General features: G+C 68.4%; 204 protein-coding genes, 2 tRNA genes, 12 pseudogenes and 1 riboswitch. Of the genes and pseudogenes, 126 read left to right on the top strand and 92 right to left on the bottom strand.

The window, feature by feature from the left end; translation table 11 throughout:
• Positions 1-76: 76 nt before the first annotated feature.
• Together AC2W7K_RS03635 and AC2W7K_RS03630 are read left to right on the top strand one after the other, a co-directional pair.
• Positions 77-1057, top strand: a complete 981-nt coding sequence (locus AC2W7K_RS03635; protein ID WP_198499599.1) for a LacI family DNA-binding transcriptional regulator — start codon at positions 77-79, stop codon at positions 1055-1057.
• Positions 1054-2142 (top strand): LacI family DNA-binding transcriptional regulator, encoded by a 1089-nt coding sequence (locus AC2W7K_RS03630; protein ID WP_198499598.1) that lies wholly within the window; start codon positions 1054-1056, stop codon positions 2140-2142. The genes AC2W7K_RS03635 and AC2W7K_RS03630 overlap by 4 nt, the downstream gene beginning before the upstream one ends.
• Here the strand turns inward: AC2W7K_RS03630 and AC2W7K_RS03625 are convergent.
• Both AC2W7K_RS03625 and AC2W7K_RS03620 read right to left on the bottom strand, forming a co-directional pair.
• On the bottom strand, positions 2090-3088 hold the full coding sequence (locus AC2W7K_RS03625) for a trehalose-phosphatase (protein ID WP_198499597.1): 999 nt from the start codon (positions 3086-3088) through the stop codon (positions 2090-2092). The two genes, AC2W7K_RS03630 and AC2W7K_RS03625, sit on opposite strands and share 53 nt — an antisense overlap.
• Before the next feature lie 8 nt (positions 3089-3096).
• Positions 3097-4773 carry an alpha,alpha-trehalose-phosphate synthase (UDP-forming) gene (locus tag AC2W7K_RS03620; protein WP_198499596.1) on the bottom strand — a complete coding sequence of 559 codons (1677 nt, stop codon included), beginning with the start codon at positions 4771-4773 and terminating at the stop codon, positions 3097-3099.
• A 65-nt stretch (positions 4774-4838) separates the two neighbouring features.
• Between AC2W7K_RS03620 and AC2W7K_RS03615 the strand changes: the two are divergent.
• From AC2W7K_RS03615 to AC2W7K_RS03600, 4 genes and pseudogenes are all read left to right on the top strand, one after another.
• Positions 4839-5540 (top strand): annotated as a pseudogene (locus tag AC2W7K_RS03615) (serine/threonine-protein kinase); the annotation flags it as partial.
• 220 nt (positions 5541-5760) lie between these two features.
• Positions 5761-6942: a hypothetical protein gene (locus AC2W7K_RS03610; protein WP_486005749.1), complete on the top strand. Its 1182-nt coding sequence runs from the start codon at positions 5761-5763 to the stop codon at positions 6940-6942.
• Positions 6943-7207: 265 nt separating this feature from the next.
• Positions 7208-8068: a DsbA family protein gene (locus AC2W7K_RS03605; protein ID WP_198499595.1), complete on the top strand. Its 861-nt coding sequence runs from the start codon at positions 7208-7210 to the stop codon at positions 8066-8068.
• Positions 8069-8375: 307 nt separating this feature from the next.
• Positions 8376-8448 (top strand) — tRNA-Thr (locus tag AC2W7K_RS03600).
• A gap of 55 nt (positions 8449-8503) precedes the next feature.
• Here AC2W7K_RS03600 and AC2W7K_RS03595 read toward each other — a convergent pair.
• The gene (locus AC2W7K_RS03595; RefSeq protein WP_198499594.1) at positions 8504-9130 is read right to left on the bottom strand and encodes a tyrosine-type recombinase/integrase; all 627 of its coding nucleotides are present in this window, start codon (positions 9128-9130) and stop codon (positions 8504-8506) included.
• Between the two features lie 60 nt (positions 9131-9190).
• On the bottom strand, positions 9191-9646 hold the full coding sequence (locus AC2W7K_RS03590) for a hypothetical protein (RefSeq protein WP_198499593.1): 456 nt from the start codon (positions 9644-9646) through the stop codon (positions 9191-9193).
• A 795-nt stretch (positions 9647-10441) separates the two neighbouring features.
• Between AC2W7K_RS03590 and AC2W7K_RS03585 the strand changes: the two genes are divergently transcribed.
• Positions 10442-10762 carry a hypothetical protein gene (locus AC2W7K_RS03585; protein WP_198499592.1) on the top strand — a complete coding sequence of 107 codons (321 nt, stop codon included), beginning with the start codon at positions 10442-10444 and terminating at the stop codon, positions 10760-10762.
• A gap of 202 nt (positions 10763-10964) precedes the next feature.
• Here AC2W7K_RS03585 and AC2W7K_RS03580 read toward each other — a convergent pair whose 3' ends face one another.
• The 4 genes from AC2W7K_RS03580 to AC2W7K_RS03565 all read right to left on the bottom strand — a co-directional run bounded on the left by AC2W7K_RS03580 (position 10965) and on the right by AC2W7K_RS03565 (position 13264).
• Positions 10965-11216: a hypothetical protein gene (locus AC2W7K_RS03580; protein WP_198499591.1), complete on the bottom strand. Its 252-nt coding sequence runs from the start codon at positions 11214-11216 to the stop codon at positions 10965-10967.
• Positions 11213-11752, bottom strand: coding sequence for a phospholipase A2 (locus AC2W7K_RS03575; protein ID WP_198499590.1), 540 nt, complete (start codon positions 11750-11752; stop codon positions 11213-11215). Before AC2W7K_RS03575 ends, AC2W7K_RS03580 begins: the two co-directional genes overlap by 4 nt.
• A gap of 489 nt (positions 11753-12241) precedes the next feature.
• On the bottom strand, positions 12242-12586 hold the full coding sequence (locus AC2W7K_RS03570) for a hypothetical protein (RefSeq protein WP_198499589.1): 345 nt from the start codon (positions 12584-12586) through the stop codon (positions 12242-12244).
• Between the two features lie 57 nt (positions 12587-12643).
• The gene (locus tag AC2W7K_RS03565; RefSeq protein ID WP_198499588.1) at positions 12644-13264 is read right to left on the bottom strand and encodes a hypothetical protein; all 621 of its coding nucleotides are present in this window, start codon (positions 13262-13264) and stop codon (positions 12644-12646) included.
• A gap of 822 nt (positions 13265-14086) precedes the next feature.
• On the opposite strand from AC2W7K_RS03565, the gene AC2W7K_RS03560 reads away from it, so the two are divergent.
• A complete protein-coding gene (locus AC2W7K_RS03560; RefSeq protein WP_376904017.1) occupies positions 14087-14254 on the top strand; it encodes a helix-turn-helix domain-containing protein in 168 nt (55 codons plus the stop codon).
• Between the two features lie 319 nt (positions 14255-14573).
• On the opposite strand, the gene AC2W7K_RS03555 is transcribed toward AC2W7K_RS03560, so the two are convergent.
• Positions 14574-15944, bottom strand: a complete 1371-nt coding sequence (locus AC2W7K_RS03555; RefSeq protein ID WP_198499587.1) for an MFS transporter — start codon at positions 15942-15944, stop codon at positions 14574-14576.
• Positions 15945-16109: 165 nt separating this feature from the next.
• On the opposite strand from AC2W7K_RS03555, the gene AC2W7K_RS03550 reads away from it, so the two are divergent.
• The 3 genes from AC2W7K_RS03550 (at position 16110) to AC2W7K_RS03540 (ending at position 18686) form a co-directional block, all read left to right on the top strand.
• Entirely contained in the window at positions 16110-17234 is a 1125-nt protein-coding gene (locus AC2W7K_RS03550; RefSeq protein WP_198499586.1) for a M4 family metallopeptidase, read from the top strand.
• A complete protein-coding gene (locus tag AC2W7K_RS03545; RefSeq protein ID WP_198499585.1) occupies positions 17231-17689 on the top strand; it encodes a hypothetical protein in 459 nt (152 codons plus the stop codon). Before AC2W7K_RS03550 ends, AC2W7K_RS03545 begins: the two co-directional genes overlap by 4 nt.
• 97 nt (positions 17690-17786) lie before the next feature.
• Positions 17787-18686 carry a tryptophan 2,3-dioxygenase gene (locus AC2W7K_RS03540; protein ID WP_198499584.1) on the top strand — a complete coding sequence of 300 codons (900 nt, stop codon included), beginning with the start codon at positions 17787-17789 and terminating at the stop codon, positions 18684-18686.
• A 106-nt stretch (positions 18687-18792) separates the two neighbouring features.
• Here AC2W7K_RS03540 and AC2W7K_RS03535 read toward each other — a convergent pair whose 3' ends face one another.
• Together AC2W7K_RS03535 and AC2W7K_RS03530 are read right to left on the bottom strand one after the other, a co-directional pair.
• A complete protein-coding gene (locus tag AC2W7K_RS03535) occupies positions 18793-19608 on the bottom strand; it encodes an alpha/beta hydrolase family protein (RefSeq protein WP_486005748.1) in 816 nt (271 codons plus the stop codon).
• A complete protein-coding gene (locus AC2W7K_RS03530) occupies positions 19601-20482 on the bottom strand; it encodes an SGNH/GDSL hydrolase family protein (protein ID WP_232623687.1) in 882 nt (293 codons plus the stop codon). Before AC2W7K_RS03530 ends, AC2W7K_RS03535 begins: the two co-directional genes overlap by 8 nt.
• 257 nt (positions 20483-20739) lie before the next feature.
• Here AC2W7K_RS03530 and AC2W7K_RS03525 point away from each other — a divergent pair, with 257 nt between their 5' ends.
• Positions 20740-22008, top strand: coding sequence for an amidohydrolase (locus tag AC2W7K_RS03525; RefSeq protein WP_198499582.1), 1269 nt, complete (start codon positions 20740-20742; stop codon positions 22006-22008).
• Between the two features lie 121 nt (positions 22009-22129).
• On the opposite strand, the gene AC2W7K_RS03520 is transcribed toward AC2W7K_RS03525, so the two are convergent.
• On the bottom strand, positions 22130-22600 hold the full coding sequence (locus tag AC2W7K_RS03520) for a hypothetical protein (RefSeq protein WP_486005747.1): 471 nt from the start codon (positions 22598-22600) through the stop codon (positions 22130-22132).
• A 38-nt stretch (positions 22601-22638) separates the two neighbouring features.
• Here AC2W7K_RS03520 and AC2W7K_RS03515 point away from each other — a divergent pair, with 38 nt between their 5' ends.
• Complete coding sequence (locus AC2W7K_RS03515) at positions 22639-23877, top strand: threonine/serine exporter family protein (protein ID WP_486005753.1); 1239 nt, start codon at positions 22639-22641, stop codon at positions 23875-23877.
• A gap of 58 nt (positions 23878-23935) precedes the next feature.
• On the opposite strand, the gene AC2W7K_RS03510 is transcribed toward AC2W7K_RS03515, so the two are convergent.
• Entirely contained in the window at positions 23936-24637 is a 702-nt protein-coding gene (locus AC2W7K_RS03510; protein ID WP_198499581.1) for a uracil-DNA glycosylase, read from the bottom strand.
• 187 nt (positions 24638-24824) lie between these two features.
• Between AC2W7K_RS03510 and AC2W7K_RS03505 the strand changes: the two genes are divergently transcribed.
• The 5 genes from AC2W7K_RS03505 to groL (AC2W7K_RS03485) all read left to right on the top strand — a co-directional run bounded on the left by AC2W7K_RS03505 (position 24825) and on the right by groL (AC2W7K_RS03485) (position 30283).
• The gene (locus tag AC2W7K_RS03505; RefSeq protein ID WP_198499580.1) at positions 24825-26291 is read left to right on the top strand and encodes an aldehyde dehydrogenase family protein; all 1467 of its coding nucleotides are present in this window, start codon (positions 24825-24827) and stop codon (positions 26289-26291) included.
• A 408-nt stretch (positions 26292-26699) separates the two neighbouring features.
• A complete protein-coding gene (locus AC2W7K_RS03500) occupies positions 26700-26966 on the top strand; it encodes a DUF3263 domain-containing protein (protein ID WP_137826675.1) in 267 nt (88 codons plus the stop codon).
• 3 nt (positions 26967-26969) lie between these two features.
• On the top strand, positions 26970-27629 hold the full coding sequence (locus tag AC2W7K_RS03495; RefSeq protein WP_198499579.1) for a LytR C-terminal domain-containing protein: 660 nt from the start codon (positions 26970-26972) through the stop codon (positions 27627-27629).
• 278 nt (positions 27630-27907) lie between these two features.
• Positions 27908-28111, top strand: a complete 204-nt coding sequence (locus tag AC2W7K_RS03490; protein WP_009376446.1) for a cold-shock protein — start codon at positions 27908-27910, stop codon at positions 28109-28111.
• Positions 28112-28645: 534 nt separating this feature from the next.
• The gene (gene groL, locus AC2W7K_RS03485) at positions 28646-30283 is read left to right on the top strand and encodes a chaperonin GroEL (protein WP_198499578.1); all 1638 of its coding nucleotides are present in this window, start codon (positions 28646-28648) and stop codon (positions 30281-30283) included.
• Between the two features lie 105 nt (positions 30284-30388).
• Here groL (AC2W7K_RS03485) and AC2W7K_RS03480 read toward each other — a convergent pair whose 3' ends face one another.
• Positions 30389-31156 carry a DUF1707 SHOCT-like domain-containing protein gene (locus AC2W7K_RS03480; RefSeq protein ID WP_198499577.1) on the bottom strand — a complete coding sequence of 256 codons (768 nt, stop codon included), beginning with the start codon at positions 31154-31156 and terminating at the stop codon, positions 30389-30391.
• A gap of 175 nt (positions 31157-31331) precedes the next feature.
• Between AC2W7K_RS03480 and AC2W7K_RS03475 the strand changes: the two genes are divergently transcribed.
• The 4 genes from AC2W7K_RS03475 (at position 31332) to AC2W7K_RS03460 (ending at position 33958) form a co-directional block, all read left to right on the top strand.
• Positions 31332-32081: a sulfite exporter TauE/SafE family protein gene (locus tag AC2W7K_RS03475; RefSeq protein ID WP_198499576.1), complete on the top strand. Its 750-nt coding sequence runs from the start codon at positions 31332-31334 to the stop codon at positions 32079-32081.
• 172 nt (positions 32082-32253) lie between these two features.
• On the top strand, positions 32254-33084 hold the full coding sequence (locus tag AC2W7K_RS03470; RefSeq protein ID WP_198499575.1) for an OadG family protein: 831 nt from the start codon (positions 32254-32256) through the stop codon (positions 33082-33084).
• Positions 33084-33311, top strand: a complete 228-nt coding sequence (locus tag AC2W7K_RS03465) for an RNA-binding S4 domain-containing protein (RefSeq protein ID WP_198499574.1) — start codon at positions 33084-33086, stop codon at positions 33309-33311. The genes AC2W7K_RS03470 and AC2W7K_RS03465 overlap by 1 nt, the downstream gene beginning before the upstream one ends.
• A gap of 134 nt (positions 33312-33445) precedes the next feature.
• Positions 33446-33958, top strand: a complete 513-nt coding sequence (locus AC2W7K_RS03460) for a M23 family metallopeptidase (protein WP_232623685.1) — start codon at positions 33446-33448, stop codon at positions 33956-33958.
• 43 nt (positions 33959-34001) lie between these two features.
• Here the strand turns inward: AC2W7K_RS03460 and pspAB are convergent, their stop codons facing one another.
• From pspAB to AC2W7K_RS03415, 9 genes are all read right to left on the bottom strand, one after another.
• Positions 34002-34598 carry a PspA-associated protein PspAB gene (gene pspAB / locus AC2W7K_RS03455; protein WP_198499573.1) on the bottom strand — a complete coding sequence of 199 codons (597 nt, stop codon included), beginning with the start codon at positions 34596-34598 and terminating at the stop codon, positions 34002-34004.
• A gap of 99 nt (positions 34599-34697) precedes the next feature.
• Positions 34698-35609, bottom strand: coding sequence for a zinc metalloprotease HtpX (htpX, locus tag AC2W7K_RS03450; RefSeq protein ID WP_198499572.1), 912 nt, complete (start codon positions 35607-35609; stop codon positions 34698-34700).
• Positions 35610-35740: 131 nt separating this feature from the next.
• Positions 35741-36025 (bottom strand): PspA-associated protein PspAA, encoded by a 285-nt coding sequence (gene pspAA, locus AC2W7K_RS03445; protein ID WP_198499571.1) that lies wholly within the window; start codon positions 36023-36025, stop codon positions 35741-35743.
• A complete protein-coding gene (locus AC2W7K_RS03440) occupies positions 36025-36771 on the bottom strand; it encodes a PspA/IM30 family protein (protein ID WP_171007134.1) in 747 nt (248 codons plus the stop codon). Before AC2W7K_RS03440 ends, pspAA begins: the two co-directional genes overlap by 1 nt.
• Before the next feature lie 397 nt (positions 36772-37168).
• Positions 37169-37456, bottom strand: a complete 288-nt coding sequence (locus tag AC2W7K_RS03435) for a WXG100 family type VII secretion target (RefSeq protein ID WP_198499570.1) — start codon at positions 37454-37456, stop codon at positions 37169-37171.
• A 370-nt stretch (positions 37457-37826) separates the two neighbouring features.
• Entirely contained in the window at positions 37827-39917 is a 2091-nt protein-coding gene (locus AC2W7K_RS03430; protein WP_198499569.1) for a trypsin-like peptidase domain-containing protein, read from the bottom strand.
• Positions 39914-41701, bottom strand: coding sequence for a sensor histidine kinase (locus AC2W7K_RS03425; RefSeq protein WP_198499568.1), 1788 nt, complete (start codon positions 41699-41701; stop codon positions 39914-39916). The genes AC2W7K_RS03430 and AC2W7K_RS03425 overlap by 4 nt, the downstream gene beginning before the upstream one ends.
• Before the next feature lie 30 nt (positions 41702-41731).
• A complete protein-coding gene (locus tag AC2W7K_RS03420) occupies positions 41732-42487 on the bottom strand; it encodes a response regulator transcription factor (protein WP_137824402.1) in 756 nt (251 codons plus the stop codon).
• A gap of 173 nt (positions 42488-42660) precedes the next feature.
• Positions 42661-43320: a CGNR zinc finger domain-containing protein gene (locus AC2W7K_RS03415; protein ID WP_232623684.1), complete on the bottom strand. Its 660-nt coding sequence runs from the start codon at positions 43318-43320 to the stop codon at positions 42661-42663.
• A gap of 138 nt (positions 43321-43458) precedes the next feature.
• Here AC2W7K_RS03415 and AC2W7K_RS03410 point away from each other — a divergent pair, with 138 nt between their 5' ends.
• Together AC2W7K_RS03410 and AC2W7K_RS03405 are read left to right on the top strand one after the other, a co-directional pair.
• Positions 43459-44418, top strand: coding sequence for an EamA family transporter (locus tag AC2W7K_RS03410; protein WP_198499567.1), 960 nt, complete (start codon positions 43459-43461; stop codon positions 44416-44418).
• Positions 44419-44502: 84 nt separating this feature from the next.
• Positions 44503-46182, top strand: a complete 1680-nt coding sequence (locus AC2W7K_RS03405) for an ABC-F family ATP-binding cassette domain-containing protein (RefSeq protein ID WP_198499566.1) — start codon at positions 44503-44505, stop codon at positions 46180-46182.
• A gap of 16 nt (positions 46183-46198) precedes the next feature.
• Here AC2W7K_RS03405 and AC2W7K_RS03400 read toward each other — a convergent pair whose 3' ends face one another.
• Entirely contained in the window at positions 46199-47833 is a 1635-nt protein-coding gene (locus AC2W7K_RS03400; protein WP_198499565.1) for a DNA repair helicase XPB, read from the bottom strand.
• 88 nt (positions 47834-47921) lie between these two features.
• Positions 47922-50018 (bottom strand): helicase-associated domain-containing protein, encoded by a 2097-nt coding sequence (locus AC2W7K_RS03395; RefSeq protein WP_198499564.1) that lies wholly within the window; start codon positions 50016-50018, stop codon positions 47922-47924.
• A gap of 72 nt (positions 50019-50090) precedes the next feature.
• Here AC2W7K_RS03395 and AC2W7K_RS03390 point away from each other — a divergent pair, with 72 nt between their 5' ends.
• From AC2W7K_RS03390 to AC2W7K_RS03370, 5 genes are all read left to right on the top strand, one after another.
• A complete protein-coding gene (locus AC2W7K_RS03390; protein WP_198499563.1) occupies positions 50091-50321 on the top strand; it encodes a hypothetical protein in 231 nt (76 codons plus the stop codon).
• 507 nt (positions 50322-50828) lie between these two features.
• The gene (locus AC2W7K_RS03385; RefSeq protein ID WP_198499562.1) at positions 50829-51209 is read left to right on the top strand and encodes a cold-shock protein; all 381 of its coding nucleotides are present in this window, start codon (positions 50829-50831) and stop codon (positions 51207-51209) included.
• A complete protein-coding gene (locus AC2W7K_RS03380) occupies positions 51209-52192 on the top strand; it encodes a DUF3027 domain-containing protein (protein WP_249121014.1) in 984 nt (327 codons plus the stop codon). The genes AC2W7K_RS03385 and AC2W7K_RS03380 overlap by 1 nt, the downstream gene beginning before the upstream one ends.
• 8 nt (positions 52193-52200) lie before the next feature.
• Positions 52201-53460 carry an MFS transporter gene (locus tag AC2W7K_RS03375; protein ID WP_198499560.1) on the top strand — a complete coding sequence of 420 codons (1260 nt, stop codon included), beginning with the start codon at positions 52201-52203 and terminating at the stop codon, positions 53458-53460.
• A gap of 81 nt (positions 53461-53541) precedes the next feature.
• Entirely contained in the window at positions 53542-54036 is a 495-nt protein-coding gene (locus tag AC2W7K_RS03370; protein ID WP_198499559.1) for a DUF456 domain-containing protein, read from the top strand.
• Positions 54037-54611: 575 nt separating this feature from the next.
• On the opposite strand, the pseudogene serC reads toward AC2W7K_RS03370, so the two are convergent.
• Positions 54612-55762: pseudogene (gene serC, locus AC2W7K_RS03365) on the bottom strand (phosphoserine transaminase).
• Between the two features lie 115 nt (positions 55763-55877).
• Here serC and AC2W7K_RS03360 point away from each other — a divergent pair.
• The 8 genes from AC2W7K_RS03360 (at position 55878) to AC2W7K_RS03325 (ending at position 63686) form a co-directional block, all read left to right on the top strand.
• Entirely contained in the window at positions 55878-56309 is a 432-nt protein-coding gene (locus AC2W7K_RS03360; protein WP_486005746.1) for a pyridoxamine 5'-phosphate oxidase family protein, read from the top strand.
• Positions 56306-56548 carry a pyridoxine 5'-phosphate oxidase C-terminal domain-containing protein gene (locus tag AC2W7K_RS03355; protein WP_486005745.1) on the top strand — a complete coding sequence of 81 codons (243 nt, stop codon included), beginning with the start codon at positions 56306-56308 and terminating at the stop codon, positions 56546-56548. Before AC2W7K_RS03360 ends, AC2W7K_RS03355 begins: the two co-directional genes overlap by 4 nt.
• Positions 56549-56682: 134 nt before the next feature.
• The gene (locus tag AC2W7K_RS03350; protein WP_198499556.1) at positions 56683-58230 is read left to right on the top strand and encodes an aldehyde dehydrogenase family protein; all 1548 of its coding nucleotides are present in this window, start codon (positions 56683-56685) and stop codon (positions 58228-58230) included.
• A 158-nt stretch (positions 58231-58388) separates the two neighbouring features.
• Complete coding sequence (locus tag AC2W7K_RS03345; RefSeq protein ID WP_198499555.1) at positions 58389-59075, top strand: iron-dependent transcriptional repressor DtxR; 687 nt, start codon at positions 58389-58391, stop codon at positions 59073-59075.
• 430 nt (positions 59076-59505) lie between these two features.
• Positions 59506-60351 carry a C40 family peptidase gene (locus tag AC2W7K_RS03340; protein ID WP_198499554.1) on the top strand — a complete coding sequence of 282 codons (846 nt, stop codon included), beginning with the start codon at positions 59506-59508 and terminating at the stop codon, positions 60349-60351.
• Positions 60352-60814: 463 nt separating this feature from the next.
• The gene (locus AC2W7K_RS03335; protein WP_137824388.1) at positions 60815-61315 is read left to right on the top strand and encodes an HNH endonuclease; all 501 of its coding nucleotides are present in this window, start codon (positions 60815-60817) and stop codon (positions 61313-61315) included.
• A 225-nt stretch (positions 61316-61540) separates the two neighbouring features.
• Complete coding sequence (locus AC2W7K_RS03330) at positions 61541-62605, top strand: universal stress protein (protein ID WP_198499553.1); 1065 nt, start codon at positions 61541-61543, stop codon at positions 62603-62605.
• A gap of 4 nt (positions 62606-62609) precedes the next feature.
• Positions 62610-63686 carry a permease gene (locus AC2W7K_RS03325; protein WP_198499552.1) on the top strand — a complete coding sequence of 359 codons (1077 nt, stop codon included), beginning with the start codon at positions 62610-62612 and terminating at the stop codon, positions 63684-63686.
• A 28-nt stretch (positions 63687-63714) separates the two neighbouring features.
• Here the strand turns inward: AC2W7K_RS03325 and AC2W7K_RS03320 are convergent.
• Positions 63715-63787, bottom strand: a tRNA-Arg gene (locus AC2W7K_RS03320).
• A gap of 203 nt (positions 63788-63990) precedes the next feature.
• On the opposite strand from AC2W7K_RS03320, the pseudogene AC2W7K_RS03315 reads away from it, so the two are divergent.
• Positions 63991-64308: pseudogene (locus tag AC2W7K_RS03315) on the top strand (DUF4011 domain-containing protein); the annotation flags it as partial.
• Positions 64309-64817: 509 nt separating this feature from the next.
• Here the strand turns inward: AC2W7K_RS03315 and AC2W7K_RS03310 are convergent.
• Positions 64818-66161, bottom strand: a complete 1344-nt coding sequence (locus AC2W7K_RS03310) for a hypothetical protein (RefSeq protein WP_486005754.1) — start codon at positions 66159-66161, stop codon at positions 64818-64820.
• 220 nt (positions 66162-66381) lie between these two features.
• Here AC2W7K_RS03310 and AC2W7K_RS03305 point away from each other — a divergent pair, with 220 nt between their 5' ends.
• Together AC2W7K_RS03305 and AC2W7K_RS03300 are read left to right on the top strand one after the other, a co-directional pair.
• Positions 66382-69213 carry a hypothetical protein gene (locus AC2W7K_RS03305; protein WP_486005744.1) on the top strand — a complete coding sequence of 944 codons (2832 nt, stop codon included), beginning with the start codon at positions 66382-66384 and terminating at the stop codon, positions 69211-69213.
• A 199-nt stretch (positions 69214-69412) separates the two neighbouring features.
• A complete protein-coding gene (locus AC2W7K_RS03300; RefSeq protein ID WP_269780025.1) occupies positions 69413-69538 on the top strand; it encodes a hypothetical protein in 126 nt (41 codons plus the stop codon).
• 80 nt (positions 69539-69618) lie between these two features.
• Here AC2W7K_RS03300 and mscL read toward each other — a convergent pair whose 3' ends face one another.
• From mscL to AC2W7K_RS03280, 4 genes are all read right to left on the bottom strand, one after another.
• Entirely contained in the window at positions 69619-70086 is a 468-nt protein-coding gene (gene mscL / locus AC2W7K_RS03295) for a large conductance mechanosensitive channel protein MscL (protein WP_137824384.1), read from the bottom strand.
• A gap of 181 nt (positions 70087-70267) precedes the next feature.
• The gene (locus AC2W7K_RS03290) at positions 70268-70897 is read right to left on the bottom strand and encodes an SAF domain-containing protein (protein ID WP_486005743.1); all 630 of its coding nucleotides are present in this window, start codon (positions 70895-70897) and stop codon (positions 70268-70270) included.
• 137 nt (positions 70898-71034) lie between these two features.
• A complete protein-coding gene (locus AC2W7K_RS03285) occupies positions 71035-71364 on the bottom strand; it encodes an FmdB family zinc ribbon protein (protein WP_198499549.1) in 330 nt (109 codons plus the stop codon).
• 109 nt (positions 71365-71473) lie between these two features.
• Positions 71474-72133 carry a 5-formyltetrahydrofolate cyclo-ligase gene (locus tag AC2W7K_RS03280; RefSeq protein WP_232623682.1) on the bottom strand — a complete coding sequence of 220 codons (660 nt, stop codon included), beginning with the start codon at positions 72131-72133 and terminating at the stop codon, positions 71474-71476.
• Positions 72134-72179: 46 nt separating this feature from the next.
• Here AC2W7K_RS03280 and galU point away from each other — a divergent pair, with 46 nt between their 5' ends.
• The 3 genes from galU (at position 72180) to AC2W7K_RS03265 (ending at position 75751) form a co-directional block, all read left to right on the top strand.
• Complete coding sequence (gene galU, locus AC2W7K_RS03275; protein ID WP_198499547.1) at positions 72180-73082, top strand: UTP--glucose-1-phosphate uridylyltransferase GalU; 903 nt, start codon at positions 72180-72182, stop codon at positions 73080-73082.
• Between the two features lie 106 nt (positions 73083-73188).
• Entirely contained in the window at positions 73189-73830 is a 642-nt protein-coding gene (locus AC2W7K_RS03270) for a GNAT family N-acetyltransferase (RefSeq protein WP_198499546.1), read from the top strand.
• Between the two features lie 88 nt (positions 73831-73918).
• On the top strand, positions 73919-75751 hold the full coding sequence (locus tag AC2W7K_RS03265; protein ID WP_198499545.1) for an NfeD family protein: 1833 nt from the start codon (positions 73919-73921) through the stop codon (positions 75749-75751).
• 81 nt (positions 75752-75832) lie between these two features.
• Here AC2W7K_RS03265 and AC2W7K_RS03260 read toward each other — a convergent pair whose 3' ends face one another.
• From AC2W7K_RS03260 to AC2W7K_RS03250, 3 genes are all read right to left on the bottom strand, one after another.
• On the bottom strand, positions 75833-76342 hold the full coding sequence (locus AC2W7K_RS03260) for a putative immunity protein (protein WP_198499544.1): 510 nt from the start codon (positions 76340-76342) through the stop codon (positions 75833-75835).
• A 201-nt stretch (positions 76343-76543) separates the two neighbouring features.
• Complete coding sequence (locus AC2W7K_RS03255) at positions 76544-78001, bottom strand: NAD-dependent succinate-semialdehyde dehydrogenase (RefSeq protein ID WP_198499543.1); 1458 nt, start codon at positions 77999-78001, stop codon at positions 76544-76546.
• Positions 78002-78118: 117 nt separating this feature from the next.
• Entirely contained in the window at positions 78119-78811 is a 693-nt protein-coding gene (locus AC2W7K_RS03250; protein ID WP_198499542.1) for a MerR family transcriptional regulator, read from the bottom strand.
• A gap of 190 nt (positions 78812-79001) precedes the next feature.
• On the opposite strand from AC2W7K_RS03250, the gene AC2W7K_RS03245 reads away from it, so the two are divergent.
• Positions 79002-79493: a DUF2306 domain-containing protein gene (locus tag AC2W7K_RS03245; RefSeq protein ID WP_198499541.1), complete on the top strand. Its 492-nt coding sequence runs from the start codon at positions 79002-79004 to the stop codon at positions 79491-79493.
• 105 nt (positions 79494-79598) lie between these two features.
• Here the strand turns inward: AC2W7K_RS03245 and AC2W7K_RS03240 are convergent, their stop codons facing one another.
• Positions 79599-79919 (bottom strand): GNAT family N-acetyltransferase, encoded by a 321-nt coding sequence (locus AC2W7K_RS03240; protein WP_198499540.1) that lies wholly within the window; start codon positions 79917-79919, stop codon positions 79599-79601.
• A 158-nt stretch (positions 79920-80077) separates the two neighbouring features.
• Between AC2W7K_RS03240 and AC2W7K_RS03235 the strand changes: the two genes are divergently transcribed.
• Positions 80078-80665 carry a GNAT family N-acetyltransferase gene (locus tag AC2W7K_RS03235; protein WP_198499539.1) on the top strand — a complete coding sequence of 196 codons (588 nt, stop codon included), beginning with the start codon at positions 80078-80080 and terminating at the stop codon, positions 80663-80665.
• 78 nt (positions 80666-80743) lie between these two features.
• On the opposite strand, the gene AC2W7K_RS03230 is transcribed toward AC2W7K_RS03235, so the two are convergent.
• Together AC2W7K_RS03230 and AC2W7K_RS03225 are read right to left on the bottom strand one after the other, a co-directional pair.
• Complete coding sequence (locus AC2W7K_RS03230) at positions 80744-82150, bottom strand: SLC13 family permease (protein WP_198499538.1); 1407 nt, start codon at positions 82148-82150, stop codon at positions 80744-80746.
• A 155-nt stretch (positions 82151-82305) separates the two neighbouring features.
• A complete protein-coding gene (locus AC2W7K_RS03225) occupies positions 82306-83349 on the bottom strand; it encodes a YeiH family protein (RefSeq protein ID WP_198499537.1) in 1044 nt (347 codons plus the stop codon).
• 87 nt (positions 83350-83436) lie between these two features.
• Here AC2W7K_RS03225 and AC2W7K_RS03220 point away from each other — a divergent pair, with 87 nt between their 5' ends.
• The 6 genes and pseudogenes from AC2W7K_RS03220 (at position 83437) to AC2W7K_RS03195 (ending at position 89188) form a co-directional block, all read left to right on the top strand.
• Positions 83437-84351: a LysR family transcriptional regulator gene (locus tag AC2W7K_RS03220; protein ID WP_198499536.1), complete on the top strand. Its 915-nt coding sequence runs from the start codon at positions 83437-83439 to the stop codon at positions 84349-84351.
• 174 nt (positions 84352-84525) lie between these two features.
• Positions 84526-85767: a trans-sulfuration enzyme family protein gene (locus tag AC2W7K_RS03215; RefSeq protein ID WP_198499535.1), complete on the top strand. Its 1242-nt coding sequence runs from the start codon at positions 84526-84528 to the stop codon at positions 85765-85767.
• A gap of 136 nt (positions 85768-85903) precedes the next feature.
• Positions 85904-86662 carry an enoyl-CoA hydratase-related protein gene (locus tag AC2W7K_RS03210; protein WP_198499534.1) on the top strand — a complete coding sequence of 253 codons (759 nt, stop codon included), beginning with the start codon at positions 85904-85906 and terminating at the stop codon, positions 86660-86662.
• An 87-nt stretch (positions 86663-86749) separates the two neighbouring features.
• A pseudogene (locus tag AC2W7K_RS03205) lies at positions 86750-87187 on the top strand (AMP-binding protein); the annotation flags it as partial.
• Complete coding sequence (locus AC2W7K_RS03200) at positions 87103-88386, top strand: AMP-binding protein (protein ID WP_486005752.1); 1284 nt, start codon at positions 87103-87105, stop codon at positions 88384-88386. The pseudogene AC2W7K_RS03205 and the gene AC2W7K_RS03200, both read left to right, overlap by 85 nt.
• A gap of 79 nt (positions 88387-88465) precedes the next feature.
• Complete coding sequence (locus tag AC2W7K_RS03195) at positions 88466-89188, top strand: YceI family protein (protein WP_198499532.1); 723 nt, start codon at positions 88466-88468, stop codon at positions 89186-89188.
• Between the two features lie 46 nt (positions 89189-89234).
• On the opposite strand, the gene chrA is transcribed toward AC2W7K_RS03195, so the two are convergent.
• Both chrA and AC2W7K_RS03185 read right to left on the bottom strand, forming a co-directional pair.
• Positions 89235-90545, bottom strand: a complete 1311-nt coding sequence (chrA, locus tag AC2W7K_RS03190; RefSeq protein WP_198499531.1) for a chromate efflux transporter — start codon at positions 90543-90545, stop codon at positions 89235-89237.
• A 153-nt stretch (positions 90546-90698) separates the two neighbouring features.
• Positions 90699-91562 carry a hypothetical protein gene (locus tag AC2W7K_RS03185; RefSeq protein WP_198499530.1) on the bottom strand — a complete coding sequence of 288 codons (864 nt, stop codon included), beginning with the start codon at positions 91560-91562 and terminating at the stop codon, positions 90699-90701.
• Between the two features lie 98 nt (positions 91563-91660).
• Here AC2W7K_RS03185 and AC2W7K_RS03180 point away from each other — a divergent pair, with 98 nt between their 5' ends.
• Positions 91661-92635 (top strand): 3-hydroxyacyl-CoA dehydrogenase NAD-binding domain-containing protein, encoded by a 975-nt coding sequence (locus AC2W7K_RS03180; RefSeq protein WP_211978838.1) that lies wholly within the window; start codon positions 91661-91663, stop codon positions 92633-92635.
• A gap of 50 nt (positions 92636-92685) precedes the next feature.
• On the opposite strand, the gene AC2W7K_RS03175 is transcribed toward AC2W7K_RS03180, so the two are convergent.
• Entirely contained in the window at positions 92686-93039 is a 354-nt protein-coding gene (locus AC2W7K_RS03175) for a nuclear transport factor 2 family protein (protein ID WP_137824361.1), read from the bottom strand.
• A gap of 236 nt (positions 93040-93275) precedes the next feature.
• Between AC2W7K_RS03175 and AC2W7K_RS03170 the strand changes: the two genes are divergently transcribed.
• From AC2W7K_RS03170 to AC2W7K_RS03145, 6 genes are all read left to right on the top strand, one after another.
• Positions 93276-94658 (top strand): NAD-dependent succinate-semialdehyde dehydrogenase, encoded by a 1383-nt coding sequence (locus AC2W7K_RS03170; protein ID WP_198499528.1) that lies wholly within the window; start codon positions 93276-93278, stop codon positions 94656-94658.
• A gap of 182 nt (positions 94659-94840) precedes the next feature.
• Entirely contained in the window at positions 94841-96220 is a 1380-nt protein-coding gene (locus AC2W7K_RS03165; RefSeq protein WP_198499527.1) for a short-chain fatty acid transporter, read from the top strand.
• 328 nt (positions 96221-96548) lie between these two features.
• A complete protein-coding gene (betT, locus tag AC2W7K_RS03160; protein WP_232623681.1) occupies positions 96549-98612 on the top strand; it encodes a choline BCCT transporter BetT in 2064 nt (687 codons plus the stop codon).
• A 52-nt stretch (positions 98613-98664) separates the two neighbouring features.
• Positions 98665-100077, top strand: coding sequence for a pyridoxal phosphate-dependent decarboxylase family protein (locus tag AC2W7K_RS03155; protein WP_198499525.1), 1413 nt, complete (start codon positions 98665-98667; stop codon positions 100075-100077).
• On the top strand, positions 100074-100715 hold the full coding sequence (locus tag AC2W7K_RS03150; protein WP_232623680.1) for a DNA-3-methyladenine glycosylase I: 642 nt from the start codon (positions 100074-100076) through the stop codon (positions 100713-100715). Before AC2W7K_RS03155 ends, AC2W7K_RS03150 begins: the two co-directional genes overlap by 4 nt.
• Positions 100716-100747: 32 nt before the next feature.
• Positions 100748-101185 (top strand): NUDIX hydrolase, encoded by a 438-nt coding sequence (locus tag AC2W7K_RS03145; protein ID WP_198499524.1) that lies wholly within the window; start codon positions 100748-100750, stop codon positions 101183-101185.
• A 22-nt stretch (positions 101186-101207) separates the two neighbouring features.
• Here the strand turns inward: AC2W7K_RS03145 and AC2W7K_RS03140 are convergent, their stop codons facing one another.
• Positions 101208-101759: a hypothetical protein gene (locus AC2W7K_RS03140; protein ID WP_198499523.1), complete on the bottom strand. Its 552-nt coding sequence runs from the start codon at positions 101757-101759 to the stop codon at positions 101208-101210.
• A gap of 159 nt (positions 101760-101918) precedes the next feature.
• Here AC2W7K_RS03140 and AC2W7K_RS03135 point away from each other — a divergent pair, with 159 nt between their 5' ends.
• Both AC2W7K_RS03135 and AC2W7K_RS03130 read left to right on the top strand, forming a co-directional pair.
• Positions 101919-102623, top strand: a complete 705-nt coding sequence (locus tag AC2W7K_RS03135) for an MFS transporter (RefSeq protein WP_486005742.1) — start codon at positions 101919-101921, stop codon at positions 102621-102623.
• Positions 102568-103212, top strand: coding sequence for an MFS transporter (locus AC2W7K_RS03130; RefSeq protein ID WP_486005741.1), 645 nt, complete (start codon positions 102568-102570; stop codon positions 103210-103212). Before AC2W7K_RS03135 ends, AC2W7K_RS03130 begins: the two co-directional genes overlap by 56 nt.
• A 79-nt stretch (positions 103213-103291) precedes the next feature.
• On the opposite strand, the gene AC2W7K_RS03125 is transcribed toward AC2W7K_RS03130, so the two are convergent.
• The gene (locus tag AC2W7K_RS03125; protein ID WP_198499521.1) at positions 103292-103663 is read right to left on the bottom strand and encodes an ArsR/SmtB family transcription factor; all 372 of its coding nucleotides are present in this window, start codon (positions 103661-103663) and stop codon (positions 103292-103294) included.
• Positions 103664-103679: 16 nt separating this feature from the next.
• Between AC2W7K_RS03125 and AC2W7K_RS03120 the strand changes: the two genes are divergently transcribed.
• The gene (locus AC2W7K_RS03120; RefSeq protein WP_198499520.1) at positions 103680-104168 is read left to right on the top strand and encodes an SRPBCC domain-containing protein; all 489 of its coding nucleotides are present in this window, start codon (positions 103680-103682) and stop codon (positions 104166-104168) included.
• A 135-nt stretch (positions 104169-104303) separates the two neighbouring features.
• The gene (locus AC2W7K_RS03115) at positions 104304-104795 is read left to right on the top strand and encodes a hypothetical protein (RefSeq protein WP_198499519.1); all 492 of its coding nucleotides are present in this window, start codon (positions 104304-104306) and stop codon (positions 104793-104795) included.
• Positions 104796-105116: 321 nt separating this feature from the next.
• Here AC2W7K_RS03115 and AC2W7K_RS03110 read toward each other — a convergent pair whose 3' ends face one another.
• Both AC2W7K_RS03110 and AC2W7K_RS03105 read right to left on the bottom strand, forming a co-directional pair.
• Positions 105117-106121 (bottom strand): aldo/keto reductase family protein, encoded by a 1005-nt coding sequence (locus AC2W7K_RS03110; protein WP_198499518.1) that lies wholly within the window; start codon positions 106119-106121, stop codon positions 105117-105119.
• Positions 106122-106183: 62 nt separating this feature from the next.
• Complete coding sequence (locus AC2W7K_RS03105; RefSeq protein WP_198499517.1) at positions 106184-107092, bottom strand: EamA family transporter; 909 nt, start codon at positions 107090-107092, stop codon at positions 106184-106186.
• 39 nt (positions 107093-107131) lie between these two features.
• On the opposite strand from AC2W7K_RS03105, the gene AC2W7K_RS03100 reads away from it, so the two are divergent.
• A complete protein-coding gene (locus tag AC2W7K_RS03100; RefSeq protein ID WP_232623679.1) occupies positions 107132-108061 on the top strand; it encodes a LysR family transcriptional regulator in 930 nt (309 codons plus the stop codon).
• A gap of 52 nt (positions 108062-108113) precedes the next feature.
• Here AC2W7K_RS03100 and AC2W7K_RS03095 read toward each other — a convergent pair whose 3' ends face one another.
• The 6 genes from AC2W7K_RS03095 to AC2W7K_RS03070 form a co-directional block, all read right to left on the bottom strand.
• Complete coding sequence (locus AC2W7K_RS03095) at positions 108114-108755, bottom strand: hypothetical protein (protein ID WP_198499516.1); 642 nt, start codon at positions 108753-108755, stop codon at positions 108114-108116.
• 167 nt (positions 108756-108922) lie between these two features.
• The gene (locus AC2W7K_RS03090) at positions 108923-110152 is read right to left on the bottom strand and encodes a calcium:cation antiporter (RefSeq protein ID WP_198499515.1); all 1230 of its coding nucleotides are present in this window, start codon (positions 110150-110152) and stop codon (positions 108923-108925) included.
• Between the two features lie 263 nt (positions 110153-110415).
• Complete coding sequence (locus AC2W7K_RS03085) at positions 110416-110904, bottom strand: DoxX family protein (protein ID WP_198499514.1); 489 nt, start codon at positions 110902-110904, stop codon at positions 110416-110418.
• 213 nt (positions 110905-111117) lie between these two features.
• Positions 111118-111684, bottom strand: coding sequence for an NADPH-dependent FMN reductase (locus AC2W7K_RS03080; protein WP_198499513.1), 567 nt, complete (start codon positions 111682-111684; stop codon positions 111118-111120).
• A complete protein-coding gene (locus tag AC2W7K_RS03075) occupies positions 111684-112892 on the bottom strand; it encodes an LLM class flavin-dependent oxidoreductase (RefSeq protein ID WP_232623678.1) in 1209 nt (402 codons plus the stop codon). The genes AC2W7K_RS03080 and AC2W7K_RS03075 overlap by 1 nt, the downstream gene beginning before the upstream one ends.
• Before the next feature lie 22 nt (positions 112893-112914).
• Complete coding sequence (locus AC2W7K_RS03070; protein ID WP_198499512.1) at positions 112915-113373, bottom strand: MarR family winged helix-turn-helix transcriptional regulator; 459 nt, start codon at positions 113371-113373, stop codon at positions 112915-112917.
• Between the two features lie 193 nt (positions 113374-113566).
• Here AC2W7K_RS03070 and AC2W7K_RS03065 point away from each other — a divergent pair, with 193 nt between their 5' ends.
• The 3 genes from AC2W7K_RS03065 (at position 113567) to AC2W7K_RS03055 (ending at position 116476) form a co-directional block, all read left to right on the top strand.
• Positions 113567-114106 carry a MogA/MoaB family molybdenum cofactor biosynthesis protein gene (locus AC2W7K_RS03065; RefSeq protein WP_198499511.1) on the top strand — a complete coding sequence of 180 codons (540 nt, stop codon included), beginning with the start codon at positions 113567-113569 and terminating at the stop codon, positions 114104-114106.
• Between the two features lie 3 nt (positions 114107-114109).
• Entirely contained in the window at positions 114110-115012 is a 903-nt protein-coding gene (gene fdhD, locus AC2W7K_RS03060) for a formate dehydrogenase accessory sulfurtransferase FdhD (protein WP_198499510.1), read from the top strand.
• A gap of 108 nt (positions 115013-115120) precedes the next feature.
• Entirely contained in the window at positions 115121-116476 is a 1356-nt protein-coding gene (locus AC2W7K_RS03055) for a DUF2252 domain-containing protein (protein WP_198499509.1), read from the top strand.
• Between the two features lie 21 nt (positions 116477-116497).
• Here AC2W7K_RS03055 and AC2W7K_RS03050 read toward each other — a convergent pair whose 3' ends face one another.
• Positions 116498-117556, bottom strand: a complete 1059-nt coding sequence (locus tag AC2W7K_RS03050) for an alcohol dehydrogenase catalytic domain-containing protein (RefSeq protein WP_198499508.1) — start codon at positions 117554-117556, stop codon at positions 116498-116500.
• Between the two features lie 190 nt (positions 117557-117746).
• Here AC2W7K_RS03050 and AC2W7K_RS03045 point away from each other — a divergent pair, with 190 nt between their 5' ends.
• Complete coding sequence (locus AC2W7K_RS03045) at positions 117747-118106, top strand: hypothetical protein (protein WP_198499507.1); 360 nt, start codon at positions 117747-117749, stop codon at positions 118104-118106.
• A 7-nt stretch (positions 118107-118113) separates the two neighbouring features.
• Here AC2W7K_RS03045 and AC2W7K_RS03040 read toward each other — a convergent pair whose 3' ends face one another.
• Complete coding sequence (locus tag AC2W7K_RS03040) at positions 118114-119379, bottom strand: aspartate aminotransferase family protein (protein ID WP_198499506.1); 1266 nt, start codon at positions 119377-119379, stop codon at positions 118114-118116.
• Entirely contained in the window at positions 119376-120491 is a 1116-nt protein-coding gene (locus tag AC2W7K_RS03035; protein WP_198499505.1) for a phosphotransferase enzyme family protein, read from the bottom strand. Before AC2W7K_RS03035 ends, AC2W7K_RS03040 begins: the two co-directional genes overlap by 4 nt.
• Before the next feature lie 144 nt (positions 120492-120635).
• Between AC2W7K_RS03035 and AC2W7K_RS03030 the strand changes: the two genes are divergently transcribed.
• Positions 120636-121256, top strand: coding sequence for a TetR/AcrR family transcriptional regulator (locus AC2W7K_RS03030; protein ID WP_198499504.1), 621 nt, complete (start codon positions 120636-120638; stop codon positions 121254-121256).
• A 270-nt stretch (positions 121257-121526) separates the two neighbouring features.
• A pseudogene (locus AC2W7K_RS03025) lies at positions 121527-122857 on the top strand (NAD(P)/FAD-dependent oxidoreductase).
• Positions 122858-122941: 84 nt separating this feature from the next.
• On the opposite strand, the gene AC2W7K_RS03020 reads toward AC2W7K_RS03025, so the two are convergent.
• From AC2W7K_RS03020 to AC2W7K_RS02995, 6 genes are all read right to left on the bottom strand, one after another.
• Positions 122942-123529: an MFS transporter gene (locus tag AC2W7K_RS03020; RefSeq protein WP_486005740.1), complete on the bottom strand. Its 588-nt coding sequence runs from the start codon at positions 123527-123529 to the stop codon at positions 122942-122944.
• A complete protein-coding gene (locus AC2W7K_RS03015; RefSeq protein WP_486005739.1) occupies positions 123523-124149 on the bottom strand; it encodes an MFS transporter in 627 nt (208 codons plus the stop codon). Before AC2W7K_RS03015 ends, AC2W7K_RS03020 begins: the two co-directional genes overlap by 7 nt.
• A 71-nt stretch (positions 124150-124220) precedes the next feature.
• The gene (locus AC2W7K_RS03010) at positions 124221-124691 is read right to left on the bottom strand and encodes a glycerophosphodiester phosphodiesterase (protein WP_486005738.1); all 471 of its coding nucleotides are present in this window, start codon (positions 124689-124691) and stop codon (positions 124221-124223) included.
• Positions 124631-125074, bottom strand: coding sequence for a glycerophosphodiester phosphodiesterase (locus AC2W7K_RS03005; protein ID WP_486005737.1), 444 nt, complete (start codon positions 125072-125074; stop codon positions 124631-124633). Before AC2W7K_RS03005 ends, AC2W7K_RS03010 begins: the two co-directional genes overlap by 61 nt.
• A 42-nt stretch (positions 125075-125116) precedes the next feature.
• Entirely contained in the window at positions 125117-125788 is a 672-nt protein-coding gene (locus AC2W7K_RS03000) for an HdeD family acid-resistance protein (protein WP_198499500.1), read from the bottom strand.
• Positions 125789-125884: 96 nt separating this feature from the next.
• Positions 125885-127063 (bottom strand): magnesium and cobalt transport protein CorA, encoded by a 1179-nt coding sequence (locus AC2W7K_RS02995; RefSeq protein WP_486005736.1) that lies wholly within the window; start codon positions 127061-127063, stop codon positions 125885-125887.
• Positions 127064-127171: 108 nt separating this feature from the next.
• On the opposite strand from AC2W7K_RS02995, the gene AC2W7K_RS02990 reads away from it, so the two are divergent.
• The 9 genes and pseudogenes from AC2W7K_RS02990 (at position 127172) to AC2W7K_RS02950 (ending at position 138327) form a co-directional block, all read left to right on the top strand.
• Positions 127172-128422, top strand: a complete 1251-nt coding sequence (locus AC2W7K_RS02990; protein ID WP_198499499.1) for a CDP-glycerol glycerophosphotransferase family protein — start codon at positions 127172-127174, stop codon at positions 128420-128422.
• A 121-nt stretch (positions 128423-128543) separates the two neighbouring features.
• Entirely contained in the window at positions 128544-128933 is a 390-nt protein-coding gene (gene tagD / locus AC2W7K_RS02985) for a glycerol-3-phosphate cytidylyltransferase (protein ID WP_137824328.1), read from the top strand.
• Positions 128934-128978: 45 nt separating this feature from the next.
• Positions 128979-130439 (top strand): glycosyltransferase family 2 protein, encoded by a 1461-nt coding sequence (locus AC2W7K_RS02980; protein WP_198499498.1) that lies wholly within the window; start codon positions 128979-128981, stop codon positions 130437-130439.
• Positions 130440-130503: 64 nt separating this feature from the next.
• Positions 130504-132324: a glycosyltransferase gene (locus tag AC2W7K_RS02975; protein WP_198499497.1), complete on the top strand. Its 1821-nt coding sequence runs from the start codon at positions 130504-130506 to the stop codon at positions 132322-132324.
• Between the two features lie 155 nt (positions 132325-132479).
• On the top strand, positions 132480-133310 hold the full coding sequence (locus AC2W7K_RS02970; RefSeq protein ID WP_232623676.1) for a CDP-alcohol phosphatidyltransferase family protein: 831 nt from the start codon (positions 132480-132482) through the stop codon (positions 133308-133310).
• Entirely contained in the window at positions 133307-134230 is a 924-nt protein-coding gene (locus tag AC2W7K_RS02965) for a glycosyltransferase family 2 protein (RefSeq protein ID WP_198499495.1), read from the top strand. The genes AC2W7K_RS02970 and AC2W7K_RS02965 overlap by 4 nt, the downstream gene beginning before the upstream one ends.
• A pseudogene (locus AC2W7K_RS02960) lies at positions 134187-134852 on the top strand (glycosyltransferase family 2 protein); the annotation flags it as partial. The gene AC2W7K_RS02965 and the pseudogene AC2W7K_RS02960, both read left to right, overlap by 44 nt.
• Positions 134853-136105: 1253 nt before the next feature.
• Positions 136106-137134 (top strand): CDP-glycerol glycerophosphotransferase family protein, encoded by a 1029-nt coding sequence (locus AC2W7K_RS02955; protein ID WP_486005751.1) that lies wholly within the window; start codon positions 136106-136108, stop codon positions 137132-137134.
• Positions 137134-138327: a glycosyltransferase gene (locus AC2W7K_RS02950; RefSeq protein WP_198499493.1), complete on the top strand. Its 1194-nt coding sequence runs from the start codon at positions 137134-137136 to the stop codon at positions 138325-138327. Before AC2W7K_RS02955 ends, AC2W7K_RS02950 begins: the two co-directional genes overlap by 1 nt.
• Positions 138328-138379: 52 nt before the next feature.
• On the opposite strand, the gene AC2W7K_RS02945 is transcribed toward AC2W7K_RS02950, so the two are convergent.
• A complete protein-coding gene (locus AC2W7K_RS02945) occupies positions 138380-139702 on the bottom strand; it encodes a CDP-glycerol glycerophosphotransferase family protein (protein ID WP_211978842.1) in 1323 nt (440 codons plus the stop codon).
• 193 nt (positions 139703-139895) lie between these two features.
• Between AC2W7K_RS02945 and AC2W7K_RS02940 the strand changes: the two genes are divergently transcribed.
• From AC2W7K_RS02940 to AC2W7K_RS02920, 5 genes are read left to right on the top strand one after another with little or no spacing between them, the layout of a single operon-like run.
• The gene (locus AC2W7K_RS02940; RefSeq protein WP_198501037.1) at positions 139896-140951 is read left to right on the top strand and encodes a TetR/AcrR family transcriptional regulator; all 1056 of its coding nucleotides are present in this window, start codon (positions 139896-139898) and stop codon (positions 140949-140951) included.
• Positions 140948-142498 (top strand): ABC transporter substrate-binding protein, encoded by a 1551-nt coding sequence (locus AC2W7K_RS02935; RefSeq protein WP_198499491.1) that lies wholly within the window; start codon positions 140948-140950, stop codon positions 142496-142498. The genes AC2W7K_RS02940 and AC2W7K_RS02935 overlap by 4 nt, the downstream gene beginning before the upstream one ends.
• Position 142499: 1 nt before the next feature.
• Positions 142500-143453 carry an ABC transporter permease gene (locus AC2W7K_RS02930; protein WP_198499490.1) on the top strand — a complete coding sequence of 318 codons (954 nt, stop codon included), beginning with the start codon at positions 142500-142502 and terminating at the stop codon, positions 143451-143453.
• A complete protein-coding gene (locus AC2W7K_RS02925) occupies positions 143450-144358 on the top strand; it encodes an ABC transporter permease (protein WP_198499489.1) in 909 nt (302 codons plus the stop codon). The genes AC2W7K_RS02930 and AC2W7K_RS02925 overlap by 4 nt, the downstream gene beginning before the upstream one ends.
• Complete coding sequence (locus AC2W7K_RS02920; RefSeq protein WP_198501036.1) at positions 144358-146037, top strand: ABC transporter ATP-binding protein; 1680 nt, start codon at positions 144358-144360, stop codon at positions 146035-146037. Before AC2W7K_RS02925 ends, AC2W7K_RS02920 begins: the two co-directional genes overlap by 1 nt.
• On the opposite strand, the gene AC2W7K_RS02915 is transcribed toward AC2W7K_RS02920, so the two are convergent.
• Positions 146012-147772: a DEAD/DEAH box helicase gene (locus tag AC2W7K_RS02915; protein ID WP_486005735.1), complete on the bottom strand. Its 1761-nt coding sequence runs from the start codon at positions 147770-147772 to the stop codon at positions 146012-146014. The two genes, AC2W7K_RS02920 and AC2W7K_RS02915, sit on opposite strands and share 26 nt — an antisense overlap.
• Positions 147773-147949: 177 nt before the next feature.
• Entirely contained in the window at positions 147950-149050 is a 1101-nt protein-coding gene (locus AC2W7K_RS02910) for an alpha/beta hydrolase fold domain-containing protein (protein WP_198499487.1), read from the bottom strand.
• A gap of 255 nt (positions 149051-149305) precedes the next feature.
• Between AC2W7K_RS02910 and AC2W7K_RS02905 the strand changes: the two genes are divergently transcribed.
• The gene (locus AC2W7K_RS02905; RefSeq protein ID WP_486005734.1) at positions 149306-149950 is read left to right on the top strand and encodes a peptidyl-tRNA hydrolase; all 645 of its coding nucleotides are present in this window, start codon (positions 149306-149308) and stop codon (positions 149948-149950) included.
• 3 nt (positions 149951-149953) lie between these two features.
• Here AC2W7K_RS02905 and AC2W7K_RS02900 read toward each other — a convergent pair whose 3' ends face one another.
• The 3 genes from AC2W7K_RS02900 to AC2W7K_RS02890 all read right to left on the bottom strand — a co-directional run bounded on the left by AC2W7K_RS02900 (position 149954) and on the right by AC2W7K_RS02890 (position 154104).
• Entirely contained in the window at positions 149954-150136 is a 183-nt protein-coding gene (locus AC2W7K_RS02900) for a hypothetical protein (RefSeq protein ID WP_198499485.1), read from the bottom strand.
• 175 nt (positions 150137-150311) lie between these two features.
• Complete coding sequence (locus AC2W7K_RS02895; RefSeq protein ID WP_486005733.1) at positions 150312-151859, bottom strand: hypothetical protein; 1548 nt, start codon at positions 151857-151859, stop codon at positions 150312-150314.
• Positions 151789-154104, bottom strand: a complete 2316-nt coding sequence (locus tag AC2W7K_RS02890; protein ID WP_486005732.1) for a choice-of-anchor G family protein — start codon at positions 154102-154104, stop codon at positions 151789-151791. Before AC2W7K_RS02890 ends, AC2W7K_RS02895 begins: the two co-directional genes overlap by 71 nt.
• A 559-nt stretch (positions 154105-154663) precedes the next feature.
• On the opposite strand from AC2W7K_RS02890, the gene lhgO reads away from it, so the two are divergent.
• The 4 genes from lhgO to AC2W7K_RS02870 all read left to right on the top strand — a co-directional run bounded on the left by lhgO (position 154664) and on the right by AC2W7K_RS02870 (position 159728).
• Positions 154664-155878 (top strand): L-2-hydroxyglutarate oxidase, encoded by a 1215-nt coding sequence (gene lhgO, locus AC2W7K_RS02885; RefSeq protein ID WP_198499483.1) that lies wholly within the window; start codon positions 154664-154666, stop codon positions 155876-155878.
• Between the two features lie 119 nt (positions 155879-155997).
• Positions 155998-156990, top strand: coding sequence for a UDP-glucose 4-epimerase GalE (gene galE, locus AC2W7K_RS02880; protein WP_198499482.1), 993 nt, complete (start codon positions 155998-156000; stop codon positions 156988-156990).
• 77 nt (positions 156991-157067) lie between these two features.
• The gene (locus AC2W7K_RS02875) at positions 157068-158423 is read left to right on the top strand and encodes a sodium/glutamate symporter (RefSeq protein ID WP_198499481.1); all 1356 of its coding nucleotides are present in this window, start codon (positions 157068-157070) and stop codon (positions 158421-158423) included.
• A gap of 126 nt (positions 158424-158549) precedes the next feature.
• Positions 158550-159728: an FAD-dependent oxidoreductase gene (locus AC2W7K_RS02870; protein WP_198499480.1), complete on the top strand. Its 1179-nt coding sequence runs from the start codon at positions 158550-158552 to the stop codon at positions 159726-159728.
• On the opposite strand, the gene AC2W7K_RS02865 is transcribed toward AC2W7K_RS02870, so the two are convergent.
• Positions 159729-160169 (bottom strand): alpha/beta fold hydrolase, encoded by a 441-nt coding sequence (locus AC2W7K_RS02865; protein WP_486005731.1) that lies wholly within the window; start codon positions 160167-160169, stop codon positions 159729-159731. It lies immediately after the preceding gene.
• Between the two features lie 74 nt (positions 160170-160243).
• A pseudogene (locus tag AC2W7K_RS02860) lies at positions 160244-160444 on the bottom strand (alpha/beta fold hydrolase); the annotation flags it as partial.
• Between AC2W7K_RS02860 and AC2W7K_RS02855 the strand changes: the two are divergent.
• The 3 genes and pseudogenes from AC2W7K_RS02855 (at position 160386) to AC2W7K_RS02845 (ending at position 162840) form a co-directional block, all read left to right on the top strand.
• A complete protein-coding gene (locus AC2W7K_RS02855) occupies positions 160386-160628 on the top strand; it encodes a hypothetical protein (RefSeq protein ID WP_486005730.1) in 243 nt (80 codons plus the stop codon). The pseudogene AC2W7K_RS02860 and the gene AC2W7K_RS02855 sit on opposite strands and share 59 nt — an antisense overlap.
• Before the next feature lie 41 nt (positions 160629-160669).
• Complete coding sequence (locus AC2W7K_RS02850) at positions 160670-161065, top strand: MerR family transcriptional regulator (protein ID WP_198499478.1); 396 nt, start codon at positions 160670-160672, stop codon at positions 161063-161065.
• A gap of 66 nt (positions 161066-161131) precedes the next feature.
• Positions 161132-162840, top strand: a pseudogene (locus tag AC2W7K_RS02845) (formate--tetrahydrofolate ligase).
• A 114-nt stretch (positions 162841-162954) separates the two neighbouring features.
• Here AC2W7K_RS02845 and AC2W7K_RS02840 read toward each other — a convergent pair.
• The 3 genes from AC2W7K_RS02840 to AC2W7K_RS02830 all read right to left on the bottom strand — a co-directional run bounded on the left by AC2W7K_RS02840 (position 162955) and on the right by AC2W7K_RS02830 (position 165501).
• Positions 162955-163533, bottom strand: a complete 579-nt coding sequence (locus AC2W7K_RS02840) for an antibiotic biosynthesis monooxygenase (RefSeq protein ID WP_486005729.1) — start codon at positions 163531-163533, stop codon at positions 162955-162957.
• Between the two features lie 70 nt (positions 163534-163603).
• Positions 163604-164416, bottom strand: coding sequence for an NAD(P)-binding domain-containing protein (locus AC2W7K_RS02835; protein WP_211978843.1), 813 nt, complete (start codon positions 164414-164416; stop codon positions 163604-163606).
• Positions 164417-164433: 17 nt separating this feature from the next.
• The gene (locus tag AC2W7K_RS02830) at positions 164434-165501 is read right to left on the bottom strand and encodes a helix-turn-helix transcriptional regulator (protein WP_211978844.1); all 1068 of its coding nucleotides are present in this window, start codon (positions 165499-165501) and stop codon (positions 164434-164436) included.
• Positions 165502-165608: 107 nt separating this feature from the next.
• Between AC2W7K_RS02830 and AC2W7K_RS02825 the strand changes: the two genes are divergently transcribed.
• Positions 165609-165947 (top strand): VOC family protein, encoded by a 339-nt coding sequence (locus AC2W7K_RS02825; RefSeq protein ID WP_486005728.1) that lies wholly within the window; start codon positions 165609-165611, stop codon positions 165945-165947.
• 87 nt (positions 165948-166034) lie between these two features.
• On the opposite strand, the gene AC2W7K_RS02820 is transcribed toward AC2W7K_RS02825, so the two are convergent.
• The 4 genes from AC2W7K_RS02820 to AC2W7K_RS02805 form a co-directional block, all read right to left on the bottom strand.
• Positions 166035-167153, bottom strand: a complete 1119-nt coding sequence (locus AC2W7K_RS02820) for a carboxylate-amine ligase (protein ID WP_486005727.1) — start codon at positions 167151-167153, stop codon at positions 166035-166037.
• A 134-nt stretch (positions 167154-167287) separates the two neighbouring features.
• Complete coding sequence (locus AC2W7K_RS02815; protein ID WP_211978847.1) at positions 167288-168124, bottom strand: MetQ/NlpA family ABC transporter substrate-binding protein; 837 nt, start codon at positions 168122-168124, stop codon at positions 167288-167290.
• Positions 168125-168211: 87 nt separating this feature from the next.
• Positions 168212-168886, bottom strand: coding sequence for a methionine ABC transporter permease (locus AC2W7K_RS02810; RefSeq protein ID WP_249121018.1), 675 nt, complete (start codon positions 168884-168886; stop codon positions 168212-168214).
• Positions 168883-169857: a methionine ABC transporter ATP-binding protein gene (locus tag AC2W7K_RS02805; RefSeq protein WP_211978848.1), complete on the bottom strand. Its 975-nt coding sequence runs from the start codon at positions 169855-169857 to the stop codon at positions 168883-168885. Before AC2W7K_RS02805 ends, AC2W7K_RS02810 begins: the two co-directional genes overlap by 4 nt.
• Positions 169858-170248: 391 nt before the next feature.
• Between AC2W7K_RS02805 and AC2W7K_RS02800 the strand changes: the two genes are divergently transcribed.
• On the top strand, positions 170249-171499 hold the full coding sequence (locus AC2W7K_RS02800) for a metallophosphoesterase family protein (protein ID WP_344251158.1): 1251 nt from the start codon (positions 170249-170251) through the stop codon (positions 171497-171499).
• A 121-nt stretch (positions 171500-171620) separates the two neighbouring features.
• Here AC2W7K_RS02800 and AC2W7K_RS02795 read toward each other — a convergent pair whose 3' ends face one another.
• Entirely contained in the window at positions 171621-171845 is a 225-nt protein-coding gene (locus AC2W7K_RS02795) for a CDGSH iron-sulfur domain-containing protein (protein WP_198499465.1), read from the bottom strand.
• A gap of 5 nt (positions 171846-171850) precedes the next feature.
• A complete protein-coding gene (locus AC2W7K_RS02790) occupies positions 171851-172948 on the bottom strand; it encodes an iron-containing redox enzyme family protein (RefSeq protein WP_211978849.1) in 1098 nt (365 codons plus the stop codon).
• Between the two features lie 421 nt (positions 172949-173369).
• Here AC2W7K_RS02790 and AC2W7K_RS02785 point away from each other — a divergent pair, with 421 nt between their 5' ends.
• Both AC2W7K_RS02785 and AC2W7K_RS02780 read left to right on the top strand, forming a co-directional pair.
• Entirely contained in the window at positions 173370-174713 is a 1344-nt protein-coding gene (locus AC2W7K_RS02785) for a hypothetical protein (protein ID WP_486005726.1), read from the top strand.
• A gap of 11 nt (positions 174714-174724) precedes the next feature.
• A complete protein-coding gene (locus tag AC2W7K_RS02780) occupies positions 174725-176338 on the top strand; it encodes a hypothetical protein (RefSeq protein ID WP_211978851.1) in 1614 nt (537 codons plus the stop codon).
• Between the two features lie 170 nt (positions 176339-176508).
• Here AC2W7K_RS02780 and AC2W7K_RS02775 read toward each other — a convergent pair whose 3' ends face one another.
• Positions 176509-177624: a glycosyltransferase gene (locus AC2W7K_RS02775; RefSeq protein WP_211978852.1), complete on the bottom strand. Its 1116-nt coding sequence runs from the start codon at positions 177622-177624 to the stop codon at positions 176509-176511.
• A 145-nt stretch (positions 177625-177769) separates the two neighbouring features.
• Here AC2W7K_RS02775 and AC2W7K_RS02770 point away from each other — a divergent pair, with 145 nt between their 5' ends.
• The 3 genes from AC2W7K_RS02770 to AC2W7K_RS02760 all read left to right on the top strand — a co-directional run bounded on the left by AC2W7K_RS02770 (position 177770) and on the right by AC2W7K_RS02760 (position 180062).
• Entirely contained in the window at positions 177770-177946 is a 177-nt protein-coding gene (locus AC2W7K_RS02770) for a hypothetical protein (protein WP_198499459.1), read from the top strand.
• A gap of 69 nt (positions 177947-178015) precedes the next feature.
• A complete protein-coding gene (locus tag AC2W7K_RS02765) occupies positions 178016-179542 on the top strand; it encodes a hypothetical protein (RefSeq protein ID WP_198499458.1) in 1527 nt (508 codons plus the stop codon).
• A 7-nt stretch (positions 179543-179549) separates the two neighbouring features.
• On the top strand, positions 179550-180062 hold the full coding sequence (locus AC2W7K_RS02760; RefSeq protein ID WP_198499457.1) for a GtrA family protein: 513 nt from the start codon (positions 179550-179552) through the stop codon (positions 180060-180062).
• 295 nt (positions 180063-180357) lie between these two features.
• Here the strand turns inward: AC2W7K_RS02760 and AC2W7K_RS02755 are convergent.
• The 7 genes and pseudogenes from AC2W7K_RS02755 to AC2W7K_RS02725 form a co-directional block, all read right to left on the bottom strand.
• Positions 180358-181406, bottom strand: a pseudogene (locus tag AC2W7K_RS02755) (DUF6716 putative glycosyltransferase); the annotation flags it as partial.
• A gap of 46 nt (positions 181407-181452) precedes the next feature.
• Complete coding sequence (locus AC2W7K_RS02750) at positions 181453-182436, bottom strand: polysialyltransferase family glycosyltransferase (RefSeq protein ID WP_198499456.1); 984 nt, start codon at positions 182434-182436, stop codon at positions 181453-181455.
• 1 nt (position 182437) lies between these two features.
• The gene (locus tag AC2W7K_RS02745; RefSeq protein WP_198499455.1) at positions 182438-183829 is read right to left on the bottom strand and encodes a polysialyltransferase family glycosyltransferase; all 1392 of its coding nucleotides are present in this window, start codon (positions 183827-183829) and stop codon (positions 182438-182440) included.
• Entirely contained in the window at positions 183826-184800 is a 975-nt protein-coding gene (locus tag AC2W7K_RS02740) for a glycosyltransferase family 2 protein (RefSeq protein WP_198499454.1), read from the bottom strand. The genes AC2W7K_RS02745 and AC2W7K_RS02740 overlap by 4 nt, the downstream gene beginning before the upstream one ends.
• 223 nt (positions 184801-185023) lie before the next feature.
• Positions 185024-185911: an N-acetylneuraminate synthase family protein gene (locus AC2W7K_RS02735; protein WP_198499453.1), complete on the bottom strand. Its 888-nt coding sequence runs from the start codon at positions 185909-185911 to the stop codon at positions 185024-185026.
• Between the two features lie 140 nt (positions 185912-186051).
• Positions 186052-187284 carry an acylneuraminate cytidylyltransferase gene (locus tag AC2W7K_RS02730; protein ID WP_232623673.1) on the bottom strand — a complete coding sequence of 411 codons (1233 nt, stop codon included), beginning with the start codon at positions 187282-187284 and terminating at the stop codon, positions 186052-186054.
• A gap of 83 nt (positions 187285-187367) precedes the next feature.
• Positions 187368-189512, bottom strand: coding sequence for a phospholipid carrier-dependent glycosyltransferase (locus AC2W7K_RS02725; RefSeq protein ID WP_486005725.1), 2145 nt, complete (start codon positions 189510-189512; stop codon positions 187368-187370).
• Positions 189513-189824: 312 nt separating this feature from the next.
• Here AC2W7K_RS02725 and AC2W7K_RS02720 point away from each other — a divergent pair, with 312 nt between their 5' ends.
• The 10 genes and pseudogenes from AC2W7K_RS02720 (at position 189825) to groL (AC2W7K_RS02675) (ending at position 200743) form a co-directional block, all read left to right on the top strand.
• Positions 189825-190475: a DUF4190 domain-containing protein gene (locus tag AC2W7K_RS02720; protein WP_486005724.1), complete on the top strand. Its 651-nt coding sequence runs from the start codon at positions 189825-189827 to the stop codon at positions 190473-190475.
• A gap of 150 nt (positions 190476-190625) precedes the next feature.
• Positions 190626-191087, top strand: a complete 462-nt coding sequence (locus tag AC2W7K_RS02715; RefSeq protein ID WP_486005723.1) for a DUF4190 domain-containing protein — start codon at positions 190626-190628, stop codon at positions 191085-191087.
• A 74-nt stretch (positions 191088-191161) separates the two neighbouring features.
• A complete protein-coding gene (gene rsmI / locus AC2W7K_RS02710; RefSeq protein WP_486005722.1) occupies positions 191162-192121 on the top strand; it encodes a 16S rRNA (cytidine(1402)-2'-O)-methyltransferase in 960 nt (319 codons plus the stop codon).
• 448 nt (positions 192122-192569) lie between these two features.
• Complete coding sequence (locus AC2W7K_RS02705; RefSeq protein WP_486005721.1) at positions 192570-193505, top strand: hypothetical protein; 936 nt, start codon at positions 192570-192572, stop codon at positions 193503-193505.
• A gap of 23 nt (positions 193506-193528) precedes the next feature.
• Complete coding sequence (locus tag AC2W7K_RS02700; protein ID WP_486005720.1) at positions 193529-193663, top strand: hypothetical protein; 135 nt, start codon at positions 193529-193531, stop codon at positions 193661-193663.
• Between the two features lie 272 nt (positions 193664-193935).
• Positions 193936-195651, top strand: coding sequence for a methionine--tRNA ligase (metG, locus tag AC2W7K_RS02695; RefSeq protein ID WP_198499447.1), 1716 nt, complete (start codon positions 193936-193938; stop codon positions 195649-195651).
• Positions 195651-196727: a TatD family hydrolase gene (locus tag AC2W7K_RS02690; RefSeq protein ID WP_198499446.1), complete on the top strand. Its 1077-nt coding sequence runs from the start codon at positions 195651-195653 to the stop codon at positions 196725-196727. The genes metG and AC2W7K_RS02690 overlap by 1 nt, the downstream gene beginning before the upstream one ends.
• Before the next feature lie 382 nt (positions 196728-197109).
• Positions 197110-198339, top strand: a complete 1230-nt coding sequence (locus tag AC2W7K_RS02685) for a ubiquitin-like domain-containing protein (RefSeq protein WP_486005719.1) — start codon at positions 197110-197112, stop codon at positions 198337-198339.
• A gap of 483 nt (positions 198340-198822) precedes the next feature.
• Positions 198823-199116 carry a co-chaperone GroES gene (gene groES, locus AC2W7K_RS02680; RefSeq protein WP_009376237.1) on the top strand — a complete coding sequence of 98 codons (294 nt, stop codon included), beginning with the start codon at positions 198823-198825 and terminating at the stop codon, positions 199114-199116.
• A gap of 36 nt (positions 199117-199152) precedes the next feature.
• Positions 199153-200743, top strand: a pseudogene (gene groL, locus AC2W7K_RS02675) (chaperonin GroEL).
• Positions 200744-200867: 124 nt separating this feature from the next.
• On the opposite strand, the gene AC2W7K_RS02670 reads toward groL (AC2W7K_RS02675), so the two are convergent.
• Positions 200868-201266 (bottom strand): SRPBCC family protein, encoded by a 399-nt coding sequence (locus AC2W7K_RS02670; protein ID WP_198499444.1) that lies wholly within the window; start codon positions 201264-201266, stop codon positions 200868-200870.
• A 186-nt stretch (positions 201267-201452) separates the two neighbouring features.
• On the opposite strand from AC2W7K_RS02670, the gene AC2W7K_RS02665 reads away from it, so the two are divergent.
• The 15 genes from AC2W7K_RS02665 (at position 201453) to AC2W7K_RS02595 (ending at position 218174) form a co-directional block, all read left to right on the top strand.
• Positions 201453-202121 (top strand): TetR/AcrR family transcriptional regulator, encoded by a 669-nt coding sequence (locus AC2W7K_RS02665; RefSeq protein WP_198499443.1) that lies wholly within the window; start codon positions 201453-201455, stop codon positions 202119-202121.
• Positions 202122-202131: 10 nt separating this feature from the next.
• On the top strand, positions 202132-203187 hold the full coding sequence (locus AC2W7K_RS02660; protein WP_198499442.1) for a pseudouridine synthase: 1056 nt from the start codon (positions 202132-202134) through the stop codon (positions 203185-203187).
• 45 nt (positions 203188-203232) lie between these two features.
• Positions 203233-203895, top strand: coding sequence for a GntR family transcriptional regulator (locus AC2W7K_RS02655; RefSeq protein WP_198499441.1), 663 nt, complete (start codon positions 203233-203235; stop codon positions 203893-203895).
• A 206-nt stretch (positions 203896-204101) separates the two neighbouring features.
• Positions 204102-205616 carry an IMP dehydrogenase gene (gene guaB, locus AC2W7K_RS02650; protein ID WP_211978853.1) on the top strand — a complete coding sequence of 505 codons (1515 nt, stop codon included), beginning with the start codon at positions 204102-204104 and terminating at the stop codon, positions 205614-205616.
• 407 nt (positions 205617-206023) lie between these two features.
• A complete protein-coding gene (locus AC2W7K_RS02645; RefSeq protein ID WP_211978854.1) occupies positions 206024-207592 on the top strand; it encodes a lysine N(6)-hydroxylase/L-ornithine N(5)-oxygenase family protein in 1569 nt (522 codons plus the stop codon).
• Positions 207589-210150 carry a GNAT family N-acetyltransferase gene (locus AC2W7K_RS02640; RefSeq protein ID WP_486005718.1) on the top strand — a complete coding sequence of 854 codons (2562 nt, stop codon included), beginning with the start codon at positions 207589-207591 and terminating at the stop codon, positions 210148-210150. Before AC2W7K_RS02645 ends, AC2W7K_RS02640 begins: the two co-directional genes overlap by 4 nt.
• Before the next feature lie 178 nt (positions 210151-210328).
• The gene (locus AC2W7K_RS02635) at positions 210329-211396 is read left to right on the top strand and encodes a LacI family DNA-binding transcriptional regulator (protein WP_486005717.1); all 1068 of its coding nucleotides are present in this window, start codon (positions 210329-210331) and stop codon (positions 211394-211396) included.
• Positions 211397-211555: 159 nt separating this feature from the next.
• Positions 211556-212647 (top strand): substrate-binding domain-containing protein, encoded by a 1092-nt coding sequence (locus tag AC2W7K_RS02630; protein ID WP_486005716.1) that lies wholly within the window; start codon positions 211556-211558, stop codon positions 212645-212647.
• Positions 212648-212665: 18 nt separating this feature from the next.
• Positions 212666-213502: an ATP-binding cassette domain-containing protein gene (locus tag AC2W7K_RS02625; RefSeq protein WP_344251162.1), complete on the top strand. Its 837-nt coding sequence runs from the start codon at positions 212666-212668 to the stop codon at positions 213500-213502.
• A complete protein-coding gene (locus tag AC2W7K_RS02620; protein ID WP_344251163.1) occupies positions 213499-214710 on the top strand; it encodes a sugar ABC transporter permease in 1212 nt (403 codons plus the stop codon). The genes AC2W7K_RS02625 and AC2W7K_RS02620 overlap by 4 nt, the downstream gene beginning before the upstream one ends.
• Before the next feature lie 86 nt (positions 214711-214796).
• Positions 214797-214900: riboswitch (TPP riboswitch) on the top strand.
• A complete protein-coding gene (gene thiM / locus AC2W7K_RS02615; RefSeq protein WP_344251164.1) occupies positions 214888-215748 on the top strand; it encodes a hydroxyethylthiazole kinase in 861 nt (286 codons plus the stop codon). Its footprint overlaps the riboswitch before it by 13 nt.
• Positions 215745-215921 (top strand): hypothetical protein, encoded by a 177-nt coding sequence (locus AC2W7K_RS02610; protein ID WP_486005715.1) that lies wholly within the window; start codon positions 215745-215747, stop codon positions 215919-215921. The genes thiM and AC2W7K_RS02610 overlap by 4 nt, the downstream gene beginning before the upstream one ends.
• On the top strand, positions 215858-216469 hold the full coding sequence (locus tag AC2W7K_RS02605; protein WP_486005714.1) for a thiamine phosphate synthase: 612 nt from the start codon (positions 215858-215860) through the stop codon (positions 216467-216469). The genes AC2W7K_RS02610 and AC2W7K_RS02605 overlap by 64 nt, the downstream gene beginning before the upstream one ends.
• Entirely contained in the window at positions 216466-217332 is an 867-nt protein-coding gene (thiD, locus tag AC2W7K_RS02600; RefSeq protein ID WP_344251166.1) for a bifunctional hydroxymethylpyrimidine kinase/phosphomethylpyrimidine kinase, read from the top strand. The genes AC2W7K_RS02605 and thiD overlap by 4 nt, the downstream gene beginning before the upstream one ends.
• A 119-nt stretch (positions 217333-217451) precedes the next feature.
• Positions 217452-218174 (top strand): TenA family protein, encoded by a 723-nt coding sequence (locus tag AC2W7K_RS02595; RefSeq protein WP_198499426.1) that lies wholly within the window; start codon positions 217452-217454, stop codon positions 218172-218174.
• 12 nt (positions 218175-218186) lie between these two features.
• On the opposite strand, the gene AC2W7K_RS02590 is transcribed toward AC2W7K_RS02595, so the two are convergent.
• From AC2W7K_RS02590 to nadA, 6 genes and pseudogenes are all read right to left on the bottom strand, one after another.
• Entirely contained in the window at positions 218187-218402 is a 216-nt protein-coding gene (locus AC2W7K_RS02590) for a hypothetical protein (RefSeq protein WP_344251168.1), read from the bottom strand.
• A gap of 197 nt (positions 218403-218599) precedes the next feature.
• Positions 218600-219763 (bottom strand): cysteine desulfurase family protein, encoded by a 1164-nt coding sequence (locus tag AC2W7K_RS02585; protein ID WP_344251169.1) that lies wholly within the window; start codon positions 219761-219763, stop codon positions 218600-218602.
• Between the two features lie 63 nt (positions 219764-219826).
• A pseudogene (gene nadC, locus AC2W7K_RS02580) lies at positions 219827-220657 on the bottom strand (carboxylating nicotinate-nucleotide diphosphorylase); the annotation flags it as partial.
• Positions 220651-221055 (bottom strand): hypothetical protein, encoded by a 405-nt coding sequence (locus AC2W7K_RS02575; protein ID WP_486005713.1) that lies wholly within the window; start codon positions 221053-221055, stop codon positions 220651-220653. The gene AC2W7K_RS02575 and the pseudogene nadC, both read right to left, overlap by 7 nt.
• The gene (locus AC2W7K_RS02570) at positions 221013-222437 is read right to left on the bottom strand and encodes an L-aspartate oxidase (protein WP_486005712.1); all 1425 of its coding nucleotides are present in this window, start codon (positions 222435-222437) and stop codon (positions 221013-221015) included. Before AC2W7K_RS02570 ends, AC2W7K_RS02575 begins: the two co-directional genes overlap by 43 nt.
• A gap of 1 nt (position 222438) precedes the next feature.
• Positions 222439-223721: pseudogene (gene nadA, locus AC2W7K_RS02565) on the bottom strand (quinolinate synthase NadA).
• Between the two features lie 224 nt (positions 223722-223945).
• Here nadA and panB point away from each other — a divergent pair.
• From panB to AC2W7K_RS02550, 3 genes are all read left to right on the top strand, one after another.
• A complete protein-coding gene (gene panB / locus AC2W7K_RS02560; RefSeq protein WP_211978869.1) occupies positions 223946-224809 on the top strand; it encodes a 3-methyl-2-oxobutanoate hydroxymethyltransferase in 864 nt (287 codons plus the stop codon).
• Positions 224809-225741: a pantoate--beta-alanine ligase gene (gene panC, locus AC2W7K_RS02555; protein WP_486005711.1), complete on the top strand. Its 933-nt coding sequence runs from the start codon at positions 224809-224811 to the stop codon at positions 225739-225741. Before panB ends, panC begins: the two co-directional genes overlap by 1 nt.
• Before the next feature lie 436 nt (positions 225742-226177).
• A partial coding sequence (locus tag AC2W7K_RS02550; RefSeq protein ID WP_486005710.1) for a mechanosensitive ion channel occupies positions 226178-227722 on the top strand: 1545 nt, incomplete at its 3' end.

The raw sequence follows: 227722 nt of genomic DNA, 5'->3' as shown, positions 1-227722 counted from the left end.
CACGACGCCGGTGACGGTCGGCGGGGCGGCCCGGGCGCAGTTCCCGGTGGCCGGCCACTGACCGTACACTCGCGGTATGAGGGTCACGCTGGAGGAGGTCGCCGCCCGGGCGGGAGTGTCGCTGGCGACGGTCTCGCGGGTCATCGGGCGCCGCGGCACCGTCGCAGCGACGACGCGCACCGCCGTCCTCGAGGCGATGGACGCCCTCGGCTACACCCGCTCGACGCTGCTGCCCGATGCGCCGCGGCGGCTCGTGGCCGTCGGCGCCCCCGGCAACCCCGAGTACTGGCAGACGCAGGTGTGCACCCGGGTCGCCACCGCCCTGCAGGACCGCGGCCTGCTCATCACCCGCCCGCCGGTGGAGACGGAGTCGGCCCCGCTCGACCTCGCGATCGCGGCCGGCGCCGTCGCCCTCGTCACCCCGACGCTGACCTCCCTGGAGACGACGATCCCCTGCATCCGCGTCGACGAGCAGTCGGCCGGCGGCGGGGAGAACGCCAGCGGCGACATCATCGCCGCCCGCCTCGACCTCGGCGGGGGAATGACGACGGCGTTCGAGCATCTGCGGGCGATCGGCCACCGCCGCATCGGACTGATCTGCAACGACACCGGCGAGCTCGCCGCGCAGCTGATCAAGCGGTTCCTCGCCGAACACCCCGCACGCTCCTTCGGTCTGCCGCTCGAGGACTGGATCGCCCCGGTGCCGAAGTCGTTCTCCGGCGGGTCGCGGGCGGTCCTCGAACTCAAGGACGCGACGTGCACGGCCGTCATCGTCCAATCGGCCCTCCAACTCCACGGGGCGCTCCACGGGCTGCGCAACCGGCACCTCCAGGTCCCGCGCGACATGTCCCTCGTCGGCTTCGGGGACTCCCCGACGATGAAGTTCACCGGCCCGCCGGCGACCGTGCTCGGCATCGACGTCGACGGTCTCTCCACCGCCCTCATCGACGCCACCCTGAGCACGCTCAAGCTCACCGATGCGCCGCTGCCGTCGGTGCCGCCCGTCTTCCGTCCCCGGCTCCTGGCCAGGGGCTCGACCGCGGCGGCCCGGCAGTGAGCGCCGGTCAGTCCCGGCAGGTCCGCCTCGCCGACATCGCCGACCTCGCCGGAGTCTCGAAGGCCACGGTCTCCCGGGCCCTGCGCGACCCGCAGGCCGTCTCCGGGCCCTCCCTGGCCGCGGTCCGGCAGGCGCTCGCGGTCCTCGGCGTCGAGGTCCCGGCGGCGGAGTCCGCTGCGGTGCCCCTCATCGCGCTCGTTCGCCCCGCCGCCCCGGTCGGCAACGTCGACCCGTACACGCATCTCTTCGAGATCCTCACCAACCGGATGTTCGCCCAGGGCATCGCCGTCGTCCACGTCGAAGCCGAGGCCGACCGCCTCGACCAGCTCACCGAGTCCCTCCTCGGACCGCCCGGCGACGACGCCGGGCCAGCGGCCGCTGGGGCGTCCGCGCTCGGTTCCACGCGGACGGCGGGCCCGCAGATCGCGGGGGCGATCGTCCTCGGCGGGGGTGCGGCCGGGGCGCTCGCTGCCCGTCTCTCCGGGCGGGGACTGCCGCTCATCCGCGTCTCGAACGCCCGGCACGGCGACGGTCTCTCAAGGATCATCCTCGACGCTACCGACGGCATCGCCACCGCCGTCCAGCATCTCGTCCACCTCGGGCATCGGCGGATCGGGCTCGCGGTGCTCCGGGACACGGCGGCGGCCGCGCGCATCGCGGGATTCCGGAAGTCGATGGCCGCGGTCCTTCACATCCCGGCGACCCGCGATCAGGCCCCCGTCGTCGAAGCCGCAGGCGGGCCGATGGCCGGAGTCGCCGCCGCCGAGGAGCTCCTCGACATCGGCTGCACCGCCGTCATCGCGTGTGCCCCGTCCCTGTCGTTCGGCATCCTCGAGGCGGCTGCGCGCGCTCGACTCGATGTGCCCCGGGACCTCTCACTGCTCACGGTCGGCGACATGCCCGACGCCGATGTCATCGCCCCGCCCCTGTCCCAGGTCAGCTACGACTGGGAGACGGTCGCGGCATCCGCTCTCGACGAGGTGCTCGCGATGATCGCGAACCCCGGCAATGCGGCGCGGGTCGACTACTCCGTCACTCCTGATCTCGTCCTGCGGGCGAGTGCGGTTCCCCCGCAGCGGCGGTGACCCCGCGCCGCTGCTCGGCGAGCCGGGTGAGCAGCGCGGCGACGGCGTCGGGATCGGCGACGCGGAACTCGGCCTGCGTCGGCGCCTCCCCGACCTTGATGCCCACCCCGGTGAGCTCGTCGTCCATGTCGGCCAGTTCCGCGAAGGCGTCCTCGTCGGTGATGTCATCGCCGAGGTAGAGCGCGGCGGTCGGGTCGACGGCGCCGACGAGGGCGCGGATGCCGGTGCCCTTCGTCGCCTGACTCACGGCGAGTTCGGTGATGTCGTGGCCTTCGATGACGCGGATGCCCCCGTGCTCGGACTGGACGGCGACGACGTGGGTGCGCAGCTCCTTCGCCAGTCCCGGCGCCATGCCCCGGGTGTGGACGGTCCGCGAGTACGGCTTGTACTCGATGCGCAGGTCGAAGCCGTCGCGGTCGCTGACCCGGGCGAGCTCGGTGAGGTGGTCATCGATCGCGGCGAGCAGAGCGGTCTCGTCGTTCGTCAGGGCGCTCGCCTCCGCGGCCCGCTGCTCGGCTGCCGCCTCGTCATCGCTGTCCCCGGCGTTGTCGATGCTCACCTCGGCGCCGGGAGCCTCCGTCGGAGTCGCGCCTGCATCGTCACTGCCGTCGCCGAGGTCGATCTCCGCCCCGTGGGAGCCGACGATCATCGTCTCCGGCGGGGGAGAGGCGAGCCGGCGCAGCGTCTCGACGTCACGACCGGAGACGAGGGCGAGCTGGGTGCGCGGCAGCCCGGCGAGCTCGGCGATCGCCTCCGCCGAGGCGGGCACCACCCGGCTGCGGGACGGATCGTCCTGCAGGGGGGCGAGCACCCCGTCGAAGTCGAGGGCGACGAGGAGGACGTCCGCCTCGGCGAGGGGGCGCAGATCGATCTCGCCGGGATCGACGAGCGGGGGCACGAGTGGATCGGAAACGGCAGGCGGCATCGAGGTCGAGTCCGAGGTCACGGGGTCTCCTAAGTCGCGGAACGGGATTCAGGGGCGGGCGGCGGCTGCTCGGCGCTCGACGCCGGTGCGGCCGGTCGGGTCGGCGATGCCGACGACGTCGATGCCGTGGCCGACGACGTCGTCGGGGCCGACGCGGGGGCCGCTGCCACCGGGGTCACGGGCACCGCCTCGGGGGCTGGCGGCTGGGCGGCAGGACGCCCCGCGGTCGCCGGACGGTCCGGGACGACGGCCTCGGGGTTGGCGCGGATGGCTTCGAGCTCGCCGAGGAAGCGCTTCGACCAGGCGGTCACGGTGTCGGTCTTGACCTTCTTGCGCATCTGCCGCATCCGCCGGGCCCGGGCCTTCGGGTCCATGGTGACGGCCTCCATGATGCCGGCCTTGAGGTTGCCGATGTCATGCGGGTTGACGAGGACGGCGCCGGCGAGCTGTTCGGCGGCACCGGCGAACTCCGAGAGGACGAGCGCGCCGTCGTCGTCGAGGCGGCACGCGACGTACTCCTTGGCCACGAGGTTCATGCCGTCGCGCAGGGCGGTGACGAGCATGACGTCGGCGGCGATGAAGAACGCCGTCATCTCATCGCGCGGATAGGAGTGGTGGAGGTAGTGGACGGCGATCGTGCCGATGTCGGCCTGTTCGCCGTTGATCCGGCCGACGGCGAGTTCGACGTCATGGCGGATGAGCTTGTACTGCTCGAGGCGCTCCCGCGACGGGGTGGCGATCTGGATGAGGACGACGTCCTCGACGTTGAGCCGGCCTTCGGCGAGCAGCTCCCCGTACGCCTTGAGGCGGTGCCGGATGCCCTTCGTGTAGTCCATCCGGTCGACGCCGAGCATGATGACCTTCGGGTTGCCGACCTCCTCGCGGATCTGGGCGGCGCGCTCGATGATCGCCGGATCCCGCGCGAGCTCCTCGAGGTAGGGGGTGTCGATCGAGATGGGGAACGCCTCGGCGCGGACGAGATGCGCGGGCAGTTCGTCACCGGCGGGGACGGTGACCGTCGACCCCTTCGTCTGGAAGCCGAGGCGACCGCGCACCGCGCGCCGGAAGTTCGCCGCATCCGCGGGCCGCTGGAAGCCGATGAGGTCGGCGCCGAGGAGGCCGCGGAGGATCTCGTCGCGCCACGGCAGCTGCGCGAAGAGCTCGAACGGCGGGAACGGGATGTGGTTGAAGAAGCCGATCTCGAGGTCCGGGCGCATCCGGCGCACGAGCTGCGGGACGAGCTGGAGCTGGTAGTCGTGGACCCACACGGTCGCGGACTTCGCCGCCACCTCGGCGACCTTGGCCGCGAAGCGCTCATTGACCCGCACATACGCATCCCACCATGTCCGGTGGTACTCCGGCGGGGCGATGACGTCGTGGTAGAGGGGCCACAGGGTGGCGTTGGAAAACCCTTCGTAGTACCTGAGGACATCCTCATTTGTCAGCGTCACGGGGATGAGGTGCATGCCGTCGATGTCGAAGGGCTCGAACTCGACGTCGGGCACACCGGTCCAGCCGATCCACGCCCCCTCCTGCGCCTTCATCACCGGGGCCACCGCGGTGACCAAACCTCCTGGTGAAGTGCGCCATTCCCGGTCCGGGTCGCTGGCGTCGCGGTCGACGGGAAGCCTGTTGGCCACGACGACGAAATCGCTGTCGCCGTACGTGTCCGCAGTCGCGTTCTCAGTGGCGTCGACGGTGCTCATCTGCGCCTCCTCATGTGTCGTTGCTTGGAACGAACTCTACTCGCTCGACTACCCTTGTGACCGTGATGGTTCAGGATCTGGGAGGCTACCGCCTCATCGAGGAGCTCGGCTCGGGCGGCATGGGCGTCGTCTACCTCGGTGTCGACGGCGGCAACAATCCTGTGGCCGTCAAAGTCCTCCACCCGCACATCGCCAGTGACGAGACCGCGCGCAAACGGCTGGCCCGGGAGGTGCGCACGCTGCGGCGGATCCGCCACCCCCGCATCGCCGAGGTGCTCGACGCCGAACTCGACTCCGCGCAGCCGTTCATCATCACCGAATTCGTCGACGGTCAGACCCTGTCCGACGATGTCCGGGAGAACGGTCCCTTCGCCGAGGACGAGCTCGTCCACTTCGGCCATGCCCTGCTCGACGCCCTCGGCGCCGTCCACGACTCCGGTGTCATCCACCGCGACCTCAAACCCGCGAACGTCATGATCATGGACGGCGAGCCGATGGTCATCGACTTCGGCATCGCCCAGGTCGCGGACGAGGTGCGGGTGACGGCCACCGGGCTCGTCATGGGCACCCCCGGCTACCTGTCCCCGGAGATCGCCGACGGCAAGGCCTCGAGCGAGAAGACCGACTGGTGGGGGTGGGCTGCGACGATGGCGTTCGCGGCGACCGGGCGCAACCCGTACGGTGCCGGCCCCCTCGAGGCGGTGCTCGGTCGCGTCGCGATGGGCAAGTTCGATCTCGACGACACCCCCCGCAACTTCATCCCCCTGCTCAAGGCGTGCCTCGATCCGAAGCCGGAGCGGCGCCCGAGCGGTCAGATGATCCTCGACGCGCTCGTCGACATCGAGTCGGGCCGGCCCCCGCAGCTCGGTTCGGGATCCGGTCAGGGCTCCGTGCAGCGCACCGCCGTCATGCCGGCCGTCGAGGACACCGCTGAGGGACGCGGGTCGCTGCGCGGCGGGTACCCCGGCGGGGCTGCGGCTGCTGGCGGTGCGGCGGCTGTCGGTGGGGCTGGCGCTCGGGGCGGCTGCCGGCGGGATGGGCTCCGGTGGTGCCGGCAATCCGCCGACGCGGATCGCCGACCCCGCCGCCTTCGCCCAGGGCGCCGGTCAGGGTGGCCAGCCGTTTGCGGGACAGGGACGCGCCCCCGGTCAAGGGCAGCTCAATCACGGACAGTTCAGTCAGGGGCAGTTCAACCAGGGGCAGCCCGGTCAAGGACTGCTCAGGCAGGGCCAGCCCAACCAGGGCCAGCCCAACCAGGGCCAGGTCAACCCAGGGCATCCCGGTCAGATGCCGGGGCAGATGCGCGGACCGCTGTCCTCCCCGCAGGGACAGCCGCAGATGCGACAGCCTCTCGGACAGCACCCCGGTCAAGGTGGGGCGATGCGCCAGGCGACCGCCGGGCCGATCCACAATCCCAACGGGGCGATCCAGGTCGGCCCCGGATCGCAGATGGCCCGCGCCGACATCGGCAGTCGACAGGGACCGGGCACTGGTCACGGCGGCCCCGGCCCTGCGGGTGGACCCTCCGGCGACTGGTCCGGCGGTCCGGACGATCCGCCGTGGGCGCCGATGACGTATCGGTCGGTGCGCACGGGCGGCTGGGTCGTCTTCGCTCTCGTCGTCTTCGCTGTTGCCATCACCCCGCTCAGCCCGCTCGTCATCACGGCCTTCGCCTTCGCGTGGTCGGTGCTCGCCCGCACCGCGACGCGGCTGGACCACAAGGTCCAGAAGTACCGGTACGAACGCGGCGAGGACGGCGGGGGCACGCTGCGGTCGGTCGCCTCGGCGCCGGGAGCCCTTCTCGCCTCCGTGCTCACCTCCGTCGCGACGTTCCTGCTGCCGGCGGTCGCCGGCATCGCCATGCTCGTCCTCACCCGCCTCGACGTCGCCGGCATCGTCCCCGGCGAGCTGTCCGAGCAGTGGTCGGTGTGGGCGGCGGCCGCGGCCGGAGCGCTCGTGCTGTGGATCGGGCCGGGCGCGGCGAGCCTGCGCTACGGGTCGCGCCTCCTCGTCAGCGGGGCCACCCGCAGCGGTCTCGGTCGACTCATCGCCCTCGGGGTCATCGCTGTGCTCATCGTGCTCGCGATCATGGTCATCACCTCGGGGGCGGCGATCAACTGGTGGCCGCTGCCGGAAAGCCCCTTCACCTACCTGCCCGGCCCTGTGTGAGCGTGGGATGACCGGGGTGCACGCATCGCGGACGCGACGACGCTCCCGCGCGATGCCCGCCGGCCCGGTTGCCAGCGTGCCCTGTCATGGGGGCTTGCCGCCTCGGCGGATGAAGTGGTTGAACCTTGAATTTCACTGGGAGCCGCGCCACAGACGGTTTCGGTACAGTGGGGGCGTCGAGGGAATGGACCGCTCGACGGGTCCTGCAGTCGGCGCGCTCCGACAGGGACCGGCCCCAGTCGGACGATCGACAACGTGAGGAACCATGGCGAAAGACAACTCCGCTGAGCAGAGGCGGAACAAGGCACGCGAGAACGCCCGCCAGATCGCAGCAGCTCAGGCGAAGAAGGAGAAGACCGCCAAGACGATCCTCTACTCGGGGATCGGCGTGGTCGTCGTCGCCGTGGCGGTCATCGTCACGCTGCTCATCGTGCAGCAGGCGCAGCCGGCCGTCTCCCCCGCGAACTACGTCGCCGGCGGCGTCAACGTCGCCAGGGACAACACCGTCGTCCAGCCGATGAACATGCCCGAGGGCGAGGAGTCGAGCCTGCCGACCGCCGCCGACTCCGGCGTCAAGGAGAACGCGGCCACCGTGACCGCGTACATCGACTTCCAGTGCCCGGCGTGCAAGGCGTTCGAGGACACGAACACCGAAATGCTCATGAACCTCGTCAACGAGGGCTCGATCGTGCTCGAGTACAAGCCGATCGCGATCCTCGACCGCTTCTCCAACGGCAACGAGTACTCGACCCGCTCGGCGAACATCGCCGCCTGCGTCGTGGACGCCCAGCCGGAGAAGACCGCGGACTTCTTCGCCGCGATGTTCGCCCAGCAGCCCCAGGAGGGCACGAGCGGCCGCACCGACGAAGAGCTCCTCCAGGTCGCCACCGATGCCGGCGTCGACACGAACGCTCCGCTCCAGGCCGACCCGGAGCAGACGATCGCGAGCTGCGTGACGGATCAGACCTTCGCGAAGTACGTCGCCAACACCACGCAGGAGACCCTCGACTCGGGAGTCGACGCGACGCCGACCGTGCTCATCAACGGCCAGCCGACCCAGCAGACCGGTGACGCCCAGGCGCTCGCCGTCGAGATCCTCCAGGCCACCGGCGAAGTCCAGAACTGACCCGGTCGTCTGAGGGGGCTGTACCTCCGCGGAGTCTCGGCCTCCGGAACGACCCAGACCGCACGGCCGGTCGCACCCGGGCACTCGCCCCGGTGCGGCCGGCCGTTCGTCTGCGGTCTTGCCGGCGCGGAGACCGGTTTCTCCTGGGAGGCTCAGCGGCGTGTGGTCACCCGTTTGTGGTCAGAGAAGCGAGCGTGAGACGGCGAATCGGCAGAATCTGCTCGGTGTTTCGACCACAAACGGGCCCGGTGGCCCGGCGGCTTTGTCGCCCATGGCCCGCATGCACTACTATCGTGGAGGCGCAGCCGCCTCCTTAGCTCAGTTGGTAGAGCACCGCTCTTGTAAAGCGAAGGTCGTCAGTTCGAGTCTGACAGGGGGCTCTCTCACCAGGCCGGATGATATTATATCCGGCCTGGTTCGCTTTTAAAGACACGTTTACGACACGCTTTCATCGTCAATTTCGGCGCTCGCCACGAATTCATCCATGACTGCGACGACTTCAGCCGGCCCGCGATTGTCGCGTTCAACGTAGTGCTTGCTCGTTACACCGATCTCCGAATGACCCAGCTGTGAACTCGCGTGCTGCAGGTCGGAAGTGCGGTACACGTTTGTCGCCACAGTGTCGCGTAACGAGTGCGGTGTCACCCACGATAGGTCCACGTCGATTGAGAGCTTCCGTACTTCACGGAACCGCGCACCGTAGTTACTCCGATCCAGCCGCGTGCCCACCGCGGTCGGAAAGATCGCGTCGTTTTCGGGTGTGCCATCGAGTTCATGCCAGTACCCAAGGAGGCTTGCCACAGTGAAGTGGGGGAGGAAGAGGACGCGCTCGGAGGTTTTGGACTTCGTGAGTGGTTGCCGAATGACTTGCCCACCCACGTCGGACACGATCGTTCCAGAGACGGTTACCGTGGGATTGTCGGCCGCGAAGTCTAGATCGGACCATCGCAGAGCCAGCATTTCGCCGATGCGCAGGCCGGTTCCGAGCATTAGGTCGATAGAGGCGCCGATACGGAGCTTTGGCCAGGGTCGAGTGTTCTTCCTCGGCTTCGACTCCCACATTGCGGCAGCCGTGCGTAGAGCGGACACCTCGCCAGCGGTGAGCGCTCGGGCTCCCTTGGATTAAACTTCAATTGTCCTGGTCGCAAGCACGGGGTTCACGTCGACTACATCGAGCCGTACCGCTTCGTTGAACCCTTGGCGCAAGACGTTGCGCAGCTGACGGGCGGTCTCGGGTGTGGACTTCTTCACTCCCTGCAGAACGGCCTCAATTCGGCCCGTCGAGCATTCTCCTATCCGGACACCCCCGAGGCGCTTCTTGGCCCGCTCAACGTTGTAGGAGTAGGTGCGGATCGACTCGGCGCGTTGAGGCTTCTGGGACTTCCACGACTCGAGCCAGTAATCGAGCATTTCGGCGACAGTTGACTCCCGGGTGAATTGCCCACCCATGGTTTTGTTGCGTTCTATGACGAGAAAGTCGAGCAGTGCGTCTCTGGCTTCGCCGGCCTTCGGACGGCGACGCGAGTAGGTTCGCGTGACGCCGTCCTGGCACCTGTAGCGGGCGCTGGCGCGATACACCCCAGGCGATTCTCGGGTGACTGCGACGTCTCCCCACGCTCCGATCGGCAATGGTGGTCTGCCCACGTTCTCTCAATCCTCGCTGTCAGTGTCCTGATTATCGTCGTCCCAGTCGTCCCTGAGCTGCGACCCTTCACCACGCTTGTCGGAGCGTTCTTTTTCCTCACGTCCGCGGTTCCTGCTCCGCCACGCCGCGGTCGACTCCGCCGGTGGCGGGTCTGTGTAGTACTCGGTTTCGGGGTGAGGGTGCTTCTTCAGGATCGGGCGCAGGGACTGCTGAAGGTTGAGTTGACTCCGGGGTTTATGCCGCCAGGGCGACGGCTTCGTGACAGTGGGTCCGTTGCCCCTGGCACGGTGCAGATTTTCGGACTCACCTCCGGGGCGTCACTGCGCGCCTACACGTCATGGCAGACCGCCGACCCTTGGCCCACCGTCCTCCCCGGAACTTCCTCCTGACACTCAGCCCCCGTCGCTCACACCGAGCGGCGGGGCGTTTCGTCGTAGCTGAAGCTGGTTGAACCTACATAAACTTGTGCAATAATGACAACTCGTAGACGTTGCAGGGGGCCAGGTGGGGTACTGGAAGAGGCACCAGAAGCCTGAACTCGAAAGCGTTCTACAACAGTTCCATGAAGCTGGGTGGACGATTGAGGACCCGCCTAAGTACTACACGGTGAAGTGCCCCTGTGGGGACCATATGAGACAGATTCACCTCACCCCGAGCAACCGGAACTACTCAAACCAAGCACTGAGGTGGCTGAACCGCCAGGAGTGCATGCACCCCCAGGAGCAGAGATGAAACTCATCGGAATTGGCATGACGTTGCATGTCGATGGTGACGCCCGTGACTTTCTGCGCGAACAGTTCGACGCGGTGATGGAGGAGTTGCTGTTTCTCGAAGCTCGCGACAAGATCATCATGGACCCTGCCGTATCTGTCGACCTCGCCGCCGGCGACATGGAGATCGAAGTCGCGGTCGAGGCCGAGACAGCTGAAGAGGGTGAGCAGAAGGCCCGCCGTGAGATCGCGAAAGCCCTCGAAGAGGCAGGCAAGCAAGAGAATCGCTTGCCGTATGTCAACAGTGGGAACCGCAGCGAGCTTCTCGAGTTCGCCTGACACATAGACGAATCGGCCCCCCACCACGTGAAGCGGTGGGGGCCGATTCGTCACTCACGTTTGATCCCGTAGGGGTCGTCGCACTATCGCCCTCGGCGAACTATGGAGCGTCTCTCCGCTGGTGCACACGTTAGGTCGTCTCACGACTGGCGCATTGTGATCCCAGCCGGTATTGGTCGGCTCGCTCGTCATGTCGCACTCATCAGCTGCGGATGCGGGGCTCGGATTTCGACTTGCCTCTACCACTGAGGAGAAGTGCCGTCCAGATCACCGAGCCGAGGATGAACGGCGCGCTCACCAGCCAGCTCAGCAGCGTAAAGGCAGTGACTGTTATCCACCCGTCCTCAGCGGTGTTCGCCCACACCGTCATGGCAACGCTGCCCACTAGCATCAGGGTCGCTACGCTAAGCAATGACAAATATGCAATTTTCAGGATTTTTCTCTTCGGGATCACCAGGGGTTACCCTTTCCTTTGTAGTGCTTCTTACCGCCGATTCGCACAGCCTCGAAGTAAACCACTGCAACTGTCTTGCAAACGAATACTTCCTTTTTCCTCTTGTTGCATATGCTTTTCATATTCTCGCGGAATCTCGCGTCGCAGACGTTCCTGTTGGTCTTCGAGTTCTTCCCGTAGCACAGATCGTGCTTATCACAAGCTGGTTTGAATATTTTGTTCCATTTCGCCGCTGCCTTCTTCAATTGCTTCGGCGTCGAGCACCCGTTGGGCTTCGCGTATGGTTGCAGGACGATCGGACCGAGCGAGTCTGAACCATAGTAGTCCTCAATCAGAGCATCCTCGGAGATATCACCGTCGACGTCGACGCCCTCGTCCTTCAAGGTCTGCAATGCCGCACTCAGCTCCGATATGGCATCACGGTCGACAGTGTCAGGCTCGGCAGCACTGGCGGGAGCACCTGTGAGTGCTGCGGTGAGAACAACTGCGATCAACGAAGCGACTACTAGTCTAAGACGGTGAGGTCCAAATTTCATGGGGTCAACTTTCTGCACTTGACTCTAGATGCAAGAAGACTCTCGCAGAGATTCCAGGCGTGCACATCGCACAAAAGTATGAATTCCCTCTTCTCGAGTCCAAGGACGCCGTTATGCGCGCAACACTCGACGCCGGACCCCGACGTACGAAGCGGCCCCCACCGTCACCACGGTGGGGGCCGCTTCGTCGTACCTGAGGACTTTCGTAACCTTCGACTGTCGACATCGTCACCCTCCGCGGATGCACCCTCGACAAGAGCCGATATCAGGGCGACCCGTACTGGCGGGCGGAACTGCTGCGGGACAACGAGTGAGGTTCTCGTGCCCACAATTTGCCCACAGTTGCCCACATATACGCCGTGGTGCGTAGTGGTTCATGGGGGTGCCAACGGCGAGAACTCAACGATCCGAGCCCTGCCCTGCGCGCCCACCCCGGCTCAAGTCCCGCTAATTGGTCAAGTCGCATCAAGTAGCGGGACTTGAGGAGGTTCATGAATGCAGATAAGCAGCACCTTCGACCCATTCGAGGTCGCGAGTTTCACCTGGCTCAAGTGGGGGCCGTGAATCATACCTCGCGATTAGCACACTATCCTTTTTCGTGCCCGAACAGACCATTGCAAAGATTTCGATGAGGCGCGGAGGTGGAATCTGATCTCGCTTGGCCCAGCTCAACGTTTCATCAAGAGTGGCCTCGGAGGATTCAAAAACAGCGACGGAGGTGAGGTCTTGCAAGTCATCATCTTGGCCGTGCCAGAACGCCACTCGAAAAGCGTCAACCTCTCCCTCGCGCCGTACATCGCGCTCGTCGATCAATTGAAAGCCGTGATTTTCCATCAATAATCGCCTCAGCTAAGCGGAGTCATATTGACTGCCGAACCAATTTTCCAGGAATCAAATCTTCCTCCAGATGCTCTTCGATTGAGAAGCTGTTCGCTTTCCCGACAAAGAGGCGTGGCTTGTGATGATCCAGGTACTAGTGGCATTCCAAAATCCCGTGCCCCGTCCGCCATTCGAGCCAACAACTGGAGTGTAGTATGGTGTAGAATACCGTCCGGTGTTAGCCGTGACGGTAATCCGTGCATCACTGTATGCTCTGCTCTGAGCTTTTCCTGGCCTCGAGCTCGAGCTGGCAGCGGGATACAAGCTTAAAAGCCCCTTGACACGCAAACTGACTTTGGTGTTCACTCCCTTTGACTCGCACTTGTAACGAGTCTTGTAAATTGCTCCGCCAGCGCCCGAAGAATAATGCGGGTTGTCAACTCTTGCAGTGCACTTGACATAACGGGCATTTTGCTCTTCGGCTGACTCTGCGCTTCTGGCTGCGACTTGGCCGCCGATCATCACAGTCGTCTCGACGTAGTCACGAGAATCATTCGCTTGTCTTAGGAGTTCTTCTTCCGACATGTTCAATGCGCTGGTCTCGACTCTTTCGGCCCAAGCTTCGTATTGCTGCATGGAGGACGTGCTGATTTGCGCGTCCTCATCTTCTTCTGCGGCGACTGGTGAAGTCATGCCAGCGACTAGGAGCAAAGAAGCGCTGATGGCCAGGACTGTCTTGAATAGTTTCACTGCATTTCCCGTTCTTATAGGCCCTCCTCGGAAGCGACAGTGCGACCGAGCGTCGGAGTTGGGTGAGCCGATACTAAGCAGCAGAAATCTCTCCTTGGTCGGAGAATGTGGGCCGGAGTCCATACTGTGGCCAAAATGAGATGTTCGACGACGTTCGGGGAGATTGCCTCCGTCAGGTGATTGAGCTTGCAACACCGATCAACGCACGCTTGGATGTGTGAAGCTGCTGAGACGTGTCCAGGCCATGCTGAATTAGTGACAGCTAGAAGGTTCGTGTCCGTGCCGTGGTCCAAGGTTGCAGGGTCCGCATAGAAGAAGAACCAGGAGGATCCAATTGACCACCTACGACGAAGCAATCCAGCACGCCGGTCGTGTCCTGGCAGAGGGGTTCCGCCGCCTTCAGGAAGGCACACCCCGCGAAGCCGCGGAACGCGCCTACACCCCGGGAGGGCCGAGCGTTGAACAACTCGAAGCTCGGATTGTCTCCTGGCGCCGCGTAATCAGTGTTAAGGAAAGACGGGTGAGCAAGCAAGTGAGGAGGCTACTTTCCGATGACGAGGTGGCCGAGCAGATTGGTTGCTCGAAATCTAGGCTTCAGGCGGATCGTGCCCTTGACCGCGGAGATGGCGGTGATCGTGTCCCCAAGTGGATTCAAGCTGGCGACTCATGGCGTCCGCGAACGCGAGGTACAAGGCAGTCTGCGGTCAACGAGTGGCTCGACCGACATGAAGAAGGTCGGATTTCGGGCAATGAAGGGACGCCAAGTTGATTAATCTCGAACGTTTGCTCACTGCGAAACAGGTGGCAGAAATACTGAATTGTTCGGTACAGCATGTCTACCGACTTCGTGGGCGGGGCGATCTCCCTGCCATAGCTGTAGGAGGCATGTATCGATACTCACCGGAGGAACTTCGCCGGTATATCGATCGGTAGAACTCCTTGGGTCGCCAGTCTTCGCAGAGGGACGTTGGTCTGAGCGAGGTTACGACACGGTTACGACACGGAATCGCGCTCGATTCGTCGCCGCAGGGCCATCTGGGGGGCTTCCTCGCAAGTCCTGAAACCATGCATAATTGCAGGTCACACGGCGACCGATGCAAACCAAAGAGAACCATGAGGGACAGTCTGCCCTATAAAGCGAAGGTCGTCAGTTCGAGTCTGACAGGGGGCTCATTCATCAGGGGCGGCACTCGGGGAATCGGGTGCCGCCCCTGAGCGCTCTCCGCCCTTCAGTGTTCGCGCGATCGCGCCCTCACCCGCCCATCGACGAGCGCGCGGTGCGGCGGTCGTCCCGGCTCGCTCGACGCTCTCGGCCGGCGGCGCGACCGGGCAGCCCGATCCGCTGGGCCCACACGAGCACCCAGAGCGCGCCGGCGATCGCGAAGACACCGGTGAACAGGACCCCGAAGCGCAGGGACGCGATCGCGATGACGAGCGAGATGAGCGTCGGCCCGGCGAGCTTGCCGCCGTTGGAGAAGATCGCCCAGATGCCGAGGAACCGTGCGCGCCCGACGGCGGGGGAGAGGTCCGCCCCGATCGTCATGTTCACCCCCGCTCCGAGGCCGTTGCCGACGGCCATGATGCCCACGGACACGATCATGCCGATGAGGCTCGGCGCGCAGACCATGACGATGAACCCGGAGCCGAAGATCGTCAGGCAGGCGACGAGTGTGGCGACCCGGCCCAGACGGTCCTTGATGTAGGCGCCGAGGAACATGAAGACGAGTTCGAGCCCGGCGCCGAACGCGATGAGCAGTGAGATCTCCGACTCATGCAGTCCGATCGTCACGCCCCACAGCTGGATGACGACCGGCTGAGCTGACCGGGCGATCGTCAGCGTCATGATCGAGATCCCGACGAGGATGACCGCGCCCCAGCGCACATCGAGCCGTGCCCGCCGAGGCGGGGCGGAGGGGACGCCGACTGCGAGGTCGTCGGAGGTCGGGGCCACCGCCTCGGCGGAGTTGGCCTCCTGGGCGACCGCCTCGGCGGTGTGTGCCTGCGCCTTCCCAGTGCTGCCGCCGCCCGTGCCGCCGACCCGCGCGCCCGGGTAGTCGGGGATGCGCGCGATCGGCAGCGCCATCACCCCGATCGCGGCGAGTCCCGCGATCCCGGCGAAGACGAACACCGACCACAGTGGGAAGACGAGCATGAGGCCGGCGCCGATGATCGGACCGAGGAGATTGCCCACCCGCATGCTCCCGCCGAGCGCCGTCATCGCCTTCGCGAGATCGGCGGCGGGCATCACCTCGGCGACGACGGCCTGCCGGGCCAGGTTCCACACATCGGAGACCGGGGCGAAGAGCATGAGCGCGACGGTGTAGACGACGAGCGAGGCCGGCGACTCCCAGACGAACGCGGCGACGATGGCCCCGAGGACGACGATCGCGGTGAGCGTGGCGACGACCATCGCACGGAAATCGCCGAGGCGGTCGATGAGCAGCCCCGCCGGCACCGTGGCGAGGAGCGAGACAGCCCCCATGACCCCGACGATCGCCGCCGCGAACGCCGCCGTCGCCCCCAGCGACAGGGCCCCGAGCACGAGGACCGGGAGGATCGACCCCAGCCCGACCGCGAAGAGCAGCGAGGGGATGAGGACCGGCCAGAGGATGGGTTTGAGCACGTCGTCAGTGTAGATCCGGTGTCCTCACCCCCGCCGAGGCGGTCGAGTGGTGGCCAGGTCTGCCGCGGCGGTGCGGTCCAGCCGGTCCCACCGGGGCAACCCCTGTTGCTGCGCAGTGGAGGCAACTCCCATTGAAATCTCGGACGGAAGTGAGAGCCTGGTCACATGACACGCACTGATCTGCCATCGCTGTCCACCGTCGTCCCGCCCTACCTCCTCAACGCCATCGCCGAGAACGGCGCGACGAAATTCCCCAAGGCCGCCGTCGCCGCCCGCTCCTTCCTCGCCCAGGACCAGCGGGTCCGTGAGCTCCGCGCCCAAGGGCTGCGCACATCCTCAGACGGTGCCACTGCGCGGACCGTCAGCGCCGACCAGCAGGCCGCCGGGTCGGGACCGAACCGCCAGGTCCACGACGCCCAGAACAAGGAGGACCTCCCCGGTGTCCTCGCCCGTGCCGAAGGGGACGCTCCCGTCGCCGACGAGGCGGTCAACGAAGCCTACGACGGCCTCGGCGATTCCTACGTCCTCTTCTCCGAGGCCTTCGGCCGGGACTCCCTCGATGACAACGGGATGCCGCTCATCGCCAGCGTCCACTACGGTCAGGACTACGACAACGCCTTCTGGGACGGCCGCCTCCTCGTCTTCGGCGACGGTGACGGCGAAGTGTTCACGAGCTTCACCGGGTCCCTGTCGATCATCGGCCACGAACTCAGCCACGGCGTCATCACGAACACCGCCGACCTCGAGTACTTCGACCAGCCCGGCGCCCTCAACGAGCACATCGCCGACGTCTTCGGTGCGCTGACGGAGCAGCACGCGGCCGGGCAGTCCGCGCAGGACGCGACGTGGCTCATCGGCGCGGGCATCTTCACCGAGGCGGTCACCGGCAAGGCCCTGCGCTCGATGCTCGAACCCGGCACCGCCTACGACGACGACGTCCTCGGCAAGGACCCGCAGCCGGCGCACATGGACGACTTCGTCACCACCGAGTCCGACAACGGCGGCGTCCACCTCAACTCCGGGATCCCCAACCGCGCGTTCGCGGTCGCGGCGACGAGCCTCGGCGGGCCGGCGTGGGAGACCGTCGGTCCCGTCTGGTACGCCGTGCTCACCGGTCCCGACATCACGACGAAGACGGATTTCGCCGAGTTCGCAGCGCTCACCGTCGCCGAGGCTGCCGAGCAGTTCGGTGAGGGCTCCGACGTCCACGACGCCGTCATCGAGGGCTGGACGACCGTCGGCGTCGACACCGGAGCCTCCCAGCGGGGCAACCGCGGGAGCAGCTGGTGAACGCCGAGGCGGCTGCCGGCGGGGCAGCGGGCGACGGTGGTTCGGCTCCGGGCGGTGGCTCAGCACAGGGCGGTGGTGCCGACAAGCGCGGCTTCGGCCACGTCCTCGTCGAACGCAGCGGCGGGATCGGCGGCTTCCTCCTCGTCTGGGATCTCAACATCGATGCCACCGCACAGCCGGAGCAGCTCGGCGAACGGGTCGCCGACCTGCCCTGGCCGCACCGGGACGACGGCGGTGACTCGGGAAGCGGGGGCAGTGCCGGCGCCCAAGGCAGTGCCGCCGGCGGGCAGGCCGCACCCGGGCCCTCGTCGGCCGACCGGTACGTCTACCTCATCGAGAGCCGCTTCGGCTACGCCCGATTTGGGGAGAAGGAGCTGACGGGGGAGTGGAAGGACCTCGTCGACCACGTCCGCGACGTCGCCGAACCCGAACGCCGCCCGCCCGGCGGGAAGTGACCGGACACCTGGACCCAGGGGACGCACCGCCCGCCTCGGCGAGGGATGGACACCCACCCGATGCAGGGCCGACGCCCGCCCATGACATGCTGGTGGGATGACACACGACACGTCGACGGCTGAGAAGAACGAGCGCGCGCTCGAGGACGAGATCCACACCGACCTGCGGGAGCAGATGACGTACGGGTCGTACCTCGACCTCGACGATCTGCTCAGCGCTCAGCACCCCGTGAGCAGCCCCGAGCACCACGACGAACTGCTCTTCATCATCCAGCACCAGACGACCGAGCTGTGGTTCAAGCTCGTCATCCACGAACTCCTCGATGCCCGGCGGCTCATCGCCTCCGACCAGCTGCAGCTCGCGCTCAAACGCATCGCCCGGGTCAAGCACATCCAGAAGACGCTCACCGAGCAGTGGTCGGTGCTCGCGACCCTGACGCCGAGCGAGTACGTCGGATTCCGCGACGAGCTCGGCCAGTCCTCGGGCTTCCAGTCCTGGCAGTATCGCGCCGTGGAGTTCCTCCTGGGCAACAAGAACAAGGGCATGCTCAAGGTCTTCGACGCAGAACCCGAGGCCCAGGCCGTGCTGCGGCAGTACCTCGAGGAGCCGAGCGTCTACGACGAGTTCCTCCGCTTCCTCGCCCGCCGCGGACTCCCGGTCCCGCAGCGGGTGCTCGACCGCGACGTGTCGGTCGCGCACACCTTCGACGAAGAGCTGCTCGAGACCTTCCGCATCATCTACGAGAACCCGGAGGAGTACTGGCTCGAATACGAGAGCTGCGAGGAGCTCGTCGACCTCGAGGAGAACTTCCAGTTCTGGCGCTACCGCCACATGCGCACGGTGCTGCGCATCATCGGCATGAAGCGCGGCACCGGGGGCTCGAGCGGCGTCGGCTTCCTCCAGAAGGCCCTCGACCTCACGTTCTTCCCCGAGCTCTTCGACATCCGCACCGGCATCGAGAACGGCCCGGGCACGCAGACGGCTCCGAAGCACTGAGCTGCATTCCGGGCGCTCGGCACCCCTGCGCCGCGGAGGACAGCCCTACCGTGCTCAGCGCCCGGACGGTGGCTGGTGTGAACGGGGAGACCCGGACGGCGGCTGCTCAGCGGTCGGCGAGGAGGAGCTCGATCACCTGCGGGAAGTACGACGACTCGGGGTCGACGAGGTCCATGTGATCGGCGCCGGGCAGAATCGTCAGCGGCGCCGGATAGTTCTCGGAGAACGACACAGCGACGATCCCGTCGGCGTCACCGTGGATGATGTGCGCATTGGCGCGGGCCGGAACGAGCACCGCCCGGGACCGCGGATCCTGCCACAGGTAGGCCGCGAGATCCTCCTGGGGATGCGCCCCCATGTAGTCGAGCACCGCGCCGTCGGCGAGCCCGTCGTTGACCTCCCGGAGCAGATCCGAGATCGGCGCGAGCGGACGCAGACGGAACTCCGCGCCGTCCTCGCCGAGGTGGCTCGCCCAGCTGAGCACCAGACAGCCGCCCGCCGAATGACCGGCGACGACGGGCCGCTCGCGCGCCGCAGCGGGCACGCCCCACGCCGCGAACGCGTCCTGGGCGAACCGAATCGCGGCGGTGACGTCGGTGAGGCAGCGCGGCTGCCCGCCGATGCGCCCGTACTCGACGAGCACGCAGAGCAGACCGCGACCGGCCAGGTCCTGGGCGAGCGGTCGCGCATGGACGAAGTCGATGTCGGGACGGAAGTAGCCGCCGTGGACGAAGATCACCACCGCCGAGGCGGTCGCCGGGTCCCCGTGGACCTCGACGAACTGGTCGGCATCGTCCCCATAGGCGTGGCGGACCACGTTCGGTGCGGTGCCGAGGGTCTGGCCGAGGGCATCGAGGGCGTCGCTGCGCTCATCCTCGGTGGGGCGGTGTGCCGGCGACCCCGGATTCGTCGATTCAGTCATTCCTGCCCTCACTCACTGCGTCATCGCTGATGATGCGTTCGACCTCGACGTCCCTGCCCTCGACGTGCTCCTCATCGACGACGATGCGCTTGACGGGCGAGAGATCGGGAACCTTGGGGGAGAGCTTGTCACCGGAGGACTCCCCGCGCAAGCGCCTGCCCACCCACGGGGCGAGGTGCTCGCGCGCCCACTTCGACTCCTCGACGACGACCTCGCGGGTCGTCCGCGGCGTCCGCGGCGGCATCCCGAACCCCGTCGTCGGCAGCGAATGCCCCGACTCGAGCGTCGCGAGCGCCTGCCGGGCGACGAGGTCGTGACCGGTCGGGGAGAGGTGGATCTTGTCCTCGGCCCACATGTCCTCGGCGTAGAGGGGACGCAGCCCCCACACGTCGACCATGTGGCAGCCGTGGCGCTGCGCGATCGTCCACAGGTGCGCGTTGTAGACGCCGACGCGGGGGCGGACCGCCCGCAGCAGGGGCGACATCGTCTCGGTGTCGAAGCCGTTGGCCATGACGACCTCGATGCCCTCCTCGCGCATCGCGATGACGGCGCGCTCGAACTGGTTGGCGAGACCGTCGATGTCGGTGCGCGGGCGCAGGCAGTCGTTGCCGCCGGCGCAGAAGCTCACGAGGTCCGGTTTGAGGTCGAGGACCTTCGGCACCTGCTCGTCGATGACGCCCTGGAGCAGGCGGCCGCGGATCGCGAAGTTCGCGTAGAGGAGCTCGGGCCCGGCAGCCGGCGAGTCGACGAGGAGCTCGGCGAGGCGGTCCGTCCAGCCGCGGAAGCGATCGGGGGTGCCGTCGGGGTCGGGGTCCATGAGGCCCTCGCTGAAGGAGTCGCCGATCGCGACGTAGGAAGTGATGGTCTCGAGCATCGCCCTCTCCTTGACTCATTGATCCGCTGCGTCCAACCTATACCCATGATCAGGCCAGGTGTACCCGTGAGTAGCCGCGGAGTCTGAGCGGTGACGACACGGTGACTGTGCCGCCTCGGCACGTCGTCTGTGCCGGCGGCCCACGCCCGCGCAGAGGTCGCCGCGCACTCCGATCGACGGCATGGTCCAGGCGGTGTGCGGACCCCCTCGTGGCGTAGACTCGTCCCGTCGCGAACCACCGCCGTCGAAGGAGCACGATGTATCGTTCGGTCCCCGTTCCCCCTCGCCACGATGTCGCCATCACCGGTGCCCGCATCCTGCCGATCGCGAACGCCGACGGCACCCGGGCCGAACCGATCGAGACCGGCACGATCGTCCTCTCCGACGGCGTCATCACCGCCGTCGGCGCCGATGTCGAGGTCCCCGAGGGTGCTGAGGTCATCGAGGCCGCCGGCCGCTGGGTGCTGCCGGGCTTCATCGAAGCCCACGGCCACCTCGGCGTGCATGAGGACGGCGAGGGCTGGTCCGGTGACGACACGAACGAGATGACCGACCCCAACGGCGCCGGGCTGCGGGCGCTCGACGGCATCGACCCCGCCGACCTCGGCTTCAAGGACGCGCTGCGCGGAGGGGTCACCTCGGCGCTCATCAAACCCGGATCGGGCAACCCGATCGGCGGGCGCACCGCCTTCGTCAAGACCTGGGGACGGATCGTCGACGAGATGCTCGTGACCGAGGACCTCTCGGTGAAGTCCGCGCTCGGGGAGAACCCGAAGCGGGTCTACGGAGACAAGAAGGTCACCCCGTCGACGCGGATGGGCACCGCGAAGATCATCCGCGACGCCTTCGTCGACGCGCAGAACTACCAGGCCAAACGCGCCCATGCCGAAGCCGAGGGCACCCCGTTCGAACGCGACCTCGTCAGCGAGACCCTCGCCGCGGTCCTCGACGGCACCCTCGCCTGGGACCAGCACTGCCACCGCGCCGACGACATCGCCACCGCGATCCGACTGTCCGAGGAATTCGGGTACCGGCTCGTCATCAACCACGGCACCGAGGGCCACAAGATCGCCGACTACATCGCCGAGAAGGGCATCGACGTCATCCTCGGACCCCTGATGACGAGCCGGTCGAAGGTCGAGCTGCGCGACCGGACGCTTGCCACCGCGGCGGCGCTCGCCGAGGCGGGGGTGCGCATCGCGCTGACGACCGACCATCCGGTCATCCCCATCAACTTCCTCATCCACGAGGCCTCGCTCGCCGTCAAGGAGGGCCTCGACCCCGTCGTCGCCCTCGAGGCGCTGACGATCAACCCGGCCGCGATCTTCGGCCTCGACGACCGCCTCGGCTCGCTGGCTCCCGGCCGGGACGCCGACCTCGTCCTGTGGTCCGGTGATCCCCTCGACCTCGATTCGCGGGCCGAGCAGGTCTTCGTCGACGGTCGCCGGGTCTACGCATTCGACGCCGACACCGGCACCGCCGAGGTCGCCGACCCCTTCGGCCCGACTCTCATCAGCGAGCCGTGACGCAGAGGCCCCCTGACCGCACCGGGAACGGAGCCGACGAGGCGACTCCGGTCGACGCGAACGAGGCCACGACCGCCGAGGTGTCCGTCGAGGCGACGACGACGGCCACCGAGGTCACCGCCTACGAGGTCATCGTCGAATCCGCCGCGGCCGCCGCCGAGGCCGAGGACGCGACGACCGCGGACATCCCCCTCGACCGGGGGCAGGGCGCCGAGGTGGTCCGCGACCAGGAGCAGGCGACGGGACCGGTGAGGAACCGGGAGCAGACCCAAACCGGGTCGACGGCGCTGCGCGAACTCCTCGAACGCACCCGCGCACAGCGTCTGGCCGAACTCCAGAGCACCGGTGCACCCAAGCCGCGCGGACCGAAACCCGGAAAGCCGCGCACCGACACGACCCTCGGCGCCTCCCAGCGGGTCGCCCAGCGGGTGGCCCGGCGCACCGTCGGCCGGCTCGTCACCGGCACCTCGGTCAACACCCAGCCGGTGCCGATCATCACCGCCCTCAAGGGCACCCCGTACCAGGCGCCCGTGCAGGCGAGCGAACCGAGCGAGGACGAGGCGCGGATGATCCTCGACCTCGCCGCCGACATCGCCGCGATCATGATGCGCGCGCGCCGGCACGAACGACATCGAGGTCTCCGTCATCGCCGCCTGCACGGCGTGCGGACTCGCGACCGCGGAGATCGACCTCACCTCGAACACCCTCGTCGTCCACTATTCGACCTCCGACGGGCGCCTGATGACGGTGATGCGGGTCAACCGCGGCGAGTCGACGCACTACGCGAAGCTCGCCTCCGTCCACAAGCTCGTCTCCGACCTCGTCGACGGCCGCATCGGCTTCATGGAGGCCCGCAGCCGCCTCGACGCGATCCGCTCCCAGCGGCGGCCGTTCAAGGAATGGTTCGTCACCGGGGCCTGGGGGATGATGGTCGGCAGCCTCGTCCTCCTCCTCGGCGGGGGTGCGATCGCGATCGTCCTCGGCATCGCGATGGCCGTCTTCATCTTCGAACTCGGCAAGCTCATCGGCCGCACGAGCCTGCCGTCGTTCTTCATCACCGCGCTGCAGGCGGCGATCGGCACCCTTGTGGCGATGGCGGCGGGGAACTTCGGACTCATCGACTCCCCGCAGTACCTCGTCGCCGCCGCGATCGTCCTCCTCCTGCCCACCCAGGCCCTCTACTCCGCCGTCCAGGACGCCCTGACGAACTTCCCGCTCACCGCCGCCGGGCGCCTGGTCGGGGTGTTCATCTCCTTCGCCGGCATCGTGTCGGGACTGGCGTTCGGGGTCGTGTGCGGGCAGGCGCTGGGCATGCAGCCGATCGAGATCCTCGTGCCCCGCTCCGGGGTCCACGTCGTCGCCGTCATCGTCTCCCTCGGCGCCGCCGCGATCGTCGCGATGGCCGGTGCCGTGGGCATGCAGGCCTCCCGCCGGTTCATCCTGCCCGCCGCCTTCGTCGGCCTCGCCTCGTTCATCACGATGACCTCGCTGACGCTGCTCGGCCTCGACAACGTGCTCGCGAGTCTCCTGTCGGCGACCGTCGCCGGGTTCCTCGCCCGGCCGCTCGCACTGCGGCTCGGGGCGCCGGCGATCGTGCTGACGATTCCCGCGATCTACACCCTCCTCCAGGGGCTCTCGATCTTCACCGCGGTCTACCGCATCGTCGCGGAGACGGAGACGACCTCGTTCGCCGTCGGTCTCTCAGCGCTGTTCACCGCGATCCTCGCCAACGCCGCGCTTGCCGTCGGCGCCGTCCTCGGCAGCTACCTCGCCCGGCCGCTCAAGGGCCGCAAGGCGGAGAAGGTCGCCGATTCGGTGCGCGCCGGGGACACGCCGACCGGTACGGACACCGGCCCGGCGCAGGGCTGAGCGGGTCTGCCCCTGCGCGGGCAATGCCCGGCGGACTTCGTGTCACGCCGGCCGCGCGTCACGCCTGTGCGGGCAGTCGCCAATCGATGGGGTCGAGGCCCTTCTGCGCGAGCAGGTCGCTCGTCCGGGAGAACGGCCGGGATCCGAAGAACCCGCGCGAGGCCGACAGCGGTGAGGGGTGCGCGGATTCGATGATCGCGACCTCGGCGGTGCCCGAGGTGAGCAGGGGAGCGAGGTTCCGGGCGTCGCGACCCCAGAGGATCGCCACGAGCGGCTGGTCGCGAGCGACCAGCGCCCGGATCGCGTGCTCGGTGATCGCCTCCCAGCCCTTGCCGCGGTGGGAGGCCGGCTGACCGGGGCTGACGGTGAGGACGCGGTTGAGGAGCATGACGCCCTGCCGCGACCAGGCGCGCAGGTCTCCGTGGGCGGCCGGGGGCACGCCGAGGTCGTCCGCGAGCTCCTTGTAGATGTTCGTCAGGGACCGCGGCAGGGGCCTGACCTCGGGGTCGACGGAGAAGGAGAGCCCGATGGGATGGCCGGGAGTCGGGTAGGGGTCCTGCCCGACGATGAGGACCGTGACCTCGGACAGCGGTTCGGCGAATGCCCGGAACACCGCGTCACCGGCGGGCAGGTACGATCGGCCGGCGGCGATCTCGGCGCGGAGGAAGTCGCCCATCGCGTGGATCCCGGCCTCGGAGTCGGCGAGGGCCTCGGCCCAGTCGGGGGACATGATCGTGCTCAGCTGCGCTGTCGAGGTCATGTCCGCGAGTCTAGCGAGGACCGCCTCGGCGCCGAGAATCCCACCGCGCAGACCTGCTGTGCACCGCGCGCAGATCGGCTGTGCGCGATCGCGCAGACCCCAGCCGTTCAGCTCCGGCGGCGTCAGAGCTATGCTCGAGACAGCGAGTTCATCGAAGAACCCCTGACTGGCGAGAGGACAGCGAAGTATGTCGGAATTCCCCGAGGCCAAGGCCTGGAAGATGCTCATCGGCGGAGAATGGGTCGACGCCCTCGACGGAGGCACGCACGACGTCATCACCCCCATCGACCGCAACGTCGTCATCGCCACGGTGCCCGAGGGCAAGGAGGCCGACGCCGACCGCGCCGTCAAGGCCGCACGCGCCGCGTTCCCCGGCTGGGCGGGCCTGCCGTTCAAGGAGCGGCAGAAGCTGCTCATCAAGTGCGCCGACGCGCTCGAGGCCGGGTCGGAGGAGCTCGCCGAGCTCACCGCACTCGACACCGGCAACGCGATCCGCACCCAGGCGCGCCCCGAGACCGTCATCCTCGCCGACCTCTTCCGCTACATGGGCGGCGTCGCCGGGGAGGTCAAGGGCACGACCCTGCCGGCCGGTGACAAGCAGTTCCAGTACACGAAGCGCGTGCCCCTCGGCGTCGTCGCCGGCATCCTGCCGTGGAACTCGCCGCTGATGATCGCGGCGTTCAAGACCCCGGCCGCGCTCGCCGCCGGCAACACGATCGTCCTCAAGTCCGCCGAGGACGCCCCGCTGACCATCCTCAAGATGGCCGAGCTCATCGCCGACATCCTCCCGCCCGGCGTCCTCAACGTCGTCACCGGCAAGGGCTCGGTCATCGGCGAGGCCCTCAACGTCCACCCCGACGTCGACAAGCTCTCCTTCACCGGGTCGACGAACGTCGGCCGCCACGTCGCCGAGGTCGCCGGTCATCGCCTCGCGCATTCGTCGATGGAGCTCGGCGGCAAGAGCCCGAACATCATCTTCCCCGACTCCGATGACGAGGACACGGTCGAGCAGGTCCTCCTCTCGACGCGCTTCGCCCGGCAGGGCCAGTCGTGCACGATGGGCTCGCGCCTCTTCCTCCACGAGGACATCTACGATTCGTTCCTCGAGAAGCTCGTCGCCGCGGTGGCGAAGATGAAGGTCGGCGACCCGCGCGACGAGGAGACGGACATCGGCGCGATCATCAACCAGAAGCAGTACGACCAGGTCGAGAACTACATCGAGATCGGCAAGGGCATGGACGGCGTCGAGGTCGCCTACGACGGCCACGGCGAGCTCAACGTCGGCGAGCCCGGCTTCTACCATGCGCCGGTGATCTTCTCGAAGGCGCAGAACGACTGGCAGACGAGCCAGGAGGAGATCTTCGGTCCCGTCCTCTCCGTCATCCCGTGGAAGACCGTCGACGAGGTCATCTCGATGGCCAACACGAACGAGTACGGCCTCGCCGCCTACGTCTTCACGAAGGACCTCGATTCGGCGCTGACGATGGCCGACCGGATCGAGTCCGGCTGGATCCAGGTCAACCAGGGCGGCGGGCAGCTGGCCGGACAGTCCTACGGCGGCATGAAGAACTCGGGCTTCGGTCGTGAGGCCTCGCTTGAGGGCATGCTCGAGGGCTTCACGCAGATCAAGCAGGTCAACATCCGGATCCGCTGAGCGCCCGGCTCAGCCGCGTGCTGGCTCGGCTGCTGCGGCTCGGCTGCGCCGGTGACCCACAGAGGGCAGGGGGATTGATCCCCTGCCCTCTGTCGCGTCCGGGCGTGGCCGCGCGGTCGAGTCCGTGTGCCGGTGAATGCGGGCGCAGGATTCCCTCGCCGAGGCGACCGACCGATGTGATGTCCATGACCCTTGAGCGCCCGCCTCGGCGCTCGTCGGGGGCGGGCGACGGACAGGGCAGACTGCCCCGTGATCGCGCATGAGCGCTGGTCGCGCGGTGCTCACGGTGGTGACCGGGCGGTGCGGCCGGCCCGCTGCGGCGCGGAGGCGGGCGTGCCGAGAATGACAGCCGTGTCATTCTCCCGATAGCATAAGCTCAAAGAAAACTCGTGAAGGAGCAGACCCCCTATGCCGCAGAACGATGGCGCCTCTGAACTGAGTGAGCTCGAGGTGTCCGTTTTGGAGTTCGAGCGGCGCTGGTGGAAGTACGGGGGAGCGAAGGACCACGCGATCCGCGAGCGCTTCGACATGTCCGCCACGAGCTACTTCCAGATCCTCAACTCCCTGCTCGACAATCCTGCGGCCCTCGCAAGCGACCCCATGCTCGTCAAGCGCCTGCGACGCATCCGCACCACGCGCCAGAGCGAACGCGCTCAGGCTCGCGTCTCGAGGTGACATATGGCTGACGACTACGACGACATCGAACCGGGCCGCCGCAGCGGAGCTCATCGCCAGGAGGCGGCCGCTTCGTCGAACGTCGGCGCGATCGTGCTCGTCATCGTGCTCGCCCTCGTGGCCGTGCTACTCGTCGTCGCGGCCATCAACATCATCACCTCGTCGATGCGCAATCCCGAGTCGAACGTCGCCGAGCCCGCGCCGGAGACCTCGGCGCCGGCGACCCCGACGCCCTCGGAGAGCGAAGTCAGCGTCGCCGACTCCTCGCTCACCGTCGACGTCCTCAACGGCTCCGGGGTCTCCGGCGTCGCGCGGGACTTCTCCTCGGTCGTCGAGGAGGAGGGCTGGACCGTCGGTCAGGTCGGCAACTACTCGACGGCCCGCAGCGACTCGGTCGTCTATTACCGCGACGACGCCGATGAGGCGCAGGCCCAGCTCGTCGCCGATGCCCTCGGCATCGAGGCCACCGAGCAGTCGAACGACTTCACCGCCGACCTCACGGTGCTCATCTGCTCGGACATCGCCCAGCGCGGACCCGCTTCGAGCGGCGGCGAATCCGCCGGCACCGAGGAGTCGGGAGCCCAGGGCGGCGGATCGACGGCCGCCGACGGCGCTGGAACGACCGGTGGCGATTCGACGGACGGCAGCCTCGGCGAGGGCTGAGCACTGCGCGACTGACCAGGGTGAACGCCGCTGGAATTCAAATGTAACGAATTGATAACAGTGTTGAGCGAACCTGAGACGCGCACCACGCTGGGGTAGAGTTTTACCAGCTAGGCAAGCACTGCACCTTGTGTTCTGATCGTGCTTCACCGAGATCAATCTCCAGAGGTCAATGAGAGAAATCGCGGGGTCTGTTGAGGTTTACTAGCGTTCGCTCTTCGCCACTGAGCTGTGGGGTCGGGCGAATTTCAAATGACACTGCATTTTATGGAGAAGCAATGGCACAAGGCACCGTCAAGTGGTTCAACGCCGAAAAGGGCTACGGATTCATCACGCTCGAAGGCGATGGCCAGGACGTGTTCGTTCACTGGAGCGCGATCCAGATGGACGGCTACCGCTCGCTCGAAGAGGGCCAGCAGGTTGAGTTCGAGGTCGGAGAAGGACAGAAGGGTCCCCAGGCGGAATCCGTCACCCTCCTCTGATCGTCTCTGATCACATCCGAGTCGGGAGCCTGAGGCTGTCGCAGCATCGGGTCGGCGGTCTGCGCTGATCGTCGACCCCCGAGCTGCTGCGGATCATTCGCTCCGACGTGGTTTGAACGCCGTCGACCGCCGAACGGTCGGCAACGAGAAGACGCCGAGTCGCACGCGACTCGGCGTCTTCTGCGTCGCGGGCGGGGCGCCGGGGACGGCGTTGTCGGCCGTTGATGTCCGGTCGGCCGCGCCCGCTCTCAAGGGCCCGGTGTCGGGCGTTCGCGCTGAGCCGAACACCTCGGCGATGCCCGGAAACGCGCCTGACGAAACGCCCGGAATCACGGGCGTCGGCAGGATTTCGTTTGCACTCTCCCCCTGAGAGTGCTAAATCTAGTACTGGTGAAAACCACGGGATTTCATCAGTCGTCTCGAGAGCGTGGTCCCTGTGTGGAATGGAACATGCGGACACACTCTCTGCCGTCGCGGGCGCTGACGACTGCTCTGCGATTCCAGTCCACTCCATCAGGGAGGATCTAGGCCACTATGGCAAAGATGATTGCATTCGACGAAGAAGCTCGTCGGGGACTCGAAGCTGGTCTCAACCAGCTTGCGGACGCGGTCAAGGTGACTCTTGGACCCCGCGGTCGCAACGTCGTGCTCGAAAAGCAGTGGGGCGCACCCACCATCACCAACGATGGCGTGTCCATTGCCAAGGAGATCGAACTCGAGGATCCCTACGAGAAGATCGGCGCTGAGCTCGTCAAGGAAGTCGCCAAGAAGACCGACGACGTCGCCGGCGACGGCACCACCACCGCCACCGTTCTCGCTCAGGCACTCGTCCGCGAGGGTCTGCGCAACGTGGCAGCCGGTGCTGACCCGCTCAGCCTCAAGCGCGGCATCGAGAAGGCCGTCGCGGCCGTCACCGATGTCCTGCTCGACAACGCCATCGAGATCGAGACGAAGCAGCAGATCGCTGCGACCGCCGGCATCTCCGCCGGTGATCCCGCGATCGGTGAGCTCATCGCCGAGGCGATCGACAAGGTCGGCAAGGAAGGCGTCGTCACCGTCGAGGAGTCCAACACCTTCGGACTCGAACTCGAACTGACCGAGGGCATGCGCTTCGACAAGGGCTACATCTCCGGTTACTTCGTCACCGACACCGACCGTCAGGAAGCTGTCCTCGAGGATCCCTACATCCTCATCGTCAACTCGAAGATCTCCAACGTCAAGGACCTGCTGCCCGTCCTCGAGAAGGTGCAGCAGACCAACAAGCCGCTGCTGATCATCGCCGAGGACGTCGAGGGCGAAGCCCTGGCCGTGCTCGTGCTCAACAAGATCCGCGGCACCTTCAAGTCCGTCGCCGTCAAGGCTCCGGGCTTCGGTGACCGTCGCAAGGCGCAGCTCGCCGACATCGCCATCCTCACCGGTGGCCAGGTCGTCTCTGAGGAAGTCGGGCTCAAGCTCGACAACGTCACCCTCGACCTGCTCGGCACCGCACGCAAGGTCGTCGTCACCAAGGACGAGACGACCATCATCGAAGGCGCCGGTGACGCCGACGAGATCGCCGGCCGCGTGGCCCAGATCCGTGCGGAGATCGAGAACTCGGACTCCGACTACGACCGTGAGAAGCTGCAGGAGCGCCTGGCCAAGCTGGCCGGCGGTGTTGCCGTCATCAAGGCCGGAGCCGCGACCGAGGTCGAGCTCAAGGAGACCAAGCACCGCATCGAAGACGCCGTGCGCAATGCGAAGGCCGCCGTGGAAGAGGGAATCGTCGCCGGTGGCGGCGTCGCTCTCATCCAGGCCGGCAAGCAGGCGTTCGACGACCTCTCGCTCACCGGCGACGAGGCGACGGGTGCGAACATAGTCAAGGTCGGCATCGAGGCGCCGCTCAAGCAGATCGCCACGAACGCCGGACTCGAAGCCGGAGTCGTCGCCGACAAGGTCGCGAACCTCGAACCGGGCTGGGGCCTCAACGCCGCCACCGGTGAGTACGAGGACCTGCTCGCGGCCGGCATCAACGACCCGGTCAAGGTGACCCGCTCGGCTCTGCAGAACGCAGCGTCGATCGCCGGTCTGTTCCTCACCACCGAGTCGGTCGTCGCCGACAAGCCCGAAAAGGCCGCACCGGGTGCTGACGCAGCCGCTGCCGGCATGGAGGGCATGGGCGGCATGGGCTTCTGACCCACGCCCGCCAGGCACTGAGAGAGCCGTGCCATCACCCGCAGGGGTGGTGGCACGGCTCTTCTCATTCCTGCACTTGGCTGACCTGCACTCGGCCTCGCGCGCTCAGTCCCAGGGGTTGCCGCGCCGGCGTCGCCGCTCTTCCCTCCGCCGTCGCAGTTCGTCGGTCGACGGCTCCTGCCCGGGGGCGTAGGGCGGGGCGAGCGGGTGGGGAGGCTGGAGGCCGTGGCCGAAGTTCTCCTCGTAGTCGTCGTCCTGTCGCGGCTGCTCCTCGAGCTGGCGCTTCGCCTCCTCATCGCCGAGGTGGGCCCGGGCGCGCTTCGTCAGCTCCTGTTTGCGTTTGCGGATGATCTCCTCTTTGCCGGTCATCTGCGCGACCGCGCCGAAGAACATCGGGCCGAGGATGAAGATCGGCCAGAAGAAGATGAGGCTGCCGGCGAACAGACTCGTCGCTCCCCAGATGAGCAGCATGAAACCGGCAGGACCGGCCATGAGACCGATGAGGGCGCGTTTGACGCGGTCGCGGTAGAACTTCTCCGCGGCTTCCTGGATCTGCTCGGGCGTGATCGGAATCCGATCATCGCTGAGCTGAGCCAGCGCGCGAGCCCGGCTCGCCTCGTCGAGGTGGTCGGGATCGACGGGTTCGGCCTCGGCGATGACGAGATCGTCGATGAGCGACGGGATCTCTCCGAGGGTCTTCACCCGCGCCGCCGCCTCGGTGCGCTCATCGAACTCCCCGGCATCGATCTGACCGAGCGCATACGCCTCGGAGAGCACGTCGGTGACCACGGCTCGATCGGCATCGGAGGCTCTGACCTGCCCGTAATCGCGCGGGTCGGCGCTGAAGCGGGACCAGAGTGGACGACTTTCCATCTGTCTACTGTAACCCCGCTCCCACGGCCGCAAACCTGGGACGTCGCGGCGAATGCGGCGAGAGAATCTCGTCCGCGACAGCGGCTGTCCGGTCGCGGAGACTCGTCTCCCGACGGGGCGACTCACGGTGCGGGCGCCCCCGCTGAGCGGGGGCGAAACCACTACACTTGCTCAGGTGGAACCTGTGGTCGTGCTCATCCTCGCAGCGGTCTTCATCGGGGCACTCGCACAGCGCATCACCGGAATGGGCTTCGGCCTGGTCTCCGGGCCGTTCCTCGTCCTCCTCCTCGATCCCGTCTCCGGGGTCCTCCTCGTCAACCTCTGCGGCATCGTCGCGGCCGCCACCGTCTTCGCGCGGACATGGCGCGAGGTCGAATGGCCGGTGTTCTGGAAGCTCGCGGTCGGCACGGTCGTCGGCACGGTCCCCGGGGCGCTGCTGACGACGGCGCTGCCGACGGCGTCGCTCCAGGTGCTCATCGGCGCCCTCATCATCGCCTCGCTCGCCGTCTCCCTGCTCATCGGTCGGGTCGGGACGACGATGCCGGCGAACTTCGGCACGCAGTTCTCGGCCGGCTTCGTCTCCGGCACGATGTCGGCAGCGGCCGGGGCCGGCGGACCCGCGGTGAGCGCGTATGCGGTGCTCACCCGGTGGGAGCACCGGCCGTTCGCGGCGACCCTGCAGCCGTTCCTCGTCGTCGGCACCGCCTCGGCGATCATCGCGAAGGTCATCGTCGACGGCGGGGTGTGGCCGCAGCTCGACCCGGCCATCTGGATCGGGATCGGCATCGTCCTCGTCGCCGGCCTCCTCGGCGGGGATCTGCTCGCACAGAAGGTCGCACCGACGGCGGCGCGGATCGCGATGATCGTTCTCGCCTTCGGCGGGGGAGCGGCGACGCTCGCCAAGGGCCTCGGCCTCTTCGGCTGACGACGCTGCGGGGGCATCGCGCTGACCCTGTCTGCGCAGGCCCGCTAACACCCTGCGAGCACCCAGGGGTGCAGGCCGGACAAGCGGAGGCGGCATGCGGGGTTGGCTCAGTCGCTTGCCAGTTTCGTCGGGCATACTGGACAGTGATCCGTCCATCTGGGAGGCATTGATCGTGGGAACAGTATTCCTGCTCATACTCATCGTTCTCGGCACCATCTTCTTCGTCGGCTACCGCAAGGAGAAGAAGCGCAAGCAAGAGCTTCACGCAGCGGAACTCGAACTCGTGAAGAAGGCAGCGGAAGAGGACGTCACCGAGTTCGGTGAGGAAGTCGCCGAACTCGACATCATCACGTCCGGAGTCGAGCTCGACACCGGTGGCCAGCAGGACTACAAGCAGGCCCTCGACTCCTACGACGTCGCGAAGGAGACGCTCGAGAAGGTCGACGAGCCCACCGACATCCGCCACGTCACCGAGGCGCTCGAGGACGGCCGCTACGCCGCGAAGTGCGTGCGCGCCCGTGTCGAGGGCAAGCCGCTTCCGGTGCGCCGCCCGCCGTGCTTCTTCAATCCGCAGCACGGTCCCTCGGTCGAGGACATCGACTGGGCTCCCGCCGGCGGTCAGCTCCGGCCTGTTCCCGTGTGCGCCGCCGACGCCGAGCGCGTCGCCGTGGGCGCCGAACCCGCCGTGCGCAAGGTCGTCACCGGTGACGGTCAGACCCGCCGGGCCTACTGGGAAGCGGGACCGGCCTACGCCGAATACAACCGCGGCTACTTCAACTCCTACGCCGGATCCGGTCTTCTCCCCGGCGTCCTCATGGGCGCCATGCTCTTCGGCGGCATGGGCGGCGGCTGGGACGGCTCGTACGCCGACGGCTACCAGGACGGCATGGGCGCCGACGGCGGCGGTGACGCCGGAGGCGACATGGGCGGCGGAGACGGCGGAGGCTTCTTCGACGGCGGTGGCGACGGCGGCGGCTTCGACTTCGGAGGCTTCGACTTCTGATGGACGTCGTGACCATCCGCGACGAGACGATCAGGCTCGGTCAGCTCCTCAAGCTCCACGGCGTCGCTGAACACGGCGCCATGGCCAAGGACCTCATCGCTGCCGGTGACGTCCGGGTCAACGGCGAGGTCGAGACCCGCCGCGGGGCGACGATCCGTCCCGGCGACCGCGTCGAAGCCCTCGGTGAGGCCTTCGAGGTCGAATCCGAAAGCGCCGGCGAAGCGTAGGCAGAGCCGCCAGGCAGCGGTCGCCGATGATGAACCGGGCCACGGGAGAGGGACTCGATCTCGACTTCCCGTTCCGCGGCCGCTGGCTTGTCCAGAACAGTCCAGCCGATCGTCTGCCCAGTCACGGAACCACAGTGTTCGCGACTGGGCAGGCGATCGATTTCGTACCCGTCGATGACACGGGGAGGACCGCGCGGTTCACCCTCACCTCACTGCTGGCCCCGGAACCGCCGCAGCGCTTTCCCGGCTTCGGCCGCACGCTGCTCTCGCCCGCGAACGGCACGGTCGTCGCCGACGGTCACCCCGACCATCCTGCACACCGTGGACTGCCGTCGCTGAGCTATCTGGCCGCCCAACCTCGCCGCCTGCGCCGCGGGTGGTCTGCGCTCGCCGGCAATCACATCGCCATCGACGTCGGCGGGATCGTCGTCGTCCTCTGCCACCTGCGAAAGCACAGCACCGAGGTGGCCCTCGGGCAGTCCGTCCGCCTCGGTGAGGCGGTGGCGGAGACGGGCAACTCGGGCAACAGCACCGAACCCCACCTCCACATCCAGGCGATGGATCGCCTCGACCCCGAACGCGCCGACGCGGTGCCGCTGCACTTCCGCGGCCGCCTGCCCCGCAACGGCGAGATCATCGAGGCGTGAGCGCAGCGACGCGGTCGGCTGTCGCACCGCGCCGGACGAGGTGTCAGCTGTCGAGGGCGCGGGGGGTCTCGTCCATGCCCGGCGCATCCCAGAGCGGGGACCAGCGGGACATGTCGTCCTCGAACGGCAGCTCGCCGGAGAGGATGCCGCGGACCTGGATCTCGAGCGCATTGTCCCGCTGCCGGGGGCCGGTCGGGGCGAAGGGGTAGAACGTTCCGCGCTTGTACTGGTAGACGAGGGCAAGGCGGCGCCCGTCCGGGTGCGCGAAATAGACGGTCGAGCACAGAAGCATCGTGTCGAAGCCCTGATTGACGAGGGCGGAGTTGACGGCGTGGAGGTTCGTCACGAGGTTGACGGCGTCGCCATCCGCGTCGGAGACGACCTGCCACGTGTAGCCGAAGCCGTCGTTCGTCTGCCGCACACTCGCGGCCGGGTCCGAGCCGATGAGGGCGACGCTCTCCTGCTCGGCGGAGTCGAACGCCGCGCCCTCGACCTGGCGGAAGACGACGGCACCGACACCGGTCGGGACGAATCCTGTCGCCGCCTGCAGGGTGAGCGCGGCCGGTGGAAGCGCGAAGAGGTCGTCGAGGTTGGCGCGTTTGGGTTTGGAGCGTCCCAGGATGGCGTCGAAGAAGCCCATGAAACTCCTCATCGGTGGTGGTCGGTCAGTGGTGGATTCGTCGCCGGTCAGGCGGTCGGTCGCAGTGCTGCCGTGGTGCCCGTCAGCCGGGGCGTCGGCTCACTCCGGCTTCGACAGCTGCGCGGAGATCTTCGCGAGCTGAGCGAGCCGCTTGTCGAGCGAGGGATGGGTGGAGAAGAGCTCCCCGAAGCCCGAGCCGCCGTGGGCGGCGGGGATGAGCGCGAGATGGTTCGCCGAGGCGGTGGCGCGGAGGTCCTTCTCCGGGATCTTGTTCATGTCTCCGCTCAGCTTCGTCAGCGCCGAGGCGAGCACCGACGGGCGGCCGGTGAGGAGCGCGGCCGCGCGATCGGCGGCGAGCTCGCGGTAGCGGGAGAGGCTGCGGATGAGGAGGAACGAGAGTCCGTAGACCACGGCTCCGACGAGGATGAAGAGGAGCTGGATCGGGATGCCGCCGTTGTTGTCGCGGCGCCCGCCGAGGGTCATGTAGTAGCCGGCGCGCATCATCAGGGCGGCGACGACGCCGGTCACTCCCGCCACCGTCATGACGGTGACGTCACGGTGGGCGACGTGGGAGAGCTCATGGGCGAGGACGACCTCGACCTCTTCGCGATCGAGGTTCTCGAGCAGACCGCGGGTCACGCAGACCACGGACCGCTTCGGGGAGCGCCCGGTGGCGAAGGCGTTCGGCGTCGCCGAGTTCGACACGGCCACCCGCGGCTTCGTCGAATCGGAGAGCTGTGTGAGGCGGTCGACCATCGTGTGGAGTTCGGGGGCCTCCTCGGGGGTGACCTCCCGTGCCCCCATCGCCTTCATCGCGATGGAGTCGGAGAAGTACCACTGGAAGAAGAACGCCCCGATGCTGACGACCACCGCGATGATGACTCCGGTCGTGCTGCCGCCGAGCATCCACCAGATGGCGAGGATGAGGACGACGTAGATGAGGCCGTTGAGGAAGATCGTCCACCCCATGCGCATCGTGAGCCCGCTGTCCTTGACGAAACGGTTGGACATCCTCATTCCTCTCTGGTGTTGCAGGTCCGGCCCACTGCCTGGTGAGCAGGCAATGGGCCGGAGGTGTCATCGTCGAACCGGTGCACCGGCGTTCATCGGGATCGTGCTGCGGGGCCGGAGGCCGGTCCGGCTCACGCGGGGTCGGGGATGAACCCTTCGCCGGTGAGCAGCTCGGCGATCTCCGTCAGGGTCGCGTCGACGAAGGGCACGACGACATCGCTCGATCCGAGGTAGTCATCGGAGACGGGCGTGCCGTGGCTGATGACGTAGTCGTGGAGCGCGTTGAGCGCGGACTTCGCCTCCTCCTCGTCACCGGATTCGACGGCGTGTTCGACCTGGTTGTCGTACTTCTGCAGAAGCTCCTGGTCGACGTTCGCGACGTCGTACTGGCCCTCGCCCATGATGCGGATGATCATCACTGACCCTCGCCTTCGAGCGATTTCTGGTTGTTCTTCTCCTGGCCGGCGGGCAGCGATTCGCGCATCCGGGCGAGCTCCATCTCGACGTCGTTCTCGCTGGAGAGGGCATCGAGCTGGGCGCTGATGTCGTCCTTCGACGAGCCGGTGACGTCCTCGAGGGCGCCGGAGGCGATGAGTTCGTCGACAGCGCCGGCCCGTGCCTGCAGGGCCGCGGTCTTGTCCTCGGCGCGCTGGACGGCGAGTCCGACGTCGCCGAGCTCTTCGGAGATGCCCGAGAACGCCTCTCCGATCTTCGACTGCGCTTCAGCGGCGTTGTAGGTGGCCTTGATGGTCTCCTTGCGCGTGCGGAAGGCATCGACCTTCGCCTGCAGCCGCTGCGAGGCCAGCGTGAGCTTCTGCTCCTCGCCCTGGAGGCCCTCGTGCTGGGTCTGCAGGTCGGTGATCTGCTGCGAGAGACCGGACTTGCGGGTCAGAGCCTCACGGGCGAGGTCCTCACGGCCGATCTCCATGGCCTTCTGGGCCTGCCCGGAGAGCTTGTTCTGCTGCTGCTCGAGCTGATTGATCTGCAGTTCGAGGCGCTTGCGGCTGGTGGCGACGTCCGCGACGCCGCGGCGCACCTTCTGCAGCAGTTCGAGCTGCTTCTGGTACGAGTAGTCGAGGGTTTCATTGGGGTTCTCGGCCTTGTCGAGGGCCTTGTTCGCCTTCGCTCCGAAGATCGTCGCGATTCGTTGGAAGATGCTCACCGTTGTCGACTCCTGCTCTGGTCCTGGTCCGACGAGTGCGGTCGGAAACCTCCGGGTGCGGAGTGTCCCGGCCTCGATCGCCGTGAACTATCCCCTTCAGCCTACTCAAAAAGGCTGATAGTTTCCCAGATGTCGGCGAGGGAGAACTACAGATGACTCAGCGTGTCGCGCACGTGCGGACAGCGCGGATTCACCCCCTGATGCGTGACGGCGGACTTGTGGTCGGACTCTGTCGGCCCGCCCCTCAGTCCGGCCTGCGCTCCGGGTGTCCTTGAGGACCCGATCACGGCGCTCGGTTCTGAACCGGTCACGGTGCGAGGAGACGCGGCCGCAGTGCTCGCTCTTGGATCGCTCACGGCGCGAGGAGGTGCAGCCGGAGTGCTCGCTCGTGGATCGGTCACGGCGCGAAGAGACGCGAGTTCGCCGCCTCGACCTCGGAGTACTGGGTGGCTGCGGTGCCGAGCGCACCGTGGATCGAGGTGAGCGATTCGAACAGCTGCTTCTGAGCCCCCTCCCACTGGTTGATCACCGCCTGGAAGTTCTGGGCGGCGCTGCCCTTCCAGCACTCCTGCAGGGTGAGCAGGTTCCGCAGCATCGTGTTCGACTCGGCGATGAGTGCCTGGGACGATGCGGCGGTCGCCGTGGCCGCGGACGAGACGCGTTCGGCGTCGACTTCGAAACTCATGATCTCTCCTCTGATGGTCGGCGAATCGTGGATTCCGCCGTGCTGCGCGAGCGCACCGGGTCAGTGCGGTGACCACGATCCTCATCGGGCGGTCACGGTCGCAAGGGCGTGGAACATCCCTGTGGATACGTGCTGAGCGTCCACAGTCGTCTCGCACACGAGTGTGTGCGTCCTCCACCGCCGCACGAACGCGAGTCACACCCGCAGGCGACCAAGCAGAGCCACACGGGCCCGGGGGAGAAGCCAGCGAGGGGATGTCGCACCTGGCGAGCTGGTGCGCGGAAGTGTCGCCACGCGAACGGCGCCTCCCCGAGTGGGGAGACGCCGTGTCGCAGACGCGCAGCGCCGAGGCGGCCTCGGCGCTCGAGCCTCACTTCAGTTCGAGGGACACCTGGAGGTTCTGCTCCTGGCCGCCGCGGACGATCGTGAAGTCGACGGGAGTGTTGACCGGCTGAGCGCGGACGAGGGCCTGCAGCGACACTGCGCTGTTGACCTTCGTGCCGCCCACGGCGATGACGTCGTCACCGTCCTGGAACCCGGCCGCTGCGGCCGGCGATCCTGCCTCGACGGTCTGCACCTTCGCGCTGGCGCGGGTCACTCCGCCGCTGTTGATCTGCCCGTCGGTGAGGGTGACGCCGAGGAACGGGTGCAGAGCCTGGCCGGTCGCGATGAGCTGATCGGCGATCGACACCGCCTGCGAGGCGGGGATCGCGAAGCCGATGCCGATCGACCCCGACTGCTGTCCCTCCTCGCCGGAGCCGAGTGAGGCGGCGGCGGAGTTGACGCCGATGAAGTTGCCGTTGCCGTCGACGAGCGGGCCGCCCGAGTTGCCCGGGTTGATGGCCGCATCCGTCTGGATGGCGTTCGTGATGGTCAGCTCCCGCTGCTGGGCCGAGGCGTCGTCACCGATGTTCTCCGTGGTCACCGGCCGGTCGAGGGCGGAGACGATGCCGGTGGTCACCGAGTCGGCGAGTCCGAGCGGGTTGCCCAGCGCCATCACGGGATCGCCGACCTGGAGTGCCTTCGAATCGCCCACCGGCAGCGGCGTGACGTTCTGCGGAACCTGATCGAGCTTGATGATCGCGATGTCGGTCGAGGGGTCGCGCCCGACGATGCTCGCTTTCATCGCCGCGCCGCTCTTCATCGTCACCGTGAGCTCTCCGCCTGCGGTGTCCGACGGCGCCACCACGTGGTTGTTCGTGATGACATGGCCCTGGTCGTCATAGAGCGATCCCGAGCCGAGCGCGACGGGACGTCCGCCGACACCGGCCTGGATCGAGACGACGGCCTCGGAGGCCTGCTTCGCGACCTGAGTCCAGTCGGGGGTCTCGATGGTCTGCTCGGCGACCTTGCGCGGGGCGTCGTCCTGGAGGGCGTTGACCGCGTAGCTGCCGCCGAACGCTGCGCCTCCGCCGATGAGCGCGGCGATGAGGGCGATCGCGATCGTCGCCCCCCAGCCCGGTCCGCGCTTCTGGCGCCGAGGCGGTGCTCCACCGCCGTACGGACCCTGATCGCCGGGTCCACCGGGGCCTGACGGGTTCGACCCGTAGGCGGCGGATCCGTAGCTCCCGGAACCGTAGGCGTTCGAGCCGTAACCGCCATACGGTGAGGCCTGCTGGGACCCTGCGGGACCGGTCGTCGCCGAACTCGAACCGGCAGCGGCACCGGCTGCCGCGCCGGCACCCGCCGCCGCGCCGAAGGTCGCGGTCGAACCGGTCGTTCCCTGCTGCCCGGTCCCTGCACCGTACTGGCCCGGTTGTCCGGACCCCGCACCGTACTGGCCTGGCTGTCCGGACCCCGCACCGTGCTGACCCGACTGTCCGGATCCCGCACCGTGCTGACCCGAGCCCGCCCCGTGCTGGCCCGAGCCGGGCGTCGGATTCTGCCCGTACCGGTCGGCACCGGACTGTCCGGACGCCGAGGCGCCGCCCGCGCCCTGCTGGCCTGCGGGGCTGAAGGGACTCGAGGCGCTCGGCTGGTTCGACGACCCGTATCCCGAGGATCCGTAGCCGGACTGGCCCGAGCCTGACTGCTGGCCTGACTGCTGGCCCGAGCCAGGCTGCTGGCCCGAGCCCGACTGCTGGCCGGGGCCCGAGAGGTGGCCGCCGCTCGCATTGCCCTGCGGTGCTCCGGTCACTCCTCGCGAGTTGTCCCCAGGCGTCTGCGCATAAGTCGGCTGCACCCGAGTCGTGTCCTCGCCGCGACCGGTCCCGGGCTGTCCCTGGCCAGGCGCGGCGGGGAAGCTGCGCGTGGAGGGATCGGGCTGCCCCTGACCTGAACCCGGCTGGGACGGGTCGGACGCGGTTGCGCCGTCCCGCCTCGGCGAGGCCCCCTGATCGGAGGTCGGGAAGGTGCGCGGAACGTCCGATGACGCACGGGAACCGTCGGTGGGGAACGTCCGGTAGTCGTCGTCTCCGTGGCGTCCCCGGTTGCGGGGAGTGTTGCCGTCGTTGCTGCTCATCGCTCGTCCTTTCGCGCGTCTGGAGCACTGTCTTCGTTATCTGGGATGGGCAGGTCGACGCGGAAGGTCGCGCCGCCCCCGGGTGTCTGCTGCACGGAGATGACTCCGTGGTGGTTCTCGACGATCGCCTTGACGATCGAGAGTCCGAGGCCGGATCCGCCGGTGTCGCGGGTGCGTGAGACGTCGAGCCGGTAGAACCGTTCGAAGATGCGGGGGACGAGCTCGGGGTCGATGCCCTCGCCGTGGTCGCGGACCTCGAAGCGGACGCGTCCGTTCGGGAAGCCGCGCAGCGACTCGTCGACGGCGACCGTGCCCGCCGCCGTGACGTTGGGGACGATTCCCGCCGGCTCCTGCGCGTCGGCAGGCTCCGCTCCGCTCGCGTCGCCGCGACGGAAGATGCGGACTCCGCCGGTGACGAAGCCGCGCTCCCGGGACTTCTCCTTCGCCCCTGCCTTTCCGCTGTCGTCCGAGCCGGTGGTGCCGGCCTCGGCCGTGGGGTCCTCGGGGAGTCCGACGACGCCGACGGCGAACTCGATCGCCGCGTCCTCCGGGGTGTGGCGGACGGCGTTGCCGGCGAGGTTGACGATGACCTGGCGGATCTTCGACTCCGAGCCGCGGATGAGCGGCACCGGGGAGGCATCGTCCCCGTCGAGGCCGACGAAGCTGATCTCCCGGTCAGGGGCCTGCGCGGCGGCGTCGGCGGCGGCGTCGCGGACGACCTTGAAGAGGTCGATCGGGCCGATCTCCGTCGGGCGCTGCTCGTCGAGCCGGGCGAGGACGACGAGGTCGTCGACGAGGACGCCCATGCGCTTGGCCTCCGACTCCATCCGCTCCATCGCCTGCGCGATGTCATCGGGCTTGGTGATCGCTCCCTGACGGTAGAGCTCGGCGTAGCCGCGGATCGTCACGAGCGGGGTGCGCAGCTCGTGCGAGGCGTCGGAGACGAACTGTCGGATCCGCTTCTCCGACCGCGTCTGACCGTCGAAGGAGTCCTCGATGCGACCGAGCATCGTGTTGAGCGCCGCCGAGAGCCTCCCGAGCTCCGTGTTGCGGGGGAACGTCGGCACGCGCTGGCTGAGGTCGCCGCCGGCGATCCGCGAGGCCGTCTTCTCGATGTCGCGCAGCGGGCGGAAGGTGTTGTTGATCGCCCAGTAGCCGACTCCGGCGACCATCGCCAGAGCGAGGAGGCCGATGCCGATCATCGTGTTGCGGGCGCGCTCGTTGATGTTGTCGATCTCGCGGTCGAAGGGGACCGCGATCGCCACGAGCACGTCGGTGTTCTGCACCTTCATCGCCCGTGCCCGCCACTGCGACTTCGTGCCGGACACCGTGAACGGCCGGCCGCCCTGCGCATAGACATCGGATTCGGTGATCGGCGGCAGCACCGGCTGATTCTTCGGCTCGGGCGCCACGGGATCGCTGATCGCCTTGCCGTCGGTCGAGTAGAACTGGACGTAGAAGCCGCCGGGCAGGAGGCTCTTGAGCTCGTTCCACGAGTTCGAGTCGATCGTCGTCGCACTGCCGTCGCCGCCGGATTCGGTCGACTGCAGCTGCGCCGGGGCGAAGACATCCTGGTAGGCCTGCTTCGCGAGCGTTTCGGACGCGCTGATGAGCCGCTCGTCGGTGCGCTCGATGAGACTGTCGCGCAGGTTCTCGAGCACCCACGCGCTCGTCCCCGAGAGAACGAGCAGCATGAGCAGCATCATGATCCCCAGGAGCTTGGTGGTCAGAGACCACTCCTCCCAGAAACCGGGTCGGGAGGGACGGGTGTGTTTTGTTGCCACGTGAGTAATCTAGCGCCCGTGCTTGGGCGACTACTTGGATTCCGGTGTGCGCAGCATGTAGCCGACGCCGCGCTTCGTCTGGATCATCGGCGTCCACTCCATCTCCACGGTGTGACCGGCGGCGTCCGTTTCCGGGGTGACGTCGATCTTGCGTCGCAGGTAGGAGATGTAGGACTCGACGATTCCCGTGTCGCCGCCGAAGTCGTATTCCCAGACATGGTCGAGGATCTGCGACTTCGAGAGCACGCGGTTGGCGTTGAGCATGAGGTAGCGCAGCAGCTTGAACTCGGTGGGGGAGAGGTCGATGAGGATCCCCGAGCGGCGCACCTCGTGGGTGTCGTCGTCGAGTTCGAGATCGCCTGCCACGATGACGGCGTTCTCCTCGTCCTCGAGGCTGCGGGTGCGGCGGAGGACGGCGCGGATGCGGGCGACGACCTCTTCGAGGCTGAACGGCTTCGTCACGTAGTCATCGCCGCCGACGGTCAGCCCCGTGATCTTGTCAGAGGTGTCATCGCGGGCGGTGAGGAAGACGACGGGGGCGTTCATCCCGATCTGGCGGAGGCGCCGGGTGACGGTGAAGCCGTCCATGTCCGGCAGCATCACGTCGAGGACGAGGAGGTCGGGGGTGGTCTGCTCGGCGAGGCGCAGGGCCTCGGCGCCGTTGGCTGCCGACACGACGTCGAAGCCGGCGAAGCGCAGGCTCGTGGAGAGGAGTTCGCGGATGTTGGGCTCATCGTCGACAACGAGCAGAGTGGCTTCGATGTCGGTGTCGTTCTGTGTAGTCATGACTTCAGTGTGAAGAGCGAGTCTGGGAGCCAGGTGAACGTTGCCTGAATGCGATTGTGACCTCCGTCACTGAAAAATTCCCAGAAAAGTCCATTCGAGTCCCCTGAGGGGCTTCGGCTCTCAGGATCGGAGTGGTGAATTGCGGGATTTTTCAGCCTGCGAGCAGGTCGGGTTCAGGAGGCGTGGTCGCCGGCGTCGCTCTGGCGGGCGCGGAAGGCGGCGACGTGGGTGCGGTTGGCGCAGTTGCCGGTGTCGCAGAAGCGCTTCGAGCGGTTGCGGCTGAAGTCGGCGAGGTAGGCCCGGCAGTCCTCGGCCGCGCATCGGCCCAGGCGGTCGAGGTCGCCGGAGCGGATGAGGTCGATGAGCACGAGGGCGACATCGGCGGCGACGCGGTCGGCGAGGCTCGCCGTCGCGCCCACGGCGTGGAGGTGCCAGTCCCAGTCGCCGTGGCGCACGAGCTGCGGCAGCGCGTCGGTCTCGCGCAGGGTGAGATTGACCTCCTCGACGATGCGCCGCTCGAGGGCGTCGGCCGCCGAATCTCCGTCCGGATCGGTGTCGCCGGCCGCGTTTGTGCCGACGGCCGCGGGCACGGAGTCGAGGCCCGCCTCGAAGGCGGCGGCGAAGCGCTCGCGCAGGCGGCGCGTCTCCTCGACGTCGGCCTTCGTCGCCGTGAGCGGCCCGGAGAAGTCGTGTCCGGCGGCGAAGTCGCGGAGGCCCGCGGTCGTCGTCAGCTGATCCCCGTCCGCGGCGATGCCGCCCGCGGTGTTGAGGAGGTCGACGAGCATCGTGAGGTTCGAGCGGATGTCATACGCGAAAGTCATGATGCCTGCCATTGTGCCACATCGCGTAAGGAGCAAAATGCACTTGACTCATTTCATGGCGGTGGGAAATACTGGCGATGGACACGTCCACCACCAACTCGGCGCGCTCATCCGACCGCGTCGACCGCACCCGATATCAGGAGGCTGAGAATGACCCGCACCGTCGTCCTGGGGTTCCTCCTCACCCTGGCCTCCGCCTTCTTCTTCGCCGTCTCCGGGCCGATCGCGAAGACGATGTACGCCGTCGGGTGGACGCCGGGCGCGGTCGTGCTCATCCGCCTCATCGGCTCAGCGCTCCTCCTGCTCATCCCCAGCCTCATCGCGCTCCGCGGACGCTGGAGTGAGGTGCGCACGCACTGGAAGACGGTCCTCACCTACGGGCTCGTGTCGATGGCCGGCGTGCAGGGCTTCTACTTCGTCGCCGTCGAACACCTCACCGTCGCCGTCGCCCTGCTCCTCGAGATGACGGCGCCGATGCTCATCGTGTTCTGGATCTGGGGTCGGACCCGGACCCGTCCGGCGACCGTGACGTTCATCGGGGTCCTCGTCTCGATGGTCGGTCTCCTCCTCGTCCTCAACCTGCGCGGGGCCTCGATCAGCGTCCTCGGTGTCGTCATGGCGCTCGCCGCCGCCGTCTGCCTCGCCTCCTACTTCCTCGTCTCGGCGAAGGACACGATCAATGTGCCGCCGGTGGCACTGACCGGACTCGGCATGGGCGTCGGCGCGCTGACCATGGGTCTCATCGTCCTCCTCGGCGTCATGCCGTGGGGTGCGGCGACGACGGACGTCGACTTCGGGGGCCTCCAGGTCTCGTGGGTGCTGCCGATGGCGCTCATCATCCTCTTCACCGCCGGCGCCTACATCACCGGCATCCTCGGCCTGCGCTACATCGGCGCGACCGTCGGCTCGTTCGTCAACCTCATCGAAGTGCCCTTCTCCGTCATCGTCGCGTGGCTCCTGCTCGCCGAGCTGCCCGCGCCGATCCAGCTCTTCGGCGGCGTCTTCATCCTCGGCGGCGTCGTCTTCATCAAATGGGGCGAGGCCCGGCTGGCCCGGCGCATCGCCACCCGTGAGGTCGTCGCCCGCTCCGGAGCCCTCGCCGAGGTGTGAGCGGGCGAGGCGCGTGCGTCCCGGTTGCCCGCAGGGTTGCTGGGGGCGGAGGGCGCCTGGGTGCGGCGCTGATAGCGTGAGGCCATGGGCCATATCGACATCAACGACGTTGCGTACACCCTCGCCGACGGCAGACCGCTGCTGTCGGGGGTGTCGTTCCGGGTCGGCGACGGGGCGAAGGCGGCGCTCATCGGCGCCAACGGGGCGGGGAAGACGACGCTGCTGCGCATCCTCACCGGTGAGCTGTCCCCGGAGTCCGGGTCGGTGTCCCACACCGGCAGCGTCGGTCTGATGCGCCAGTTCATCACCGCCGACACCGTCGCCGAGGCGCTCGAAGAGCTCGCACCCCAGCGGATCCAGCGGGCCGCCGCCGTCGTCCGGCGGGCCGAGGAGCGGCTGCTCGGCCCCGACGGAGAGGCGACCGAGGTCCAGATGGCCTACGCGAACGCCCTGAGCGAATGGGCGGATGCGGGAGGCTACGACGCGGAGGTCCTCTGGGACACCTGCATCACCTCGGCGCTGGGGATCCCCTTCGACCGGTGTCGGGACCGGGCGATCGCGACGCTCTCGGGCGGGGAGCAGAAGAAGCTCGTCCTCGAGGCGCTGCTGCGCGGACATGACGACGTGCTCATCCTCGACGAACCGGACAACTTCCTCGACGTGCCGGGCAAGCGGTGGCTGGAGGCGCAGCTGCGGGAGACGGACAAGAGCGTCCTCTTCGTCTCCCACGATCGGGAGCTGCTCGCGCAGGCCGCGACGGAGATCATCACGCTCGAGCTCTCCGCCGCCGGCAACACCGCCTGGGTGCATCCGGGCGGGTTCACCTCGTATCACGCGGCGCGGGTCGCCCGGTTCGACCGGCTCGAGGAGCTGCGCAAACGGTGGGATGAGGAGCATGCGAAGCTCAAGGCTCTTGTCCAGATGTACAAGCAGAAGGCCGCGTACAACTCGGATATGACCTCACGGTACCGGGCGGCGCAGACCCGACTCGAGCGGTTCGAAACCGCCGGCCCGCCCGAGGCGATGCCCAGGGAGCAGAACCTCGGGATCCGCCTCGGCGGGGGTCGGACGGGGAAGATCGCGATCGTCGCCGACGCACTCGAGCTCACCGACCTCATGCTGCCCTTCGACCTCGAGGTCCACTACGGCGATCGGGTGGCGGTGCTCGGGTCGAACGGGTCGGGGAAGTCGCACTTCCTGCGCCTGCTCGCCGCCGGCGGCACCGATCCCGAACCCGAGCATCGGCCGGTCAGCGACATCGACATCCCCGCTGTCGCCCATGAGGGTCGGGTGCGGCTGGGGGCCCGGGTGCGGCCCGGCTGGTTCGCGCAGACCCACGGGCGGCCCGACCTCGTCGGACGGACCCTGCTCGGCATCCTCCATCGGGGCGACGAGCACCGCAGCGGGCTGCCGCGCGAACCCGCGTCACGGGCGCTGGCCCGCTACGAACTCGCCGGGGCCGCGGAGCAGACCTTCGACTCGCTCTCGGGCGGGCAGCAGGCGCGGTTCCAGATCCTCCTGCTCGAACTCGCCGGCGCGACACTGCTCCTCCTCGACGAGCCGACGGACAACCTCGACCTCGTCTCCGCCGAGGCGCTCCAGGATGCGCTCACCGCCTTCGACGGCACGGTGCTCGCGGTCACCCACGATCGCTGGTTCGCCCGTGATTTCGATCGGTTCCTCGTCTTCGGCGCCGACGGGGAGATCTACGAGTCGAACGAGCCCGTCTGGGACGAGGGACGCGTGTCTCGCGCCCGAGGGTGAGCCTCGCGGCCCGCGCCTACCGCACCTCGATGTCGTAGCTGTAGCCCTGCTCGGTGAGGAAGCGGCGGCGCTGGGCGGCGAAGTGCTCGTCGACGGTGTCGGCGGCGACGACGGTGTAGAACGTCGCCGAACCCGAATCCTTCTTGGGGCGCAGGATCCGGCCGAGGCGCTGCGCCTCCTCCTGCCGCGACCCGAAGGCGCCGGAGACCTGGATGGCCACCGAGGCGGCGGGCAGGTCGACGGAGAAGTTCGCGACCTTGGACACGACGAGGACCCGAATCGCCCCCGACCGGAAGTCGCGGAAGAGCTCCTGCCGCTGTGACTCCGGGGTCTGCCCGGTGAGCACGGGGGCACCGAGGGCCTCGCCGATCTCCTCGAGCTGGTCGAGGTACTGGCCGATGACGAGGATCTGCGCCTCCGGATGGTCGGCGACGAGGGTCTTGACGATCGGCAGCTTGGCATCCGAGGTCGCGGCCAGACGGTAGCGGTCCTCGCCGTCGGCGCGGGCATACGCGGTGCGGGTGCCCCCGTCGAGCCGGACGCGGACCTCATGGCACGCGGCGGTGGCGATGAAGCCGAGGCGTTCGAGCTCCTTCCACGGCACCTCGTACTGCTTGGGTCCGATGAGGGAGAACACCTCGTCCTCCCGGCCGTCCTCGCGCACGAGCGTGGCGGTCAGCCCGAGTCGGCGCCGGGCCTGGAGGCTCGCGGTGAGCCGGAAGATCGGTGCCGGCAGCAGGTGCACCTCGTCGTAGATGACGAGCCCCCAGTCCTTGGCGTCGAGGAGTTCGAGGTGGAGGTAGGAGCCCTTCCGCCTCGTCGTGAGCACCTGGTAGGTCGCGATCGTGATCGGGCGGATCTCCTTGACCGATCCCGAATACTCGCCGATCTCGTCCTCAGTCAGCGTCGTGCGCGCGAGGATCTCGTCCTTCCACTGCTTCGCCGACACGGAGTTCGTCACGAGGATGAGCGTCGTCGTCTGCACCCGCGACATCGTCGCGACCCCGACGACCGTCTTCCCGGCCCCGCAGGGGAGGACGACGACCCCGGACTCCCCGGACAGCGACTGGTCGATGGCCTCCCGCTGGTAGTCGCGCAGATGCCAGGCCCCGCCGTGGGCGTCATCGCTGAGCTCGATGTCGTGGGCTTCGCCGTCGACGTAGCCGGCGTGGTCGGAGACCGGATGCCCGAGCTGGAGGAGGGCGTGCTTGAGCTCGCCCCGTTCCGAGGGGTGGACGAGGACGGACTCCTCATCGAGCCGCCTGCCGAACTTGCCGACGAGGTCGGGTTGACCGGTGAGCCGGTCGAGGAGTGCGGTCTCCGTCGACGTCAGTGTCAGACCGTGGATGGGATGGTCGATGAGGGTGAGCACCCCGAACCGGTCCATGATGTCGACGATGTCGACGAGCAGTTCGTGCGGGACCGGGTACTTCGCGAACTCGAGGAGGACGTCGACGACCGATTCGGCGTCGTGGCCGCTCGCGCGCGCGTTCCACAGGCCCAGCGGGGTGATCGTGTACGTGTGGATGTACTCCGGGGTCCGGGCCAGCTGCGCGAACGGGGCGATCGCCACCGCCGCCTCGGTGGCCAGGGGGTGCCCCGATTCGAGGAGCACAGTCCGATCGGACTGGACGATGAGAGGTCCGTTCATGAATTCCTTCGCCGAGGTGACAACGACGAGGTCAACGCGCCGGGCGGCGCGATTGTTCCCACCGGTGCCCCCGCCCGTCGGTGAGTGCTCATGTCGGCTCCGGCGCCGGTTCGACGCTGACGATGCGCGCGATCGACAGGGAGGCCTCGGCGCCGGTCGTCGTCACCGTGCCGCGGACGCGTCCGCCGTTGACCGTCGTCGGCTGCATCTGCACGATGCGCTCCTGACCGTGGGAGTCGGCGAGCCGGATCGTCACGAGCGTCCGGGCCTGTGCGGCCTCCCGCAGCCGATCGAGGTGACCGAGCGGTTCGTCCGTCGGTTTCTGCTCCGCGGTCGCGCCCGCGGGAGAGCGCAGGATGCGGATGTAATCGCCGAGGCGGTCGTCGGTGACCCGGGCCCGTGTCCGCGTCGTCACCTCGGGTTCGGTCTGCGTGATCACCGACCGGCGGCGCACGGGACCGGCGGGGGAGTGGAGGAGCGCGTGATGATCCCCGGCCTCGAGAAGGTGCATCGTGCGCTCGGGGCCGAGCTGGCTGATCGCCACCGTCGGGGCGAGACGGTCGAGGCCGGCGGGGGCCATGAGCGGGTCGGAGAGGATGACGTCGAGGTCGACCGGGTCGTCGACGACGAGGACGGCGCGAGCCCCGGCGACCCGGACCCGGCGCAGCTTCGCCGCAGTGTTCGAGATGAGGAAATCGAGCGTCGAGGGCAGCGGTTCGGCGCTGATGGCGGCGAGTTCGCGCAGCGCTTCGGCGGCGTCGACGCCGGACTGCATGCTCGCCTCGATCGTGTCCCCGTCGATGCGGTAGACGGTGCCCTGGCCGCGGGCTTCGACGACGGCGAAGCGGCGGAGGATGTGGTGGACGCGGGGGTCGATCGGGCCGGTCGCCACGGCGGTGAGATCGGACTGGATGAGGACGGTGTCGACCTCGGGGACGAGTCCCGTGCGGACCTCGGCGACGACCTCGGCGGGCACGGACAGTGCAGCGACGCTGACACCGAGCGGCGCGAGCGCCGGATTGTCACGGACCGCGGCGGCCGCAGCCCGCTCGAGACCGGCGGCGAGCATCACCCCGAACCGGCTCGGTCCGAAATGGCCCGGCTGCTGGAGCGGGGTCGTCGCGAGCCCGAACATCACCGCCGACTGCAGGACCTCCTCGGTGATCGCGGGATCGTGGGCCGGGGTCAGCGGCCGGGATCGCAGGACCTGCGCGTGGATCCACTCGGCCGAACGCGACGATCCGACCCCGATGCCGTGGAGCACGGAGAGCACGGTGGAGCGCAGCAGCGGCATCGCCGGAACCGACTGGCTGAAGCCCTTGAACAGGGACTTCTTCGGGGCGGCGAGGACGGTGAGGCGCTCGTTCGCGCTCGCCCCGGTCACGAGCTGGGTGACGTCCTGGGATTCGCGCAGCCACGAGGAGACGAGGGACGCCCAGAGGTCGGCGCGATCACCGGCGAGCATCGTCGCCGCGTCATCGCTTGCCGTCCACTGCGGGTCGAGCGGATCGTCGAGGACGCCGATGAGACCGAGGGACTTCGCCGCCAGCAGCAGGGTGATCGTCGGTTCGAGGTCGAGTTCGAGGGTGCGCGCAAGGCGGCTGACGTCGCGTTTCGAGATGCCGCCGCTCGTCAGGCGGGAGGCGGGGGAGGACTCCATCTCGTCGACGAGTCCGCGCAGGGAGGACACGACCTCGGCGACGGCTGCCTGTTCGCTGTTGTGGACGAGGGCTTGGGGGATCGTCGTCGCCGAGGCGTCCGGACGCTGGGCGGAGTCCGTGTAGGTGTGCCATGGGCGGGGGCGGGCGGAATCCGCCGCCGAGGTGGGCAGGAGGGTGATCGCCTCGGACTGGATCCGCCAGATGCCGGGGGCGTCCGTCGGCCATGCGAGGCCGAGGTCGCGCAGCCGGGTGAGGTCGGCGTCAGCGGGGACGGCATCGCCGAGGCGGTCGAGACTGATGTCGGGCCCGGTGCGGGCGGCCGTGGCGAGGCCGATGAGGAGGTCGAGCTGGTCGGCGTCGAGCGCTTCGATGCCGCGGGAGACGCCGATGCGCGAGGACGTCGCGGCCGCGAGGGTGGACAGTGTCGGCGACTCGGGCCGGAGGAGGTCGCGACGAGTCCGCACGAACGACTCGAAGTCCGCGTCGGAGCTCTGGGCCAGCCATGTGCTGAAGGTCATTGACATCGCCGTTCAGTGTATCCCCAGGGGTACAATGGACGGGTCAGGAACGCCCAATCACCTCGGGAAGGACGAGCATTGTCAGCCAAGCGTGTCGATACGGCCATCGTCGTCGTAGCCGTCGCAGCAGCCGTCATCGGAGCAGCCGGTCTCATCGGCGTTCTGGGTCAGGCGTGGATGGGGTACACCCCCTCGCACTTGCTGACATACCTGCCGATGATCCTTCTGCCCATCGCCTTCGCTCTGCTCGCAGCGGTCGTCATCCGCTCGGCGCTCAGACGCAGGCAGCCAGGGGTGAATGAGAGCTGAGACGAACCGTGGGCTCACTTCCGCAGGCTCGCTTCTCCGAGGCGATCACCCCCAGTCGGTTGGTGGTTCCATTCGGTCGGACCGCAGTTCACGCCAGCTCACCGAAACCGCTCGGACCGAGCAGCTGAGGACGGCTGGCTCAGCCGGACCCAGCTCAGCGCAGGCAGAGGTTGCGACCAGTTGACGAACGCTCACCGTGACGCTCACGGACAGAGCAACGGCACGCGGCAGCCACCGGGCGACAGTGAGACGTGAGGCGAGCGATGAGACTCTCGCTCAGCCGCCGGAGCCCCCTTCGGTTGCCAAGCCACGAGTGCGAGGCGCTCGACGTCGGCGTCGCGGGATCGACGAACCACCATTGACCACCTCCTTCCATCTGGGTGCGCAGGACATTACCTGGCACCACTGACACAGACCGGCACCGCCGGTCAGAGACACAGGACCCGACCGGGTCCTCCGAGACACCGCACGGCTGCGCACCACGGCAGCACTGCACGAAAGGACACCATGCCAACCGGACGCGTGAAATGGTTCGACGCCGACAAGGGCTACGGCTTCGTCGTCGCCGAGGACGGCTCGCAGGCCTTCCTCCACTCCTCGGTCCTGCCCGAAGGCACAGAGGTCACGAAGGGCACCCGCCTCGACTACGACGTCGTCGACTCCCGCCGCGGCGCCCAGGTGCTCAAAGCACGGCTGATCAGCATTCCCGCGAAGGTCGCGAAGGCCCGCCGCCGCTCCACCGAGGACATGGCGGTTATGGTTGAAGACGTCATCAAAGTTCTCGATGACCTGAACAACGGCCTGCAGCACGGCCGTTACCCCGACCGCGAGCACGGGAACAAGGTCGCCTCGCTGCTGCGGGCGATCGCCGACGATTTGGAGTCATGATGTCCTCTCTCTTCACGACGTGGCTGGACGACCAGCGCACGGGCACCCAGGCCGCCGCCTCGGCGCCTGAGGACGCGGACGTCGCCACCACCTCGGCGCCGGTCGATTCCACCGATGCCGCGACGGCCACTGTCGATGCCGAGACGGCCAGCAGCGATCCCGTGACGACATCGGATGCGCCGTCGACGAAGAAGACCGCAGCCGTGAAACCGGCCCGCTCGACTCCGGAGAAGGTCGTCCTCGACGCCCAGCTGGCAGCGGCGATCGACGTCGCCCGGTCGGCGATCGCCGAGGTGGCCGGCAGCTCCGTGATCGGCGAGCACCTCGGTGCGCTGGCCGAGGGCACCCGGCTCGTCACCCACTACTTCGTGTGCACCGACCCGAGCTACCGGGGCTGGCGCTGGGTCGCCGTCCTCGCCCGGGCACCGCGGTCGAAGAAGGTCACCGTCTGCGAGACCGCCCTGTTGCCGGGACCCGACGCCCTCGTCGCCCCCGAGTGGGTGCCGTGGGATCAGCGCCTCGAACCCGGGGATCTCACCCCGCGCGACACCCTGCCGAAGGTCGACTCCGATCCCAACCTGCAGCCGGGCTACCAGCAGACCGAGGACAACTCGGCCGACAACATCGACCAGATCGCCAACTTCGAGTTCGGCATCGGTCGCGAGCGGGTGCTCTCACCCGAGGGGATCTCCTCGGCCGCGACCCGGTGGGCGAACTCCGATGCCGGCGCCGAAGGCGAATTCTCCACCCGCGCCTCGGCGCACTGCAGCACCTGCGGGTACTTCATGCCGATCGCCGGTTCGCTGCGGGAGCAGTTCGGGGTCTGCGCGAACGCCTGGTCGCCCTTCGACGGCCGCGTCGTCCAACTCGATTCGGGCTGCGGCGCGCATTCGGAGACCGACGTCAGACGCCCGGACACCGAACCGGCCGAAGCCGTCGTCGACGACTACGCCCGCGGCGAACTCGAGTTCCAGGAGGGCTGAACCACTCGATGGCCCACACGTTCCGGTCGCTCGCCGAACCGAACTACCGACACTGGTTCGCCGGCGCGCTCATCTCGAACACCGGAACGTGGATGCAGAGGACGGCCCAGGACTGGCTCGTCCTCACCTATCTGACGAACAACAACGCCTCGGCGCTCGGCATCACGATGGCGCTGCAGATGGGTCCCCAGCTCATCATGTTCCCCTTCGCGGGGGCGCTCGCCGACCGGTTCTCCAAGCGCGCGCTGCTCATGGTCACGCAGGCCCTCCTCGGCGCCGTCGGACTGCTGCTCTTCGTCCTCGTCATCACCGACACGATCGAGCTGTGGCAGGTCTATGTGCTCGCGCTCGTCCTCGGCATCCTCGCCACCCTCGACACTCCCGCCCGCCAGGCCTTCGTCTCCGAGCTCGTCGGCGAGAAGCTCCTGCCCAACGCGGTCAGCCTCAATTCCGCGTCGTTCAACGGGGCGCGGATGATCGGGCCCGCGGTCGCCGGAGTCATCACCGCGCTCGTCGGCGCCGGACCGGTGTTCCTCATCAGCGGGCTCGGGTTCGCGGCGACGCTCACCGTGCTCATCCGGCTCGACCGCTCGCGCCTCCACCCGTCCAATCGCCGGGGCGGCGGCGGGGTCCTCGGCGGGTTCCGCTACCTGCGCTCCCGCCCTGACGTCGTCATCGTGCTCGTCGTCCTCTTCATCGTGGCGACGTTCGGATTCAACTTCAACATCTACACCGCGACGATGGCGCGGATCGAGTTCGGCAAGGATGCGAGCGGATTCGGCCTGCTCAACTCCGTCATGGCGATCGGGTCGGTGGCCGGTGCCCTCGCCTCGGCGAAGCGGGAGAAACCGCGTCTGCGCTTCATCTTCGGCGCCGCCGGCGGGTTCGGCCTCGCCGTCGGACTCGCCTCGCTCATCACGAACTACTACGTCTTCGCCGCCGCGCTCATCCTCGTCGGATTCGCGTCGCTGACGATGCTGACCTCGGCGAACGCCTACGTGCAGACGACGACTCCGGCGTCCTACCGCGGCCGGGTGATGGCGATCTATGCGGCCGTCGTCATGGGCGGCACCCCGCTCGGCGCGCCGCTGGCGGGATGGGTCGCCGACGCGTTCGGTCCGCGCATGTCGATGGCCGTCGGTGCGGCCTCGGGGCTGCTCGCGTTCGCGGTCGGGCTCGTCTGGATGATCGTCGCGAAGAACCTCCGCCTGACCTACGACCCGAAGTCGCGCATCCGGCTCCACGTCAGCTACCTCGGACACCCATAGGGCTGCCGGGTGCCGCACACCCGCGTCCCGTAAGATCGAGCCTGCGCTCTCGTCTCCGAACTCGAAAGGTCCCGTCACGTGGTGGATCCGGACATTCTGACGTCCGTGCTCGTCGGCATCGCCGTGCTCATCGGCTGTCTCGGCATCATCGTGCCGGTGCTGCCCGGATCGATCCTCATCGGCATCGGGGTGCTCATCTGGGCCATCGTCATCGGCACTCCCGCCGCGTGGATCGTCTTCGCGATCGTCGCCGTCCTCGTCGCCGCCGGGATGAGCGCGTCGCTCGTTCTCACGGGCCGCAAGCTCAAGGAGATGTCCGTGCCGAATCGGTCGGTCATGCTCGGCGGAGTGCTCGCGATCGTCGGCTTCTTCGTCATCCCCGTCGTCGGTCTGCCCGTCGGCTTCGTCCTCGGCCTCTACCTCGCCGAGCTGTCCCGACTCAAGGACCCGAAGGTCGCGTGGGGATCGAGCTGGGGCTCGATCAAGGCGATCGGCATCGGCACCGTCATCGAGCTCGGTCTCGCCCTGCTCGCCGCCATCACCTTCGGCATCGGACTGCTCATCCACTTCATGTGAGAAGACGCGGCGACGTCAGGTGCGCTGCGGGCTGACGCCGCGGGGTACCGCGCGGCCTGCGCTGAACGATCCGTCGAGCTCGAGCAATTGCGCTGACTCACGGCGCTCGAGCCGCCGCGCCGGGCGTCGAAGACTACGCGGAGCCCCAACCACTTGCTGCAGCCCAACCACTACCCGGAACATCGAACACTACCCGGAGCGGCTTGTGCGTCGGTGTCACTTCTCGAGAGGCACTCTGAGCCGCTCACACACCGCGTGCACGGGTTGTGTCTGCGGCTGCGGGTGCGGGGTTCGAAATGAGGCTCGGCGAGAGGCACGGTGAGCGCCGAAGACTACCCGGAGTCCCAACCACTACCCGGAGCCCCAACCACTACCCGGAGCGGCTTGTGCGTCGGCGTTACTTCTCGAGAGGCACCTTGAGCCGCTCACACACCGCGTGCATGGGTTGTGTGTGCGGCTGCGGGTGCGGGGTCCGAAATGGTGTTCGGCGAAAGGCGCGGTGGGCGTCGAAGACTACTCGGAGCCCCAACCACTACCCGGAGTCCCAGCGGCCCCCTACCCGGGCCCCAGGCCCGTCAGGCGAGGGCGTCGATGACGAAGTCGAGGCAGCCCAGCAGCGCCTTGACGTCGGCCGGGTCGACGGAGACGAACGTCGCGATGCGCAGCTGATTGCGGCCGAGCTTGCGGTACGGTTCGACGTCGACGATGCCGTTGGCGCGCAGCACCGAGGCGACGCGGGCAGCATCGACGGAGTCGTCGAAGTCGACGGTGACGACGACCGATGAGCGGTCCGCGGGATCGGCGACGTAGGGGTGGGCCACCTCGGCGGACTCCGCCCAGTCGTAGACGTACCCCGAGGTCTCGCGCGTGCGCTCGGTGGCCCACTCGAGACCGCCGTTGCCGTTCATCCACTCGATCTGCTCGGCGAGCAGGAGCAGAGTCGCAACGGCCGGGGTGTTGTAGGTCTGATCCTTGCGCGAGTTGTCGATCGCGGTGACGAGGTCGAGCGAAGCGGGGATCCAGCGCCCGGAGTCCTTGATCTCCTGCGCCCGGGCGACCGCCTTCGGGGAGAGGATCGCCACCCACAGGCCGCCGTCGGAGCCCATGTTCTTCTGCGGCGCGAAGTAGTAGACGTCGGTCTCGGCGATGTCGACGGGCAGGCCGCCGGCACCGGACGTCGCGTCGATGACGACGAGCGCATCGTCGTCGATGCCCTGAGGCCGCGCGATCGTCGTCGCCACACCCGTCGAGGTCTCGTTGTGGGGCCACGCGTAGACGTCGGCGGTCCCGTCGAGTCCGGCGTCGGCCAGGGCGGCGGGGGAGGGGATCGCCGCGGTGCCCGGCTCGGCGGCGAGGATGAGGGAGTCCTTGAGGTGCGGGGCGGTGTCCGTGGCCTTCGCGAACTTCTGGCCGAACTCACCGAACGTCGCATGGGCGGCCCGCTCACGGACGAGACCGAAGGCGGCGACGTCCCAGAACACGGTGGACCCGCCGTTGCCGAGGACGACCTCGTAGCCCTCGGGAAGGTCGAAGAGCTCGGCCAGTCCGGTGCGGATCCGGCCCACGAGGCTCTTCACCGGCGCCTGGCGGTGGCTCGTGCCGAGCACGGTCGCCCCGGCCGCGCTCAGCGCATCGATCTGTGCCGACCGGATGCGGGCCGGCCCGATCCGAAACGTCCGTCGGCGGGCAGGAGTTCGTCTGGAATCGTCAGGTTCGTCGCAGTCACGCACGCCATTCTAAGGTCTCGCCGCACAGCGACCGGAGGCCGTCTCATCACGTGCGGATCGTGCCCGCACCCCGCACGGTCCGGCCGTGTCCGTCACCGCCCGTAGAGTGGAGCCATGAGTGAGCCTGTCGACCGCCTGGCCCAGACCCGGGCCTCCTATATCTCGTCCTCGTTCGACCGCCCCGAGGTCTCCCCGCTCGACTTGTTCCGCACGTGGTACGACGAAGCCGCCGGCCAGGTCCGCGAACCCAACGCCATGACCGTGTCCACGCTCGACGACTGGGGTCCCGTCGCCCGCATCGTCCTGCTCAAGGCCGTCGATACCGCCGGCTTCGTCTTCTTCACCGACTACGACTCGGCGAAGGGACGGCAGCTCGCCGCCGATCCGCGCATCGCGGCGAGTTTCCCGTGGCAGGACATGCACCGGCAGATCCGGATCCGGGGCTCGCCGAGGCGGTCGCCGCCGCGGAGTCCGACGCGTACTTCGCGGTGCGCCCCCGCGGCTCGCAGATCGCGGCGAACGTGTCGAAGCAGTCCCAGCCGGTGAGCGGGCGCGAGCAGATGGAAGCCGAGTACGCCGCCGCCGTCACCGAATTCGAGGGGCGTGAGGTGCCGCGGCCTGCGCACTGGGGCGGGTTCCGCATTCGGCCGTTCGAGATCGAGTTCTGGCAGGGACAGCAGAACCGCTTCCACGACCGGTGGGTGTTCCGACGCGCCGACGGCAGTCACGACCCCGGCGATCTCGCGGCCGCCGACCAATGGGAGCTCGTCCGCCTCTATCCTTGACCGAAAGGTCTGTCTGCACCGACTTTCTGCCGGGCAGGCAGCCACCCTGACAGTGACACCCCCGCCGGGTCTCCCGGCTCGCAGCGTCGTGAGCCGGACGACCCGTCCCCACCCCGAATCCTCAAGGAGCATCCATGGCACAGACACCGCAGGACACCACCACGACCGGCAGCGACCAGGCAGCACCGGAGCGTCCGACCCCGGAGGCCAACCGGGGCAACGCCGCCCGGACGGGTGAGGGCACGGTCGCCCGGTTCGACAACCTCATCGGCGGACAGCGCCGCGGATCCGAGGACCGCGTGCTCAACCGCAACCCGTCCGATCCCGCCGACGTCATCGGCAGCTTCGCCCGTGCCGACGCCCAGACCGTCACCGACGCCATCGCCGCCGCGGCTGCCGCGGCACCGGCCTGGGCCGACTTCCCCGCGCAGCAGCGCTTCGCGATCCTCGACACCGCAGGCACCCTCATCGCCGAACGCGCCGACGCCCTCGCCGACCTCCTCGCCCGCGAAGAGGGCAAACAGCTGACCGAGGCCCGCGGCGAGGTGCTGCGCGCCGCGCAGATCTTCAAGTTCTTCGCCGGTGAGACGATCCGCAACACCGGGGAGATCATCGACTCCGTGCGCCCCGGCCTCGTCGCCGAGATGACCCACGAGCCCATCGGCGTCGTCGGGGTCATCACGCCGTGGAACTTCCCCATCGCCATCCCCGCCTGGAAGATCGCCCCGGCGCTCGCCTACGGCAACACCGTCGTGTTCAAACCGGCCGAACTCGTCCCCGGCTCCGCCTCGGCGCTCGTCGACATCCTCGTCGAGGCGGGCCTGCCCGACGGGGTCCTCAACCTCGTCATGGGGCCCGGTCGCGTCGTCGGGGACGTGCTCACCGCCTCGGCGGACGTCGACGCCATCACCTTCACCGGATCCGCCGCCGTGGGGCGCGGTGTCATCACCGCGGCCAGCGAACACGGGATCCGCGTGCAGTGTGAGATGGGCGGGAAGAACCCGCTCGTCGTCCTCGGCGACGCCGACCTCGACGCCGCCGCCGATGCCGCGGTCAACGGCGCCTTCTTCTCCACCGGTCAGCGCTGCACCGCCTCGTCGCGGCTCATCGTCACCGCCGACGTCCACGACGAGTTCGTCCGGCTCGTCACCGAGCGGATGCAGGGCCTGTCCGTCGGCGATGCCCGCGCCGAGGGCGTCGACATCGGCCCCGTCGTCTCCGACGACCAGCTCGCCCAGGACCTGCGCTACATCGACATCGCCCGGGACGAAGGCGGTGAGGTCACCGGCGGTGACCGCATTGAGGCGGACACGGAAGGGTACTTCCTCGCACCGGCTCTCGTCACGGGCACGAAGCCGACCGACACGATCAACGTCGATGAGGTCTTCGGTCCGGTCGCCTCGGTGATCGAGGTCGCCGACTACGACGAGGCGCTCGCGGTGGCCAACGACACCGCGTTCGGCTTGTCCGCGGGCATCTTCACGTCCTCGCTGAAATATTCGAGCCACTTCAAGCGTTATGCCCAGGCAGGAATGGTGATGGTGAATGCGCCGACGGCAGGGGTGGACTACCACGTGTCGTTCGGAGGTCGGAAGGGCTCGAGCTACGGACCCCGCGAACAGGCCCGAGCGGCACGCGAGTTCTACACCGTCCACAAGACGGCGTACGTCAACGCGGGCTGAGACCCGCAGCGACCCCGCGGCCACGATAGAATCGATGTGAATCTCAGGGGGCCGCGAGACATCGCAGCCGGGGCACGGTCGCACGCCCCCTGAAATGTGTGAACGCCTGACATGGTCTCCCCAGACCTGAAGACGAAGAGTGGAGTGGCTGGTCTTAAGTGAACGACCTCGTCGATACAACCGAGATGTACCTCAAGTCGATCATCGAGCTCGAGGAGCAGTCGATCGTGCCCCTGCGGGCCCGGATCGCCGAGCGCCTCGACCATTCGGGACCCACCGTCTCCCAGACCGTGGCCCGGATGGAGCGCGACGGCCTGCTCCATGTGAGCAATGATCGGCACCTCGAACTCACCCCGGAGGGACGTCGCATCGCCACCGAGGTGATGCGCAAGCACCGTCTGGCCGAACGGCTCCTCGCCGACGTCGTCGGTCTCGAGTGGGAGCTCGTCCACGACGAAGCGTGCCGGTGGGAGCATGTGATGAGCGAGCAGGTCGAGCGCAAGCTCGTCAGCCTGCTGCCTGACACGAAGTCCGGTCCCTACGGCAACCCGATCCCGGGTCTCGAAGTCATCGGTGCCGAAGCGAGCAACGGCGCCGAGGTGGTCGACCTCGCGACCGCGGTCGCCCGCGACGGCGCCACACAGCTGACGATCGCGTGGCTGGCCGAACCGCTGCAGGTCGACATCCACCTCCTCCAGCAGTTCCAGGTCGCCGGGGTGATGCCCGGCACCGACGTCGAGATCACCCGCAACGGCGAATACATCACCGTGCAGGTCCCCGGCGCCGAGGACGTCCTCGACCTTCCCGTCGAGACCGCCTCGCACGTGTTCGCCCACAAGCGCTGATCGGCACTGCCCGCCTGAGGTCCCGGCGTCGCTGTCGGCACCACAGGGCGGTCACCGGTCGCGACATCACGCATCGGTCGCGCTCCGTGACGGAGTCGACGCACAGTGCTCAGAGTGTGTAACGAAACGTTGCACAACCCGGCCCGGGGAGCGGAGATCCGCTCCCCGGGCCGGTGTCTGTAACAGCGAATGTTACGGAGACATGAATCTCATTCAAGCCTCTCACCTCGGCATTTAGGGTTAACCGCGGGGTTTCCCCACCCTGGTCGTGACAGAAACGTGACAATTGATCACTGATTGGTTACAGTTGTGGAGGTCGCCCGCGCAAGCAGGCGACTTCACGCCGGGAGCCGCACGCCACGCCCGCTGTGACACACACCAGGACCGAGAGTGGCGGTCGGAGGAATCCGATAGGTGACGAGAGGAAAACGTGGCAACTAAGCACCATGGCCGCCGCGCCGCAGAGACCAAGGTCAAGACCCCGCTGACCGAACTGACCGAACTCCTGAATGCCAACTCCGCCGTCTTCGGACGTCGCGCAGCCGTCGTCGCTGCCAGCGGTGGCCTTCTCACCGCAGCCGTTCTCCCGGCAGCCGGTCAGGCCGGAGACGACAGCGTCGCTGTCTCCGCCGAATCGCAGACCACTGAGGTCGCCGAATTCCAGAACCAGGCCGCCACGGTCGTTGCCAAGGGCAACACCGACGACAAGGACAAGAAGGCCGAAGGCTCCTCCTTCAGCGCCGACGTCCAGACCGTCACCGCGAAGCCCGCTCCCAAGCCTGAGCCGAAGCCCGAGCCGAAGCCGGCTTCGAGCGCGAGCTCCAGCTCGTCCGACTCCTCCTCGTCCTCGGACAAGAAGTCCTCGTCCAAGTCCGACAGCGACAAGGGCGACTCGAAGGACTCCGGTTCCGACTTCAAGATGCCCGATGGCTCGAAGGCCCAGCAGGTCCTCGCCATCGCCAAGCAGTACGTCGGCACCCCCTACGTCTCCGGCGGCACCTCGCCCAGCGGTTGGGACTGCTCGGGCTACACCTCCTACGTCTACGGCAAGGTCGGCGTCAACCTGCCCCGCACCTCCGGTGCCCAGGGCAGCGCAGGCACGACCGTGTCGAAGTCCGAAGCTCAGCCGGGCGACCTCATCTGGAAGCCGGGACACATCGGCATCTACGCCGGCAACGGCATGATGTACGACGCCGGCAACCCGCGTGTCGACACCAGCTACCGCAGCATCGACTGGATGATCGACGGCGGCGCGAAGTTCATTCGCGTTCTCTGATTCGATTCGCCGGACACTCCCCGCTTCACTCGACGGTCCTCGAGTGAGGCGGGGAGTTTCTGCATCCCCGACGCGGTGCGACCGGCAGGCCTCCCGGGCCGTGCGCGGGCACCGGCGGCCGTCCGAGATCGGCGTGGACGGCCGTTCGAAGTGAACGACGAGGGAAGAATTCATGACGCGGACGGTATGAATTCGATCACAACGGCAATCGGCGTTACTCTTGAGAAGATTGAGTTCCGTAAGCGATGGGAAATCGGATGGGGCATAGTCGAATATTCCGGATAGCCGCTCCAGGTTCTGGCGCGGAGTACATATCTGTGTCTATGTCCGTTTCCAAGGCGTTGTGCTGGTGCACGACGCCTTTTGTGTTCCCTGGGACAGGTGCGCCGCCGGTGCGGCAGCGAGCGAGCCTGAGCGACCGGAGCAGTGGGACACCTCCGCACATGACGATGAGGGGCGAGAAATGAAGACTCTCGTGCTCAATGCCGGATACGAACCGCTGTCGGTCGTGCCGTTCACCAGAGCTGTCGTGCTGGTGCTCACGGGCAAAGCGACGGTGCTCGCAGCGGAGGACGCTCCGGTGAGATCGCAGCACGTGAGCCTCGACCAGCCCTCGGTCATCCTGCTCACCCGGTACGTCAGACCGCCGCGGGACCGCCGGGTCTCGCTCTCCCGCCGCGGGGTGCTCCGCCGCGACAACCACCGCTGCGCCTACTGCACCCGACCGGCGAGCACGGTCGACCATGTCATGCCGCGCTCGCGCGGCGGCGGCAACACGTGGGAGAACCTCGTCGCCTGCTGCCGGGACTGCAACAACCGCAAAGGCGACCGCACGCTCGGGGAGATCGGGTGGAAGCTGAGCTTCCGCCCCAAGGAGCCCCGAGTCGGTCAGTTCTGGATGCGCGGCATCGACAAGCCCGTCGAGCAGTGGCGTCCGTTCCTCGACATGGGTCATGCGGCCTGACCGTTGACGTGATCGTTCTGGGCCCGGTGCAGTCACCGGCGTCCGCCGCCGGCCGACCGCACCGCCGGCACCCCCCGCCGATGACTCGACAGAGGGTCTGACCGGTGACGATGATGTCCGCACTGTGATCGCCACCGGATAACGATGTGACATAGACGGCAGTGTTCGACGCAATGTGCTCTAGTGTTGATTGTGAGAAGTTCGCTGCGACATAAGGAGCGTGCGATGTCAGAGCAGGACCGCACCCAGGGTGCCGGATCGCCGCCGGTCGGTGAGTCCGACGCGGTGATCGTCGGCATCGACGGATCCCCGCCGAGCAGGAACGCGCTCAACTGGGCGATCCAGGAAGCACGGTCGCTCGGCAAGCCGATTCGGCTCGTCGGGGCCTACACGATCCCCAGCGTCGCCGCCGCGGCGATCGACGTGTCGTATGTGCCGATCGACGACTCGGCGATCCGCCAGTCGGTGACGAACACGCTCAAGGAGGCAGCGGCGGAGGTCAAGGCCGCCGGCGTGCCCGTCGAAGCCGTCATCGAGATCGGCGATGCCGCCGGCGTGCTCATCGAGGAGTCGAAGACCGGGGGACTGACCGTCGTCGGTTCGCGCGGTCGCGGCGGGTTCGCCGGCCGTCTGCTCGGCACCGTCTCGAGCGCACTGCCCGCGCACTCCGCCTGCCCGACGGTCGTCGTTCCGGCGGCATGGCAGGCCGAGACGGACAAGGCCGCCCATCCGACGTCGTCACGCCCGATCCGCCAGGACCGCGGAGAGATCGAGGAGACGGATCCCGACGCCGAGGCGATCGCGGGCCTGCGCTTCGACGGCAAGGTCGTCGTCGGCGTCGATTCGCTCGGTGCCGAGTCGCCGGCCCTGTGGAAGGCGGCGCGGCTTGCCGTGCGGCGCGGGTCTCCGCTGCACATCGTCGCGGTCATCACGACGACCGTCATCGGTCCCGAATGGCTGCCGAGCACCGCCGACCTCGAACGCCTCATCAACGAAGGCGCCGACAAGCTCGTCGTCGCCAAGCAGCGGATCAAGGACGAGTTCCCCGACCTCGACGTCACGTGGACCCTCTTCGACGGGCAGCCCGCCGAGGTGCTCGTGCGCGCCTCCGACACCGCAGAGGTCCTCGTCATCGGGTCCCGCGGGCGCGGCGGGTTCGCCGGCCTGCTGCTCGGGTCGACCTCGCAGTCGGTGCTGCCGTACTCGCAGTGCCCGACGATGGTCGTGCGGGTCTCCCGTGACGCGGACAAGCGTCGGGAAGAGGGAGAGATCCCCGAGCCGAGCCTCTGACGCGGTGGATGCTCCAGCACAGACGGCGCCGACCCCGACCGGGCGGCGCCGTCGCCTCGGTGCCGCGGACTGGATCGGTCTGGGATTCCTCGTCGTCCTCCTCGTCGGCGGTCTCACCTGGTCGAAATGGCTGCCGTACTGGGACCGGGCCTGGACGCTGAGCGAGACGTCGGTGTGGGACGGCAGCTCACTGTTCGCCGTCGCCGGGGACGCGATGTCACTGACGGGAGCCTGGGACTTCACACTCGCGTACTTCCTCGCGGTGTGGAAGGCGCTCGTCGTCGCGCTCCTCGTCGCTGCGGCGATCGATGCGCTCGTGCCGCGCGACTGGCTGCTGCGGGTGATGAACCGGCGGCACACCGCGACCCAGTCGCTCGTCGGTGCGACGCTGTCGCTGCCGAGCATGATGTGCACCTGCTGCGCGGCGCCGGTGGCGGCGGGCCTGCGGGTCAGCGGTGTCACCCGCAGCGCCGCCCTGGCCTACTGGGTCGGCAATCCGCTCCTCAACCCGGCCGTGCTCATCTTCCTCGCTCTCGTCCTACCATGGCAGTACGTGGGCACGCGCATCGGCATCGGACTCCTCATCGCCGTCGGGGCCAGTGCCCTCATCGGCACGTGGCTGGCCGGTCGGGTCAAGGACGTTCCGACATCGGCCGTGAGCGAGCCCGTCCGACTCTCATCGATGCCCTTGCGCTATCTGCGCTCGCTGTCGCGGTTCGCGCTCGTCCTCATCCCCGAACACCTCGCCCTCGTCTTCGTCATCGGGCTCGTCGCTCCCTGGCTGACCGGGCTCTACGGCCTCGAGAGTCAGCTGGGAGCACTCGCCATCATCGTCGCCGCGTGCGTCGGCACGCTGCTCGTCATTCCGACCGGCGGTGAGATCCCCATCATCATCACGCTGCTGGCCGCGGGGGTCGGGGCGGGAACGACCGGGGCGCTGCTCATCGCACTGCCCGCGCTGAGCATTCCGTCGATGGTCATGGTCGGCAAGGCGATGGGATGGAAGGCGACGCTGGCAATGGGTCTTGCCGTGATGATCGGGTCGATGCTGGCCGGACTCGGACTGCTCGCCCTGACGTGAGGCGGCCTGCTGAGAAGCGGCGTGAAGGCGCCCCCGGGCAGATTCGAACTGCCGACACCCGCTTTAGGAGAGCGGTGCTCTATCCCCTGAGCTACGGGGGCCGTGTGGCTGTCGTCAACCACGATCACCCAGTGTAGCGTAGAAGAAACCTCGATGATTCACGGTGCGCCAGCACGTGTTATGGGAAGTTTCTCGTTAGGGTCGAACTGTGCCAGATTCCGTTGTTGACGATCAGTACCCAGAGCTCGGGGGCGCGTTCGCCGAGTGGAAGCAGCAGGCCGCCCACCTCGGCGGTCGCGACACCATGCTTCATTTCCGGGACTCTCGCGACGGCAGCATCGACCTCTCGGGAGCCCACCCGTCGGGCCTCGCTCAGCTGCTCGCCGGTCGCCCCACGCGCCTGTCGAGCCTGATCCGCGACCACGAGATCCTCGCCGACGCCCGCCGTCGTGCCCGGTCGATCCGCTCGAAGGCCGAGCAGCTCGACAACGAACGCGGCATCCGCACCGCCCACCTCGCGATCGGCTTCGCTTCGTGGACGGAGAAGGACTCCAAATACAAGTTCAACGCCCCCGTCGTGCTGCGCCACATCACGCTCGTGCCGCGGGGCTCCCGTGTCGAGGACTACGAGATCGTCCTCGGCAATGAGATCACGATCAACCCGGCCCTCGTCCGGCACCTCGCCGAGGTGTACGACCTCGACGTGCCTGTCGACGACTGGGTCGACGCCACCGGGGGACCGCACGGCTTCGATCCGGGGCCCGCACTCGACCGCCTCGGCGAACTTGCCCAGTCGGTGCCCGGTCTGCGGATCAACCACCGCTTCATCGTCTCGACGTTCGCGAACATCGCGAGTTCCTTCACCGGCGATTACCTGCCCACTCAGCATCCGATCCTGCGGGCACTCGCCGGCGACGCCGAGGTGCGCGGACAGTTCGGCGGGGGCGTCACCGTGCCGTGCCGGACACCGCGATCGGCGGCACCGTCCGGACAGGACACGAGTGGCGCGACGTCCGCCGCATCCACGGCCGCGCCAGGCAGCGTCGATGCGTCTGCCACCGGCGACGATGCCACGGGCGCTGCGGCGACTAGTGCTGCTTCCGCGGCGGCAGTTTCCTCGGCGACCGCTGATCACGCCGACGAGAAGTCACCGACCACAGGACCGGCTCCTTCCGACGCGAGCCCGGCGACGGGGACCGACTCGACAACGGTGACGAACGCTGACGCGACAACGGCAGCGAACACCGAAGAGGGTGTTGCCTCCGCATCGCGCACGACCGCGGGAAAGTCTGACGGCGACGACGCAGCATCGTCCACCGGCGCCGACGCCGGCGCCGGCAAGCCGGGCACTGGCAAGCAGGACGCAGACAAGCCGGGTGCTCGCAACCAGGACACAGGCCAGAAGCCGAGCTCCGACATCACGGCCGCAGACGAAGCGGGCGCGACTGAGTCGACAGCGACCGCTGGCGAGACGTCCGTCGCGGACGGTGCACCGACGTCGGCGAGCGGCGAAGACGACAGCGCCGCGCGCAGTGATCGTGCGGCCGACGACCGCGCTGCCGCCGACACGACCACCGGTGACCGGGCATCCGGTGCCGCAACGACCTCAGGGTCGACGACCGCGGATTCGACAACTGCGGACTCGACGACCGCAGACTCGGACACCTCCGGCAGCGCCGCGACGCCGGCTGAGAGACCGGAACTCCCAAGAAGACCGCGACTGGCACGGACGCTGCGACGGGCGCGGACACCGCGACGGACCGGTCCGATGCAGCCGCGACAGGCACAGCCGCGCCCGGCGCCAGTGCCGGGGCCGACAAAGCCTCCGAGGCTGGGGACGACACCGGCGAGCCGACCGTGCCGATCAGCTCGGCGGACTCGACCGGCGCCGCCACGCAGGCCGCCGGCTCCGCGCCACGCGCCGTCGGTTCTGCTGCGCAGGCCGGCTCGACGCCAGCCGCCGGTTCGGCACCAGCCGGTTCGACGGCACGGCCCGGCTTGGCATCGCGTGCGTCCGATACGGGGATGCCGGCGGGCGAGGAGTTCGTGCCCGCGGCGCTCCAGGAACCGGTCACGCCCCTGCCCGATCGCAAGCCGCAGGAGGAGTTCCTCGTCATCGACGTCGACGGTGACCAGCAGGCCGTCGTCGACGCCGCAGTCTCGGGACGGTCCGTCGTCGTCGACACTCCGCCGGGCACCGGCGCGACCCAGGTCGCCGTCGCGGTTGCCACGACACTCGCGCACACGGGCAAGAGCGTCCTCTTCCTCGCCCAGACCTCCGATGCGCTCGACGATTTCTCCGCCCGCCTCGGCGAGGTCGGACTCAGTGACTTCGCCGTCGACACCCGTGAGGGCGCCGACCACATCAAACGTCAGCTCATCGGGCTCATCGGCTCGGCTGAGCGGGCCGAGCGCCCCGACCTCGCGGGTCTGCTCGGCGAGCTCAACGAGCAGCGTGCGACACTGAGCGACCATGTCGCCTCCCTCCACCGTCGCGCGCGCCGTGGGACGTCTCCGTCTACGAGACGATGCAGCATCTCGCGGAGCTCACCTCGGGCGATGACTCGCCGCAGACCGGAGTGCGGTTCGGTGACGACATCCTCGAAGCCAGCGACGACCGGCGCACGGCGCTGCGCGGCAAACTCGGCGAACTCGCCTCCCTCGGCGCCTTCACCCTCGACGTCGAGGACACCGTGTGGTTCGGCGCGACCTCAAATCCGTCGACGAAGCCGAAGCCGCGCGCACCGTCGCCGAACGCCTCGGCCGCACCCTGCCCGACCTCGTCGCCGCCGTCGAACCCGTGCTCGCGAAGGCCAAGCTCAACCCGCGGCGCAACCTCGACGACTGGTCGCGGGCGATCAAGGTCCTCCTCCGGGTCCGCACGACACTCGACCGGTTCGCCCCCGACGTCTACGACCACCGGCTCGACGACCTCATCGCCGCCACCGGATCCTCGGAGTACCGGAGCGAGCGCGGCATCGAGATGGGCATGCTCCAGCGCAAGCGCCTGAAGAAGTCCGCACAGGAGTTCCTCCGTCCCGGCGCCGAGGTGCCCGACCTCCACGCGGCCCTCATCGACGTCCGCGCCCAGCGGGTCATCCTCCGCGACCTCGCAGGCCATGACGGACGTCCGCAGATCCCGCGCGGCGTCCTCGAAGCCGATGAGATCCTCCAGGGCGTCGAAGCCGACGTCGCGAAGCTCGCCCCGGTCCTCGAGACCACCCCCGACGGCGGCGACCTCGGCGGCATGCTCATCGAGGAGCTGCAGGCCCGCGCCGAGGCGATGGGCGGAGATTCCGAGAACCTTGCCGACCTGCCCGAACGCTCCCGACTCCAACGCGAGCTCAGCGCCGAGGGCATGTCCGACCTCATGACCGACCTGCGCCGCCGGAAGGTCGAGAACCACCTCGTCGGTCCGGAGTTCGACCTCGCCTACTGGGCGTCGGTGCTGCAGACGATGGCGAGCGAGGATCCGCAGATCGGCCGCCATGACGGGGCCGCTCTCCACCGTGTCGCCGAAGGCTTCCGCGACAATGATCGCGCCTTCGTCGCCGCCGGTGCCGGACGCCTGCGGTTCAACCATGCCCAGGCGTGGAAGCGCGCGATCGACGCCGACCCGATCGCCGCCGGCGTCATCAAGCAGGAGCTGCTCTCACCGCACACCTCGGTGCAGCGGATGTCGACGAAGGCCCCGGACCTCCTCACGACGCTCGCCCCGGTGTGGATGGCCAGCCCCTACACCGTGCCGGAGCTCTTCGCCGCCCTTCCGCTCTTCGACGCCGTCGTCATCGCCGACGGCGGTCGGCTCTCGGTCGCCGATGTCGTGCCCGGCATCACGCGCGCCCGTCAGGTCATCTCGCTCGGCGACTCGCGTCTGCTCGGGCCCCGGTCGTTCTCGATCGCCGTCGACCGGTGGGGCGCCGATGACGGGGACCATCCGGACTCGGTGCAGGACCGCCTCGGCGAGTTCCTGCCGCGGATGAACCTCTCGAACTCCTACCGGCTCTCTCCCGTCGGCCTCATCGATCTCGCGAATCGCCACTTCTACGATTCGACGATCTCGACGCTGCCGACTGCGCACACCGGGGAGGGCACCGGCCTCGAATTCTCCTATGTCTCCGAGGGGCGCGGCCCCACCGACATCGGCACCGGTCGCGTCGAGAGCCCCGATGCCGAGGTCAAGCGCGTCGTCGAACTCGTGCTCAAGCACGCTCGCACGCGGTCGCGGGAGTCCCTCGCCGTCGTCGCGCTCACACCCCACCACGCGCAGCGGATCGCCACGGCGATCTCCCGGGCGATGAAGGACCTGCCCTACGTCGCGGCGTTCTTCAACGACCCCGGCAAGGAGCCGTTCGTCGTCACCGACGCCGAACGCGTGCAGGGCATGTCCCGGGATGCGGTGATCTTCTCCCTCGGCTACGGACGCACCGTGCACGGCCGGGTCATCCCGGACTTCGGTCCGCTCTCGGGTCCCGACGGCGATCGGATCCTCGCCGCCGTCGTCACCCGGGCCCGCAAGCGCCTCACCGTGGTCTCGAGCATCGAGTCCGACGACTTCGACGAAGCGAAGCTCACCGGGGGAGCGACCCTGCTGCCGAAGCTGTTCGAGGAGATCGCCGCCGGCGGTGTCCGTCAGCCGGGTCCGCACGGGGAGATCTACGATCCGCTGTTCAACGACATCGCCGATCGCCTCCTCCAGCTCGGCGTCGTCGCCCACGAACACTACAACGGCATCGATCTCGCGGTCGCGAACTCCGCCGAGGACGAGCACGGGATGATCATCGCCGTCTCCGGCGACGGCCCCGACTACGCCTCGATCCGCAGCCTCCGCCAGCGCGATCGGGTCGTGCCCGAACAGCTCGAGCGCCGCGGGTGGAAGTTCATGCGGGTGTGGTCGACGGATGCCTTCGTCGATCCGCAGGCCGAGACGGAGAAGGTCTTCGACGCATGGAAGGCGACGGTCGAGACGATGAGCCCGCAGGCCGTGCTCAATGCCGCCCGGGCCGCGTCCGTCGTCGTCGGGCGCACGGGCAGCCGTCCGAAGCTCGTTCCCGGGCTGCCGATGCACAAGTACTCCGATGAGGGTCTCGACGCGATGATCGACTGGATCCAGTCGGATGCGGTGGTGCGCGGCGACGGGGAGATCAAGGAACTCCTGCGGACCGCGCTTGCGCAGAAGGGCAACAGCCCCCGCGGGGAGACGCAGCTGCAGGCGGCGGTCGACCGCTACCGTCAGCGCCATGCGCAGGCGAAGAAGGTCACCGGCGCCGAGGTGTTCATCCCGACCGCTGATGCGCGCGGTCCCGAGGAAGGCGAGGTCATCCCGAGCTTCGACACCGGGCAGATCCGCGCCGAGTCGCTGCGCGATGCCGGACTCATCGACGCCGAGGCGGATGCCCCTGCCGACTCGGGGTCGGATGTCACTGCTGAGCCCAGGTCGGACGCTGAGTCGACGACCGCCTCGGCGGAGGACGCGGAAGCAGACTCCCGCAGCGGTGAGCGAGACCGCCCCGATGAGCAGTCCTGACGACTCCTCGACACCCGCGAACGACCCAGCCACGGAGGCGAGTGAGGATTCGGGTTCTGCGGATCGCTCTGCCGCGTCGGACGGGAAGCGCGGGGCCGGGGAGGGCTCAGCCGAGGGTCACGCAACCGAGAACAGCCCCACTCCAGCCGAAGACCGCCCCACCCCAGCCGACGATCGCCCGACCTCAGACGAGGATGCCGTGAGGAAAGAGCGCCTGGAGAGGGCGCTGCGGAAGTATCGCGCGACCCTGCGCAACGAAGCCGAATCCGGCAATGAGGGCTTCAGCGCCGAGCACTACCGGTCGCAGAAGCCCCCGCACTGGTGACGGCGCTGACCCTCACCGCGGACATGACGAAGGGCCGCCTCCCGGCAGGGGAGACGGCCCTTCGTGACCACGTCGGGGAATCAGTGGCGCGGAGGCTCGTTCGGGTCGATGTATCCGCCGCCCTGGCCCTGGGCGCCACCGGCAGGTCCGGCGTTGGCCGCAGCCTGGTTGCGCAGCAGATCGCGGATGTCGCCGAGCAGGTCCTCAGCGGTCGGGGGCACCTCGGACTCGGGCACACCGCGCTTGCGCAGCTCATTGAGCTTGTTCATCGGGACGATGATGATGAAGTACACGATGGCGGCAACGATGAGGAAGTTGATCGCCGCAGTGATGACCGCACCGATGTCGATGGTCGTCTCCGGCACGTTCGGCTTGATGCGGAACGCGAGCGCTGGTCCCTCAGCGCCGCCGACCGCCGCAATGAGCGGGTTGATGATCTTGTCGGAGAACGCCGTGACGATCGCAGTGAAGGCGCTGCCGATGATAACGGCAGTTGCCAACTCGACGACATTCCCCTGGAGAATGAAGTCTCTGAAACCCTTAAGCATTAGCGGCACCCTTTCAGTGGTGTGAGCATTAATGCAACTCTAATCTTTCAATGACGGTTACGTAGTACACACCAGCAAGGAATCCCAACAGCGCAGACATGCGAACAAATCGCGACATCCCGGTGTCGGCGATGAATGTGACCGGTGCAACAAAGGCGTTCGCGGCCGGAAGAATCGCGATTCACTGAGGGAGGATTGCAAAGCTGATCGGCAGACCGGCGAATTCCGCTATCCGTCCGGCGTCGTCGGGCGACAGTATTACGGAGACAAGTTGGCCTGATTCCGCGGCGATGCCGTTCTCCTTCCGGATGAGGCGCGCGATCGTCACCTCCTCGACGACGACCTCCGATCCGCCCTCGGGGAGTGAGCTGAAGAGGCGGATGCGCTGCCCCGGTTGCAGCAGGCCCGCGGACTCATCATCGGCGAGGCGGATGGGCATGATGAGATCGGTGCTCCCCGCCGGCAGCGCCTGTTGGTCGAGCACCGCCGAGGCGGTGAGCGGGGACCCTTCGGACACGCCGGCCGAGGTCCGTTTGTCCACGGCCTTTTCGATCGAGGAGAACGCCTTGCTCGGGACGAAGTCGCGGGGATAGTCGACGAGAGTGAGATCGGCGGCGGTGAGCTGAGTCCCCGGAGCGAGGTCCGCGGCGGCCACGACGACCGGGGTGTCACCCTGTACCGGAGTGAGGAGCCAGGCGAGCAGTGCGCACGCACCGGCGATGCAGGCGGCCGCGAGGAGTCGTCGCGGCCGCACCCTTGTCCCGGCGGCCGGGGAGGGCAGTCGCCGCCTGATGCGTTCGATGAGCGTCATGGCGGCCACGTTGCGCCTGCGGCATCGGTGAGGTCAACAGACGACGACTCCCCTGTGGATGCGCGGTGGGCATCCACAGGGGAGTTGAACATGAGTGACGGTGGCGTCCCCAGGGGACTGCACGCGAGTGAGCGGGATCAGGAACTCGACGAGGAGCTCGCGCCGACCTTCTTCGCAGACGTCGAATCGGACGTCGAGGAACCTGCTGTCGACGACGCGGACGTCGAGGAGTCCGAGGAGCCGCCTGCCGAGGAATCCTTGTGCGAGGGGGAGAGCGAGCTCGAGGAGCTGTTGCGGGAGTCGGTGGCGTAGAAGCCCGAGCCCTTGAAGCTGATTCCCACGGTGCCGAAGACCTTCTTCAGCTGTCCCTGGCATTCGGGGCAGATCGTGAGCGAGTCATCGCTGAAGTCCTGGTGGATATCGAACTTGTGACCGCAGCTCTTGCATGCGTAGGAATAGACGGGCATTCGGAACCTTTCTTCGACGTAAGGATTATAGTCCACGGGGCCGAGCATCGGCGGAGTCGCGCCGCGGTGCGCACGGGCTGTCCACAGGTCAACACGTATAAGTGGGCGTTTATTTCTCCGCGGAGAGCCACTCCAGCCCCTCCTCGGTGAGGATCTCGCCGATGCGCAGATCCCACGGTTCGACGGTGAGCCCGGGCAGATCCGTCTCACCGGCGAAACAGACGCCGACGACCCGCGGGCCCCGTGCGGTACGGGGGCGCTGCCCGTGGTCGAGGGGCGCTTCCCCGAACGGTCCGAACGTCCGGTCGTAGAAACCGCCGCCGTTGCCGAGCCGGGCTCCGCCGGGACCGAATCCGAGGGCGGGGACGAGGATGAGGTCGGGGACCGCCTCGGCGAGGAGAGCGGTGGCGCTCCACTGGACGGCCGGTTCCCGGATCCCCCAGCGGCCCTGCGGCCGCAGCGTGCTCATCGCTGCGCTCACCTCACCGAACCGCAGAGCCTCACCGAGGCGGGTGACGACGGGCAGGACGACGCGCGCCCCGCGGCGCAGCAGGTCATCGAGCGCCGGATCGAGATCGGGTTCGCCGGGCAGGCCCGCATAGGCGACGACGGTGCGCCCGGTGAGGCCATCACCGGGCCACATCCGGTCGACCGCCTCGGTGAGGGCCGCTGCGATCGTCGGCTCATCCGGCCGGGACGACGCTGCTCGCTCGGCCCGGCGCGCCCGCACGAGCGCGCGCAGACGGGACTTCGATGTCTCAGGATCCACGCCCTTCAGCGTAACCGGTGGGTGAGGACTGGTTAAGATGAACGTCATGAGCGATCAATCCCACAGCACAGTTCGCAAGGCCGTCATCCCCGTCGCCGGCCTCGGAACTCGATTCCTCCCCGCCACCAAGGCCACCCCCAAGGAGATGCTGCCCGTCGTCGACAAGCCGGCGATCCAGTACGTCGTCGAAGAAGCCGTGTCCGCCGGCCTCGAGGACGTCCTCATGATCACCGGACGCAACAAGCGTCCCCTCGAGGACCACTTCGACCGGGTCGACGGACTCGAAGCCGCACTGGCGAAGAAGGGCGACGACAAGAAGCTCGCCGCCGTCCGCCACTCCTCGGAGCTCGCCGACATCCACTACGTGCGCCAGGGCGACCCCAAGGGGCTCGGCCACGCCGTACTCAAGGGACGCCAGCACGTCGGCGACGAGCCGTTCGCCGTCCTCCTCGGCGACGATCTCATCGACGAGCGCAGCCCGATCCTTCCGAAGATGATCGACGTCGCCGAATCGACCGGCGGCAGCGTCGTCGCCCTCATGGAGGTCCCGCCGGAGCTCATCCACCTCTACGGCTGCGCCGCCGTCGAACAGACCGATGACGACGAGGTCGTCAAGATCACCGGCCTCGTCGAGAAGCCCGCCCGGGAGGAGGCGCCGTCGAACCTCGCGATCATCGGCCGCTACGTCCTCGCGCCGGAGATCTTCGACGTCCTCGAGACGACGGAGCCCGGCCGCGGCAACGAGATCCAGCTCACCGACGCCCTGCAGACCCTGGCCGGGGACCCTGCGAGCAACGGCGTCTACGGCGTCGTCTTCAGCGGCGACCGCTACGACACCGGTGACAAGCTCGACTACCTCAAGGCCGTTGTGCAGATCGCGTGCTCGCGCGACGACCTCGGCGACGACCTCAAGGGCTGGCTCAAAGAGTACGTGGCGGACCTCGACTGAGCACCGATGCGACAGCGTGCCGCGCCACCGGCCGGCCTCCCGGTGACCCTGCAGGTCCCTGTGACCGCAGAGGCCGCGGTGAGTCCGGCGGCTCCCGGAGGCCCCGGTGATCGGTGACGGCCCGCTGTGGCCGATCGAGCTGCGCGACACCACGACCGCGGTGACGCTGCGACCCCTGCGTCGCAGCGACGAGTCCGCGTGGCGTGAGGTCCGCGCCTTCAATCGCGACTGGCTGCGCCCCTGGGATGCGACGCTGCCGGTGCCCGGCCAGGAGACCCCGAGATTCCGGTCGATGGTCCGGATGTATGACAAGCAGGCCAAGCGTGGTCAGACCGTCCCCTTCGCCATCGAGGTCGCCGGTGAGTTCCGCGGGCAGCTCACCGTCTCCGGGATCACGTGGGGATCGATCCTCAGCGGGCAGATCGGCTACTGGATCGACTCCCGCGTCGCCGGTCGCGGCATCACCCCGCTCGCGGTGGCGATGGCCACCGATCACTGCCTGTTCTCCCTCGGCCTCCATCGCATCGAGATCAACATCCGCCCGGAGAACGCGGCGAGCCTGCGCGTCGTCGAGAAGCTCGGCTTCCGTGATGAGGGCCTGCGGCGCAACTACATGCACATCGACGGGCGGTGGAGCGATCACCGGACGTTCGCGCTCACCGTCGAAGACGTCCCCCACGGCATCCTCGCAACCTTCCGACACGGCACCGGCGGAGGCCGCGGCGGACCCGGTGTGAGCAGGGCCTGAACCGAATCGTGTGAACTTCCTGGCGGATTGACCGACACACCACTCTCGTTCACGACGTTGTCCAATCGTGACCTCTAGGGTTTGCAGTGTGGACACCAGCATCATCGTCGTCATCGCCATCGCCGTGGTCTTCGTCGTCGTCGTGCCCGCACTGATCCGCCGCTCGGCCACCGAGATCTCCCGCGTCGACCTCGACCGTGTCCCCGATGATGCCCGAGTGGTCCCTGCCGAGTCCCAGAATCCCTGCCGTGACCAGGTGGAACGCGTCACCGTCTTCCGCACCGAGGCGGCCCGGCCATCCGTGCCGCGCGTCGGTCACACCCCCGCCGGCACGGTTCCCAGCCTGCGGCTGTCCGCGCAGACCCCGGAACTCGCCGTCATCGACGGAGAGGGTGAGTCCCGCGCCGAGGCGGTCGCCCCTCACGAGCAGAGCGCGGAGCCCCGACAGCTGCCCGTCGCCGTCGGCGAATCCGCGTCGACGTTCGTCGCCGCCGGACACAGTCCCGCGCACGACGCCGACATCCGTCCGCTTCACCCCGCGGTGCGCGCCGTCTTCAGCCAGGCCGCGTCGGGACCGACGAACTCGGTGAGCGGTGGCACGGGCCGCCTCGGCGAGACGCCCCGAGGTCCGCAGACACCGACTTCCGCGGGCCGAACCCAGCTGCCTCGCCCCCGCGGGGGAGGGGCCGACCGTCCCGCGACGACCGCGGCGCGCGCACAGACGCCCGCGCCCGGTCCTGCGACACCCGAACCGACCGCCCGAGACACAGAGGACCCTGCGATGACTGAGAGTGCTGCCCGACTGCGCGAATCCCTGCGGTCGACCGGAACGATGGTCCGCGGGTTCGCGCTCGTCTTCCTCGCCACCGTGCTCGGCATTCTCGTCACCGGTGTCCTCGCGCTCGTCTCCGTCGTCCACCCGGCTCTCATCGGAGTGTTCGCCGGCCTCGCGGTCGTCTCGCTCTTCATCGTGCGGACCCTCAATCTGCGCAAGCGCGACATCAAGCGCCAGCTCCGCAGCCTCGGCACGACATCGGCTCACGGTGGCGAGTCCATTGCGGTCGCGGAAGCCCCCGCCCAGGCGGTCTCGGATTCTGCCGAGTCCGCGCCGACTGCGCAGTCGAAGACGCGGACCACGGCATCGCGGTCGGCCGCGGCCGCCCAGCGCACCGTCGCGAAGTCGGCCGCAGCAGCCAAGCCTGTCACGGCAGCCAAGCCTGCTGCGGCGGCTGCGGCGTCGAATGCGGAACCGGCCGCTGCCGCGAAGGCCGCTCGTGCCCGCACCGTCATGCAGCGCAGCGCCACGGCGAAGTACGCCCGCGAGGAAGCCGTCACCGGGGAGATCCCGATCGTGCACATCCGCAGCGAGGCCGCCGAGGGGCACACGACCCGCCAGATCCTCCTCACCGGACCGATCCCCGTCATCGACGAGGCCACCTCTGCTCCCGCCGAGGAAGAGGAGGCGAAGGCGAGTCCCGCGTCGACCGGATCCGCTGCCGAGTCCGATGCGGTGACCGTGACCGGGGTGGCCGATGACCTCGCCGAGGCGGCTCCCGAACCGGCACGTGCGCCGCAGGCGAAGGAGGCGGCTCCGGCGGTCACCGACCCGTTCCAGCAGCGCCTCATGGCCCGCGGCGGTTGGTCGCCGACGCCGCTGCCCGTGCCGAGCTATGTCGATGCCCCCGAGGCCGAACACGCCGTGCCGGCGGCGAAGGCCGCCGACGCGAGTTCGTACGAGACCGAGGCCCGCAGTCGCGAGGACATCGCCGCGCAGTTCGCCGAAGAGCTCGGCTACCGCAACGAGCTCAGCGACTCCGCACGGGATGACAGCCCGCTCGAGCACGGTCGCAAGGCGATCCGGGCCACGAAGGCCCCGGCGCTCGACGCCGTCAACGACGTGCTCGCCCGACGCCGCGCCTGAGCCGAGAACCCTGCAACGAGTCGGCTGACTGACCGGCCCGACGCACGAACAGCCCCACCGATCGCTGGGGCTGTTCGCGTCTCAGTCGGAGAAGACGCCCCAGCAGAGAGCGTTGCGGCGCTCCTGGTCCTCGAGGACGAGATCGCGGACGGCGACCGGCAGTCGGCTGCGCTGCCATTCCCGCTCCTTGCTGCCGGCGGCCGGATCATTCGGGGCTGCCGCGGCGACGGCCTTGATCGCATAGGCTGCCGCGCCGAGATCGTGCTCGGCGACGTGTCCCACGCAGGCGGCCTGGCCGGCGGCGTAGGCGGCGAATCGGGGTGCGCCGGTGAGCGGGCGGGCCGCACCCATCGCATGACCGCCGAGGGCGCGTGCCGTCATCATCGGCATCTCTCCGCTTGCCCATGCCCGTGCGGCGGCGATCGCGTCGCGCGGACGCCGATCATCGGCGACGGCCGCCTCGAAGAGCGGGAGGGCGTGCTCAGCGCAGTCGGCCGCCCAGAGGGCGAGGAGGCGGTGGTCGTCGTCGGTGAGGGTGCCGCCGCGACGAACCGTGATGAGCCGCGGGTCGCGGTCCGGGGAGAGGATCATCGTGCTGGGCCCGTTCTGCCGGTGGCGGTGGTGAGCGCCGATCCGCTCCTCGTCTGACCGCCGGGCTTGCTCGCAGTGCTCACGGTCACCGAGTCTAGGGCGACCCCAGCCGAAATCACAGAGGCGGCCGACACGGGAAGTGTCGGCCGCCTCGGTGACGGTCCTTCGCACCGTCACGGGACCCCGGACGGTGCGACGTACTCAGGAGCGCGGAGTGGCGACGTACTTGAGCTCGAGGTACTCGTCGATGCCGACGCGGCCGCCCTCGCGACCGAGACCCGACATCTTCACGCCGCCGAACGGTGCGGCCGGGTTCGAGACGAGACCGGTGTTGAGGCCGATCATGCCGACCTCGAGCTTCTCGGCCATGCTCAGGGCACGGTTGATGTTCTCGCTGAACAGGTAGCCGGCGAGACCGTACTCGGTCTCATTGGCCAGCGCGACGGCCTGCTCGTCGGTGTCGAACGTGACGATCGGGGCGACGGGTCCGAAGATCTCGGTCGTGCGGATCTCCGCGTTCTCCGGAACGTTCGTGATGACGGTCGGATCGAAGAAGAAGCCGGGGCCGTCGATCTTCGCACCGCCGGAGATGACCGTGGCACCGTTCGACACGGCGTCGTCGACGAGGGCGGCGACCTTGTCCAGGGATTCCTGATCGACAAGAGGGCCCACCTCGGTGCCGTCCTCGAGGCCGTTGCCGACCTTCATCGACCCGATGCGCTCGGCGAGCTTCGTCGAGAACTCATCGGCGATCGAGGAGTGGACGAAGAGGCGGTTGGCGGCCGTGCAGGCCTCGCCGCCGTTGCGCATCTTCGCGAGCACCGCACCTTCGACGGCCTTGTCGAGATCGGCGTCCTCGAGGACGACGAACGGGGCGTTGCCGCCGAGCTCCATCGAGGACTTCATGACATTGTCGGCGGCCTGCTTGAGCAGACCGATGCCGACCTCGGTCGACCCGGTGAAGGTGACCTTGCGGGCGATGCCGGACTCCATCCACGGGGTGACGACGCGACGCGCCGACTCCGAGGTGACGACGTTGAGGACGCCGTCGGGCAGACCGGCTTCCTTGAGGACGTCGACGAGCATGAGCGAGGTCAGCGGGGTGAGCTTCGCGGGCTTGAAGACCATCGTGCAGCCGGCGGCGATCGCCGGACCGATCTTGCGCGTGCCCATGGCCAGCGGGAAGTTCCACGGCGTGATGAGCACGCACGGTCCGACCGGCTCACGCGAGATCATCAGGCGGTTCTTGCCGTCGGTCGAGAGCGTGAAGTCACCCGAGATGCGCACGGCCTCCTCGGAGAACCAGCGGAAGAACTCCGCGCCGTAGGCGACTTCGCCCTTCGACTCGGCGAACGGCTTGCCCATCTCGGCGGTCATGACGGCGGCGATGTCGTCGGAGCGCTCGATGAGGAGTTCGAAGGCGCGGCGCAGGATCTCAGCGCGCTCGCGCGGGGCGGTGGCCGCCCAATCGGCCTGGGCGTCGCCGGCTGCCTTGATGGCCGCCTCGGCGTCAGCGGCCGACCCGTCGGCCACGGTGGTGATGACGTCACCGGTCGCGGGATTGATGACGTCGATGGTCTTTCCGTCCTCGGCATCACGCCACTGTCCGTTGATGAACAGTCCGGTGTTGAGCTTGTCGATGATCGGCGTGATGTCCACGACTGATCCTCCCTTGGTTGTTGTCTCGAGACTTCCGGGCACGGGAGCGCCCGATGCCTCGTTCAGTGTACGGGTCGCCCACCGTGGAATCGATGCGGATTTCGCAGAGTGAGAGCGTCAGCCGCCCTGCCTCCGCGCCTGTGCGGACATCGCCGCATGGACGAGTCCGCTCATCGAGACGAGCAGGCGATTGTGGAGGGTGATGCCGCGGATGACCGCCAGGGCGATCTCGTCGCGGGTCAGGTCGTCGCTGATCGGCAGCGTATTGGTCCGGGCGATCTCCTCGAGCGCCCGCGCGTGGAGGAGCACGGTGTCGGCATCGACGGTGTATCCGGCGGCGGCGAGGTCGGCCAGCGCCGCGGCGACGGCGGTGCGCGCCGTCGGGGAGACGTCCGGCCAGTCGAGCGCGGCAAGAGCGCTGCGGACTGCGGCGTCGCCGTCGTCAGCGTCTCCCCGAGGCGGCTGCTCGGAGCTCGATCGAGTATCGGAGACGGGTGGGTCGGCGGCTTCGGTTCCGACGGTGTCCGGGACGCCGGGGTGGCTGGCCGTGCGCTGGCAGAGCCCCATGAGTTCGAGGTTGCTCACCGTCTCATCGTCGATCGCCGAGGTCAGCTCGGTGATCACTGCCAGCGGGAGGTCGAGTTCGCGTCGCAGCCACGTGATCAGGGCGAGTCGGTGGACGTGGGCCTCGGTGTAGGTCGCCGTCGTCGCGTTGCGCTTCTGTCCGGGAGTGAGCACGCCGAGGCGGAGGTAGTACTTGATGCTCGCCGGCGACACCTCGGTGCGTCGGGCGAGTTCGCTCAGCTTCATCGAGCTCCTTCGATATCCGCGGCCGGAACTTCCCGCGCCGTCACACCTGAGCCGTCGTGCCCGAGTGGAGGGCCCGGGCCGTCGAGCCCCGGACGACCAATGCCCCCGGACAGCCGCCGCCCTCGGATAGCTGAGAGCCCCGGCACTATCCACGTTGCCACACTTTGGATAGCGGCACTATCTTAAGTCCATGGACACGCTGCTCATCGCCATCCATGCCATTGCCGCCACGGGTGTCGTCCTGCTCGCACCGGTGCAGGTGCTGCGCCGCCCGAAGGACCAGCGCCACAAGGCCATCGGCCGCTCGTGGGTCGTCCTCATGTACTTCGTGTGCGTGAGCGGGATGTTCATCTACTCGATCACCGGCGGGTTCACGTTCTTCCACGCCCTCGCGATCTTCACGTTCCTCACCACGACCCTCGGCGTCATCATGATCCGCCGCGGCCATGTCCGCACCCACGCGTTCAACATGATCGGCTCGTGGCTGGGCGCGGTGACGGCAGGGCTGTTCGCCGTCATCATCCCCACCCGGGAGATCCCCCGGCTCGTCGTCGCCGAGCCCGTGGTGTTCTGGACGATCCTCATCGGGGTCATCGTCGCCGCCACCCTCTGGGTCGCCTATGTGCTGCGCTTCGTCCCGGTGTGTCGCCCCGCCGAGGCGGTCGCGTCACCGGTTGCCTGAGCGCGCGACGGCGCGCCCCCAGGATGTGCGGGCCGCTGAGATCCGCGGCGCCCCGCACCTCGGGACACCGCGGAGTCAGGTCGCCTCGACGAGAGCTGAACGAGCTTACGCGAGCGAAGCGTCGAACTCGTGGTTCTTCTCGAGGAAGCGCATGACGTACGAGCACGTCGTGCGGAACCGCAGGTCCGCCTCGGTGGTGGATTCGAGGGCGAACCGCACGAGCTTCGCGGCGATGCCCCGCCCGCCGTACGCGGGGTCGACGATCGTGTGGGTGAAGGTCCGCACGGTGGGCACCCCCGCCTCGGTGGCATCGGTGTCGACGTAGTCTGCGGTGCCGATGACCGTGCCGTCATGGGTGACGGTGAAGCGGGACTGGTCGGGGTCGTGGGCGATGGTGTAGGTCTCGCCGTCGATGTCGACGTCCATGGCTGCTCCTGCTCTCTGCGGTGGCTCTCTCAGCGCGTGGGCCGCGGTGAGGGGAGGGCGCTGTGTCCTCAACCCGAGCCTACCGACTAACCTGGGAAGCGCAGTCGACACCCCGGCGATGCTCCCCGCTCGCCGCCGCAGCAAGGAGCAGTCCCCACATGACCTCGCAGACCCCGGCCACCCTCATCGATGGCTACGAGCTCATCCTCAGCGAATCGGGATTCACCGTCGGATTCCTCGGCGAGGCCGACATCGACGACTACGTCGCGCTCGTCGCCTCCGCCTACCGTGGGGAGGCCTCGAAACAGGGGTGGACGACCGAAGCCGATCTCCTCAGCGGCCAGCGCCTCGACGCCGCGATGGCCAGGGAGATGCTCGCCGAGGCGGATTCGACGATGCTCCTCGTGCGCGCCCGCGACGGTCAGGCCGTCGGCAGCGTCTACCTGCGGCAGCCCGTCGACGGCGTCGCCTACCTCGGCGTGCTCGCGGTGTCCCCGCTCGGCCAGGGGCAGGGCGTCGGATCCGCGCTCATCAACCTCGCCGAGGCGTGGGTGGCCGAGCGCTGGGGTGCGACCGCGCTGCAGATGAGCGTCATCAACAAGCGCTGCGAACTCATCGCCTACTACGAGCGCCGCGGCTACGTCCGCACCGGTGAGACCGAGCCCTTCCCCTACGGCGACGAGCGCTTCGGGGTGCCCAAGGTCGACGATCTCGAATTCGTCGTCCTCGTCAAACAGCTGGGCTAGGTGCTCCGCCGAGCTCCCTGCCTGCAGCGCACACTGACACGGCTGACCGTCAGCCGGTCAGAACTCAACGTCAGCCGGTCAGAACATCATCGCGGGCACGACGAGACCGCCGACGAGGACGATGGGCCCGATGATGACCATCGACATGCCGAACTTGACGAGGATCGCCGTCAGCCGCTGCTTCTGATCACCCGGCGCCGTCGCGACGACCGTGGCCCCGAGGGTCGAGAACGGTGAGACGTCGACGACCGCCGAGCAGATGCCGAGCGCGGCGATGAGCGCCCAGCCCGGCACCCCGCCGGCCTCGATGAGCGGCAGGGCGAGGGGGACGAGGGCGGCGAGGATGCCCGTCGTCGACGCGAACGCCGAGACGAGACCGCCGACGACGCAGAGGACGAACGCGGCGATGAGCGGGGAGCCGATCGCCTCGGCGCCCTCACCGAGGAGGTCGACGGCGCCCATCGTCTGGAGCACCCCGACGAAGGTGATGATGCCGCCGACGAGGAGCACCGTCGACCAGTCGATCTTCGGGATCGCCGCCTTGCCGGTGGCCGGATCGACGAGTGCGAGGATCGCCCCGAAGAGGAAGCACAGCAGCCCGATGTCCGGCTCCTGACCGAGGGCTGCGAGGACGACGACGGTGCCGATGAGGGCGACCATGAGCACGACCGTGAGGATCTGCACGCCCGTGAACGGCTCCGAGGTCGTGGAGCCCGCCGAGGCGGTCGAGGAGTCGAAGAGCGCTTCGTCCTCGTCGTCCTCCCCGAAGGCGACCTTCGTCGCCGAGGCCCCACCGCGGGAGATCCGCGCGGCAGTGCCGGTCGCCTGTGCCGAGGCGGTGCCCGAGTCGGTCTCGACAGTGCCGGCTCCAGCGGCCGCGGACTTCCGGGAGAAGAGGGAACGGCCGAACATGAAGTAGGCGACGGTGAGCATGAGCAGGTAGACGACGACGGCGATGAGGAAGAGGAGGAACGGGTTGAGCCCGATGCCCGCGCCTTCGGCGGTGCTGTAGGTGACGATGCCGTAGAGGCTCGTCGGGGCGAATCCGCCGGCGCCGATCGCGAAGCAGATCGCCAGGCCCATGAGCGCGTAGTCGACGTGGTACTTGCGGGCCACCTGCATGCCCACCGGCATCATGACGAGTCCGGCCAGGGGCGCGCCCATCGACGCGATGCCGGCGGTGATGACGAAGAAGACGACGGGCAGGAGCACCGCCGAGGACCCCACCTTCTCCAGCGCCCAGTCGATGATCTTGTCGACGGTGCCGTTCTCCTGGGCGATCGCGAAGAAGTACGTCACCCCGGCGAGGAGGACCATGATCGAGAGCGGGAACTCGGCGATGATGTCCTCGACGGTCATGTCCGTGAGCAGCAGTCCGGTGCCGGCGGCGCCGACGAGCATGAGCACGCCGATGTGGACGCCGCGGATCGCTCCGACGGCGAAGAGTGCGATGAAGATGCCTAGTGCGATGAGCTGAGCAAGCATGTCGTCCTCGAGGTAGCTGAGCAGTCTCTGTGGGCAATCGGGTGATCTGCTGTGAGACTACCAGCCGGTACGGACGCAGGGATGGAGCGCCGAGGCGGATCGCGCGAACTTCCCGACTATCGGCACAGCGGGTCGGGAAGTCAGGCGGCCTCGACTCAGGTCAGGAGGAGCGCACCGCCGAGGGCGACGAGGGCGACGACGACCGTCGTGATCGTGGCCAGGGCGATCGGGCCGCCGCCGAGGCTCTTGAGCGCGCGCCACTGCACACCGCGGCCGAGGGCGAACATCGCCATCGACAGACACACCGTCTGCAGCCACCCCAGGCCGGTGACGGCGACCTCGGGGAGGAGTCCGAAGGTGCGCAGCGCGGCCATCGCGAGGAACCCGAGGACGAAGAGGGGAACGATCGGCGGGCGCTTGCCGGCCGGTGCGGGAACGACAGTGTCCTCCGCGTCCCCGGGGCCCGCCTCGGCGGTCGAGGCCCTCACCTTCGCCTCCGACCGGCGCATCGCGAGCTCGAGGACCGCGACGGTCGGGGCGAGCATGATGACGCGGGCGAGCTTGACGAGCACGGCCACCTCGAGGGCGGCCGGGCCGATGATCCCGCCGATCGCGACGACCTGGGCGACCTCATGGGTCGAGGCGCCCGCCCACATGCCCGCGGTCACCGCGGGCAGGCCGAGGGCGCCGCTGGCTAGGGGGATCGCGGCGATCATCACGGTGCCGAAGAGGACGACGAGGCCGATCGCGGCGGCGACGTCCTCCTTCTTCGCCTTCATCGTCGATTCGATGCCGGCGACGGCCGCGGCCCCGCAGATGCCGAAGCCGCAGCCGATGAGGAGCGCGAGATCGCCGTCGACGCGGGTGGCGCGGGCCAGCCCGACGCTCGTGACGATGCCGACGGCGACGACGACGGCGGCGAGGACGAGGACGGGCCAGCCCAGATCGAGGATGTCGCCGAAGACGACCTGTGCGCCGAGGGCGACGATGCCCAGGCGCAACAGGGGCTTGGCGGCGAAGTCGAGTCCCGGCTTGAGGGAGTCGGGGAGATTCGGGGCGACGTTGCCGAGGATGACACCGAGGATGATCGCGACGAGCAGCGGGGAGATGACGGGGGCGAGGGTCGAGATCGGCCACGCGATCGCGGCGGCTGCCGCGGCGAGGCCGAGACCGGGGAGGAGTCGGCGGACTGTGTTCATGGACTCCAGTCTTCCCCGCGGCCGGGAGGTCCGGTAGACGGTGATTTCGCGTCGACCCATATCGAATTGATATGCCATGATGGCGGTATGCGCGATGTGTCGGATATGCAGCGGTGGCCGGAGCTGCGGGCCCTCGGGCTGCTCGTCGCCTTAAGCGGGGGCGCGCAGTCGATCGGTCAGGCCGCCGAGGCGGTCGGCATCGCCCAGCCCAACGCCTCCCGCAGCCTCACCGGCCTCGAGCGCGAACTCGGAGTCCCCCTCCTCACGCGCTCGCCGCGCGGCACCGAACTCACCGCCGAAGGCCAGGCCGTGGCCGAGTGGGCCGCGCAGGTCATCGACGCCTACAGTGCCCTCAACGCCGGCACCCGCGCCATCCAGGAGGCGCGGGCGGGGAACGTGCGCATCTGCGCGTCCCTGACCGTCGCCGAATACCTCCTGCCGGGCTATCTCGCGACCTTCACCTCGGCGCACCCGGGCATCGACGTCGGCCTCGGGGTCGAGAACTCCGCGGCCGTCGTCGCCGAGGTCCGCGCGCAGCGCTGCGACATCGGCCTCGTCGAATCCGTGTCCCTGCCGCCGGGGTTCCCCGCCGCCGTCATCGGCCACGACCGCCTGATGATCGCCGCCGCCCCGTCCTATGGGCAGACGTGGACGGAGCCGATCACCGCCGAGGCGCTCGCCGGGATCCCTCTCCTCGTCCGTGAGGTCGGGTCGGGAACGCGGGAGGTCATCGACACCGCGCTCGCCGAGTTCGGCGGGGCGACGATCGCCGGGGAGTACCGGTCGAACTCGGCGCTGCGGGTCGCCGCGGCCACGGGCGTGGCGCCCGTCGTCCTCTCCGACCTCGCCCTGCGCGACGACTTCCGGGCGATGCGACTGGCTCCGCTGCCGGTCGCCGACGATGTCGACCTCGACCGGGCCCTCCATGCGCTGTGGTCGCCGAAGCGCAGGCTGTCGCAGGGGGCGCGGGCGCTTCTCGACCATATGATCGCCGCACAGTAGTCGGTCGCGGCACAGTAGGCAGTCGCGCAGGGCAGACCGTGCCGCAGACGACTGAGCCGTGCCGGACCGGCCGCGGTGGACTGAGCCGCGGCGGACCGGCTCGCACAGGCTTGGGCTGACCGCGCGGGCGAGACGTCACAGCGGCGCGGCCTCCGCTCTGCCTATATTGAGGCCATGACGACTCGTGACCCCGCACGCCCGACCCCTGCCTTCGCGCCTGAGACCGTCCTCGTCGAGGCGGCCCGACCGCCGCGCGCGACCGGCGCCTCGGTCAACCCGCCGATCGAACTGTCCTCGACATTCATCGGCACCACCGAGGTGAATGACTCCGCGTACGCCTACGGACGGTTCGCGACGCCCGCCTGGACGCCGTTCGAGGCCGCGCTCGGCGAACTCGAACACGCGGCGCTGCCGGCACTCGTCTTCGGATCGGGGCTCGCCGCGATCGCCGCGGTGCTCGCCCTCGTGCCCCGCGGCGGCACCCTCGTTATGCCCACGCACGCCTACCAGGGATCGCTCCAATCGGCACAGGAGCTCTCCGCGCGCGCCGGATTCTCCGTCGTCAGCGTCGATATCGCCGACACCGACGCCGTCATCGCCGCTCTCGACGACATTGTCACGGACGATGCCGCCGCCAGGGACAGCTCCGGTGACGTGACCGCGGGCCCCGGCATCGCCTCGGCGCTGCTGTGGATCGAATCCCCGACGAACCCGATGCTCGAGGTCGCCGACATGCTCGCCCTCATCGCCGCCGCACGTGAGCGCGACATCCGCGTCGCCGTCGACAACACCTTCGCCACGCCACTGCTCCAGACGCCGCTCGACCTCGGCGCCGACCTCGTCGTCCACTCGGTGACGAAGTACCTCGCCGGGCACTCCGACGTCGTCCTCGGAGCCGTGATCACCGGCGATCCGGCGCTGAGGGAGCTGCTGCTGACCGAGCGGTCGATGCGCGGGGCGATCGCCGGGCCCTTCGAGGTGTGGCTGGCATTGCGCGGGATGCGCACGCTGTCGGTCCGGCTCGAGCGCGCGCAGGACAATGCCCAGATCCTCTCCGAGCGCCTGAGCCGCCGTGCCGGTGTCGCCGAGGTCCGCTACCCGGGACTGCCCGCCGACCCCGGTCACGCACGGGCGAGCGCACAGATGGCCGGGTTCGGCGCGATCGTCGCCTTCACCGTCGACACAGCGGAGCAGGCCACCGCGATCGCCGAGGCGGTCCGGCTGTGGACGCCGGCGACCTCGCTCGGCGGGGTCGAGTCCCTCATCGAACGCCGGCGCCGCCATGCCTCGGAGCCGACCTCGGTGCCCGAAGGCCTGCTGCGCCTGAGCGTCGGCATCGAACACGTCGACGACCTCTGGGCCGACCTCGACGCCGCGATCACCGCGGCCACGGGGGAGACCGGAGACGGCGTGTGAGCGGCGACCCTCGTGTGAGGTGACCCGCCCGTGACTCGAGAATTCCTCCTCGCGTTGCAGAAGTGTGACCCACGACAACTTAACGTGCGTTAAGCTTGGCGCAGGGAAACCCATCTCCGTCAGCGAAGGAGCCGTCTTGAGCTCAAGTGTCCTCGTCGATCACCGTGACGGTGTCGCGACCATCGCGATCAACCGCCCCGACACCCTCAACGCGCTCAATGCCGAAGCGTTCCGCCGCCTCGGGGAGGCCATCGCCGAGGCGGCGGCCGATGCCCGCGTCATCATCCTCACCGGCAGTGACCGATCCTTCAGCTCGGGTGCTGACCTCCAGAGCGGCAACGACGACGTCACCCTCGATCTCGACGAGGCCAACGCGATCATCCGCGCGCTCATCGATGTGCCCGTTCCCACCATCGCCGCGGTGTCTGGGCCGGCCGCCGGGATCGGCTGCTCGCTGGCGCTGGCCTGCGACTACGTCGTGATGAGCGAGGACTCCTACCTCATGCTCGCCTTCGCGAAGATCGGCCTCATGCCCGACGGCGGGGCCACCGCCCTCGTCGCCGCCTCGGCGGGTCGCCACCGCGCGATGAAGATGGCGCTGACGGCCGAGAAGGTGTGGGCACCGGAGGCCCTCAACTGGGGACTGGCGAGCGAGGTCGTGCCCGCCGGGGAGCAGCTCACCCGCGCCCGTGCACTCGGCACCGCCTGGGCCCAGGGCGCACCGCTGGCCTTCTCCCGCTCGAAGTCGGCGATCAACGAAGCGAGCCTGACCTCCCTCGACGACGCCTTCAGCCGGGAATCGGCCGATCAGACCTACCTGCGCGGCACCCGCGACTTCGCCGAGGGGGTGTCGGCCTTCATCGAGAAACGCGTCCCCCGCTTCGTCGGCCGGTGACGCCGACTCGCCGCGGCACCCGCCCCCGCCTCGGCGAGCTCACCCGCACCACAAGCCCCACCACGAGTGAACGAACAAAGGAGTCTCATGCTCACTGGCATCCCGTCGACCCTCGGCGACAGCTACCAGCTCAACACCACGTCGATGATCAGGCACGCGGCCACGGTCTTCGGCGAACAGGAGGTCGTCTACCGCAACTCGGACGGATCGTGGGGACGATCGAACTACGCCGACGAGTTCAAGCGGATGGCGCAGCTCGCCCACGGCCTCACCGAACTCGGCGTCGGTGCCGGTTCGATGGTCGGCGTCCTCGACTGGAACTCCCGCCGCCACTTCGAGCTCTACTTCGCCGTCCCCGGACTCGCGGCCACGATGCTCCAGCTCAACCTCCGGCTCGCCCCCGAGGACCTCGCCTACGTCGTCAGCCACTCGAAGTCCGACTGGATCTTCGTCGACGAATCCCTCCTGCCCGTCGCCGAGGCGCTCGCCCCGAAGCTCGACGTCAAGGGCTGGGTGGTCATGACGACAAGCCTGCCGATGAGATCGAGACGACGCTGGAGAACGTCGTCTTCTACGAGGACCTCATCAAGGACAAGCCCGACACCTACGACTGGCCAGTCGTCGATGAGAAGACCGCCGCCTACGCCGGCTACACGACCGGCACCACGGGCAGGCCCAAGGGCGTCTACTACTCGCACCGGTCGATCTACCTCCACACGATGGGCGGCCTCGCGGCGCTGGGCGCTTCGTTCGACGACACGATCATGCCGATCACCCCGATGTTCCACGTTCTGTCCTGGGGATTCCCGCAGAACGCCGTCGCCGCCGGGGCCAAACTCGTCCTGCCCGGCAAGTTCGCCGCCGAGGAGTTCGGGGCGATCGCCAAGGCGTTCATCGCCGAGAAGGTCACGCTCGCCAACGGCGCACCGGCGATCTTCGCGCCGATGCTCGCGATGATGAAGGACATGCCGCAGCCGCCTGATCTCAGCGGTGTGCGCCTCGTCTCCGGCTCCTCCGAGCCGCCGCTGTCGATGATGCGCGGGTTCAAGGAGATCACCGGGGCCGATGTCATCCACGGCTACGGGGCGACGGAGACGACGCCGCTGGCGACGACGAACTGGCACATCAAACCCGGACTCGACATGGACGAGGAGGAGCGCTGGGACTTCAAGCGCTACCAGGGTCTGCCGGTCATCGGCGTCGAGGTCAAGGTCGTCGACCCCACCGGTGAGGAGCTGCCCCGCGACGGCAAGTCGATGGGCGAGGTCCTCATGCGCGGCCCGTGGATCACCGAGTCCTACTTCCAGCTGCCGGACAACTCCGAGCGCTTCCTCGACGGCTGGTGGCGCTCGGGCGACGTCGGGGTCATCTTCCCCAACGGCTACCTCAAGCTCACCGACCGTCTCAAGGACGTCATCAAGTCCGGCGGCGAGTGGATCTCCTCGATCGACATGGAGAACGCGATCCTCGACAGCCCGAGCGTCAAGGAGGCCGCCGTCATCGGCGTCCCGGACGAGAAATGGCAGGAGCGGCCCGTCGCCTACGTCGTCGCCGAGGACGGCGCCGAGGTGACCCGGGAGACGATCGTCGAGGTCCTCGGCGACAGGTTCGCGAAGTGGCAGCTGCCCGACGAGATCATCGTCACCGACGAACTGCCGCGCACCTCGGTGGGCAAGCTCGACAAGAAGCTCCTGCGCAAGACCTGGGAGGACGCCGAGGCCTGATCCGCTCCCAGGGACTGTCCAGTCCCTCTCCAGGTGAAGGGCCTGGTCGAGCTGTAGTTGAAGTTTGTACGGTGACAGTATGACGAACTCAACTGCAGCTCGCCGGCCCTTCTACTCCCGTCCGCTCGTGTGGATCATCGCTCTCATCGCCATCGCTGTGCTCGTCGCGGGCGCGCTGGTCGGCACGAAGCTCTACACCTCATCACAGAACACCGCGGCTCCCACGGAGTTCGCCAACGAGGACATCGCCTCAGGCTCAGGAGGCGCCGACGGTGCGGCAGGGAGCATCGCCGGGCAGTGGACGATCGGGGAGGGATCGGAGGCCGGATACCGGGTCGACGAGGTCCTCAACGGCGAGGACGTCACCGTCGTCGGTCGCACTCCCGACGTCACGGGCGACATCACGATCGACGGCAGCGAGCTCACGGCCGGGACGGTGAGCGTCGATCTGCGGACCGTGACGACCGACAGCTCCCGGCGCGACAACTACTTCTCCGGGCAGGCCATCGATACGAATGCGAACCCGGAGGCGACGTTCACCGCGACCGGACCGGTCGATCTCACAGCGCTGAGCGACTCCGGCAGCGCCGAGATCGACATCCCGGGCACCCTCGAGATCAACGGGCAGACCCAGGAGGCGACGGCGCAGACGACGGCGACCCGCGCCGACACCGGCCTCTCCGTCGTCGGTGCGATCGACGTGACCTGGCAGGACTACGGAGTGGAACCGCCGAACCTCGGCTTCGTCTCCGTCGAGGATGCCGGCGTCGTCGAATTCTCCCTCGCGCTCACCCAGGGCTGAGGCCCGAATCCCGCCCCCGATCCCAGCCGATCGGGGGCGAGTGCGCTCAGAGCGCGATCGCGCCGATCGCCGCGGCGATGAGGACGACGGCCCAGGCCGGCAGGTTCCAGCGGGTCAGGGCGATGAACGCGGCGAGTGCGATCGCCAGCGTCGCCGGGCTGGTGATGCCCTCGACGAACACCGGGTCGAAGAGTGCGGCGCCGAGGAGGCCGACGACGGCGGCGTTGACCCCGAGCAGGGCGCGGCGGGCGTGGACCGAGCCGTGGAGGCTCTGCCAGAACGGCAGGGCCCCGACGGTGAGCAGCCCGGCGGGGAGGAAGATCGCGAGCAGCGCGATCGTCGCACCGAGGAGGCCCGTCGGCTCCGTCGTCATCGACGCTCCGAGGAAGGCCGCGAAGGTGAAGAGCGGTCCGGGCACCGCCTGCGCCGCACCGTAGCCGGCGAGGAAGGTCTCACTGTCGACGAGGCCGGCCCGCACCGTCTCCGCATCGAGCAGCGGCAGGACGACATGGCCTCCGCCGAAGACGAGCGAACCGGCGCGGTAGAAGATGTCGGTCAGCCGCAGCGTCGGATCACCGGTGAGCGCCGTCGCGATCGGCAGGAGGACGAGGAGGGCCGCGAAGACGAGGAGAGCGGCGGCTCCGACCCTCTTCGACACGGAGACCCGGAACCCCGTCGGCGCGCTCGCCTCCGACTCCGCTGACCGGCCCGACTCGGTCCCGTCCGAGGACTCTGTCTCCTCCGCGGAGGCCGACGTCTCCTCCGCGGCCGCGGCGGCCGCCTCGGCGCGGATTGTCGCCTCCTCCGGTCGCAGCCAGGTGAGGCCGAGACCGGCTCCGACGATGATCGCGAGCACCTGCACGATGGGGAAGGGGATGAGGAGGACGATGACCGCGGCGAGGCCGGCGATCGTCGCGCGTTTGGCATCCGGGGCCAGCGACTTCCCCATCCCGAGGACGGCGCCGGCGACGATGGCGACGGCAGCGGCCTTGACGCCGTCGAGCCATCCAGTGCCGAGCGCGTCCCCGAACGCGTCGAATCCGTAGGCGAAGGCGACGAGCACGATCGCCGAGGGCATGGTGAACGCGAACCACGCCGCGAGCAGGCCGCCGAACCCGGCGCGCTGCAGACCGATGGCCATGCCGACCTGCGATGATGCCGGCCCGGGAAGAAACTGGCAGAGCGCGACGACATCGGCGTAGGCGGAGTCGGTCAGCCACCGGCGGCGGACGACGAAGGTCTCGCGGAAGTAGCCGAGGTGCGCGACGGGGCCGCCGAAGGAGGTGAGACCGAGGCGCAGGAAGACGCGGAAGACCTCGCCCACCGTGCCCGGGTGCCGCGTGACCGTTGTGCTCATCCGCTCTCCTCGTTCATCGACTCGCGCACCGACCGCCGTGTGCGGGCCGCGCCCGCGGCCCAGTCAACGGCGTGAACATGACGGACAGGTGAACTCGGCCCCGAGAGCGTCGAGACCCGGGAGCGTCGTGCCGCGGACGAGACCGCCCCCGGCTCACGGATGGTGGAGGAGGTATGTGCCGCCCTTGAGGCACGTGTCGAGGACCCAGCCGTCGGCGACGAGGGCGGTGAGCGACTCGCGCAGGGCCAAGCGCCACCTTGTCGCGAGTTCGGGGTCGTGGCGGCGGAGGTTCTCGATGTCGGAGGGGAAGTCGAGGGAGACGACGGCGGCCTCCCGCGGCACCTCGGCGACGAGCGGGGCACCCGACTCGTCGGCGCGCAGGCACGCGAACGCGGCGTCGGCGGAGACCGCGGGCACCCGGGCCGGCCGGTCGAGCGGCCACGACACCATCATCCGGTCGCTGGCCTGACCGGCGTTGACGCCGTCGCGCATCTGCCCGTAGAAGTCCTCGAGGTATTCGACCATGCTCACGCCGAGGCGCTGGAAGTTGAAGTACGCGTTGCGGGCGATGAGCGGATCGAACGTCCACGTCATCTCCGTGATCCCCAGCCGCAGACACCACAGCCGCTGGTGGAGCTTCATCGCCGATCCCGCGCCGTGCCCGATGTGCTCGTGCCGAACCCCGGCGATGTGGGAGTGCATGACGGTGCCGAGCGGCTGGCCGAAGAATCCGATCGTCACCCCGATCATCTCCGCAGGGTCGTCACGGCTGTACGCCGCCGAGACGTAGTTGCCGGCATGGGCGAAGGCGACGATGAGCCCGGGTTCGAGGACGTTCGTGCCGGTCTGGTCGACGTTCCACACCTCGTCGAGGAGCAGTGAGGCCTCGGCCGCCTCGGCGGCGGTGTGGAGTTCCCGGACCTCGACGTTCGCCATCTCGGCGGCGGCCGCGAACTCGTCCTCGGCCACAGCCAGGGTCTCGGAGTCGACGGGTCTGAGTCCGGGGTGCGCTGCCATGGTGTCATTGTGCCACTGAACGCCCCGGTGAGAGCCGTCACGGGCGAAGATTTTCGTCGCTCTCAAGGGCCCCTGCCGTGCCGGTATAGCCTGGGTGCATGTCGTTCACAGTCGCCGTCATCGGGGCCGGCACCATCGGCCGCTCCTTCGCCCGTCTCTTCGCCGGTTCGGGATACGACGTCGCCGTCGTCGATCCCCGGGACGACCTCGCCGAGGTAGTCGCAGGCATCCGTGCCGACGTTCGCACCGATGCCGCCGCCCGTGCCGCAGCCGTGGAGGAGCGCGACCCCGACCTCGTCGGCTCGGACCTCGACGAGACGGCCGCGCGGGCACGGACCGGCACCGTCGACCTCGCGGACTCGCTCGAGGAGGCGGTCGCCTCGGCGGGATTCGTCCAGGAGTCCGGCCCCGAGGACCCGGACGAGAAGCCCCGGCTCTTCGCCCGGATCGCCGCGGCGGCACCGGCTGGGGCGGTGCTCGCGACCTCGTCGTCGACGATCCCCGCCTCCCACCTCGTCGGTGCCCTGCCCGCCGAGGCGGCCGCCCGGGTCATCGTCGGCCACCCGTTCAACCCGCCGCACCTCATGCCGCTCGTCGAAGTCGTCCCCTCCCCGGTCACGAGCTCCGAGACGCTCACCCGCGCCGTCGAGTTCTACCGCAGCTGCGGACGCGAACCCGTCGTCCTCGCCCGCGAGGTCCGCGGATTCGTCGGCAATCGCCTGCAGAACGCGCTGCTCAAGGAGGCGATCGCGCTCGTCGAGAACGGGGTCGTCACCGCCGCCGACCTCGATGCGGTGATGCGGAACTCACTGGGCCTGCGGTGGGCGGCCGTCGGCCAGTTCGAGGGCATGCACCACGGCGGGGGAGAGGCCGGGATCCGCGGGTTCATGCACCACATCGGCCCGGCGTTCGCCGCGATCGACGACCTGCCGCTCGACCTCGGCGATGAGGCGATGGAGACGGTGTTCGCGCAGGTCGAGGACGCCTATGGGGCGACGCCGAGTCCGGCCGCGGCTGCCGAGCGCGACCGGATCCAGCGCGCCGTGCTCAGAGCGCGCGGGCAGGCGCAGTAGCGCGCGGGCACGCGCAGCAGTGCGGGGTCACGCCCAGCCCTGAGACCAGCTCAGACGGCGCCGACGTAGAAGTACGAGGTGCGGGTGCTGATGAGGCCCTCGGCGTCGAAGCGGAAGAAGTCGGCGAAGCCCACCGTCGTCTCCGAGCCGTCCTTGAGACGACCGGCGAAGGTGCCGCGGCTGGCGGCGGCCTCACCGTCGACGAGGATCTCGGCGAGTTCGTGGGCACCGGATTCGATGACGCGCTCGCCGAGGTAGAAGTCCGTGATCTGCTGCCCGACCATCGTCGGGTAGCCGGGACGGTCGTAGGTGGCGTCGGCGGCGAAGAGCGCGGCGGTGGCCACGGGATCCCCGGCGTCGACGGTCGTGTAGTAGCGCTTGACGAGATCTGTGACTGAGGTCATAGCGCCAACTTAGCAGTCGCCGCCGGTGCCCGGGGGTCGAGGCATCGATCCCCGGGCATCCGCGGGCGAGCGAGGCGAGCATGCCGGCACGAGCAAGCATCCAGGGAATTCGGTGGGAAGGGGAATTGCCGCGGACCCGGATCGGCCATAGCGTGGGACGTACACGCGGTGACCACCTCGGCGAGGGCCTGCGGTCACCGACGATTCCCGGCATCGAAGCAGAGAAGAGGTCCATCATGTCCACCCTGTATCGCGTCACCAACCCCGCCACCGGCGACGTCGTCGAGGAGTTCCCGACGGCCACGGACGCGGAGATCATGGCCGCCATCGACCGGTCGGCGACGACGTTCACCGAGTGGAGCCAGACCCCGGTCGCCGAACGCGCGGCCCTGCTCACGCGGGTCGCGGAGATCTACGCCGCACGCGCCGAAGAGCTCGCCGAGGTCATCAGGCTCGAGATGGGCAAGTCCGTGCCCGAGGGCAAGGGCGAGGTCGCGCTGAGCTCGGCGATCTACCGCTACTTCGCCGACAACGCCGAGGCGTTCCTCGCCGATGAGCCGCTGCGCGGTCCCGAGGACGGCACCGCATGGATCCGCCGCAAGCCCGTCGGCTCGCTGCTCGGCATCATGCCGTGGAACTTCCCGTACTACCAGGTCGCCCGCTTCGCCGCCCCGAACCTCGCGCTCGGCAACACGATCCTGCTCAAGCATGCCCCGCAGTGCCCGCGGTCGGCGGCGATCATGGAGGAGATCTTCACCGAGGCGGGTCTGCCCGAGGGCGCGTACATCAACATCTACGCGAGCAACGAGCAGGTCGCCGACCTCATCCTCCCCGACCCCCGCAACCAGGGCGTGTCCCTGACCGGATCCGAACGTGCCGGAGCCGCCGTCGCCGCGGAGGCGGGCAAGAACCTCAAGAAGGTCGTCCTCGAACTGGGCGGCTCCGACCCGTACATCCTCCTCGACACCGAGGATGTCGCGAAGAGCGCGAAGACGTTCTTCAACACCCGGATGGGCAACACCGGCCAGGCCTGCAACTCGCCCAAGCGGATGATCGTCATGGACGACGTCTACGACGAGTTCCTCGAATCGATCACCGCCGCCGCGAAGAAGGCCACCCCCGAGGTTCCCGGGGAGGAGGGCTCGCGCCTGTCTCCGCTGTCCTCGGTCGCCGCCGCCGACCGCTTCGTCGAACAGGTGCAGGACACCGTGAGCCAGGGCGCGACCCTGCTCGCCGGCGGGAAGAAGTACGAGGGCGGAGGCGCCTACGTCGAACCCGTCGTCCTCGCCGACGTCGAGAAGGGCATGCGCGGCTACTACGAGGAGCTCTTCGGCCCCGCCGTCATCGTCTACAAGGTGAGCAGTGAGGACGAGGCCGTCGAACTCGCCAACGACACCCCCTTCGGCCTCGGGGCCGCCGTGTTCTCCGGCGACGTCGAGCGCGCCGAGCGCGTCGGCGCGCAGATCGACTCGGGCATGGTCTTCATCAATGCGCCCGAGGGCTCACGCGAGTACCTGCCCTTCGGCGGCGTCAAGCGCTCCGGCGTCGGGCGTGAGCTCGGCCCGCTGGCGATGGACGAGTTCGTCAACAAGCAGCTCGTGTTCAAGAGCGACAAGTGAGGGCCGAGGACTCAGCACGGCGGGAGGGCGTGAGCGCTCGCCGCCGCTGAGTCCGACCCGGCGCAGAAGGCGTCGTCCGCATCCGCGGACGGCGCCTTCGCCGTGTGCGGGTCCCCGCAGGCGGTGACGGCGCTCACTGTATCCTGAAGTGATACACAGCACTTTCCCAGCAGGAGGTCCTCATGTCGGCACCGACGCCGTCTGCCCACAAGAACGTCGCGGCCTCGAAAGGGGTGATGCGACCGATCAACCGGGTCCTCGAGCAGTGGATCCCCTCGGCCCTGACCTTCGCGATCGTGCTCACCCTCATCGTCGCCGTCCTCGCCTTCATCCTCACCGGGGCGAGCCCGGTCGAGGTCGTCACGAGTTGGGGCGTCGGCCTCTCCGGGCTGCTCGAGTTCATGACGCAGATGTGCCTCATCCTGCTCCTCGGCCACATCCTCGCCAACACCGGCCCCGTCCAGGCGCTGCTCTCCCGGCTCGCACAGGTGCCGGGATCCCCGGCATTCGCCTACGTCTTCGTCTTCCTCGTCGCCGCCGTCGCGAGCCTCATCACGTGGGGACTCGGCCTCGTCGTCGGTGCACTCCTGGCCAGGGAGGTCGCCGTCCAGGCGCGCCGGCGCGGCATCAAGGTCCATTTCCCGCTCCTCGTCGCCGCCGGCTACTCCGGAATGGTCGTCTGGCACATGGGCTATTCGGGGTCGGGTCCGCTGACCGCCGCAACCCCGGACTCGTTCCTCGCCGACTCCCTCGGCGGTGAGATCGTGCCCGTGAGCGAGACGATCTTCTCGACGTGGAATCTGCTCGCCATCCTCGGCGTCATCGTCGTGTGCAGCGTCCTCTTCTACCTCATCGCCCCGAAGCAGGGCGCCACGGTCTACGAGATGCCCGAATCGATGTCCTCGGGGGAGCGCGGCCCCCTCGTCGAGGAGATCGTCACACCCGCTGACCGCATCGACGCCTCCCGCATCCTCACCCTCGTCATCGGCTTCGCCCTCGTCGCCTACCTCATCATCCACTTCGCCCAGGGCGGGGGACTGACCCTCGACATCGTCAACTGGTCCTTCCTCGCCCTCATCTTCCTCCTCGTGCGGAACCCGTTCGAACTCATCGCCCTGACCAAGGACGCGGCATCGAACGTCGGGGAGATCCTCCTCCAATTCCCGCTCTACGCCGGCATCCTCGGCATCATGTCCGGCACCGGACTCATCGCAGTGTTCTCCGATGCGTTCGTCTCGATCGCCAACCCCGTCTCCTTCGGCGTCCTCGCGCTGCTCTCGGCGGGCCTCGTCAACTTCTTCGTCCCCTCCGGCGGCGGCCAGTTCGCCGTGCAGGGTCCGATCATGCTCGACGCGGCCAACCAGCTCGGCGTCGACCCGTCGATCGCGATCATGGCGGTGTCCTACGGCGACCAGTGGACGAACATGCTCCAGCCGTTCTGGGCGCTGCCGGTGCTCGCGATCGCGGGCCTGAAGATGCGCGACATCCTCGGCTACACGTTCATCACGTTCCTCGGCTCGGGAGTCGTCATGGCGACGGTCCTCCTCCTCGTCTCACTCTGAGGAGATCCGTCCAGGCGGTGGCCCGAGCGTCCGCTCGGGCTGCGCCTGGGCTGGTCAGCGGACCACAGGCCCTCGGCGGGACCCGCGGAGTGTGGCCCGCGTCTCATTTTGCCAAGAATTCAGGGGTGCGCTACCGAAAATTCGGATATGGTAGCCTCCATCGTCGGTTGCCGGAAGTGCGGCGGCCTGTGATCATCGAGTCCGGGACACGGCTCTCCAAGACCCCCAATCCCCAATCTCGTGTTGCCCATGTACCCCTAGTTGCCCCATGAACCCCCAGTTGCCCATGACATCGCGGCGGTCGGTCGCCGGACGAGGGAGCGAAGAGATGACACTCCAGGCAAAGCAATCCAACGAGGACGCGGCGGGCAGGTCGAAGAAGAACCTGCCACCGGTCAACAAGCGCGTCTTCATCGCGGCGGCCGTCGGCACGCTCGCGATCACACTGTGGGCGTTCCTCGCCCCCGTCAACGCCCAGGCCGTCCTCGGTGCTGTGGTCGGGTGGACCTCGGACTGGTTCGGGTGGTTCTACGTCCTCCTCGTCGCGATCGTCCTCGTCTTCGTCATCTACCTCGCCGCCTCCCGGTACGGGTCGACGAAGCTCGGCCCCGAGCATTCGAAGCCCGAATTCGGTCTCCTGTCGTGGGCGTCGATGCTCTTCGCCGCCGGCATCAGCACCGACCTCATGTTCTTCGCCGTGGCCGAACCCGTTACGCAGTACCTGCAGCCGCCGAGCACGGAACCCGGGACCGTCGACGCCGCCCGTGAGGCGACCGTGTGGACGCTCTTCCACTACGGGCTCAGCGGCTGGGGCCTCTACGCCCTCATGGGCATCGCGCTCGCCTACTTCGCCTACCGGATGAACATGCCGCTGGCGATCCGCTCGGCACTCGCCCCGCTCTTCGGCAAGCGGGTCCAGGGGACGCTCGGCGACACCGTCGACTTCGCGGCCCTCCTCGGCACGATCTTCGGTGTGGCCACCTCGCTCGGCATCGGCGTCGTCATGGTCAACGTCGGCCTCAACGTCGTCTTCGGCCTGCCTGTGTCCGTGGCGTCCCAGGTCGCCATCGTCGTCATCGGCGTGGGCGTGGCCACGCTCTCAGCGGTCTCCGGCGTCGACAAGGGCATCAAGTTCCTCTCCCTGCTCAACGTCTTCGCCGCGATCGCCCTGAGCATCTGGGTGCTCGTGGCCGGCAACACGCAGTTCCTCCTCAACGCATTCGTCCTCAACGTCACCGACTTCGTCCGCCTCTTCCCGAACATGGTGGGCCAGACCTTCGCCTTCGAGGACACGGGCACGTGGATGACGGACTGGACGCTGTTCTTCTGGGCCTGGTGGATCGCCTGGGCATCCTTCGTCGGACTCTTCCTCGCCCGCATCTCGCGGGGCCGCACGATCCGCCAGTTCGTCATCGGCACCCTGACGATCCCCTTCATCTACATCTTCATGTGGATCTCGATCTACGGGAACTCCGCACTCGACATCATCCGCAGCGGCAACCTGGAGTTCGGGGAGCAGACGATGCTCAATCCCGAGGGCGGCTTCTACGAGCTGCTCGCCCAGTACCCGGCCTTCACCGTCGTCGCGGCTCTGGCAACCCTCACTGCCCTCCTCTTCTACGTCACCTCGGCGGACTCCGCGGCCCTCGTCATGGCGAACCTCTCCTCGTTCCTGCCCACCCCGCAGGACGACGGACGGGCGGGGCTGCGGATCTTCTGGGCCGTGCTCACCGGTGCGCTGACCGTGGCGATGCTCATCGTCGGCGGGATCGGCGCGCTGCAGAGCGCGACGGTCATCATGGGTCTGCCCTTCGCCTTCGTCATCATCCTCGTGATGATCGGCCTCTACAGAGCCCTGCGCGTCGAAGGCAACCGCGTCGACAGCGTCGAGCAGAGCCTCTCGGGCTCGCTCGCCCGCCGGTCGGGCCGGGGATCGGAGACGTGGAAGAAGCAGCTCTCCCGGGTGCTCGCGTTCCCCAGCGGGAGCAAGGTCCGCGACTACGAGCAGAACGTGCTCCTGCCGACGATGCAGGAGATCGCCGAGGAGATGCGCTCACGCGGCATCTCCGCCCGCTGCGGGCGGGTCGACTCCGAGGGGCGCTTCGACGAGAACGGAGACCTCGTCGAACTCGAGGTCGACGGCGAGGGCCAGTACCCGTTCCGCTACCAGGTGTGGCCGCACAAGGTCAGTGTGCCGTCGTTCGGCGGCCGCGTCCCGCGCGGCACCGAGGACTACTACCGGATGGAGGTCTACCTCGACGGCGGAGCCGGTCAGGGCTACGACATCATGGGCTACACGAAGGACCAGCTCATCGATGACGTCCTCGACAAGTACGAGCGCCACGTCGAGTTCCTCCACATGCAGGAGAACATCGCCGGCGGCACCGAGTGATGGTGAGGGAGTCGGGCCGCGGATCCGGCGCGCGTCGCCGGGCGGTGCGTCGGTGACGCCCGAGGAGTTCCGGCGGCACGGCCACGACCTCATCGACTGGATCGCCGACTACCGCGCCTCCCTGCCGCAGCGGCCCGTGCGCGCGAGTGTCGCCCCCGGTGACATCGCCGCTCAGCTGGCCGCCTCGGCGCCGGAGGACGGGGAGGACCCGACCGCGGTGCTCGGGGATCTCGATGACATCGTCATGCCCGGGCTCACGCACTGGCAGCATCCGCGGTTCTTCAACTTCTTCCCCGCCAACAGCGAGCTCTCCTCGGTGCTCGGGGACATCGCGAGTTCGGGGCTCGGAGTGCTCGGGCTGTCCTGGGAGGCCTCCCCGGCGCTGTCGGAGGTCGAGCAGGTCGTCCTCGGGTGGGCCCGCGACCTCTTCGGGCTGCCCGCGGACTTCCGCGGGGTCATCCAGGACACGGCCTCGACGGCGACGCTGCTCGCGATGCTCGAGGCCAGGGAGCGCGCCTCGGACTTCGCGATGATGGGACCCGGGCTCACCCAGGCGAGCGCTCCGCTGACGGTCTACCTCAGCCCGTACGCGCACTCCTCGGTGCGCAAGGCCGTGCTCCTCGCCGGGTTCGGGGAGGACCAGATCCGCTGGGTCGACGTCGACGAGGACTTCGCGATGGATCCGGAATCCCTCGCCGAAGCGGTCGCGGCGGACCGTGCGGCCGGTGCCGTCCCCGCCGCGGTCGTCGCGACGTGCGGAACGACGACGACCACGGGACTCGACCCGCTCGCGGCGATCGGGGAGGTCGCCGCCGCGCACGGACTGTGGTTCCACGTCGATGCCGCGATGGCCGGCTCCGCCCTCATCCTCCCGGAGATGCGGGGCATGGCAGACGGCATCGATCGCGCCGATTCGCTCGTCATCAACGTCCACAAGTGGTTCGGGGTCGCCTTCGACTGCTCCCTGTTCTTCGTCCGCGATCCCGCCCATCTCGAGGCGGTGATGTCGACGAACCCCTCGTACCTGCAGTCCGATCGGGACGCCGAGGTGACCAACCTCCGCGACTGGGGCGTGCCCTTGGGACGCCGGTTCCGGGCGCTCAAACTGTGGTTCATGCTCCGCATCGAAGGCGCCGAGGCGATCCGCGCCCGCCTGCGCCGCGACCTTGAGAACGCCCGCTGGTTCGCCGCGCAGGTCGAGGCCGAACCGGACTGGACCGTCGTCGCCCCCGTGCCCCTGCAGACCGTGTGCATCCGCCATGAGCCGCCGGGCCTGACCGGGGAGGACCTCGACGCGCACACCCGGGAGTGGGCGCGGGCGGTCAACGACTCCGGGCGCGCGTACGTGTCCCCGTCGACGCTCGACGGGCGGTGGATGGTGCGGATCTCGATCGGCTCCCTGACGACGGAGCGCAGCGACGTCGCAGCGCTGTGGGAGACTCTCAAGGAGGCAGCGGCACCATGAGGGAGGAGACGAGCGCCGTGGAGTCCAGCGCAGCGGAGACGATGGCAGGCGGCCCGGTCGTCGGTGAGGACGGTCTCGCGCGCACCCCGTGGGCCTACGGGGATCCGCTCCTGCTCGAGTACTACGACACCGAGTGGGGTCTGCCCGTGCGCGATGAGTCCGGGCTCTTCGAGCGCCTCAGCCTCGAGGGCTTCCAGGCGGGACTGTCGTGGCTGACGATCCTCAAGAAGCGCGAACGGTTCCGCGAGGTCTTCGCCCACTTCGATGTCGACACCGTCGCCGGCTACGGTGACGCCGAGGTGGCAGCCCTCCTCGCCGATCCCGGCATCATCCGCCATCGCGGGAAGATCGAGGCATGCATCGGCAACGCCCGGGCGATCATCGCGCTGCGGGACTCCGGCGGCATCGCCGAGTTCATCTGGAGCTTCCGGCCCGCGCAGACCCCGACACCGCAGACGATCGCCGAGGTGCCCACGACCTCCTCGGAATCGGCGGCACTGTCGAAGGCGCTCAAGCGCGAGGGGTTCCGCTTCGTCGGTCCGACCACGATGTATGCGCTCATGGAGGCCGTCGGTATGGTGGACACGCACCTCGTCGGCTCCCATCGCCGAGGCGCCTCCGGCCTCTGGTCGGACTGAACCGGACACCACCGCCTCGGCGAAAGGACACCATGAGGGACATCCGCGTGAGCGCGCTCGTCGTCATCCACCCCGACCGCCCGGAGCTCCTCATGGTCCGCAAGACCGGGACGACGTCGTTCATGCTGCCCGGAGGCAAACCGGAGGCGGGTGAGACCCCGGAGGACACGATCATCCGGGAGATCGCCGAGGAGCTCGGACTCGACCTCGATCCCGCCCGGCTCTCGTCGCTCGGGGAGTTCACCGCGGCGGCCGCCAATGAGGCCGACCATCGGGTCATCGGCGACGTCTTCGTCTACGACGGTGTGCCGGCCGGGCTCGACCTCACCGATATCAGGCATCAGGCCGAGATCGCCGCGGCCGGATGGTTCCCGTGCGCTCCGATGCCCGCCGACACCGTCGAGCGCCAGTTCGCCCCGCTCACCCGGGATCGGGTGGTGCCGGCGCTGGCGGCGGCCGGCGCGCTCTGAGGCCGCCGGAGGTCGGCGACGCTCAGCCCTGCGGCTGGCGGGAGTACGCGACGAGGGCGCGGTAGAGGTCGAGGGGTGCGCAGTTCGCGCCCTTGGCCAGGGACTTCACGAGCTTCCGGTAGGCGGTGTAGTCGACATGCGACGGGTTGGCGGATTCGAGCAGCCCATGGTCGTGGAGGACGCCGACGGCGCGGGCGTCGAGGATCGCGTACTTCTTCGGATCGAAGACCGTGAGCAGGGCACTGGCCAGAGGGTTGCCGACTCCCGGCAGGACCTTGAGGAAGGGCAGGCGCAGATGGTTCGGGGTGTCATCGTCGAGGGCGACGGCGGTGACGTAGTCGATGTCGTCGCCGGAGAGCTTCTCGGCCATCGGCAACACCGCGACGGCCTTCCACTCGACGACCTTGAGGAAGTTCTTGCGCTTGTAGCCCTCGCGGCGCACGACCTTCGGGGCGATCGAATCGAAGATCTCAGCCTCGAGCTCGGTGAGTTCGTACAGGGGCTCGTAGCGGAGGACGAAAGCCGTGTCGATGAGGCCGGAGGACGGGCTGTCGGGAAGCTGCGACGAGGTCATGCCGCGATTCTACAGAACGTCGAGGAACACCAGATGACAGCTCTCTCCATGGGAGACGGCACGTCCGACCAGCGGAGACCTGCGGTTGGGGAGCGCACGGACATGGTCGATTGCGAGATCCGCAGCCGCCTCGGCGATGCGATGACGTAACGTGCGAGTATGGATGATCGTCGCACTCTGACCCCGGCCCTGCTCGGGCTCGTGTGGTCGGCGATGTTCGGCTTCTCCGGGTTCTTCCTCAGCTATTCGACGATGGTCTCGATCGGGGCGATCGGCGGGCTCGCGACCGTGACCGGCGGCGCGGTGCTGACGACGATGATGATCGGCGTCATCGCCGTCCAGCCCTTCGCCCCGTGGCTGGGCGCGCGGCTCGGCCTGCGCTCGGCCCTGCTCGTCGCCCTCGGACTCCAGGTGCTCGGGCAGGTGTGCGGCCTCATCGTGACGCAGCCGCTGCTCAGCCTCGTCCTCGCCGGGGTGTTCGGCGGCATGGGGTTCGGCCTCTTCGTCGTCCTCGCCAACGCCGCGGTCCCGGGGACGGTGGCACCGCGCCGGTTGGGGAAGGCGCTCGGCATCTTCGGCGGCATCACCTCGCTCGCGGCGGCCCTCGGTGCGCCGTTCGGCCTGTGGCTCATCGGCGTCGTCCCCGTGTGGTCGTTCCGCCTCATCGCGTGCGGAACCCTGCTGCTCGCCGCACCGACGATCATCCGCTTCCTGCCCGGGCGTGTGCCGGTCCCGCCGCCCGGCGCCGAGCGCGACGGGCTGCCGGGCACACACCGCGCCGTTGACGCTGATGCTCAGGCTTCAGGCCATGACGCTGGTGCCCCGGGGGTCGCGCGACGTCGGTGCCCGGGGTTCGGGCCCTGATGCCGGCCGCGAGGTGTCCTCGCAGGGCCGGCACCGCCTCGGCGAGATCCTTCCTCTGCTCACCATGCTCGCGCCGTTCCTCATCGGCATGGTCACCTTCGGACTCATCGTCGGCTTCGGTCCAGGGGAGGGGATCGCCACTCCGGCGATCTACATCGGGATCATGCAGGTGTTCTCCGTCATCGGGCGCTTCGCCGCCGGAGCCGTCGCCGATGCGCGCTCGCCGCTCGGGCTCAACCTCGCCGGTGTCGGCCTGGCCGCCTGCGGCTTCATCGTCACGGCGATCACCGGCGGGGGAGTCGTCCTCGGGCTGGCGATGGCGGTGGTCGGGCTGGGGCTGGGCACCCTCCAGTCGGCGAGCCTCGTCATGGCGTTCACCGCCGTGAGCACTCCGGCGCGGGCGAGCGTCGCGTGGAACATGAGCTTCGACATCGGCCTCGGCATCGCCGGGGTCATCGGCGGGGTGGGGTTCACCTACCTCGGCGACACCGTGACCTTCCTGCTGTGCGCCGGGATCCTCCTGCTCGCGGGACTCGTGTCATGGATCGTCGCCGCGCGGCGAGCCGGCACATCGGGTGGCCGGGACTAGAGGGAGCAGACCGCGGATTTCACCCTGGACCCGGCGCAGACTCCGAGACTGGCCAAGATGAGTGCGCGCAGTGGCCGGGTCACTCAGCCTCGGTGTCGAGGGAGGCGAGGAGTTCGACGGCGGCATGAGCATAGTCGCCGATCCACCGGTCGTGGATCCGCTTGATCGGCAACGGAGCCAGGGCGAGCACCCGGGTCCGGCCGACCCTGCGACCGGTGAGCAACTCGGCGTGTTCGAGCACACGGATGTGCTGGAGGACCGTCGTGCGATCGAGGTCGGGAAACTCGGCGGCGACGGCGCCGGTCGTCCGCGGTTCGGCGCGGAGGAGGTCGAGGATGCGACGCCGGGTCGGATTCGCCAGCGCCTTGAACACCGCGTCGTCGCGAGAGTCGGCGGATCCGCTTTCCGCGCGGTCGCCTCGGCGCGAACCTGTTCCCTTCTCCTCAGACATGTGGTAAAAATATCACATGAATGATGAGCAGAACGACAAGCAGGCCCCGCTGGAGGAGCTCTCCTTCACGGTCACCGGCTACATCTCGAAGACGCCCCATGAGACCTATGAGGCGGTGGCCGACCCCGAGCAGCTCTCGAAGTACTTCACGACCGGCGGCGCCCGCGGTCGACTCGACCCCGGCGCCGAGGTGACCTGGGACTTCGCTGACTTCCCTGGGCGCTTCCCGGTCGATGTCATCGAGACCATCCCCGATGAGAAGATCGTCATCGCGTGGGAGGGCTCGGAGCACACGACGACCCCGAAGACGACGACGACCTTCGAGTTCGCGCCGGTCGACAATGGAACCCGCACGCTCGTGACGATCACGGAGAAGGCGTGGAAGACGACCGTCGGCGGAGCCGAGGGTGCCTTCGGCAACTCGATGGGCTGGACCGGTATGCTCGCCGCGCTCAAGGCGTGGGTCGAATACGGCATCAACCTCCGCGAGGGCTTCTACAAGTAGGCCGTGGCCAGTGGCGGGCGTTGATCGGCCACAACATCGCGGCGACCACGCGCCCTCGACCAACCTCAAGCGCGCCTTCATGGCCGCACGCCACGACCACCGGCGTCCCTGACGGTGATCAGTTAGGTTGGATGCATGGTGCTCGGCAAATGGGGAACAGTCTGGCGATTCGTCGTTCTCGCTGGGGGAATCGGCGGACTCGGTGGGGTGGTCACCATGGTGCTCCTCCTGCTGGTTCCGCAGATAGTCACGGGGGACGGTATGTCGATCGGGCCTGTGGACGGCTTCCTCGTCGCCACACGGTGGGCCCTTGGCATCGGCATCGGATTGGGCGTGGTCATGGGCATTCCGTGCAGTTTCGTCGTTCGGAGGACGGCGCCACGGCTGCATGGTCGTCTGAGCGCGGTGGTCTTCTGCTTCGTTCTCGGATTCGCCGCGGCTCTGACCCCAGTGATGCTCGTCAGCCTGGCCTCGGGCAGCTTCGTCCGGCCCCCGCCGATCGCGGTCTGGGAGTATGTGCTTTCACTGGCCAGTCTCAGCCTGCCCGCCGGCATCCTCACTGCATTGGCGTCGCCCCTCATCTTCGCACCGGCCGAGACACCGGCGCGCACGAGAACCGTGCCCTAGATTCGGTGCGGCGCGGCGGCAACGGGCCCGTCTGACGATCCACACCGACGACAGCCCAATCCGCTGCTCCACCGCATGAACGCTCCGCGCTGATCCTGCCGACTCGGCTCTCCGAGGTGGATCGAGCTCGACAATCCGCTGATCTTCAGCTCGGATCCACCTCGGGGGATTAGCAGATCCACCTCGGGGGATACGCGCCGGAGCGTCCACCCCGCGCCGGATCGCTCGAGCCACCCAGCGCCAGGCGCTCGAGCCACTGCCTGTCGGGAGTGATCGCTCCGCTTCCTGCCCGGGACCCGCCGGCGCGACCCGAGATGCGCGTCAGACGATGCGGGTCTCCGGGGACTTCGTCTTCGCGGGATCCGTCTCCGGGAGATCACCGAGCGCCTCATCGATGCGATCGAGCACCTCGGCGTCGAGCTTGACCCCGGCTGCGGCGACATTCGAGGCGATCTGCTCGGGACGCGACGCCCCGACGAGAGCGGTGGCGACGTTGTCATTGGCGAGCACCCACGCGATCGCCAGCTGGGCCATCGTCAGGTCGAGGTCGGCGGCGATCGGCTCGAGCTTCGCGACCGCCGTGAGCGTCTCATCATTGAGGTAGCGGGAGATCATGTCCGCCCCGCCCTTGTCATCAGTGGCGCGCGACCCGGCAGGGGCCGGCTGACCGACCTTGTACTTGCCGGTGAGGACACCCTGGGCGATCGGCGACCAGACGATCTGCGAGATGCCGAGCTCCTTCGACGTCGGCACCACCTGCGGTTCGATGACCCGCCACAGCATGTTGTACTGCGGCTGGTTCGAGATCAGCTGGATGCCGAGGTCCCGGGCGAGGTAGTGACCGGCGCGCAGCTGGTCGGCGTTCCATTCGCTCACACCGATGTAGAGCGCCTTGCCGGCCCGGACGATGTCGGCGAAGGCCTGCATCGTCTCCTCGAGCGGCGTCTCGTAGTCGTAGCGGTGCGCCTGGTAGAGGTCGACGTAGTCGGTGCCCAGGCGGGTGAGCGACCCGTTGATCGACTCCATGATGTGCTTGCGCGACAGTCCGGTGTCGTTGTGCCCCTTCGGGCCGGTCGGGAAGTAGACCTTCGTGAAGATCTCGACCGACTCCCGTCGCTGCCCGGCCAGCGCGTCGCCGAGGACCTGTTCGGCGGCGGTGTTGGCGTAGACGTCGGCGGTGTCGAACGTCGAGATGCCGGCGTCGAGGGCGGCATGGACGCTCTTCGTCGCGATGTCGTTCTCGACCTGCGAACCGTGGGTGAGCCAATTGCCGTACGTGATCTCCGAGATCTTCAATCCGCTGTTTCCGAGATACCTGAACTCCATATCCTCAGCCTACGACCGTGAGTCAAGGGGCTTCAGATCGTCATCGCCGAGGCGGTCCGTCGTCACGTGGGCTGTCCCCGCCGAGGTGGGGCGAGCTGTCCGCAGGCCAGCGCGGCCAGCGCGAGACCGAAGCCGGCGATCTGGAGCAGGGTGAGGCGTTCACCGGCGAAGAGCGCGCCGAGGCCCGCTGCCACGAGCGGTGAGAGCAGCCCGAGGAGGGCCGTCGCGGTCACTGGCAGGCGGCCCAACCCGCGGAACCACAGGGTGTAGGCGAGGATGCCGCCGACGATGCCGAGCCAGAGATAGCCGGCGACTCCCGCCGCATCGATGCGCTCCGGCACGCCCTCGACGGCCAGTGTGGGAACGAGGAGGACGAGCCCGCCCGCGGTCAGCTGCCAACCGGCGAAGCCGACCGCACTCAACCCCGGCGGGCGGCCCCAGCGCTTGACGAGGACGACACCGACGCCCATCGACGCCGCCCCGCCGATGCCGGCGAGGAGACCGATGGGGTCGAAGCCGGCCCCGGGCCCGAGGACGACCATGCCGACACCGATGACGCCGACGATGCCCCACGCCAGTCGCCACCGTGAGAGCCGTTCGCCGAGGATGACGACGGCGAGGACTGTGACGAGGATCGGCTGCGTGGCCCCCAAGGTTGCCGCGACTCCGCCCGGCAGGCGACCGGCGGCGACGAAGAGGAGCGGGAAGAAGACGCCGATGTTGAGGGTCCCGAGGACCAGCGCCTTCCACCACCACGAACCCTGCGGCAGCCGACGGGCGATGAGCAGGCCGATGAGGCCCGCCGGCAGGGAGCGCATGAGCGCGGCGAACAGCGGATGGTCGGCGGGCAGGAAAGCCGTCGTGACGAGGTAGGTCGTGCCCCAGACGGCAGGAGCGAGAGCGGTGGCGAGAGTCGCGCCGAGGCGGGACCGGGTGGGCGAGGGATGCGGAGGTGAGATCGTCGAAGTCATGTCTCCAGAGTCCGCCCGAATCAGCAATGAGTCCAACACATGCTTTTCATCTCAGCGATCGTGTACGACGATAAATGCATGGAGCTTCAGCAGATGCGCTATGCGATCGCCGTCGCCGAGGAGCGGAACTTCACGCGAGCCGCCGCGCGGTGTCACGTCGTCCAGTCGGCGCTCAGCCATCAGATCAAAGTCCTCGAACGTGAACTCGGCGTCACGCTCTTCGCGCGCACGAGCCGGCGCGTCGACCTCACCGATGCCGGTGCCGCGTTCATTCCCGCCGCCCGCGCCGCCCTCGAGGCCGCCGATCGGGCCGGGGCCGTCGCTGCGGCAGCGGCCGGTGAGATCCGCGGGACGCTGTCGATCGGCGTCATTCCCACGGTCACCGCCCTCGACCTCTCGGCCGTGCTCGCCGCACTGCACGCCAGACATCCCCATGTGCGGATCACGATGCGAGCCGGAGACAGCCGACGCTTCATCGCGGAGATTCGCGCCGGCGAGCTCGACGCCGCCGTGCTCGGACTGCCGGCCACGGTGAGCCCTGCGGGAACGGACCATCTCGTCCTCGCCGAGGAACGTCACGTCGCCGTCCTCGGTCCCGGGCACTGCCTCGGCGGACGACGTCGCCTCAGTCTCGCCGACATCGCGAACGAGACCTACGTCGATTTCCCCGTCGGCAGTCCCGGTCGGGAGCAGACCGACCGGGCGTTCGCCGCCGCCGGGCTGGCGCGCACCGTCGCGTTCGAGGTGATGACCGCAGAGATGATCCTCGATCTCGTCAGCGCGGACCTCGCGATCGCGCTCCTGCCCCCGGCGGTGGTGCCTGCGGGACGGGGCCTGACGACGGTGGCGGTCACCAGCGGTCCGACTCGCACCGAATACCTCGCGTGGAGTGATTTCAATCCGAGCCCGGCCGCGCTCGCCTTCGTCGAGGAGGTCAGGTCGGTCGTGGGCACGCACGGTCCGCGGTGACGAGAGGATCGACCCTGCGGTGACCGTCGCGGCTGCCCGGTGAACCGCGAGCTCAGCCGGCTGTTCGCCGTCGGCGCAGCACCGGCGGCAGCCCGAAGAGGATCGGCGGCCGCACCGCTGCGGTGGTCGCGGCGTCGCTGAGCGTCCACGCGCTCTCCCAGCTGATGAGCTCCCCAGCGTGGCAGACGGGATCGCCCCCGGACGACGGCGGTTCGGCCCAGAACCACAGGTTGATCCCGTACTCGATGACGGTGATGCTCGGGGTGCGCGGGGATTCGTCGGAAGTGTCGTCACCTGCGCTGCCGGCGCGGGTCCGCGCAGTGTTCTCCGCGACGAACTCTCTGTGGAGCTGCGCCGAGGCGGTCTCGGCTTCAACCCATCCGTCCGCACGATGGGGGAGGAGGACCCACGCCCCCGCGGGGACGTCGGCGGCAACGACCTCCTCGGCGGTGCGGACCGTGACGAATCCGGAGGGCACCTGTTCGAGTGCGTCGAGGAGGCTGCCGAGGCAGGCGGCGACCACCTCCGCCGACGGTGCGACGAGGAGGAGGCCGGTTGCCTCGACGAGGATGTCGTCCCTGTTCAGGCGCGTGAACGGACTGGCGTTCAGCTGCCTGACGACGACCTGCCAATGTGCGGGCACGGGAGCCTCGAGGAAGGCGTGCGTGACCGAGCGCTCGGCGTCGTGGCGCATCTTCACTCCTCCTCTCTCCCTCGATCGGCGGTGGGGTCGCACCGCACGAGGTGTCTTCAGCCTGCCACGGATCGGCCGGTCACGGCGACGGGTCGGCGATTTTGCGGATGGGCTGGGACAGACTGCGTCGTCGGGCCGCGAGGGACCCGCCGCCTCGGCGAGGTCGCTTACGAGAACACGCTGATCCCGTAGGCGGCGAAGACGATGAGCAGCGCCGCCCCGTGGACGGCGGTGACCCTCCTGGCGGCGAATGTCGCCACCGACAGGAGGATGATGACGCCGAGCAGGAGGAGGTTCGCCGGACCCTCGGCGAGGACGATCTGCTGGCCGGTGAGGAGGCCGATGACGAGGACGACGGGGATGGTCAGTCCGACGGTCGACACGAGCGCACCGTGGCAGAGGTTGCTCACCCGCTGCACCTCACCCTGCCAGGCGGCGCGGATGGCGGTGATCGTCTCGGGCAGGAAGACGATCATCGCGATGACGATGCCCGACAGGGCGGTCGGGGCGCCGAGGCGGCTGAGCCCGTCATCGAGCAGCGCGGCCATGTCATGGGAGAGGAGGACGATGGGCAGGACGGTGATGACGAGGAGGGTGAGGCGAGCGACGATCTCGACGCGGTGGGTCGCGATGATCTCGAGGACGCCGGGCCGTGCGGTGGCCTCCGCCGGGCCGGTGTGAACGGTGCCAGCTTGCGCTGTGCCGGCGCGCCCTGAGCCCGCTGAGGCGTCGGCCTCCGCCGTCTCGACCTGCGCCGCGCCTGAGCGCACGAGGCGCGGGTCGACCTCGCGGAAGTCATCGGCCTGCGCACCCATCTGGCGGACGAGGAAGAAGACGTAGATCGCGATCGTCAGCACGATGATCGGGATCTCCTGCCACGGCAGATAGCTGCCGTCCTCGCCGATGACGGCGGGCAGGCCGAATGCGAGCGCGGAGAGGACGACGAGGAGGCTGAGGTACGCCGAGGTGCCCGTGCGGTTGTGCTCCATGTCCCCGTGCCGCAGGCCGCCGACGAGCAGGCAGATGCCGACGACGGCGCCGAGGATGATCATCGCCACGGCCATGACGGAGTCGCGGGCGATCGTCGCATGGTCGCCTGGACCGAGGAGGACCGCTGCGATGAGGATGACCTCGATGAGGACGATCGAGAGGGTGAGGACGAGCGAACCGTAGGGATCGCCGAGGCGGTGCGCCAGATGCTCGGCTTCGTGGACGACTCCGAAGGCGCAGAGCAGGATGACGCCGATGATGACGACGAGCGCGGTGATGAGCAGCGGCGCCGGGGCAGGAGCCTCGAGGGAGGAGCCGAAGACGGCGAGGGCGACGACAGCGCCCCAGCCGAGGATGAGCCGGATGACGGCTGCGGGGGTGATGATGCTGCGGAGTGCGGCATTCATGACGGTCTGATCCAGTTCTACGAGGCCGTCCTCATCGCGTAGGACAGCGACCGGGTCGTCCCGATCGCCGCGTCACCTCCAGTCTAGCGAAGATCGCGCCGTTTGGCAGAGGAGGGGCATCGGCGCCGAGGTGGTCCGACCGGAGGAGGGTGAGCTGGGGATGCGACAAAGGCTGCCCCTTCCGGGGAATGCGACGAGAGCCGCTCGCCCCAGTGGGGACGAGCGGCCCTCGGAGCTGCTCTCAGTCAGGCCGTCACGACACGTCAGGCCGTCGCGACCGAGTGCGCACCGCTGGTGCGGGCAGCACGCGATGCCGACTTCGACTTCTTCGAACCGGTGAAGAGGAAGCGGTCGACGCTGAAGCGGCCGGGTCCCATCGCGGCGATGAGGAGCGCTCCGGCGGACAGTGCGGCGACGAGCTCCCAACCGCCCTCGCTGACGAACGGGGCGGGGATGAAGTGGACGATGACGAGGGCTCCGAGGAGGTTCGCGGCGATGAGCACGGCGACGATCGGAGTGAAGGCGCCGAGGATGAGCAGGGCGCCGCCGATGAGTTCGACGAAGGTCGCGAACGGGGCGGCCACCTCGGGGAGGGGCACTCCCATCTGCGAGAACGAATCGGTTGTTCCGGCGATGGTCCATTCGCTGAACTTCTGCCAGCCGTGGGCCATGAGGATGACTCCGAGCCCGATGCGGGCAATGAGGGCAATGACGTCGCGGGCAAGTGTCGGCAGTCCGGTGGTGGCGTACATGTTGTCCTCCAGGTGAGTTGAAATGACAACCAGAACCCTATTCACGGAGCTTGGCAGGACCCTGGGCGGACTTCGGCAAACCTCCGTGAATCTCGGCTCTCACCAGCATTGATGCGGGCAGATGCGGCGAATCCCGGAGAGCGGATTCTGCTCTCCGGGATTCGCTTGACGAACCAGCCTCATTGTCGCAATGCACCTGGCGGCGTGGCCGGCTCAGAAGCCGTAGGCGGCTTCCCTCTCCTCGCGGATCGCGGTGTACGTGCGGGTGAGCACGATGGTGTCCTCGACGAGGCGGTCGAGGCGCTGGGTGATGTCGCTGCTGACGATCTGATTGCGGTGGAGATCCTTCTCCTCGACGAACACGTAGGGCTGGACGACCTGCGCCTTCATGTACGTGAGGATCGGGGTGAGCTGCTGGGCGGGAATGAGGAAGTGCTTCGCCGAACCGGCGGTCGCAACCATGCCCACGACCTTGTCGCGGAAGGCGTTCGTCGGCAGCAGATCGAAGACGTTCTTCAGCGTCGCCGGGATCGAGGCCTGGAAGATCGGGGTGCCGATGATGATCGCATCGGCGTCCATGAGCGTCCGGGTGATCCGCCCGGTGTCCCCGGAGTACTCCGTGAAGTTCCGGCCGTCGCTGAAGACCATGTCCGCCTCGGCGAGGTCGATGAGCGTGACCTCGACGTCCGGGTCGAAGCTCATCACCGCCTGCGCGACGTACTCCATGACCGTGCGGGTCTTCGTCCCGACGTTCGAGCCGGAGAGGACGACGATTCTCATCAGACGAGCTCCTCACTCTTCGTGCCCGCGGTCTCGCCGTCACCCGAGGCCGCCTCGGCAGGGGCGTCGGAGCCGTCGGAATCGGCGGCGGTCGGCTGCGCGGTGTACTTCTTCACGGCGGGGATGATCTCCGAGCCGATCGTCTCGATCTGCTTCATCACCCGGTCGAACGGGATCCCGCCGAAGTCGATCTGGCCGAGGAAGCGCTGGTGGCCGAAGACCTCGTGCTGGTGGAGGATCTTCTCGATGATCTCCTGGGGGCTGCCGATGTTGACGATGCTGCGCGGGTCGACGCTCTGGGCGAAGAGCTGCTTGGGCATGCCCTGCCCGTTGACCCGGCGCATCCCCTCGTTGACGTGCGGGTAGAGCTCCTTGAGGGCATCCTGCGACGACGGTGCCGTGTAGAGGAACCCGGCCGTGGCGATCGGCATGGTCGCCGGGTCGTATCCGGCATGGCGGGCGCCTTCGCGGTAGGCGTCGACGGTCGTCTTGAACACCGAGGTGGTCCCGCCGAGGTGGGCCATGACCATGGGGACGCCCGCGAGTCCGGCCTTGATCGCGCTCGTCGGCGCACCGCCGACGGCTCGCCAGATCGGGAACGTCTCCTGCGCGGGGCGGGGGATGACCGCGGCATCGGTGAGCGGGGCGCGATACTGCCCGTTCCACGTCAGCGACTCCTCGCGGGCGATCTCGAGGAGAAGGTCGAACTTCTCCTCGAAGAGCTCCTCGTAGTCGCGCAGATCGTAGCCGAGGAGCTCGAAGAGGCCGACCCGTGAGGCACGGCCGGCGACGAGTTCGGCACGGCCGCCGGAGAGATGGTCGATCGTCGCGAAGTTCTCGAACACGCGGACCGGGTCCGAGGTCGAGAGGATCGTCGAGGTGCTGCCGACGCGGATCGACGACGTCGCCTGGGCGATCGCGCCGAGGATGACGGCGTGGGCCTGCGAGGCGAAGTACTCCTGGTGGCTCTCGCCGACGCTGAAGAAGTCGAAGCCGGCCTCCTCCGCGGCCTTGGCGTAGGCGACGAACTCGCGGATGCGCTCGCCGGCGCTCACGCGTGAGCCGTCGGCGGGGTTCGGCAGGTGGTCGCCGAGGGTGTACATGCCGAACTGCAGGCCCTGGCTGGGGTCGAAGTTCAGCTCCTTCATGAGGTTCTGGGACTCGGGCACGGTGTCTCCTTGGGTGACGATGACGTTCTCGTTTGTCATGTCAACTGAGGAGTCCGGAGGATTATTCCCCGTTGGTCCCAGGCAGTGCGCTGCGGCGTGCGGCGCTGCGCTCGTAGAGCTTCTTCATCAGCGCGTGGAGCTCGATGCGCTCGGATTCGCTCAGGGCGTCGTCGAACATCGAGGACTGGAGGGCGAGCTGGCTGGGGAAGGCCTCTTCGAGCAGGGCTCGTCCCTTGTCGGTGAGCGAGATGTACTTCGTCTTCCAGTCCTGACGGCGGGCGATCAGGCCGTCGCGTTCGAGGCGGGTGAGCATCCGGGAGATCCCGCCGCCGCTGACCGTGAGCCGCTCGGCGAGGTCGGACTGGGTGATCGGCTGATAGGCGCGGATGTTCGCGAGCGCCTCGAACTGTCCGACCGTGAGATCGAACTGCTTGAGGTGGTCGTTGGAGAGCTGATTGCTGTTCTGGACGAAGCGCACCATGCGCAGCCAGGTGAGCGTGCTCAGCGTCAGGTCGTCCATCGCGGCTCCTCGTTCGACACACCGGGCCTCGGCTGCCGCGGCGACTCACTCTCACTCTACTGACCATCATGCCGGCCTGTCGCCGGAGGGACGGGCGCGCGGCAGGTCGAGGGCGACCGGGGCACGCGCGCACGGCAGGGCGGCGTGGAAGAATGGTGGCGACCCCAGCGATGGACCAGTGAGGAGACGCGCAATGACGACGAGCGAGACCACGACCGACCGCCTCGGCGCGGGACGCTCTGCCGCTGTCATCATCGCCTCCACCTCGGCGGCCAGGGGAGAGGCACCGGATACGACCGGCCCGCTCCTCGTCGAGTGGCTGCGCGGACGCGGCTACGACTGTCCCGACGCGATCGTCGTCCGCGACGGCGAACCCGTCGGGCAGACCCTGCGAGGCCTCCTCATCGACACGCCTGAGGACAAGCGGCCGCGCATCATCGTCACCAGCGGCGGCACCGGTCTCGCGCCCGATGACCGAACTCCCGAGTTCACCGCCGAACTCCTCGAGCGGCAGTCGCCGGGGCTCATCTACGCGATGTGGCGCAAGGGCCTCGAATCGACGTCGTCGGCAGTGATGAGCCGCGGCGTGGCCGGGGTGCGCGGACGCAGCTTTGTCATCAACCTCCCCGGCTCGAAGGGCGGGGTCAGGGACGGCATCACCGTCATCGACGACCTCCTCGAACACATCCAGACCTCGGTCGAGGACACGACCGACCACGGTCCGCGGGTCTGAGCCGTGCAGCAGCGCAAGGCCGTCCGCGCCCGCGTCCACCGCTTCGACGCGACCGGTGAGATCAAAGCCGGACCGGACTCGCTCGCCGGGGAGGAGCCGCTCGAGGTCAACCTCAACGGCGAGCAGTTCTCCGTGACGATGCGCACCCCGGGCAACGACGTCGAACTCGTCTCCGGCTACCTGCTCTCCGAGGGCATCGTCGAGTCGATGGACGACATCGCCGAGATCGACTTCTCAACAGGGCTCGCCCCCGACGGCTCCCGGAACTACAACGTCGCCGGGGTGCGCCTGCGACCCGGGGTCTGGGATGCCGCCACGGCGCCTGCACGGTCGGTCTACACCTCGTCCTCCTGCGGGATCTGCGGCACGGCCGCGATCGACGCGGTGACGAAGGAGTCGGCATATCCGCTCGTGCCCGCCGACGGCCTCGGCGGGATCGACGCCCCGCGTCTCGACGAGGACGGGGAGATCGTCTTCCCTCCGCTGCTCACCCCTGCCCGCGTCGGTGAGCTGCCTGACCGGCTGCGCGCCGGACAGGCGGTCTTCGACAAGACCGGGGGAGTCCACGCCGCCGCGCTCTTCGCCGTCGGTGACGATCCCGGGGCCGAACCCGAACTCCTCGTCATCCGGGAGGACGTCGGCCGGCACAACGCCGTCGACAAGGTCATCGGCTGGGCGATGGCTGAGCGCGGACTGCCGCTCTCGCGCACCGTTCTCCAGGTCTCGGCCCGGGCGTCGTTCGAACTCGTCCAGAAGTCCGCGATGGCGGGCATTCCGATGATGTCGGCCGTCAGTGCCCCCTCGGCGCTCGCCGTCGACTTCGGGAAGACGAGCGGTGTCACCGTCATCGGCTTCAACCGCAAGGGCCGCTTCAACGTCTACTCCCACCCCGAGCGCATCGCCTGAGAAAGGCGCTGAATAGGCGGATTCGCCGCCTCGGCAATCCGTTCTCCCGCACTACGATGAGGGGACGCATCGGCGACGGGCCGAGGCGGTGAGAGCGAGGGTGATGAGATGGACCAGTCCGACGGCCGAGCCCTGCGCAAGGACACCCCGCGCTCACGCCATGCCGAGCTGCTGCTGCCCGCCGACCGCGACCCGGTCGGGGTGATCTGCCGGCAGAACGAGTCGCGGCTGCCCGAACTCCTCGGCATCCGCACCCAGCGGCTCGCCGAATCGCCGTTCAGCTACTATCGCGGGGCGGCAGCGCAGATGGCCATCGATCTCGCCGCCGGGACGACGACCGGTCCCGTCGTGCTCTCGAGCGCCGACGCGCATGTCGGGAACTTCGGCTTCTTCGCGTCCCGGGAGCGCTCCCTCGTCTTCGATCTCAACGATTTCGACGAGGCGGAGTTCGCCCCGTTCGAATGGGACGTCAAGCGCCTCGCCGCCTCGGCGTTCCTCAGTGCTCAGGTCCACGGGCTCGGTGATGACGTCGGGCGATCGGCGGCCTTCGCGGCGGTGCGGGGATACCAGGACCGGCTGGCTGCGCTCATGGCGGTGACCGCGCTCGACCGCTTCTACGCGATCGTCGATTCGGACACGATGCTCAAGGCGATCAGCGGCAAGGGGCATCGCAAGGCGACGACGAAGGCGATGAAGAAGGCCCGCAGCCGCACCGGTGAGAAGGCGCTGCAGAAGTTCGCGACGGAGACGTCGTCCTCGGGTCTGCGGATCGTCGACCAACCCCCGCTGACGAGGCACTTCGACGAACAGGGCATCGACGTCGCCGGGATCTTCGCGGAGTACCGGCAGACGGCGCGCACCGATGTGGCCGTGCTGCTCAGGCAGTACGGGGTGGCCGATTCGGTGCTCAGGGTCGTGGGCGTGGGCAGCGTCGGCACCCGCTGCTTCCTCGTCCTCCTCACCGGCCCCGACGGCGAGTCGCTGCTGCTCCAGGTCAAGGAGGCCCAGGAATCCGTGGTCTCGGCGTTCGGCGGTCTGCCGAAGTTCTCCTCCCACCCGGAGGGGCGGCGGCTGTCATCGGAGGGGGAACGCGTCGTCCGCTCGCAGCTCGTGCTCCAGTCCGTCTCCGATCCGTTCCTCGGCTGGACGACGTACGGGGGACGCGACTACTACTGGCGGCAGTTCCGCGACATGAAGGGCAGCTACGACCTCGCCGAACTCGATGCGACCCAGTTCGACGGCTACTCCCGGCTGTGCGGTGAGGTGCTCGCCCGCGCGCATTCCCAGTCCCCGCAGGCCCGCCTCGTCGACGGGTACCTCGGGACCTCGGATTCGTTCGCGACCGCCGTGGCCGCATGGGCGGAGAAGTACGCCGAGGTGGTCACCGCCGATCATGCGCTGCTCGTCGAGGCGGCGAAGAGCGGGAAGGAGCCGCTGCTCGGCGAGGTCACGGACCTCGCCTGAGTGACAACGCGTGAGTCAGGATTAGGCGTCACCCACCCGGAGAGTGATCTTCGTGCCCGCGCCCGAGCGCAGGGTGTCGATCGCGGTGACGACGTCGTCGAGGGCCATCTCCTCGACCCAGCCGGTCGTGTCGTAGTCGCCTGCCTCCATGCGCGCGATGACCTCGTCGAACTCCTCGGCGGTGTAGCCGACGGCGCCGATGAGTTCGGTCTCGCCCATCATCAATGCGCTCGGCTGGATCTCGAACCCGTGCTCGTGCGGCGACTGGAGGACGACGCGGCCGCCCGGGGCGAGTTCGGCCAGTCCGGTCGCCAGTGCTGCGGGAACACCGGCGGCGTCGTAGAAGACATCGACTCCGTCGCCGTCGGTGCGGTCGGCGACGATGGCGTGGAGGTCCTCCGTCGTCGGGTCGATGACGGTGGCCCCGAGGGCGGCGATCTTCTGCCGACGCTCGGGGCTCGGCTCGGAGACGAGCACGTCCCTCACCCCACGCGCGCGGAAGGCGTACCACGCCCCGATCCCGATCGGTCCGGCCCCGGCGATGAGGACGACGTCGTCGGCACCGGCCCGACTCCGGGCGGCACCGTGCCACGCCACGGCCATCGGTTCGACGAGCGCCGCCGTCTGCAGGTCGACGGACTCGGGCACGCGGTGGAACTGCGAGGCGGAGACGGTGACGTACTCGGCCATGCCGCCGCCGTCGGCGTTGGCCCCGAGCGAGGCCATGAGGCGGCAGCTCGTCGGTGCGCCGCGCCGGCACGCGACGCATTCCCCGCAACTGTAGGCGATGGGGAACACCGCCCCGCGATCGCCGACGGCGATGCCCTCGACGTCGGGACCCACCTCGACGACGGTCCCGGAGAACTCATGGCCCATCGGCTGGGGTAGGTGGGCGCCGGTGACCGGGTGCGGGGAGAAGAGGTCGATCGGAGAGGCCTCGGGGTTGAGGTAGAGGTGGACGTCGCTGCCGCACACCCCGACGTAGGCGTTGCGGAGCTTGACCTGTCCGGGGCCGACGGTCGGTTCGGGGATGTCCTCGATGCGCAGATCTTCGCGTCCGTGGAGTCGCGCAGTCTTCATCAGTGCCTCTCTTCGTGTTCGGTGACGGTCTCACTCTCCACGATCCACGGACGAGCCCGGGGGCGACAACCGCCGAATGCGGCGGATTTCCCGGCCGTCGTCCGCCATCTGTCGCCCGCCGGCACCCGGTCGCCGGGCGCGGTCGGAAGCGCTCTGGCCGATGTCAGTCCCTGAGCGCATAATAGAACGCATGAACGAATATCGGGTGCCGGAGTGGCTCACTGACTACCAGGACTTCAAGGCGCTGTGCTCAGCGGTGTCGGGGGAGTACATCCGCTTCTCCCTCACGACCGGGTGCGACGCCGTCGCCTACACGCATTCGCAGAACACGTCCGGACTGCCGCGCTATTCGTGTCTGCTCACCGCCGACGACGGGGCGACGCTGCTCCTCGTCCTCGACGACTGGGCAGAGCGGATGGACGAGGCGGCTCCGACCGTGCGTGCGTGGCTCGGCGCGAACGCGAGTCTGCGCGGCTGTCGGCCGGGGAAGTCGCACTACGTCGGCGACAGCTATTGGCGGAAGCAGTGGCAGCTGGCCAACCCGTGGTGAGGGGCGCTCACACCTCGACCTCATCGAGGGATTCCCCGAGGGCGTCGAGGAGCAGGGGCAGCTCGGCTGCGCTGAAGGCGAGCGGCGGCCGGACCTTGAGGACGTTGTCGTCCCGACCGATCCGGGAGATGACGACGTGCTTGGCCTTCATCGCCTCGACGACCTGCTTCGTCAGGTCGGGGGCGGGGGTGCCATCGACGGCGAAGTCGAGGCCGAGGAACATGCCCGCGCCCCGCGCGGTGCGGATGAAGTCGAAGCGGTCGGCGTACTCCTCGAGCCGGACCTTCGCCTCGGTGCCGAGGTCGCGGGCGCGCTCCATGAGCTCCTTCTCCGCCATCTCCTCGAGCACGGCCTGCCCGACGGCCGCGGACACGGGATTGCCGGCGAAGGTGTTGAAGAACTCATTGCGGGGACCGAACGCATCCATCACCTCGGCGGTGGTGATGACGGCCGACATCGGATGGCCGTTGCCGATCGGCTTGCCCAGGGTGACGAGGTCGGGGACGAGACCGACCCGCTGATACCCCCACATGTGGGTGCCGGTGCGCCCGAACCCGGACTGCACCTCGTCGGCGATGACCATTCCGCCCGCGGCCCGCACCCGGTCGGCGATCCCGGTCACGAGCCCCTCGGGCAGACGCGGCATTCCCTCGGTCGAGAACAGCCAGTCGAAGAGACACGCGGACACCCCGAATCCGGCCTCCTGAAGCGAGGCGATCGCAGCGTCGAGGTCGTCGAGCGTGGCGGCGAGCACCTCGTCGGCGCTGCGCTCATCGGTGTCGAGGTCGGGGATGCGCAGCGTGCGCACGTGCGGGCCGAGGCCCTCCTGCGTCTTCAATCCCGTCGTCATCTCCGCCAGCGCGATCGTCGTCCCGTGGTAGCTGAAATCGGAGACGATGAGGCCCGTCGCCCCGGTCAGCTGGCGACTGATCCGCAGGGCCAGCTCGTTGGCCTCGGACCCCGAATTGCCGAAGAACACCCGCTCGAGCCGATCCTCGAAGGTCCCCAGCAGCGCCTCCGCGTAGTCGACGACGCGGGCGTTGAGATAGCGCGTGTGGACGTTGAGCGTGCGCGCCTGCTCACACAGCGCATCGACGACGCGATCGTTGGCGTGCCCGACATGGGGGACGTTGTTGTACCCGTCGAGGTACCGCTGACCGTGGACATCGGTGAACCACACCCCCTTGGCCGAGACGAACTCGAGCGGTTCGTCGTAGAACAGCGGTGAATAGGGCCCCAGGGTGGCGTGACGGCGGATGAGAAGGTCGGTCATCGGTGGGCTCCGGAGCGTCGGTCGGCGACGAACGCGGCGGCGAGGTCGACGAGGTGGGGGAGGACGGTGTGGACGTGGAACTCCGCTGCCGGCTCGCCGCGACGATCGGCGGCCCACCCGAGGTAGGTGAGCCCGCGAGCGACGAGGAGGGCCGGGAACGCCGCGAGATCCGCGTCGTCGAGCGGGCGTCGGCGCTGGTAGCCGGCGAAGAGCGCGGCCTGGTACTCCGCGGACCGCGGATGGCGGGTGAAGAAGTAGAGGGCGGTCGCGAGGTCGAAGAGGTGCCAGCCGGCGGCGAAGTCGTCGAAGTCGATGAGGACGAGACCCGCGCTCGTGCGCAGCACGTTCTCCGGGGTGAGGTCGGCGTGGATCGGTCCGAACCGCTGCGGCCCGACGCCGTAGTCGGCGAGGACCGTGCGGATGTCGGCGATCGCCTCGGTGAGCGTGGTCAGCGCCGCGGAGTTCTCCGGCGCGTGGAGTTCGCGCACCCGCAGCGGGGCGCCCCACAGAGCGGACTCCCCGACGAGTCCCTCGGCATCCCAGCACGGGCGATCGTCGTCGACGGCGAACCCGGAGGCCACGGTGGCGTCGTGGACGTCTCCGATGAGCTCGCCGAGGCGGTCGAAGTCCTTCGGTTCGTGCGCAGCGGTCCCGTCGAAGGCCGTCTGCTCGTCACCGAAGCTCCCCTCGTTGGCGATGTGGAGCTGGAGGTCGACCTGATGGACGCCGAGGCGGTGGCCGTGACCGACGTGGACGAAGCTCCGTGCATCGGAGACCGGCACGAACCGCGGCACCGGGACGCCGCGACCGGCGAGGCTGCCGACGAACTCGAGTTCCCGCGCGAGCTCGGCATCGCTGTGATAGCCCCGCCGGTGGACCCTCAGGACGTAGGAGGTGCCCGCGTGCTCGAGTCCGAAGACGCTGTTCTCCCGGTGCTTGAGCAGGCGCAGTGCCGTCGACTCCGGCAGGCCGAACGCGGCCAGGGACTCCGCGGCGAGCTCCGCCGCCCCCGCGACGGCCGCGGAATCGGCGTCGGTCGCCGCGGAATCGCCGGCGTCCGCGGCTGCGGGGCCGGTGGTGCGCTGCGGTTCGGGCTGGGCCGTCCTCGACATCGCTGTCTCCTTCGGTCGCTCTGTCAGGTGTCGCGCTGCGGCGACCCCCGGGCCGATTGCAAAGTTATACTCGGAGTATATAACATGAACTGGCAATCCATCCAGGGGTCGGTCACGATCCGTCCGCTGTGAGAGGATCGAGGCGTGAACAGTGCGACCGACACCGGTGACGCCGCCCCCAGTCTGCGGGAGCGGCGCCGGGCGCAGACCCGCGAGGACCTCGTGGCCGGGGTGCTCGCGGTCATCGACGCGCAGGGCTTCGACCGTCTGACGATCGAGAGGATCGCGACGGCGGCCGGAGTGTCGAGGGGAACCGTCTACGCGCATTTCCCCGGCGGGCTCACCGAGCTAGTCTCCGCTGCGTATGCGGAGATCGGGCGGACGATCGTCGCCCGCACGACCGCGGAGATCGCAGCGGTGAGCGTGTGGACCGAGGAGCTCACTGCTCACGCCCGGGCGATGTTCGACTTCGCCGCGAGCTCCGGCTGCGGCCACTTCTACAACGTCTCCGGACCGGCCTTCATCTCTGCCGGGGAGTCCCGCGGCATCGGCTCCGGGGCCAGTCGGGCGATGATCGCCGACACCCTGGCCCAGGCCCAGGCCGCGGGTCGGCTGCGGGAGGCCATCGTGCCCGAGGCTGTGGCCACCCTCCTCGTCGGCGCCATTCGGGAGGCCGCGATCGCCATCGCCACCGGGGAGGCCGATCCCGCCGAGGAACTCGCGGCCTTCTCCACCCTCGTCGCCGGCCTCGCCGCCCCGCACTGAGGGCTCGCGTCGGCACCAGGCGCAGCCACCGGGCCCAGCCACCGAGCACCGACACCGGCCACCGTCTCACCGGCCACCAGGCACTGTCCGCCGTCCCACCGTGCACGCTCAGCCAAGGATCGTGCACGCGCGCACAAGGACCGGTGCCCTCGCCTCGGCGAGGATGGACTCAGGCAGCGACAGCTGCCGACGATCCGCCGAGCGCGGACGTGCCGGTCACCAGATGACGGCAGGCGTCTCGGTCGGCTGCAGACAAGGAGTGCCCCGGGTATGTCAAAGAAGATTCTCATCGTCGGTGCCGGTTTCTCCGGCCTCATCGCAGCGCGCGAACTGCAGACCGCAGGTGTGGAGGTGGAGATCTTCGAAGCCCGCGACCGGATCGGCGGCCGCGCGTGGACCGACGAGCGGCTCGGGCGGCCGCTCGAACTCGGGGCCACATGGGTGCACTGGATGCAGCCGTTCGTGTGGTCGGAGATCGCCCGCTACGGTCAGGAGATCCACCCCAGCCCCGACTACGACCGCGCGTTCTGGATCACCGAGGGCAACCTCGTCGAGGGCCCGAAGGAGCGGATGAACGAGGTCCTCGACCGGCCGCAGAAGAAGATCTTCGAGGGCTCCCGTGAGCTCTTCCCCTTCCCGCACGACCCGCTCTACGTCCTCAGCGACCGCTACGACGGCCCCGCCGAGGTGGTCGAGCAGTTCCGGGCCGCCGATGGGGGAGGCGTCCTCGACGTCCTGCGCGACGGGGACTTCTCGCAGGAGGAGATCGACCTCTGCGACGCCTACTGGTCTGCGGCGTATCAGGGTCCGCTCGAGACCGGCTCGCCGCTCATGGCCAAGCACTGGGCCGCGCTGTCGGACCACCGGCTCGACCTCCTCGACGAGCAGACGCTCGAGTTCAAGCTGAAGAACGGCATGCGCGGACTCTATGAGGCGCTCGCCGCCGACCTCACGTGCCCCATCCACCTCTCGACGCCGGTGACGAAGGTCGAGCATGAGAACGGCGCCCGGCTCACGCTTGCCGACGGTTCGACCGTCGAGGGCGACGCCGTCATCGTCACCACCCCGATCGGGCGATCAACACGATCGAGTTCTCACCCGCCCTGCCGGCCCCGCTGCAGGAGATCGCCGACGAGAAGACGAACAGCGTCGGATCGAAGATCTGGATCAAGATCGACGGCCACCACTCGTTCATCGCCACGGCCCCGAAGGGCGGTCCGCTGGCGATGATCAAGAGCGAGTACTTCCTCGACGACGGCACGACGATCATGGTCGGCTTCGGCAACGACCACACCGCCATCGACCTCACGGACACGGACCAGGTGCAGGAGATCATGCGACAGTGGCGCGACGACATCGTCGTGCTCGCCGCCGACGGCCACGACTGGGTGGCCGACCGGTGGAGCGGGCAGACGTGGGCGACGCTGAAGTCCGGCCAGTTCATCGACGGCTGGTCGCGCTTCGCCGACACCGACACGGCGATGTACTTCGCCGGTGCCGACTATGCGAAGGGCTGGAACGGCGTCGTCGTCGACGGGGCCATCGAAACCGGAATCACCACGGCCAGGCGCGTCCTCGCCGAGGTGGTCCGCGACCGATGACGGACCCCGAGTCCCAGCCCGGTTGAGCTGGGAGGACGGACCGCCTCGGCGCCGGTTGCCCTCACGGAGACCCCTGCATGAGTCTCAGACTCGGCGGGGGCCTTCGTACGTGCGGCGGGCGATGACGACGACCGCGGTGAGGACGAGGGCGATGCCCGCGGTGAGGGTGAAGAGCAGTGTCCATTCCCCGTGCTCGCCGAGGTAGCCGCCGGCCCAGGCGCCGAAGGCGCTGCCGGCGAAGAGGAAGCCGGCGAAGAGGGAGACGACGGTGCCGCGGGCCTGGGGGAGGACCGTCGTCGACCATGTCTGCAGGGACGAGTGGAGGAACGACCAGGTCGTGCCGAGGAGGAGGGCGGCGATGACGACCGTGACGATGGAGAGGTGGAGGGCGAGGACGGCGAAGCCGAGGGTCGCCGCGGTGCCGCCGATGGCCATGAGCAGCGGCATCGCCAGGCGCGGGGCGAGGAGTCTGATGAGGCGGCTGGTGAGGATGACGCCGACCCCGTAGGCGGCGGTCGCGAGCCCGGCGATCGCCGCGCCGACCCCGAGGGACTGGAGGGCGGGGGCGAGGAGCGTGAGGACGCCGAGGACGACGGCGCCCTCGACGACGACGAGGGCGATGACGACGAGCACCCACCGGTTGCCCAGCGCCATCCCGATCGTCGTCAGCATGCCCGCCCGCGGGGCCCGCGGCGCCCGCGCGCCTCAGGGGCGCGGGCGAGGCCGAGGACGGAGAGGAGCGCGAGCACCGAGGTGATCACGAAGACGACCCGCCAGTCGAGGAGGTCGGCGATGATCCCGGCCAGGGCCGTGGCGACCGCCGTGCCGACGGCGATCGCGGCCATGAGATCGGCCAGTGCCGGCTGCCGGTGCCGTTCATCGACGGTGTCGCCGACGTATGTCAGCGAGGTCGGGACGATCGCGCCGTAGAACGCACCGCCCAAGGTGCGGGCGATGATGAGGACGGTGAGGTTGGGCGCGAGTGCTGCGACGATGCCGACGAGCGCCGCGGCGATGAGGCTGGCGCGCATGAGGCGGATCCGCCCGATGCGGTCTGAGAGCATCCCCCACAGCGGCTGACTCACCCCGTAGGCGAGGTAGTACGCGCTGGCCACCGCGAGCGCCTGGGCGAGGGTGACGCCGAGGTCGGCGGCGACGAGGACGAGCAGCGGACTGATCGCGAACCGGTCGAAGCTGCTGACGAACGCTGCGAGGGAGACCGCCAGCGGCGGCCGGGTGGGGGAGGGGCGGTTCTCCGGGGGATTCTCGGCAGGGTCGGTCTCGGGGCTCACGAATCCACACTGTACTCCCGCTCAGGTCGCCCGGAGCGTGGAGCTCACCTCGCGGAACGGGCGGCCCGCGCTCACTCGTCCCACGGGTCGTCGGTGAACCAGCCGGCGACGCCGTCGGGCAGTGCGGCGACATCCTCGGCGCTTGTCAGGCCGTACGGGGCCACCTGCAGTCCCGCAGTGGTCAGGGCGGCGACGTCGTCGGCCGGGAGGGACCTGTTCGGTCCCACCCAGGTGATCCCCGCCGCGGCGATCTGCTCCGGAGTCTGTTCCGGCAGGGTGCCGTCGAAGAGGTAGAGGGAGGTGAACCCGCGGTCGGCGATCGTCGCGGCCGTGTCGAAGTCGAAGGACTGGACGATGAGGGAGGCGGTGAGTCCGCGCTCGGTGAATTCGTCGAGGACGGAGTCGACCTCCGCCGAGGTGGCCCCGGGCTTGATCTCGGGCACGAGGACGACCTCGCCGCCGAGTTCGTCGAGCAGCTCGGTCAGCGTGACCGTCTCCGCGGGCGCCCGCCCGTCGGGTTCGCGATCGTCGCAGCGTCCCACTGCTCGAGGGTGAGATCCCGGATCGGGCCGGTGGCGCCGTTGAGCGTGCGGTCCGCGGTGTCGTCGTGGATGAGCACGGGAGTGCCGTCGGACAGGAACTGGATGTCCATCTCGGGGAGGAATCCGTCCTGCGCCGAGGCGGTGAAGCCCTCCATCGACTCCTCCGGGTAGACGAGGGCCCCACCGCGGTGGGAGATCGTCACCGGGGAGGACAGGTCGGCGACGGAGGCGGTGTCACTGGTCGCGGTGTCTCCTGTTGAACCAGGGTCAACCGCTGTCTCCGGTGCGGAGGTCGCGCACCCCGCGGCAGCGACGAGGGTGAACATCGTCGCTGCCGCGGTGAGGGTGAAGCGTCGCAGTGGTGATTTGTTGGTGCTGATCATCTTCTCTCTGTCTCAGCAGACGACTGTGGGTTTCCGGGGTCCTCAGCCCTGCATCACGCGCTTGGCCTGGGAGCGGGCCATGAACGCCATGACGATGAGGAAGATGCCGAAGAGGATCGCGTAGACGCCGATCACCCAGAGCAGTGCGGTCACGGCGGCGGCCGGTGAGGTGAAGACGACGATCATGAGGATGATCGCGAAGATGATGTCGATGACGCCGAGGAGCTTCGACCAGCCGCGGTAAGCCTTCGAGGCGAGGCTGAAGATGCCGCGCAGCAGCATGCCGAAGGCCATGAACCACAGCACCAGGACGCCGGAGAGCATGGCGAACGCGAGCGGGGCGATGAAGATGAGCAGGCCGACGATGATGTAGATGATGCCGGCGGTCAGCTCCCACCCCCACGACAGCCCGGCCTTGCGGGCGGTGTTCGCGTTGACGATGGTGAGGATGCCGTCGACGAAGAGCCACGCGCCGATCCAGATGCCGATGACCAGGGCCACGGCGTCGGGGGCGGCGAAGACGAGGATGCCGAAGACGATCGCGAGGATGCCGCGGAGCAGGACGACCCAGAACACGCCCTTGCCGAGCTCGGTGAGCAGGGAGCGCGTCGAGTCGACCGGGTTGCGGTAGCCGTCGTTCGGCGGAGTGTCGGCGGCGGGGTTCGGGTCGGGGTTCGGGTCGGGGAAGTTCTGGGATTCGGGTGATGTGGTCATCTCAACTCCTCATGAAGGGGACTTGCCAAGGGATGGTGCCACTTCAGTCTAAGTCCGCCCGGAGGCGACGGCTGAGATCCGTTGGCACCGATTCGGTCACATCCACTTCTTCACACGGAAGACCGTGTAGAGGGTGACGCTGAGACCGACCATGAGGAGCAGCGCCATCGGGTACCCGAACCTCCAGTTGAGTTCGGGCATGTTCGCGAAGTTCATCCCGTAGATCGCGCCGATGAGGGAGGGGGCGAAGAGGATCGCGGCCCAGCCGGAGATCTTCTTCATGTCCTCGTTCTGGCGTTGGGCCACGAGGGTGGCGTTGACGTTGAGGATCTGGGAGAGGGATTCGCGCAGTTCCCCCGCCTCGGCGAGGACCCGGGTGAGGTGGTCGGTGACGTCGTTGAGGTAGGTGCGCAGCTCCTCGGGGATGTCGTACTTCGTCGCGCCGTTGCTCAGCGCCTGAGTGAGCCGACTGAGGTGGGTCGTGGCGTGGAGGACGTCGATGACCTCCTGGCTGAGGCGATAGATGCGCTCGGCTGCGGCCGGGTCGCCGCTGAAGACCTGGCGTTCGATCCCGTCCTTGTCATCCTGCAGACCGTCGATGACGGGAAAGTAGCCGTCGACGACACCGTCGAGCAGGCGGTAGATGAGGGCCTCGGGACCGAGCGAGAGCAGCGCCTTGTCGGACTTCCGGATGAGGTCGGCGTCGGAGAAGTGCTCCTCGAGGTCGTGGACGTCCGAGGGAATCGGCATGCCGTCGATGAAGCGGCCGTCCTGGCAGATGATGACGAGGTCGTCGCCCTTCATGAGGAGATGGAACTCGCTGAAGTCGACCTCCTCCTCGGCGTCGACGTAGAGCGCGGAGATGAGGACGACGAAGAGGACGTCGTCGTAGCGTTCGACCTTCGGCCGCTGATCGGCGTGGAAGAGGTCGTCGACGAGCACCGGGTGGAGATCCCATGTCGTCGCGATCTCCGCGAGCAGCTCCGGCGTCGAATGCGGGACGATGACCTGCGTGATCGTCCCCGGCTGGGTCGGACCCTGCGGTGCGCAGGCCGCGAGCGCCTCGGCGAAGGAGGTCGTCACGGAGACCGGCTGCGGCTGACTGTCGACGATCTGTCGGCTCAGCAGCACCGGCGCCGAGGTGCTCGCCTCCGGTCCGCGGTTCCCGCCCTTGCCGGTGGCGGACGGTTTCGCGTTCCCCGGCCGGCCCGCGCCCGTGGTCCCGCGGAGTCGACGGTTGATCGGGGGAGTGGGAAGTCGGCGTGAGGGGGCCATCGGATCTCCTTGGGTTGGGCTCACACCCCAAGGTACTCGACGGGGGTGGAGGACGGGCATCATTCCTCGGATGCGGGGTGAGGGCGTCCTGCCAGGCACAATGGAGGAATGACGAATCTGCCGAGGAGACTGAGCAGCGGCATCGCCGGCGGAACCAGGCTGGCCCGATCCGCTTTCCGGGTCGGTTCCCGGATCGTGCAGGGCCGCTGGGCCGAATCGCGCCTGCCGCGCGATTTCGCCCCGCAGGACACCGATCGGTTCGTCGTGTGCGCGTACTTCGCTTCGGACATGACATCGGCCTATCAGCTCGAGCAGTGGCTGTGGTCCTTCGAGCAGTGCGCTGCGCGCCTGCGGGAGGCAGGCCACGGCACGGAGCCCTTGGCGATCTTTGTCCGCGACGCGCAGGTGGCTGTGCACATCGCCGGCCTGACGAGCCTGCCCGTCCGCTTCTCCCGGCTGACCAAAGGGCTCGACCGGTTCATGACCGACCCGGAGCTTCGCGTGGTCTTCTACGTCAACCAGGCGACGGGCAACTTCCAAGCCCTCCGCTTCCCCCGTCCGGCCCATGTTCATCTCAGCCACGGGGAGAGCGAGAAGGTCTCGATGATCTCCAATCAGCTCAAGGCCTATGACTACGTCTTCACCGCCGGCCCCGCTGCGCGCGAACGGATCCGCCGCGCCCTCATCGGGATGCCCGAGGACCGGATGATCGACGTCGGGCGCCCCCCGCTCGATCGGCCCCGGACGACCCCGGCCGCCTGGACGGACTTCGCCGACACGGCTCCCGCCGGCCCCACCGTGTTCTGGGCGCCGACCTGGGAGGGCGACTCCGCGGCCATGGCCTACGGCACGCTCCCGGACACCGGTGTCATCGTGGCCGAGTCCCTGCTCGCCGCCGGATACCGGGTGATCTTCCGGCCGCATCCGCGCACCGGAGTGCTCGAGTCCGAGTTCGCCCGTGCCCTCGCCGAGGTGGAGAGCCGCCTCACCGCGCATCCGCGGGGCTTCGTCGACCGCACGCGAACGGTGGGCTGGCAGTTCGACGTCGCCGATGCCGCGCTCGCTGAGATGTCGTCCGTCGCCTTCGACTGGCTGTCGACGCGCAAGCCGCTCGTCATGGTCGAACCCGGGGGCCGAGGCGCCGAGGTCCTCGACGGCGGCCTGTTCGATCGGACGCCGACGCTCTCACGCGACGATCCCGCGGCCGTCGCTGAGACTCTCGCTCACGCGCAGGCCGATCCGGCCCTGAGCGCCCACTACCTCGGAGCCACCGAGGCGGGCCAGCAGCTCGCCCGCCTCCTCGCGGCCACAGAACAGGTCATCGCCGCACGCACGGAGGAGCTGAGCACACGCGCGTGACCGCCGTCTCTCGATTCCCCGCCCAGGTAACGGGCTGGTAAACTTGACGTGAAATTCTACGATATTGCGGGACGTGTCTGCCTTCGACGGCGCGTCCTTTGACAGTTGGGAAACACCGCGCATGCGTCGAGTCATCACCTATGGCACGTTCGACCTGCTGCACTACGGCCACATCCGGCTCCTGCAGCGGGCCAAGGAACAGGGCGACTACCTCGTCGTCGCGCTCTCGAGCGACGAATTCAACGCAGGCAAGGGCAAGAAGTCGTACTTCACCTACGAGGACCGCAAGCGCATGCTCGAAGCCATCCGCTACGTCGACCTCGTCATCCCCGAGGACAACTGGGAGCAGAAGGCCACCGACGTCGACAAGTACCACATCGACACCTTCGTCATGGGTGACGACTGGGAAGGCGAATTCGACTTCCTCAAGGACAAGGTCGACGTCGTCTACCTCTCGCGGACCCCGGAGATCTCCACGACCAGGATCAAATCCGAGCTCAGCAACTCCTGATCCTCAGTCCTCATCTCATCCCCAGCCATGAGGAGAACCCCCTAAGTGAATGAGAAGACGGCCGGAGCAGACCCGGTGCGCCTTTCGATCGTCATCCCCGTCTTCAACAACCCCTCCCACGTCCGCACCGCCGTCGACATCGCTGCAGCTCAGACCTGCGACGACGGACTGACGGAGGTCATCGTCGTCGACGACGGGTCGACCGACGACACACCGCAGGTCCTCGCCGAGGCGGCCGCCCGGCATCCGAATGTGCGGGTCATCCGCCAGGAGAACTCCGGCTGGGCGGGTGGTCCCCGCAACACCGGCCTGGACGCGGCCCGCGGAGACTACGTGTTCTTCCACGACGCCGACGACCGCCTCGACGGCGACTGCCTGGGAGCGGCCGTCGCCTACGCCGATGCGCAGGGCAGCGACGTCGTGCTCGTGACGATCGAGGGACGGGGAGGACGCCACACCCACGCCGACGTCTTCGCCGAGACGCAGGACGAGGGCGACATCCGACGCCTCGTGCGGTCGAACTACTCCTTCAAGCTCTTCCGCCGGTCCTTCCTCGCCGACCACGATCTGCGCTTCCCCGCGCACAAGATCAGGCTCGAAGACGCCCAATTCTGCTTCCGCGCCTACGCCGCGGCGTCGAAGGTCTCGATCCTCGCCGACCGCACCTACTACTTCGTCTACGACCACGGCGGGGGACACATCAGCCAGACCGGCACCGCTCCGGAGCTGCACGCGCAGGGCATTCGCGAAAGCCTCCTCCCGCTGACCTCGGGACCCTGGGAGCCCGAACTGCGCCGCGAGGCCATGGCCGACTGGTTCCGACGGGTCACCCTCAACCGCTTCAACGACAGCTTCGACGGTCGGCGCGTGGAGTTCCGCCTGTCGTGGATCGCCGAGTCGAAGAAGCTCGTCGACGAGTTCTGCCTGCCCTCCAGGCTCTTCGATTTCTACAGCCCCCTCAACCGGGCGCGGGTGTGGAGCCTCTCCACGGGGATCCCCGCCCTCGTCGAAGCCGTGAGCCGGCGCGGGAATCGCAGCCGCCTCGTCGTCGCCGAGGTCGACCGGGCTGAGCTCACCGGAGCCCGCCTCGCACTCGCAGGCCGCGCTGCCGCTCTCCTCGCCGCCCCCGACATCACGGCGCTGACGTTCGTCCTCCGCCGCGGCGATGACGACATCGCCGAGTTCGCGGCGGACCTTCTGCCCGTCGCCGCCGACTCACCCGACGCCGCTGCCAACGCCGCGAGGCGGTTCCGCGTCGAGATCCCGCTCAAGGCGCTGCTCGCCCACGGCACGGTCAAGGTCTACGCCCGCGCCGCCACCGGCACCGCAGAGACGAAGGCGGTCCGCGTCGGACTCGCCGACACCGGTGTGCTCTCCGCCCGCCGCTGGGGGCTGCGCGTCGAGGTCACGCCCACCAGCCTCGGCGGGGCGAACCTCCACGTTTCGAGCGGGGCACGCGCCTTCGCGAAGCGGCTGACCAGGCTCGGCCGAAGATCGATGGGATAGCATTCCGCAGACACGTCCCAGCCGGCGCTTCGCACCCCAGCCCCACCACCAAGGAACGCCATCTATGCCACTCAACCGCCTGCTCCGGCGAATCCGCCGCGCCACCGCCTCCAACTCGGCCCCACCGACCCGCATCTTCGACCTCACCTGGTCGATCCCCCAGGAGTTCGGCGGTCTCACCAAGGTCATGCTGCGCCGGTCACGGAACTTCGTCACCCTCCTCGGGATCGACGTCGATGTCCTCACCCTCGACTACCGCCTCGACGTCGCCGAGGCCAGGCAGCGACTGCGGGAGACGGGCGAACTCATCGACGGCATGCGTCTGCGCAACGCCTGGGACGAGGTCGCCGGGTACGATCGGCGTGCCCTGCGCCGGTTCGGCGGCCGCCCCGCCGAGGCCGGGGTTCCCCCACAGCACGCACCGGGGCCGACGAACGCCACCGACCGCTACATCGAGTACTTCGCCGCCGACGGCACGATCGAACGGGTCGATCATCTGCGCCCAGACGGCACGACGTTCCTCATCGACGACCGCACCGGGAGTGCGCGGCGGCTCGTGCTCCTCGACCACGACGGTGCCTGCGTGTCCGAGTTCGCCCGCGCCAGAGACTTCTACTTCGCATGGCTCGACGCCGCGACCGGCGGCGAGCCGTCGATCCTCATCAACGAATCGAAGTTCATCGCGACGTTCCTCCACCGCTACAAGCGCGACCACCTGCGCATCGGCCAGGTCCTCCACAATTCTCACCTCCACCCGGGAACCGCGTCGGTCAACGGTCCCTTCACCCGCTCCCGGATCGAGATCCTCAGGCACTGGTTCGACTACGACTTCCTCGTCTTCCTCACCGAGAAGCAGCGGGCGGACTTCGCCGCCGCCTTCGGCAGCGCGCCGACGCTCGTCGTCATCCCCAACTCGACCGCCGTCGACGAGGTCGGACACCCGTCACCGGAGAGCGATCCCCGGCCGCCGGGACGCGGTGTCGTGCTCGCCCGACTGACGGGTCAGAAGCGCATCGGCGAGGCGCTGGCCGCCGTCGCGCGGGTCGGACCCGAGATGTCCCTCGAGATCATCGGCGACGGGGAGAAGCGAGCCGAGCTCGAAGCGATCGTCGCCGACAGCGATGTCCTCAGCTCCCGCGTCGCCTTCTCCGGCCACGTCGACGGGGCCGCCGAGAGGCTGCGCGACCACTCCTTCATCCTCCTCACGAGTTCCTTCGAGGGCATGGGCGTCGTGCTCATCGAAGCCATGGCCAGAGGCTGCATCCCGCTCGCCTACGACATCAGATACGGTCCCTCCGACATCATCGACTCCGGGGAGAACGGGTACCTCGTCGCCGACAGCAACGCCATGGCCGACGCGATCACCGGCCTCCTCGACGCCGACGCCGCCACGATCGCCGCCCTGCGGCGCGCCGCCGTGGCGAAGGCCGCAACATTCAGCGACGACAGCGCCACCGCACGCTGGGCGGAGCTCTTCTCGCGGCTGCGGACAACCGCGAAGAACCGGCCGAAGACGACCGCCCCCGCACTCACCGCGGCACCCGAGACGACCGCCGACGGCGGGGTGCGGATCACCGTCGGAGGCACCGCCCCCGGTGAGGACTTCGCGGTCGTCTTGGGCACGCGCGACGGGAGCTATGCGTTCGCCTCGGCGGTCGATGCGCACGGCAGGGCCGTCTTCAGCGGAGAGGAACTGTCGATCGTGCCGGCAGGGGCGACGCTCGACGCGTGGTGGCAGTGGACGGGCACGGACGGAATCCACCACCCGAGGATCGCCTTCGGCTCGGATGCCGCCGCGGTCGCGACCGAGGACGCACAGGGCGCGGACGGGCGGATCTCCGCGTATCGCACGGTCAAGGACAACCTCAGCTTCACGGTGGGCTGAACGGCAACCGCCCACCGCTGCGGCGGGGTCGGTCAGGATGCCCTGCGGGAAACACGCGGTCGTGTCGGCGGTCACGGAAGTGGCCAGGGGTTTGGACAGTCGGTAAACTTGGCGTGAATTGTCGGGGTCAGATGCAGTCAAAAGGCAGGTCGGGAGTGAGCGCGGAGAAGCAGTCACGATACCCGACCCTGGCCGAACTGCGCGCCAAGGCCCAGCCGATCGAAGTCCGCACGCGGAAGAACGCCGAGCACTGGACGGCTCAGCTCTACCTGCGGCACTTCTCCATCTACTTCACGATGCTGCTCGTGCGCACCCGGATCAGCGCCAACGGCGTGACCGGGATGATGATCGTCGCCGGGTGGTGCATCGCCGCGTCGCTGCTCATTCCCGGAATCTGGGGCGCCGTCCTCGCCGTCTTCTTCTCGCAGGTGCAGATGTACATCGACTGCTGCGACGGAGAGGTCGCGCGGTGGCGCGGCACGAGCGGCGCCAAGGGCGTCTTCCTCGACAAGGTCGGCCACTACACGACCGAGGGCCTTGTCGCCTTCGCACTCGGAGCGCGCGCGGTCGGCGAATGGTCGAACCTCACCACCGATCCCGGCGGCACGTACCCGTACCTGCTCGCCGGCTCCATGCTCGCCTCCCTCGTCCTGCTCAACAAGGCGCTCAACGACATGGTGCACGTGTCCCGCGCCTTCAACGGCCTCGACAAGCTCGCCGACTCGCAGGCCGCCACCGCGCTCAACCCCGGCTTCACCGCGAAGCTCAAGCGCGCGGCCCGCTTCGTCCCGTTCCACCGCATCTACCATTCGGTCGAACTCTCGCTGCTCGCCCTGCTCTCGAGCATCGTCACCGCCGTCGTCGTGCCGCTCGGCGCCGCCCCGCTCGTCGGTGAGCGCTGGCTCGTGCTCATCCTCGTGCCGCTCTGCCTGCTCTCGGTCATCGGCCACTTCATGTCGATCATGGCGTCGAAGAGGCTGTCATGACGAACACCTCACGGGTCCTCGCCCAGCGCTTCGAGGCGAACCGGAAGTACACCTTCGGCGTCGTCGTGCTCACCCAGGGCAAGCGACTGGAGGAGCTCAACCGCGGCTTCGACTCGCTCCTCGCGCAGAAGGGCGTTGACCTCGACATCGTGTGCGTCGGCAACGGCTGGGAACCGCAGGGCATCCCGCCGGCCGTCAAGCGTCTCGCCCTGCCGGAGAACCTCGGCATCCCCGCCGGGCGCAATGCCGGGGTGCCGCACGTCAAGGGGGAGTTCCTCTTCTTCCTCGACGACGATGCCTGGCTGCCCGATGACACCACGCTCATGCGCATGGCCCAGCTGATGCGCACGAAGCCGAAGATCGGGCTCGTCCAGCCCCGCGTCGAGGAGCCGGGCGGACCGGCGTCGCCGAAGCGCTGGATTCCGCGCCTGAAGAAGGGCGAGGCCGACCATTCCTCGAACGTCTTCTCCGTGTGGGAGGGTGCCGTGTGCATGCAGCGCAAGGCCTTCGACGAATGCGGCGGCTGGCCGGCCCCGTTCTGGTACGCCCATGAGGGCATCGAACTCGCCTGGCGGGTCTGGGACGCCGGGTACTCCGTGTGGTACATGGGCGACCTCGCCGTCGCCCACCCCGTCATCGACCCGAGCCGCCATGACGAGTACTTCTACATGAACGCCCGCAACCGCGTGTGGCTGGCCCGGCGGAACCTGCCGTGGCCCTTCAATTGGATGTACGTTGGATCGTGGACGCTCATGCAGTGCCTGAAATGGGCGAACAAGCCCGACCAGCTGCGCCCGTGGTTCGAGGGGTGGCGCGACGGGTGGAAGCTCGACCCGTGGAGCGACGACGAGCAGCACCGGAAGCTGTCCGGGCGCGGTGTCCTGCGCATGGCGCGCCACGGCCGGCCCCCGGTCGTCTGAGCCGCCCCAGGGCAGCGCCCGACCGATAGAGAAGACAACGACGGAGAACACTTTGACTCACCCAGCGGTGCGCGCCGCCGACACGACCGCAAACACCCCGCCGGAGACCGTCTGGGGCATCGACGGACGGCCGTTGGTCACCGTGGTCATCATCATGTTCAACGACATCGCGAACGTCGGCACCGCGATCCGCTCCGCCCTCGACCAGACGCTCAAGGGCACCGAGGTCATCGTCGTCGACGACTGCTCCACCGACGGGTCCTTCGAGTACGTCTCCGAGCTGGCGCGGGACGAACCGCGGCTGCGGGTGTTCCAGACGCCGAAGAACAGCGGCGGGCCGGGGGCGCCGCGCAACATCGGAATGGAGAACGCGAGCGCCCCGTACCTGACGTTCCTCGACAGCGACGACATCCTCGAGCGCCATGCGACCTACAACCTGCTCACGGCCGCGGAGCGCAGCGATGCCGACATCGTCATGGCCAAGACGCGGCGCCGGGACATCGCGAAGAAGAAGTTCCGCGGCTGGCACCACCGCCTCTACCGGGAAGAGCAGCACTTCGACACGATCGAGGAGAACCCGGAGCTCTGCATCGACACGATCGCCGTGGCGAAGCTCTACCGCATGGAGATGCTGCGGGCCAACGGCATCCGCTTCCGGGAGGAACTCCACTACGAGGACCTCATCTTCACCGCCGAGGTGTTCGCGAAGGCAGACGGCATCCGCGTCATCCCCGAATTCGTCTATCAGTGGAACCTCTATCCCATCAAGGTCCGCAAGTCGATCACGAACCAGCGCGACGACATCAGGAACCTCCAGCACCGCAAGGTCGCTCTCGCCGAAGTCCTCCGGGTCGCCGATCCGGCCACCGTGCCGGCGCTCCATGCCCGCCTGCAGCTGAAGATCCTCCGCCACGACGCCCGGCTCTACCTCAACGACATCGCCCACGGCCAGGTGCCCAACCTCGCGCCTGAGCTCCTCGCCGAACTCAAGCCGCTCATCGAATCGATCCCCACCGAGATCTACGCCGACGTGCCCCGCGACGATCGACTGCTCGTCGCGTCGGCCCTCGCCGAGGATGTCGACCTCGTCTCCCGGATGGCCCACATCGCCTCGGGCACGTGGGATCTCTACGGCGACTGGGAGCCGGGTGGGCAGCGCAGCCTGTGGGAGCTGGAGACCTTCGCCGCCTACCCGGACGACTCCCGTGAGCACATGCTCGCGACCTTCGACGCCGCCGAGGTCGTCGCGATCCCGTGGTACGCGTTCAAGTTCTACAACGCCGTCGACGCCGTCGCCATCGACGGGAAGAACCGGGTGACGATCTCCGGGCGCATCCCCGACTCGTTCGCCAAGCTCGATCGGCCCGATCTCACCGCGCGGATGCTCATCAGGGAGCGCTGGGGCTTCCAGCGGGAATGGGTGGCACCCGTGCGCTGGGAGCGCACCGCCGACGGCGAGGTGGAATGGACCACCGAGTTCGAGTTCCCCGCCGCCATCGACCGTGCCGTGCGGCCGAAGATCTCCATCCGCATGGAGCTGACGAACGGCACCGCCTCGACGCTCCTCCCGCTGCGGGTGAAGAAGGGATTCGTCGGAAGCAAGCAGAAGACCCAGCCTCACGGGGTCGCCGAGTCGCTGGCCAACATCCGCTATCAGCCCTACGCCACGGAGATCGGTACCCTGGCCTTCCGCCTCGCCCGGATCGGGAAGCAGCGCCGGCGACTGCGCCGGGCGATCAAGCCGCTGCTCTCGACCGGTCAGACCGCGCTGCGGGACAGATACGTTCCCCTGCCCTCCCATGCGCTCGTCGCCGAAGGGGAGCGGATCGCCGCGGAGGCTCGTGAGCAGCTCGACGACCGCCTCGTCGTCGTCGAATCCCACATGGGCACCACCGAGTCCGACTCGCCCCACGTCCTCGCCGCGGAGCTGCGACGCACCCGACCCGACCTCAGGATCGTCGTCGTGGCGGCGGCCAACCAGCGCTGGGCGGCGGGCCGCGAGGACGTCGTCATCCGCAACACCGTCGACTACTACCGCACGCTCGCCCGGCGAAGTACATCATCGACAACCAGACCCTGCCCGTCGGCTACGTCAAACGACCGGGTCAGGTCTACATCCAGACGTGGCACGGCATCCCCATCAAGAAGATGGGCTTCGACGAGCCGAGCCTCGAGTTCGGCGCGCGCGAGGACATCGCCGATCTCGAACGGAGAGTCGGCTACTGGGACTTCCTCAGCATCCCCAGCGCCTACTTCCGCGACACCTTCGTGCCGGCGTTCCGGTATGAGCGTGCGCAGCTGCCGGTGGGATCGCCGCGCAACGACGTTCTCGTCAGCGACACCGCAGGGATCTCCGCGGCCAAGGAGCGCCTCGACCTCGACCCGGCGAAGACGAGCGTGCTCTACGCCCCGACGTTCCGCACCCGCGGGCAGGCCTCGCTCGAACTCGACCTCACCGAACTCGTCGACGACCTCGGTGAGGACTATCAGATCCTGCTGCGGCCCCACTACCTCAACCGCATCGCCGTGCCGCCGCACCTGCGCGGCCGGGTCATCGACGTCAGCGGCATCGCCGACACCGCACAGGTGCTCCAGGCCGCGGACATCCTCGTCTCCGACTACTCGAGCATCATCTTCGACTACCTCAGTCTCGACCGACCGATCATCCTCTATGCGTACGACCTCGACGACTACGCGAACTCCGCACGCGGCACCTACTTCGACCTGCGCGACCATCGTCCGGGACCGCTGGTCACCGACCAGGAGGAACTCGTCGCGGCGATCAGGGCCGCAGGAGACGACGAGGCGGAGCCGCTGCGGCGCCGCTTCCGGGAGGACTTCGTCGGCACCGAACCCGGTGATGTCGCCGCGACGACGATCGCAATGATTTGGGGAGCTCAGTGATGGCGCAGACGCAGTTCGATCGGATCGTCCTCATGGCCAACGACGTCGACCGCCTCGGCGGTGTCGGACGCTTCATCAGCACGATGGCGGACGGGTTCCACGCCCGGGGATACGCCACCGAGCTCGTCGGGGTCTCGCCCCCGCCGGAAGGTCACGGTCAGGTCGTCGAGCGCTCCGCCGACATCACGGTGCGCACGCTCATGCCCGAGCCTCCGCCGCCGGACTGGACGATCCGCTCTGACGCGGACAAGAAGGACCGGGAGCGCATGCGGCGGTACCGGAAGCGTTTCGACCTGCGCAAGATCGCCGTCGACAAGCTGCGGACACTCCTGCCCGAGTGGGGTCCGCGCACGCTCATCATCTGCACGCAGGTCTACGGCATGGAGCACATGCTCGAAGCCCGTTACGACGCCGCCGATCCCCGCCAGCCGCGGGTCATCGGCCAGTACCACGGGTCCTACGACGGGGCCACGCGCACCGGGCGGGACGCCAGCCGCGTGCTGCAGGCCTACGCCGACGTCGACCGCACCGTGTTCCTCACGGCCGAGGACGCCGAGCGCTTCCGCCTCGCCGGGCTGAACAACACCGGGTGGATCCCCAACCCCGTCACCCTCGCCGGGGCGGAGACCGGTGCCGTTGCGGAGACCGGGCCCGCGCGCCGCAACACCATCGTCGCGCTCGGGCGCTACGACGAGGTCAAGTCGCTGCACTACCTGCTGGCGGCCTGGGCCGAGATCGCCCCCGCCCTTCCCGACTGGAGCGTCGAGCTCTACGGCGAGGGCGAACTGCGCGAGAGTCTGCAGGCCCTCATCGATGACCGCGCGATTCCCCGTGCCGCGCTCATGGGCAAGACCGACGCGGTCGCCGAGGTGCTCGCGAGCGCGAAGATCCACGTCATCTCCTCCCAGCACGAGGGTCTGCCGATCTCGATCGTCGAGGCCGGACTCTCCGGCGTGCCCACGGTGTCCTTCGACTGCTCACCGGGTGTCGAGATGCTCATCGACTCCGGGCGCACCGGGTACATCGTCGCCCAGAACAACGTCACCGCCCTCGCCGAGCGGCTGCAGACGCTGGCCGCCGATCCCGCGGCGCTGGCGCAGATGTCGGACGAGGTCCGCGCCGACATGGCGCAGTACGCCCCCGAGCGCATCCTCGACCGGTGGGAGGACCTCTTCCGCGAGATGGCCCGCTGAGGCCGAGGGTCAGGTCGCTGCGACCGACGGTTCGGTCGCTGAGACCGAGCTCTCAGTCGAGGTCGGTCTTCGCGAGCATCTCCCGCTGCCGTGAGGCGATGAGCCCGGAGATCGTGGCGACGAACTCCCGGGTCGAATCGCCGACGGCACGGCGCCCGAAATAGTACTCGCGCAGCTTCGCGCGCTGGGCCGCCGTGGTGTCGGCGTCGAGCTCGGTGGCGATCGTATCGGCGATCTCGGCGATCGTCGACTGCGACACGACGGGAGTGGCTCGGGTGATCGGCGAATCCTCGTTGATCGCCGCGAGATCGTCCCGGCGATCGGTGATGATGATCGGCTTCTCCGGCCGCAGGTAGAGGAAGTCGAGACCGACACTCGAGACGTCGGTGACCATGAGGTCGACGTCGGCGAACATCGGCAGGATGTCGCCCTGCATCGAGATGAGATGCCCACCGCCTGCCCCGGTGCCGCCTGGTCCCGCGCCGGCGGTCTCGGCGCGGTCCGCCTCGGCGATGAGCTCCCGAATCCGCGCATCGGCTGCGACGACACCGGGGTCGTCGGACTGTTCGACCCGGGGGTGCGGCTTGTAGACGAGGCGGGTGTTCGGGGTGCTGAGGATCGCTGCGACGATGGCCTCGCCGAAGAGATCGAGCGAGGTGTAGTTGTTCGCGTCGTTCTCGCCCTCCCACGTCGGGGCGTACATCACGGTGCGCTTCGTCGTCGGCGGCAGCGTCGATGTCTGATCGATGTCGAGCTGCGGCCTGCCGACCTCGACGAGCTTGCCGAGGTCGAACTCGATGAGCGCCTTCCGGTGCCGGTCGATCGCGGCGGGACCGGCGACGAAGACGCGATCGTAGGCTTTGACCTGGTTCGACACCATCGAGATCTTGTCGCTCTCACCGTGGTTGAGGTGCACGTGGACCATCGGTGCATAGCCGAGAGACTGGAAGTTGCGCACGCCGTTGTTGACGTAGAGGGCGACCTTCGGGTCGAGGTCGTAGTAGAAGTCCTGGAGCGGATCGAACTGGCGCTTGAGCACGAGAGGCAGCTTCGTCACCGCGCGCAGCTCCTGCAGCGCGCCGGGGGATCGGAGGACGATCGCCACCGGATGCGTCCGGTCGAGCTCTTCGAAGATGGGGATCCACTGGAGGATCTGGTAGATCTTCGCCGGTCCGTCGCCGAAGTACGCGATGACCGGGGTCTTCAGGCCCGAACCGTCGTACTTCGCTTCGAGGCGTTCGATCGCCTTCGCCCCCCGCAGCCAGCGACTGGTCGCCTGCCACGGCCGCGAGTTGAGAGCCGACAGCCCCGCCTTGCGCACCCACCGGCTGATGGGAGGCTTCTTCGCGGTCAGTGACTTCAGGGATGAACGCATGTCGTGCCTGCTCCATGTTCGTCCGACGATTCCGATTGCCCCGGAGAGTCTAGTGGACGACGGCCGAAGACCCTGCTCGAGCGCGAGTCCGGCCCGGTTCTCTCGGGAAAGTCACATTGCGGTCCGGTCACGAAAACTGCGCGAAACCAGAGTAACTCTTGCCATAATCGCAACAGGTGTGCACACTGGGATGGTGTTCGAGGGCAGAGAAGCAGATCACGGCGGTCGCGCCGGCCTCGGCACCCGTGTGCGCAATGCCATTCGGGACGCGGGAATCAACCACAGCGAGGTCGCCCGCAGCATCGGTCTCGAACCGAGCAAGCTCTCGAAGTCCCTCGCCGGCACCCGCAAGTTCCGCGTCGAGGAGATCACGCGCATCGCCCAGCTCACCGACGTCACCACGGACTGGCTCACGCTCGGGCGTGAGGAGGGCGCACCTCGGCGACAGACCGCACCGCTGGCTCCCACCCATTCGCTCACCGAGGCGGCCGGTGAGGGCGCGTCCGCACCGCCCGCCACCGGCGATGACCTCCCCCGTCCGGACGCGTCGACGACGTGGATGTCGAAGGGCACCCGCAATCGCCGCCGCATCGTCGCCGCCGCCTGGGAGCTCTACGCCGACCGCGGCATCGACGCCGTGCGCGTCCACGACATCGCCGCCGCCGCGGGCCTGTCGGCCTCGGCGATCAACTACCACTTCCGGACGAAGACCGCGCTGCTCGAGGCGGCCCTGCACTATTCGCTCGAGATCATCGCGACCGCCCGTGACCTCGTCGAACCCGAGGACCCCGCCGAGGTGCTCCTGCGGTTCTCCCGCGTCCATGCGGGAGTCGACCCCACCGTGCGCCGCGTGTGGTCGATCTGGATCCAGAGCTGGGCCCGCGCCGTCGTCGATGAGCGCTCCCGCCTCAACCTCGCCGCCGTCTACGCGAAATGGATGGACCTCATCCGCGGCGTCGTCGTCGCCGGTCAGCGCGTCGGCCAGGTCCGCGACGGCGACACCGACCTCATGGTCAAGAGCCTCAGCGTCTTCATCGACGGACTCGGCGTCGCTCGCAGCACCGCCCAGATGAGCCTGACCGACGACGACGCGCTGGCGATGATCGACACCTTCCTCCGCGCCCACATCCTCGTCCCCGGCGCAGAGCCCGCGCCGATGCGGGCAGCGACACGACCTCCGGACCCGGCCGCGCGGCCGCGGTCCGCGGAACATCTCCAGGACGAACCACTCCAGGAAGAAGGCCCATGAACACTCCGAACCGAAGACAAGCGCTGGGAGCGGGACTCTCTCTCACCGCGCTCGCCGGACTCAGCGCCTGCGGAGGCGGCGCGGCGGCCGGCGACATCTCCGCTGGCGATCCCGTCCGCGGCGGCACCCTGCGCGTCGGGGTCACCGGCGGCAACTCCGCCGACACCGTCGACGCGCACATCCCCGTCAACTCCGGCGACGTCGCCCGCACCGTCAACCTCTACAACTCCCTGCTCACCCGCACCGACGACTACAAGATCCAGCCGGAGCTCGCCGAATCCTTCGAGCCCAACGGCGACGCGACCGTGTGGACGGCAACGCTGCGGCAGGGGATCAAGTTCTCCGACGGGCGCGACATCACCCCCGACGACGTCGTCTTCACCTTCGAGCGGATAAACGACCCCGATGATCCGAAGACTGCGGCGGCGAGCTTCACGATGCTCGACGAGGTCGTCGCCACCGGCGATCGCACCGTCGAGTTCCGGCTCAGCGAACCCAACGGCCTCCTCGACGACTCCGTCTCCGAGTACACGACCGGCATCGTCCCCCGCGACTACGACCCGGCCGCACCCGTCGGCTCTGGGCCGTACAAGCTCGGATCGCACACCGCGGCCGTGTCGACCGTGCTCGAACGCAACGAGTACTACTGGCGCACGGACGGCAACTGGCTCGACGCCGTCCACCTGCTCAACTTCAACGACTCCGACGCTCTCATCAACGCCCTCCTCTCGAGCCAGGTCGACGCGATCGCGCAGATCCCGCTCGCCCTCGTCGAGGTCATCGGCGCCGACGAGCGGATGGCGATCCTCAACTCCGAGACCGGCATGTGGCTGCCGTTCACGATGCGCGTGGATCGTCCGCCCTTCGACGACGTCAGGGTGCGGCAGGCCTTCCGCCTCGTCGTCGACCGGGAGCAGATGATCGAGCAGGTCCTCTCCGGCTACGGCACGATCGGCAACGACATGTTCGGTCCCCTCAGCGAGAACTACCCCGATTTCCCACAGCGCACGCGCGATGTCGAGCAGGCCAGACAGCTCCTCGCCGAGGCGGGGCACCCCGACGGTCTCGACGTCGAGCTCGTCACCGCCCCGATCCAGTCCGGTGTCGTCGAAGCCGCGCAGGTCTTCGCCCAGCAGGCCGCCGACGCCGGCATCCGAGTGAGCATCCGCCGGGTCGATGCGACGACGTTCTTCGGGGAGAACTACCTGCAGTGGGACTTCGCGCAGGACTTCTGGTACACGCGTGACTTCCTCCCGCAGTGCGTGTCGTGTGTGATGCCGGAATCGCCGTTCAACGAAACCCACTGGGACGATCCGAACTTCACCTCGATCGTCGAGGAGGCGCGCTCCCTGCCGGATCCGGCCTCGCGGCGCAACCTCGAGCACGAGGCGCAGAAGATCCTCTACGACAACGGCGGCTACATCATCTGGGGCTTCGCCAACCAGGTCGACGCCTACCAGAAGTACGTCGGCGGCCTCGAACCGAATGCGACCGGCAGGCCCCTGGGCGGCTGGCGCTTCGACCGCGTGTGGATCGGGAAGGTGTGACATGTTCGCCAAGGTCATCATTCGCAGGCTGATCTTCTCCGCCTTCATCCTCCTCGCCGTCTCCCTCATCGTCTTCGGCGCCACCCTCCTCCTGCCCGGCGATGCGGCCCGCGCGATCCTCGGCCAGCAGGCCACCCCGGAGCGCATCGCGGCGCTCAACGAACAGCTCGGTCTCAACCTGCCGGCCTGGCAGCGCTACCTCGAATGGCTCGGCGGTCTCTTCGTCGGCGACTTCGGAACCTCGACGGCGACCGGCGGACCGGTCTCGGAGCTGCTGGGACCGCGGATCGGCAACTCCTTCGTCCTCATGGCGCTCGCCGCGATCATCTCCGTGCCCTTGGGCATCGGCCTCGGCGTCTACTCGGCGCTGCACCGCGGCACCCGCCGCGACCAGGCGCTGACCGGCATCAGCCTCGTGCTCGCCGCGATGCCCGAGTTCGTCATCGGCATCGGCCTCATCGCGATCTTCGCCACCTCGGTGTTCCAGATCCTGCCCGCCGTCACACTCGCCCCGCCGGGCCAGCCGGTGTGGCTGATTCCCGCGCAGCTCGTCCTGCCCACGGCCACCCTCGTCCTCGTCGTCACCCCCTACATCGTGCGGATGATGCGGGCGACGATGATCGAAGTCCTCGACTCCGGATTCGTCGAGATGGCCCGCCTCAAGGGCGTTCCCGAACGCCGGGTGATCTTCCGCCACGCGGTGCCCCATGCGCTCGGTCCGGTCGCCCAGGTCGTCGCGATCCAGCTCGCATGGCTGGCCGGCGGCGTGGTCGTCGTCGAGTTCCTCTTCCGGTACCCCGGCATCGGGCAGGCGCTCATCGACGCCGTCACCTACCGCGACGTCCAGGTCGTCCAGGCGATCTCGATGCTCGTCGCCGCCGTCTACGTCGTGGTCAATCTCGCCGCAGACATCGTCGGCATCCTCACCAACCCGAAACTGAGGAGCGCAGCATGAGCAGCAACCTCGACGACATGAAGTCCGACGCCATCGAAGCCGCGGAGGTGCCGAAGGAGTCGCAGACGACCTATGTGCCGTTCTTCCGCCGCGTCATCGCGCAGAAGCAGGGGCGCATCGGCCTCGTGCTCACGGCGTTCATCGTTCTCCTCGCCTTCTGCGGTCCCCTTCTCCTGCCGTGGGCGACGGGGTCGACGGCGACCGAGTTCGTCGCGAAGCCGTTCTCCCCGTACGGGCTCTTCGGCACCGACAACCTCGGCCGCAGCGTGCTCTCCCGGTTCCTCGCCGGTGGGCTCACGCTCATCATCTACTCGGTGCTCGCCACGGCGCTCGGCATGGTCCTCGGCGCGATCGTCGGCATGCTCGCCGCGTATGTGGGCGGGCGCTTCGACGCGATCCTCATGCGACTCAACGACGTCCTGCTGGCGATCCCGCAGCTCGTGTTCGCGCTGCTGGCGATCACCGTGCTCGGACCGCAGGGCTGGGTGCTCATCACCGTCATCGGCATCACGCACGCCCCGCGCATCGCCCGGGTGGCCCGGTCGGCCACTCTCAATGTCATCAACGAGGACTACATCCTCGCCGCGGAGATGTACGCGATGCCGCGGTCGAAGCTCCTCGTCCGTGAGCTCCTGCCCAACATCACCGGGCCGCTGAGCGTTGAGGCGGGGCTGCGCCTGACGTATTCGATCGGTGCGATCGCCTCACTGTCCTTCCTCGGACTCGGCCTGCAGCCGCCGGCCGCCGACTGGGGCCTGATGATCAACGAGAACCGCATCGCGCTGAGCATCCAGCCGTGGGGCGTGCTGCTGCCGGTCATCGCGATCGCGCTGCTGACCATCGGCACCAACCTGCTCGCGGACTCGTTCGCCCGGGCCACCGCATCGACGACAGTGGAGGAATGATGACCACGACCAATGACACCGCTGCCGGCGTCGACTCCGCGCCGAACGAGAGCATCGTCCTGCGCGTGAGCGACCTGCGCATCGACACCATGGCCGGTGACGAGATCCTCCACGGCGTCGACTTCGCCCTCAGCCGCGGAGAGATCCTCGGCCTGGTGGGGGAGTCCGGGTCGGGCAAGACGACCGCGGGGCTCGCCTGCATGGGCCACTTCCGCTCGGGTCTGAAGTACGGTTCGGGCTCGGTGAGTCTGTGGCCGCGCGGGGAGGACACCGCCGTCGAGGTCCTCGACCTCGGCGAGGAGGCCGTCCGCGCCCTGCGGGGGTCGCGGATCGCCTACATCCCCCAGGATCCCGCTCTCTCCCTCAACCCGGCGATGCGGGTGGGCGACCAGATCCGCGAGGTCCTCGAGATCCACGGCTTCGGGTCCTCCTCGGCGGAGCGGGAGGCGCGGATCACCGAGGTGCTCACCGACGTCGGTCTGCCCGGCGACCGGGCGTATCAGAGTCGGTGGCCGCACCAGCTCTCGGGCGGTCAGCAGCAGCGCATCGGCATCGCCATGGCGTTCGCGATGTACCCCGACGTCCTCATCCTCGACGAGCCGACGACCGGCCTCGACGTCTCCACGCAGGCCGTCGTCCTCGACACGATCCGGCAGATGACGGTGGCCAACAATGTCGCCGGTCTCTACATCACCCACGACCTCGCCGTCATCAAGGACATCTCCGATCGGGTGGCCGTCATGCTCCGCGGCGACCTCGTCGAAGAGGGACCGGTCGAGGAAGTGCTCTCACACCCGGCGCATGACTACACGAAGATGCTGCTCGCCGCGGTCCCCGACCTCGCCGGGGACAAGCAGATCGGCGACGAGCCGAGTGCGGCAGCCCCGGTCACGGCCGTCGACCGGGATGGGCGGGCCGCCTCGGCGAGCACCCCGCTCCTCGACGTCGCCGACGTCGCACTCGCCTACGGGAAGGCGCAGATCCTCGACGGCATCAATCTCACCCTCGAACCCGGGGAGTGCACGATGCTGCTGGGGGAGTCGGGGTCGGGCAAGACGACCCTGTCGCGGTGCGTGGCCGGGCTCAACGACGACTACTCGGGTGCGGTGCGTCTGCGCGGGGTCGAACTCGCGAAATCGACGCGGAAGCGGACGAACGAGCAGCGGATCGGGATCCAGTACGTCTTCCAGTCCCCGTTCTCCTCTCTCAATCCGAGGCGCTCGATCGGGCAGTCGCTCACGGTGCCCTTGGAGATGAGCGGGGACGGGACGGCGGCGAGCCGGAAGGCCGCTGTCGAGGAGGCACTCGATGCGGTGCGGCTGGGTCGCAGCTTCTACCACCGGCGCCCCGGAGACCTCTCCGGTGGTGAGCGGCAGCGGGCGGCGATCGCCCGAGCGCTTGTCAATGCGCCCGATGTGCTCGTCTGCGACGAGATCACCTCAGCCCTCGACGTCAGCGTGCAGGCCTCGATCATCGGCCTGCTGCGCTCCCTGCGCGCCGAACGGCAGCTGGCGATGCTCTTCGTCACGCACAACATCGCGCTCTCGCGGCACATCGCCGACAACCTCGCGGTGCTCAACAAGGGCAAGATCGTCGACTACGGGCCCGCGGGCTCCGTGCTCGAGAACCCGCAGCACGCGTACACCCGCTCCCTCATCGACGACGTGCCGACGTTCTGAGTGGCGGCCGGTGCGGGTCAGCTGCTCGTCGAGTAGACCTGCTGGGAACCTCCGGTCGCGGCGCGTGAGCGATTGCGACGGCGGGTCTCAGCGCTGGTCCCGCGAGTGCCCTGAGACTCCCCGCGCCGGGATGCGGCACTCCGCCGCTGGCCGGAGCCCGCCGAGGCACCGCGGCGGGACTGCTCCCCGCGGCGGGACTCCGTGCGACCCGAGGTCTCAGCACGGCCCGACGTCTCGCCGCGGCCCCGACCGCGGTTCCGGGAGCCCGAACCCCCGCGGTTCTTCGCGCCGCCGCCGGCGCCTGTGCACGTGACTGGTTTCTGCCTGCCGACTCGGAGGACGCAGCGGCGCCCGACTGTCCGCTGCCACCGCTTCCCCCACGGCGTCCGCGGCGACGCCGGGACGAACGCTTCTTCGCCGGTGACGCCACCGTCTCGACCGGTTCCGTGCCGCGGACCCGTTCCGGGTTCGCTTCCTGCGGCTCGACGAAGGCAGCGACCTCACCGACGAGCTCGCCGACCTGGGGCGACTCGGCGGAGACCTTCTGCGGCTTGACGGAGATCTTCGCCTTGCGCAGCAGTGCGAGGGTGTCCTTGCGCTCCTCCGGGGTCATGATGGTGACCACGTCGCCGGTGCTGCCGGCCCGCGCGGTGCGACCGGAGCGGTGGAGGTAGGCCTTGTGCTCGGTGGGAGGGTCGACGTGGACGACGAGTTCGACGGCGTCGACGTGGACGCCGCGAGCCGCGACGTCGGTGGCCACGAGCACCTTGACCCCGCCGTCGGCGAAGGCCGCGAGGTTGCGCTCGCGGGCGGACTGCGAGAGGTTGCCGTGCATGTCGACGGCGGGAATGCCCTGCTTCGTGAGCAGCCGGGCGAGCCGCTTGGCCCGATGCTTCGTGCGGGTGAAGAGGATGCGCCGTCCGGCCCCGGAGGCCAGTCGGTGCACAAGGTCGCCCTTGTCCTCGGGGGTGACCTCGAACAGGTGGTGGGTCATGGCATCGACGTGCGAGCTCGGGTCGTCGACGGAGTGGAGCACCTGGTTGTGGAGGAACCGGCGCACGAGCTTGTCCACGTCGTTGTCGAGCGTTGCGGAGAAGAACATCCGCTGGCCCGTGGCCGGGGTCTTCGCGAGGAGGCGGGTGACGCCGGGCAGGAAGCCCATGTCGGCCATGTGGTCGGCCTCATCGAGGACGGTGACCTCGATGTCGTCGAGGGAGACGAGGTCCTGTTGGAGCAGGTCTTCGAGGCGCCCGGGGCACGCGACGACGATGTCGACGCCCGCGTTGAGTGCCGCTTCCTGCTTCTTCTGCTTGACCCCGCCGAAGATCGTCGTGGTCGTCAGGCCGGCGGCCTGGGCGAGGGGATCGAGCACGGCGGTGATCTGCGTGGCGAGCTCACGGGTGGGGGCGAGGACGAGCCCACGCGGAGCCCGGCCTCGGCCCGGTCGTGCCGGCTGGGTGTCCGCGAGGTTGGCGACCATCGGAATGGAGAAGGCCAGGGTCTTTCCCGAGCCGGTCTTCCCCCGGCCGAGCACGTCGCGGCCGGCGAGAGTGTCGGCCAGGGTGTCCTGCTGGATGGGGAAGGCCTCGGTCTTGCCGTCGGCGGCCAGACGGTCGACGAGGGCGGAGGGGACTCCGAGAGCGGAGAACGACTGGGCCGGAGCGGTTGTGGAAGTGATGGGGTGGCCTTTCGACGCGCAGGTGCGCGCTGCGAAACCACGCAGTGGTGGCGGCAATCGTGCAACCCGGCAGGGTGTCCGAACGCGGGACCGCGTTCTCGTTCGCCGAGAGGAACGGGTTTCGCCGAGCATGCGCCGCAGCTGGGGTGTGCGGGCGCAGAGTCGCGTGATCCTGACGACGCAGGGATTTCGCCGAGCGAAATCGCAAGATCTTCAAGGATACATCGTTCGCCGTCAGTTCTCCGCATCGAGTCGCGCCGCGGCGAACTCCGCGGCTGTCGTGAGCGCCGCGTTCGCCTCGTCGAGGACCCGCCCGAAGTGGAGGAACGAGTGGAGCACGTGGGGGTATTCGATGAATTCGACATCGGTGCCGGCGCGCTGGAGAAGGGCGGCCAGGGCGCGGCTGTCGTCGCGCAGCGGGTCGAGGCCCGCGGCGGCGATGAACGTCGGCGGCAGACCGCGGAGATCGGCGCCGAGGTGGTCGATGTACGGGCTCTCGGCGTCGGCCGGTGAGGTGTAGTGAACGTTCGCGATTCCGGCGAGCACCTCGGGCCCCATCCCGTCCCAGGCTCCGCCGTAGAGGCGACGACTCGCAGAGTCGCGGAGGCCGTGCGAGCCGTAGACGAGGAGGAGAGCCCGGAGCGCGGCGAAGGACGAGTCGGCGCCGACCCGCTCGGGTTCGTCGCGCAGCAGCAGTGCCGATCCGAGCGCGAGCATCGCCCCGGCCGAATCCCCGGCGACGGCGAGGCGAGTGCCGTCGATTCCCCAGTCCTGGCCATCGCGGGCGAGGTGGGCGATGACGGTGGCGCATTCGAGAAGGGCCTGCGGGAAGACCGCCTCGGGGGAGAGGGAGTAGTCGACGGCGATGACGGCGGCACCCGAGGTCGCGGCGACGACCCGCGCGATCCGGTCGTGGGTGTCGAGATCACCGAGGCAGAAGCCGCCACCATGGAGGAAGACGATTCCCGGCAGGACCGCCTCGGTGGTCGGACGGTGAATGCGGATGGGCACCTCGACGTCGCCGACCCGCAGGTGCGCGTCCTCGGTCCGCGCCATCGTCGGTCCGCCCTCGTTCCAATGCGTGCGCTCGGCGCGGTACTCGGCGCGTGCCGCAGCGAACTCCGTCGGCGCCCCGGCGTCACGGTCGGTGCCGGGAGTGCCGGACTGTCCACCGTCCTGTCCGGCCCGTGCGGCGATCACCCGGTCGGCGGCCGCACGGCATTCGGCGGCGCGGGCCTCCTGGATGTCGAGGACGTCGCGCATCTGCGCAGACAGGGCGTTGCGGATGTCGGTCGGCATCGACTCGGACCACTGCGGGGAACGGGAGGGCGTCATCGGATCCTTCTTCGGAGATCACGGCGCGCAGGACCACGAGCAGCTCTCGATCGGCGCGCACCACTCCAGCCTACCCGCGCAGGGCACCGATCCATTGAGGTGAGAAGAGGTGCACGGGAATAAGCGGCGATGCCCGACGTTGTCATTGTCGAAGCGGCAGATGCGGGAGTGTCCGCGACCACTGCGGCAGCCGAGACGACGGAGGAAGCGAATGACTGAGCAGATGCGGCGACACGAGGCCGACCATGACGTGCCGTGGTCCCTGCCCATCGTCGTCCGCAAGTCGAAGACGGCGCTCGCCCGCCATATCGACGTCCTCGAGGCGACGGCGCGCGCGTCGTCACGTTCCTCGACGACCCGCGCACCCAGCCGGAGGGGGAGTGGTTCGACGCCGTCGAGTACTGGCGCGACGGGGCGATCCGCAAGGTGGTGCGGCGCGGTGACGGCAAGAAGCTCGAGGACGCGCGTGCCCTCGGCAGCGTCGGCGTGAGCTTCGGCGGCACGGAGGAGTTCGCCCCGGCCGAGGCCTACGTCTTCCCTCCCGGTCCGGTCTCACCGCTGCCGCGTGAGCTGTCGAAGCTGCAGGTGGGGGACACGGAGTTCCCCGCTGATGGGGAGACGTCGATTCCCGCCGCCGAGGCGGTCGTCACCATCGAACTCTCACCGCTGGTCACGCTGACGACGGGCAAGGCGGCAGCTCAGGTCGCCCACGGCGCTCAGCTCGCGTTCGAGCAGATGCCCGCCGAGGTGCGCGATCGTTGGCGCGACTCTGACTTCAGCCTGCGTGTGGTGACGCCGACGAAAGCCGAGTGGGCTGATGCAGACCGTCCGATCAGCGTCATCGACGCAGGATTCACCGAGGTCGACGGACCGACGGAGACCGTGCGCGCGCACTGGTGAGGTTCAGCTGCTCTCGGTCAGCTCGTCCTCTTCGCCCTCTTCGAGAGGCCGCGTCTTCGTCCCGTTGCCGAACTCATCGAGGATGATGCGACGCTTGACCATCTCTCCGGTCTCCTCGTCACGCACTTCGATGATGTCGCCGGCATGGGTCTGCGGCTGGTAGTGGTCCTCGTTGACTCCGCTCATGGCACTGCCTCCTCTGGTTACTCTGACCGTACCCCCGTGTGACGTGAGTCTCAAGGATCATCCGCCGAGGTGGTCGACCCGTGTGCCGGTTCGTCACCGATGCATCGGGGCAGAGGGGAAGGGGTGGGTCCGACGCGAGAGCGTCGGACCCACCCCTTGACCGTTCATGCGGTGATCAGTGCCGGCCGCGGAATATCCTGTCTCGGCGCGAGGCGAGGATGACGGCGGCACCGCCGAGGACGAGCAGAGCTGCGACGGTGATCATCGCCGCCAGGCCGTCGGCGCCCGTCCGCGGCAGGTCTCCGCCTCCGGAGGCCGTCGAGCTCGCGCTCGACGAACCACCGGTGCCGGCCGAGGCTTCTGCGCTGCTGGAGGACCCGCCGCCGGCTGAGCTGCTCGCACCGCCTGAGGTCGAGGATCCTCCGGCACTGGATGTTCCGTCGGCTCCTTCCGCTGCAGCGGATCCACCGGCGTTCGCGGATGCCGCTGCATCGGCGGTGCTGGTCGACGTCGCCTGTGCCGCATCGGCCGCAGCTCCGCTATCCGATTCGGATGAGCCCTTCGGGTCCCCGTCGGAGGCCGCTGCTGCCGAGGCTTCGGCGCCGGAGTCCGCGGTGGCTGTCGCCGAGGCGGCGGCTGCGGGATCGGCGTCGGCGGCTGCCGTGGCAGCGGCGTTGGCGTCGTCCGCCGTGTCGGCCTCTGCCGCTGCCTGTGAGGCGGCTTCGGACGACGCATCCGGGTCCGAGGTGGCGTCGGCCGAGGCTTCGGAGGAGGCATCCTCGGTGGCCGCCGACTCTGCGGCTGCTTCGGCGTTCTCGTTCGCCGCCGCCGAGGCGGTGGTGGTGGCGTCCTCGTCGGCTGCGGCTTCGGCTGCTGCCTGAGCGGCGGGGTTGCCGTCGTCGTCGGCACTCGCCGATGCCGACGCCGTGGCCGCGGCATTGACGTTGGCGGACGAGTCCGGATCCGATCCCGCGTCGGGGTCCGTTGACTGGTCAGCAGATCCTTCGGGGTCCGCAGACGCATCCGGATCAGTTGACGCGTCGGGGTCGGTCGATGCGTCGGCAGCGGCCGCGGTGTCAGGATCCGCCGAGGCGTCCGGATCAGTGGAGGCATCCGGGTCCGTGGACGCGTCGGGGTCCGTTGATTGGTCAGCAGATCCTTCCGGATCGGCTGACGCATCGGGGTCGGTCGACTGGTCGGCGGTGCCGTCCGGGTCGGTCGACGCATCGGCTGCTGCGGCGGCTTCGACACTGGCCTCGGAGGACGAGTCGGCCGTCGAGGCCGCTTGGGCCGCCGAAGAGGCGTCGGCGTTGGCCGCTGCTGACTGATCGGCGTTCGTGTCGTCGGTGTTGTCAGCGGTGGCGGCGGCCTGGGCGGCTTCGTTCGCGGCGGCGTTCGGGTCCGCCGAGGCATCGGCTGTGGTGTCCGAGGTGGCCTCTTCGGTGGCGGCGGATTCCGCGGCTGCTTCGGCGTTGGCGTCGGCTGCTGCCGAGGCGGTGGTGGTGGCGTCCTCGTCGGCGGCTGCCTGTGCGGCGACCTGGGCGGCTGGGTTGCCGTCGGCGTCAGCGTTGGCCGAAGCCGAGGCGGAAGCGGCGGCATTGACGTTGGCGGACGAGTCCGCGCCAGCAGCCGCGTCGGGGTCGGCCGCAGCGTCAGGATCGGTGGAGGCGTCGCAGCTGCCGAGGCGTCGGGGTCCGCCGAGCGTCTGGATCGGTGGAGGCATCCGGGTCTGTCGACGAGTCCTGATCAGCCGCCGCGTCAGGGTCTGCAGAGGCGTCAGGGTCAGCCGCGGCATCGGGGTCAGCCGCCGCGTCCGGATCGGTCGCGGCATCTGGGTCGGCAGCCGCGTCCGGATCGGTCGATGCGTCGGCAGTGGCCGCAGTATCGGGATCGGTCGACTGGTCGGCGGTGCTATCGGGATCGGTCGACGCATCGGCTGCAGCGGCGGCTTCGGCGGAGGCCTCGGAGGACGAGTCGGCCGTCGAGGCCGCTTGGGCTGCGGCCGCCGGATCGGCGTCGGCCGCTGTGGATGCACCGGCGTTCGTGTCGTCAGTGCTGTCGGCCTGAGCAGCCGCCTGCGAAGCGGCCGTCGAGGACGCGCTCGCGTCCGTCGTCGAATCCGTCGATGCCTGGGACGAGGCATCCTCGGTCGCCGCGGATTCCGCGGCTGCCACGGCATCCGGATCCGCGGCTGCCGAGGCGGTCGTGGTCGCGTCGTCGTTGGCGGCCGCCTCCGATGCGGCCGCGGCGGCCGGGTTGCCGTCGTCGTCGGCACTCGCAGAGGCCGACGCCGAGGCGGCTGCATTCGTGTTCGCGTCGGGGTCGGCCTCATCCTGCGCACTCGTCCTCACCGAGGACGAGGCGAGATTGACGTCGACGGCATCGACGCCGGGCAGAACCTCGAGGCTCACGGCGCTGACGGTGAACATGTCCGTCGGTGCGGCGGCCGCGGCGAACGCCCGAGTCGCGTCCTGCCGCTGCGGCACGGGAGTCTCGACCTGCTCGTTGATCGTGACGCCGATGACCTGGTTGAGCGCCTCGAAGACGGGATCGAGGGAAGTGAGCAGCGGATCGACGATCCCCTGCACCGAGTTCGACACCTCGTCGGCGGTCGCGGTGATGATGTTCCCGATGATCGGCTCGGTGATCCCGAGGACGGCGTCGATGACCGGCGTCGTGATGACGTTGAGGATCGCTCCGGCGTCGATCGTCGTACCGAGCACGGAGATCCGCAGATCGGTGGTGACAGTCGGACGCGTGGCATCCGTGCCCGCCAGCTGACCGAGTGTCGCATCGACGGTCACCGCACCGGTGATCGTCTGCCCGAGCAGCGAGATGGTGGCCGGCAGCTTGATGATGAGATGGACGTTGTCGAGAGCCTCGGTGAGGGTGTCATTGACGCGTCCGGTGAGTGCGCCGAGCGCATCGGCCACGGCATCGGTGATCGTCGTGATCGTCGCCGAGGTGAGCACCTCGGTGTTCGGTGCCAGACCATTGAGATCCTCGCCGTTGCCACCTTCGACGATCTTCGCGAGATCGACCACGATGTCTCCGCTGCCGATGTCGATCGAGACGATGCCCGACCTGTCCTCGAGCTTCTCCCGGATGACGTTCTCGACGACGCTGTTGAGGGCGTCGCGGGTCTCGACACTGACCTTCGTGTCCGCTCCGCCGACACTGACCCGGCCGAGCAGCACATTCGCATCGATCCCGATCGTCGCGAGTTCGGACGCGAGTCCTTCGTCGCCGATGGCGTCATCGAGCACCTGCCCGGTCCCGTCGACCGCGACCTCGAGGGAGTCGGAGAGCCGACTGACCGCAGGACTCGAGATCGTGAGCTTCCCGTCGGCGACGACGTAATCGGAGGTCACCGAATCCGCATCCGCCTCGGCCCGGGAGGCCAGTGCCCCGAGCTCGAGACTGAGTTCGTCGACGACCTCGTCGGTGACGTCGCTGAGGCCGAGCTGTTCGAGCAGCGGTGTGAGGCTGACCGTGGCGTTGCCGTAGGCGCCGGGATTGTCGGGATCGACGTTGATCGCTCCGTCCTGTCCCACAGCGCCGGCACTCGCGACGGCGCTGTCGAAGGACGGTGCGTGACCGAAGGCGTTGAGCGCCCCGACCTCGCCGAGGTGGAGGAGACCATTTCCGTCCTCACCGCTGATGAGCGGGAGGGAGACGTTGGGCAGCTGAATGCTCAGGGCCTGGAGGGCCGCCACGTCGAGGGGAGTGTGGTCGGCCTCGGGGCTCGACGGATAGGTGCTGCGCGCCGAGGAGACGTCGAGGAGATCCGCAGTGATGAGGTCCGTGTCGATGACCTGCCCGTGTGCCTCGGCGAGTTCATCGGGATCGATCGGCACCGCCGTGCCCGGGGACGTGATGAGAACGGTCAGCCCCACGGCTGTCGCCGCGGCGACGGCGCCGATCGAGGCACGGTATCGGGAACGCACCCGGTTGCGGAATGTCTTCATAGCCCCCACTTCGGCAGTGATCATCTCTGATGCTGATGCTGAACAGACCCTGAGTGCTCGAAGGCAATCGGCTGGCAGTTCATCACCGAGATTACGGAAACACTAAACCGTCATCATCACGTCATAAATAACGTTATGACTCCGTTATAAATACTTTCCAGTAGATATTGCAGGCGCTCTACGGCTGTGATCCGATGATTGATCGAGCGCTCATTGCAGAATGGTTTACTCCGTAAAGAAGCTGCCTTGCGCCGGAGGAGAACCCGATCAGCTCATCGTTGTCCCTGGTCAAAGAGTCATATAGGCGCAGGGATGGATGCCGGCTGCGCAGCGGAGGTATACGAATTGTCGATTTCACATACTCTCGTGAATGACCCGATGGCATCGCACTCACAGCGAACTTCAGGTGTTATTCAATGAGACTGCGGGAATATGACAGTCATGGAGCCTTCGCGTTACCGGAAACGGTCAACTAGAGTCCGCAGCAGGCCACTGGACAAGACGGCCTCTCACACGACGGGACCATCGGCAGCCGGTCCCCATGTCAAAGGAGCGAAAGATGAGCAAGGTCAGGCGCATCGCCGTCATCGGGGCCGGCATCATCGGAGCGGCGGTCGCCCGCGAGCTCCTCCTGCGAGATGAGTCCGCCGACGTCACCCTCTATGAGAAGGAGGACGGGCCCGCAGTGCACCAGACCGGGCACAACTCCGGTGTCGTCCATGCCGGTCTCTACTACGAGCCGGGCAGCCTCAAAGCGCGTCTGTGCCGCCGCGGCGTCGAGCTCATCCGCGATTTCGCCGCCGCGCACGGTGTCGCCGTCGACGAGTGCGGAAAGGTCGTCGTCGCCACCGACGACGTCGAGGTCGGCCGGCTGCACGCCATCCACGAACGGGCCATCGCCAACGGGGTCCCCGACGTCGTGATGCTCGATCGCGACGGTCTGGCCGAAGTCGAACCGCAGGCCGTCGGTGTGGCCGCGCTCCATTCCCCGCACACGGCGATCATCGACTACCCGGGCCTCACCGACGCGCTCGTCGTCGACTTCCGTCGTCGCGGCGGTCGTGTGCGGTTCTCGACCCCGGTGTCCCGCGTCGAACGCCGAGGCGGACCGGCCGGAGAGCGCGCGATCGTCCACTCGGACAAGGACGCGCTCGAATTCGACGCCGTCATCGCGTGTGCCGGGCTCCAGTCCGATCGCCTCGCCGCCCGGTCCGGAGAGAGCGCACAGCCGTCGGTGGTGCCGTTCTTCGGGCAGTACTTCATCCTCGATCCCGCGTTCGACGCGGTCGTCAACGGGCTCATCTACCCCGTGCCCGACCCGAAGTACCCCTTCCTCGGCGTGCACGTCACGCGCCGCATCGACGGCGGCGTGATGATCGGCCCCAACGCGTTCCTCTCGTTCTCCCGGGAGGGATACTCAGGGCTCGGCCTCAACGTGCGCGATGCGCTGTCGATCGCCGCCGATGCCGGATTCTGGAGATTCGCCGCGGGCAATCTGCCCACCGCTGTCCGGGAGATCGGCGGGGTGCTCTCGACCGAGCGGTTCGTCGCCGAGGCGGCCCGCTACGTGCCGCAGCTGGCCGGGGCGACCGGGCAGCGGGCCACCCGCGGCATCCGCGCCCAGGCGATGAACCGGGACGGCTCGCTCGTCGACGACTTCGTCATCGATCGCGCCGGACCGGCGATGTTCGTCCGCAATGCTCCCTCGCCCGGTGCCACCTCGGCGCTGGCCATCGCCGAGCACCTCGTCGACCGAGCCCTTGCTGACTCCTGAGTAGCGAGCATCCTCACTGGTCAGAGGCGCACTTCGTGTCCCGGCGGTGCCCTCGACTAAGCTTAATCCGGCATCGCCGCGAGATCGAGACCGCGGTGAGGGACGAATGAGGGAGTTTCATGGCTGTACTGGTCACCGGAGGAGCAGGCTACATCGGTTCGCACGTGGTGCGCCTGCTCACCGAACGCGGTGACGACGTCCTCGTCGTCGATGACTTCTCGACGGGAATCGCCGATCGCGTCGCCGGACTGCCCGTCCTCGACCTCGACCTCGCCGCCCCCGACGCCGAGGACCGCCTCGTCGCCGCCATCGACGAGCACGGGATCGACTCGATCATCCACTTCGCGGCGAAGAAGCAGGTCGGCGAATCCGTCGAACAGCCCGTCCACTACTACCGCCAGAACATCGGCGGCCTGACGAACATCCTCGCCGCCGTCGAGCGCACCGGCATCGCCTCCCTCGTCTTCTCCTCCTCCGCCGCCACCTACGGCATGCCCGACGTCGACCTCGTCGCTGAGGACCTCGAGTGCCGGCCGATCAACCCCTACGGGGAGACGAAGCTCATCGGCGAATGGATGATCGACAACGCCATCACCGCGGCGCAGATGCGCGGAGTCCCGTTCAACGCCGTCAAGCTGCGCTACTTCAACGTCGCCGGCGCCGGCTGGCCCGAACTCGCCGACACCGCGGTGATGAACCTCATCCCGATCGTCCTCGGCCGGGTCGCCGCCGGCAAGGCCCCGATCGTCTTCGGCGATGACTACGACACCCCCGACGGCACGTGCATCCGCGACTACGTCCACGTCAAGGACCTCGCCGAGGCCCACATCGCCGCGCTCGACTACATGAAGTCCGGGGACACCTCGGAGACCGTGTTCAACGTCGGCACGGGCACCGGAGCCTCGGTCAAGGAGGTCATCGACACCATCGCCGAGGTGACCGGCCGTGACATCGTCCCGGAGATGGGCGAGCGGCGGGCAGGGGATCCTCCCGCCCTGGTCGCCGACGTCTCCCGGATCTCGGCCCAGCTGAGCTGGAAGGCCGAGTACGGACTCGACGAGATCGTCCGCAGCGCCGTCGCCGCCGCAGGGATGCTGCCCGCGGCCAAGTAATCCGCACCGTGCTCCCAGCGCCGGGTCCCCGGCGCCGGTTCTCGGTGCCGTCCTGACCTGATCAAGGAGACCCCGTCGTGGATCCCACACCCTTCAGCCCGTACGCCCTGCTCATCGACTCGGGCCTCCTCGGCGCGCTGCTCGTCGTCGGCACCATCCTGCGCGCCCGGATCCGCGTCCTGCAGACGATGATGGTCCCGGCCGGAGTGATCGCCGGATTCCTCGGACTGCTCATGGGCCCCAACGGCCTCGGCTGGCTGCCGTTCTCCGACCAGCTGGGCACGTACTCCTCGCTGCTCATCGTCGTCGTCTTCGCGTGCCTGTCGCTGACGAGCGACTTCAACATCTTCAAGATCGGCCGTTCCGTCGCCGGATTCGCCAGCTACGGCGTCCTCATCTATGCGACCCAGACGGCGCTCGGCATGGGGCTCGTCCTCGTCCTCCTCGGCCCCCTCCTCGGCGCTCCCGACTCCGTCGGACTCCTCCTCTTCGCCGGGTGGGCCGGCGGGTTCGGCTCGGCCGCCGCGATCGGCACGGTCTTCACCGAGGCGGGTGACCCGGCGGTGCAGTCGCTGGCCTTCACCGCCGCGACCGTCGGCATGCTCACCGGCATCATCGGCGGCATCATCCAGGCGAAGATCGGCGCCGCGAAGGGCCATGCCAAAGAGTTCGTGGGACTGAGCGAGGTCCCCGCCGAACTGCGCACCGGCGTGCTCGACCACGAGCAGGAGAAGCCGCCCATCGGCACCCACATGTTCTCCGGCAGCGCGATCGAATCCCTGACCTTCCAGGCCGGAATCGTCGCCACCGTCTCCGCTGCCGCGTACGGAGTCAACCTCATCCTCGGCGAGCTCATGCCGTCGGTGACGTTCCCGCTCTTCTCGATCGCGTTCATCGTCGGCCTCATCCTCCGCAGCATCCTCGCGGGCACGAAGACGACGAAGTTCATCGACAAGGAGACGCAGAACTCGATCTCCGGTCTCGCCACCGACGTCCTCATCGTCTGCGGCATCGCCTCGGTCGTCCCGTCCTTCGTCGCCGACCAGTGGCTGTCGCTGCTCATCCTCTTCATCGTCGGACTCGCACTCTGCCTCTTCCTCGGCCTCTGGGTCGCCCCGCGGGTGATGAGCGACGGCTGGTTCGAACGCCAGCTCTTCACGTGGGGGTGGGCGACCGGCGCCGTGGCCACGGGCATCGCCTTGCTGCGCATCGTCGATCCGAAGCTCAACTCCCGCACGCTCGAGGACTTCTCGCTCGCGTACCTCCCGGTCATCCCCGTCGAGGTCGCCGCCGTGACCTTCGCGCCGCTGCTCGTCCTCGGCGGGGCCGCGTGGGCGGTCGTCGGGATCTGGGGTGCGATCGCCGTCGGCGCGCTCGCGGTGGCGCTCTACATCATGGCCGCCAACCGCCGCGAGCTCGTGCCCGTCGGCTGACCGCACCCGCGCTCAACGCTGCGAGGCACTGCCGGATGAACCCATCCCGGCAGTGCCTCGCGGCATCTGGCTGCGACGGCATAGGCTCGGACACGGAACGATGCCGTCGCAGGGGGAGGAGCACCAATGACCGAGCACATCGTCATCGGTGCCGGGCTCGCCGGTGCCGCCGCGGCGTGGGCGCTGACCGCCCGCGGAGAGAACGTCACCGTCGTCGACCGGCTCACGCCGGCGAATGCGCGCGGCAGCTCGCACGGGTCCGCGCGGATCTTCCGCTATGCCTACCCCGAACGCCTCTACGCCGAGCTCGTCGTCCGCGCCCGCGACCTGTGGACGGCCGTCGAGGAGTCCGCGGGCATCGAGCTCATCACCCCCACCGGTGCCCTCGACCACGGGGAGGCCAGGCACACCGCCCAGCTGACCGCTGTCTTCGACGAGCTCGGGATCGACCACGAGGTCCTCGACGCCGAGGCCGCCCGGGCCCGGTGGCCGCAGTTCGCCTTCGACACCGAGGTGCTCTGGCATCCCGACGCCGGGGTCATCGACGCCGAGCGGTCGGTGCGGACGCTGCTCGACCTCGCCGTCGCCACCGGCCGTGCCCGGATCCTCGAGGACTGGACCGCGGCCGCGGTGGACCGGCGGTCGACGGGAAGCCTGCGGGTCACCTCGGCGGGAGAGGACGCCATCGCCGCGGATTCCGTCATCGTCGCGGCAGGCGGGTGGCTGCCGGCGCTGCTGGGGAACCTCGACCTGCCGGCCGGGTTCCTCTCCTCCCTGCCGACGTTCGAGGTGCGCGAGGAACAGGCGTTCCACCTGCCCTACCGCGACACCACCGCCGATGGCCGCCCGGCACAGGCGTGGCCGACGTTCATCCACAAGAGTGCGGAGATCTTCACCTACGGGCTGCCCGGCGGACGCGACGCCGGATTCGCCGGGCAGAAGCTCGCACAGTTCAACGGCGGACGCGTCATCGGCTCCGCCCTCGACCAGGACGGGCAGATCACCGAGACGATGCGGCAGCGGATGATCGCCTACGCACGGGCGCATCTGCCGGGCCTCGTGCCGGAGCCCTTCGCCGAGACGACCTGTCTGTTCACGAACACCCCGAGCGAGGACTTCCTCATCGATTCCGCCGGCGGGGTCACCATCGTCTCCGCGTGCTCGGGGCATGGGGCGAAGTTCGCTCCGCTGCTCGGCGAGTTCGCCGCAGCGCTGGCGACCGGCGGCGGAGTCCGCGACCAGCTCGGCGGGGGCGTGCCCGAGGAGTTCCGCGCCGCCCACCACGCGCATCTGTCCCGGCGGTGATCACACCTGCGTCGAGAGCCACGTGACCACCTCGGCGGCGAAGGCCTCCGGCGCCTCGAGGACAGCGAGATGTCCGACGGTCGGGAACCGTGTGACTTCGGGACCTCCGGGCAGCGCCGCGGCGAGTGCCTCGGCGTGGGCGACGGGGATCCACAGATCGGACTCACCCCACGCGATCCGCACGGGGCACCGCACCTTCGCGAGACGAGCGGCGATCGGGGCTGTGTGCTCGGGTCGCAGTGCCGCGATCTGCCGGTAGAACGCCGACTGACCGGCCGGGGTCGTCCACGGCCGCGCAAGCTCGGTGATCCACTCCCGTGACAGACCGGGGCCGCCCGCTCCTGCGATGTACTCGGTGACCAGGGCCCGATGCAGCGCCGGCGGGAGTGCCGCGAAGACCCCCTGACTCTCCGCGACGAGACGGAAGAACGGCGACCCCACGGCGACAGGGTGACGATGTCGCTGAGATGGAGCGAGCCGAAGCGGCTGCCCTCGAACAGGTGTGCGCCGAGAGCTGTGGCGCCGCCGATGTCATGGGCGATGACATGGGGCGCGGCGAGGTCCCAGTGGCGCAGGAGGCGGGCGAACCGTGTGCGCTGAGCGACGAGATCGACCGGCGAGGCGGCATTCGCCTCGATCGAAGTGCCGTACCCGGGCATGTCCCACTGGTGCACGCGCCACCGGCTGCTCAGCCGGCGGGCCAGCGGCAGCCACATCCTCGACGACCAGGGCGTGCCGTGGCAGATGACGACATCGCCGAGGCTGTCGCCGCCGGTCGCATCGAGAACGTACGTCCCGATCCGTGCCGTCGACGAGGCGTCGGGACCGCAGGGAATCGGGACGGCGACGCATTCGGGTGCCGGGAACTCTGTGGGTGGGGTGCTCATGCGTCGACGGTAGAACTTCAGGTCGACCTGAAGTCAAGGTGCGATGATGGGGAGATGAGGATCGGAGAGGCCGCCGCGGATCTCGGCGTCGCCGCGCATGTGCTGCGGCATTGGGAGGAGTGCGGTGTCGTCGTGCCCGACCGCACACCCGCCGGACATCGCAGCTACGACGACGAGCACCTCAGCCGGTGTCGGATCGTCATCGCCTGCCAAGGGGTGGGGATGAGCCTCGCGGAGATCCGGCAGGTCCTCCACCGGAGCGCGGTGGGGAGGGCGGCGGTGATCACCGAACGGATCGCTGCCATCCGTCGCCAGACGGTCGCCCTCGAGGCGGCCGAGCGCTTCCTCGTCCACGTCGCCGACTGTCGTCACGACCTCATGACCCGGTGCCCCGACTGCGCCGAGTACGCGGCGACACCGACACACCGGGGCACCGCCTCGGCGCGGTGAGAGCTCGGACGAAATTCATCGGGTGTCAGTGGTCACAAAACGCGCCATGGCAGGCAAGATGGCCCTATGAGCATTGATCTTGACATTGCACTCGCCGCCGAGCTCGATCCCATCGTCGATGTCGCCGCTGACCTCGGTCTCGACCCCAAGGACATCATTCCGTTCGGATGGACGAAGGCGAAGGTGCCCATCGACGTCCTCGACGCAGCCGCCGAGTCGGCGACGAACGGCGCGCTCATCCTCGTCACCGCGATGAGCCCGACCCCGGCCGGGAGGGCAAGACGACAACGAGCATCGGCCTCACCGACGGGCTCAACGAGCTCGCGAAGACGAACCCGGAGATCGGGAAGGCCGTGCTGGCGCTGCGGGAGCCGAGCATGGGCCCGGTCTTCGGCATGAAGGGCGGGGCCGCCGGCGGCGGGTACGCGCAGGTCGTGCCGATGGAGGACATCAACCTCCACTTCACCGGCGACTTCGCGGCGATCGCGGCGGCGAACAACCTCGCCGCGACGATGCTCGACAACCACATCCACCACGGCAACGACCTCGACATCGATCCGCGCCGCATCCACATCCGCCGGGTCGTCGACCTCAACGATCGGGCTCTGCGCAACGTCACGATCGGCCTCGGCGGCCTCAATGGAGGAGTGCCGCGGGAGGATCACTTCGACATCGTCGTCGCCTCGGAGGTCATGGCGGTGTTCTGCCTGGCCACCTCGGTGGCGGACCTCAAGGAACGGCTGGGGCGCATCGTCGTCGCCCACACCCGCGACCGTCAGCCGGTCACCGTCGCCGACCTCGGTGCCGCGGGGGCGATGACCGCGCTGCTGCGCAATGCGCTCTCCCCGAACCTCGTCCAGAGCCTCGAGCACTCGCCCGCGTTCATCCACGGCGGACCGTTCGCCAACATCGCCCACGGCTGCAACAGCCTGCTCGCGACGAAGGCGGCGATGACGCTCGGCGACTGGGTCGTCACCGAGGCCGGATTCGGCGCCGACCTCGGCGCTGAGAAGTTCCTCGACATCAAATGCCGGGCCGCCGGCATCTGGCCCTCCGCAGTCGTCGTCGTCGCCACTCTCCGGGCGCTCAAGTACCACGGCGGCATCGACGTGGGCGACGTCGAGACCCCGAACACCGAGGCGGTTCTGGCGGGGATGAGCAATCTCGAACTCCACTGCTCGAACCTCCGCGACATCTTCGGTCTCACCCCGGTCGTGTGCTTCAACCGGTTCCCTTCGGACACCGACGAGGAGATGGCCGCCGCGATCGACCATCTCGACTCGCTCGGCATCGCGGCGGTGGAATCGACGCACTGGGCCGACGGCGGCAAGGGTGCCGTGCCGCTGGCCGAAGCGGTCGTCGCCGCCGTCGAGAACGCCGGGGACGGGGACGCGGCGGCCCGTGCGCAGTACAGCTACGACCTCGACCAGCCGCTCGAGGACAAGATCCGCGCGATCGCCCAGCGCATCTACGGCGCCGCCGACGTCGAGATCCCCGCGAAGGTCAAGCGGAAGCTGAAGCAGTTCACCGACGAAGGCTACGGCGATGCGCCGATCTGCGTGGCGAAGACCCAGTACTCGCTGAGCACGGACCCGAGCCTGCGCGGCGCCCCGGAGGGCCACATCATCGAGGTCCGGGACGTGCGCCTGTCCGCCGGGGCCGGGTTCGTCGTCGTCATCGCCGGCGACATCATGACGATGCCCGGACTGCCGAAGGAACCGTCCGCGCTGAAGATCGACGTCACCGAGGACGGGAACATCACCGGTCTGTTCTGAGGCGCGGTGCCTGGATTCTGCGCCACGTCCAGGGTGGATTCTCAGCCGATTCCGCCATGAATGCGGCTCACATCCGCCGTCGGATCGGTGCGCATCGACTCGGGGGTGCGCGGACTACCGCTGGCGCTTGGGCCTGCGCGGCTTCTGGAGCCACGGGCGCAGCAGACGCGTGCTCACCGGCAGGAAGATGTACGTCATCAGCGGGGTGAGCAGGCAGATGTTGAGCAGCACGGCGAGCACCGGCGGCCACGCCGACAGGTGGGGCAGCAGCAGGTAGGTCGAGAGCAGGCTGAGCGGGAAGAACGGCAGGAAGATGCTCACCGCCTGCTTCCACCGCGGTGGGACGACCGTTTCGGGAATGGTCAGCGCCGTCTCGCCCTGCGGTTCGAACCAGCCTTCGATGCCCGTGCGGTGTTCGACCTTCGTGTCCTCGATGAGTTCGGCGCCGCTGTCGATCCACCACTTGCGGTCATCGGACTCGTCCCAGGCGCGCAGCGACTTCGCATCGGCGAACCGGTAGAGGACGTGCCATTCGTTCGAGTCCGGTGCGGTCCGCACCCACCCGGATCCGAGGTAGCCGGGACGTTCGCGGGCGAGCTCCTGTCCGGCCTGCACCCATGCGTTGAAACGGCGGTGGTGTGCGGGCTGGACGGTGCGGGTGATCGAGACGGTGATGGCAGACGGCTGAGGCATGATTGCGATTATAGGGATCACCGAGGCGGCCCCGGCCGTGCGGGGTGCGTGTGCCCTGACACAGTCCGGCTCAGGGTCGCGGGGCGCCTGTCACCCGGGCGAACACAGCGTCGAGGGCGGCTGAGAGGCGCTGCCGGTTGCCTTCGTCCATCCACTCGCTGCGCACCTGCGCGTTGAGTCCGCCGGGCGTCTCGTGGGCGGCGACGAGATCGGCGATCGGGGTGTCGGTGTCGGCGAGCGTCGTGCCGAGGCCGACGAACTGACCGCGGACGACCGCCTCGGCGTCGGTCCTGCCCCAGCCCTGGGCGATGAGCCATTCGGTGATCGTCTCGAGGTAGGCGAAGTGCGCGGACATCGTCGCCGTCGTCGCCGACAGCGTGCTGAACATCGCTTCGGTCTCGGCGACCACCGTGCCGCCGAGGCGATCGAAGAGCGCTTCGACGGGCGCGTGCCCCGGGTGGACGGCTGTGATTCCGCGGCGTTCGCGGACCGCCGGCAGCGGGATGACACGCACGACCCGTGGGCGGTGGGGGAGCAGAGCCTCGAGGGCGGCGACCGAGACTCCGGCGACGGCACTGACGAGGGTCGTCGCCTCGGGAACGTCGAGCTCGGTGAGGACCTCATCGACCTGCTGGGGAAGGACGGCGAGGAGAACGGGGTCGCTGCGGTCGATGACCTCCTGGTTGGTCGCGGCGACCTCGACGTGAGGATAGGCCGCGGCGAGTCGAGCCGAGCGCTCCGCTCCGCGCGGGGAGAGGACGATGGCGGGTGCGTCCGCGGTCAGGGCCTGTGCTGTCCGCGCCTGCGCTGACTGTGTGCAGAGTCCGTCGACGATCGCCGAGGCGATCTCCCCGACTCCGATGATGCCGAGCGTCGTGCCCATGCTTGGTCCTCCTCCGGTCAGCGGTGACGTCTCCTGCATTGTGTCATCGCCGGGGCGGAGTCGCCGTAGCGAGTGACGAGTTCGGTGCCGATGCGGGCGAGTTCCGCGCGCACCGCGGGTGGGCCGACGACCTCGATCGTCGACCCCCACCCCGCGAGCTGTTCGGCCAGTGCCGCCGTGAGGTTGGCCCCCACCTCGGCGATGGCCGTGTCCTCATCGGTGGAGATCACGGTGATCTGCCGTCCGAACTGGTGCATGAGGATCGGCAGCACCCAGCGGGGACATCGCACCCGCGCCGTCACTGCCGATCGCAGGGCTTCGACCTCGTCGACGTGAGCCGTCCAGAAATCGACGAGATCGATCTGTCGGTGGAGGTCCTCAGCCGGGCCGGACCGTGACGGTGCCTCTGGCCCGACGGTGACATCAGCGTCGGTGACGGCATCGATCCGGTCGACGGCGAAGGTGCGCACCGTGGCCTCCCATCCCGGTCCGTGGGCGGGCGCCTCGGTGGTGACCTCGTGGGCGACGAGGTACCAGACTCCGGCCTTGGCGACGAGGCCGACGGGACAGATGGTCACCGTGCGTCCGCGGCCGTCCCTGGAGCGATAGCGCATGCGCAGGTGGGTGCGCGACAGCAGCGCAGAGCGGAGCTCGCCGAGGCGTCCGCTCATGTCCGCGGAATCGTCACCCTTACTCGCACGCCCCCACGGGGAGTGGTCGTAGTGGACGGTCGTGGCGAGGATCTCGGCCTCTGCCCGCTGGCTCTCCGGGAGGGCGCGGAGGAGCTTGCGGGTGGCGAGGCGCGTCTGCGGGGAGGCGAGGCCTGCGGTGCCGAGCATCCAGAACAGGGCATGGGCCTCGGGGGAGCGCAGGCCCGTGAGGTCGGTGCGGGCCCCGCCGAGCAGCTGCCACCCGCCGCCGCGACCGGGCTGAACGCTCACCGGAACTCCGGCCGCCGAGAGTGCCTCGAGGTCTCGTCGCGCGGTGGCCACGGAGATCTCGAGCTCGGCCGCCACCTCGGCGGCGGTGACCTTCCCCCGTCTCTGGAGGAGGAGAAGCAGGGCGAGAAGTCGATCTGCGCGCATAGGACAAGTATGCGCCTAAAAGTGATCATAACGTGAGCACTTTGCCTGGAAGAGTTGCTCCCAACGGCAGCCATCGGGGGTGCCGCCGAACCGCACAAGGAGCCGACATGAGCACTCTCAGAGGACTGACGACCATGGTGCTGACCGCCGACGACGTCGAGGAGGCCGCCGCCTGGTACTCCGGGGTCCTCGGCATCGCGCCGTACTTCCGGCAGCCGCCCGACGGCGACCCCGCCTACATCGAGTTCCGCATCGGCCCCGACGAGGACGAACTCGGGATCATGAGCAGAAGCTATGCTCCCGACGGCACCCCGACAGGCAGCAGTTCGGTGACGTACTGGTTCGTCGATGACGTCGCGGCGGTGCTCGCTGACCTCGTCGCGTGCGGGGCGACGGTCCATGCGCCCGTGACCCGCGGGGTGAGGAGTTCGTCACCGCCTCGGTGACCGACCCCTTCGGCAACGTGCTCGGACTCATGCACAGTCCCCACTGGCTCGCCCGGCACTGAGGAGCCCGCCTCGATTCACCGCCGGTCAGCGGGAACCAGGCGCCGGGGTCAGGAGTGAGGCTCGCGCGACGTCATCTGCTCGCCGGCGAAGGCGAGGAGCCCCGACACGCCTCCGCGCGCCAAGGCGTCCCGCTGCCGGTGAGCACCGGTCCCCGGCGTCCAGCAGGCGGCGGACGCCGGCGCGCACGCGTTCGTCATCGCCGTGGGCCGCCAGGGTCGGCTGCGCCCGGTCGACCGCGGCCCACACCGCGGCGGCCGCGGGCACTGACCTCTGCACGTCGGCATCCATGAGGGTCCCTGCGGTGCCGAACCGCGCGGCCTGCCAGTGGGCGACGTCGAGCAGGGCAGTCGGGATCGCTTCGGCCACCGGGTCCTCGATCTCGACCTCGACGAGGGAGCGGATGAGGAGCGCGAGGGTGAGCGCATCGTCGGCGCTCAGCTGCACATCGCAGGTCCTGATCTCCACGGTGCCGTGCCGCGGTGACAGGCGCGCCAGCCAGCCCACCATGGCCTCCTCGCCGATCACGTCGGTGCGCCGGAGCGCTGTGATGTGGGAGTCGTAGTCGGCGGCGTCGGCGAAGTGGGGAGGAGTGCCGTTGACGACCCAGCGGCGGTAGTGGATCGATCGCCAGCTGGCGAAGCCGCTGTCGACGCCTCGCCACACCGGAGAGTTCGCGCTCAGGGCGGTGAGCACCGGCAGCCACCGGCGAATCCCATTGAGCGCGCGCACGCCGGTCTCCTGGTCGGGGACACCGACATGGACGTGCATGCCGTTGATGAGCTGTTCCGCGGCGATCGCCGGGGCCAGCGCCGTCATCTCCCGATAGCGCTCGCCGTCGCTGATCGCCGCAGGCACCTCCGCGAGCTGAGGCGCGGTGCCCAGCGCCGCGGCACTCAGCCCCAGCCGGTCGGCTGCGGCCGTGAGCGCCTCGCGGAAGCCGATGAGTGCGTCGAACCCCTCCGCGGCGGTGCGCAGCACGGGGGACGCATACTCGACCTGGCAGGCGAGCCACTCGGTGGTGATCTGCCCACCGGTCGGCGGGATCGCCGTCAATGCCCTCAGCTGCTCGCTCGTCGGGGCAGCGGGCAGCAGAGTGGCGCGGTCGACGAGGAGGTACTCCTCCTCGATGCCGAAAGCGGACAACTGACCTCCTCGGTGCCCTCATGCGCGTGTGCTGCCCGCGTCGTCTCCCGCCAGTAGGTCATCCGGCGGGGCCGTCTGTCAAGCTCCCGCACCCGCCCGGCAGCGGCGGGTGCGGGTCAGCGGACCGCAGGTGATCAGAAGCTCGGGAGGACCGATCCGTCCGCCCACTTCTCCTCGATGAACTGCTTGACCTCGGGGGAGTGGAGCAGGTCGTTGAGCTTGGTGATGTTCTCGTCGTCCTTGTTCTCCGTGCGGGCGGCGAGGAAGTTGCCGTAGGGGTTGTTCTCCGCCGATTCGAGGAGGATTCCGTCCTCGGCGGGGCTGAGACCGGCCTCGAGGGCGTTGTTGCCGTTGATGACCGAGGCGTCGACGTCCTGGAGGGTCCGTGCCAGCTGCGCGGCATCGGCCTCGACGAACTCGATGTTCTTCGGGTTGTCGCGCACATCGGAGAGCTTCGCGCTGACCGCGTCGACCCCGTCGTTGAGGGTGATGAGCTGGGCCTCTTCGAGCATCTTCAGGGCTCGACCCTGGTTCGCGGGATCGTTGTTGATGCCGATCTTCGCGCCGTCGGGCAGATCGTTGACGTCCTCGACCGTGTTCGAGAACAGGGCGAAGGGCTCGAGGTTGATCGGTTCGAAGCCGGTGATCTCATACCCCTGGCCCGCGATCTCGGAGTCGAGGTACGGCTTGTGCTGGAAGTAGTTCGCGTCGATGTCGCCGTCGGCGAGCGCCTTGTTCGGCAGCGTGTAGTCGGTGTACTCCTTGACCTCGATGTCGAGGCCGGCATCGGCGGCGAGGTTCTCGTCGACGAATCGGAGGATGTCGCCCTGCGGCACCGGGGTCGCCCCGACGGTGAGCGTCGTGACGTCCCCGTCCTGCTGGCCGACGGTGTCGGTCCCGCCGCCCATGAGCCCGCAGCCCGAGAGCAGCAGGGACGCGGATGCGGCGACGGCGATGAGCTTGGTCTTCATGATTCTCCTGGATGTGTGTCGTGTGCTGGTGAAGGTCGGTGGGGCCGAGACCGCTCGGGCCCCGGCTGAGGTGGTGCCGGTGGTGCCTCAGCGGTGGTCGACGAGGCGGGCGATGCGGTCCCCGACGAACTGGATGAGGGCGACGATGACGACGAGGACGATGATGCACGCGATCATCGTGTCCGACTGGTAGCGCTGGTATCCGTAGGAGATCGCCAGCGCGCCGAGCCCGCCTCCGCCGACGGCTCCGGCCATCGCCGTGTACGACACGAGCGTCACCGAGGTGACCGTGGCCGCACCGATGAGACCGGGCAGCGCTTCGGGGATGAAGACCTGCCGGATCACCTGGCCGTTCGAGGCTCCCATCATCAGGGCCGCCTCGACCTTGCCGTCGGAGACCTCCCGCAGGGCGTTCTCGACGAGGCGGGCGTAGAACGGGATCGCCCCGACGGTGAGCGCCACGACCGTGGCCTGCCAGCCGAGAGCGGTGCCGACCATGAACCGCGTGAACGGGATGAGCGCGATCATGAGGATGATGAACGGGATCGACCGGGTGATGTCGACGATGAGCGAGAGCACCCGGTAGACGATCGGGTGCGGACTCAGCCCGCCCTTCGACGTCGTGAACAGCCAGATCCCCAGCGGCAGGCCGAAGAGGACCGCGAGGCCCGTCGACCACACGGTCATGAGCAGGGTCTCGATCGTCGCCGGCCACATCTGGTCGGTGATCGCGGGATTGTCGAACCACATCGGATCGTTCACTGGGCTGCCACCTCCTCGGCGTGGATGCCCTCGGAGGCGAAGGCGATGACGAGCTCCCTGGCCTGCGCGGCGCTCGCCACGGAGAAGCGGATGCGGCCGACCTGACGGTTCTCGACGGTCTCGACGGCACCGGCGAGGATCGCCTCGGCGTCGAGGCCGACGGTGCCCGCACTGCGGAGCACGGCCGGCAGGGTCGTGCCGGCAAGCGCCACCTCGACGATGCCGGCGTCACCGTCGCCGAGTCCGACCGGGGGCAGGGGGACGAGATCCTTGGCCAGGGTCGAACCGGGCTCGGAGATCACCTCGGCGAGCTTCCCGGTCTTCGCGACCCGACCGTCGGCGAGCAGCGTCACGGAGTCGCAGATCTCGCGGACGACGGACATCTCGTGGGTGATGATGAGGACGGTGATGCCCAGCCGGTCGCGCAGGGAGCGGATGAGGCCGAGGATCTGCTCGGTCGTCGAGGCGTCGAGGGCCGAGGTGGGTTCGTCGCAGAGGAGGACCTTGGGTTCGGCGGCGAGCGCCCGGGCGATGCCGACGCGCTGGCGCTGTCCGCCGGAGAGCTGCGCGGGATAGTTGTCGACACGGTCGCCCAGGCCGACGAACTCGAGGAGTTCGCGGGCCTTCGCGTGACGATCGGCCTTGCCGACTCCGGCGATCTGGAGCGGATGGGCGACGTTGTCGAGCGCCGTGCGCGAGTCGAGGAGGTTGACGTGCTGGAAGACCATCCCGATGTTCCGCCGTGCCCGGCGCAGCCCGCTGCCGGTCTGCTGGGTCAGGTCGGTGCCGTCGATGGACACGGTCCCCGAGGTGGGGCGGTCGAGCCCGGTGAGGCAGCGGATGAGGGTCGACTTTCCGGCGCCGGAGCGTCCGACGATGCCGTGGATCTCGCCTGCGGGGACGCTGAGGTCGATCTCCTCGAGCGCGACGGTGTCTCCGAACACCTTCCGCAGGCCGCGCAGTTCGATCACAGGCTCAACTCCTCGTTGTCGTCTCCGGCTCCCCGGCTCGGTGGAGCGGCAGGGGTCCGGAGTGCTTCATGGTTCATGGGGGTGCTCAGTGCTCATGAGCGCAGGACCCGGCCGTGGCCGGATCTCGTCGTCGGCCCGCCGCCTGCGACGGTGGGGCAGGGGCGGGCAGTTCAGCATGTCAAATTGTCCGACTCCCGAGGGGACCCCCAGGACATAAAACGTCGCATTGGCCGGCAACGTGACGAACGCCTCAGTGAACAGATGGGGTCGTGATTTCGTCGGCGAGAGTTACCCCGCGGTTCAGACGTGGGTCATTGTCCGTCCATAGCGTGTCTGCCCGTGGCCTCCCGCGGACCCGTGCGGAGGCGAAGACTTCTCAGAGAGGTGGACGATGAACGACGAGAACCCCCACAGCGCCGAGGCGGCCGGACACGGCGGACGCAGCGGCTGGAACCGGCGCGGCATGCTCCAGGCCGCCGGTGCCACGGCCCTCGGTGCCGGACTGGCCGGCCTCGGGGCGATGCCCGCGGCCGCGAAGCCCGGCAAGTCCAACGGCAAGGGTGCGGGGAACTCGGCGCAGGAGGGAATCGTGCGCAAGGAGCTGAAGTTCTCCTCCTCCGGGGCGTTCACGATCGTCCAGTTCAACGACACGCAGGACTCGCACCGGACCGACGTGCGCACCACCGAACTCCAGAACGCTGTGCTCGACGATGTGAAGCCGAACTTCGTCGTCATCAACGGTGACGTCATCAACGGCGGACCCGGATCGGTGACGGAGGTCAAGCAGGCGATCAACAACGTCGTCCTGCCGATGGAGCAGCGGAAGATCCCGTGGGCGCTGACCTTCGGCAACCACGATGAGGACAGCACCGGCAAGACCGGCTTCGACGAAGCCGACATGATCGCCTTCATCGACCAGTACGAGTACAACCTCAACACGACCGGTGCCGACGTCACCGGCACCTCGAACCAGGTCGTCACGGTCGCGGCCTCGAACGGCAACGCCGACGCGTTCGCGATCTGGCTCCTCGACTCCGGTCGCTACGCGCCCAAGGAGATCGCCGGGCAGAACTTCGACGGCTACCCCGACTGGGACTGGCTGCGCTACGACCAGGTCGAATGGTACGCGGAGACCTCCCGGGGACTGGAGAAGAAGGCCAAGCGCAAGGTGCCGGGCCTCGTGTTCCAGCACATCGCCCTTCACGAGCACCGGGCGATGTGGTTCTCGAGCATCGACTCGCGCACCGCCGGCGACCACGAGCGCGCCGTGAAGAAGCACAGCATCGTCGGGGAGCGCAACGAGGCCGAATGCCCGGGACCGTTCAACTCGGGGATGTTCAACGCGATGCTCGGCCGCGGCGACGTCCGCGGGCTCTTCGTCGGTCACGATCACATCAACAGCTACAGCGGCAACTACTACGGCATCGAACTCGGCTACTCGCCGGGCACCGGCTTCCAGCCCTACGGTCTGCCCGGGGCGGAGAAGAACCGGATGCGCGGTGCCCGCGTGTTCACCCTCGACGAGGGGGCCGAGGGCGTCTACACGGGGTCGGAGATCAAGTTCGCCCGTGACTACGGCATCGACACGAGCTCGGGCAACCAGCCGGGCGAGCCCGCGGAGTTCCCCTCCTACGTGAAGTGAGCTGACCCCGTGAGCTGGCGGGACTGCGCCGTCGCCGATGAGGCGGCGTGTTCGCGGTCCCGCCTTCGCCGTCAGCTCCTGGCCCGGTCCCTCCCGGCAGAGGTGCCGCCTCGGCCCTGCGTCACTCGGGTGGCGGGGGAGCCGGTGCCCGGAAGCCCACGAGGCGGTGGCTGCCATCGCAGAGGGGCGGGATTCCGCTCTTGCCGCAGCGGCACAGGGCGACGACTCCGCGGTCGGTCACGGTGTCCTCGCGACCGGGCCCGGCGAGGATCTCAAAGCTGCCGCGCACGAGGAGCGGACCGTCGGGGCAGGGGGTGATGGTCGCTGCGGGTTCGCTGTCGTCCACGGGAGTCACCCTTTCTCAGGCGCCGTCGGTGTCCGGAGAGAGGTGCGGTCGTTCTGCCAGCTCTCGAGCATGTGGGCTCCCGTCAGATCGTCGAGGTGGAGGCAGGCCCGCGCCCCGAAGAGGATGTCGGCGATGAGGCTCGGATCGTCGTCGGCGGCACCGCCGGCGAGGTCTCTGCCGGCGATCTGCTCGTGCACGGCGTCGGCTTCGACATGTTCGTCGAAGTACTCCGTGACGTCCGCGCCGCACCCGTGCCGACTGAACGCGCGCGAGTAGAGCCGGTTGGGAATCGACGAGGTCATCTCGAACGCTGCGAGATGACCGATGGTCGCTCCCCGCAGGCGCCGGTTGAGCCCGAAGAGGTTCATCGCGTTGAAGGCCGCGAGAGTGAGTGCGGGAACCTCGTCGAGGTAGTGGTCGGGTTCATCGCTGAGGCCGTAGCCGCGCATCGTGCGGGCGAAGATCTCCGCGTGGACCCGGTCGGGGGAGCCGCCGCCGTACTCGTCGGCCTGGATCTCGACGAGTGCTGCCTTGGCGCGTCCCCGCAGGCGAGGGATCGCCCACGAATGGGCGTCGGCCTCCCGGAGCGTGTAGATCGATTTGTGGATGAGTAACTCCCGCAGCTGTTCTGCGGTCGCATGACGCGACGCCCAGGTCGCCAGCGTCGGCTGCGTGACCTCGGCAGTCATCGCGAAGAGGACCTCTGAGACTTCCTCTCCGCTGTTCGGCAACGGGTCCGCCGTGGCGGTGCGCTCTCGCAGGGCGGCTTCGAAGGGCTCCTCGACGCTCCGGCGCAGCGCGATCAGACGCGGATCCCACTCGAAGTCCCCGCGGACGAAGGGGGCGGGTCCGATGTGGAGCAGGTGGAGGAGGAACAGCGACAGCTGGAGGTCCTCGTCGCCGACGATGTCCGGCGTCTCCCGCAGCGCCACCGTGGCCGCTTCGTCAAGGCGCTGCCACAGCGGGGCGGCTTCCTCGCTCTCCTCGTGGGCGAGCACTGCGAGCAGCGCCGCACTCAGCGGCCCTCGCGGTTCGGGGACGCCTCCTGGCAGTGTTGTCGCCGCAGTTGGGTCTGCTGCCGGCTCGATGGGGGTGGTCGTCATCTCTGCTCCCGTCTCTCCCGCGCGGTTTCGTCTCGTCTCAGGGTGCAATCTTCCTTGTTCGATGAAATAGCACGCCAGGCGATCGGTCAAGTGCCATCGCGCCGCGCAGAGGTCGGACCGCCTCGGCGAGTTTCGTCACAGACGAGCACGGGATCGCCAGGTGGGCGCCGTGATGGGCCGGGCCGGCGGCGCCGATGGGATAGAGTCGATGAGGTTGTTTTTCTGCGCGCGGTGACCCGGGCGCTGATTCCTCGAAGGACCTGCTCATGCCCTCGCCCGAAATCCTCTCTGCTCCGACGCACGTCGATTCGACGACGCGTCCTGACTATCGGTCGACCGGGCGCGGATCCACCTTGCGCTGCTCATCGTCGTCACCGGTCTGCTCGCCATCGGCACCTCCGTGGTCTTCGCACCGGGCGGAATGAACCCGGACACCCGATGGCAGCTGCTTCAGGTCCTCGGCAACGAGCCGCTCTCGGACTGGCATCCGGCGATCATGACGATCACCTGGATGTGGCTGGCGGAGCTGACCGGGCACGCCTCGGCGGTGCTCTACGTCCAGGTGCTGCTCATGTTCGTCACCGGGTTCGGGTTCGCCCTCTACCTCTTCGATGTCACCCGGTCGCGGGCCTGGTCCTGGGTCGGTCTGCTCTTCCTCCTCGCCCCGCACCTCTTCACGTACATCGGCGTGCTGTGGAAGGACACGCAGATGGCGGAGATGTTCTTCGCTGCCGTCGTCTGCGCGCTGCTCGCGCAGCGGTTCAAGCGTCTGCGGTGGATTCTGCTCATCATCGGTCTCCTTGCCCTGACGTATGGGACCGCGGTGCGCAAGAACGCGTTCTTCGCCGTGCTGCCGCTCATCTATCTGCTCTCCTTCTCCGTCTTCGCGATCCGCTCCGCGCGTCCGCGGACGACGTGGCGGAAGCGGCTGCTCTCCCCGGCGTTCGCGGCGACGACGGCTGCGGTGCTCGTCCTCGTCCTCGGGTCGGGGGCGATCCTCAACGCGATCTATCAGCCGCTCAAGACCCACCAGGTGTCCCAGGTGATGCTCGACGACGTCGTCTTCACGGTGCCCGGCTCGGAGCTGAGGACCACCGAGATGGACCCGCAGCTGCGGGAGAACCTCCTGGCCGCCCAGAAGGTCTGCCGGGAGAAGGACGCCTATGAGGACTCCTACTGGCGCTGCTACGGGCGCGGGGCCGACGGGATCTACACCGCGATCGAACATGTCGACGAGCTGCAGGACCTGTGGATGCGGACGGTGCTCACGCGACCCGACCGCTACCTCCTCTACCGCACGCAGACCTTCTCCCATCTCCTCTTCGACAACTACACCGACTGGGACGGCACGACGGTCGAGAACGACCTGGGCTGGGAGACGAAGTACAAACAGGCCAACGATGCCGCGGAGACCTACGTCGAGAAGTTCGGGGCGCGGGATCTCTCGTGGCTGTTCACCGGGTGGTTCTGGCTGCTGGCCGCGGTGCTCGGCCTCGTCTGCCTCCGTCATGTCCGGCGCCTCGAGGCCTCATCCGGTCTCGCCCACCTGACGACGACGGTGACAACCCTGAGTCTGTCCTCGCTCATCTACATCGTCGGGTACTTCCCGATCGTGCCGGCCAACCACTTCCGCTACATCTACTGGCCCGCGCTGGCGATGAGCATGGCCGCCATCATGCTCGCCGCCGCCGGCTCGCTGGCGTGGAAGGCGAAGCGCCGATCCGAGCCGGGTGCCGGAGCCGACCCGGCTGAGCCAACCCCCTGAAGGATCCCCACATGCACTCTGCCGACCACCCGACGTCCGACCGGCCTGCCGCGGCGCTGCGACCCGACTACCGCTCTGCCTCGGCCCGGATCCATCTGGCTGTCCTCGGCATCGTCGCGCTCGTGCTCGCGATCGGCACCAGTCTCGCCTTCGCGCCGGGCGGCATGTATGCGGACACGCGCTGGCAGCTGCATCAGGTGCTCGGCAACGAACAGCTCTCGGATTGGCATCCGGCGATCATGACGATCACGTGGACGTGGCTGTTCGACCTCACCGGACACGCCTCGGCGATCCTCTACGCCCAGGTGTTCCTCATGTTCGGCATCGGCCTGGGCTTCGCGCTCTACCTCTACGACGTCACGCGGTCCCGTGCCTGGTCGTTTGCGGGGTTGGGATTCCTGCTGCTGCCGAACATCTTCACCTACATCGGTGTGCTGTGGAAGGACACGCAGATGGCGGAGGCGTTCTTCGCCGCCGTCGTCTGCGCGCTGCTCGCGCAGCGGTTCAGGCGCCTGCGCTGGCTGCTCCTGGCTGTCGGTCTTGTGGCGCTGACTTACGGCACCGCGGTGCGCAAGAACGCGTTCTTCGCCGTGCTGCCGCTCATCTGGCTGCTGGCGTTCTCGACGTGGACGATCTGGTCGGCCCGGATCGCGCGCTCGTCGCAGCGCGCCGAGGCGGAGGCGACGGCGACCTCGGGACCGTCTCCGGCTGTCGCAGAGGTGGCCGCCGCCGAGTCCGGACAGCGCGCCGAGGCGGGGCGGCCGCTGTGGAGGCGGATCCTCGCTCTGCCGTTCGTCGTCCTCACGGGAGCGGTGCTCGTCCTCGTCATCGGTTCGGGGGCGATCCTCAATGCGGTGTATCAGCCGCTCAAGACGCATCAGGTGTCACAGGTGATGCTCGACGACGTCCTCTTCACCATTCCGGCTGCCGAGCTCAAGACCCTCGACACCGACCCGGATCTGCGGGACCGGCTCGTCACCGCGCAGGCCAAGTGCCGTGAGGCGGGGTCGTACGAGGACGCGTACTGGCGCTGCTACGGGCAGGGGGCCGACGGCATCTACACGGCCATCGACCACACCGAGGAGCTCCAGGACGTCTGGCTGTCCGAGGTCGTCACCCGTCCCGATCGCTACCTCATCTATCGCACGCAGACGTTCTCGCATTTCCTCTTCGACAACTACGCCGAGTGGGGCGGAACGATCGTGGAGAACCCGATGGGCTGGGAGGTGAAGTACAAGCAGCTCAACGATGCCGCGCAGACCTATGTCGAGAAGTTCGGCATGGAGGACCTGCCGTGGCTGTTCACCGGCTGGTTCTGGACGCTGCTGTCCGTCGTCGCCCTTGTCGCCCACCGGCGGATTCGCCGCCTGGGGGAGGCCGCTGGCTGGGGGCACCTGTCGACGGCGGTGACGGCGATGAGCCTGTCGACGCTGATCTACGTCGTCGGCTACTTCCCGATCGTGCCGGCCAACCACTACCGGTACGTCTACTGGCCGGCCATGGTGATGACGATGTGCGCGATCATGATCGCTGCCGCCGCACAGATGGCGTGGAGGGCGAAGCGTCGGAGGACCGTGAAGGTCGACGCAGGCGCCGAGGCGGGGCGAGGGAACGACGACGTCTGACGGCCCGTGAGGTGAGGCGGCCGAGGCAAGCGGTCGTCCGAGAGCAGAGAACGCCCCTTCCTGATGGACGGGGCGTTCTGTGATGCGGGGGCTGGGACTGGCCCTAGTCGCTGGGACCGGCGCCGTATCGCTGGAGCTGTGGAGCGGAGCCGGATTGTCGGGCGGTCGACTCAGGGGCGGGTGACGTGCAGCCGGTTCCGCGGTGCGGTGCTGCTCGACCCTGACTCCGACGCCGACTGCGGCTTCGGGGACGTCTCGCTCGACTCCTGGGCCGGGCGCTCGATGGGCGCGTCGCGCTCGTCCCGGTCGTCCGATACCGGCGTGGCGGACTTGAGTTCCGGGATGACCGGGGCGACTGCCTGCAGGCCGAGGTAGTGGAGGCGCGCGAGCTCTCGACGACCACGGCGGATGCCGTCGAGGATGAGTCCGATGCTGCCCATGAGGATCGCCAGGAGCATGAGGATCGCTGCGAGGAACGCCGTCGGGAAGCGGGGGACGAGGCCGGTGTTGAAGTATTCGACGATCACCGGGATGCCGAGGATGAGCGAGAGCGCGCCGAAGATCAGCGTGAGCAGGCCGTAGTAGAGCCGGGGCCTCTCGTGCTGGACGAGCTGGGTGATGAGGCCGAGGATGCGGAAGCCGTCTCCGAAGGTCGAGAGCTTCGACTCGCTGCCGTCGGGGCGGTCGCGGAAGCCGACGGGGTATTCGGCGCTCGGCAGGCGCAGGGCCATCATGTGGACGGTGAGCTCGGTCTCGATCTCGAAGCGCTTGCTGATCGCCGGGAACGACTTGACGAAACGACGGGAGAAGACCCGGTAGCCCGAGAGCATGTCGGTGACATGCGACTTGAACAGGCGGCTGGTGAGCCGGTTGAACATCTTGTTGCCCGACTCGTGACCGGGCCGGTACGACGAGGTCTCCTGGGTGTCCTGCCGGACCCCGAGCACATGATCGTAGGGTCCCTCGAGGAGCAGATCGATCATCGCCGGCAGATCGGCGGCCTCGTACGTGTCATCGCCGTCGATGGTGACGTAGATGTCGGCTTCGATGTCGGAGAACGCCCGGCGGATCACGTTGCCCTTGCCGGTGAAGTACTCGTGGCGGACGACCGCACCGGCGGCGAGGGCCTCCTCGACGGTGCGATCGGTGCTGTTGTTGTCGTAGACGTAGACCGTCATCTCGGGAACTGCGGCCGAGAGATCACGCACGACCTTGCCGATCGTGATCTCCTCGTTGTGGCACGGCACGATCGCCGCGATGCGCAGTCCGGTGGGACGGTCGGTCATATGAAGCTCCTTGGGGATGCCGTGAGTGCGTGCGAGGGTGCACAGGGCTCCGGCAATTATAGCCAGTTGCCAGGATCGACACACCGGACGCTCAGCTTCCTCGTGGGCGTCACCAGGGGCGGCGGCCCGCGGGCGAACTCCACCTGTGGTGAAGCGCACAGGCGCGGGCGGCGGACAGCCGTCTTCGGCGGTGCCGGACGACGACGTCGCTCTCACCCGATCGGTGCTGCATGGCGAACAGGTGAAGTGTCGAGGAAGCATCTGTGAAGTCGTGCGGATTCCGGCGCTGCGCGCGGTCGGCGCGGTTACGGTGGTCGCTTGACTGAGTCACCGGGCCCGGCGACTGCGCGGCCCGATCCCCGACCTCGACATCAGTCGCTGAGGAGCCCCCATGAACTCTGCGCGATCGATAGCCCGTTCGGGCTGGGTGTGGGACGTCGTCCTCGGTGGCCTGAGCATCGGGTGGGCTGTCGTCTTCGTGCGCCTCTACGCCCCCGGTCGCGTCAACGTCGACATCGCCAACCAGTACGCCCAGGCGACGGGCGCGATCCCGTTCTCCGACTGGCACCCGCCCGTCATGGCCGTCGTGTGGCGCGGCCTCATCGACCTCACCGGTGAGCAGGCGAGCCTGTTCGTCCTCCAGACCGGTCTCATCGCCGCGTCGTGCTGGGTGCTCGGTGTCATCATCCACCGCTGCGGCGCGCCGAGGTGGGTCAGCCTTCTTGGTCCCGCCGTCATGGCGACCCCGTGGACGCTGTCGCAGATGTCGATGCTGTGGAAGGACACGCAGATGGCCGCGGCGCTGCTCGCCACCGTCATGCTGCTCACCGTCGCCCGCCTCGTGCCGAAGACGTGGCTGCTGTGGGTGCCGGCGCTCGGTCTGCTCATCTACGCGGTCGGACTGCGCAAGAACGCCGTGTTCGCGATCATCCCGATCGCCGTCTACCTCGGGTGGTGCCTCGTCACGGCACTCGCTGCGCGGCGGAGTCGACGTCGCGAGACGCCCGGTTTCGAGGCGCCCCCGTCTCGCCGGACACGGGTGCGCTCGGTGCTCGCCACCGCCTCGGCGGGAGTCGTCGTCCTCATCATCCTGGTCGGCGGGGTGAAGGCCAGTGACGCGATCATCGCCGCCCGCTACGATGTCCAGCCCACCGGGCAGATCTCACAGGTCCTCCTCGACGATGTGATGTTCTCAGTGCCCGACAAGGAGCTCATGGCCTCCGACGCGCCCCCGGAGCTCAAAGCGAAGATCGGTCAAGCCCGTCCGAAGTGTCTGCAGATGGGGGAGATCTGGGATGCGTACTGGAACTGCTACGGCAAGGGCGCGACCGGTGAGAACTTCAGCCCGATCGCCGACCAGGACGCACTCAGGCAGCTCTGGCTGGACACCGTCATCACCCACCCGCTGCGCTACGCCGAGTATCGGGCGACCGTGTTCTCCTATTACTTCTTCTCCTCCAGCCTCGAGTACTGGCCCGCGGAATGGCATGGGGAGGGGACGAAGGTCGGCATCGCACAGGGCGATGAGAAGGCCGACTACCTCTTCCGCCCGTATGTCGAGGACTTCGCCCTGGCCACGTTCCCGATGGTGTTCAAGCCGTGGTTCTGGTGTCTGCTGGCGGTGCTCCTCGTCGTCGCCGCGCGTCACCTGAGACCAACCGATCGCGCCGGGGTGGCTTGCTCCGGAGGCCCTCGACCGGCCCCCAGCGTCGTCCCGGAGATCGTGATGCTCGCCACCTCGGCGCTGTGCTATGTCGCCGGTTACTTCCCGATCGTGCCGGCCAACCACTTCCGATACACCTTCTGGCCTGCACTTGCGGTGACGGTCGGCGTGGTCCTCGCCCTGGGAATGTGGTCAGCGCGACGTCGAATCGCACGAGCACGTTCAGCGAGTCCGGAAGCGGACGACTTAGAGTAGAGCTGTCATGCAAGAGTCTGTCTCGATCCGGCTTCGGCACCTCGCGGTGGAAGCCTTCAAATTCCTCACCGTCGGCGGCGTCGGTTTCATCGTCGACGTCGGACTCTCGAACCTCCTCACCTACGGGCTCGGCCCAGTCCCCGCGCTTCTCGAGGGCAGCCCCATCAAGGCGAAGATCATCTCGACGATCGCCGCGATGATCGTCGTGTGGATCGGCAACAAGCTGTGGACCTACGGTGATCGCACCACGGACTCCAATGTCCGCGGCATCATCCTCTTCATCGCCGTCAACCTCGCCGGCATGGCGATCTCCGTCATCCCGCTCGGCGTCACGTGGTACCTGCTCAACATGCGCGACCAGCTCACGTACAACATCTCGACGAACGTCATCGGCATCGCCCTGGCCATGGCCTTCCGGTTCTATGCGTACCGGACGTGGGTGTTCAAAGAGGCATCCCCTGCCGCCGAGGTGGTCGTCGAACTCGACGAATCGAGCTCGGTCACCGACGACCGCAACTGAGAGTCACGCCCCGCTCCTGGAGCTGTCGAACGTCGTTTTGCGTCCCGATGCGGCGTGCTCAGCGGCCGTACCGGATGCGGCGGTAGGCCCTGACGATGACAGGCGGGGTGAAGATGCGGGCTTCGGCGCGCAGCAGCATCCGCTTCTGCTTGAGCACGGCCTTCCGGCGATTCGGCAGCTGACCGGTGCGGGACCGGGTGGCGAGCAGGCCGAGACTGCGTCTCAGACTTCCGTCATCGATGTGGAAGTAGTTTCTCGCCAGCCACTCCTCGCTGGGAAAGCCGATCCTGCCCGCCGCGACATCGGCGAGACTGCCGGTCGCGCCCGAATCCGCGAAGACCTCGTTGAGCAGTGCCCGGTCGAAGCCGAAATCCGCGATGAGCAGAGTGGGAATGCCGCGGTCGATCGATTCGAGTGCCGCCGTGGACGAGAGCGTGACGAGCGCCGAACCGGGGGTGAGGAACGCCGTGAGCGGACCGTAGCCGATCTCGAGTCGATCGGCTCCGGGCACCTCGCGAGCCTTGAGCTCGTCGATGATCTCGAAGTACGAGTGCTGCTCGCGGTGCGTTTCGTGCTCGCCGGCCGGGACCGCATCTTCACGACAGTGCGGGAATCCGGGTGCCGGAGGGCGAACTCCGCGAGGGCGGCGATGATCGACTCCCGCTCGGCGGCTGAATCCGGCACCTTCGCCTGTGGGGCGAAGACCAGGGTCGTCGGCGCTGTTGTCGGTGACCCGGCGACCGGGCGCTCCGGTACCCCCGGCGACCGCAGCATCGGGAGGCGGGCGAGGAGGATGTCGGCGGGCACCCGTCGCAGCGCGCTCACGGCCCGGTACTCGTCCACCTCGGTGAACGAGTGGGCGAGGAACGCATCCATGAGCCTGCGGTAGTTCATCCCCTTGCCGCTGGCCGGCAGTCCCATCCCGGGCAGTCCCGAGACGAGCGCGGGACGCGGTTCGAGTGCACTGGCCGTGAGGAACAGCTGGGCGACGATGGGACCGGTGGCCGCACCGAGGACGATGTCGGGGGCGTGATTGGCGATGACCTCGCCGAGTTCGCTGCGGCTGATGATCGGAACCTCATGGCCCTCCCACGCGGTACCGGCGATCGCATGGGTGATCTGCTCGTTCGTGGGCAGGATCGGATTGTCGATGAGGTAGACGTGGGCTTCGACATCGGGCAGTGTGCTCAGCAGCTGAGTCGCCCATTTGAGGTACGACTCGCTGTCGGAGACGGAGACGACGCTGATCGTCTCCCGATCCGTGCGGGCGGACGCGGAGTTCTCGGCACCGACGGGGCGAACAGTGTCAGCGGGAGTCGCCGGGGTGCCGGCAGGATGCGGCATGACGGTGTCGGCCACCGGAGTCTCGTGCTCGGAGGCGTGAGGGGAATCAGGAATCGAGATCACCGGCCACAGTCTGCGCATTGAGGGACGTACGCAGACTATCGGGAGACGTCCCGGTCCACCATTCGCCGGGAATCTCCGTGACATCGATGCGGACATCGGGGTTGAGCACCGCGAGGGAGACTGCCGCCGTGCTCGGGAGGCTGCGGATCACCGATTCGGCCGGCAGGTTGATCAGACGCAGTTCGATCGGCAGTCCGACGTGTTTGATCCGCACCCGCTCGTCAGCTCCGAGCTTCGTGAGGAACTCCGCGGACTCCCGACGGTGCGGGTAGTAGGTGATCGGGCCGGCGGCGAGCAGACCGTCGAGCCAGGCGAGGTAGGCCTCTTCGCGGATGAGTCCGTCAGCGGCCAGCGAGGACCCGATGACCGGAGTGTCGCGCGAATGGCTGCCGCCGGTGGGCAGCGACTGGAGGTGTTCGAAGCGATGCCGGGTGATCTCCGCCCCGGTGCGCAGAAAGGCGTTGCGCAGCGCCTTCGGCACGGGAAGTGCGGTGTGCCAGCGGAGCTTGCCCCCGGACGCCAGGCCGCGCAGCCGGTCGGCGACATAGGCGGCCATGACCTCCCGGGACGGTTTGAGCTTCTGACGCGGGCGCACGAGCGGACCCCGCTTGGCGGCGAGGGTCTCGATCGTCGAATACGTCGCCAGCCCGTCATCGAGGATGACGATCTCCGGCATCCGCCTCTCCAGATACGCCATCGACAGCGCTTTGTGCACCTGGCCCGAGCAGGCGTCACCGATGTAGATCCTGGTCGGCGACATCTTCCTCAGGATGCCCGGCTTGGCTCCCTCACGTTCGAGGCGAACGCGCTTGGGCAGCCAGGCAGGGTCGAAGGCGTCGAGGAACGAGGTCATCCCCTTGGCATTCGCGCGAGCTCGGATGAGCAGCTCCTCGTGCGGTTCGTGCGCTTCGAGCGCGGAGAGGAACTGGAGAGGCGATTCTGCGAAAGCGATCGCCGTGCGAGCCATGTCAGCGGCGTCCGGTCAGCTTGGCGACGTCGATCTTGATCCCACGGCGGTCGAGCTTCGACAGCGCGGACTTCGCATTCTTGCGCAGGATCCGCTTCCCCGTGCGCAGCACTCGTCCGCGGTTCGACGCCTCGAGGCTGCCCGGCAGATCGAGGCGGGTGAGGCGCTTGCGCTTGAAGTACACCATGTCGCCCGTACCGACAGCCGCCGTGAGGAAACGCTCGGCGGGTTCCCGCAGGTGAGTCATGATGGTCGACTGCATGCAGTAGGTGACGGCGTCGATAAGGGCGTTGAAGTCCCTGAGTCCGCGGCCGCCCGGGCGGTCCTCGAGGACATAGCCGCCGCGATTGAGCGCATCGACGATCGTCAGCGGGATGCGGTTGCTGTTCTGATACGGGGCGATCCGCTCGAGGAGCAGCTCCGTGCCGACGACAGCGGTCGCGGTTCCGTACAGTGCCTGGGTGGTCACTAGCCCGGTGGAGAAGCACGAGACGACGAGCCGCGGCTGCGTCCGCGATGCCACCACCTCGGCGAGGACGGGCACATCGGCGAGGACGAAGCGCAGGCCGAGGGCCTCCGCGCGCCGCCTCAGCGGTTCGGCGACGGTCCGGGCGGATGTCGGGTGGGGCTTGAAGATCACCGTGCCCACTCCGCGCTTCTTCACCTCGTCGAGCATGTCGAGGTGGAGCTGGATCTCCTCCTCCTCGGTGATGAGCTCGATCTCCGCAAGGTACTGGCCGAGGACCAGGGCGCTGTCGTCGATCGGGGCCGACAGGCCAGCGGCGGTCAGGGCGTCGTCGGATTCCCGGGCCATCTCCTCGATGACCGGACGAAGTTCGTCGACGGTCAGGGCGATCCGATTCGGAGCGTGTTCGGCGAGCTGTCGGGGCATGACTCCGGGCAGCAAGTCGGTGTAGTGGACGTTCTCGAGGCGCTGCCAGAGCGGACGTCCGAGCGGATTGCGGACCGGTCCGTAGCTCATCAGGCCGTCGGAGTGCACGGAGATCGGCGCGTCGGCGAAGACCTGGGTGAGCGCGTGGGCCGGGTGACCGGGCAGCGACTCGACGACAAGCGAGATGTCCTCGTCGGGGGAGAGCGACCACAGGTGTTCGAGCAGCGTGCGCATGATCGGTGCCCGCGTCGGTGAGATGCCGAACTGCTTGGGGTGGCTCGGCCAGATGGCGGCATTCCAATCGACGACCGAATCGAACCGACTGAGCAGGGTTGCGGCGCCGAGCAGGTCGATCGCCGACGGGGTGATCTCAGGCGCGTAGGCGTTGTTGGCGACCACGAGGATGCGGCGCTCGTCCGCCGGCCCGAAGTGACCGGCGTCGATGTTCGCGGCCACGTTGGCGAGCTGATACAGGGTGGAGACCTGGATGAGCTGTGTCATGCCTGTGCCCTCCTCAGAACCGGGGCGATGACCGGAACGCGGTCGTCGCCGAACTTCTCGACCACCCGATCGACGAGTTCGGGTTTGATCATCTTGACGTTCGTCGTCGCACCGGCGAACAGCTTCTGCTTCACCTCGGCGGTCATCTGGTCCGACCGTTTGACGAGCTGGTGGTAGAGGATCGACAGGAAGTTCCGCACGGCCTTCGTTTCGAACTCGTCGATCTCCGGATCGCTCTCGAGCATCGCGAAGACAGTCCGGAAGGCCGGGATGAAGTCGAGCTGCCGTTCGTCGTAGATCGAGGTCAGCGACGTCGACATTCCCTTGCGATAGCACAGGCCCGCGGAGTTGATGACGGCGAACGAATCCGACTCGAGGTGCTGTCGCCACGTCCAGGGGCGGTCCTCGCAGGTTCGCAGGGCGGGATCGAAGGTGAGCAGGCCGCGATCGGCCATGCTGCGGGTGAAGATGCCTGTCCAGCACGCCGGGTAGTCGACCATCGTCGGCATGTTCGCGGGCATGATGTAGTCGCGCGGATTCAGCGGACGGTTCCGGAGAGCACAGGGCGCCTGATTGAGGCTGCGCTTGGTGCCTTCGACGAGCACGTAGTCGATCTTGACGAAGTCGACGCCGAGCCCGGTGATCGCATCCGTCATCTTCCGCAGGTGACCCGGCGCGTACCAGTCGTCACCGTCGAGGTAGGTGATGGTCTGGCCGGTGGAGGCCTCGAGCGCGAGGTTGCGCGATGCCGAGACGCCGAGCGAGGTGGGGTTCTCGATCGTCACCATATTGAGCTTGTCCTCGTATTCGGCGATGACCTCGGCCGAATGGTCGTCCGATCCGTCGTTGACGACGAGGACTTCGAGTTCATCGGGGGTGAACCCCTGCATGGTCAAGCTCTTGAGACTGCTCCCAATGGTCTGTTCGGCGTTCTTCGCCGCGATGATGACGCTGGTCAGGGGAGTGGTCATGGGGTCCTTTCGCTGCTGAGCACGGCCGCAGGGGAGTGCCGCACGTGCATGGGCTCAGACGATGGTAGACATGACTGAGTAACAGCAGGTGACGACAGGGTTAACGACGCGGTCCGAGGAGTTCACCGAAGGTTGGCCTCGATGGTCCTGTGCGCATGCGGAAACCGCCCCGCCGGACTGCAGTCCGGCGGGGCGGTGCGCTGGCGACCTCAGGGGGTCGCGATCAAGCGGTGACCTTGCGGAGGGAGTCGATCTTCGACTCTTCGCCGGGCATGACGCGCTTGACGCCGTCACCCATCGCCTGCTCGAGGACGCGCACGCCCTTGACGAGCGAGGCGAACTCGCGAGGCTCCATCGAAGCCGACTGGTCCGATCCCCACATCGAGGAGTCGAGGGTGATGTGACGTTCGATCGTCACCGCGCCGAGCGCGGCGGCGGCGAAGGAGATCTCGAGGCCGAGCTCGTGACCCGAGTAGCCCACGGGCACCCCGTAGCGCTCCCGCATCGCGGGGATCGCGAGGAGGTTGACCTCCTCCGGCGGCAGCGGATACGTCGAGGTGGCGTGCATGAGGACGAGCTTGTCGCGGTCGAAGACCTCGACGGCGGCATCGAGGGTCTCCCAGTCGGACATGCCGGACGAGCAGAGCACCGGCTTGCCGGTCTCGGCGATCTCGCGGAGCAGCTCGAAGTCGGTCAGCGACGCCGAGGCGACCTTGTAGGTGAGCGCATCGAACTGGTCCTCGAGGAACTCGACGGAGTCGACGTCCCACGGGGAGGCGAACCACTGCAGGCCGAGTTCCTTCGCGTAGCGATCGATCTCGGTGTACTCCTCGCGCTCGAACTCGACGCGGAACTTGTAGTCGAGGTACGTCATCTCGCCCCACGGGGTCGAGCGCATCTTCGACTTCTGGTGTTCGGGCACGGCGACGTCGGGGTTGCGCTTCTGGAACTTCACGGCCTGCGCGCCTGCGGTCGCTGCGGCATCCATGAGCTGCTTGGCGATCTCGACGTCACCGTTGTGGTTGATGCCGATCTCACCGATCATGTACACGGGCTGGCCGGGTCCGACGAGCTGGTCGCCGATGGCCACGGGGGCGATGTGATCAGTCATGAATCCTGCTTTCGTTCGTACGCGGTGGGTGCCTCCGCGCGGGGTGGGTGGTGCGATTCCATGTGGAGTTGTGTCTGTGGATGAACTGCGGTGTGGAGTTGTCGGTGGGGCCGCCGGTCGGCCGCGATCCGGTGCCTGACTCAGTTGCGGGTGGGGATGAGGTCGCAGACCTCGCGGACCGCGCCCCGTCCGCCCGGCCGGTCGAGAACGACTCGAGCGGCGGCGAGCACCTTGGGGTGGGCGTCCGCGACGGCGATCGGCCACCCGACGACTTCGAAGGCTTCGAGGTCATTGATGTCGTTGCCGACATAGGCGACGCGGGTGGCGTCGAGGCCCTGCGCGTCGATCCACGACCGCAGAACCTCCGACTTATTGTCCACACCCTGGGTTACGTCAATATGAAGTTTCTCCGCCCTGCGGGTGACCACAGGGTTGCGTTCCTTTGAGAGAATCATGACAGGGAAACCTGTTTTCACCAAGCGTGAGATTCCCATTCCGTCGCCGCGGTGGATCCTGACCTGCTCGTTTCCGTCCTCATCGACATAGGCGCCGTCGTCGGTGTGGACGCCGTCGAAGTCCGTGACGAGCGCATCGACGTCGATGACCTGAGCCGTCTCCTGCGTCGAGGCGATCGCACGGACCAGCGTGAGGTCGGACATGTCGTCGATCTCGCGGGCGTGCTCGGGCGGGACCTCCTCGATGCCGACCCGGCCGAAGAAGCGGTGTCCGCTCTCGAGCAGCCCGGCCGTGCGCATGACGTAGAACGCCCCGGTCTCGTTGAAGTGCTTGGCTCGGTCCTGGCGCCGCGGACGGAATGCCTTGTCATGGCCCACGGCGACCGCCTCGGCGTCGTCATCGAGGCGCCAGAGGAACGAATGGTCCTCGACGGCGGAGAACACGACGTCGTCCTGCCCGTCGGCGACCCGGCACACGGCATTGTCGATCGAGGCGGAGTCGATGAACGGCGACGTGCACTGCATGAACACGGTGACGTCGAAGTCCTCGTCAAGGGTGTTCAGGGTGTGGATGATCGCCGATTCGCTCGTCGCCGTGTCCCCGGCGATCTCCGCGGGACGGTGGGACACCTCGGCGCCGGCCCGGATCGCCTCTGCGGCGATGCCGTCGTGGTCGGTCGAGACGATGACCCGGTCGATGCTCGGGGTGGCCTTCGCCGCGTTGATCGCCCGAGCGAGCAGCGAGACGCCCGCGACCTTCTGGAGGTTCTTCAGGGGGATGCCCTTCGATCCGCCGCGGGCGGGGATGATGGCGACGGTTCGCGATGTGTCCGGCTCTGATGTCCTCGTGTCCACCGAGGTGGGAGCGGGTGTCGCCGAGGCGGGAGCTGGGTGGTTCGGTATGGCGGTGTCAGTCACAATGCCCCGAACCTAACGACGGGCCGTGACGCGCAGGTGAACAGCCGGTGTCGCCGAGGCGACCCCGTCATGTCGAGTTCAGGTCAGCGCCAGGTGACGTTCCACATCCTGTTGTTCCACGCTTCGAACGGGATGACCTCGCCGGTGTAGATCGGCCAGAAGTACGCGAACGCGAGCACCGCGGCGGCGAGGATGAGACCGACGCCGAGGCGGCGGGCCAGGAGCGTCCACGACGGTCGGCGGCCTCGGCGGCGGGGGGCGCGGGCGGTTTCGGGGGTCGTCGGGGTGCCGGTGTCCGGGGACTGACCGGGGGTGGTCTGCGGTTCGGGAGCGGAACCCGGCGTCGCCGGGGACGGTCGGACCGCCTCGGCGAATGGGGGAGCGGGATTCCGCCGCCCCCACAGCAGCGCAAGGCAGTACGTGAGCGCGAGGACGACGAAGGGAACCATGACGATCGTGTAGAACGTGAAGATCGTCCGCTCCTGGTAGGCGAACCACGGCAGCCACGTCGCGGCGAGCCCGGCGAGGATGACCCCGCAGCGGACGTCGCGGCGGATGATCCACGCGGCGAGGACGATGAGGAGGGCGACCGGCGCCAGGCCCCAGATGACGGGGTTGCCCACCGAGGTGATCGCCGAGGAGCACCGGATCGCCTCGCATCCGAGGTCGCCCTGGTTGAGGGATTCGTAGTAGAACGACGTCGGCCGCCACTGGACGATCCAGCCCCACGGGTTGGACATGTAGGGGTGCTCGGCGTCGAGGCCGACGTGGAACGAGTACGCCGTGTAGTGGTAGCGCGCGAGCGAGGGCAGCCAGTACAGCCACGACGGGAGGGACTGCCACCAGCCGGGCGTCTCGGCCGCCCACTGCCGGTCCCAGCCGTCGTCGGAGAGGATCCAGCCCGTCCACGTCGCGATGTAGGTGATGAGGGCGACGGGCACGAGGGAGAGGAACGCCGGGATGCTGTCGCGGATGAGGGCGCCGAGCCACGGATGGACGACGCCGGCGCGGAAGCGGGAATGAACGTCCCAGGCGACGACGAGGATGCCGAACGCGGCCAGGGCGTAGAGGCCCGACCATTTCACGCCGGTGGCGAGCCCCAGGCTGATGCCCGCGGCGATGAGCCAGGGCCGGGCGCCGAGGCGGGGGCCGAAGTTGATCGCGTCGGCGAACTTGGCGCGGGCGGACTTCGCGGCGGGGCTCTGGGCTTCTGCGGCGGCGTTGGCTGCAGGACCGGCGGGGTCCGTTGCGGGATCGCCCGTCGGTGGGGGAGCGCCGTCGAGTCCCGCGGTCCAGCGGGCGAGCCGCTTCGTCACCTGCTCGCGGTCGAGGAGGATGAAGTAGAAGGCGAGCAGGATGAAGGCCATGAGCACGATGTCGAGCAGGCTCGTGCGGGAGTGGACGAAGTGCTCGCCGTCGACAGCGAGCAGGCCTGCGGCCACGCATGCGAAGAAGGCCGACCGGAACAGCTTCCAGGCGACGAGGCCGATGAGGAAGATCGTCAGGGTGCCGACGATGGCGACGGAGAAGCGCCAGCCGAAGGAGTCGTCGGCACCGAAGAGGTCGATGCCCCATCCGATGACCCATTTGCCCAGCGGCGGATGGACGACGTACTCGGGGCCGGACTCGATGACGCTCGGGTCGCCGGCGTTGAAGGAATCGTCGGCGTTCTCCGGCCAGGCGCGCTCGTAGCCGAAGGTGACGACCGAGTAGGCATCCTTGACGTAGTAGGTCTCGTCGAAGATCAGCCGCGGCGGGAAGTCGAGGCGGAAGAGGCGCAGGGCGCCGCTGATGAGCGTGATGACGATGAGCGCAGGCCACATCCAGACCGGTGCCCGGGTCGCCCACATGCCGGCGGAGAAGGTCTCCCTGCGCAGGGCCGCGGCTCCGGCGAGGACGGCTTCGCGCCGGCGGGCTCGGGTCTCGCGCGCGACGCGGCGCGATGGCCGCGCGGTCGGGCCACGGTCAGTGCCCCCTGCCTTGTCGTTGCTTGCAGACTTCTCGGAGTCGGGGGACGTCGACGAGATTGTGTCGCGCAGCGCTGCGGTCGCTGCAGAGGTCGCCGGAGTCGCCGGTGTGGTCGCTGCGGTCGAACCGGGGTCGGTCGTCGGTTCAGGGGCGCCTGTCGGTTTGGGATCGACTGTCGGTTCGGGATCGACTGTCGGTTCAGGGCCGTCTGTCGGTTCGGCGCGCCGCCTCGGCGATGGGGGATCATGGGGAGCTGTCATCACCGCCAAGTCTAGGGCGCGGTGTCGGTGAAGCCGTTCAGCGTTCGCACGGTCGTGTCTCGGACGTCGGGCCGCCTCGGCGCGCTGCGTGCCTGACTGCCGCGCCTCGTCGGGGGCCGTTGCGTCTTGACGGTGGCTGAGGTCAGACGCTGCTGACTGACGAGAACCCGCACTGCTGAATTGAATTGCACAGCTGTGGGGAACTGACGTGCAGCTGGCGGTATCGCACGCGGGGGATGGCGGTTAGGCTGATCACTACAGGCATTGCATGACGTGCTGTGCGAGAAGTTCCGTGTACGAGCGAAGACGGTGATGAGAGTGTCGAACAACCCGAACTACCGCCCGAGCGACCCGCCGCAGGTCGGCTCCCAGCAGTTCGGCTCCGGATACGGAGCGTCCCAGCCGTCGCCCGGTTACAGTTCCGGACAGCCAGGCTACGGATCGGGCCAGACCGGCTACGGTTCAGGCCAGAACGGATATGACCAGGTCAGCTACGGTGGCGGCCAGTACACGGACTACGGTCAGTACCTCGACTCGGTGGGACCTTCGGGCGGGCAGCCCTCGATGAGCCAGCCCGGCGGTTTCAGCCAGCCGGTCACCTACGGCACGTACGGCGCGCCGATGGTCGTCTACCGCAAGCCGAACACTTTGGCCGGGTGGTCGATGTGGATGGGCATCATCGGCCTCGCCGGCGGTTTCGTCTGCTGGCTGCTTGCAATGATCCCGGTCATCGGGTGGCTCTTCAGCTTCCTCGCGATGCTCCTGTGGCTCGCTCCGATCCTCGCGGTGATCTTCGGGCACGTGGCGCGCGGCCAGATCAAGCGCACCGGCGAAGACGGCCGCGGTCAGGCAACAGCGGGCCTCATCATGGGCTACATCAGCATCGGCCTGGCGCTCCTCGCCATCGTCATCATCGCGATCGTCGGCGCGAGCCTGTTCGCGATGTTCGCCGTGACGGCCTGAGGGGCGTTCTCTCCACGTCTCTGAAGAGCGGACTCAGTACGGCTCTGAGGGGACCTCCGACAGTCGACGATGCAGGATTGCAACACGTTCGCCTTTGGTCTCGGTGCCGCGCTCGGTACGGTTGAGGGAGAATCCCCGAGGAGAGAAGTCATGAGCAGTCAGAACAACTGGAACAATCCCGACATGTACTACCAGCAGCCGCAGTCCGGGCAGCCGTCGAACAGCTACGATCCCAGCGGCTACCAGGCCGCGAACAACCAGCAGGTCGCGAACTACGGAAGCGCGTACGGTCCCGCGAGCTACGGCAGCGCCGGAGTCGGCTACCAGCAGCTGGCACCCACCAACACCTTGGCGATCATCGCCCTGGTCGCCTCGATCTTCGGCACCATTTCGGGCATTTTCCTCGCCGGCATCGCCGGAATCGTCATGGGCCACATCGCCCGCAAGCAGATCCGAGAGCGCGGCGAGCGCGGCGACGGCATGGCGATCGCCGCCCTCTGGGTCGGCTACATCGGCACGGGTCTCTGGATCCTCTTCTGGATTGTCTACATTCTCTTCTTCGTGGCGATCCTCGGGGTCGGATTCCTCGGCACCGCCGGCTCGTACAGTTGACGAGACCGCATCCGGCACGGCCGGCGCCTGAGCGGACGGCGCCCGAGCCGGTCCTCGGTGAGGAGCCGACCGGGTTGCCCGCCGTCGCGTCCGGTGGCCCGGAGTTCGGTGACTCGGAGTCCGGCGACCTCGGGGCCGACTCTGCCTCAGACCGCGATCCCTCGATCGACGAAGACGCACTCGACCCGTCACACGACGGTAAGCCGGCAGGCGGACGACTCATCCTTGTCGGGACTCCGATCGGCAACCTCGGCGATGCGAGCCCGCGGATGCGGGAGGCCATCTCGACTGCCGACGTCATCGCCGCCGAGGACACCCGCCGTTTCCTCTCCCTCGCTCAGCGTCTGGGGATTGCGCACACCAAGCGCGTGCTCAGCGTCTTCGACCACAACGAACAGTCCCGCGCGCCCGAGATCGTCGACCTCGTCCGCGGCGGGCAGACCGTCGTGCTGCTCAGCGATGCCGGGATGCCGGCGGTCTCCGACCCCGGATATCGCGTCGTCAGGGCGTGCGCCGAGGCGGATCTGCCGGTGACCGCGACGCCGGGACCGTCGGCGGTGCTCATGGCGCTCGCCGTCTCCGGTCTGCCGAGTGACCGTTTCAGTTTCGAGGGCTTCCTGCCCCGGAAGTCCGGGGCTCGCAGGACGCTCTTCGAGGAGCTCAAGTCGGAGAAGCGGACGATGGTCTTCTTCGAAAGCCCGCACCGGATCGCCGAGGCGATGGACGACCTCGCGTCGGTCATCGGCCACGACCGGCCGATGAGCATCAGCCGGGAACTGACGAAGACGTACGAGGAGACGCTGCGCGGCACCGTCGGGTCGTTGCGCGAGCTCGCCGCCGATGGGCTGCGCGGGGAACTCACCCTCGTCCTCGCCGGCGCCACCGCAGTGGAGACGGCTCCGGAGGACCACCTCGGCGAGATGGAGGCGCTCATCGACTCGGGTGTGCGCGCGAAGGACGCGGCCGGTCAGATCGCGAAGCGCTTCGGCCTGTCCAAGCGCGAGATCTACGAGGCCTGGCTCCACCGCGAGTGACGCCGGGCCGTGCGCGTCCGTGCGCGGTCGACCCGTCGGGCCCGCCGCGCGGTCCCACTCGTGTGCGATCGGCTGTGGACGGTTTGGGCTCACCTTCGTTTGGGCGGCTCTGTTCACAACGTGAGCCGCTCGTACTCGACAGAGCTCAAAGCGGCGCGGGCGAGGTCTGCGGTCCGTTCAGCTGCGTGGTCTCACGCCTCCGATGTGCCTCACAATGTCGGCGAGAACTCGAATCCTGGCACTCTCGCCTGCGGTGATACGTCTGTGAGGAACTGCGACGACCAGGCGCAAAGCAGTGCGGCGATGTCAGGGATGTTGATGCTGGGGCGGTGCCGTCGGGCCCCTGGGGACACTGTGGGCACTTGTGCTCGCACAGCCTGTGGACGGTCATCGCGTTTCCACAGGACGCTCATCCGTAGATGCGGCGGCCGACTGCCGGCGCCAGAGTGTGCGCATGGACGATCACAGGGAACAGCCGACGTGCAATGTGGTGACCTCTCAGACCCTGCGTGCAGCCGGGGTGACCAGCGTGGAGATCAGTCGAGCGGTCGACTGCTGTCTCATCCGCGTCTGCCGAGGGGTGTATTCGATCGCCGTCGCCTGCACCGTTCCTCGCCATGCGCGCATCCGCGAGCTGATCACGGACACAGTGTGGACTGATCGATTCAAGGACTCTTCGATAGCCGAGCAGATCGAGAATCGCGAGATTCGCGCTCAGTTGGCACGACTCGAGGTGATCCACTACCCGCACTATCGCCGGGGCGATGTCGTCTCCGGTGTGTCCGCAGCGCTTCTTCACGACCTGCCGATGTTCGACCTGCCGCTCAGACCGCTGACAGTCATGCATCCGACTGCGAGCACACTGAGCCCAGCCATCCGCCGCTTCCGTCGCACGGTGCCCAGCGCTGATCGAGCGCACCTGTCTGATGTGGAAGTGACGAGCTCGATCCGCACCGGCCTGGACCTCATCGAGTACGGCGGCCCGGTCGCGGGGTTCGCCGCCTTGGAAGCCACCCTGCGAAGAGGAGTCCACAAGCAGTACGGACTCAAGAAGCGTTTGGGGTTCGCCAATTCCCGTGTGCTCGCGGACATCGGCCGGAACCTCGTCGCCCAGGACTTCGCTCCCGCTGCTCTCCGACTGACGCGTGGACGCAGACGTGCTCACAGCCTCATTGCGCGCATCTCTCCGCTGTCGGAAAGCTACGCGGAGAGTCGAAGTTCGCTCAATCTCCATCTCCTCGGCCTGCACGATTTCGACCAGCAGTGGAATGTCGCCCACGACGGGGACTTCCTCACACGGTTGGACTTTCTCCACCGGCAGACGATGACGGCGCTGGCGTCGACGGTTCCGGCAAGTACGAGGAATTCGGACGTAGTCGCCTGAAGCGGGAGAGCTACCAGCACAACATGCTGCTGACGATGGGGTACAAGGTCGTCCACTTCGCCTTCAGAGACATTCTCAATCCGCAGGTGTTCGGGGCGAAGCTCTTCCAACAGGCGCCCGAGCTGCTGAAGTTCAGGGGCAAGCCCCTTCGGCTCTGAGCCTGTTCCGCGTCGACCGGCAGGGGTGCCGGGCGGGAGTTCTCGTCACAGCCCACCCTGGTTTCCAGAGCTCATGCCAAGAACCGAGCTCTCCAAACCAGGGTGAGCTCTAACGGCGTGGGGCTGCAGGCGCGCGGCCGCCCGGCGGCCCTGTGCGCGGGAACCCACTCCACCCAGACCCGCCCCGCGACTTCCCCCGTCGGCCACCAACGCACCCACCCCCGCGGACGCCGTCCGTCCCGCCGCTGCGCGTCCTTTAGACTGATTGACCTATGGGTTACTACGTGACAACAGCGATCGCCTACCCCAATGGGGCCATCCACATCGGGCATGCATACGAGTACATCGCCGCCGACACCATCGCGCGGTTCAAGCGCCTCGACAACCACGAGGTGTTCTTCGCCACCGGCACCGATGAGCACGGTCTGAAGATGCTCCAGGCGGCGAACAAGCTCGGCATCACTCCCAAGGAACTCGCTGACGACAACGCGAAGAACTTCCGCGACACCCAGCTGGCCCTCGGCTCGACGTTCGATCGGTTCATCCGCACGACCGACCCCGACCACTACGCGGCCTCGCAGGCGATCTGGCGCCGGCTCGAGGAGGCCGGCGACATCTACCTCGACTCGTACTCCGGCTGGTACTCGGTGCGCGACGAAGCGTTCTACACCGAGGACGAGACCGAGGTCGTCGATGGCGTGCGCCTGTCCAAGGAGACCCGCACCGAGGTGACCTGGACGGAGGAGGAGTCCTACTTCTTCCGTCTCTCGAAGTACCAGGACCGGCTCCTCGAGCTCTACCGCGACCACCCGGAGTTCATCGGGCCCGACTCCCGCCGCAACGAGGTCGCCTCGTTCGTCGCCTCCGGACTCAAGGACCTCTCGATCTCGCGCACGACCTTCGACTGGGGCGTGCCCGTGCCCGGCAACGACAAGCACGTGATGTACGTGTGGATCGACGCCCTGACGAACTACCTCACCGCCGCCGGCTACCCCGACGACGAGGAGGCCCTGGCGAAGTGGTGGCCGGCCGACGTCCATATCATCGGCAAGGACATCATCCGCTTCCACAGCGTCTACTGGCCGGCGTTCCTCATGTCTGCGGGCATCGAGCTGCCCCGCCGCGTCCACGCCCACGGCTTCCTCTTCAACGCCGGGGAGAAGATGTCGAAGTCCGTCGGCAACGTCGTCGATCCCATCGACCTCGTCGATGCGTTCGGTCTCGACACCGTCCGCTTCTTCCTCTTCCGCGAGTTCTCCTACGGCCAGGACGGCTCGTACACGAAGGACTCGATCATCACCCGCAAGAACGCCGACCTCGCCAACGAGTACGGCAACCTCGCCCAGCGCTCACTGTCGATGATCGCGAAGAACTGCGACGGCCAGGTTCCGCAGCCCGGTGAGCTCACCGAGGCGGACGAGACCCTGCTGGCGCTGGCCCGCGGCACGCTGGCGACCGCCCGAGCCCACGTCGACACCCAGTCGCTGCATCAGTATGTCGACGCGTGCTGGAAGGTCCTCTCCGAGGCCAACCGCTACTTCTCCGCGCAGGAGCCGTGGAAGCTGAAGAAGACCGATCCCGAGCGCATGGCCACCGTGCTGTGGGTGACGATCGAGGTCGTGCGCATCATCTCGATCCTCATCCAGCCGGTGATGCCCGAATCCGCGGGCCGGATCCTCGATCTCCTCGGGGTGCCCGCCGGTGTCGCCGAGGCGGGGGCGAAGGTCCTGCCGACCGCCGTCGAATCGGGGTCGGGTGCCGAAGTCATGGACACCGTGTCCGCGGGTGCCGCCGTCGGCGTCGTCGCCGGGGCGGGTGTCGCTGCCGCCGGCATCGCCCCGTCGTTCGCCGAGGAGGCCGAAGGCTCCGTGGCCGCCGCCGATATCGATCCCCGGTCGTTCGCCGCGATCGACTACCCGCTCGTGCCCGGCACATCGCTGCCGAAGCCCGAACCGGTGTTCCCGAAGTTCGTGGAGGAGACGGAGTAATGGCCTCGCGCGCCGCCGGAACGTATCCTCCGGTGCCCGAACCCCTGCCCCACCCGATCGTCGACACCCACACTCACCTCGACATCGGCACGGGAATGCGACTGCCCCTGGGTGCGGGCGAACCGGCCCCCGAGGTGACTCCGGACGAGGAAGAGGAGTTCCCCGACCTCGACTTCTTCTTCGACACCGCCGAGCAGGCCGGGGTGCGGCGGATCGTGCAGATCGGCTGCGACCTGCCGGCCGCCCGGTGGACGACGGCGCTCGTGGCCTCCCAGTTCGCCGGCCGTGCCGGTGTCGCCGATGTGAACGGGAGCCATGCCGGAACTGGCGGCAGTCAGGCCGATGCGAACGGCAGCCAGACCGACGCGAATGGTCGAAGCGCGGCGTCCGCCCTCATCGACCCGAGCGTCGTCGCGACAGTGCCGGCCCCGCCTGAGAGCCCGCGCACGTGGATGCTCGGCGGCGCGGCCCTCCACCCGAACGAGGCTCCGCGGCTGGCCGAGGCCGGTCTGCTCGATGATGCGCTCACCGAGATCGAAGCCCTTGTGACGAGCACTGACCGGATGCGTGTCGTGGGGGAGACCGGCCTCGACTACTTCCGCACCGGCGAGGACGGGATCGCCGAGCAGCAGCGGTCCTTCCGCGCCCACATCGAGATCGCCAAGCGCACCGGCCGCGCCCTGCAGATCCACGACCGCGAGGCCCACGCCGATGTGCTGCGCATCCTCCGCGAGGAGGGCGCCCCCGAGGTGACGATCTTCCACTGCTTCTCCGGCGACGAGGCGATGGCCCGCGAATGCGCCGAGGCCGGTTACTTCATGTCGTTCGCCGGCAACATCACGTTCAAGAACGCCGATGAGCTGCGCAGGGCCGCCGCGAGCGCCCCGCTCGAGCTGCTCCTCACCGAGACCGACGCCCCATTCCTCACCCCGCACCCCTACCGCGGCAAGCCCGGCGGTCCGTACCTCACCCCGATCACCGCGAGAAAGCTCGCCGAGGTGCGCGGGATGGACGCCGGTGACCTCGCCGAGGCGGTCTGGACGAACGCGGAGACCGCGCTCGGCAGCTGGGACTGATGACGGGGAGCCTGCGAGTCAGCCGGTATGGCGACCGGGGCGGACCGGCATCGCGGCCACAGCTGACCAGCCACGTGTGACCGGCCGGGGCTAGGTGACGCCGAATGGCTGCATCGAACGGCGGCGCCGACCACGCGGAGACGACGGGTCACGACGGTGAGGTCACGGCCGCCTCGGCGGTGGTGTCCGTCTCACCCTGAGAACCCGGGAAACGGTCCTGATGGCACGTGACCTGCGACGATGGCAACGGCCGCGATCGCCGAGAATCCGGGAGTCTGGGAACTTCCTGTTACGGATTCGTGATCTTTTGCGTTACATGTAACGAATCGGTTACAGTGGACGAATTGCAAACAGCTGATCAACTCTGCTCGGGGATATTTCTGTGATTGATTTTCTCAAGAACCGCAAGGTGCAGATCGCCGCACAGGCGGTCGTCATCACCGGTCTCGTCGGTGGCACCGGCGCCGTACTCACCATGAACAAGCCCGTCACCCTCGAGGTGAACGGCGAGCCGAAGGAGATCCGCACGTTCGGCGGAACCGTCGGCCAGATTCTCGACAGCCAGGACATCGACCTCGAGAAGAACGATGAGGTCAAGCCCGGCATCGACACGAAGATCGACCGCGATATGACGGTCACGGTCAACACGGCCAAGGACATCTCGCTCACCGTCGACGGCAAGAAGACCGACGAGTGGACGACCGCGAACACCGTGGGCCAGGCGCTCGCCGACCTCGGCGTCGACGCCAAGGACGCCGACCTCAGCGCCGATGCCAACGACAAGCTCGAGGTCGAGAGCCCGACCGACATCGCGGTGACGACCGCCAAGGCGCTGACCGTCGTCGCCGACGGCAAGGACGTCAAGGTCACGGCTCCGGTCGAGACCGCAGAGGACGCCCTCAGCGAGGCGAAGGTCGAACTCGGCAAGGACGACTTCCTCTCCGTGCCGATGAGCGCATCGGTCACCGACGGCCAGGTTCTCACCGTCAACCGGGTGGAGAACAAGACCGTCAAGGAGAAGGAAGACATCAAGCCCGAGACCCAGACCAAGAAGTCGGACTCGCTCTACGTCGGTGAGACGAAGGTCGAGGACAAGGGCAAGGCCGGTGAGAAGGAAGTCGAGTACGCGGTCAAGACCATCAACGGCGACGAGGTCGAGAAGGAGAAGAAGGGCGAGAAGGTCCTCTCCGAACCGCAGGCCAAGGTCGTCGTCGAGGGCACGAAGAAGAAGGAAGCCCCGGCTCCGAAGGACGACTCCGGTTCCGGCTCCGGTGGCAGCGACTCCGGTGACTCCGGCTCCGGCGGCAGCGACTCCGGCGACTCGGGTTCGGGCTCCGGTGGCGGCGGTTCGATGTCGACCGAGGAGATCAAGGCGATGCTCGGCGGACCCGGCTCGAAGTGGTACCAGGTCGCCAAGTGCGAATCGAACTTCAACCCCCGCGCGGTCAACAAGCAGAACAACGCGCACTTCGGACTCTTCCAGTTCAAGCTCGCCACCTGGCGCAGCGTCGGCGGATCGGGCAACCCGATCGACGCCAGCCCGCAGGAGCAGTTCGACCGTGCGAAGAAGCTGCAGGCGAAGGCCGGATGGGGCCAGTGGGCCTGCGCGTGACCTGCCTCGTCTGAAGGATGAGGCGCTGAGCGCGGCGGCCTGAGCAGGGCGGTTGCGCGAGCAGAACAGCTGAATGGCAGAAGAGGGACTCCGGAAGATTCCGGGGTCCCTCTTCCGCATCCCCGCCGAAGCGTGTCCGTCCGGGCCCTCGCCGAGGCGGTCCACCGCGGCCACCGGGCGTGCCCGTTCCGCCTGCGTCGGCACCCTCGCCGAGGCGGCCTCCCCGCCCCGGCGCCAAGCGGCCTTCCATGCACCCTGACCGGCACCCTGAGCTTTCGCCGAGAGCGTGACAATTCTTTGGCACTCGAGTTGACCGAGTGCTAAAGGAGTCATAGAGTCGAATTAGCACTGACGCTCAGTGAGTGCCAGTTTCATGAAGACGGTCGAACTCCTCGGCACCCGCGACGACGAGAGGTTCCTCAGGCAGCCGCCGCCGTCTGACTTCACGCAAGTTATTCACCCAGCGAAGGGAGAGAGCCCGATATGTCGGTCTCCATCAAGCCACTCGAAGATCGGATCGTCATCCGTCAGGTCGAAGCCGAGCAGACCACTGCCAGCGGTCTGGTCATTCCCGATACCGCCAAGGAGAAGCCGCAGGAAGGCGAAGTCGTCGCAGTGGGCCCCGGCCGCGTTGCTGACAACGGCAACCGCGTTCCCGTCGACGTCGCTGTCGGCGACAAGGTCATCTACTCGAAGTACGGCGGCACCGAAGTCAAGTACGCCGGCGAAGAGTACCTCGTTCTCTCGGCGCGCGACGTGCTCGCCGTCATCGGCTGAATCCACCTGAACAACGCTTAGAGAACAGGAGGACGAATGCCTAAGAATCTGGAATTCAACGACGAGGCCCGTCGTTCACTCGAAAAGGGTGTCAACACTCTCGCTGACACCGTCAAGGTGACCCTGGGACCCCGCGGACGCAACGTCGTTCTCGACAAGAAGTGGGCGCCCCACGATCACGAACGATGGTGTCACCATCGCGCGTGAGGTCGAGCTCGACGATCCCTACGAGAACCTCGGCGCACAGCTGGCCAAGGAAGTCGCCACCAAGACCAACGACATCGCCGGTGACGGAACCACCACCGCGACCGTCCTGGCTCAGGCCTTCGTCAACGAAGGTCTGCGCAATGTCGCCGCAGGTGCCGCCCCCGGCGCGCTCAAGCGCGGCATCGAGACCGCCGTCGAGGCCGTCTCGGACGAACTCGGCTCCATCTCCCGCGATGTCGCCGGTTCCGAGGAGATCGCCCACGTGGCCGGTCTGTCCGCCCAGTCCGAGGAGATCGGCTCGCTCATCGCCGATGCCTTCGACAAGGTCGGCAAGGACGGCGTCATCACCATCGACGAATCCCAGGCTTCCGACGTGGAGCTGGAGATCACCGAGGGCATGCAGTTCGACAAGGGCTACCTGTCCCCGCACTTCGTCACCGACGCCGACCGCCAGGAAGCCATCCTGTCCGATGCGCTCATCCTCATCAACCAGGGCAAGATCTCCAACATCCAGGAGCTCCTGCCCGTCCTCGAGAAGGTGCAGCAGGCCGGCAAGCCGCTGTTCATCATCGCCGAGGACATCGAGGGCGAAGCGCTGTCGACGCTGGTGGTCAACAAGCTGCGCGGCATCCTCAACGTCTGCGCCGTCAAGGCTCCCGGTTTCGGTGACCGCCGCAAGGCCATCCTCGAGGACCTCGCCGTCCTCACCGGTGGTCAGGTCGTCACCCCGGACATGGGCATGAAGCTCGACCAGGTCACCCTCGACGAGCTCGGCAACGCCCGCACGATCACCGTCACCAAGGACACCACCACCATCGTCGATGGTGCCGGTGCCGATGACGCAGTGGCCGGGCGCGTCGCCCAGATCCGCTCCGAGATCGAGAACACCGACTCCGACTGGGATCGTGAGAAGCTGCAGGAGCGCTTGGCCAAGCTCTCCGGTGGCGTTGCGGTCATCAAGGTCGGCGCCGCCACCGAGGTGGAGCTCAAGGAGCGCAAGCACCGCGTCGAAGACGCCGTGTCCGCGACCCGTGCGGCCATCGAGGAAGGTGTCGTCGCCGGTGGCGGTTCGGCACTCATCCACGCCGCCAAGGTGCTCGACGGCAAGGACTTCGGTCTCGACTACGACGGTGCCACCGGTGTGGAGATCGTCAAGCGCGGAATCGTCCAGCCCCTGCGCTGGATCGCCGAGAACGCCGGCCAGGACGGCTACGTCGTCGTCTCCAAGGTGCAGGACCTCGAGTCCGGCCAGGGATACAACGCCGCCACCGACTCCTACGGCGACCTCATCTCCGCAGGCATCATCGACCCGGTCAAGGTCACCCGTTCGGCTCTGCGCAACGCAGCGTCGATCGCGGCCCTGGTGCTCACCACCGAGACCCTGGTCGTCGAGAAGAAGGACGACGAGGACGAGGACTGACCTCCCCGACCCGTCCCCTCACGGGCTGATCGGATCACCGCAGGCTCGAGCAGCCTGACGGCCCGGTCGGCCCGAGGACACCGCGAATGGCCCGGAACACTGCGTTCCGGGCCATTCGTGCGTTTCAGTCCGCTTCGAGGATCGCGGCGAGCCGATCGAGGTCGGCGGCCACCGCCGCCGCGTCGCGGTCGACGTCCGCAGCGCTCATCCCCGCGCGGTGGACGACGGTGAAGGCGACCTCGCTGACCTCGCCGTGGGGGAGGACCCGGAAGGGATTGTGATTGACCGTGCCGTCGGGGAACACGACGTCGTGGTCGAGGACGCCGGCACTCCGATCGCCGGTGAACCGGACTTCGACCGTGCCCATCGGGGAGTCGGTGATCCAGCGCCCTCCCTCAAGCCGGATTCCCGAGCTCAGCCCCGCCGCCCACGCCGGCAGGTTCGCCGGGTCGCCGGCGTACGCGGCCACCGCGGCGGGGGAGCGGTCGATGAGTCGGGAGATCGTGCGCGTCGCATCATCCATGGCCCCAGTAGACCACAGGAGCGCGAGATCGGCCTCCGGCAACGTGAATTCGCGCTCCAGGAAGGCGGGGCAGGGTCGGCCGCGGGCAAACCCCGAGGTCACAGGCCCTCCGTTGATTCATCATGTGAGGGGTGCCATACTCGTCAACGGTTGAATATTCATTCACCTTTGCGAGAGAGGGGCGCTGTGGCCCACCTGGAGACTGCCCGAAGTCGTGCCAACACCGCGCAGCGGCGCGCACGCATCGAACATGCGGCGCGCTTCGTCGTCGCCGACGGCGGGTTCGCCGCCGCGACCGTCCCCGCCGTCGCCCACGCCGCGTCGTGCACCACGGGGGTCATCGACAGCTGCTTCGACGACCGCGACGAGCTCCTGGCGTCGGTGTTCGCCGCTGCCGCCGGACGTGAGCTCACGGTCATCACCGAGGCGGTCGACGCGTGCTCGACGCCCGAGGCCGTCGTCGGGGCCGTCGTCGACGTCTTCATCCGCCGAGCGGTCGCCGGCCGCGGGCTGGCCTACGCTCTCCTCCTCGAAGAGGTTCCCGAACCCATCCAAGCCCAGCGCCGTGCCCTGCGCCGCGGATTCGTCGCCGCGATCTCCACGGCGCTCATGCGCTGCCTCGGCCCCGAATTCCCCACCGAGCTCTTCGCCCGATCGCTTGTCGGAGCCGTCAGCGAGAACGTCGTCGACCTCCTCGATCCGGCCCGGAGCACCCCGAACCCGCTCGAAGTCGAATGGATCGTCGACCGCGTCTCCGCGTTCTCCCGGGCAGCGCTGACCGCAGTGCCCCGCGACGGTGCCCTCACCGTGACCCCGCAGGCCTCCGCAGGGCGCCCGGGTATCTCCGCCTCGTAGACTGGGCACCATGCCCCGCAGCCCCCTTCCGCCCCGAGACGGCATCTCGGCAACGTCGCTGCGGGCGCCCGGGGGTCTGGCCACCCATGACAAGGCCCACCTGCCCGTGCCCACCTCGATCGGCGCCTGGCTGGTATCCGAATTCCCTCACGCCACCGACCTCGAGCTCCGCAGCCTGGTCGCCCGGTCGACGACCGAGCTCGAGGGTCTGCGCGCCGCGGCCGACGAACGCCACCACTCTGCCCCGCGTGACGGGGGCGACCTCATTCCCGGTCAGCTCAGCGATGCCGCCGGCAGGCCGGTGGCCTGGGGTGATCCCGTCGATCCCGGCGGCTTCTACTTCTTCCACCGACCGGTGCCCGCCGAGGCGCGGATTCCCTACGAGGTGGCGATCGTCTTCGAGGACGAGGACCTCCTCGTCGTCGACAAGCCGCACTTCCTCGCGAGCACTCCCAACGGCCGCTTCGTCCGCGAATGCGTCGTCACCCGACTCCGCGTCGACCTCGACCAGCCCGACCTCGTCGCCATCCACCGCCTCGACCGCATCACCGCCGGCCTCCTCATCCTCTCGAAGCGGCCGGCGACCCGCGGCCGCTACCAGCGGCTCTTCCAGGACCGGCAGGTGACGAAGACGTACCGGGCGCTCGCGCCCACCCCGCCCGCCGACCTGTCCTTCCCCCTCGAACGGCGCACCCGCCTCCACAAGCCCGCCGGGGGCCGGCAGGTCATCGAGGTGCCCGGGGAGGTCAATGCGATCAGCCGGATCGACCACCTCGGCGAGATCGAATCCCACGGCCGCGGGACCGGACGGGTGAGCGAATACCGGCTCGCACCCCTCACCGGCAAGACCCATCAGCTGCGCGTGCACATGAACGCCCTCGGGCTGCCGCTGCTCGGCGATCCGGTCTACCCGGTCGATCGCAGCCCCGACCCCTACGACTTCTCCGCACCGCTCCAGCTGCTCGCCGCGATGATCGACTTCACCGACCCGCTGACCGGCAGCCTCCGGCACTTCGAGACCGGGCTCGACCTCGACCGCACGGGACAGGGGATGCGGCAGGCGTAGTGGGTCGGCGACGCGGAAATGAGACGGACACGGTAGCCTGGAGGTATGAGTCCCAACGCCCCCGGATGCACCTCTGAGGCGATCGTCGCCCTGGTCCGGACCCGAATCACGAACGGTGAGTACCCTGCGGGGTCACCGGTGCGCGATGGTGCGCTCGCGAAGGAATTCAACGTCTCGCGCAATACCGCCCGCGAGTCCCTCAGCCTGCTCCGTCACGCCGGCCTGCTCACCCAGGAGCCCAACCGCGGCTTCTTCGTCCGCACCTTCGGCATCGACGAGCTCAAGGATCTCTACCGGGCCCGCCGGGTCTTCGAGATCCGCGCCGTCCAGGAATCCCAGGACGCCTCCGACGAGGCGATGGCCGCTGTCGAGGCCTCCGTCGTCCGCGCCGAGACCGCCCCGGAGAACGAGAGCTGGGCCGATGCCCAGGAGCACTCGGCCTCGTTCCACCGGGCGATCGTCGGTCTGCTCGGCTCGCCGCTGCTCGACGAGTTCTACCTCAACCTCATGGCGCGGCTGTCGACGACGTTCTCCCGCTCCCCGGAGCCGGGCAAATACCATTCGCACTGGGCGAACCCGCACCGCGACATCCTCGAGAAGATCAAATCGGGCGACCGACAGGGCGCCGAAGGGCTGCTGCGCATCCACCTCGACGACTCCGAGGCCTCGACGCTCGACCTCGCCCGCTCCGTCGGCGCCGGCCGCTGAGGCTGGGGCGGGCACCGTCCCGACCGCCTCGGTGAGCTGACCAGGACACCCGTCCGACCGCCTCGGCGGGCTGACCAGGGCACCCGTCCGACCGCCTCGGCGGGGTGTCCATTCTCACAGCCCGCGGCAGTTGAAACTGTGGATCGTCCACATGCCGCTTCGATACCATTGATCAACTGATCTCTCCGCGTCGAAAGGCTGGTCTCATGGGGAACCTCGAGCCCGCAAACGATCCGTTCTCTCTCACTGGGCTCACGTATGACGACGTTCTGCTCCTGCCCGGCGACACCGACGTCATTCCCTCGGAAGCCTCGACGACGACGCGCCTGACCAAGGAGATCGAGCTCAACATCCCGCTCGTCTCCGCGGCCATGGACACCGTCACCGAATCGCGGATGGCCATCGCCATGGCCCGCATCGGAGGACTCGGCATCATCCACCGCAACCTGTCGAAGGAAGACCAGGCCGACCAGGTCGACTACGTCAAGCGGTCCGAGTCCGGGATGATCAACGACCCCCTGACGATCACGCCGGAGAAGACGCTCGAGGAGCTCGACGAACTCTGCGGTCGCTACCGCATCTCCGGTCTGCCCGTCGTCGACGAGAACGATGTGCTGCTCGGCATCGTCACCAACCGCGACCTCCGCTTCGTCTCCCGCAGCGAATTCCCCACGCGCACCGTCGCCGAGACGATGACCCCGATGCCGATCGTCACTGCCCCCGTCGGCGTCGCACCCGAGAAGGCGTTCGAACTCCTCGCCGACAACAAGGTCGAGAAGCTCCCGCTCGTCGACGAGAACAACGTCATCAAGGGCCTCATCACCGTCAAGGACTTCGTCAAGACCGAGGAGTACCCGCTCGCGACGAAGGACGCCGAGGGCCGTCTGCGCGTCGGCGCGGCCGTCGGCTTCTACGGTGACGCCTACGATCGCGCCGGTCTCCTCGCCGAGGCGGGCGTCGACGTCCTCGTCGTCGACACCGCGAACGGCCACGCCCGCGGCGTGACCGACATGATCAAGACGATCAAGGCCGACCCGGCGTTCTCCCACGTCCAGATCATCGGCGGCAACGTCGCCACGCAGGAGGGCGCGCAGGCACTCATCGACGCCGGAGTCGACGCCGTCAAGGTCGGCGTCGGACCGGGATCGATCTGCACGACCCGCGTCGTCGCCGGTGTCGGCGTCCCGCAGGTCACCGCCATCCACCTCGCCGCCCAGGCCGCCCGCGCCGCCGGCGTCCCGGTCATCGGCGACGGCGGCCTCCAGTACTCCGGTGACATCGGCAAGGCGCTCGTCGCCGGTGCCGACACCGTCATGCTCGGCTCGCTTCTCGCCGGCTGCGACGAGTCCCCGGGCGAGCTGATCTTCGTCAACGGCAAGCAGTACAAGGCCTACCGCGGCATGGGCTCGCTCGGCGCGATGGCCCCCCGCAAGGGCAAGTCGTACTCGAAGGACCGCTACTTCCAGGCCGACATCGCCACCGACACCGAGCTCATCCCCGAGGGCATCGAAGGCCGCGTCGCCTACCGCGGACACCTCAAGCAGGTCGCCCACCAGCTCACCGGCGGACTGCGCCAGACGATGTTCTACGTCGGCGCCCGCACGATCGACGAGCTCAAGGCCAAGGGCAAGTTCGTCCGCCTGACGACTGCTGGGCTCAAGGAGAGCCACCCGCACGACATCCAGATGACCGTCGAGGCACCGAACTACGTCTCGAAGTGAGCGTCTGGTCGCAGTGAGCGGCTGAGCACAGTGAGCGGCTGAGCACAGTGAGCTTGTGAGCGGCCCTCACCGAGGTGGGGCCGCGGTCCGACTCACGGTGCGGATGCGCCCTGCTTCGCGGTCCACGCGACGACATCGACGAACGGCTGCGCCCCCCGGGTTCGGGGGTCGCAGCCGTTGTCTGTGATGAGCATCACACGACGAATTCTCGGGCGGTTCTCGACGTGGCCGTGACCGTCGCGATCCGCGCGCGCTCGCGCCCGATGGCACCTCTCCGGCACCCGGCAGTCACGCCTGTAGTCCTCTGACCTGGGCTTTCGCTCAGCACTTTTCGTCTTACTTAGGGTAGGTTTCCCTAATGCATCCGGGTTGACCCGGGACGCAGACGAAGGAGGCAACGAACGCTCATGACTGCTCAGCACTCAGTGACACCCGCACCGCCGTCCCCCACACGCGACGACTACTCACACGACTACGACCCGCACGACCCTGGCGTGCACGTCCACGACGCGCATAACCTTGGCGTGCACGACGACGCGCACAGCCCTGGCGCACACGACGACGACACCCACATCCACGACATCGTCGGCATCGGCATCGGGCCCTTCGGACTCGGGCTCGCCGCCCTGTCCGATCCGCTGCCCGACGTCGACGCCGTCTTCCTCGACCAGCGCGCGGAGTTCCGCTGGCATCCGGGCATGATGATCGAAGGCGCGACCATCCAGGTGCCCTTCCTCGCCGACCTCGTGACCATGGCCGATCCCACATCGCCGTACTCGTTCCTCCAGTTCCTCAAGGACCGCGAGCGCCTCTACCCGTTCTTCATCCGCGAATCCTTCTACCCGCTGCGTGCCGAATACGACGAGTACTGCCGGTGGGTGGCCGCCCAGCTGAGGACGCTGCGCTGGAACCGCACGGTCACCTCGGTGACCAATGACGGCGGCATCTACCGGATCATCGCCGAGGTGACCGACGCCTCCGGTCGGATCGTCGACACCGAGACCTACCGCGCGAAGCACGTCGTTCTCGGCGTCGGCACCGCACCGGTCCTTCCCCCGGCGCTGCAGGCCCTGACCAGCGGTGACGCCGAAGCGGCCGGCAACGGCCCCGTCATCCACACCGCGGACTACCTGGCCAACCGTGAGCGGCTGCTCGCGGCGGGGTCGGTGACGATCGTCGGCAGCGGACAGTCCGCCGCGGAGATCTACCGGGACCTCATCGAGGACGCCGAGGACCGCGGGGTGAGCGTCGACTGGATCACCCGCTCGCCCCGGTTCTTTCCGATGGAGTACACGAAGCTCACCCTGGAGATGACGTCACCGGAGTACACCGACCACTTCCGCGCCCTGCCCGATGACCTGCGCGGACGCATCGGACGCGAGCAGCGCAGCCTCTACAAGGGCATCAGCGCGGACCTCATCGACGACATCCACGACACGCTCTACCGGCTCAGCCGCGGCGGTCGGCGACTCCTGACGACCCTCGTCACCGATGCGGAGCTCATCTCCGCCCGTCCCGCCGAGGCGGCCGCCGGGTACGCGCTGACCTTCCGCAGCCCTGTGCTCGGGCAGACCTTCACCCGGGCGGCCGGCGCCGTCGTCGCCGCCACCGGGTACCGCGCCGGTGTCCCGGCGTTCCTCGGTCCGCTGGGCTCGGAGATCCGCCGCGACCGGGAGGGGCGCCTCGACATCAGCCGCGACTACACCGTCAATGCGGCCGGCACGATCCACGCCCTCGGCATCGAGGAGCACACTCACGGCGTCACCGGGCCCGACCTCGGTTTCGGACCGTGGCGGGCCTCCGTGGTGCTCTCCCGGGTCACAGGCCGTGAACCCTATCCCATCGAGCGGTCGATCGCATTCCAGACCTTCGGGGTACCCGGCACCGAGGCGGCCGCCGAGCCAGGCCGCCCCACCGAGGAGACCGCGCACGCCGCCGACGCATCCGTCCCCACGAAGGAGATGACCCACGCATGAGCACCGCGACGACGACCGACACGATGGACGATGCCGGTGCAGGCACTGACCTCGACACCTGCCCGACGACCGACACCAGCCGCACGACCGGAACTGCGGCGAGCGGACCTGCCGCGACCACGCTGCCCGCGGCAGGGGATGCCGGAGCCGCCGAGATCGCCCGGTCGATCTCGATCGTTCCGCTCGACCCGAAGGGCCACGCCGAGGAGGTCCACGCCTGGCTGACCCACCCGCGTTCGCACTTCTGGCAGATGACCGACTTCGACCGGCAGGCCGTGCGGTCCTACCTCGAGGCGATCCGCTCCTCACCGGATGAGAACGGCTGGATCGGGCTCATCGACGGGGAGCCTGCCTTCTACGTCGAAACCTATGCGCCGTCGCTGCTCATCCCCACCGCTGTCGTCGCCGAGGAGCCCGGCGACATCGGGATGCACCTCCTCATCGCCCCACCGCAGGGCCGGCCCCGCCGCGGCCTCACCGACGCCGTCATGGCGCGCGTCATCGACTTCTGCCTGCGCCCGCATGCGCAGGGCGGACGCGGGGCCAGCCGCGTCGTCGTCGAACCCGACGTCGGGAATGCGGCGATCCACGCGAAGAACGCGGCCGCCGGCTTCCGCGTCATCGCCGAGGCGGAGGTGCCGCTGGGGGAGGCGACGAAGACCGCGCTCGTGAGCACGTGCACCCGCTCTGACTTCGCGACCAGCCGCCTCGGGCGGCTCCTCGCCGGAGCCGGTGGCACCGGGAAGGGCGGGAGCGACCCCGAGCATCTCACGCAGGACGACTATGCCCACCTCACTCCTGAGACGTTCGCCGTGGTGAGCCGCTATCTCGTCGCGAAGGCGATCGCCGAGTTCGCCCACGAACGGCTCATCGCCCCCAGCCAGAACGCTGAGGCCGGCGAGCACGCCTGGATGCTGGTGATCCCGGCCGACCCCGACGACCCGGGAAGCGAGCTGGATGACCACTCGGGTGCCCCCGTCATCCACTACACGTTCGAGGCGCGCGTCCTCCCGCTCGAGCACTGGGTCATCGACGAAGCGAGCATCACGCGGTTCCGGGACGGGCGGGCGGTCAACCTCGATGCGCAGGAGTTCGTCCTCGAACTCCAGGACAGCCTCGGCGTGCCCGAGGACCTCATCTCGACGTACCTCGAGGAACTCGCCTCGACGGTGGCCGGCAGCGCGTTCAAGCTCACCGCGGCGCGCAGGGGTGAGCGCCCGGATTCCGCGGCGCTCGCCGATGCCGACTTCCAGACGATCGAGGCGGCGATGACCGAAGGCCACCCCGGCTTCATCGCGAACAACGGGCGCATCGGATTCGGACTGCGCGACTACCGCAGGTGGGCGCCGGAGACCGGCACACGCAACCGCCTCGAATGGGTCGCCGTCGACCGGGAGCAGTCGCACCTGGCGCTCAGCGACGGACTCGATGAGGACGACCACCTCAGGTGGGCGCTCAGCGACGACGAACGCGAGCTCTTCGGCAGCCGCCTCGCCGCCGCCGGCAGGCGCCTCGAGGACGTGCACCTCATGCCGATCCATCCGTGGCAGGCCGACCACCGGCTGGCGATCACGTTCGCCGCCGACATCGCCCGCGGCGGACTCATCCCGCTCGGGCCCGGCCTCGACGAACACCAGGCGCAGCAGTCGCTGCGGACGTTCTTCAACCATTCGCGACCGGGCGCGCCGTATGTCAAGGTCGCGCTCGCGGTGCAGAACATGGGGTTCCTCCGCGGACTCTCGCCGACCTATATGCGCGACACCCCCGCGATCAACGACTGGGTCGCTCGCCTCGTCGACGGTGACCCCGCGTTCGCCGCCTCCGGGTTCCGTCTGCTGCGCGAACGCAGCGCGATCGGCTACACCGGCGACGTCTACCACCGCACCCGTGCGACGAACCCGCACCGGAAGATGCTCGCCGGGCTGTGGCGGGAGAACCCGCTGCCGCTGCTCACCGACGGCCAGCGGACGATGACGATGGCGGCCCTGCTTCACCGCGACCACCTCGGCGAATCCCTCGTCTCCCACCTCATCCGCCGGTCGGGTCTGGGTGCGGAGGACTGGGTGCGGGCCTACCTGGGGGCGTATCTGCAGCCGCTCGTCCACGGGCTGCTCGCTCATGATCTCGTGTTCATGCCGCACGGGGAGAATCTCATCCTCATCCTCGACGCCGATGTCGTCACCGGGGTCTTCATGAAGGACATCGGCGAGGAGGTCGCCTACCTCGGCGAGGGGAAGCTGCCGCCCGCCGTCGAGCGGATCCGCGCGGTCGTTCCCGGTGAGGAGAAAGCGCTCGCGATCTTCACCGATGTCTTCGACGGGGTGCTGCGGCACCTGGCGGGGATCCTCGACGTCGACGGACTGCTCGAGGCCTCCCGGTTCTGGGCGCTCGTCGCGAGGTGCTCGACGCCTATCAGGGAGAGAAGGCCGAGGCGGCACGCGGCATCGCCGGCGACATCGATCTGCGGGCGCCGCGGTTCAAGCATTCGTGCCTCAACCGGCTGCAGCTGCGCAACACGAAGGAGATGGTCGACATCGGCAACCAAGCCGACTCGCTGATCTTCGCCGGCACCATGCGCAACCCGGTGGGGCGCTGATCCCGCGCGGGGACCCGTACGCTGATCCCGCGCGGTGACGCTGGGCGGGGTTCGGCGGTGCCGCTAATATCGATCCCACGGCCGCCCATTCCGGGGCGGTCGCCGGGGTCGAGGCACCGGACCGTTTCGAAGGCGCACACATGGGCAAGCAGAACGACCGGCCGACACTGGCCACGGTCGCCGAACGCGCCGGTGTGAGCATCAAGACCGCGTCGCGGGTGCTCAACGGGGAGAAGCACGTCGCCAGCGCCACGGCCGCGAAGGTCGAGACGGCCGCCGAGGAGCTCGGCTTCCGCCTCAACTCCGCGGCCCGGCGCCTGCGCGAAGGCAGCCGCTCGCCCTACATCGGGGTCGTCCTCTCCGACATGGACGACTCCCTCCAGGTCCGTCTCCTCGCGCGGCTCGAAGCCGACCTGGCCGAGCGGGGGCTGCGGACCGTCGTCACCGTCACCGGGGGAGACGCGGAGCTCGAACGCACCTTCGTCGACGAATGCCTCAGCGGTGACATGTCGGGCATCTGCGTCGTCTGCTCCCAGCCGGAGTCGGCGAGCATCTACGCGACGATCTCCCGGGGTCCCGCCGCGGCGAAGACCGGTGAGATGGCCGTCGTCTCCCTCGACCCGGCGGTCACGGGGCCGGGCATCGTCACGCTCGCCGCCGACGATGTCGACGCCGGACGGCGGGCCGCCGAACAGCTCGTGCGCCACGGCCACATCAGCATCGGCGTCATCGGAGACCGAGCCCACCTTGAATCGCAGAAGCGCAGGCTCGCCGGGATCCGCGAGGTCCTCGGCGACCGCGGCGACATCGGGTGGCGGGCCTTCCTCGACGAGGATGCGCACGACCAGGCGAGTGCGAAGAACGTCGTCGCCGCCCTCCTCGGCTCCCGGGCCGCTCCGACCGCGCTCATCACGCTCTCGGCGACCGTGACGAAGGGCGCGATCGACGCCAGTCGCCGCCTCGACCAGTGGCCGGCCGTCGTCGGGATCGACGACTTCCCCGGCGCGGATCTGCTCGACGTCACCGTCGTCGACGCCGACATCGATGCGATGTCCGCCGAGGCGGTCCGGCTCCTCGACGGGGGCGTGCCGGAGCGTGGGGCGGGGCGGGGCAACGGGGCGCGAGGCGACACCGCGGCATTCGCCCGCGTCCACCTCATCCGCCGCGGCAGCGGTGAGGAGTCACCCCGGCAGGTCTCCGGGCGCTGAGTCGACGCGACAGAGGAATCACCGGACAGATGGTTGACAAACGACACCGGTGGGCGAAATATGTTGACCAGCCTGACAACGTTGTCAGAATGATGAAAGGTTTCGCGAATGCGCAGGTTCCGCCCCCAGTCACACGCACAGAAATCGTCTCTCACCGCCGTGCCCTCCTCGCTGAGGAAGCCGCGCCGGCTCGCGGTGCTCGGCGCCGCGGTCGCGATCTCCGCCCTCGCGCTCAGCGGCTGCGGCAATCAGAAGGGCCAGGGCAACGAGGCCGCCGATTCCGGCGGCGGTGACGGCCCGGTGACGATCGCCCTCCTCCTGCCGGAGTCGAAGACGACGCGCTACGAATCCCTCGACAAGCCGAACTTCGAGAAGTACGTCGCCGAGGCGAGCCCCGATGCAAAGGTCGAGTACCGCAACGCCAACCAGGACGCGACCCAGCAGCAACAGCAGTTCGAAGCCGCGGTCACCGAGGGCGTCGACGTCATCGTCCTCGACCCCGTCGACGCCTCGGCGGTCTCCTCCTCCCTGGCGAAGGCCGAAGCGAAGCAGATCCCCGTCGTCTCCTACGACCGGTTCTTCGAGGGAGCCGACTACTACACGTCGTTCGACAACAAGAAGATCGGCAACCTCCAGGGCCAGGCCCTCCTCGACGGACTCGAGGCCAAGGGCGTCGACCCGACGTCCGGACCGGTGTGGATGGTCAACGGCGATCCGAAGGACCCCAACGCCGCGGACTTCAAGGCCGGTGCCGAGGAAACCCTCAAGGGTGCCGGCGTCGACATCGCCGCCAACCACGACACGCTCGACTGGAACCCCGACGACGCACGCCAGTGGGTCGAGGGCCAGCTGCAGGGCGGGGGTGAGAAGCCGATCGCGATCTACGCGGCCAACGACGGCACCGCCGGCGGAGTGCTCGCGGCGACGACGAAGGCGAAGCAGGATCCCGTCGTCACCGGGCAGGACGCCGAGGTCGACGGACTGCAGAACATCCTCAAGGGCGAGCAGTACGCGACGATCTACAAGTCGATCCCGCCCCAGGCCGAATACGCCGCGAAGGCCGCGGTGGCACTGGCCAACGGGGAGGAACCCGAGGCCGGCGCGACGTACAAGGACACCCCGACGGACTTCGTCGAGGCGAAGGTCGTGACGAAGGACACGATCAAGGACATCGTCGGGGACCAGATCAAGGCCTCCGACATCTGTGCGGGCATCGATGAGAAGCTCTGCACGGATGCCGGGATCAAGTAGGACGGTCCGACCAGCCCGATGACCTCAGCGACGAACGACCCGACGCCCGCCTCCGGGCGGGCGTCGGAGACGACCGAGTCCACTCCTTCCCAGCCCGTGCTCCAGCTGCGCGGGATCGACAAGCGGTTCGGCGCCGTCCAGGCGCTCACCGACATCAACCTCACGATCGGCCGCGGCGAGGTCGTCGGCCTCGTCGGCGACAACGGCGCCGGCAAGTCGACGCTCATCAAGATCATCGCCGGCGTCCACTCCGCCGACGGCGGCGAGCTCATCATGGGCGGGCGCCCCCAGAAGTTCTCCTCCCCGAAGGATGCGCAGCGGGCCGGGGTGGCCACGGTGTTCCAGGACCTCGCCCTGTGCGAGAACCTCGACGTCGTCGCCAACCTCTTCCTCGGTCATGAGCACACCCTCGGCGGCGTCCTCGACGAAGTCGCGATGGAGGCGAAGTCGTGGGAGCTGCTGCGCAGCCTGTCGGCGAAGATCCCGAGCGTGCGCGTGCCGATCGCCGCCCTGTCCGGCGGCCAGCGCCAGACGGTGGCGATCGCCCGTTCCCTCCTCGGCGAACCCTCGCTCGTCATGCTCGACGAACCGACGGCCGCCCTCGGCGTCGCCCAGACCGCCGAAGTGCTCAACCTCATCGAACGCCTCCGCGACCGTGACCTCGGGGTGCTCCTCGTCAGCCACAACATGGCCGATGTCCAAGCCGTGTGCGACCGTGTCCACGTGCTGCGGCTGGGCAAGGATGCCGGGGACTTCCCGGGAGACGAGCGCACCGACGTCCTCGTCGCCGCGATCACCGGAGCCAATGACAACGTCGTGACCCAGCGGGCCGCGCGGAGGGGTGAGCGCCGATGACCCGCAATTCCCTCATCACCGACGAGCGGATCTCCGACGAGGGGCTCGTGCGGACGTTCGTCCGCCGGATCCGGGAGGGCCAGCTCGGGTCGTTCCCCGTCATCCTCGCCCTCGTCGTCATCGTCATCGTCTTCCAGTCGGCGAACAGCAACTTCCTCTCCCCGGCGAACCTCGTCAACCTCTCGACCCAGGTCGCCTACCTGGCGATCCTCGCGCTCGGGATCAACCTCATCCTCCTCCTCGGCGAGATCGACCTCTCGCTCGCCCAGCTCGGCGGTCTCGCCGCCTCGGTGCTCGGTGTCCTCGTCGTCCGGCAGGGGGTCCCGCCGGTCGTCGCGGTGACGATCATCCTCCTGCTCGGCCTCGTCATCGGGGCGATCCAGGGCTGGTTCTTCGCCGTCGTCGGGATTCCCGCGTTCGTCGTCACCCTTGCGGGTCTGCTCGCGTTCACGGGGCTCACGCTCACGGTGCTCGGCACGCAGAAGAACCTCTCGATGGCCGACACGTTCGTCTTCGACTTCGCCAGCTACTACTTCCCGGCGTTCTGGGCGTACGTCTTCGGGGCGATCGCGGTCATCGGCTTCGCCGCCGGCATCATCCACGCGAAGCTGCGGCGGCACTCCGCGGGCCTCGACAGTCCGAGCTGGACGGCCGTCAGCGTGCGCATCGTCCTCCTCGCGGCGATCGTCTTCGGCTTCCTCATCCTCGTCAACCAGGACTTCGGACTCGCGCTGCCGTTCTTCCTCATGATGGTCATCGCGATCATCATCGACCTCGTGCTGCGCAAGACCCGGTACGGGCGCTCGATCTACGCCGTCGGCGGCAAGGTCGAAGCCGCCCGGCGCGCCGGCATCCGTGTGACGTGGGTGCGCATCAGCGTGTTCATGACCGCCGGTGTCCTCGCCGCCCTCTTCGGCTTCGTCAAGGCCGGAGTGACGACGAACGCGGGGTCGACGCTCGTGGGCACCCAGGACCTCCTCAACGCGATCGCCGCGGCCGTCATCGGCGGCACCTCCCTCTTCGGCGGGCGGGGGTCGGCGTGGGCCGCGGTCCTCGGGGCGTTCGTCGTCGGCGCGATCAACAACGGTCTCTACCTCATCGGCTTCAACTCCGATATGCAGCAGATCATCACCGCTCTCGTCCTCCTCACCGCCGTCGTCATCGACGCCGTCAGTCGGCGCGGACAGCGGTACGTCGGCAGGGGGTGAGTTCTCCTTCACCGGCGCCGAGGCGGGGGCGAGGTCAGGGGGTGACCCCACCTCACCCCCGCCTCGGCGATTTTGGTACAGTCATGGGCAATGACATGGGGTGCCCGGCGGCAGTCGCGCCGGGCTGAGAGGACACCCATCGAACCTGATCTGGGCCATGCTAGCGAAGGGATCGTCATGACTGACATCGATCTGTCGTCGGCGCACGCACGTCTGCGCGCGGCGAATCCGCTCATCCAATGCATCACGAACACGGTCGTCCAGCAGTTCAGCGCGAACGTGCTGCTCGCTGTCGGCGCGTCCCCGGCGATGCTCGACCACGAGGCCGACGCCGGGCAGTTCGCGCACCTGGCCGGCGGTCTGCTCGTCAACTTCGGAACCGCGACGAACCAGCAGTTCCTCGCCGCCGACGCCGCGATCGGCGCGGTCACCGCGGATTCGACTCCGTGGGTGCTCGACCCCGTGAGCATCGGCGCCGTCGACTTCCGCACCACCCGCATCCGCCGGGCCGCCGCCGATCGCCCGACCGCGATCCGCGGCAACGCCTCGGAGATCGCGGCTCTGGCTGGTGCCGGGGCCGGCGGGCGCGGCGTCGAATCGACCGACGAGGTCGACGCCGTCCTCCCGGCGGCGGCCGAGCTCGCGCGGACCAGTGGGGCGATCGTCGCCGTCTCGGGCAAGCGTGACGCCATCGTCGCCCACATCGACGGTGTCGACCACATCGCCCGTGTCGACGGCGGACATGCGTTCATGCCGCTCGTCATCGGCACCGGGTGTTCGCTCGGCGCCGTCACCGCCGCCTACCTCGCCGCCGTCGCGCCGGTCGACTCGAGTCCGGGTGCGGGTCCGGCGGGACTCGCGGCGTTCGATCAGTTCACCGCCGTCGTCGCCGCCCACGCCCACTTCGCCGTCGCCGGCGAGGCCGCGGCGACCGGCGCCGCCGGACCGGGCAGCTTTGCCGAGCACTTCCTCGATGCTCTCCACACCACCGACGATGCGCGCATCGGCGAGGCCCGGGTCGAGGTGACGAGAGCATGAGCGCGACGAGTGAGCGCCTCGCCGGCGTCGACGCCCGCCTCTACCTCGTCACCGATTCCGCGCAGTGCCGGGAGGCCGGTCGCACCGTCGCCGAGACGTGCTCGCCGCCGTGCGCGGGGGAGCCGGCATCGTCCAGGTCCGGGACAAGGACATCGACGACACCGAGTTCCTGACCCTGACCAGGGAGGTCATCGCCGCCGTCGGCGAGGCGGTGGCCGGCACCGACCGCCGCGTCCCGCTCTTCCTCAACGACCGGGTCGCCGTCACCCGGCACCTCCTCGATGAGGGCGCCGACGTCCACATCCATGTCGGACAGACCGACACTCCCGTCACCGAGGTGCGCGACCTCGTCGTCCCGAGCCGCTCATCGGTCTCTCCGCCGCCAGCGCCGCCGAATTCGCGGCGGCCCGGGCCACCGGCGCCGTCGACCTCGTCGGCATCGGGCCCGTCTTCGACACGACGACGAAGACCGACGCGCCGGCCGGGATCGGCCCCCGACCGCCTCGGCGATCTGACGGCCGAGGCGGGACTGCCCGCGGTCGCGATCGGCGGCATCGACGCCGGCCGGGTTCCGCAGCTGCGCGGTCGCGGACTGCTCGGCTTCTGCGTCGTCTCCGCGATCTGCCGTGCCGCCGACCCCGAGCGGGCGGCCCGTGAGCTGCTCACCGCGTACGGTGACGGGACCGAGCCGGTCGCCGGCGAGAACGGGGGAGCGGCATGAGCACGCGCCCACCGATCACCCTGTCGATCGCCGGCACCGACCCCTCGGGCGGGGCGGGCATCCACGCCGACCTCAAGACGTTCACTGCCCTCGGGGTGCTGGGGACCACGGCGATCACCGCGCTCGTCGCGCAGAACACGCACGGGGTCTCCCGCGTCTACCCGATCGATGAGGACTTCGTCGTCGCCGAGCTCGACAGTGTTCTGGGCGACATGCCCGTCGATGCGACGAAGACGGGGATGCTCGGGTCGACGTCGCTCGTCGACCTCGTCGTCGACCGGGCGCGCACCTCCGATTTCGGGTTCTTCACCGTCGACCCGGTCATGGTGTCGACGTCCGGGCACCGCCTCCTCGAGGTCGATGCGGTCGCCGCGGTGCGGGAGCGTCTCCTGCCCGTCGCCGATCTCATCACCCCGAACCTCCCCGAGGCGGCCCTCCTTCTCGGCGATGATGTCGCTGAGGCGCAGACGCCGGCCCAGATGCGTGACCAGGCACGCGAGCTCATCGCCCGGGGTGCCCGTGCCGTGCTCCTCAAGGGCGGTCACGCCGCCGACGGGGACGTCGCCGACATCCTCGTCACCGCCGATGGGGAGATCGCCGAGTTCTCCCACCCCCGGATCTCCACCCCGAACACGCACGGCACCGGGTGCACCCTGTCGGCTGCGATCACCGCCGAGGCGGCCGTGCTCAGGCGTGCCAACGGCGGAGAGGCACTGAGCACCGAGGAGGTGCACGGGGCCGTCGAGCGCGGACTCGACTTCCTCGCCCGCGCGCTCGCCTCGGCCGCGGACTGGCAGGTCAGCCTCGATGCCGCCGGTGCGCACGGGCCCGTCGACCACCAGGTCGACGTCCGCCGCCGCTGATGTCCAGCCGACCCGTCCGCTTCCCACCCGGCTGATTCCGGCCATTCCGATTCCAGTCCGATCCCAGTCCGATCCCAGTCCGATCCCAGTCCGATCCCGACCCCGAGGAGAGACCACTCATGAGCACGAACTTCGCCGCCGGACCGCACACCGCCGCGCTGTGGGAGGACGTGCGCCCGATCATCGACGAGATCGAGGCGCTGCCGTTCCTCACTCAGCTCGCCGAGGGCACGCTGGCCCCGCTCGCGTTCACGAACTACATCACGCAGGACAGCATCTACTTGAGCGGGTATGCGAAGGCGATGTCGTTCCTCGCCGGGAAGACGGCGGACCGCGGTGAGTCCCGGTTCTGGTCGACCTCGGCAGCGGAGGCGATCACGGTGGAGGAGGAGATGCACGCTCAGCTGCTCTCCGATGAGCGGCTCGCCGTGGCCCATGCCGAACTCGAGGCCACCGACCATCTGGGACCGTCGCCGACGACGCTCGGGTATGTGTCGTTCCTCGTCGCCACCGCGGCGAGCCGGTCATATGGGGAGGGCGTGGCCGGTGTCCTGCCGTGTTTCTGGGTCTATGCGCACATGGGCAAGGTGCTCGTCGAGAAGGCCGGGGCGATGAACGAGGCTCACCCGTACCGGACGTGGGTGCAGACCTATGATTCCCCGGAGTTCGACGAATCGACCCGGCAGGCTGTGGCGATCCTCGAGCGCGAGTTCGATCGGGTGCCCGCCGATGAGGCTGCGCGGATGCGCGCGGCGTTCGAGCGCGCCTGCGTCTACGAACTCCACTTCTGGGCCTCGGCTCATGCGATGCAGAGCTGGGACGCCTCCGTCTTCGCGAGGTGAGCGACCGGCGGACTACGCGGGGGCGCTGTCCGGGCGGTCGTCGATGATGAGGGTGAGCGGAGCGATCGCGCTCAGCGCCAGCCATCCGCGGCACAGCGTGGTCCAGAAGATGACGCCGTCGACCTCGGTCAGCGGCACTCGATCGCGGCGCGGGCATGTCAGGCGCCCGATGAGGAAGACGATGCCCGTGAAGCTCGCTGCGATGAAGAGCAGTGCCACGAGATCCATGTCGGTCCCTCCTCACAGCCGAAGCGGATCCTGTGCTTCCAGTGTCTCTCCGCATCCAGCGGTTGGAAAGAGTCCAATCGCTCATCACTGGACTCTTCGCGGCAGGTGAGAGCGCCTGCGAGACAGCTGCGCGGCGTGAGATCGCAACCGAGACCGAGCCCCAAGGAGACCTCGAGGCCGCAACCCGGACTGGGTGCTCAGGAGAATGCGAGGCTCAGCCGCTTCGCCGCCTCGATGACGGCCGCCGCGGCGGCTTCCCCCTGCTCGGGGGTGATCGAGGCGGGGAAGGTGAAGCGCACGCTCGTCTTCGCGACCTCGGCGTCGATGCCGAGAGCGAGCAGGACATGCGAGGGCTCATCGGAGCCGACCGCGCATGCCGACCCGCTCGACGCCGTGACACCGAGCCGCTCGAGCTCGAGGAGCACCGCCTCCCCACTCGTGCGCGAAAAGCAGAACGAAGCATGGTTCGGAGTCCGCGCCGCGGCACTGCCCGTGAGCAGAGCACCGTCGACCGCCCCGACCACCTCGGCGATGAAGGCATCTCGAATGCCCGCTACCCGTGCCGCGGCCTCGACCCGTTCCGCCTCGGCGAGTTCGAGGGCCGTGGCGAACGCGACGGCCAGGGCGACGTTCTCCGTGCCCGACCGGCGCCCCGATTCCTGACCCCCGCCGTGGATGATCGGTTCGACCGGGACCCGGGCGCGGATCGCGGCCACCCCGATGCCCTTCGGCGCACCGATCTTGTGCCCGGCGAGCGTGAGGGCATCGACGCCGAGGTCGGTCAGCGGCAGCCACCCGGCAGCCTGGACGGCATCGGTGTGCGTGAGCGCACCGACCTCGCGAGCGAGCGCGGAGAGTTCGGCGACTGCGGCGACCGTGCCGATCTCGTTGTTCGCATACCCGAGGCTGACGACGGCGGTGTCCTCCCGCAGCACTGTCCGCAGAGCTTCGGCAGTGACCGTGCCGTCGGGCTCGACGTCGACGAATGAGACGGTGAAGCCGTGCCGTCTGCGCAGATGATCCGCCGAGGCGAGCACCGCCTCGTGCTCGAGCGGTGAGGTCACGAGGTGGCGACGGCCGGTGGTGCCGCCGTCCTCGGGCAGTTGCCCGAGCGCCATCCCGATGATCGCGAGATTCGCCGCCTCGGTGCCGCCACCGGTGAAGACGATGTCCGTGCTCCGCCCCCCGAGGACCCGGGCGACCCGCGCCCGGGCGGCGTCGAGGGCCTCCGCGGAGCGCCGTCCGATCTCATGGTGGCTCGACGGATTGCCGAAGGCTCCCGCAAGGTACGGCCAGGCCGCCTCGAGCGCCTCCCGGCGAACGGGCGCGGCGGAGGCGGTGTCGAGATAGAGCGGGTCCATCTCAGTCCGCCGCCGTCCGGATGACCGGGCTCGCCGTCGCCGCGGCTGCGGCAAGCGCGAGATGAGCCCGAGGTCGATCGACCGGACGCTGTGCGTGAGCGCACCGGAGGAGATGACATCGACGCCGGTGGCGGCGATCGCCCCGACGGTCTCGAGCGAGACGTTGCCGCTGGCCTCGACGATGGCGGCGTCGCCGATGAGGGCGACCCCACGGCGCAGGTCGGCCAGTGAGAAGTTGTCGAGCATGATGATGTCGGCCCCACCGTCGAGGACTGCGGGAATCTGCTCGAGCCGGTCGACCTCGACCTCGATCATCGTCGTGTGCCCGAGCCGCTCCCTGGCCGCGAGCAGAGCGGCGGTGACGTCGCCGCCGGTGCCGGTGAGCACGCCGAGGTGGTTGTCCTTGACCATGACCGCGTCCGAGAGCCCGAACCGATGACTGTGCCCGCCCCCGCAGCGCACCGCGTGCTTCTCGAACGCGCGCAGGCCCGGCGTGGTCTTCCGGGTGTCGGCGATCCGTGTCCTGCCCCCGGCGGCGTCGACGAACGCCCTGGTCAGAGTCGCGATACCGCTCATCCGCTGGGTGAAGTTGAGGGCGATCCGCTCGGCGCGCAGCACGCCGCGCGCCGGCCCTGACACGGACGCGAGCACCTGTCCGGCGGAGAAGGACTCCCCGTCGGTGACCAGCACGTCGACGCCGATCGTCGGATCGGTGAGGGCGAATGCGGCGGCGAAGACCTCACCGCCGGCGAAGACGCCGTCCTCCCGGGCACGCAGCTCAGCGGTGGCTGTGGCCTCCGCAGGAACGAACACCTCGCCGGTGAGGTCACCCCACGGTGCGTCCTCGGTCAGCGCATTCCGCACCGCCGCCTCGATCGTCGCCGTCGTCAGCATGAAGCCGCCTCCTCGGTGTGTGGGTGGAGCGTCGTCCGGCCCCCGGACCGGGTGGTCACAGGCGTCCCGGCCGAGGTGGCCGCCTCGGCGCGGGTCGCGTCGGACCGGCGGGGTGCGTCGGTGCGGACATGAGCGCCGACGCTCTCGGGGCGAGCCAGAGCGCGCTCGGCCATCGTCCGTGCGATGAGGGCGAGGTTCGCCGTTTCGATGTCGTGCCGCTCGAGTGGAGCGTCGTCACCCGGGCAGAGGTCGTCTCCTGCTCCCAAGCCGGGGTGGTCGTTCGATCCGGCGCCGAGGCGGTCGAGGAGTTCGGTGAGGCCCGCAGCGGTGCGCTCGAGGCCGAGGTGCTCCCACGTCAGCGCCTGCAGGGCCGTGCGCGACAGCGGCGACGGGCGCACGGCGTGCGCCGCGGCCTGCGTGGTCGTCCCGAACGCTGGGGGCCCGGCGCTGCCGCGGAGTCTGTCGCTGGTGCGGCGTCAGACGCAGCCGCGGTGTCGGACACGGCCGCGATGTCGGACGTTGCCGCGGTGCCGGTCGTCGCCCCGTCCAGGTCGGCGGCGATCGCATCGGCGGCCCGCGCCCCGAAGACCGCGCCTTCGAGCAGGGAGTTCGAGGCGAGACGGTTGGCTCCGTGGACGCCCGTGCAGGCGGCCTCGCCGACGGCGAAGAGACCCTCGATCGAGGTGCGCCCCTCGAGGTCGGTGGTGATGCCGCCCATGACATAGTGCGCGGCGGGGGTGACGGGAATGAGGTCGTCGGCGAGCGAGAGCCCGTGGGTGGACAGGTGCGCGGCGATGCTCGGGAACCGGGCATCGACGTCGGGGATCGCCCGCGCATCGAGGTGACAGGGCAGACCGTTCTGTTCGGCCATCGTCCGGTGGAGGGCCAGCGCCACGACACTGCGGGGTGCAAGCTCGGCGCGCGGATCGATCGCCGGCATGATCCGTCTGCCGCGGGCGTCGAGGAGGAGCGCCCCGGCCCCGCGCACCGCCTCGGAGACGAGGAAGCCCGATCCGGCGAACGCCGTGGGATGGAACTGGACGAACTCGAGGTCGCTGACGGCCGCGCCCGCGCGGATCGCCGCGGCGAGACCGTCACCGGTCGCCGCCTGTGGGTTCGTCGTGTGGGCGAAGAGCTGTCCGGCCCCGCCGGTCGCGAGGACGACGGCATCGGCGGCGATGCACTCGACGACGCCCTCGCGCCCGAGCACTCGGACCCCTGTCACCGCCGGCGCACCGGCAGAAGCCGCAGGATCGCACGCCGCGCGGCGGGGTTCGGTGACGAGGTCGACGAGCATCGTCTCCGTCCGCACCGTGATCCGGCCCGCAGCCGCCTCGGCGCGGACCGCGGAGACGAGGGAATCGATGATCGCCCGTCCCGTCGCATCCCCACCGGAGTGATAGATCCGGGCCGCGGAATGCGCCCCCTCCATGCCGCGCTCCCAGTGGTCGGGATCGAGCGGATCGACGACCGCCCCGCCTCGGCGATCGAAGCGCACCCCGGTCTCTGCGAGCTCGCGGATCCGCTCGGGTCCCTCCGTGCACAGCACCCGGACGGCCTCTGGGTCAGCCAGCCCGGCACCGGCGGCCAGCGTATCGGCGATGTGGGCGGCAACGGAGTCATCGGGGCTGAGCACCCCGGCGATCCCACCCTGGGCGAGCGCCGTGTTCGAGTCGCCGAGGCGGTCCTTCGTCACGAGCGTGACGGCGTGGGAGCCGGCCAGGCGCAGGGCCGTGGTCAGGCCCGCGATGCCGGTGCCGATGACGACGACGTGGCGCACGTCAGATCCTCGGCTTCGCGGCGAGCATCCGGTCCAGTGCCGTGCGGGCCGGGTCGGCCACCTCGGCGTCGACGGTGATCCGGTTGACGATCCGGCCGTCGAGGAGGGATTCGAGGACCCACGCGAGGTAGCCGGGGTGGATGCGGTACATCGTCGAGCACGGGCACACGACGGGGTCGAGGCACGTGATCGTGTGCTGGGGATGGTCGGCGGCGAGCCGTTGGACGAGGTTGATCTCCGTGCCGATGGCGAACGCGGTCGGTTCGGCAGCGGATTCGATGGCCTTGGTGATGTAGGCCGTCGACCCGGATTCGTCGGCGGCGGCGACGGTCTCGCGCGGGCACTCGGGGTGGACGATGACCGGACGTCCGGGTTCGCGGCGCGGGCCGCCGCGATCTGGGCGGGAGTGAAGCGCTTGTGGACGGAGCAGAAGCCCTGCCAGAGGATGACCCGGGCGTCATCGAGGACGTCGGCGGTGTTGTTGCCGAGCGGCCGGCGGGGGTTCCACAGTGGCATCCGGTCCGGGTCGATGCCCATGTCGATGGCGGTGTTGCGCCCGAGGTGCTGGTCGGGGAAGAAGAGGACGCGGTGCCCGCGTTCGAACGCCCAGTCGAGCACCACCTCGGCGTTCGATGACGTGCACACGATCCCGCCGTTGCGGCCGCAGAAGCCCTTGATCGCGGCCGAGGAGTTCATATACGTCACGGGGATGACGGGCACCTTGCCGGATGCGTCGGGCGCGGTGCCCCACAGCTCGGCCAGCTGCTCCCAGCAGTCCTCGACCTCATCGATCGTCGCCATGTCGGCCATCGAGCACCCGGCGGCGAGGTTGGGGAGGATGACGGCCTGGTCGGGGGTGGAGAGGAGGTCGGCGGTCTCGGCCATGAAGTGGACGCCGCAGAAGACGATCGCCTCGGCGTCGGGATGGTTCTGGGCGGCCCCGGCGAGCATGAATGAGTCGCCGATGTAGTCGGCGTGCTCGACGACCTCGACGCGCTGGTAGTGGTGGCCGAGGAGGACGACGCGGTCGCCGAGCGCGGCCTTGGCGGCGATGATCCGCCCCCGCAGCTCCTCCGCCGAGGCGTCCCGGTACTCCTGCGGGATCTCACCCTGGCGCGGGGCGGAGGCGGGGATCGGGTCGGCGGTCGAGGCGCCGGGGCCGTAGCCGGGGGAGGCGTCGACGTCCCAGGGGGCGGTGATGAGCTCGTCGCCGCACATCGACCCGGCGGTGGTGCCGGCGGAGATGTCTTTGAGGGTGAGCTCGATCGAGGCTGTCGTGGTCATCGTCGTCCTTCGGGGTTCGGCGCCTTATTTACGCACTTTTGAGCTTAATCACCTGTGGCGGGAAAGTGCAACCGACGCGGACCCGGGTACGCTGGTGGCAGGCTCGCGATCCGGGCCGGCTCCATGACGACGGTGCTTGCGACCGGTGCAGGCGGGCAGTGCGCGACCGCGCGGATGCCCTGGCCCACCGCGCACGCCGAGACAGCCAACCACAGAGGATTCCCATGCCCGATGCGGCAGACGACAGCAGGCAGGCAGAGACGACACCCGTGTACGCGGCGGGTCCACCGCCTCGGCGGGTGCGCACCATCGACCTGCTCAAGGCGAAGGCCGCGGGGCGGCGCTGGGCGATGCTGACCAGCTACGACCAGTACACGGCCGCGCTCTTCGAGGAGGCGGGAGTCGAGGCGCTCCTCGTCGGCGACTCCGCGGCGAACAACGTCTTCGGCTACGACACGACGCTGCCGGTGACCGTCGACGAGCTCATCCCGCTCGCCCGCGCCGTCGCCCGCGCGACCTCCCGCGCACTCATCGTCGCCGACCTGCCCTTCGGCAGCTACGAGATCTCCGACGAACAGGCCGTCGCCACGGCCGTGCGCTTCATGAAGGAGGCCGAGGTCCACGCCGTCAAGCTCGAAGGCGGGCAGCAGGTGGCCTCCCGGATCCGCGCGATCACCGCGGCCGGGATCCCCGTCATGGCGCACATCGGCTTCACCCCGCAAGCCGAGCACAACCTCGGCGGATATCGCGTGCAGGGCCGCGGTGACGCCGCCGACGCCCTGCTCGCCGATGCCCGTGCCGTCGCCGAGGCGGGGGCGTTCTCCGTGGTCATGGAGATGGTGCCCGCTCCGCTCGCCGCCCAGGTCACCGCCGAGCTGACCATCCCGACCGTCGGCATCGGGGCCGGCGCGGACTGCGACGCGCAGGTCCTCGTGTGGCAGGACATGGCCGGGCTGCGGCCCGGGAAGGCGCCTCGTTTCGTCAAGCGCTACGCCGATGTCCGCTCCGTCCTCACCGAGGCGGTCGAGACCTATGTCGCCGAGGTAGCCGGCGGGCAGTTCCCCGAACCCGAGCGGAGCTTCGAGTGATGTCGTCGGCGCAGGCGGCAGGGTCGGAGTCATCGGGGACCGCGAACCGGGCCGGCGGGCTGGAGATCGGCGGGATTCCCGCGCTGCGCGCATGGCGGAAGCGGCAGACCGGGACGGTCGCGCTCGTGCCGACGATGGGCGCCCTCCACTCCGGACACCGCGCGCTCATGGAGCGTGCCCGGCAGACGGCCGACCACCTCGTCGTGTCGATCTTCGTCAATCCGCTCCAGTTCGGTCCCGGCGAGGACTTCACGCGCTACCCGCGGCCCTTCGCCGAGGACATCGCCGCGTGCGAGGAGGCCGGAGCCGACTTCGTCTTCGCCCCCGCGTTCATCGAGATGTACCCGTCGGCTCCCGAGGTCACCGTCACCGGCGGACGCATGGGCGCGGTGTTCGAAGGCGCCGACCGGCCGGGCCACTTCGATGGCGTGCTCACGGTCGTGACGAAGCTCTTCACTCTCATCGACCCCGATGTCACCGTCTTCGGGCTCAAGGACATTCAGCAGTTCTCCCTGGTCAGGCGGCTCATCGCCGACCTCGACTTCGACATCGAGCTCATCGGCCTGCCCGTCGTCCGCGACCGCGACGGCCTGGCGACCTCGAGCCGGAACGAATACCTCAGCCCGGGGGAGCGGGCCGCGGCGCTCGCGATTCCCCGCGCACTGGCGGCAGCGGAGAAGGCGGTGCGCATCGACCATGCGCTGCCGCCCGACACCCTCGACGTCGCCCGCCGGATGCTCGACATCGGCCTCGAGACGGCCCGGGCGGAGGACGGACCCGACGTCAAAATTCACTACCTCAGTCTCGTCGACGCGGCGACCCTGCAGCCGGTCTCCGACCATTTCCGCGGCTCGGCGCTGCTGCTCGCCGCAGTCACCGTCGGCACGACCCGGCTCATCGACAACGTGCCCTTGGAATTCGCCGCAGGGTAATTGCCGGATCATTCCCGACGATCACGGGAAGATTGTCTGACATTTCCGCCGAGGCGATTCCGGTGGCACGTATGCGATTCCCGCCGGGGCGCGGTGATGAGCCGGCACGGTCTCAGCGTCCGGCATTTCGCAGATCGATCTCGGGCCGTCTCCTATTCGCCGCGGGCGTCTCCCGTCTCAGGTCAGGGCGGTGCGCGAGGTCCGTCCTCGGGGTGCTGAAAAGCGATCTCGATGCGCAATTGTGATCGCCATATGAACGTCTTGTTAAGGCATTGAAATAAACGCATGAATGCGCGGCCGTCAATTGCCATTACGGCCGAAATCCGAGATGAAAGCTGCCACACCCTTGTCCGGTGTGCTCCATTCGAATAGGCTCCGAATCAACAAGCGGCAATGACGCCTTGTTAGTCCGCAGAATCCGAAGGAGACAACGGAAATGCAAGACATATGGCCGGTCCTCATCAATGTGGGCCTTGCAATTCTCATTCTCATCGTCACGTGGATCGTCGCCTCGATCGTCAAATGGGCGATCGGCAAGCTCGTGGCCAAGATCCCGGCTCTGCAGAGAGACGGGCACAACGGCCAGCAGATCGGCCGCTCGGTCGGGCAGATCGCGGGCCTCGTCATCTGGATCCTCGGTCTCATCGCGGTACTCCAGCTGTTCGCCCTCGATCAGGTGCTCACGCCGCTGCAGGGGCTGGCGAACGGGATCTTCGGGTTCCTGCCGAACATCATCGGCGCCGGTTTCATCTTCCTCATCGGCTACGTGTTCGCGAAGATCGCCAAGCAGCTCGTCGTCACCGCCCTCGGCGCCGTCGATCTCAGCCGGCTGACCTCGAAGTTCCGGTCGATCGGCGATCGCGCGGTCAGCGTTGCAGACTCCGATGGAGGTTTCCGCCGTCCCGGTGGCACATCGCAGCCGACGGCGAACCTCGACCAGGTCAATCCTCAGGGTGCGCCCATGGGGCAGGGCGGACCGGCGGGACCGGGCCAGCCCGGTGGTCAGCCGCCGCAGGGTCAGCCGATGCCGCCGCAGGGTCAGCCCGGCCAGGGTCACCCGGGTCAGGGCCATCCGGGCCAGGGCCATCCGGGCCAGCAGGGCTACGGTCAGCCGGGGCATCCCGGTCAGCAGGGGCACCCCGGCCAGCAGGGACACCCTGGCCAGCAGGGCTACGGTCAGCCGAACGCGCAGGCCGATGCGAACGCTCGGGTGGTCAACCTCGTCGGCAATCTCGTCTTCGGAATCATCATCATCGTCGTCTCGATCGCGGCGCTTCAGGTGCTCGGCATCGCAGCTATCTCCGATCCCGCGCAGCAGATGCTCGAGATGTTCCTCCAGGCGATCCCGCTCATCATCGCCGCGGCGATCCTGCTCACCATCGGCTGGGTGATCGCGAAGTTCCTCGGCAACCTGCTCGAGGAGATCCTCCGCGGTGTCGGCACCGATAAGGCGATCGACTCGATCGGCATCTTCCCCGCGGGCACGAGCGCGTCGTCGGTGATCACGAAGATCGTCCAAGTCGCCATCATGATCTTCTTCGCGATCATGGCCACGAGGATGCTCGGCTTCCCCGAGATCACCAACATCCTCAATGAGATCCTCGCGCTGGGCGGCAGCGTCCTCTTCGGTGCGGTGATCATCGCGGCCGGCTTCCTCATCGCGGCGCTCATCGGAAAGTTCATCACGAACAACATCGCGAGCAAGGTGCTGCGCTATTCGGCGATCGCTCTGTTCATTGCGATGGGCCTGCGCTACATGGGCATCGCGGACTCGATCATCAACCTCGCGTTCGGTGCCGTGGTCATCGGTGGAGCCGCCGCCGCGGCACTCGCCTTCGGCCTCGGCGGTCGAGAGGCCGCAGCACGGCTGCTCGGCAAGGTCGAGGATGAGGCGGCCGACGTCGTCGAGTCCTCGGTCGGCGATCCGACCGGCGACCGCCTCGGCGGTGCTGACCGGCCGCGCTCCCGGTGCCGGTCCGGT

It is taken from the genome of Brevibacterium sp. LAARM2_SD2 (assembly GCF_057364785.1).
The sequence above is the reverse complement of the archived record's forward strand: the minus strand, read 5'-3'. Positions and strand labels throughout refer to the sequence as shown.

Excerpts from the sequence above, each read along its gene's own strand:
- AC2W7K_RS03635 (WP_198499599.1), top strand. The coding sequence starts at position 77 with ATGAGGGTCACGCTGGAGGAGGTCGCCGCCCGGGCGGGAGTGTCGCTG.
- AC2W7K_RS03620 (WP_198499596.1), bottom strand. The coding sequence starts at position 4,773 with ATGAGCACCGTCGACGCCACTGAGAACGCGACTGCGGACACGTACGGC.
- AC2W7K_RS03605 (WP_198499595.1), top strand. The coding sequence starts at position 7,208 with ATGGCGAAAGACAACTCCGCTGAGCAGAGGCGGAACAAGGCACGCGAG.
- AC2W7K_RS03595 (WP_198499594.1), bottom strand. The coding sequence starts at position 9,130 with ATGTGGGAGTCGAAGCCGAGGAAGAACACTCGACCCTGGCCAAAGCTC.
- AC2W7K_RS03585 (WP_198499592.1), top strand. The coding sequence starts at position 10,442 with ATGAAACTCATCGGAATTGGCATGACGTTGCATGTCGATGGTGACGCC.
- AC2W7K_RS03575 (WP_198499590.1), bottom strand. The coding sequence starts at position 11,752 with ATGAAATTTGGACCTCACCGTCTTAGACTAGTAGTCGCTTCGTTGATC.
- AC2W7K_RS03570 (WP_198499589.1), bottom strand. The coding sequence starts at position 12,586 with ATGGAAAATCACGGCTTTCAATTGATCGACGAGCGCGATGTACGGCGC.
- AC2W7K_RS03565 (WP_198499588.1), bottom strand. The coding sequence starts at position 13,264 with ATGACTTCACCAGTCGCCGCAGAAGAAGATGAGGACGCGCAAATCAGC.
- AC2W7K_RS03550 (WP_198499586.1), top strand. The coding sequence starts at position 16,110 with ATGACACGCACTGATCTGCCATCGCTGTCCACCGTCGTCCCGCCCTAC.
- AC2W7K_RS03540 (WP_198499584.1), top strand. The coding sequence starts at position 17,787 with ATGACACACGACACGTCGACGGCTGAGAAGAACGAGCGCGCGCTCGAG.
- AC2W7K_RS03535 (WP_486005748.1), bottom strand. The coding sequence starts at position 19,608 with ATGACTGAATCGACGAATCCGGGGTCGCCGGCACACCGCCCCACCGAG.
- AC2W7K_RS03530 (WP_232623687.1), bottom strand. The coding sequence starts at position 20,482 with ATGCTCGAGACCATCACTTCCTACGTCGCGATCGGCGACTCCTTCAGC.
- AC2W7K_RS03525 (WP_198499582.1), top strand. The coding sequence starts at position 20,740 with ATGTATCGTTCGGTCCCCGTTCCCCCTCGCCACGATGTCGCCATCACC.
- AC2W7K_RS03520 (WP_486005747.1), bottom strand. The coding sequence starts at position 22,600 with ATGTCGGCGGCGAGGTCGAGGATCATCCGCGCCTCGTCCTCGCTCGGT.
- AC2W7K_RS03510 (WP_198499581.1), bottom strand. The coding sequence starts at position 24,637 with ATGACCTCGACAGCGCAGCTGAGCACGATCATGTCCCCCGACTGGGCC.
- AC2W7K_RS03505 (WP_198499580.1), top strand. The coding sequence starts at position 24,825 with ATGTCGGAATTCCCCGAGGCCAAGGCCTGGAAGATGCTCATCGGCGGA.
- AC2W7K_RS03500 (WP_137826675.1), top strand. The coding sequence starts at position 26,700 with ATGCCGCAGAACGATGGCGCCTCTGAACTGAGTGAGCTCGAGGTGTCC.
- AC2W7K_RS03495 (WP_198499579.1), top strand. The coding sequence starts at position 26,970 with ATGGCTGACGACTACGACGACATCGAACCGGGCCGCCGCAGCGGAGCT.
- AC2W7K_RS03490 (WP_009376446.1), top strand. The coding sequence starts at position 27,908 with ATGGCACAAGGCACCGTCAAGTGGTTCAACGCCGAAAAGGGCTACGGA.
- groL (WP_198499578.1), top strand. The coding sequence starts at position 28,646 with ATGGCAAAGATGATTGCATTCGACGAAGAAGCTCGTCGGGGACTCGAA.
- AC2W7K_RS03480 (WP_198499577.1), bottom strand. The coding sequence starts at position 31,156 with ATGGAAAGTCGTCCACTCTGGTCCCGCTTCAGCGCCGACCCGCGCGAT.
- AC2W7K_RS03465 (WP_198499574.1), top strand. The coding sequence starts at position 33,084 with ATGGACGTCGTGACCATCCGCGACGAGACGATCAGGCTCGGTCAGCTC.
- pspAB (WP_198499573.1), bottom strand. The coding sequence starts at position 34,598 with ATGGGCTTCTTCGACGCCATCCTGGGACGCTCCAAACCCAAACGCGCC.
- htpX (WP_198499572.1), bottom strand. The coding sequence starts at position 35,609 with ATGTCCAACCGTTTCGTCAAGGACAGCGGGCTCACGATGCGCATGGGG.
- pspAA (WP_198499571.1), bottom strand. The coding sequence starts at position 36,025 with ATGATCATCCGCATCATGGGCGAGGGCCAGTACGACGTCGCGAACGTC.
- AC2W7K_RS03435 (WP_198499570.1), bottom strand. The coding sequence starts at position 37,456 with ATGAGTTTCGAAGTCGACGCCGAACGCGTCTCGTCCGCGGCCACGGCG.
- AC2W7K_RS03430 (WP_198499569.1), bottom strand. The coding sequence starts at position 39,917 with ATGAGCAGCAACGACGGCAACACTCCCCGCAACCGGGGACGCCACGGA.
- AC2W7K_RS03420 (WP_137824402.1), bottom strand. The coding sequence starts at position 42,487 with ATGACTACACAGAACGACACCGACATCGAAGCCACTCTGCTCGTTGTC.
- AC2W7K_RS03415 (WP_232623684.1), bottom strand. The coding sequence starts at position 43,320 with ATGGCAGGCATCATGACTTTCGCGTATGACATCCGCTCGAACCTCACG.
- AC2W7K_RS03410 (WP_198499567.1), top strand. The coding sequence starts at position 43,459 with ATGACCCGCACCGTCGTCCTGGGGTTCCTCCTCACCCTGGCCTCCGCC.
- AC2W7K_RS03405 (WP_198499566.1), top strand. The coding sequence starts at position 44,503 with ATGGGCCATATCGACATCAACGACGTTGCGTACACCCTCGCCGACGGC.
- AC2W7K_RS03400 (WP_198499565.1), bottom strand. The coding sequence starts at position 47,833 with ATGAACGGACCTCTCATCGTCCAGTCCGATCGGACTGTGCTCCTCGAA.
- AC2W7K_RS03395 (WP_198499564.1), bottom strand. The coding sequence starts at position 50,018 with ATGTCAATGACCTTCAGCACATGGCTGGCCCAGAGCTCCGACGCGGAC.
- AC2W7K_RS03385 (WP_198499562.1), top strand. The coding sequence starts at position 50,829 with ATGCCAACCGGACGCGTGAAATGGTTCGACGCCGACAAGGGCTACGGC.
- AC2W7K_RS03380 (WP_249121014.1), top strand. The coding sequence starts at position 51,209 with ATGTCCTCTCTCTTCACGACGTGGCTGGACGACCAGCGCACGGGCACC.
- AC2W7K_RS03375 (WP_198499560.1), top strand. The coding sequence starts at position 52,201 with ATGGCCCACACGTTCCGGTCGCTCGCCGAACCGAACTACCGACACTGG.
- AC2W7K_RS03360 (WP_486005746.1), top strand. The coding sequence starts at position 55,878 with ATGAGTGAGCCTGTCGACCGCCTGGCCCAGACCCGGGCCTCCTATATC.
- AC2W7K_RS03350 (WP_198499556.1), top strand. The coding sequence starts at position 56,683 with ATGGCACAGACACCGCAGGACACCACCACGACCGGCAGCGACCAGGCA.
- AC2W7K_RS03335 (WP_137824388.1), top strand. The coding sequence starts at position 60,815 with ATGAAGACTCTCGTGCTCAATGCCGGATACGAACCGCTGTCGGTCGTG.
- AC2W7K_RS03330 (WP_198499553.1), top strand. The coding sequence starts at position 61,541 with ATGTCAGAGCAGGACCGCACCCAGGGTGCCGGATCGCCGCCGGTCGGT.
- AC2W7K_RS03310 (WP_486005754.1), bottom strand. The coding sequence starts at position 66,161 with ATGGTCGCTCAGTGTCGCACGCTGCTCGTTGAGCTCGCCGAGCAGACC.
- mscL (WP_137824384.1), bottom strand. The coding sequence starts at position 70,086 with ATGCTTAAGGGTTTCAGAGACTTCATTCTCCAGGGGAATGTCGTCGAG.
- AC2W7K_RS03290 (WP_486005743.1), bottom strand. The coding sequence starts at position 70,897 with ATGACGCTCATCGAACGCATCAGGCGGCGACTGCCCTCCCCGGCCGCC.
- AC2W7K_RS03285 (WP_198499549.1), bottom strand. The coding sequence starts at position 71,364 with ATGCCCGTCTATTCCTACGCATGCAAGAGCTGCGGTCACAAGTTCGAT.
- galU (WP_198499547.1), top strand. The coding sequence starts at position 72,180 with ATGAGCGATCAATCCCACAGCACAGTTCGCAAGGCCGTCATCCCCGTC.
- AC2W7K_RS03260 (WP_198499544.1), bottom strand. The coding sequence starts at position 76,342 with ATGATCCTCTCCCCGGACCGCGACCCGCGGCTCATCACGGTTCGTCGC.
- AC2W7K_RS03250 (WP_198499542.1), bottom strand. The coding sequence starts at position 78,811 with ATGAAGCTGAGCGAACTCGCCCGACGCACCGAGGTGTCGCCGGCGAGC.
- AC2W7K_RS03245 (WP_198499541.1), top strand. The coding sequence starts at position 79,002 with ATGGACACGCTGCTCATCGCCATCCATGCCATTGCCGCCACGGGTGTC.
- AC2W7K_RS03240 (WP_198499540.1), bottom strand. The coding sequence starts at position 79,919 with ATGGACGTCGACATCGACGGCGAGACCTACACCATCGCCCACGACCCC.
- AC2W7K_RS03235 (WP_198499539.1), top strand. The coding sequence starts at position 80,078 with ATGACCTCGCAGACCCCGGCCACCCTCATCGATGGCTACGAGCTCATC.
- AC2W7K_RS03230 (WP_198499538.1), bottom strand. The coding sequence starts at position 82,150 with ATGCTTGCTCAGCTCATCGCACTAGGCATCTTCATCGCACTCTTCGCC.
- AC2W7K_RS03225 (WP_198499537.1), bottom strand. The coding sequence starts at position 83,349 with ATGAACACAGTCCGCCGACTCCTCCCCGGTCTCGGCCTCGCCGCGGCA.
- AC2W7K_RS03220 (WP_198499536.1), top strand. The coding sequence starts at position 83,437 with ATGCGCGATGTGTCGGATATGCAGCGGTGGCCGGAGCTGCGGGCCCTC.
- AC2W7K_RS03215 (WP_198499535.1), top strand. The coding sequence starts at position 84,526 with ATGACGACTCGTGACCCCGCACGCCCGACCCCTGCCTTCGCGCCTGAG.
- AC2W7K_RS03195 (WP_198499532.1), top strand. The coding sequence starts at position 88,466 with ATGACGAACTCAACTGCAGCTCGCCGGCCCTTCTACTCCCGTCCGCTC.
- chrA (WP_198499531.1), bottom strand. The coding sequence starts at position 90,545 with ATGAGCACAACGGTCACGCGGCACCCGGGCACGGTGGGCGAGGTCTTC.
- AC2W7K_RS03185 (WP_198499530.1), bottom strand. The coding sequence starts at position 91,562 with ATGGCAGCGCACCCCGGACTCAGACCCGTCGACTCCGAGACCCTGGCT.
- AC2W7K_RS03180 (WP_211978838.1), top strand. The coding sequence starts at position 91,661 with ATGTCGTTCACAGTCGCCGTCATCGGGGCCGGCACCATCGGCCGCTCC.
- AC2W7K_RS03175 (WP_137824361.1), bottom strand. The coding sequence starts at position 93,039 with ATGACCTCAGTCACAGATCTCGTCAAGCGCTACTACACGACCGTCGAC.
- AC2W7K_RS03170 (WP_198499528.1), top strand. The coding sequence starts at position 93,276 with ATGTCCACCCTGTATCGCGTCACCAACCCCGCCACCGGCGACGTCGTC.
- AC2W7K_RS03165 (WP_198499527.1), top strand. The coding sequence starts at position 94,841 with ATGTCGGCACCGACGCCGTCTGCCCACAAGAACGTCGCGGCCTCGAAA.
- betT (WP_232623681.1), top strand. The coding sequence starts at position 96,549 with ATGACACTCCAGGCAAAGCAATCCAACGAGGACGCGGCGGGCAGGTCG.
- AC2W7K_RS03150 (WP_232623680.1), top strand. The coding sequence starts at position 100,074 with ATGAGGGAGGAGACGAGCGCCGTGGAGTCCAGCGCAGCGGAGACGATG.
- AC2W7K_RS03145 (WP_198499524.1), top strand. The coding sequence starts at position 100,748 with ATGAGGGACATCCGCGTGAGCGCGCTCGTCGTCATCCACCCCGACCGC.
- AC2W7K_RS03140 (WP_198499523.1), bottom strand. The coding sequence starts at position 101,759 with ATGACCTCGTCGCAGCTTCCCGACAGCCCGTCCTCCGGCCTCATCGAC.
- AC2W7K_RS03135 (WP_486005742.1), top strand. The coding sequence starts at position 101,919 with ATGGATGATCGTCGCACTCTGACCCCGGCCCTGCTCGGGCTCGTGTGG.
- AC2W7K_RS03130 (WP_486005741.1), top strand. The coding sequence starts at position 102,568 with ATGACGCTGGTGCCCCGGGGGTCGCGCGACGTCGGTGCCCGGGGTTCG.
- AC2W7K_RS03125 (WP_198499521.1), bottom strand. The coding sequence starts at position 103,663 with ATGTCTGAGGAGAAGGGAACAGGTTCGCGCCGAGGCGACCGCGCGGAA.
- AC2W7K_RS03120 (WP_198499520.1), top strand. The coding sequence starts at position 103,680 with ATGAATGATGAGCAGAACGACAAGCAGGCCCCGCTGGAGGAGCTCTCC.
- AC2W7K_RS03115 (WP_198499519.1), top strand. The coding sequence starts at position 104,304 with ATGGTGCTCGGCAAATGGGGAACAGTCTGGCGATTCGTCGTTCTCGCT.
- AC2W7K_RS03110 (WP_198499518.1), bottom strand. The coding sequence starts at position 106,121 with ATGGAGTTCAGGTATCTCGGAAACAGCGGATTGAAGATCTCGGAGATC.
- AC2W7K_RS03105 (WP_198499517.1), bottom strand. The coding sequence starts at position 107,092 with ATGACTTCGACGATCTCACCTCCGCATCCCTCGCCCACCCGGTCCCGC.
- AC2W7K_RS03100 (WP_232623679.1), top strand. The coding sequence starts at position 107,132 with ATGCTTTTCATCTCAGCGATCGTGTACGACGATAAATGCATGGAGCTT.
- AC2W7K_RS03095 (WP_198499516.1), bottom strand. The coding sequence starts at position 108,755 with ATGCGCCACGACGCCGAGCGCTCGGTCACGCACGCCTTCCTCGAGGCT.
- AC2W7K_RS03090 (WP_198499515.1), bottom strand. The coding sequence starts at position 110,152 with ATGAATGCCGCACTCCGCAGCATCATCACCCCCGCAGCCGTCATCCGG.
- AC2W7K_RS03085 (WP_198499514.1), bottom strand. The coding sequence starts at position 110,904 with ATGTACGCCACCACCGGACTGCCGACACTTGCCCGCGACGTCATTGCC.
- AC2W7K_RS03080 (WP_198499513.1), bottom strand. The coding sequence starts at position 111,684 with ATGAGAATCGTCGTCCTCTCCGGCTCGAACGTCGGGACGAAGACCCGC.
- AC2W7K_RS03075 (WP_232623678.1), bottom strand. The coding sequence starts at position 112,892 with ATGACAAACGAGAACGTCATCGTCACCCAAGGAGACACCGTGCCCGAG.
- AC2W7K_RS03070 (WP_198499512.1), bottom strand. The coding sequence starts at position 113,373 with ATGGACGACCTGACGCTGAGCACGCTCACCTGGCTGCGCATGGTGCGC.
- AC2W7K_RS03065 (WP_198499511.1), top strand. The coding sequence starts at position 113,567 with ATGACGACGAGCGAGACCACGACCGACCGCCTCGGCGCGGGACGCTCT.
- AC2W7K_RS03055 (WP_198499509.1), top strand. The coding sequence starts at position 115,121 with ATGGACCAGTCCGACGGCCGAGCCCTGCGCAAGGACACCCCGCGCTCA.
- AC2W7K_RS03050 (WP_198499508.1), bottom strand. The coding sequence starts at position 117,556 with ATGAAGACTGCGCGACTCCACGGACGCGAAGATCTGCGCATCGAGGAC.
- AC2W7K_RS03045 (WP_198499507.1), top strand. The coding sequence starts at position 117,747 with ATGAACGAATATCGGGTGCCGGAGTGGCTCACTGACTACCAGGACTTC.
- AC2W7K_RS03040 (WP_198499506.1), bottom strand. The coding sequence starts at position 119,379 with ATGACCGACCTTCTCATCCGCCGTCACGCCACCCTGGGGCCCTATTCA.
- AC2W7K_RS03035 (WP_198499505.1), bottom strand. The coding sequence starts at position 120,491 with ATGTCGAGGACGGCCCAGCCCGAACCGCAGCGCACCACCGGCCCCGCA.
- AC2W7K_RS03020 (WP_486005740.1), bottom strand. The coding sequence starts at position 123,529 with ATGCTGACGACGATCGGGATGGCGCTGGGCAACCGGTGGGTGCTCGTC.
- AC2W7K_RS03005 (WP_486005737.1), bottom strand. The coding sequence starts at position 125,074 with ATGATCAGCACCAACAAATCACCACTGCGACGCTTCACCCTCACCGCG.
- AC2W7K_RS03000 (WP_198499500.1), bottom strand. The coding sequence starts at position 125,788 with ATGACCACATCACCCGAATCCCAGAACTTCCCCGACCCGAACCCCGAC.
- AC2W7K_RS02995 (WP_486005736.1), bottom strand. The coding sequence starts at position 127,063 with ATGGCCCCCTCACGCCGACTTCCCACTCCCCCGATCAACCGTCGACTC.
- AC2W7K_RS02990 (WP_198499499.1), top strand. The coding sequence starts at position 127,172 with ATGACGAATCTGCCGAGGAGACTGAGCAGCGGCATCGCCGGCGGAACC.
- tagD (WP_137824328.1), top strand. The coding sequence starts at position 128,544 with ATGCGTCGAGTCATCACCTATGGCACGTTCGACCTGCTGCACTACGGC.
- AC2W7K_RS02975 (WP_198499497.1), top strand. The coding sequence starts at position 130,504 with ATGCCACTCAACCGCCTGCTCCGGCGAATCCGCCGCGCCACCGCCTCC.
- AC2W7K_RS02965 (WP_198499495.1), top strand. The coding sequence starts at position 133,307 with ATGACGAACACCTCACGGGTCCTCGCCCAGCGCTTCGAGGCGAACCGG.
- AC2W7K_RS02950 (WP_198499493.1), top strand. The coding sequence starts at position 137,134 with ATGGCGCAGACGCAGTTCGATCGGATCGTCCTCATGGCCAACGACGTC.
- AC2W7K_RS02945 (WP_211978842.1), bottom strand. The coding sequence starts at position 139,702 with ATGCGTTCATCCCTGAAGTCACTGACCGCGAAGAAGCCTCCCATCAGC.
- AC2W7K_RS02935 (WP_198499491.1), top strand. The coding sequence starts at position 140,948 with ATGAACACTCCGAACCGAAGACAAGCGCTGGGAGCGGGACTCTCTCTC.
- AC2W7K_RS02930 (WP_198499490.1), top strand. The coding sequence starts at position 142,500 with ATGTTCGCCAAGGTCATCATTCGCAGGCTGATCTTCTCCGCCTTCATC.
- AC2W7K_RS02925 (WP_198499489.1), top strand. The coding sequence starts at position 143,450 with ATGAGCAGCAACCTCGACGACATGAAGTCCGACGCCATCGAAGCCGCG.
- AC2W7K_RS02920 (WP_198501036.1), top strand. The coding sequence starts at position 144,358 with ATGACCACGACCAATGACACCGCTGCCGGCGTCGACTCCGCGCCGAAC.
- AC2W7K_RS02910 (WP_198499487.1), bottom strand. The coding sequence starts at position 149,050 with ATGACGCCCTCCCGTTCCCCGCAGTGGTCCGAGTCGATGCCGACCGAC.
- AC2W7K_RS02900 (WP_198499485.1), bottom strand. The coding sequence starts at position 150,136 with ATGAGCGGAGTCAACGAGGACCACTACCAGCCGCAGACCCATGCCGGC.
- AC2W7K_RS02895 (WP_486005733.1), bottom strand. The coding sequence starts at position 151,859 with ATGCCTCCACCGATCCAGACGCTCGGCGGACCCCGACGCCTCGGCAGC.
- AC2W7K_RS02890 (WP_486005732.1), bottom strand. The coding sequence starts at position 154,104 with ATGAAGACATTCCGCAACCGGGTGCGTTCCCGATACCGTGCCTCGATC.
- lhgO (WP_198499483.1), top strand. The coding sequence starts at position 154,664 with ATGAGCAAGGTCAGGCGCATCGCCGTCATCGGGGCCGGCATCATCGGA.
- galE (WP_198499482.1), top strand. The coding sequence starts at position 155,998 with ATGGCTGTACTGGTCACCGGAGGAGCAGGCTACATCGGTTCGCACGTG.
- AC2W7K_RS02870 (WP_198499480.1), top strand. The coding sequence starts at position 158,550 with ATGACCGAGCACATCGTCATCGGTGCCGGGCTCGCCGGTGCCGCCGCG.
- AC2W7K_RS02855 (WP_486005730.1), top strand. The coding sequence starts at position 160,386 with ATGTCCCACTGGTGCACGCGCCACCGGCTGCTCAGCCGGCGGGCCAGC.
- AC2W7K_RS02850 (WP_198499478.1), top strand. The coding sequence starts at position 160,670 with ATGAGGATCGGAGAGGCCGCCGCGGATCTCGGCGTCGCCGCGCATGTG.
- AC2W7K_RS02840 (WP_486005729.1), bottom strand. The coding sequence starts at position 163,533 with ATGCCTCAGCCGTCTGCCATCACCGTCTCGATCACCCGCACCGTCCAG.
- AC2W7K_RS02835 (WP_211978843.1), bottom strand. The coding sequence starts at position 164,416 with ATGGGCACGACGCTCGGCATCATCGGAGTCGGGGAGATCGCCTCGGCG.
- AC2W7K_RS02830 (WP_211978844.1), bottom strand. The coding sequence starts at position 165,501 with ATGCGCGCAGATCGACTTCTCGCCCTGCTTCTCCTCCTCCAGAGACGG.
- AC2W7K_RS02825 (WP_486005728.1), top strand. The coding sequence starts at position 165,609 with ATGAGCACTCTCAGAGGACTGACGACCATGGTGCTGACCGCCGACGAC.
- AC2W7K_RS02815 (WP_211978847.1), bottom strand. The coding sequence starts at position 168,124 with ATGAAGACCAAGCTCATCGCCGTCGCCGCATCCGCGTCCCTGCTGCTC.
- AC2W7K_RS02800 (WP_344251158.1), top strand. The coding sequence starts at position 170,249 with ATGAACGACGAGAACCCCCACAGCGCCGAGGCGGCCGGACACGGCGGA.
- AC2W7K_RS02790 (WP_211978849.1), bottom strand. The coding sequence starts at position 172,948 with ATGACGACCACCCCCATCGAGCCGGCAGCAGACCCAACTGCGGCGACA.
- AC2W7K_RS02785 (WP_486005726.1), top strand. The coding sequence starts at position 173,370 with ATGAACCCGGACACCCGATGGCAGCTGCTTCAGGTCCTCGGCAACGAG.
- AC2W7K_RS02780 (WP_211978851.1), top strand. The coding sequence starts at position 174,725 with ATGCACTCTGCCGACCACCCGACGTCCGACCGGCCTGCCGCGGCGCTG.
- AC2W7K_RS02775 (WP_211978852.1), bottom strand. The coding sequence starts at position 177,624 with ATGACCGACCGTCCCACCGGACTGCGCATCGCGGCGATCGTGCCGTGC.
- AC2W7K_RS02765 (WP_198499458.1), top strand. The coding sequence starts at position 178,016 with ATGAACTCTGCGCGATCGATAGCCCGTTCGGGCTGGGTGTGGGACGTC.
- AC2W7K_RS02760 (WP_198499457.1), top strand. The coding sequence starts at position 179,550 with ATGCAAGAGTCTGTCTCGATCCGGCTTCGGCACCTCGCGGTGGAAGCC.
- AC2W7K_RS02750 (WP_198499456.1), bottom strand. The coding sequence starts at position 182,436 with ATGGCTCGCACGGCGATCGCTTTCGCAGAATCGCCTCTCCAGTTCCTC.
- AC2W7K_RS02745 (WP_198499455.1), bottom strand. The coding sequence starts at position 183,829 with ATGACACAGCTCATCCAGGTCTCCACCCTGTATCAGCTCGCCAACGTG.
- AC2W7K_RS02740 (WP_198499454.1), bottom strand. The coding sequence starts at position 184,800 with ATGACCACTCCCCTGACCAGCGTCATCATCGCGGCGAAGAACGCCGAA.
- AC2W7K_RS02735 (WP_198499453.1), bottom strand. The coding sequence starts at position 185,911 with ATGACTGATCACATCGCCCCCGTGGCCATCGGCGACCAGCTCGTCGGA.
- AC2W7K_RS02725 (WP_486005725.1), bottom strand. The coding sequence starts at position 189,512 with ATGACAGCTCCCCATGATCCCCCATCGCCGAGGCGGCGCGCCGAACCG.
- AC2W7K_RS02720 (WP_486005724.1), top strand. The coding sequence starts at position 189,825 with ATGAGAGTGTCGAACAACCCGAACTACCGCCCGAGCGACCCGCCGCAG.
- AC2W7K_RS02715 (WP_486005723.1), top strand. The coding sequence starts at position 190,626 with ATGAGCAGTCAGAACAACTGGAACAATCCCGACATGTACTACCAGCAG.
- AC2W7K_RS02700 (WP_486005720.1), top strand. The coding sequence starts at position 193,529 with ATGCTGCTGACGATGGGGTACAAGGTCGTCCACTTCGCCTTCAGAGAC.
- metG (WP_198499447.1), top strand. The coding sequence starts at position 193,936 with ATGGGTTACTACGTGACAACAGCGATCGCCTACCCCAATGGGGCCATC.
- AC2W7K_RS02690 (WP_198499446.1), top strand. The coding sequence starts at position 195,651 with ATGGCCTCGCGCGCCGCCGGAACGTATCCTCCGGTGCCCGAACCCCTG.
- groES (WP_009376237.1), top strand. The coding sequence starts at position 198,823 with ATGTCGGTCTCCATCAAGCCACTCGAAGATCGGATCGTCATCCGTCAG.
- AC2W7K_RS02670 (WP_198499444.1), bottom strand. The coding sequence starts at position 201,266 with ATGGATGATGCGACGCGCACGATCTCCCGACTCATCGACCGCTCCCCC.
- AC2W7K_RS02660 (WP_198499442.1), top strand. The coding sequence starts at position 202,132 with ATGCCCCGCAGCCCCCTTCCGCCCCGAGACGGCATCTCGGCAACGTCG.
- AC2W7K_RS02655 (WP_198499441.1), top strand. The coding sequence starts at position 203,233 with ATGAGTCCCAACGCCCCCGGATGCACCTCTGAGGCGATCGTCGCCCTG.
- guaB (WP_211978853.1), top strand. The coding sequence starts at position 204,102 with ATGGGGAACCTCGAGCCCGCAAACGATCCGTTCTCTCTCACTGGGCTC.
- AC2W7K_RS02645 (WP_211978854.1), top strand. The coding sequence starts at position 206,024 with ATGACTGCTCAGCACTCAGTGACACCCGCACCGCCGTCCCCCACACGC.
- AC2W7K_RS02640 (WP_486005718.1), top strand. The coding sequence starts at position 207,589 with ATGAGCACCGCGACGACGACCGACACGATGGACGATGCCGGTGCAGGC.
- AC2W7K_RS02635 (WP_486005717.1), top strand. The coding sequence starts at position 210,329 with ATGGGCAAGCAGAACGACCGGCCGACACTGGCCACGGTCGCCGAACGC.
- AC2W7K_RS02625 (WP_344251162.1), top strand. The coding sequence starts at position 212,666 with ATGACCTCAGCGACGAACGACCCGACGCCCGCCTCCGGGCGGGCGTCG.
- AC2W7K_RS02620 (WP_344251163.1), top strand. The coding sequence starts at position 213,499 with ATGACCCGCAATTCCCTCATCACCGACGAGCGGATCTCCGACGAGGGG.
- thiM (WP_344251164.1), top strand. The coding sequence starts at position 214,888 with ATGACTGACATCGATCTGTCGTCGGCGCACGCACGTCTGCGCGCGGCG.
- AC2W7K_RS02610 (WP_486005715.1), top strand. The coding sequence starts at position 215,745 with ATGAGCGCGACGAGTGAGCGCCTCGCCGGCGTCGACGCCCGCCTCTAC.
- thiD (WP_344251166.1), top strand. The coding sequence starts at position 216,466 with ATGAGCACGCGCCCACCGATCACCCTGTCGATCGCCGGCACCGACCCC.
- AC2W7K_RS02595 (WP_198499426.1), top strand. The coding sequence starts at position 217,452 with ATGAGCACGAACTTCGCCGCCGGACCGCACACCGCCGCGCTGTGGGAG.
- AC2W7K_RS02590 (WP_344251168.1), bottom strand. The coding sequence starts at position 218,402 with ATGGATCTCGTGGCACTGCTCTTCATCGCAGCGAGCTTCACGGGCATC.
- AC2W7K_RS02585 (WP_344251169.1), bottom strand. The coding sequence starts at position 219,763 with ATGGACCCGCTCTATCTCGACACCGCCTCCGCCGCGCCCGTTCGCCGG.
- panB (WP_211978869.1), top strand. The coding sequence starts at position 223,946 with ATGCCCGATGCGGCAGACGACAGCAGGCAGGCAGAGACGACACCCGTG.
- panC (WP_486005711.1), top strand. The coding sequence starts at position 224,809 with ATGTCGTCGGCGCAGGCGGCAGGGTCGGAGTCATCGGGGACCGCGAAC.